This window comes from Pontiella sulfatireligans (assembly GCF_900890705.1).
In the GTDB taxonomy this organism is placed as follows: domain Bacteria; phylum Verrucomicrobiota; class Kiritimatiellia; order Kiritimatiellales; family Pontiellaceae; genus Pontiella; species Pontiella sulfatireligans.
This window is the reverse complement of record NZ_CAAHFH010000002.1, coordinates 748291-978976: the sequence shown is the minus strand read 5'-3', so window position 1 is coordinate 978976 and position 230686 is coordinate 748291. Positions and strand designations below refer to the sequence as shown.

The 230686-nt window shown below is 55.8% G+C and carries 179 protein-coding genes, 1 tRNA gene and 2 pseudogenes (1 of these 182 cut by a window edge); 86 read left to right on the top strand and 96 right to left on the bottom strand.

What is annotated here, in order from left to right; genetic code table 11:
- The 8 genes from SCARR_RS17085 to SCARR_RS17050 form a co-directional block, all read left to right on the top strand.
- Positions 1-2934, top strand: partial view of a TonB-dependent receptor gene (locus tag SCARR_RS17085; RefSeq protein WP_136062878.1) — the 3' portion only. 282 nt of this gene lie to the left of the window's left edge; the window shows 2934 of its 3216 coding nt (coding positions 283-3216); the start codon falls outside the window, past its left edge; its stop codon occupies positions 2932-2934.
- 67 nt (positions 2935-3001) lie between these two features.
- Positions 3002-3751 carry a DUF3450 family protein gene (locus SCARR_RS17080; protein ID WP_136062877.1) on the top strand — a complete coding sequence of 250 codons (750 nt, stop codon included), beginning with the start codon at positions 3002-3004 and terminating at the stop codon, positions 3749-3751.
- A gap of 10 nt (positions 3752-3761) precedes the next feature.
- Positions 3762-5192, top strand: coding sequence for a MotA/TolQ/ExbB proton channel family protein (locus tag SCARR_RS17075; RefSeq protein ID WP_136062876.1), 1431 nt, complete (start codon positions 3762-3764; stop codon positions 5190-5192).
- 3 nt (positions 5193-5195) lie between these two features.
- Positions 5196-5825, top strand: coding sequence for a MotA/TolQ/ExbB proton channel family protein (locus SCARR_RS17070; protein ID WP_136062875.1), 630 nt, complete (start codon positions 5196-5198; stop codon positions 5823-5825).
- Between the two features lie 26 nt (positions 5826-5851).
- The gene (locus SCARR_RS17065) at positions 5852-6262 is read left to right on the top strand and encodes an ExbD/TolR family protein (RefSeq protein ID WP_136062874.1); all 411 of its coding nucleotides are present in this window, start codon (positions 5852-5854) and stop codon (positions 6260-6262) included.
- A gap of 6 nt (positions 6263-6268) precedes the next feature.
- Positions 6269-6925, top strand: a complete 657-nt coding sequence (locus tag SCARR_RS17060) for an energy transducer TonB (RefSeq protein WP_136062873.1) — start codon at positions 6269-6271, stop codon at positions 6923-6925.
- 9 nt (positions 6926-6934) lie between these two features.
- On the top strand, positions 6935-8380 hold the full coding sequence (locus tag SCARR_RS17055; RefSeq protein WP_136062872.1) for a tetratricopeptide repeat protein: 1446 nt from the start codon (positions 6935-6937) through the stop codon (positions 8378-8380).
- A 14-nt stretch (positions 8381-8394) separates the two neighbouring features.
- Complete coding sequence (locus tag SCARR_RS17050; RefSeq protein ID WP_136062871.1) at positions 8395-9090, top strand: response regulator transcription factor; 696 nt, start codon at positions 8395-8397, stop codon at positions 9088-9090.
- A 38-nt stretch (positions 9091-9128) separates the two neighbouring features.
- Here SCARR_RS17050 and SCARR_RS17045 read toward each other — a convergent pair whose 3' ends face one another.
- Positions 9129-9941, bottom strand: coding sequence for a tRNA threonylcarbamoyladenosine dehydratase (locus SCARR_RS17045; protein ID WP_136062870.1), 813 nt, complete (start codon positions 9939-9941; stop codon positions 9129-9131).
- Positions 9942-10126: 185 nt separating this feature from the next.
- On the opposite strand from SCARR_RS17045, the gene SCARR_RS17040 reads away from it, so the two are divergent.
- The 3 genes from SCARR_RS17040 (at position 10127) to msrA (ending at position 13313) form a co-directional block, all read left to right on the top strand.
- Complete coding sequence (locus SCARR_RS17040) at positions 10127-10666, top strand: glycine cleavage system protein R (RefSeq protein WP_136062869.1); 540 nt, start codon at positions 10127-10129, stop codon at positions 10664-10666.
- Positions 10667-10700: 34 nt separating this feature from the next.
- Complete coding sequence (locus tag SCARR_RS17035) at positions 10701-12080, top strand: PFL family protein (protein ID WP_136062868.1); 1380 nt, start codon at positions 10701-10703, stop codon at positions 12078-12080.
- Positions 12081-12758: 678 nt separating this feature from the next.
- Positions 12759-13313, top strand: coding sequence for a peptide-methionine (S)-S-oxide reductase MsrA (gene msrA, locus SCARR_RS17030; protein ID WP_222846348.1), 555 nt, complete (start codon positions 12759-12761; stop codon positions 13311-13313).
- Positions 13314-13402: 89 nt separating this feature from the next.
- Here the strand turns inward: msrA and SCARR_RS17025 are convergent, their stop codons facing one another.
- From SCARR_RS17025 to SCARR_RS17015, 3 genes are all read right to left on the bottom strand, one after another.
- A complete protein-coding gene (locus SCARR_RS17025) occupies positions 13403-13618 on the bottom strand; it encodes an immunity 17 family protein (protein WP_222846347.1) in 216 nt (71 codons plus the stop codon).
- 248 nt (positions 13619-13866) lie between these two features.
- Positions 13867-14298 (bottom strand): DUF3465 domain-containing protein, encoded by a 432-nt coding sequence (locus tag SCARR_RS17020; RefSeq protein ID WP_136062867.1) that lies wholly within the window; start codon positions 14296-14298, stop codon positions 13867-13869.
- Positions 14299-14310: 12 nt separating this feature from the next.
- Positions 14311-15381: a PrsW family intramembrane metalloprotease gene (locus SCARR_RS17015; protein ID WP_168433386.1), complete on the bottom strand. Its 1071-nt coding sequence runs from the start codon at positions 15379-15381 to the stop codon at positions 14311-14313.
- Positions 15382-15507: 126 nt separating this feature from the next.
- Between SCARR_RS17015 and SCARR_RS17010 the strand changes: the two genes are divergently transcribed.
- The 3 genes from SCARR_RS17010 to purH all read left to right on the top strand — a co-directional run bounded on the left by SCARR_RS17010 (position 15508) and on the right by purH (position 18445).
- The gene (locus SCARR_RS17010; protein ID WP_136062865.1) at positions 15508-16035 is read left to right on the top strand and encodes a hypothetical protein; all 528 of its coding nucleotides are present in this window, start codon (positions 15508-15510) and stop codon (positions 16033-16035) included.
- A 1-nt stretch (position 16036) separates the two neighbouring features.
- Positions 16037-16678 carry a PAQR family membrane homeostasis protein TrhA gene (gene trhA / locus SCARR_RS17005; protein WP_136062864.1) on the top strand — a complete coding sequence of 214 codons (642 nt, stop codon included), beginning with the start codon at positions 16037-16039 and terminating at the stop codon, positions 16676-16678.
- A 150-nt stretch (positions 16679-16828) separates the two neighbouring features.
- A complete protein-coding gene (gene purH, locus SCARR_RS17000; RefSeq protein ID WP_136062863.1) occupies positions 16829-18445 on the top strand; it encodes a bifunctional phosphoribosylaminoimidazolecarboxamide formyltransferase/IMP cyclohydrolase in 1617 nt (538 codons plus the stop codon).
- 74 nt (positions 18446-18519) lie between these two features.
- Here the strand turns inward: purH and SCARR_RS16995 are convergent, their stop codons facing one another.
- Entirely contained in the window at positions 18520-19806 is a 1287-nt protein-coding gene (locus SCARR_RS16995; protein ID WP_136062862.1) for a cation:proton antiporter, read from the bottom strand.
- Between the two features lie 50 nt (positions 19807-19856).
- Entirely contained in the window at positions 19857-20669 is an 813-nt protein-coding gene (locus SCARR_RS16990; RefSeq protein ID WP_168433385.1) for a PTS sugar transporter subunit IIA, read from the bottom strand.
- Between the two features lie 154 nt (positions 20670-20823).
- Between SCARR_RS16990 and SCARR_RS16985 the strand changes: the two genes are divergently transcribed.
- On the top strand, positions 20824-21747 hold the full coding sequence (locus tag SCARR_RS16985; RefSeq protein WP_136062860.1) for a hypothetical protein: 924 nt from the start codon (positions 20824-20826) through the stop codon (positions 21745-21747).
- A 15-nt stretch (positions 21748-21762) separates the two neighbouring features.
- Here SCARR_RS16985 and SCARR_RS16980 read toward each other — a convergent pair whose 3' ends face one another.
- The 4 genes from SCARR_RS16980 to secA all read right to left on the bottom strand — a co-directional run bounded on the left by SCARR_RS16980 (position 21763) and on the right by secA (position 28686).
- A complete protein-coding gene (locus SCARR_RS16980; RefSeq protein WP_136062859.1) occupies positions 21763-22128 on the bottom strand; it encodes a hypothetical protein in 366 nt (121 codons plus the stop codon).
- Between the two features lie 40 nt (positions 22129-22168).
- Complete coding sequence (gene ftsH / locus SCARR_RS16975) at positions 22169-24151, bottom strand: ATP-dependent zinc metalloprotease FtsH (protein ID WP_246044484.1); 1983 nt, start codon at positions 24149-24151, stop codon at positions 22169-22171.
- Positions 24152-24229: 78 nt separating this feature from the next.
- Entirely contained in the window at positions 24230-25534 is a 1305-nt protein-coding gene (gene tilS / locus SCARR_RS16970) for a tRNA lysidine(34) synthetase TilS (protein ID WP_136062858.1), read from the bottom strand.
- 95 nt (positions 25535-25629) lie between these two features.
- On the bottom strand, positions 25630-28686 hold the full coding sequence (gene secA / locus SCARR_RS16965; RefSeq protein WP_136062857.1) for a preprotein translocase subunit SecA: 3057 nt from the start codon (positions 28684-28686) through the stop codon (positions 25630-25632).
- Positions 28687-28853: 167 nt separating this feature from the next.
- On the opposite strand from secA, the gene SCARR_RS16960 reads away from it, so the two are divergent.
- Positions 28854-30317, top strand: a complete 1464-nt coding sequence (locus SCARR_RS16960) for a WecB/TagA/CpsF family glycosyltransferase (RefSeq protein WP_136062856.1) — start codon at positions 28854-28856, stop codon at positions 30315-30317.
- On the opposite strand, the gene nfi is transcribed toward SCARR_RS16960, so the two are convergent.
- Both nfi and hemL read right to left on the bottom strand, forming a co-directional pair.
- Positions 30306-30953: a deoxyribonuclease V gene (gene nfi, locus SCARR_RS16955; RefSeq protein ID WP_136062855.1), complete on the bottom strand. Its 648-nt coding sequence runs from the start codon at positions 30951-30953 to the stop codon at positions 30306-30308. The genes SCARR_RS16960 and nfi overlap by 12 nt on opposite strands.
- A gap of 90 nt (positions 30954-31043) precedes the next feature.
- Entirely contained in the window at positions 31044-32306 is a 1263-nt protein-coding gene (hemL, locus tag SCARR_RS16950; protein WP_136062854.1) for a glutamate-1-semialdehyde 2,1-aminomutase, read from the bottom strand.
- 219 nt (positions 32307-32525) lie between these two features.
- Between hemL and serS the strand changes: the two genes are divergently transcribed.
- From serS to SCARR_RS16935, 3 genes are all read left to right on the top strand, one after another.
- Complete coding sequence (gene serS, locus SCARR_RS16945) at positions 32526-33791, top strand: serine--tRNA ligase (RefSeq protein WP_136062853.1); 1266 nt, start codon at positions 32526-32528, stop codon at positions 33789-33791.
- A gap of 146 nt (positions 33792-33937) precedes the next feature.
- Positions 33938-34012 (top strand) — tRNA-Asn (locus SCARR_RS16940).
- A gap of 194 nt (positions 34013-34206) precedes the next feature.
- Positions 34207-35679, top strand: coding sequence for an IS4 family transposase (locus SCARR_RS16935; protein ID WP_136062852.1), 1473 nt, complete (start codon positions 34207-34209; stop codon positions 35677-35679).
- Positions 35680-36052: 373 nt separating this feature from the next.
- On the opposite strand, the gene katG is transcribed toward SCARR_RS16935, so the two are convergent.
- From katG to SCARR_RS16920, 3 genes are all read right to left on the bottom strand, one after another.
- A complete protein-coding gene (katG, locus tag SCARR_RS16930) occupies positions 36053-38395 on the bottom strand; it encodes a catalase/peroxidase HPI (protein ID WP_136062851.1) in 2343 nt (780 codons plus the stop codon).
- Positions 38396-38570: 175 nt separating this feature from the next.
- On the bottom strand, positions 38571-40490 hold the full coding sequence (locus SCARR_RS16925; RefSeq protein WP_136062850.1) for a RecQ family ATP-dependent DNA helicase: 1920 nt from the start codon (positions 40488-40490) through the stop codon (positions 38571-38573).
- 4 nt (positions 40491-40494) lie between these two features.
- The gene (locus SCARR_RS16920) at positions 40495-41376 is read right to left on the bottom strand and encodes a homocysteine S-methyltransferase family protein (protein WP_136062849.1); all 882 of its coding nucleotides are present in this window, start codon (positions 41374-41376) and stop codon (positions 40495-40497) included.
- A gap of 113 nt (positions 41377-41489) precedes the next feature.
- Between SCARR_RS16920 and SCARR_RS16915 the strand changes: the two genes are divergently transcribed.
- Positions 41490-42194, top strand: coding sequence for a transposase (locus tag SCARR_RS16915; protein ID WP_136062848.1), 705 nt, complete (start codon positions 41490-41492; stop codon positions 42192-42194).
- 170 nt (positions 42195-42364) lie between these two features.
- On the opposite strand, the gene SCARR_RS16910 is transcribed toward SCARR_RS16915, so the two are convergent.
- Positions 42365-43591 (bottom strand): pyrophosphate--fructose-6-phosphate 1-phosphotransferase, encoded by a 1227-nt coding sequence (locus SCARR_RS16910; protein WP_136062847.1) that lies wholly within the window; start codon positions 43589-43591, stop codon positions 42365-42367.
- Between the two features lie 164 nt (positions 43592-43755).
- Here SCARR_RS16910 and SCARR_RS16905 point away from each other — a divergent pair, with 164 nt between their 5' ends.
- From SCARR_RS16905 to lpxB, 6 genes and pseudogenes are all read left to right on the top strand, one after another.
- Complete coding sequence (locus SCARR_RS16905) at positions 43756-45120, top strand: ankyrin repeat domain-containing protein (protein WP_168433384.1); 1365 nt, start codon at positions 43756-43758, stop codon at positions 45118-45120.
- Positions 45121-45228: 108 nt separating this feature from the next.
- Positions 45229-50130, top strand: coding sequence for an autotransporter domain-containing protein (locus tag SCARR_RS16900; protein WP_136062845.1), 4902 nt, complete (start codon positions 45229-45231; stop codon positions 50128-50130).
- An 89-nt stretch (positions 50131-50219) separates the two neighbouring features.
- Positions 50220-50441: a type II toxin-antitoxin system HicB family antitoxin gene (locus tag SCARR_RS16895; protein WP_136062844.1), complete on the top strand. Its 222-nt coding sequence runs from the start codon at positions 50220-50222 to the stop codon at positions 50439-50441.
- A pseudogene (locus SCARR_RS29315) lies at positions 50434-50659 on the top strand (type II toxin-antitoxin system HicA family toxin). The gene SCARR_RS16895 and the pseudogene SCARR_RS29315 overlap by 8 nt, the downstream one beginning before the upstream one ends.
- A 62-nt stretch (positions 50660-50721) precedes the next feature.
- Positions 50722-51585: an LpxI family protein gene (locus SCARR_RS16885; protein WP_136062843.1), complete on the top strand. Its 864-nt coding sequence runs from the start codon at positions 50722-50724 to the stop codon at positions 51583-51585.
- Positions 51586-51625: 40 nt separating this feature from the next.
- Positions 51626-52756, top strand: a complete 1131-nt coding sequence (gene lpxB / locus SCARR_RS16880) for a lipid-A-disaccharide synthase (protein WP_136062842.1) — start codon at positions 51626-51628, stop codon at positions 52754-52756.
- A 68-nt stretch (positions 52757-52824) separates the two neighbouring features.
- Here the strand turns inward: lpxB and thyX are convergent, their stop codons facing one another.
- Positions 52825-53649, bottom strand: a complete 825-nt coding sequence (gene thyX / locus SCARR_RS16875) for an FAD-dependent thymidylate synthase (protein WP_136062841.1) — start codon at positions 53647-53649, stop codon at positions 52825-52827.
- Positions 53650-54179: 530 nt separating this feature from the next.
- Between thyX and SCARR_RS16870 the strand changes: the two genes are divergently transcribed.
- Complete coding sequence (locus tag SCARR_RS16870) at positions 54180-55172, top strand: aldolase catalytic domain-containing protein (protein WP_168433383.1); 993 nt, start codon at positions 54180-54182, stop codon at positions 55170-55172.
- An 82-nt stretch (positions 55173-55254) separates the two neighbouring features.
- On the opposite strand, the gene rnhC is transcribed toward SCARR_RS16870, so the two are convergent.
- Positions 55255-56202 carry a ribonuclease HIII gene (rnhC, locus tag SCARR_RS16865; RefSeq protein ID WP_136062840.1) on the bottom strand — a complete coding sequence of 316 codons (948 nt, stop codon included), beginning with the start codon at positions 56200-56202 and terminating at the stop codon, positions 55255-55257.
- A 93-nt stretch (positions 56203-56295) separates the two neighbouring features.
- Here rnhC and SCARR_RS16860 point away from each other — a divergent pair, with 93 nt between their 5' ends.
- From SCARR_RS16860 to SCARR_RS16810, 11 genes are all read left to right on the top strand, one after another.
- Positions 56296-56757 carry a hypothetical protein gene (locus tag SCARR_RS16860; protein ID WP_136062839.1) on the top strand — a complete coding sequence of 154 codons (462 nt, stop codon included), beginning with the start codon at positions 56296-56298 and terminating at the stop codon, positions 56755-56757.
- An 89-nt stretch (positions 56758-56846) separates the two neighbouring features.
- Entirely contained in the window at positions 56847-57377 is a 531-nt protein-coding gene (locus SCARR_RS16855; RefSeq protein ID WP_136062838.1) for a hypothetical protein, read from the top strand.
- Positions 57378-57388: 11 nt separating this feature from the next.
- Positions 57389-57964 (top strand): hypothetical protein, encoded by a 576-nt coding sequence (locus SCARR_RS16850; RefSeq protein ID WP_136062837.1) that lies wholly within the window; start codon positions 57389-57391, stop codon positions 57962-57964.
- Positions 57965-58016: 52 nt separating this feature from the next.
- A complete protein-coding gene (locus SCARR_RS16845; RefSeq protein WP_136062836.1) occupies positions 58017-59195 on the top strand; it encodes an outer membrane beta-barrel protein in 1179 nt (392 codons plus the stop codon).
- A gap of 91 nt (positions 59196-59286) precedes the next feature.
- The gene (locus SCARR_RS16840; protein WP_136062835.1) at positions 59287-61389 is read left to right on the top strand and encodes a GumC family protein; all 2103 of its coding nucleotides are present in this window, start codon (positions 59287-59289) and stop codon (positions 61387-61389) included.
- A gap of 32 nt (positions 61390-61421) precedes the next feature.
- On the top strand, positions 61422-62063 hold the full coding sequence (locus tag SCARR_RS16835; protein WP_136062834.1) for a polysaccharide biosynthesis/export family protein: 642 nt from the start codon (positions 61422-61424) through the stop codon (positions 62061-62063).
- Between the two features lie 27 nt (positions 62064-62090).
- Positions 62091-62720 carry a nicotinate-nucleotide adenylyltransferase gene (gene nadD, locus SCARR_RS16830; protein ID WP_136062833.1) on the top strand — a complete coding sequence of 210 codons (630 nt, stop codon included), beginning with the start codon at positions 62091-62093 and terminating at the stop codon, positions 62718-62720.
- 11 nt (positions 62721-62731) lie between these two features.
- Positions 62732-63082: a ribosome silencing factor gene (rsfS, locus tag SCARR_RS16825; protein ID WP_136062832.1), complete on the top strand. Its 351-nt coding sequence runs from the start codon at positions 62732-62734 to the stop codon at positions 63080-63082.
- 2 nt (positions 63083-63084) lie between these two features.
- On the top strand, positions 63085-64488 hold the full coding sequence (gene cysS / locus SCARR_RS16820) for a cysteine--tRNA ligase (RefSeq protein ID WP_136062831.1): 1404 nt from the start codon (positions 63085-63087) through the stop codon (positions 64486-64488).
- Positions 64489-64578: 90 nt separating this feature from the next.
- Positions 64579-65217 carry a dTMP kinase gene (gene tmk / locus SCARR_RS16815; protein WP_136062830.1) on the top strand — a complete coding sequence of 213 codons (639 nt, stop codon included), beginning with the start codon at positions 64579-64581 and terminating at the stop codon, positions 65215-65217.
- Entirely contained in the window at positions 65217-66206 is a 990-nt protein-coding gene (locus SCARR_RS16810) for a DNA polymerase III subunit (RefSeq protein WP_136062829.1), read from the top strand. The genes tmk and SCARR_RS16810 overlap by 1 nt, the downstream gene beginning before the upstream one ends.
- A gap of 18 nt (positions 66207-66224) precedes the next feature.
- Here the strand turns inward: SCARR_RS16810 and aroQ are convergent, their stop codons facing one another.
- Positions 66225-66662, bottom strand: a complete 438-nt coding sequence (gene aroQ, locus SCARR_RS16805) for a type II 3-dehydroquinate dehydratase (RefSeq protein ID WP_136062828.1) — start codon at positions 66660-66662, stop codon at positions 66225-66227.
- A gap of 29 nt (positions 66663-66691) precedes the next feature.
- Positions 66692-67345 carry an SOS response-associated peptidase gene (locus tag SCARR_RS16800; protein ID WP_136062827.1) on the bottom strand — a complete coding sequence of 218 codons (654 nt, stop codon included), beginning with the start codon at positions 67343-67345 and terminating at the stop codon, positions 66692-66694.
- A gap of 132 nt (positions 67346-67477) precedes the next feature.
- On the opposite strand from SCARR_RS16800, the gene SCARR_RS16795 reads away from it, so the two are divergent.
- Positions 67478-68326, top strand: a complete 849-nt coding sequence (locus SCARR_RS16795) for a fumarylacetoacetate hydrolase family protein (RefSeq protein WP_136062826.1) — start codon at positions 67478-67480, stop codon at positions 68324-68326.
- 814 nt (positions 68327-69140) lie between these two features.
- A complete protein-coding gene (gene ltrA / locus SCARR_RS16790) occupies positions 69141-70412 on the top strand; it encodes a group II intron reverse transcriptase/maturase (RefSeq protein ID WP_136062162.1) in 1272 nt (423 codons plus the stop codon).
- 108 nt (positions 70413-70520) lie between these two features.
- Here the strand turns inward: ltrA and SCARR_RS16785 are convergent, their stop codons facing one another.
- Positions 70521-73853, bottom strand: coding sequence for an autotransporter family protein (locus SCARR_RS16785; RefSeq protein ID WP_136062825.1), 3333 nt, complete (start codon positions 73851-73853; stop codon positions 70521-70523).
- A gap of 240 nt (positions 73854-74093) precedes the next feature.
- Here SCARR_RS16785 and SCARR_RS16780 point away from each other — a divergent pair, with 240 nt between their 5' ends.
- Positions 74094-75704 carry a CTP synthase gene (locus tag SCARR_RS16780; protein ID WP_136062824.1) on the top strand — a complete coding sequence of 537 codons (1611 nt, stop codon included), beginning with the start codon at positions 74094-74096 and terminating at the stop codon, positions 75702-75704.
- Between the two features lie 95 nt (positions 75705-75799).
- On the opposite strand, the gene SCARR_RS16775 is transcribed toward SCARR_RS16780, so the two are convergent.
- From SCARR_RS16775 to SCARR_RS16700, 16 genes are all read right to left on the bottom strand, one after another.
- Positions 75800-78805 (bottom strand): autotransporter family protein, encoded by a 3006-nt coding sequence (locus SCARR_RS16775; RefSeq protein WP_168433382.1) that lies wholly within the window; start codon positions 78803-78805, stop codon positions 75800-75802.
- A 34-nt stretch (positions 78806-78839) separates the two neighbouring features.
- On the bottom strand, positions 78840-79391 hold the full coding sequence (infC, locus tag SCARR_RS16770) for a translation initiation factor IF-3 (protein ID WP_136062822.1): 552 nt from the start codon (positions 79389-79391) through the stop codon (positions 78840-78842).
- Entirely contained in the window at positions 79387-81141 is a 1755-nt protein-coding gene (thrS, locus tag SCARR_RS16765; RefSeq protein ID WP_136062821.1) for a threonine--tRNA ligase, read from the bottom strand. Before thrS ends, infC begins: the two co-directional genes overlap by 5 nt.
- Before the next feature lie 389 nt (positions 81142-81530).
- Positions 81531-82223, bottom strand: coding sequence for an outer membrane beta-barrel protein (locus SCARR_RS16760; RefSeq protein ID WP_136062820.1), 693 nt, complete (start codon positions 82221-82223; stop codon positions 81531-81533).
- A complete protein-coding gene (locus SCARR_RS16755) occupies positions 82211-85351 on the bottom strand; it encodes an efflux RND transporter permease subunit (RefSeq protein WP_136062819.1) in 3141 nt (1046 codons plus the stop codon). The genes SCARR_RS16760 and SCARR_RS16755 overlap by 13 nt, the downstream gene beginning before the upstream one ends.
- 14 nt (positions 85352-85365) lie before the next feature.
- Positions 85366-86508 (bottom strand): efflux RND transporter periplasmic adaptor subunit, encoded by a 1143-nt coding sequence (locus SCARR_RS16750; protein WP_136062818.1) that lies wholly within the window; start codon positions 86506-86508, stop codon positions 85366-85368.
- Positions 86509-86613: 105 nt separating this feature from the next.
- Positions 86614-87042, bottom strand: coding sequence for a phosphate-starvation-inducible PsiE family protein (locus SCARR_RS16745; protein ID WP_136062817.1), 429 nt, complete (start codon positions 87040-87042; stop codon positions 86614-86616).
- The gene (locus SCARR_RS16740; protein WP_136062816.1) at positions 87043-88968 is read right to left on the bottom strand and encodes a sulfatase family protein; all 1926 of its coding nucleotides are present in this window, start codon (positions 88966-88968) and stop codon (positions 87043-87045) included.
- Entirely contained in the window at positions 88961-89266 is a 306-nt protein-coding gene (locus tag SCARR_RS16735; protein WP_136062815.1) for a putative quinol monooxygenase, read from the bottom strand. Before SCARR_RS16735 ends, SCARR_RS16740 begins: the two co-directional genes overlap by 8 nt.
- Before the next feature lie 9 nt (positions 89267-89275).
- Positions 89276-89515: an SHOCT domain-containing protein gene (locus tag SCARR_RS16730; RefSeq protein WP_136062814.1), complete on the bottom strand. Its 240-nt coding sequence runs from the start codon at positions 89513-89515 to the stop codon at positions 89276-89278.
- Positions 89516-89575: 60 nt separating this feature from the next.
- Positions 89576-90301 (bottom strand): LOG family protein, encoded by a 726-nt coding sequence (locus tag SCARR_RS16725; protein ID WP_136062813.1) that lies wholly within the window; start codon positions 90299-90301, stop codon positions 89576-89578.
- A gap of 22 nt (positions 90302-90323) precedes the next feature.
- Positions 90324-90881, bottom strand: coding sequence for a LemA family protein (locus SCARR_RS16720; protein WP_136062812.1), 558 nt, complete (start codon positions 90879-90881; stop codon positions 90324-90326).
- Between the two features lie 91 nt (positions 90882-90972).
- A complete protein-coding gene (locus tag SCARR_RS16715; protein WP_136062811.1) occupies positions 90973-91644 on the bottom strand; it encodes a hypothetical protein in 672 nt (223 codons plus the stop codon).
- Positions 91631-92290 carry a hypothetical protein gene (locus SCARR_RS16710; RefSeq protein ID WP_136062810.1) on the bottom strand — a complete coding sequence of 220 codons (660 nt, stop codon included), beginning with the start codon at positions 92288-92290 and terminating at the stop codon, positions 91631-91633. Before SCARR_RS16710 ends, SCARR_RS16715 begins: the two co-directional genes overlap by 14 nt.
- 91 nt (positions 92291-92381) lie before the next feature.
- A complete protein-coding gene (locus SCARR_RS16705; protein ID WP_136062809.1) occupies positions 92382-93527 on the bottom strand; it encodes a hypothetical protein in 1146 nt (381 codons plus the stop codon).
- Positions 93524-93865, bottom strand: coding sequence for a PadR family transcriptional regulator (locus tag SCARR_RS16700; protein ID WP_136062808.1), 342 nt, complete (start codon positions 93863-93865; stop codon positions 93524-93526). The genes SCARR_RS16705 and SCARR_RS16700 overlap by 4 nt, the downstream gene beginning before the upstream one ends.
- Positions 93866-94471: 606 nt before the next feature.
- Here SCARR_RS16700 and SCARR_RS16695 point away from each other — a divergent pair.
- Positions 94472-95230, top strand: a complete 759-nt coding sequence (locus SCARR_RS16695) for an alpha/beta hydrolase (RefSeq protein WP_168433381.1) — start codon at positions 94472-94474, stop codon at positions 95228-95230.
- A 327-nt stretch (positions 95231-95557) separates the two neighbouring features.
- On the opposite strand, the gene SCARR_RS16690 is transcribed toward SCARR_RS16695, so the two are convergent.
- From SCARR_RS16690 to SCARR_RS16675, 4 genes are read right to left on the bottom strand one after another with little or no spacing between them, the layout of a single operon-like run.
- Complete coding sequence (locus SCARR_RS16690) at positions 95558-96430, bottom strand: carbohydrate ABC transporter permease (RefSeq protein ID WP_136062806.1); 873 nt, start codon at positions 96428-96430, stop codon at positions 95558-95560.
- A complete protein-coding gene (locus SCARR_RS16685) occupies positions 96420-97829 on the bottom strand; it encodes an extracellular solute-binding protein (RefSeq protein ID WP_136062805.1) in 1410 nt (469 codons plus the stop codon). Before SCARR_RS16685 ends, SCARR_RS16690 begins: the two co-directional genes overlap by 11 nt.
- Entirely contained in the window at positions 97819-98688 is an 870-nt protein-coding gene (locus SCARR_RS16680; RefSeq protein WP_136062804.1) for a carbohydrate ABC transporter permease, read from the bottom strand. Before SCARR_RS16680 ends, SCARR_RS16685 begins: the two co-directional genes overlap by 11 nt.
- Positions 98685-99830 carry an ABC transporter ATP-binding protein gene (locus SCARR_RS16675; RefSeq protein ID WP_136062803.1) on the bottom strand — a complete coding sequence of 382 codons (1146 nt, stop codon included), beginning with the start codon at positions 99828-99830 and terminating at the stop codon, positions 98685-98687. Before SCARR_RS16675 ends, SCARR_RS16680 begins: the two co-directional genes overlap by 4 nt.
- A gap of 181 nt (positions 99831-100011) precedes the next feature.
- Here SCARR_RS16675 and SCARR_RS16670 point away from each other — a divergent pair, with 181 nt between their 5' ends.
- Complete coding sequence (locus SCARR_RS16670) at positions 100012-100170, top strand: helix-turn-helix domain-containing protein (RefSeq protein ID WP_136062802.1); 159 nt, start codon at positions 100012-100014, stop codon at positions 100168-100170.
- 308 nt (positions 100171-100478) lie between these two features.
- Here SCARR_RS16670 and SCARR_RS16665 read toward each other — a convergent pair whose 3' ends face one another.
- A complete protein-coding gene (locus SCARR_RS16665; RefSeq protein ID WP_168433380.1) occupies positions 100479-101006 on the bottom strand; it encodes a transposase family protein in 528 nt (175 codons plus the stop codon).
- A gap of 413 nt (positions 101007-101419) precedes the next feature.
- Between SCARR_RS16665 and rpsA the strand changes: the two genes are divergently transcribed.
- The 4 genes from rpsA to SCARR_RS16645 all read left to right on the top strand — a co-directional run bounded on the left by rpsA (position 101420) and on the right by SCARR_RS16645 (position 108434).
- Entirely contained in the window at positions 101420-103171 is a 1752-nt protein-coding gene (rpsA, locus tag SCARR_RS16660; protein WP_136062800.1) for a 30S ribosomal protein S1, read from the top strand.
- 193 nt (positions 103172-103364) lie between these two features.
- On the top strand, positions 103365-106208 hold the full coding sequence (locus SCARR_RS16655) for an autotransporter outer membrane beta-barrel domain-containing protein (protein ID WP_136062799.1): 2844 nt from the start codon (positions 103365-103367) through the stop codon (positions 106206-106208).
- 185 nt (positions 106209-106393) lie between these two features.
- Complete coding sequence (tyrS, locus tag SCARR_RS16650; protein WP_136062798.1) at positions 106394-107599, top strand: tyrosine--tRNA ligase; 1206 nt, start codon at positions 106394-106396, stop codon at positions 107597-107599.
- A 79-nt stretch (positions 107600-107678) separates the two neighbouring features.
- On the top strand, positions 107679-108434 hold the full coding sequence (locus SCARR_RS16645) for a YebC/PmpR family DNA-binding transcriptional regulator (RefSeq protein WP_136062797.1): 756 nt from the start codon (positions 107679-107681) through the stop codon (positions 108432-108434).
- Positions 108435-108518: 84 nt separating this feature from the next.
- Here SCARR_RS16645 and SCARR_RS16640 read toward each other — a convergent pair whose 3' ends face one another.
- The 4 genes from SCARR_RS16640 to SCARR_RS16625 are packed head-to-tail and all read right to left on the bottom strand — an operon-like array spanning position 108519 to position 111676.
- Positions 108519-109583: a type II secretion system protein GspD gene (locus SCARR_RS16640; RefSeq protein WP_136062796.1), complete on the bottom strand. Its 1065-nt coding sequence runs from the start codon at positions 109581-109583 to the stop codon at positions 108519-108521.
- Positions 109580-110506, bottom strand: a complete 927-nt coding sequence (locus SCARR_RS16635; RefSeq protein WP_136062795.1) for a type II secretion system protein GspD — start codon at positions 110504-110506, stop codon at positions 109580-109582. Before SCARR_RS16635 ends, SCARR_RS16640 begins: the two co-directional genes overlap by 4 nt.
- A gap of 23 nt (positions 110507-110529) precedes the next feature.
- Positions 110530-111411 carry a tetratricopeptide repeat protein gene (locus SCARR_RS16630; RefSeq protein ID WP_136062794.1) on the bottom strand — a complete coding sequence of 294 codons (882 nt, stop codon included), beginning with the start codon at positions 111409-111411 and terminating at the stop codon, positions 110530-110532.
- Complete coding sequence (locus tag SCARR_RS16625) at positions 111359-111676, bottom strand: hypothetical protein (protein WP_136062793.1); 318 nt, start codon at positions 111674-111676, stop codon at positions 111359-111361. Before SCARR_RS16625 ends, SCARR_RS16630 begins: the two co-directional genes overlap by 53 nt.
- A gap of 108 nt (positions 111677-111784) precedes the next feature.
- Here SCARR_RS16625 and SCARR_RS16620 point away from each other — a divergent pair, with 108 nt between their 5' ends.
- The 3 genes from SCARR_RS16620 to SCARR_RS16610 all read left to right on the top strand — a co-directional run bounded on the left by SCARR_RS16620 (position 111785) and on the right by SCARR_RS16610 (position 115888).
- A complete protein-coding gene (locus SCARR_RS16620; RefSeq protein ID WP_136062792.1) occupies positions 111785-113635 on the top strand; it encodes an amino acid permease in 1851 nt (616 codons plus the stop codon).
- 95 nt (positions 113636-113730) lie between these two features.
- A complete protein-coding gene (locus SCARR_RS16615; protein ID WP_136062791.1) occupies positions 113731-114246 on the top strand; it encodes a hypothetical protein in 516 nt (171 codons plus the stop codon).
- A 10-nt stretch (positions 114247-114256) separates the two neighbouring features.
- Positions 114257-115888, top strand: coding sequence for a coiled-coil domain-containing protein (locus tag SCARR_RS16610; protein WP_136062790.1), 1632 nt, complete (start codon positions 114257-114259; stop codon positions 115886-115888).
- 57 nt (positions 115889-115945) lie between these two features.
- Here SCARR_RS16610 and SCARR_RS16605 read toward each other — a convergent pair whose 3' ends face one another.
- From SCARR_RS16605 to SCARR_RS16585, 5 genes are all read right to left on the bottom strand, one after another.
- Positions 115946-116353, bottom strand: coding sequence for a hypothetical protein (locus SCARR_RS16605; protein WP_136062789.1), 408 nt, complete (start codon positions 116351-116353; stop codon positions 115946-115948).
- An 89-nt stretch (positions 116354-116442) separates the two neighbouring features.
- A complete protein-coding gene (locus SCARR_RS16600) occupies positions 116443-116793 on the bottom strand; it encodes a hypothetical protein (RefSeq protein WP_136062788.1) in 351 nt (116 codons plus the stop codon).
- Positions 116794-116808: 15 nt separating this feature from the next.
- Complete coding sequence (locus SCARR_RS16595; protein ID WP_136062787.1) at positions 116809-118263, bottom strand: hypothetical protein; 1455 nt, start codon at positions 118261-118263, stop codon at positions 116809-116811.
- Between the two features lie 59 nt (positions 118264-118322).
- Entirely contained in the window at positions 118323-120215 is a 1893-nt protein-coding gene (locus SCARR_RS16590) for a DNA translocase FtsK (protein WP_136062786.1), read from the bottom strand.
- A gap of 182 nt (positions 120216-120397) precedes the next feature.
- Positions 120398-120664: an FKBP-type peptidyl-prolyl cis-trans isomerase gene (locus tag SCARR_RS16585; protein ID WP_168433379.1), complete on the bottom strand. Its 267-nt coding sequence runs from the start codon at positions 120662-120664 to the stop codon at positions 120398-120400.
- Positions 120665-120849: 185 nt separating this feature from the next.
- On the opposite strand from SCARR_RS16585, the gene SCARR_RS16580 reads away from it, so the two are divergent.
- On the top strand, positions 120850-123930 hold the full coding sequence (locus SCARR_RS16580; RefSeq protein WP_136062784.1) for a hypothetical protein: 3081 nt from the start codon (positions 120850-120852) through the stop codon (positions 123928-123930).
- Between the two features lie 17 nt (positions 123931-123947).
- Here SCARR_RS16580 and SCARR_RS16575 read toward each other — a convergent pair whose 3' ends face one another.
- Complete coding sequence (locus SCARR_RS16575) at positions 123948-124382, bottom strand: FKBP-type peptidyl-prolyl cis-trans isomerase (RefSeq protein WP_136062783.1); 435 nt, start codon at positions 124380-124382, stop codon at positions 123948-123950.
- Between the two features lie 213 nt (positions 124383-124595).
- Here SCARR_RS16575 and ilvC point away from each other — a divergent pair, with 213 nt between their 5' ends.
- The gene (gene ilvC / locus SCARR_RS16570; protein WP_136062782.1) at positions 124596-126068 is read left to right on the top strand and encodes a ketol-acid reductoisomerase; all 1473 of its coding nucleotides are present in this window, start codon (positions 124596-124598) and stop codon (positions 126066-126068) included.
- 105 nt (positions 126069-126173) lie between these two features.
- Here ilvC and SCARR_RS16565 read toward each other — a convergent pair whose 3' ends face one another.
- The 5 genes from SCARR_RS16565 to SCARR_RS16550 all read right to left on the bottom strand — a co-directional run bounded on the left by SCARR_RS16565 (position 126174) and on the right by SCARR_RS16550 (position 130411).
- Positions 126174-126641 (bottom strand): peroxiredoxin, encoded by a 468-nt coding sequence (locus tag SCARR_RS16565; protein WP_136062781.1) that lies wholly within the window; start codon positions 126639-126641, stop codon positions 126174-126176.
- A 117-nt stretch (positions 126642-126758) separates the two neighbouring features.
- Positions 126759-126980 (bottom strand): DUF3820 family protein, encoded by a 222-nt coding sequence (locus SCARR_RS16560; protein WP_136062780.1) that lies wholly within the window; start codon positions 126978-126980, stop codon positions 126759-126761.
- A gap of 30 nt (positions 126981-127010) precedes the next feature.
- Positions 127011-128168 carry an alkaline phosphatase family protein gene (locus tag SCARR_RS16555; protein ID WP_168433378.1) on the bottom strand — a complete coding sequence of 386 codons (1158 nt, stop codon included), beginning with the start codon at positions 128166-128168 and terminating at the stop codon, positions 127011-127013.
- On the bottom strand, positions 128168-129169 hold the full coding sequence (locus tag SCARR_RS28245) for a nucleotidyltransferase domain-containing protein (protein WP_168433377.1): 1002 nt from the start codon (positions 129167-129169) through the stop codon (positions 128168-128170). Before SCARR_RS28245 ends, SCARR_RS16555 begins: the two co-directional genes overlap by 1 nt.
- Before the next feature lie 57 nt (positions 129170-129226).
- The gene (locus tag SCARR_RS16550; protein WP_136062778.1) at positions 129227-130411 is read right to left on the bottom strand and encodes a DUF418 domain-containing protein; all 1185 of its coding nucleotides are present in this window, start codon (positions 130409-130411) and stop codon (positions 129227-129229) included.
- A gap of 67 nt (positions 130412-130478) precedes the next feature.
- On the opposite strand from SCARR_RS16550, the gene SCARR_RS16545 reads away from it, so the two are divergent.
- Complete coding sequence (locus tag SCARR_RS16545) at positions 130479-132218, top strand: carbamoyltransferase family protein (protein WP_222846343.1); 1740 nt, start codon at positions 130479-130481, stop codon at positions 132216-132218.
- Between the two features lie 11 nt (positions 132219-132229).
- Entirely contained in the window at positions 132230-133105 is an 876-nt protein-coding gene (locus tag SCARR_RS16540; protein ID WP_136062777.1) for a leucyl/phenylalanyl-tRNA--protein transferase, read from the top strand.
- Here SCARR_RS16540 and SCARR_RS16535 read toward each other — a convergent pair.
- Entirely contained in the window at positions 133102-133815 is a 714-nt protein-coding gene (locus SCARR_RS16535; RefSeq protein WP_136062776.1) for a hypothetical protein, read from the bottom strand. The two genes, SCARR_RS16540 and SCARR_RS16535, sit on opposite strands and share 4 nt — an antisense overlap.
- A 55-nt stretch (positions 133816-133870) precedes the next feature.
- On the opposite strand from SCARR_RS16535, the gene SCARR_RS16530 reads away from it, so the two are divergent.
- The 5 genes from SCARR_RS16530 (at position 133871) to SCARR_RS16510 (ending at position 139893) form a co-directional block, all read left to right on the top strand.
- Positions 133871-134731, top strand: coding sequence for a hypothetical protein (locus SCARR_RS16530; protein ID WP_136062775.1), 861 nt, complete (start codon positions 133871-133873; stop codon positions 134729-134731).
- 104 nt (positions 134732-134835) lie between these two features.
- Positions 134836-136560 carry an ATP-binding cassette domain-containing protein gene (locus tag SCARR_RS16525; RefSeq protein WP_136062774.1) on the top strand — a complete coding sequence of 575 codons (1725 nt, stop codon included), beginning with the start codon at positions 134836-134838 and terminating at the stop codon, positions 136558-136560.
- Positions 136557-137711: a GNAT family N-acetyltransferase gene (locus SCARR_RS16520; protein WP_136062773.1), complete on the top strand. Its 1155-nt coding sequence runs from the start codon at positions 136557-136559 to the stop codon at positions 137709-137711. Before SCARR_RS16525 ends, SCARR_RS16520 begins: the two co-directional genes overlap by 4 nt.
- A 5-nt stretch (positions 137712-137716) precedes the next feature.
- Positions 137717-138640 (top strand): GNAT family N-acetyltransferase, encoded by a 924-nt coding sequence (locus tag SCARR_RS16515; protein WP_136062772.1) that lies wholly within the window; start codon positions 137717-137719, stop codon positions 138638-138640.
- 215 nt (positions 138641-138855) lie between these two features.
- Positions 138856-139893: a glycosyltransferase gene (locus SCARR_RS16510; RefSeq protein WP_136062771.1), complete on the top strand. Its 1038-nt coding sequence runs from the start codon at positions 138856-138858 to the stop codon at positions 139891-139893.
- Between the two features lie 2 nt (positions 139894-139895).
- On the opposite strand, the gene SCARR_RS16505 is transcribed toward SCARR_RS16510, so the two are convergent.
- The 12 genes from SCARR_RS16505 to SCARR_RS16450 form a co-directional block, all read right to left on the bottom strand.
- Positions 139896-140756 carry a glycosyltransferase family 2 protein gene (locus tag SCARR_RS16505; RefSeq protein WP_136062770.1) on the bottom strand — a complete coding sequence of 287 codons (861 nt, stop codon included), beginning with the start codon at positions 140754-140756 and terminating at the stop codon, positions 139896-139898.
- Positions 140728-141345 (bottom strand): response regulator, encoded by a 618-nt coding sequence (locus tag SCARR_RS16500; protein WP_136062769.1) that lies wholly within the window; start codon positions 141343-141345, stop codon positions 140728-140730. The genes SCARR_RS16505 and SCARR_RS16500 overlap by 29 nt, the downstream gene beginning before the upstream one ends.
- Positions 141335-141736: a response regulator gene (locus SCARR_RS16495; RefSeq protein WP_168433376.1), complete on the bottom strand. Its 402-nt coding sequence runs from the start codon at positions 141734-141736 to the stop codon at positions 141335-141337. The genes SCARR_RS16500 and SCARR_RS16495 overlap by 11 nt, the downstream gene beginning before the upstream one ends.
- Before the next feature lie 98 nt (positions 141737-141834).
- Positions 141835-145971 (bottom strand): PAS domain S-box protein, encoded by a 4137-nt coding sequence (locus SCARR_RS16490; protein ID WP_168433375.1) that lies wholly within the window; start codon positions 145969-145971, stop codon positions 141835-141837.
- A gap of 4 nt (positions 145972-145975) precedes the next feature.
- Complete coding sequence (locus tag SCARR_RS16485) at positions 145976-147106, bottom strand: glycosyltransferase family 4 protein (protein WP_136062766.1); 1131 nt, start codon at positions 147104-147106, stop codon at positions 145976-145978.
- Positions 147107-147530: 424 nt separating this feature from the next.
- Positions 147531-148289 (bottom strand): response regulator, encoded by a 759-nt coding sequence (locus tag SCARR_RS16480; RefSeq protein WP_136062765.1) that lies wholly within the window; start codon positions 148287-148289, stop codon positions 147531-147533.
- A complete protein-coding gene (locus SCARR_RS16475) occupies positions 148286-148645 on the bottom strand; it encodes an Hpt domain-containing protein (protein ID WP_136062764.1) in 360 nt (119 codons plus the stop codon). The genes SCARR_RS16480 and SCARR_RS16475 overlap by 4 nt, the downstream gene beginning before the upstream one ends.
- Before the next feature lie 836 nt (positions 148646-149481).
- The gene (locus SCARR_RS16470; protein WP_136062763.1) at positions 149482-150417 is read right to left on the bottom strand and encodes an alpha/beta hydrolase; all 936 of its coding nucleotides are present in this window, start codon (positions 150415-150417) and stop codon (positions 149482-149484) included.
- A 124-nt stretch (positions 150418-150541) separates the two neighbouring features.
- Positions 150542-151174 carry a CDP-alcohol phosphatidyltransferase family protein gene (locus SCARR_RS16465; RefSeq protein ID WP_136062762.1) on the bottom strand — a complete coding sequence of 211 codons (633 nt, stop codon included), beginning with the start codon at positions 151172-151174 and terminating at the stop codon, positions 150542-150544.
- Positions 151171-152301 carry a pyridoxal phosphate-dependent aminotransferase gene (locus tag SCARR_RS16460; protein ID WP_136062761.1) on the bottom strand — a complete coding sequence of 377 codons (1131 nt, stop codon included), beginning with the start codon at positions 152299-152301 and terminating at the stop codon, positions 151171-151173. Before SCARR_RS16460 ends, SCARR_RS16465 begins: the two co-directional genes overlap by 4 nt.
- Before the next feature lie 114 nt (positions 152302-152415).
- On the bottom strand, positions 152416-153333 hold the full coding sequence (locus tag SCARR_RS16455; protein WP_136062760.1) for a phosphocholine cytidylyltransferase family protein: 918 nt from the start codon (positions 153331-153333) through the stop codon (positions 152416-152418).
- 549 nt (positions 153334-153882) lie between these two features.
- On the bottom strand, positions 153883-155760 hold the full coding sequence (locus SCARR_RS16450; RefSeq protein WP_136062759.1) for an RNB domain-containing ribonuclease: 1878 nt from the start codon (positions 155758-155760) through the stop codon (positions 153883-153885).
- Between the two features lie 394 nt (positions 155761-156154).
- On the opposite strand from SCARR_RS16450, the gene SCARR_RS29120 reads away from it, so the two are divergent.
- Complete coding sequence (locus SCARR_RS29120) at positions 156155-156289, top strand: hypothetical protein (protein ID WP_281281190.1); 135 nt, start codon at positions 156155-156157, stop codon at positions 156287-156289.
- A gap of 306 nt (positions 156290-156595) precedes the next feature.
- Here the strand turns inward: SCARR_RS29120 and SCARR_RS16445 are convergent, their stop codons facing one another.
- Positions 156596-159751, bottom strand: coding sequence for a right-handed parallel beta-helix repeat-containing protein (locus SCARR_RS16445; RefSeq protein ID WP_136062758.1), 3156 nt, complete (start codon positions 159749-159751; stop codon positions 156596-156598).
- Positions 159752-160880: 1129 nt separating this feature from the next.
- On the opposite strand from SCARR_RS16445, the gene SCARR_RS16440 reads away from it, so the two are divergent.
- On the top strand, positions 160881-161135 hold the full coding sequence (locus SCARR_RS16440) for a hypothetical protein (protein WP_136062757.1): 255 nt from the start codon (positions 160881-160883) through the stop codon (positions 161133-161135).
- 632 nt (positions 161136-161767) lie between these two features.
- Positions 161768-162586, top strand: coding sequence for a class I SAM-dependent methyltransferase (locus SCARR_RS16435; protein ID WP_136062756.1), 819 nt, complete (start codon positions 161768-161770; stop codon positions 162584-162586).
- On the opposite strand, the gene SCARR_RS16430 is transcribed toward SCARR_RS16435, so the two are convergent.
- From SCARR_RS16430 to thiM, 3 genes are all read right to left on the bottom strand, one after another.
- Positions 162583-162810 (bottom strand): hypothetical protein, encoded by a 228-nt coding sequence (locus SCARR_RS16430; RefSeq protein WP_136062755.1) that lies wholly within the window; start codon positions 162808-162810, stop codon positions 162583-162585. The two genes, SCARR_RS16435 and SCARR_RS16430, sit on opposite strands and share 4 nt — an antisense overlap.
- A gap of 312 nt (positions 162811-163122) precedes the next feature.
- On the bottom strand, positions 163123-163761 hold the full coding sequence (gene thiE, locus SCARR_RS16425; protein WP_136062754.1) for a thiamine phosphate synthase: 639 nt from the start codon (positions 163759-163761) through the stop codon (positions 163123-163125).
- Positions 163762-163763: 2 nt separating this feature from the next.
- Positions 163764-164558 (bottom strand): hydroxyethylthiazole kinase, encoded by a 795-nt coding sequence (gene thiM / locus SCARR_RS16420; protein ID WP_187356379.1) that lies wholly within the window; start codon positions 164556-164558, stop codon positions 163764-163766.
- A gap of 339 nt (positions 164559-164897) precedes the next feature.
- Here thiM and SCARR_RS29565 point away from each other — a divergent pair.
- Positions 164898-164966: pseudogene (locus SCARR_RS29565) on the top strand (ABC transporter permease); the annotation flags it as partial.
- 91 nt (positions 164967-165057) lie between these two features.
- Here the strand turns inward: SCARR_RS29565 and SCARR_RS16415 are convergent.
- Complete coding sequence (locus SCARR_RS16415; RefSeq protein WP_136062753.1) at positions 165058-166536, bottom strand: arylsulfatase; 1479 nt, start codon at positions 166534-166536, stop codon at positions 165058-165060.
- Positions 166537-167096: 560 nt separating this feature from the next.
- Between SCARR_RS16415 and SCARR_RS16410 the strand changes: the two genes are divergently transcribed.
- Both SCARR_RS16410 and SCARR_RS16405 read left to right on the top strand, forming a co-directional pair.
- Positions 167097-171443, top strand: coding sequence for a GLUG motif-containing protein (locus tag SCARR_RS16410; protein ID WP_136062752.1), 4347 nt, complete (start codon positions 167097-167099; stop codon positions 171441-171443).
- Positions 171444-171812: 369 nt separating this feature from the next.
- Positions 171813-172280, top strand: coding sequence for a VF530 family protein (locus SCARR_RS16405; protein WP_136062751.1), 468 nt, complete (start codon positions 171813-171815; stop codon positions 172278-172280).
- 327 nt (positions 172281-172607) lie between these two features.
- Here SCARR_RS16405 and SCARR_RS16400 read toward each other — a convergent pair whose 3' ends face one another.
- The 6 genes from SCARR_RS16400 to murJ all read right to left on the bottom strand — a co-directional run bounded on the left by SCARR_RS16400 (position 172608) and on the right by murJ (position 176847).
- The gene (locus tag SCARR_RS16400; RefSeq protein ID WP_136062750.1) at positions 172608-173078 is read right to left on the bottom strand and encodes an NYN domain-containing protein; all 471 of its coding nucleotides are present in this window, start codon (positions 173076-173078) and stop codon (positions 172608-172610) included.
- Complete coding sequence (locus SCARR_RS16395) at positions 173068-173940, bottom strand: patatin-like phospholipase family protein (protein ID WP_136062749.1); 873 nt, start codon at positions 173938-173940, stop codon at positions 173068-173070. The genes SCARR_RS16400 and SCARR_RS16395 overlap by 11 nt, the downstream gene beginning before the upstream one ends.
- Positions 173937-174764: an ATP-binding protein gene (locus tag SCARR_RS16390; RefSeq protein WP_168433374.1), complete on the bottom strand. Its 828-nt coding sequence runs from the start codon at positions 174762-174764 to the stop codon at positions 173937-173939. The genes SCARR_RS16395 and SCARR_RS16390 overlap by 4 nt, the downstream gene beginning before the upstream one ends.
- 73 nt (positions 174765-174837) lie before the next feature.
- Positions 174838-174984, bottom strand: coding sequence for a hypothetical protein (locus SCARR_RS28240; RefSeq protein ID WP_168433373.1), 147 nt, complete (start codon positions 174982-174984; stop codon positions 174838-174840).
- On the bottom strand, positions 174981-175214 hold the full coding sequence (locus tag SCARR_RS16385; RefSeq protein WP_168433372.1) for an addiction module protein: 234 nt from the start codon (positions 175212-175214) through the stop codon (positions 174981-174983). The genes SCARR_RS28240 and SCARR_RS16385 overlap by 4 nt, the downstream gene beginning before the upstream one ends.
- Positions 175215-175272: 58 nt before the next feature.
- A complete protein-coding gene (gene murJ, locus SCARR_RS16380) occupies positions 175273-176847 on the bottom strand; it encodes a murein biosynthesis integral membrane protein MurJ (RefSeq protein WP_136062746.1) in 1575 nt (524 codons plus the stop codon).
- 93 nt (positions 176848-176940) lie between these two features.
- On the opposite strand from murJ, the gene SCARR_RS16375 reads away from it, so the two are divergent.
- From SCARR_RS16375 to SCARR_RS16365, 3 genes are read left to right on the top strand one after another with little or no spacing between them, the layout of a single operon-like run.
- Positions 176941-177984: a UDP-3-O-acyl-N-acetylglucosamine deacetylase gene (locus SCARR_RS16375; protein WP_136062745.1), complete on the top strand. Its 1044-nt coding sequence runs from the start codon at positions 176941-176943 to the stop codon at positions 177982-177984.
- The gene (locus tag SCARR_RS16370; RefSeq protein ID WP_136062744.1) at positions 177971-180595 is read left to right on the top strand and encodes a choice-of-anchor Q domain-containing protein; all 2625 of its coding nucleotides are present in this window, start codon (positions 177971-177973) and stop codon (positions 180593-180595) included. The genes SCARR_RS16375 and SCARR_RS16370 overlap by 14 nt, the downstream gene beginning before the upstream one ends.
- Positions 180596-180605: 10 nt before the next feature.
- Entirely contained in the window at positions 180606-181022 is a 417-nt protein-coding gene (locus tag SCARR_RS16365) for a secondary thiamine-phosphate synthase enzyme YjbQ (RefSeq protein ID WP_136062743.1), read from the top strand.
- A gap of 3 nt (positions 181023-181025) precedes the next feature.
- Here SCARR_RS16365 and SCARR_RS16360 read toward each other — a convergent pair whose 3' ends face one another.
- From SCARR_RS16360 to SCARR_RS16345, 4 genes are all read right to left on the bottom strand, one after another.
- Entirely contained in the window at positions 181026-182471 is a 1446-nt protein-coding gene (locus SCARR_RS16360) for a maltoporin (protein ID WP_136062742.1), read from the bottom strand.
- 111 nt (positions 182472-182582) lie between these two features.
- A complete protein-coding gene (locus tag SCARR_RS16355; protein ID WP_136062741.1) occupies positions 182583-183044 on the bottom strand; it encodes a type II secretion system protein in 462 nt (153 codons plus the stop codon).
- A 90-nt stretch (positions 183045-183134) separates the two neighbouring features.
- Positions 183135-184895, bottom strand: coding sequence for an ABC transporter ATP-binding protein (locus tag SCARR_RS16350; protein WP_136062740.1), 1761 nt, complete (start codon positions 184893-184895; stop codon positions 183135-183137).
- Positions 184892-186664, bottom strand: coding sequence for an ABC transporter ATP-binding protein (locus tag SCARR_RS16345; RefSeq protein WP_281281222.1), 1773 nt, complete (start codon positions 186662-186664; stop codon positions 184892-184894). The genes SCARR_RS16350 and SCARR_RS16345 overlap by 4 nt, the downstream gene beginning before the upstream one ends.
- Positions 186665-186999: 335 nt before the next feature.
- Here SCARR_RS16345 and SCARR_RS16340 point away from each other — a divergent pair, with 335 nt between their 5' ends.
- The 5 genes from SCARR_RS16340 (at position 187000) to SCARR_RS16320 (ending at position 203728) form a co-directional block, all read left to right on the top strand.
- Entirely contained in the window at positions 187000-188256 is a 1257-nt protein-coding gene (locus SCARR_RS16340; RefSeq protein ID WP_136062738.1) for a hypothetical protein, read from the top strand.
- Positions 188257-188310: 54 nt separating this feature from the next.
- Positions 188311-200046, top strand: a complete 11736-nt coding sequence (locus SCARR_RS16335; protein ID WP_136062737.1) for a CARDB domain-containing protein — start codon at positions 188311-188313, stop codon at positions 200044-200046.
- 112 nt (positions 200047-200158) lie between these two features.
- Positions 200159-201928 (top strand): alpha-L-fucosidase, encoded by a 1770-nt coding sequence (locus SCARR_RS16330; RefSeq protein ID WP_136062736.1) that lies wholly within the window; start codon positions 200159-200161, stop codon positions 201926-201928.
- An 82-nt stretch (positions 201929-202010) separates the two neighbouring features.
- On the top strand, positions 202011-203300 hold the full coding sequence (locus SCARR_RS16325; protein WP_136062735.1) for a 3-deoxy-D-manno-octulosonic acid transferase: 1290 nt from the start codon (positions 202011-202013) through the stop codon (positions 203298-203300).
- A 62-nt stretch (positions 203301-203362) separates the two neighbouring features.
- Positions 203363-203728, top strand: coding sequence for an emp24/gp25L/p24 family protein (locus SCARR_RS16320; RefSeq protein ID WP_136062734.1), 366 nt, complete (start codon positions 203363-203365; stop codon positions 203726-203728).
- Here the strand turns inward: SCARR_RS16320 and SCARR_RS16315 are convergent.
- A complete protein-coding gene (locus SCARR_RS16315) occupies positions 203705-204496 on the bottom strand; it encodes a site-2 protease family protein (protein ID WP_136062733.1) in 792 nt (263 codons plus the stop codon). The two genes, SCARR_RS16320 and SCARR_RS16315, sit on opposite strands and share 24 nt — an antisense overlap.
- 141 nt (positions 204497-204637) lie before the next feature.
- Here SCARR_RS16315 and SCARR_RS16310 point away from each other — a divergent pair, with 141 nt between their 5' ends.
- Positions 204638-205561, top strand: coding sequence for an ArsR/SmtB family transcription factor (locus SCARR_RS16310; protein WP_136062732.1), 924 nt, complete (start codon positions 204638-204640; stop codon positions 205559-205561).
- Between the two features lie 23 nt (positions 205562-205584).
- The gene (ahcY, locus tag SCARR_RS16305) at positions 205585-207012 is read left to right on the top strand and encodes an adenosylhomocysteinase (RefSeq protein ID WP_136062731.1); all 1428 of its coding nucleotides are present in this window, start codon (positions 205585-205587) and stop codon (positions 207010-207012) included.
- 217 nt (positions 207013-207229) lie between these two features.
- Here ahcY and SCARR_RS16300 read toward each other — a convergent pair whose 3' ends face one another.
- Positions 207230-207400 (bottom strand): DUF362 domain-containing protein, encoded by a 171-nt coding sequence (locus SCARR_RS16300; RefSeq protein ID WP_136062730.1) that lies wholly within the window; start codon positions 207398-207400, stop codon positions 207230-207232.
- A gap of 142 nt (positions 207401-207542) precedes the next feature.
- On the opposite strand from SCARR_RS16300, the gene SCARR_RS16295 reads away from it, so the two are divergent.
- Positions 207543-208025, top strand: coding sequence for a Fur family transcriptional regulator (locus tag SCARR_RS16295; protein ID WP_136062729.1), 483 nt, complete (start codon positions 207543-207545; stop codon positions 208023-208025).
- A 26-nt stretch (positions 208026-208051) separates the two neighbouring features.
- Here SCARR_RS16295 and SCARR_RS16290 read toward each other — a convergent pair whose 3' ends face one another.
- The gene (locus tag SCARR_RS16290) at positions 208052-208270 is read right to left on the bottom strand and encodes a hypothetical protein (protein WP_136062728.1); all 219 of its coding nucleotides are present in this window, start codon (positions 208268-208270) and stop codon (positions 208052-208054) included.
- A gap of 136 nt (positions 208271-208406) precedes the next feature.
- On the opposite strand from SCARR_RS16290, the gene SCARR_RS16285 reads away from it, so the two are divergent.
- Positions 208407-209681 (top strand): tetratricopeptide repeat protein, encoded by a 1275-nt coding sequence (locus SCARR_RS16285; RefSeq protein ID WP_136062727.1) that lies wholly within the window; start codon positions 208407-208409, stop codon positions 209679-209681.
- Between the two features lie 20 nt (positions 209682-209701).
- The gene (locus SCARR_RS16280; protein WP_168433371.1) at positions 209702-210826 is read left to right on the top strand and encodes a glycosyltransferase; all 1125 of its coding nucleotides are present in this window, start codon (positions 209702-209704) and stop codon (positions 210824-210826) included.
- Between the two features lie 244 nt (positions 210827-211070).
- Here the strand turns inward: SCARR_RS16280 and tnpC are convergent, their stop codons facing one another.
- The 3 genes from tnpC to tnpA all read right to left on the bottom strand — a co-directional run bounded on the left by tnpC (position 211071) and on the right by tnpA (position 213332).
- Positions 211071-212603, bottom strand: a complete 1533-nt coding sequence (gene tnpC / locus SCARR_RS16275; protein WP_136062725.1) for an IS66 family transposase — start codon at positions 212601-212603, stop codon at positions 211071-211073.
- Between the two features lie 64 nt (positions 212604-212667).
- Entirely contained in the window at positions 212668-213015 is a 348-nt protein-coding gene (tnpB, locus tag SCARR_RS16270; protein ID WP_136060241.1) for an IS66 family insertion sequence element accessory protein TnpB, read from the bottom strand.
- Positions 213003-213332 (bottom strand): IS66 family insertion sequence element accessory protein TnpA, encoded by a 330-nt coding sequence (gene tnpA, locus SCARR_RS16265; protein WP_136060242.1) that lies wholly within the window; start codon positions 213330-213332, stop codon positions 213003-213005. Before tnpA ends, tnpB begins: the two co-directional genes overlap by 13 nt.
- A 234-nt stretch (positions 213333-213566) precedes the next feature.
- Here tnpA and SCARR_RS16260 point away from each other — a divergent pair, with 234 nt between their 5' ends.
- Entirely contained in the window at positions 213567-215120 is a 1554-nt protein-coding gene (locus tag SCARR_RS16260) for a ComEC/Rec2 family competence protein (protein WP_136062724.1), read from the top strand.
- A gap of 146 nt (positions 215121-215266) precedes the next feature.
- Here SCARR_RS16260 and SCARR_RS16255 read toward each other — a convergent pair whose 3' ends face one another.
- The 4 genes from SCARR_RS16255 to SCARR_RS16240 form a co-directional block, all read right to left on the bottom strand.
- Complete coding sequence (locus tag SCARR_RS16255) at positions 215267-215560, bottom strand: hypothetical protein (RefSeq protein ID WP_136062723.1); 294 nt, start codon at positions 215558-215560, stop codon at positions 215267-215269.
- A 20-nt stretch (positions 215561-215580) separates the two neighbouring features.
- The gene (locus SCARR_RS16250; RefSeq protein WP_136062722.1) at positions 215581-218511 is read right to left on the bottom strand and encodes a hypothetical protein; all 2931 of its coding nucleotides are present in this window, start codon (positions 218509-218511) and stop codon (positions 215581-215583) included.
- A gap of 1044 nt (positions 218512-219555) precedes the next feature.
- A complete protein-coding gene (locus SCARR_RS16245; RefSeq protein WP_136062721.1) occupies positions 219556-220593 on the bottom strand; it encodes an IS1595 family transposase in 1038 nt (345 codons plus the stop codon).
- 141 nt (positions 220594-220734) lie between these two features.
- A complete protein-coding gene (locus SCARR_RS16240; protein ID WP_136062720.1) occupies positions 220735-221286 on the bottom strand; it encodes a PEP-CTERM sorting domain-containing protein in 552 nt (183 codons plus the stop codon).
- 339 nt (positions 221287-221625) lie between these two features.
- Here SCARR_RS16240 and SCARR_RS16235 point away from each other — a divergent pair, with 339 nt between their 5' ends.
- The 3 genes from SCARR_RS16235 to SCARR_RS16225 all read left to right on the top strand — a co-directional run bounded on the left by SCARR_RS16235 (position 221626) and on the right by SCARR_RS16225 (position 225820).
- Positions 221626-223104 (top strand): aryl-sulfate sulfotransferase, encoded by a 1479-nt coding sequence (locus SCARR_RS16235; protein WP_136062719.1) that lies wholly within the window; start codon positions 221626-221628, stop codon positions 223102-223104.
- Positions 223105-223145: 41 nt separating this feature from the next.
- Positions 223146-224417 carry a chromate efflux transporter gene (gene chrA / locus SCARR_RS16230; RefSeq protein WP_136062718.1) on the top strand — a complete coding sequence of 424 codons (1272 nt, stop codon included), beginning with the start codon at positions 223146-223148 and terminating at the stop codon, positions 224415-224417.
- Between the two features lie 395 nt (positions 224418-224812).
- Positions 224813-225820: a sulfotransferase family protein gene (locus SCARR_RS16225; RefSeq protein ID WP_136062717.1), complete on the top strand. Its 1008-nt coding sequence runs from the start codon at positions 224813-224815 to the stop codon at positions 225818-225820.
- 147 nt (positions 225821-225967) lie between these two features.
- Here the strand turns inward: SCARR_RS16225 and SCARR_RS16220 are convergent, their stop codons facing one another.
- Complete coding sequence (locus tag SCARR_RS16220; RefSeq protein WP_136062716.1) at positions 225968-226903, bottom strand: HEAT repeat domain-containing protein; 936 nt, start codon at positions 226901-226903, stop codon at positions 225968-225970.
- Positions 226904-227599: 696 nt separating this feature from the next.
- Here SCARR_RS16220 and SCARR_RS16215 point away from each other — a divergent pair.
- From SCARR_RS16215 to SCARR_RS16200, 4 genes are all read left to right on the top strand, one after another.
- A complete protein-coding gene (locus SCARR_RS16215; RefSeq protein ID WP_136062715.1) occupies positions 227600-228415 on the top strand; it encodes a hypothetical protein in 816 nt (271 codons plus the stop codon).
- Positions 228381-229025 carry a PEP-CTERM sorting domain-containing protein gene (locus SCARR_RS16210; RefSeq protein WP_168433369.1) on the top strand — a complete coding sequence of 215 codons (645 nt, stop codon included), beginning with the start codon at positions 228381-228383 and terminating at the stop codon, positions 229023-229025. Before SCARR_RS16215 ends, SCARR_RS16210 begins: the two co-directional genes overlap by 35 nt.
- A gap of 672 nt (positions 229026-229697) precedes the next feature.
- The gene (locus SCARR_RS16205; protein ID WP_136062713.1) at positions 229698-229814 is read left to right on the top strand and encodes a DUF4160 domain-containing protein; all 117 of its coding nucleotides are present in this window, start codon (positions 229698-229700) and stop codon (positions 229812-229814) included.
- 311 nt (positions 229815-230125) lie between these two features.
- Positions 230126-230368, top strand: a complete 243-nt coding sequence (locus tag SCARR_RS16200) for a DUF2442 domain-containing protein (protein ID WP_136062712.1) — start codon at positions 230126-230128, stop codon at positions 230366-230368.
- The last annotated feature ends 318 nt before the right edge of the window (positions 230369-230686 follow it).

The window sequence follows — 230686 nt, the reverse complement described above, 5'->3', positions numbered from 1 at the left end:
GATGTGGACGTCTCGCTGGCGGGTGAATATGAGGAAATGGATGAGCTCGTCGTCCGCGACATTCAACTGGGCGGCGCCTCAGAGATCGGGTTGCTCAACCTGCGCATGGACAGCGTGGGCATGATGGATTCGGTCGGCGCGGATTTGATGAGCAAGGCCGGGGCCAGCGATGCCGCCGGGGCGCTTAAGCTCGTGACCGGCGCAACCGTTGTGGACGGAAAATATGCAAGTGTCCGCGGTCTAAGCGACCGCTACGTTGGGACAACCGTCAACGGCATACGCGTGCCGAGTGCAGATCCAAAGAAGCGTGCGGTTCATATGGATATTTTTCCGGCGGGGACCATTGAAAGCATGACGGTCTACAAAAACTTTACCCCCGACCTGCCCGGCGACTATACCGGCGGGGGCATCGACATCCGGACCAAATCCATTCCCGACGAACCCTTCCTTAAGTTTTCCGTTAAGGGCGAATACAACTCGGAATCCACCGGGAACGATGATTTTGTGACGTATAAAGGCGGCGGCGTCGACTTCTGGGGTGCGGCCGACGGCGACCGCGACATGGTCAAGGGCATGCCGACCATGGAAGAGGACGGCCTGATCTCGGGGGAGGACTCCTCCTTTGAAACTTTGGCCGATGCCGCGAACCCCAACGACCCCGAACATGAGGCGCTCGACCGGATTGTTCGGGGCGTAGATCCCGTAATGGGGATTAAGCGGGATGCACCCGGCCCCAATTGGGGATTCGGCATCAGCGGGGGCGGCAAAATGACGCTAGGCGACAACTGGACGATTGGCGGCAGTGCGGCGTTTACCCACGACGATAAGTTTTACTATAAGAATGCGCGCGAACAGTCATACTCCAAAGCCACGTTGGACCTTCCGGACAACAGTGTAACGAATCAATATAAAACCCAGACCGGCACGGAGGAGGTAAAGTGGAGCGCGCTCGGCAGCGCGGCTGTGCAGTATGGCGACAACCACGAAGTGGGAGTGGTTGTGCTTCATAACCAGGTGACCTCCGACAATGCACAGATCAAGGAATTGATCCCCACCGAAAACGACGATTCAATTACGCAGAAGCAGAGCATCTATTATGTTGAACGCTCTCTGGACCTCTTTCAGCTGCAGGGCTCCCATAAGCTGGATGAATTGTTCACGCCCCGCTTAGGCGCGGAGCTGGACTGGTTTTGGTCGCTTAACGAGGCCGAACAGGACGAGCCGGATGTGCGTACCTTCAAAAACTATGTGTATGACAATGGAGATGGAACATACCGCTTTCAGCAGCAGGCCGACGGATCATCGGGCTCGGCTTCCGATTCAACTTCGCGCGCTTGGCGCAACACCAAAGACGACAACGGCCAGTGGGGGTCCAACCTAAAGCTTCCGTTTACCATCCCGGCCCTCGATTTGTATGGCCTCTTCACCGGGTCGGGCGCGTTTGCGGATAGCGAGGGGAGCATCAAGATGGGGTGGGCGAAGGACGATACAGACCGCACCTACAAGCAGCACAGCTACTATTACGACATGGCCCCGCAATCCAAACCGTCCGGCGAGCCTAATGCGAATGACTACATAAACTTTTTGCCGGTTCCCCCATACTTTGCGTTCGATGAGGCGGGCTATTTAGCTGCGTATGAGGGCTGGCAGGGGCAGCCGAATGTCGAGGCCTATGAACGGGCGCGAACCCTCGGAACCTACACCTCCGATGAAGAGGGCGCGCTTTGGACCGACGTATTCACCGACCCGGACCGGATCGGATCGGCCGAATATCAAAACAGCATGTTGTGGCAGCTGCTCCCCAAGCTAAGGGATGTCGATTATGATGGTGAACAGGACATCATGGCCTACTACGGCATGATGGAGTTCCCGGTGACGACGCAGTTGAAACTCATCGCCGGCGCACGGTTTGAAAAAACCGACATTTCCATCGACCCGTCCTCCGACTACGAAGAAATTGATCCTGAGCGGGCGTTTCCGTATATCAAGAAAAACGAACTTCCCAGCGGTGGATATTACTATTCGGTCGATGCAACAAACCAGGCCGGATCACGGGCCGACATCGAGCAGGATGATTGGCTCCCCTCAGTGGGCGTAGTCTATGACATTATCGAGCCGCTTAAGCTGCGGCTGAACTATGCCGAAACGATTGCCCGGCCAACGTTCCTCGAGCTTGCACCGGTGATTACGTACGACTACATCGAAGACGAAACCTTTATCGGCAACAACGATCTCGAAATATCCACCATCAAAAACTACGACGTCCGCCTGGAGTTTTTTCCGACCCCCGGACGCATGTTCGCCGCCAGTGTGTTCAAGAAGGACATCGATAATCCAATCGACAGGGAAACCTTCGGATATCTGGGGGAGGAATACATTCAAGCGGTCAACTATCCCTCGGGCGAAGTCAAGGGGTATGAGCTGGAAGCCCGTTCATCGCTGGACTTCATTCATGAGGACTTGGAGGGATTCGCCATCGGGGTGAACTACACCAAGATCGACGCCCACGTGGTGGTGCCCAAGGATCTCGGCGAGTCGTTGGCCTTGTATGGCTTGGACAGCAAGGAACGCGACATGGAAGGGCAGCCCGAGTATCTGTTCAACATCAATGCCACCTACGACAACGAGCGCTTTGGAACCTCGCTTGGACTGTTCTACAACCTGCGCGGTGAAATGCTGAAGAGCGGGGCATCCGTTGGCGCCGATAGCCAAGGGGACAGCATTGCCATTCCTAATGTATATGCAAAGTCGGTCGGAATCCTGAACTTCAGTTTTAGCCAAGATCTTTTCGAGCACTGGAAGCTCACCTTTCAAGCGAAGAATCTGCTGAACCCGAGCATTGAGGAGGTTTATCGCGACAAGGACGAAGACCTCTTCAAAAGGAGCTACAAGCAAGGCCGGAGCTATTCCCTTGGCGTCACCACAACGTGGTAACCACTCTCTAACAAACCACTCATTGCAGGGAAACAATCTTACAATAGAACATTAGCCCGAGGTAAACATGAAGAAATATATAATCACTATTTTAGCCGTTTCGAGCGTCGCCGCCGGCGTGCAGGCGGAGGAGCTCAGCCGCACCAAGGAGTCGCTTTCCAAATGGGTCGAAACCCGCAAGCTCATCTCCGAAGAAAAATACAAGTGGGAGCTCGAATGCGAAATGCTTGGCGACCGCATCGACCTGGTTCGCTTCGAACGCGACGCCCTCTCCAAGAAGATCCACGAAACGCAGTCGCTCATCACGGATGCGGATAAGAAACATGAGGATTTGGTTAAGGAAAAGGATACGTTGAAAAATGCATCCGCCACACTCGTTAACCGAATCTTCATATTGGAGCGCGAAGTGCTGGCGCTTCTTCCAACCTTGCCGGAACCGGTTCAGGAACGCATCAAGCCGCTCAGCCAGCGCATTCCTAAAACCGATGAAACCGACCTTTCGCTGTCCGAGCGCTACCAGAACGTGATCGGGATCATCAACGACCTGAACAAAGGCGCCGGAGAAATTACGGTGGTCAGCGAAGTAAAGAAGCTGTCGGATGGATCAGCGGCTGAAGTGCAGACCATGTATATCGGCTACGCTGCCGGGTATTCCTGCAACAACAACGGCGACGTTGCTTTTGTTGGCAGAGCAACCTCCCAGGGTTGGCGCTGGGAGCAAGATGACACGATTGCTCAGCGTATTGCCGACTCTATCTCGGTTTTGAAAAACGAAAAAGTGGCGGCCTTCATCGAAATGCCCGTCCGTGTTGACTAAAGGAAAACCAATGAACGATTTAGGATTCTACTACACACACCGTTGGAACAGTATTCAGCGTCGCATTATCTTTATCATCTCCCTCCTGATTGTACTTGCGCAATATCTGTTTGCAGATAGCCCGATTCAGATGGATGCCAAACTGGAGGCCAGTTTGGAAGAGCTTTCCAATGTCCGGAAAGGCATCGCCAAAGAAAAGCTGCCGATGGTCAAAGGCCTTAACGCCCTCGAAGACGAAGTGATGGATGTCCGTCTTGAGCATCAAAAGATTATGCGCCAGCTCGACAGCCGCAATTTTGATCTGAACAACCTGCGGGCGGATATCAAGAGCCGGAAGGGCGAGAAAAACTATATTTCCAATCTGCTGGTTGAATATACCCGCAACTTTGAAACACGGTTGCATATTGCCGAACTCGATCAGTATGAAGAGGTGGTAAAGTCAGCAACGCTGGCGCCGGACAACAGCAATCTGTCCGCCGAAGCCATCTTCGTGAAACAGACCGGGCTGGTGGAAGCATCAATCCAGCGACTTCAGGATATCGTGGGCGGCAACACGTTTAGCGGCACTTCTGCCGGTGAAGACGGCCTCGTTAAACAGGGCAACTTTATTATGCTCGGGCCGATCGCGCTCTTCGCTTCGGAAGATGGCGCTCTGGCGGGCATTGCTGAACAGCGCCTGGGTTCACTGGAGCCGACGGTGCTGCCTTTTTCCGATCCGTTGAATACCGCTCTCGTTCAAGCAACCGTTGCTGCAAAGTCCGGCGGTTTCCCGTTCGACCCCAGCCTGGGGAATGCGCGCAAGATTGAAGAAACCAAGGAAACGTTCAAAGAGCATATCCAGAAGGGGGGCATTGTGGCCTACGTTATTCTGGGCATGTTTGTTCTCTGTGTTGGGGTTGCCATTGTGAAATGGATTCAATTGTCCCTGGTTCCGAAACCCTCGGAAAAAGCGGTGCAGCCGGTGCTGCGGGCCATGCTCGTAAATGATCACGAAAAAGCCGTCGCTGAAATCAAAAACATCAAAGGACCGACCGGGCAAATGCTGGCGGTCGGCATTGAACACATTGACGAGTCGAAAGATCTGGTTGAGGAAGTGATGTACGAAGAAATGCTTACCACCCGCATGAGCGTTAATAAACTGACGCCGGTTCTGGCGGTCTGCGCGTCCACGGCGCCGCTGATGGGGCTGTTGGGAACGGTTACCGGTATCATCAACACCTTCAAGCTGATCACCGTATTCGGTTCCGGCGATGTCAAAACGCTTTCCGGCGGTATTTCCGAAGCCCTGATTACCACCGAGCTGGGCCTGGTCGTCGCGATTTCCGCACTGGTCCTCTATGCCTTCCTTTCCCGCAAAGCGAAAAGCATCACCGATAATATGGAGCAGGTCGCGATCCTCTTCATGAACAGAGCAACCCGAGCCGCCCCGGAACCGGCATAAGCCATGGAAGAAACTTCCAATATCTGGACACAGGCGCTGGAGATCTGGTCATCCGGCGGATGGGCGATGATCGCCCTCGCGATTGATGCCCTAATCATTTTCTATCTGGGATCCAATATCTTTTTCCGCATCCGCGCAAAGGGGTATCTCTATGTCTCGGAAAAGAAAATGAAGAAATGGGTTAAGGAGCCCGCAAAGGGACGCGGCCCGGTCGGTAAAATGATCCGTTTTGTAATGGCCGCGAACAACCTCAAGGAGATCAACATTCTCTTCGATGAGCTTCAGAAGACGGAAATTGCGCCGCTGAATCGTGACCTGAAAGTGATGCAGACCTGCGTTAGCATTGCGCCGCTGCTTGGCCTGCTGGGTACCGTGACCGGCATGCTGGCCACATTTGCCGCGCTGGCCACCGGTGCCGGCGGCGATAAAACCATGGGCATGGTGGCCTCCGGAATTTCCGAAGCGTTGATTACCACAGAAACCGGCCTGCTCGTCGCGCTTCCTGGAATCATCTTTCAGTACAAGCTGGCCCGCGAGCACGCACAGTATAAAGCCTTTCTGGCCCATCTCCAGACCGTTTGTTCGCAACGGATCTATAAGGACAGCCAAAAGCAGAAGGCCCAAGCGGCATAACCATTACGAATTACGGAGTATTTCCCATGGGACGTTTTAAAAATAACAGCGATGACAGTACCGATGCCGTAGTGGATATTTCCCCACTCATCGACTGCGTATTCATCCTGCTGATTTTCTTCATCGTGACGACCACGTTCGTGGAAGAAACCGGCGTTGAAGTGGACAAGCCGCAGGCGGCCTCCTCGGTGCAGCTGGAAAAAACCAGTATCATGATTGCCATCACCGCCAACGGTGAAATTGTTTACGGCGGAAACGAAATCGGGATTTCCGGTATCCGCCCGCTGGTTAAACGCATGATGCAGAAGGAAGATGTGCCTGTGATTATACAGGCCGACCAGAACGTGATGTCCGGCCTGCTTGTTCGGGTGATTGACGAAGCCAAGCTCGCCGGAGCCATGAAGGTAAGTATTGCCACCCTCAAGAACCAAGGATAGTTCGCTGTGGAGAATCTTACCAAACTATTTAAACAGCTGCTTCAGCAGGGGGCCAGCCTTGGACTCGGCCTAGTGCTTGTTTTTGCTATTTTCATGCTGCTTCCGATTCTGCAGGTGATCACCAAACCGCCGTCGAAGGATCTCACGATCCGCTCGGTGGATACGGCCGTCGAGCCGCCTCCGCCCCCGCCTCCGGTGGAGGAGGAAGAGCCGCCGGAGCCGGAAGAGCAGCCGCCTCCCCCTCCGGCCGTGGATGCCCAGCCGCTCGACCTTTCCCAATTGGAGCTGGCGCTCAATCCGGGCGGCGGTGGATTTGGCGGCGGCGATTTTGCCATCAATCTTGACGGCATGACCGGCGGGGGCGAGGAAGTGGACGCCATCTTCTCCCTCTCCGACCTCGACCAAAAGCCGCGCGCGGTCTATCAGCCGACGCCCGTCTATCCGCCAGAACTTTCGCGCAAAAGCGTGCAGGGCACCGTCTATGTTTTGTTCATCGTCGACCAGACCGGCCGCGCCCGCGACCTCAAGGTTCAGAAGTCGACGCATCCCGCCTTCAACAATCCCGCCATCAAGGCCGTCAAGCAATGGAAGTTCGAGCCGGGCAAGCGCAAGGGCAAGCCCGTCCAGTTCCGGATGCGCGTGCCGATCACCTTTCAAAAATAGGATTAATTCATGAGAACAAAACGATTCCCCCAAACCGCTCTTCTGAGCCTCTGCTTTTTCGCCGGCATGGCGGTGGCCGACGAAATGCAGGACTTGGTTCATGCCTTGCCCGACATGGGTGGCGTCAGCGAGCCGAAAGAGGAGCCGAACACCAAGCCCAAGGTCGTACAGGATCTTTCCATTTGGGACGAAGAGCTTTTCCAAAAACAGTTCATGGGCAGCTATGGCGTAAACGCCGAGATTGAGCCGCGCGTTACCGCTGTAGAACGTGAGCAGATGCAGAAGGTGATGGATGCTCTGGCCGAAGAGGACAACATGGGAAAAGCCATGAAGCAGCTGCAGAAAGCCAACAAGGATTCCTCGTCGGCCATCTTCGATTTCACCATGGGCAACCTCTATTTCCAGCAGGACAACTTCGTTGATGCGTTGGTGTGGTACGACAAGGCCATTGAAAAGTTTCCCAGCTTCCGCCGGGCCTATAAGAATGCGGGGCTGATCCATGTCCGCAATGCGGACTTTGCCTTGGCGCTGCCGTATCTGACCAAAACCATCGAACTCGGAGGCCACACCAGCATCGCCTACGGCCTGCTTGGCTTTGCCTACGGCTCGACGGAGAACAACCTCTGCGCCGAATCGGCTTACCGGCAGGCGATCCTGCTCGATCCGGTAACGATCGACTGGCAGCTGGGCCTCGCCCGCAGCCTCTTCAAACAGCAAAAGTTTGGCGATGCCGTCAGCCTGTGCGAAACGCTCATTAAGCAGAAGCCGGGCAATGCCGACTTTTGGCTCCTGCAGGCCAATGCCTACCTGGGCCTCAAGCAGCCGATGCGCGCGGCTGAAAACTATGAATACGTCAACGTCATGGGCAAAGCCACGTCCGCAAGCATGACGATGCTCGCCGACATCTACGTCAACGAATCGCGCTGGGACATGGCGGCCGACGCCTACCTGCGCGCCTACGAAATCGACACAGGGAGCGATCCCTCCAAACCGTTGCGCGCCGCCAAGATTCTGGCGGCACGTGGGGCGCTCGGCGAATCCAAGCGGATCCTCAACCGCGTGTCGGAAAAAAAAGCCGCGCTTGAAAATGCCGACCTCAAGGAATTGCTTAAGCTGCAGGCCCGCATCGCCGTGGCCGAGGGCGGGGGCGATGACGTCGTCCAGATTCTCGAAGAGGTGGTTGAGGTTGATCCGCTCGACGGCGAGGCACTGATTTTGCTGGCGCAGCACTATGGGCGCAGCGTTCCGGAAAAGGCGGCGTTTTACTACGAACGTGCGGCCAACATCGAAACGTATGAAGCCGAAGCCAAGCTCTACCACGGGCAGCTGCTGGTGGGGCAGGCCAAATATGTGGATGCGCTTCCGCTGTTGCGGCGTGCCTACGAGCTTAAGCCACGCTCCGACATCGAGGACTATCTCAAGCAGGTGGAGCGCATCGCGAAAACCCGAAGCTAAACAGCAAGGCAAGGATGAATCACGCCCGAAAAATACTAGTAGTTGAAGACGACCCTGCCGTGCAGCAGCTGTTGCAGCACAACATGCAGAAAAGGGCATGGGAGGTTGAGGTGGCGGATTCCGGCGAGGCCGCGTTGCTGGCGGTGGCGTCCTTCAGCCCAGATATGATCCTGCTGGATGTCATGCTCCCGGGCATCGATGGCTTGGAGGTCTGCCGCCAGGTTAAGAGCTACTCCAAAACCAGCTCGATCCCGGTCATTCTGCTTTCGGCGCTCAGCCAGGAATCCGATGTGGTTTCCGGGTTGGAGCAGGGTGCCGATGACTATGTGGTCAAGCCCTTCAGTCTGCATATTCTTCATGCACGGATTGATGCGGTGCTGCGCCGAAGCCACTACCATGAAAGCGATGGTGAGTCGGAAATTATTGCAGTTCATAATCTCGAGATTGATCCGGTTCGATACAGCGTTAAAGTGAGTGGTGACAAGGTGGATCTCACCCAGAACGATTATCTGGTGTTGAAGCTGCTGGCCAGCCAGCCGGGCCGCCCATTCAGTCGTCAGGAGATCATCGAGGCCGCGCACGGGAAAGACAGCAATGTCTCCGAACGCTCTGTGGATGTTCAGGTCGTGAGCATCCGCCGCCGGATCGGTTCGGCTGGGCAATTTATCGAGACCGTCCGCCGCGTGGGCTACCGCCTGAAAGAGGAATAGGCCGAAGCAACCATGGGCTTTGTCGGCGTTCGTGGCGATCAGTTCTCTTGGGTAGCGAGGTCGTTGATGATGCGGGCGGCCATGGCGAAGCCGAAGCTTCCGGTCACAAAACTGGCTGCCCCGAAGCCGAATTGGCAGTCGAGCTGTCTGGGGCCGTCTCCGGCTGCGGGCTTTTCAAAGCAGATGCCGCCGTCGGGATGGGGATAGCGGATGGTTTCGGCCGAAAACACGCAGGGAACGTTAAACTTTTTTTTATGCTGCAGGTGCATGCCGGGAATATTTTTGCGCAGCTGCTTGCGGATGGCGGCGAGCAGGGGATCGTTGTAGGAATCGCGCAGGTCGGCAACCTCTACCTTGGACGGATCGACGCGGCCGCCGGCTCCGCCGGATACGATGATTGGAATGCCCATCGTTTTGCACTGGGTGATTAGATGGATCTTGGCGTTTTTTTTGTCGATGGCATCCACGACGTAGGAGAGGCCGGACTGGATCAGTTCATCGGCGTTTTTTTCGGAATAAAATTCACGGATGGCGTTGATGGAGCATTCCGGATTAATGAGGTGGATGCGGTCGGCGAGGATATCGACTTTGGCGCGTCCGGCCGTACCGGTCATGGCATGGATTTGGCGGTTGGTGTTGGAAAAGCAGATGTCGTCCCAGTCGACCAGGGTGAGGTGGCCGATGCCGCTGCGGGCCAGCGCTTCGGCAACCCACGAGCCGACGCCGCCCACGCCGACGATCAGCACATGCGCCTGGCGCAATGCATCGATTGCGGTTTTTCCATACAGCCGGTATAGCCCGCCAAAGCGGTGTTCGTAGCCTCCGGTTTCAATTGGTTCGGGGTTGCTCATAGATTCTGCCTTCTAAAGAGCGGGAACTATAGTTTTGTTCGGCGGGAAATCAAGGGCGGGATGAAGGGTTTGCGGCTCCATCGAGCATTTTTGAGAACGTGAGGCAAACAAGGACTCTTTTTTGTTCCAATGGAGGGAACTTCAGGAGATACTTCACAGCTCTATTTATTTGGAGCGGGAGTGTTATGGTGAACCAACAGATTATGGCGATTTCAGTGATGGACCGCGACCGCGCGGGCATCGTGGCGGAAGTGACGGAGGGCATCAGTACGCTCGGCGGCAATCTGGCCGACCTGCGCGAATCGGTGCTTTGCGGCTATTTTACAATGATTCTCATTGCCGGCTTCCCCGCCGGTGTTTCGGTGGAGCAGGTCGAGCAAAGCCTTGCGAAGCAGACGGGGACGAAGGTTTCGGTGGCGCTCGCCGAGGGTTCGCTCACGGCTTCCGAAAGTCCAGAGCACACCTATGTGCTTTCCGCCGTCGGGCGCGATCGCGTCGGGCTCGTTGCCCAGGTGTCGCGCTTTTGTTGCGACCGCGGCGTGAACATTCTCGACCTTGCCTCGTACGTCGAAGCCGACCAATACACCATGATGCTCCAACTCGACCTTTCAAATATCGAGTTGTTAGAGGATTTCAATGCGGAACTCTCCCGCTTTGGGGAAGCCAGCGGGCTCAAGCTCGTGTTGCAGCACAACGATATTTTTAGAGCCACCAACGAGATATGAGTTGAAACGTGAAACTTGAAACGAGAAACCTGAAATGATCCGATCCGACCAGATTCTTAAGACTGTTGAAATGATCCAGAAAGAAAACCTGGACGTACGCGCCGTGACGATGGGCATCACCCTGCTCGACTGCCGCACTGGCGACGCCGAAAGCACGGCGCAAAAGATTGAAGACAAGATCAAGCTGCTGGCCGGCAGCTTTGTGGAAACGTGCGACCGCGTCGGCGGGAAGTACGGAGTGCAGGTGGTCAACAAGCGCATTTCGGTTACGCCGATGGCGCACGTCGGTGCCGGATTTTCGCGCGAAGGATTCGTACGGCTGGCTCAAGCGCTCGACAACGCGGCGACCGAAGTGGGCATCGACATCATCGGCGGCTATTCCGCCAACGTTGAAAAGGGCATCAGCCAAGGCGACGCCGGTTTGATTGCCGCTATTCCGGAAGCGCTATCGACCACGAGCAAGGTGTGTTCTTCGGTCAACGCCGCCTCTACGCGCCACGGCATGAATATGGACGCGGTGGCGCTGCTTGGACAGACCGTCAAGGACACGGCCGAGGCCAGCATCGATAGTAACGGCTTCGGCGCGGCCAAGTTTGTCATCTTCGCCAACCAGCCCGGCGACAACCCTTTCATGGCCGGCGCCATCCACGGCCTCGGCGAGGCCGAGGCCGTCATCAACGTCGGCGTCAGCGGCCCCGGCGTGATAGCCCGCGCACTCGAACGCCGAATCAACGAAGCCGGCGCGGAAAACCTCGGCCTCGACGATTTGGCCGAAGAGATCAAGCAGGCGACTTTCCGCGTTACGCGCTGCGGCGAGCTCGTTGGCCGGCAGGTGGCGGAGGCGCTCGGCCTGCCGTTCGGCGTGGTAGACCTTTCGCTGGCTCCGACACCTCTCGTCGGCGACAGCGTCGGCGAAATTTTGAAGATTCTCGGCGTCGACGCCATCGGTGCGCCGGGTTCCACGGCCATCGTGGCGCTGCTCAACGATGCCGTGAAGAAGGGCGGTTCGTTCGCCTCGCAAAGCGTCGGCGGTTTGAGCGGCGCGTTTATCCCCGTGATGGAGGATGCAGAACTGGCGGCCGCCGTGAAGGATGGCAGCCTGGTACTCGAAAAGCTCGAAGCGATGACCTGCGTTTGTTCGGTTGGCCTCGACATGGTTCCCATCCCTGGCAGCACCGATGCCGAAACCATTGCAGCCATCATGGCCGACGAGCTGATGATTGGCGTCATTAACTCCAAAACTACGGCCGCGCGACTTATTCCCGTGCCCGGAAAGGAGGCCGGGGAATTTGTCTCTTTCGGTGGCCTGTTTGGCGAAAGCGTGGTGCTGCCCGTACGTAACACGGGCAAGTCGGCACGATTTGTGCGATTTGGAGGCCGGATCCCTGCGCCGATTCACAGCCTTAAAAACTAGCAAAGCAAGGGGGGCGATGAAAAAACAGTATATGTTCACCGCGTTCATGCTCTGTTTTTGCGTCTGGGCGGTTGTCGTCGACAACGTAGTGGTGCCGTCCATGAAAATTTGAAGCAGGATGTGGGCTATTATACGCGCTACCGCGTCAAAGAGTGGGATAAAGGCGGAAAGCTTGATCTGTTAAAGAACGAATTGCTCATTTATGCCGAGGTGAAAAACCATGAGCTGTGCTACTACATGGAGCATAAGCACTATTTCGAGCATTCGCTTAAAAACATGGCGCCGGAAACACCGATTCAATTGCGCTACGTCCGCAGCTTTCCCAAAATCTGGAAGAGATGCCTCTACGACCTGCGGGTTGGAGGCACTACGGTCATCCGCTACTCGGCCCGGCCACATGATCGAAAAGCAGCGCGAAATCTGGAAGTTTACCGGCATCATGGCCGGCGTCTTCGTCGGGCTGGCCGTACTCGGCCTCATCAACAAGCCTCGCTCCAAATAAGCCTATGCGCTTGGTTTTCCTCTCTTTCCCGATTGAACGAAAGTTCCCCCAGGCAATCTAAGGGTTTGTTTGGTTGGCCACGAAGAGGCGCAAAAGTCACAAAGACGGAAAGCGTGATTGTTTTTGTGCAACTTGCGCCTCTTTGTGGCGATAAACTCGATTTTTTGGAGATAATGATGAAGAGAACATTATTTATACTGGCAATGGTGGCCACGGTGTCTGTGGCTGGAGCTGAAAAGAAGGAGACCAAGATGGATAAGGCGGTATTTGCTGCGGGATGTTTCTGGGGCGTCGAAGCGGTTTTTCAAGAGTTGGACGGCGTCATCGACACGACGGTGGGATATACGGGCGGCAAAACGGAAAACCCGACCTACAAAGAGATTTGCTATAAAGAAACGGGCCACGCCGAGGCCATCGAAATTGTCTATGACCCCGCCAAGATTGCCTACGAAGAGCTGCTCGCCTATTTTTGGCGTCTGCACGATCCGACCACCATGAACCGCCAGGGCCCCGACGTTGGAACGCAATACCGCTCCGCCGTTTTCTACTATTCGCCCGAACAAAAAGCGACTGCTGAAAAGATAAAGGCCGATTCCCAGAAAAAGTGGAAGAAGCCCATCGTCACCGAAATCACCGAAGGCGGTGTCTTTTATCCCGCCGAAACCTACCACCAGGACTACTTCAAAAACCGCGGCGTCCACCACACCGGCTGCCACTATCTGAGGGATTGAGGGTTTGGGTGGGTTGGAACGTCCTGAATGGCGGCTTTTGCGCGTAGCCGGAAATGCCATCCATTCAGTGGTTCCTCATCCCATCATCTTCACTGCGGCGCATCGATGACGCCGACTGTTCCAAGAAGGCCTGCCACCAAAATGAGCAGGCCCAATATGCCGTAGAATATACGGGCTCCATCCCGGCTGAAGACCTTAACAATGAGTCGGGCCTTTTTGTCGTTCATGAACCAGTCCCAATTGCAAATGCCTCCTGCCATCGCGAAAGCTCCGACCGCGATCAGTATCCATCCCATAGGGTTCATGCTTGTGCTCCTTTCTGACGAACGATTAGGACTGCAGTCCAGTATCACTACGTGTCCGCCTATCTCGTAAATTTATATGATAGGCAGAAAAATATCTGAGTTGGAAGTGCATAATTTCCTGTGCGGCTAGCCGCGCTTAAGTCAGTGCCATTAGCTCTACGAGCCAAAGGCTCTTGTGGTTTCGGGCCCGCAGATCACGCAGATGGGCGCAGATCATTTGGTAATTAGAGGGCTTAGCGGCCGTTCAGCTACTGATATTTTTTCCCTGCTTTTTGCAGCCATCCGGCTTCATGACGTCCGTTGGGGTCTCGATGTGTCCAATGCACAACGCCTCCTTTTGAGTTCCATTCGTACATCCCGTTGAACGATATCGTATCGCCGACTTTCAGGGATTCGATTCTTGGGGCGACATCAATGTTATGAGCGATGAGTATCGTCCGATTGGATGATAATTTAAGGATAAACCGCTGATGCCTGCTTCCGGTGTTATCGTCAGAAAGAATTCGCGATACTGTGCCCACGCCCGAGAACGGACTGCCGCTTTTGGGGTTATTTGATTCGGCAGATGTTAAATTGCCATCATTGGCGACATGGGTTGCTCGAGGCGGATCAACGTTGAGTTGATTCAACCCAAAATAAGCGATGCCGATCAGGATAAGTAGGGCTAATATTCGTTTCATATTCTTGGCGGTCTACCGCTCGCACTTAAACGGGAACCACCACTTTTTCTCGGTCTGTTCGATGTGGCGGCGGGTCATGGTTTCGAGGACGCTGTTGAATTCGTCGAGCTGGAAACAGGCGATGCGTTTCTTTTTATCGATGCGGTTGCCGGCTTCGAGCACGCAGAGGTGTTTGCGGTGTTTGGAAAGCCGCTTGATGTGTTTGTGCAGACTGCCGAAAAGCGACCCGTATTGGTGGACCATTTGGCAGAGCGAGGCTTTGGTGCAGAGATAGGCGCCGCAGTCCTCGCATTTTTGAACGCGGATGCGTCCATGGGTGTAGGTGGGCTTGGGTGCGCGGTTGCCGCAGTCGAGGCATTCGAAGCCTTCTTCGATTTCGGGCCTGGGGGCGGTGTGGATGAATTCGGCGAGCGACTGGCGGAAGGGCGACTGCGCGGCGGTGTAGCCGAGCAGGCGGTGCATCCAGCGGTAGGCGCTGGTGAGGATCAGGTAGACGCCCGGCAGGAGGAACCAGTAGCTCACGAAAATGTTGTAGAGCGAGTGGTAGACGCCGGCGAAGATATACGCGCAGAGCAGAATGCCCCAGCCGCCTTTGCAGCGCATCGCCCAGAAAAAGGCGAGCCCCATGAACATGCTGAAGGCCATATGCATCGGCGTGCAGATGATCAGGCGAATGACGACGAGCAGGGAGGTGGCCGGGGTGGCGACCGCATAGAAATAGTTTTCAATCAGGGAAAAACCGAGTGCCACGCAGGCAATGTAGATCGGGCCGTCGGTCGGTTCGTTCAATTCATTGCGGATGAACATCCAGCTCAGGAAGAGCGCGGACAGCTTGGCGAGCTCTTCGATGAAGCCGACGTAGAAATAGGAAAAGGGAACACCGGCTCGAATGCTGATGCCGGCTTCCTGCAGTACGCGGTAAAGGAACAACGAGAGGACAATCGACAGCAGGCCTCCCCAGACAGTCACAGCCAGCATTTTCCCGAAGGGCTCCTGTTCATGGACGTCGTATTGCCGCAGGCGACGAATGATCAAGAGTCCGAAGAGGAACGAAATAACGACCAGTATGGTTTTAAACGGCATAATTTTTCCTGATTGCAAGCTATAAACAGCATGCACAGATTCTGTAAGAAAATCCCACATAAAGGCGTCGTTTTTTTATAACGACTTTGCCTGCACTTCCGAGTATGAATCGAACCGGTGAATTAAATGAAGGGCATCAGCCAGAAACCAAAGAATGTTGCAGTGAAGCGGTTCCCTGAAAGCGGGAGCTTTCCAAACAATGGAAAACTGCCGTTGGTGGTTTTTCAGCAGGCGCTCAAGCTGCCGGCGGGTGGTGGACCGGATCAGATTGATGCATTGGTGAAAGCCAACCGCTGGGGCGGCACGTGGCGCTGGGGGCTTTACACCTACCACCACTACCATAGCACGGCGCATGAATGCCTGTGCATTTTCCGAGGTTCCGTCCGCGTTCAATTTGGTGGTCCCAAGGGAACGATCCTCGAAGCAGCTGCGGGCGACGTGGTGATTCTTCCGGCAGGACTGGCGCACAAGAACGTGGGTTGTTCTTCCGACTTCCAGACGCTGGGCTGCTGCCCGGCGGGGCAGGCGCCCGATATGCAATACGGCAAACCCGGCGAACGGCCGGCTACCGATCAGGTCATTGCGCATGTCCCGCTTCCGTTGCTCGATCCCATTTTCGGGCAAGGCGGCCCGTTGGCCGAGGCTTGGAGCTAAAATGCCCGCGCATAATCCACATGGTTCCCCGGAGGAACGGGCAAATGTGATAACGCACGGCATCGGCGTTTTTCTCGGCATTGCCGTGCTGGCGCTGCTCGTTTTTTTTTCCAGCCTTCGGAAAGGGGTGTGGGAAATCGTCAGCTGCTCCATCTACGGCGTCACCTTCATTGTGCTGTACCTCGGTTCGACGCTCTACCATTCTGCGCGCCGTCCGCAGGTTCGCCGGGTGCTGAAGATTATCGACCATTCAGCGATCTACCTGCTCATTGCCGGAACCTACACGCCCTATGCGCTTGCTCCATTGCGCGGCGCTCTTGGCTGGAGCATCTTTGGCGCCATCTGGGGCTGTGCGCTGTTCGGAATTCTCTTCAAAGCATTCTTCACCGGGCGGTTCAAGGCCGTTTCCTTGGCCGGCTACCTTTTCATGGGCTGGTTCTGCATCATTGCGGTCCGGCCTCTCTATCGCGAGCTAGGCACGGCAGGGTTTGTTTTTCTTTGCGCTGGCGGGCTTTGCTACTCCATCGGTGCCGTGTTTTATGGATGGAAGACGCTGAAATGGTCGCACGCCGTCTGGCATTTGTTCGTGCTTGCCGGCAGCCTCTGCCACTTTTTCAGCATCCTCTTTGGCGTTGCACTCTGAACTCTAGGGTAACACCTAGCACCCACGATCGTGGTAATTAGATGTTACCCCTCTGCGGGAAAGTTGCCAACCTGATGAAAAAATCCGTGCATTCGTGGTGGGGTGCAGGTAAAAACAGCTTTTCGATTTCAACCCGAAGGGACGAGGACTATGGACGTAAAAATTGAACGCGCGCTTTTGAGCGTATCCGACAAGGCGGGAATCATTGATTTTGCCCGCAATCTGCACGAAATGGACGTGGAGCTGCTCTCCACCGGCGGCACCGCCAAGGCCATCCGCGAAGCGGGCATCCCGGTTAAGGATGTTTCCGAGTTCACCGGATTCCCGGAAATGCTCGACGGCCGTGTGAAGACCCTGACCCCGCAGGTGCATGCCGGCATTCTCTATGTGCGCGACAACGAAGAGCATTTGAAAACCATGATGGATCACGGTCTCGGCCAGATCGATCTGGTTTGCGTGAATCTTTATCCGTTCGAAGAAACCATCGCCAAAGAGGACGTCTCGCTGGCCGAAGCGATCGAGCAGATCGACATTGGCGGACCGACGATGATCCGCTCTGCGGCCAAGAACATGAAGTTCGTCACGGTCGTGACTGATCCGTCGGACTATGCACAGGTCATCGGCGAAATGAAGGCCAACGCCGGCGCGACCACGGAGCCCTTCCGCTTTGTGCTCGGTCAGAAGGTCTATGCCCGCGCCGCCGAATACAACGCGGCCATCGCCACCTATCTCGCCGGCCAAGTGGCCGACCAGAAGCTGGCCAAGCCGTTCGTCAAGGCTTACACCGACGGTTCCGAGTTGCGTTACGGCGAAAACTCCCACCAGAAGGCGTGGCTCTACAAGGACGCTGACTCCCGCGAAGCCACCATTGCTCTGACCGAAGTGCTGCACGGCAAGGAAATGAGCTATAACAACTATGTCGACGGCGACGGCGCACTAGAAGCCGTGAAAGATCTTTCCGGCCGCCCCGGCGTTTCCGTCATCAAGCACACCAACCCGTGTGGCTACGCCACCGGTGAAACGCTGGCGGAAGCCTTCGAAGCCGCTTGGTCGGGCGATCCGATTTCTGCCTTTGGTTCCGTTATTGCCGTTACTGAAATGGTTGACCTCGCAACGGCGCAATGTCTCGATGGCCGCTTTATCGAAGCGATCATTGCTCCCGGCTATGCCGAGGAGGCGCTTGACCACCTGATGAAGAAAAAGAACCTGCGTATCCTGAAGCTCAAGAAGCCGATGGGCAAGGCGTTGCCGCAGCGCATGGTCAAACAGATCAACGGCGGCCTGCTGGTGCAGGACGTTGACACCGAGATTCTCGAAAAGTGGGAAGTGCCCACCAAGGTGGCCTTTGACGAAACAAAGAAGGAGCTCGCGTTTTTCGGGATTGCCGCGGTCAAGCACACCAAGTCGAACGCCATTGTGCTGGTGCAGGAATACAAAGCCGGCCAGTTTCGCGTGCTCGGTATGGGCGCCGGCCAGCCCAACCGCGTGGACGCGCTCAAGAAGCTTTCCGTTTCCAAAGCCGTTGACAACCTTAAGACCGAGAATCCCGACATCACGGATGAGGAAATCCAGAAGGTCATCGGCGAATGCGTATTCGTTTCCGAGGCCTTCTTCCCGTTTGCCGACAGCATCGACGCCGCCAGCGAAATGGGCGCGAAGTTTATCGTCCAGCCCGGCGGATCGATTCGCGATGAAGAGGTTATTGCCGCGTGCGATAAATGCGGCATTGCCATGGCGCTCACTAACATGCGCCACTTTAAGCATTAGAATGTAGATGCGGTATCGAGCCGCATTGAATGTGTTTACGATAAAGCCCGCTCTCAGAGCGGGCTTTGTTGTTTTCAGCGGGTGGCTTTGCCCAGTTCGCCGGCTTTGCCGAGGGCGTATTTGGTGAGGATGGGGCCGATGATTTCGAAGATGATGCAGGTGGCGGTGATGGTGGTGATCACCTTGGTGCCGATGGCCTCGCCGTGCGAGATGCCGTCGGTCACGGTGCCGAGCCCCGAAAACTCGGCATCGACGATCAGCGCCAGACCAATGGCCACGCCGGCTTGGGAAAGGATGCCGAGGCCGATATATTTCTTAATCTTTTCTTCCACATGCCCGAACGTTGCGCCGAGGCGCGCCCCGCCGATCAGTCCGCCGGAACGGCCGAGGATGTAGACGACGCCGATGATTCCAAGGCTGGGCAGCGCGGCCAGTTGCAGGTGTGCGCCGGCCAGACAGAAAAAGAGCACGAAAGTAAGCGGCATGATTTCGAGCATTGGCGCGGTGACCTTATGTACGAGGGATGCGCGGCGGGTGTTGATCAGGAAGAAGCCGATCACCATGTTGGTGAGGATCAGCGATAGGTGCCACATCATCGAAAGGCCGGTGCCGAGAGTGACGATGCCGAAAACGATGATGAGCATGTCGCGGGAGTTTTTGATGAAGCGCACGAGCTGCGCGAGCACAAAGCCAAGCACTGTGCCGACGACGATGCTGAGCAGGATTTCAATGGTCGGGGCTTTGAGCATCTGGAAAAAGCCTTCGGAAACATGGCCGGGCGCTTCGGCCAGCAGCAGGCTTTTGGATACGGCGGCGGCAAAGCCGAAGATGATGATGGCGAGGCCGTCGTCGAAGCCGACCACGGCGTAGAGCGCTTGCGTGAGGCTGCCTTGGGCCTTGTATTCCTGGATGACGGCCACGGTGCCGGCCGGTGCGCTGGCGGGGGCCATGGAGCCGAAGATGAGCGCCATCGGCCAGTCGCGCGTGACGGCGTAGATGAGGCCGGTCACCACAAAGAAGGCGGCGAACGATTCGGCGAAGATGATCCAGACGATGCCGTTGCCGAGCCGTTTGAGCGATTTCATGCTGAGCTCGGAGCCGATGCTGAAAGCGACGAACCCGAGCGCCATCTGTGTCATGAACGCCAGGCTATCGCGTACGGATTCGGTGAAGAGTTCCATCCCGAAATGCTTGAACGACGGCCCGAAGAGCGCGCCGACGAGCATGTAGCCGATGAGCGACGGCAGCGAGGTTTTCTTGATCAGCTTGCCTGCATAGAAGCAGACGATCAGCATGGCTCCGACGAGCGTGAAGAGCAGCGGCAACTGGCTGGCGACATGTTCGATTCCGGGCTCAGTCATGGTCGGAATCCTTCAAAATTCGGTGTTCCCTGTTCGGCATTCTAGATTCCTTAGATATTGAGGCTGCCGGCGCAGTAGAACAGTTCTTGGACCGTCAGCAGCATGTCGTCGCGTTCGTCCAGCGAACCCACTTTCTGCTCGATGCGGCGGATGGTTTCATTCGTATCCTGTTTGTCGACCGTGGCGAGAATCACCTTGCAGAATTCGGCTTGCTTGTCGCTCCAGAAGCCGGCGAAAAGCGGCATTTTCTGGATGTAGTTGGCGGCGGGCTCGGCTTCGGTGACCATCACAGTTGAAGCGTTGAAGCTGGCAAAGATTTTGATGACATCGTGGAACAGGTCTTCGTCTTGGATTTGGACGCGGAACAGGTTTTTGGTGTCGTGCTGCTTGCTGTCGGCTTCGTCGCGGATGTGGCGGAGGAAGTTTTCGGCCAGCACCTCGGCTGTCGGGGCCATGAGCATTTCGCCTACGTGCTGCGGCACGTTGAGCACCTGCGAGATGGCGGAAAGAATCTTGATGTGTTCGTTGGAGCCGCTTGACGGCGCAATGATGAAGACGAACAGCTTGACCGGCTTGCCGTCCATGGCGTTGAACTCGGCACCGCTGGGAACTGAGAGGATGCCGACGACGAAGTCCTTAACGTTGCCGAGGCGGCAGTGGGGGATGGCGATGCCTCCGCCAAAACCGGTGGTGCTGAGTTCTTCGCGGTCGATCAATCCTTTAAGGATGGCGGGCTCGTCCATGTTTTTCAGCACCGGCGACTGTTTGGCGAGCCGCGCAATGGCGGCAAGCACGTCGTCGCGGTTGGCGCAGTCGGCTTGGGCTTGAACGCATTCAGGGTGCATTGCATTGAGTAAATTCATGGGTGTTTCCTTCTTTTCTTGCTCCGGGGATATTTTGTGTACCTTTCCTAGGGATTTAGCACAAGCATCGACTCCACAAACCTTTTGCCGGCCACTGGACATTTGCCCTTCGCTGAGGTTGACGCAGCCGATTCATTGGACGTAGCTTGTAGAGATGAACCGAGCTTTTCAGATTCTACTGATTGTCGCGCTGCTGGCGCCGTTGGCCTCCGTTTCCCGCGAGGAGACGATGGAGGATCGTAAGCGCCGCATTACCCGCAAATATATGCGCGAGCGCGGTAACGTTGTGCAAAGCGATCTGCTTGTTCCGGTGGAAGAGCTTCCCGAAGACGTGCAGGTGGCCGATTCCGAACGGTTCAAGGTGCCCGAGGTGGGTTTTGAGCGCCAGGAACCGGGCGCCCGTCCGATGCCTCCGCCGCAAGCGCGCCGGCCGGTCCCCGCTTCGGCGGACCGCAATTGGCTGCTGGCTGAAGATCCTCTGGCGACCGAGCCCTATGCGGATCCATACGGCAAGGCCGAGGCGGAAAAGAAAAGCGAACCCGCGATCGACTGGAGCACCTGGGGACGTCCCGAAGAAAAGGAGCCCGGCATCGGTTCCCGCCCCGCCTACAGCCGCTCGGTTGAAAATCCGTATACCAAACGCGAGCAGGACCAGATTAACTTTCAGGAGCGCTCAAGCTTTATGGATCCGCGCGATCCGCGAGCGTCGGGGCTCCAGTCCAAGGGCCTGCTTGGGAATACGGTGCAACCGGGGGGGGGGCACGGCGTTTTTGGTGCCCAACAGGACAAGGATGCCGCTTCGCAGAACACGAGCGGCTTGCTGAAGGTTCCGTACTCGACCTCAAGAGACCGCTACGACTACAACGCTCAAGAGAAACAGCGCCGGGCAGGTGGCGCTCCGTATAAGAATCCCTATGAATCCCAGCGCCCACGCCATGAAACACAATCTGGGGTGCGCCAGAAGCCCGTTCAGGAATACAAGCGGGTGGATCCTTTTCAGCAGTGGAAGGATAAAAACAAGACGTGGGATCCTATGAAGGACGACGCCTATATCGACGAGATGATGCAGACGCGCTAAGGTCTCCGGTCTCTTCTACTCTTGCGATGGGTCGGGAAGCTCTTCTTTGTAGTTTACAACCTTGCCGTCTACGAGAATCACGACGTAGCGGTAATCCTTAAAACGGCGCTCCATGTCTTCGCGCATAATTTCGCGCTCCGCACTGAATTCAATGCCTCCGGGGTTGGAAAAGGGGAGGGTTAAATCCTCTCGAAACGAATAATGCAGATATTCCGCGCCGTTTTTTGTCTCGGTCGAGTCGGGGGTTCCCAAGAGCTGCACCACCTGAACCTTGTCCATGCCCTCGTGAACATCGCTAAGAAGCCAAGGCCGGAACGTGGTGGCGCAACCGGCCAGTAGAGACAGCACCGTTACAGTAGCAAGAAGTTTTATTGATTTCATGCCCAAGAGCATAAAACCAAAAAACAGAAAAGTAAACCCGCTAAGTCGGGTTTGTCTCTTCGCCCTCCGCCTCTTCTTCAACGGCCTCGGGAACCGTGGTTTCCGGGGCCGGTTCAGCGACCGCTTCGGTCTCGGGCTTTTCGGGAAGCTTTCCGGTCTTCATAATCGAATCCACTTCCTCGAAGTCGAGCACTTCGCGCTCGATGAGCAATTCGGAAAGCGTAATCAGCAGATTCTTGTTGTCAGTCAGAATCTTCATCGAAGTATCAAAGGCTTCTGTCAGGATGCGTTGCACTTCCTGGTCGATCTGTTGCGAGGTTTGCTCGCTGAAGGTTTTCGATCCACTGATGCCCTGTCCGAGAAAGACCGGCTGGCTATGGCTGCCGAGGTTCTGCGGGCCGAGCAGCTTGCTCATGCCGTATTCGCAGACCATGGCACGGGCAACCATGGTGGCGCGCTCGATGTCGTTGTGCGCGCCGGTGGTCACGTCGCCGAAAATCAGCTCTTCGGCGGCGCGGCCACCCATCAGAGAGACAAGGTCGGCTTCCAGCCGCTTCTGCGACTGCGTGTAGCGGTCTTTTTCCGGCAGCGACATCGTTGCGCCGAGTGCGCGGCCGCGCGGAATGATGGTTACCTTGTGAATCGGTTCGCATTCCGGGGTGTGGTACATCGCGACGGCGTGGCCGGCTTCGTGGTAGGCGGTCAGCTTCTTTTCTTCGGCGTCGAGCACATGGCTGCGGCGTTCGCGGCCCCACATTACCTTGTCGCGCGCTTCTTCCATGTCTTCCTGCTCCACAAAGTCGGCACCGCGGCGCGAGGCCAGCAGGGCCGCCTCGTTCACGAGGTTGGCCAAGTCGGCGCCCGAAAAGCCGGGCGTGCCGCGCGCGCTGCGCTTCAGTTCAACCTTGTCGGAGAGGCGCACGTTGCGGGAGTGGATTTTTAAAATCTGTTCGCGACCTTCCAACGTTGGAAGATCGACTTCCACTTGGCGGTCGAAACGGCCGGGGCGCAGCAGGGCGGGGTCGAGCACGTCGGGCCGGTTTGTCGCCGCCACGATGATGATGCCTTCCTGCGTGTCGAAGCCGTCCATTTCCACCAGCAGGGCGTTGAGGGTTTGCTCGCGTTCGTCGTGCCCGCCGCCGATGCCGCTGAAGCGGCTGCGGCCCACGGCATCGATTTCGTCGATGAAGATGATGCACGGGGCGTTCTTTTTGCCCTGTTCAAACATGTCGCGTACGCGCGATGCGCCGATGCCGACGAACATTTCAACAAAGTCGGAGCCGCTGATGGTGAAGAAGGGCACGTCGGCTTCGCCGGCGACGGCCTTGGCCAGCAGCGTTTTGCCGGTGCCGGGGGCGCCGGAGAGCAGCACGCCTTTGGGCATTTTGCCTCCGAGATTCTGGAACCGCTTCGGATCCTTGAGGAATTCAACGACTTCGTTGAGCTCTTCCTTTGCTTCGTCAACGCCGGCCACCTCGTTGAAGGTGATCTTATTCTTGTCCTGCGTCAGCAGCTTGGCGCGGCTCTTCCCGAAGCTCATGGCGCCGCGTCCGGCATTCTTCATCTGCCGAATAAAGATGAAATAGATGACGCCGAAGATCAGAATGAAGGGAACAATGTTGGCGATCACCGACCACATCATGGTTTTGGGGCGCTTCTTCTTAATGTGTACGGCGTGGTCCTCCATTAGGGTGATGAGGTTTTCGGTAAGAATGATCTCCGCCCGGAACTGGGTGGTGCCGGCGGCGTTGAGGTCTTTCGACTCGCCCGTAATGAACTCGTTGCCGGCGCCGTCGTGGGAAATGACCACTTTCGAAATGCGGTCGTTCTTCACCATGTTGACAAAGTCGGAATAGTCGATTTCGTTGGTGGGCTGCGACGAACCGGAAAAGAGGTGCAGCACGGTCAGGAAGACCGCCACCATTAGGAACGAAATCGCGAGGCCGCGCATCGGCATCGGCGGCGGCCCCTTCTTTTCGGGTTTGTCTGTCTTGGAATCTTTGGGTTTTTTATTCTCTGCCATGATTGCTTCTTCCGTTAAAAGTGCGAAAAACTACCATCGCCCAGAGGCGATTGCAACGATTAGAACATACTCTTGGAGTCAAATAACGCCGTTTTGTTCAATGCGGACATGGACGGATTTTCCGTTGGCGCCTTCGACTTTCCACCCGCGCGCCGTGCGGTAGCCGGGGATCCAGATGATTTCACCTCGGCATACCACGACCGGGATGCTCTCGCGTTGCGCGCGCGGAATCTTCTGGTCGGTCAGGATGTCCTGCAGCTTCCGTGTGCCTTCCATGCCCAGCGGCGCCATGCGGTCGCCCGGTTGCCAGTTCCGCACTTCAATGGGGGAGCCGCCGATTTTACCGGCATTGAACGACGCCTCGGCCGGCAGTTCGCCCGCACCCTTTCCGTGGTCCGGGCGCCAACCCGTTCCCTTTTCGGTGCTCAGCGTCCATTGAGCTGGTTGGGGCTGAGAGCAACCTTCCTCAAATCTGGGTTTGCCGTATTCAACCACCACGCGCTGGCGGTTGTTGAGCTCGAACACCGTTGTGCCTTCGCCGGAATCGATCAGCGCTAGGATTTTTTCGACGGCATCAAAGCCGGCTTCCGCCGCGCCGTTCTCGAAAAGCCATTGCCGTAATTGCCGGCGCCGGGCGGCGAGGGATTGCGATTGATCCTGCATGGCTTCCATCCAATCATTCTCTTCGCGCAGAATATTCATTGTCCGCAGGATGGTTTCGCGGATGTTTGGGTTCAGTTCTTTTTCCAGCAGGGGAAGAATCGTATGGCGCACGCGGTTGCGCAGGAATGCCTCGTCGGAATTGCTGGCATCTTCTTTCCACTTGAATTGGTTGCTTTCCAGCCATTGGAGAATTTCAGCGCGCGGGATGTTGAGCATCGGACGGATCAGTCGGACTGGTCCGATGCGCTGGGAGAACGGCATGCCGCCAAGTCCTTCGGTTCCCGCGCCGCGCGCGAGCTTTAAAATAAAGGTTTCAGCCTGGTCGTCGGCGTGGTGGGCGAGGGCGATGACCGCGTTGTCGAATTCGGCAAAGAATTCGTGGCGCGCCTGCCGCGCCGCCATCTCGATGGAAAGGCCTGTTTCTTCCGCCAGCTTGCGCACGTCGACCGACTTCACCTCTGCCGGGAAGCCGAGCTCCCGAACAAACCGCTCGTCGGCGGCGGACGCCGCGCCGCGCAGCTGATGGTTCAGGTGCGCAATCGTAAAGGGAATTTCCAGCTGGTGGAGTGCATGCGCCAGCGCGACCGAATCCGCCCCGCCCGAAACGCCGACGACTAGATTCATGCCGTCGGGAATCAGCCCGTGGCGCCCTATCGCTGCGCGGATGGTTTCAGGAAGCGTATTGAGCGTATTGCGTACTGCGTATTGCGTATTGCCCATGCGTCGCACCGTTTTTGCGATTTCTGCGTTCTTTCGCGGTTAATCAAAATGCTTGCCGTTCATGCGCAATGAAGCGGGAAGCATCGTCTACGTAGCTACTTCGCGCCGCAGCACTTTTTGTATTTACGGCCGCTGCCGCAAGGGCAGGGGTCGTTGCGGCCGACCTTTGGGCCGTCGTGGCGCACCGGGGCAATCGGCTGGGGAGGCTGCGGCAGTTCCATTCCGGGAGGCGGTGCGCCCATGCCGGGCGGCAGTGCGCCTTGCGGGCGGGCGGCGGCTTGGGCGGTGGCGGCGGCCAGAGCCGAGGCCTGGGGATGCCGCGCCTGCATTTTGTTGAGCGACTGGAAGAATTCTTCGATCGCTTCAACGGAGGTGGCGGAACGGAAAATGGCGGAGGCAATCTCTTCGTAGATGCGGTCCATGAGGTCCATGAAGAGGTTGTAGGCTTCGCGCTTGTATTCCACGAGCGGGTCGCGCTGGCCATAGGCCTGCAGCCCGACGCTCTCGCGCAGGCTGTCCATGTTGCGCAGGTATTCCTGCCAGTGTTCGTCGATGGCCTGAATGATCATGTGGCGTTCAAGGCGCTTAAGCGCTTCGGTGTCTTCGTGCCGCGCCTTCAGGTTGTAGGAATCGGTAACGCGCTCCATCACGCACGCAGTCAGGCTTTCGGTCGTCTTTTCGGCCGGCAGCTGCTCATCGTTCATGCCGAGCGGGAAGGTGGTGTTCACCCAGATGATGAATTCGTGGAGGCCCTCGGCGCTTTTCAAGGCAACGGCGTCGGCGGCGCGGGTGGAAACGGCCTGTTCGACCGAGTGCATGAGTTGTTCGCGGGGATCTTCGCTGGTGAGCACTTCGGAGCGGAATCCGTAGATTTCTCCGCGCTGGGCGTTCATCACATCGTCATATTCGAGTGTGCGTTTGCGCATCATGAAGTTTTGCTGCTCGACGCGGCGCTGGGCGGTTTCGATCGATTTGTTCAGCCACGGATGCTCCAGCACTTCGCCTTCTTCGATGCCAAGCTTTTCCATGATGCTGGAAATGCGGTCGGAGCCGAACAGACGCATCAGGTTGTCTTCGAGCGAGACATAGAAGCGGGTGATGCCCGGGTCGCCTTGGCGGGCGGAGCGTCCGCGCAGCTGGCGGTCGATCCGGCGCGATTCGTGGCGCTCGGAGGCGATGACGTAAAGGCCGCAGGGCTTTTCCTGCAGCAGTTTCCGCAGCGTCGTGCCTTCGGTCTTGGAGTCGAGCGAAAACTCCTTGGACTGCAGGTCTTCCTGCTTCAGGTGGACGACGGTTTTGCCCAGCTTAATATCGGTGCCTCGGCCGGCCATGTTGGTGGCAATGGTTACGGCGCCGGGCTGGCCGGCGTTGGCGACAATCTCGGCTTCGCGCGCATGGTTCTTGGCGTTGAGCACATTGTGGACAATGTTTTCGCGACGCAGCATGCGGCTGAGCACTTCCGAGGTTTCAACCGCCACGGTGCCGACGAGCACGGGCTGCTTGCGGGCGTGGGAGGCCTTGATGTCGTCGATGACGGCGTGGAACTTTTCGCGCTGGGTCTTGTAGACCTGGTCGTTGAGGTCGACGCGGCGCACTGGGCGGTTGGTCGGGATGACCATTACGTCGAGGCCGTAGATCTGGTGGAACTCGTCGGCTTCGGTTTCGGCGGTGCCGGTCATGCCCGAGAGTTTGTCGTACATGCGGAAATAGTTCTGAATGGTGATGGTGGCAAGCGTCTGCGTCTCGCGTTCGATCTTGCAGCCTTCCTTGGCTTCGACGGCCTGATGCAACCCGTCGCTCCAGCGGCGCCCGACCATCAAGCGGCCGGTATGCTCGTCGACGATCATCACCTGGTTGTCCTGCACCACATAATCGACGTCCTTTTCATAGACGCTGTAGGCGCGGATGAGCTGGTCGACCGCATGGATGCGTTCATTGCGCATGGCAAAGTCTTCTTGAATGGCCTGTCGCTTTTCCATGATCTCTTCGGGGCTCAAGTCGTTTCCGCCGTCGAGCTCCGCCATTGCGGAAACCATGTCGGGGAGGACATACATTTCCGGGTCGTTCGGGTTGAGCTCGGCGCATCCGATTTCGGTCAGGCCGGCGTCGTGGCCCTTTTCGTCGATGGTGAAGAAGAGTTCCTGACGCAAGGCGCGGGCCTGATCCTTGCGGGTGTCGGCGAGCATCTGCATCTGGGTTTTTTCGAGCAGCTTGCGGTATTTGACATTCTCGATCATATGCATGAGCTGCTTGTTCTTGGGCATGCCCTCGAACACTTGGTAGAGCTTTAGCGCGGCTTCCTCTTCTTCGCCCTCCGCAATCAGCTCCTTGGCCTCCTTGAGCAGGCTGGTGCAGAGATCGCGCTGGCGGCGCACGAGGCGCGCGGTGGCCGGCTGCAGTTCGGAATATTGCGTGGAGGAGTAGGGGGCGGGGCCGGAAATAATCAATGGCGTACGCGCCTCGTCGATGAGGATCGAGTCGATTTCGTCGACGATGGCAAAATTGTGGCCGAGTTGCTGCACCATGTCTTCGGGGCTGTAGGCCATGTTGTCGCGCAGATAGTCGAAGCCGAATTCGGAGTTGGTGCCGTAGGTGATGTCGCACAGGTATTGTGCGCGACGCTCGGGCGGGGGCATCATGTTTTTCAGGCAGCCAACGGAGAGGCCGAGCCATTTGTAGAGATGGCCCATCCATTCGGAGTCGCGCTGGGAGTGGTAGTCGGAAGTGGTGACGACGTGGGCGCCTTTTCCGGAGAGCGCGTTGAGATAAACCGGCAGGGTCGCGACGAGGGTTTTTCCTTCGCCGGTGGCCATTTCGGCAATCATGCCCTTGTGGATGGCCAAGCCGCCGATCAGCTGCACGTCGAAGTGCACCATTTCCCAGTCAAGGGGGTGTCCGATGACGTCGATTACTGTCCCGCAAAGCCTGCGCGCGGCGTTTTTAACTACGGCAAAGGCTTCGAGCTCAATGTCCTCCAGGGTTTCGCCGTTCTGGAGGCGCGTCTTGAATTCCCCGGTTTTAGCCTGCAGCTGTTCGTCGCTCAGCGCTTTGTATTCTTCGTCGAAAACGTTGATCTTGTCGACCAGCGGGTTCATTTTTTTCAGGTCGCGCTCATTCTTTGAGCCTACGATCTTTTTTATAATCCAATTCATGTCATTTCCTGTATTTGCAAAAAGAGGGAGAAAGCTACCTGATTTGACGCCACCCCACAAGCCGGTATTGGGAAAAGGGGCGGGTGGCCGCTTTCCTTTGATTTGGAAAAGCTTCCGGCCTTATAAACACTTGAAAAACGCTGTGGGCTGCGGTAGTGTTCCGCACTATGGCAAATGAACGATCAGCCCCGCTGTCGCTGGCGATCTGCGGCGTGCCGTTCCACAACGTTTCGTTCGACGAAGCGGTGGAGTGGATTGTTGACCGTGTCCGGTCCGGGCGTCCGGCCAACATTGCCACGGCCAATCTCGATTTTGTGACGCGCGCCTGGAGCGACCCCGAGCTGCAAAGAATCCTCATCGACGCCGATCTCGTGCTGGCTGATGGCTTTCCCATTGTAAAGCTGGCTCCGTTTTTCGGCCCCGCGCTGAAGGGCCGAGTAACCGGAAGCGACCTCACCCCGATGCTGGCCAAACGCGCCTCCGCGGAAGGGTTCAGCATCTATGGGCTGGGGGCGGCGGTTGGCGTGGCCGAAAAGGCCATGGCGATTCTGAAGGAGCGCCATCCGGAACTTAAAGTGGCTGGAATCAGCTCGCCTCCCTACGTCCCGCTGTTGGAAATGGACCATCGCGGCATTCTCCAGCAGCTCGATACCGCCAAGCCCGACATTCTCTTCGTAGCCTTGGGCTCGCCTAAGCAGGAAAAGTTCATCAGCATGCACGTGCGCGGGTGGAATGTGCCGGTCGCCATGGGCGTGGGGGCCTCGCTCGATTTTGTGGCCGGTGAACAGCGTCGTGCTCCGGTTTGGGTGCAGCGGATCTATCTTGAGTGGCTTTGGCGCATCTGCTCCAGCCCCCGGCGGCTCTTCCGGCGCTACATGGCCAATCTAGGCTTCTTGTTCTCCGCCACCCTCAAGATGTTTTCCATTCACTGCATGGCCGACAAGCCCGTGCCGTTCCACGCTTTGGTGGAAGAAGGCATTCAAGCTTTGGGTGAACGCGGCATTTCCGTTGAGCGCTTCCAGAGGTTGGAAAGCGAAGACGCCGCCCGCGGATTTGTAGAACGTCTCGCCGCGGCTACGGTTGAAGCCCATGTTTTGGTTGATCTCCATGCCGTTCCTTGGCTCGACAGCCTCGAGCTCGGCGCTTTGCTCGAGGTCAATAAATCCTGCCGTTCCCGGAGCCGGCGCCTGATTCTCTACGGCCTGCGCGCCAAAGTGCGACGTCTGCTCGAAACCTGTCACCTCATCGACTATTTTGACACCGCTGACAGCCTCGATGCTGTTGAGGGCATCGTGCAAAACCTAAAGGAGCATGCGGATGGCGGAACGCTTTATGAAGAAGGAGCGCTCACGCTGGAGCTTCCGATTGAGCTGACGGCCGCCACGATTCCCCGCTTTGAAAAAGAGGCCGACTTCATCCGCCACGAGCTGAAAGAGCAGGGCATCCTCAAAACGGTCGAGGTGGATGCCGCCCAGCTCGATTTTATCGACAGCTCCGGGCTTGGGTTCCTCATTTCCCTCAAAAAAGCCACGCAGGACGAAGGCGTCAGCATGTCCATCGCCAACCTCGCCGCCAAGCCCCGGCGCACGTTCGAAATCGCCCGCGTCGACAAGATTCTCCTACACGGCTGATGCCAGCTTGTGCGCCCGGCGGGTGGTCTCTGGCAATCTGTATCGGGTGACGCATTTCATGACGAGCTCATGCGAGCTTTTGATGGAGACGCGGTGGCCGGGGGAAATGTAGAGTGGCTTGACGTTGGTGCGGGTGCGCAGCACAACGCCGATCTGTTCGCCTTTATCCATCAGCGGAACGTGGCTTCCTTTTTCCAGCGGCACTTCGTCGTGAGTGCCGGTCAGTCGCGATTTGGCGACGCCGATGGCGGGAATATCAACGAGCAGGCCGAGATGGGTGGCGATGCCGAAGCGACGCGGATGGGCGATGCCTTGGCCGTCGCACAGCAGCAGATCGGGCATGGCATCGAGCTTGAGCATCGCTTCGAGCACGGCGGGGATCTCGCGGAAGGAGAGCAGGCCGGGCACATAGGGGAAGGTGGTCGGGTGTCGCGCAATGGCGGTTTCGACCATTTCCAAGGTTTGGAAGTCGAGCACCGCAATCGCTGCACGCGTGATCGTATTGTTTTTCTCGAAGCCGACATCCACCCCGGCGATGGTCTTGATTTCGCCGAAGTCATCCTTAAGCTTCACGTGATCCTGCAGCGCGTGCTGGATCTTAACGGCTTCCTTCGGACTGACATTCCATGCATGCATAGCCTAAACACTCGCTCGCAAACTCGCTTAAGGCACGAAGGACACTAAGTTACATATTCTCTCTTCTTTGAGTTCTTAGTGTCTTCGTGTTTACAATTTTCCGAATGCTTCTAGGAAAGCATCGATGTCGGCTTCGGTGTGGGCGGCGGAGACGAAGGCGACTTCGTAGCCGCTGGGCGGGGTGTAGAACCCGTGGTCGAGCATGTGATGGAAATAGCGCGCGTGCGCTTTTTGGTCGCAGGCTTTAGAGTCGTCGAGGTTGCGGACGGGCGCTTTGCGGAAGAAGGGCGTGAACATGCCGCCGCGCTGGGCGCAGTGCAGGTCGAGCCCCTTTGTTGCGGCGATGCGGTTGATGCCGTCGGCGAGGCGTTTTCCGAGAATTTCTATTTTGAGGTACGGGCTTTCGTCGCGCAGCAGTTCGAGCGTTTTCATGCCGGCGGCTACGGCGACCGGATTGCCGCTGAGCGTGCCGGCTTGGTAGACGGGGCCGAGCGGCGCGAGGTGCGACATGATTTCCGTGCTCCCGCCGATCGCGCCGATGGGCATGCCGCCCCCGATGATTTTTCCAAGCGTCGTGATGTCGGCCTTAATCCCGCTCATATGTCCGTAGGTGGTCGGGCCGAGGCGGAAGCCGTTGATGACTTCGTCAAAAATGAGCAGGGCGCCGCAGTCGGCGGTGGCGGCGCGCAGGCCTTCGAGGAATCCGGGTTCCGGTTCGACGAGGCCCATGTTGCCGGCGACCGGCTCGACGATGACGGCGGCGATTTCGTCGCCGTTGGCCTTCAGGATTTCCTGCACGGCGGCGAGGTCGTTGTAGGGCGCGACGAACACTTCTTCGGTGGCGGAGGGGGATACGCCGGCGGAGGAGGAGATACCGCCGGTGAGCAGGCCGCTGCCGGAGGCGACGAGCAGGTAGTCGGAGTGGCCGTGGTAGCAGCCGTCGAACTTGAGGATCTTGCGCCGGCCGGTGACGCCGCGCGCAAGGCGGACGGCGGTCATGACGGCTTCGGTGCCGGAGCTGACGAGGCGCACCATGTCGATTTCCGGAATGAGCGAGCAGACCAGCTCGGCAAATTCGGCTTCCACGGCGGTGTTGGCGCCGAAGCTCAATCCATCGGCCGCCGCGTTGGAAACAGCCTCAACCACCTCTTCGCGGGCGTGGCCGAGAATGAGCGGTCCCCACGAGCCGCAAAAGTCGATCAGCTCGGTGCCGTCCTCGGTTTGGACCTTGGCGCCTTTCCCTGATTTAAAGTAGACGGGCGTGCCGCCCACGCCGTTGAATGCGCGCACGGGGCTGTTGACGCCGCCGGGGATTACGGCTTTCGCCCGATCGAACCATTGCTCTGAATTCATGCTGTTTCCCTTTTGTATGGAAGTTGATTGGCCACGAAAGAACGCAGAGAAAACAAAGGCAGTGCCTGTGCATGCTTTTTGCGTTCCCTGCGTTCTTCCGTGGCCAAAAAGTAGCACCTGTGTAGTTTGGACGGAAAGAAAAAAACGGGATTCCAGCTTCCAAAGATTGGCAGATTCCGCGAATAATACCGGCTCTTTTCAAACCTAAGGGGTTCAACCATGCTGGATATTCGATTTGTTCGTGAAAACGCTGACGCGGTGAAGGCCGCAATGATCAACCGCAACGCCGAGGTGGATGTGGACGCCTTGCTGGCTCTTGACAGTCGCCGCCGTGCCATTGTGGCCGAAGCGGAAGTGCTCAAGGCTGAGCGCAACAAGATTTCTAAAAGCATCGGTCTAATGATTAAGGAGGGCAAGGATCCCGAGTCCATCAAGGCTGAAGTGCGTGAGATGGGCGATAAGATTTCCGCTTTCGACGAAGATCTGCGCAAAATCGACGCTCAGTTGCGCGAAGGGCTGCTCTACATTCCCAACATGCCCTCCGCCACTACGCCGGTCGGCAAGGATGAAAACGACAATCCGGTGATTCGTTTCTGGGGTGAAAAGAAAACCTTTGATTTTGAACCGGCCATGCACTGGGATCTTGGCGCGTCGCTCAAGTTGTTCGATCTCGAGCGCGGCGCAAAAATCGCCGGCTCCGGCTTTCCGCTGTTCACCGGTCGAGGCGCCAAGCTCGAGCGCGGGCTGATACAGTTCATGCTCGATCTGCACACCGAAGAAAACGGATATACCGAAATCGCTCCGCCGTTCATGTGCAACGACGTTGCCATGACCGGCACCGGCCAGCTGCCCAAGTTTGCGGAAGACATGTATGCTGTGCCACTCGATGGCCTCTATCCCATCCCGACCGCCGAGGTTCCCGTAACCAATATGTACGGCAACGAAATTCTTGATCAGGAACTGCCGATCTGTCTCACGGCCTACACGCCCTGTTTCCGCCGCGAGGCCGGATCCGCCGGCAAGGACACCCGCGGGCTGCTGCGCGTCCATCAGTTCGACAAAGTCGAGATGGTCAAATTCACCACGCCCGAAACGTCCGCGGAAGAGCACGAAAAGCTGACGCTCGACGCCGAGAAGGTTTTGCAGAAGCTTGGCCTGCACTACCGCGTGATCGAACTCTGCACCGGCGACCTCGGCTTCAGCGCCGCCAAGTGCTACGACATCGAGCTCTGGGCGCCTGCGCAGGACAAGTGGCTGGAGGTTTCCTCCTGCTCCAACTTTCACGACTACCAAGCGCGCCGCGCCAACATCCGCTACCGCAACGAAGACAAGAAAACGACCTTCGTGCACACCATCAACGGCTCCGGCGTCGCACTTCCGCGCCTCGTCATTGCCATCATGGAAAACAATCAAAACGCCGATGGCAGCATCGACCTCCCTGAAGCCCTCTGGCCCTACATGGGCGGGCTTCAAAAGCTTGCTTAGCGAGAAAACAAAGGGTGAGTGAAGACCGGCCCTAAGGGGTACAAATTCTTGGTTTTTAGGGATAACCCCATTTAGGGCAAAAAAGTTGCTTTCGGGGTGTTGACTTGTCCCGTGGTTAGTGTACTTTGTTCGCTTCTTACGAGAATTCCTGCGTAGCTCAATGGTAGAGTAGGTGACTGTTAATCACTTGGTTGTAAGTTCGAGTCTTACCGCAGGAGCCAATTTAAACCCCGTTATCAGCAATGATAGCGGGGTTTTTTATTGGTTGGGTGTATTGGCCCTGTTTTTGATAAAAAGGGTCAGAGTAGAATGGCGCTAGTTTAAAGTAATTACGAGACTTTTGGCGCGGTGAAAAAATGCATGCTTTTTCACAATAAAGTATGTACAATTCTTGTGCGTTATGTCAGTCTCTGGCATGAAAAATACAACGCCCTATTTTGACGGATTCCTGATCCATACCCTGCGACGAAAATCACGCTCAACCCAGCAGAAGATGGCGGAGGAACGCGATTGGCTTGCAAAGAAAACCTTCCAACAGATCGGAGAGCTTTGCGGTAAATTTATACCTGCAAATTTGCTCCAATCGAACGCGTCCGGAAATCTTAGCCGCAATCGCATCTATTCGAAGGCGAATGTTTTCTGGGCCTTCTTTTCTCAGATACTTTCACCGGACGGCGGCTGCAAAGAGGCGGTTAAAAAACTGCAGGCTTATTCTTCCGAAAGAGGGTTAAAAACACCCTCTTCCTCTACGGCATCCTATTGTACGGCTCGCACGAAACTTGAGCTGGCAATGCTGAATGAAACGCTAGAACAGACCGCAAAGAATCTCGATAGAATGGCTGAAACGTATTCGTTCCATGACAGAAGGGTGGTTGTGGTGGATGGCACCGGATTTAGTATGCCAGATACGGAAGCCAATCAGAAAGAATGGCCGCAGAGTGCTTCTCAAAAACCGGGATGCGGCTTTCCAACCGGACGAATCTGCGCCTGTTTTTGCTTGGATTCGGGGGGCTTGCTCAGCCATCGAATCGGAAACAAAAAATCACACGAACTTCCGTTGCTTCGCGATCAGCACAGCACATTCAAGCAGGATGACATCTTCTTGGGAGACAAGGCTTTCTGCTCTTATTATGACATAGCTAAGTTCAAAGAATTAGGAGTAGACAGCGTCGTCCCGTTGGCCCGGCGCAAACCGATATCAGGGGCCCATTGCGTCAAGAAATTAGGAGATGGGGATCTGCTAATTCGCTGGACACGACCTTACCATCAAAAGAAAAGAAGTGTCATTTCAAGAGAGGAATGGGAGCAATTACCCAAAGAGCTGATCTTGCGCCAAATCAAGGTAACCGTGGCTCAGCCAGGCTTTCGCGTGGAAGAATATTACATCATTACTACGCTACTTGACGAATCGCTCTATTCGGCGGTCGAAATCGCCGGTCTCTATTTTCGACGCTGGGATGTTGAGCTATTTTTCCGGGATCTGAAAACTACGATGAATATGGATATATTGCGCTGCCAGACGCCCGAAATGATCCGTAAAGAAATCCAGATGTATTTCATTGCATACAACTGTATCCGATGCCTGATGTGCGCGGCCGCGACGGAAGCCAATGTGCCCGTTCGTCTCATCAGCTTCAAAGGGACTATACAGGCGATGCGCAACTGGGAACCTATCTTTGACTCAACGCAAATAAGCAAAACAGATCGACGAAGAATACTCGCTGATTTCTATGAATCAATCGCCCGCGTTCCCATCAGTCAACGACCAGACAGATTCGAACCGCGCCGCGTTAAGCGAAGACCCAAACCATTCCCATTAATGACGTCTGCTCGTGAGGTCATGAAGGAGAATCTGAACAAGGAAAAATCCGTTGCAAAACAGGTCTGAACTAGCGCCATTCGGGTCAGAGTACCAGCTTTAGTCAACCCTGATTTATGAGATTTGTTTTAGGCATGGAGGGAGGGTCTCCGCTGAAGAGCGGTTTTTTTCGTTGCTGGATTTGCGCGGGTTTTCGGCTTCGGATTAGGGGCGGATTTCAACGACGGGAAACAGGGGGTGACATTCCGGGCTCTGATGATCCGTCCGCTGCAGACTGGTTTGACGAGACATCGGTTTTGCGCACAGGCGCAAGCGTGTCAGAGTACCTTTGAGCAGTGCCTCCCTGGAAGGGGGGCGGATCGGAATCCACCCCCACGAAAATGGGCAGGCTCGAAAGCCTGCCCGATGCTCGGAATCAGATATTAGCTGATTTTTGCCATGATCAATCGAGGTCGAAGCGGTCAAGATTCATGACTTTGTCCCACGCGGCCACAAAGTCGTTCACGAATTTATCCTGTCCATCGGCACTGCCATAGACTTCCGCCAGAGCGCGAAGCTGGGAGTTCGACCCGAAGATGAGATCAACACGGGTGCCGGTCCACTTCAGTTCGCCGGTTTTGCGGTCACGCCCTTCGAAGACGTCTGCGTCTTTCGAGGTCGGCTTCCACGTTGTGCCCATATCGAGCAGGTTCACGAAGAAGTCGTTGGAGAGTGTTTCCGGCCGCTTGGTGAAGACGCCATGCGGGGACTGTTCATAGTTGGCATTCAGGACCCGCAGGCCTCCAACGAGCACCGTCATTTCCGGAGCGGTCAGCGTCAGCAGCTGCGCCTTATCCACTAGGAGGTCCTCGGCCGATACGGCAATTTTGGCCTTCTGGTAGTTGCGGAATCCGTCAGCTGCCGGTTTGAGCACCGCGAAGGAGTCCAGATCGGTCATTTCCCTCGACGCATCGGTGCGTCCCGGAGCGAACGGCACGGTAAGATCGTACCCGGCATTCCTAGCTGCCTGCTCGACGCCGGCGCAGCCGCCCAGCACGATCAGGTCTGCCAGCGAAACCTGCTTCCCGCCGGACTGCGCCTTGTTGAAGTCCTTTTGGATTCCCCTAAAGGTCTTCAGCGCGGACTTTAGCCGGACCGGCTGGTTCACTTCCCAGTTTTTCTGCGGCGCCAGCCGGATGCGTGCGCCGTTCGCACCGCCACGCTTGTCGGAGCCGCGGAACGTGGATGCCGATGCCCAGGCCGTTGAGACCAGTTCCGGTATCGAAAGGCCAGAGGCCATGAGTTTTTCTTTAAGATCAGCGATCTCCTGAGCGTTGATCAGCTCATAATCGACTTCGGGCACCGGATCCTGCCAGATCAGCACTTCAGCCGGGACCTCCGCGCCGAGATAGCGCGAGCGGGGACCCATGTCGCGGTGGGTCAACTTGAACCACGCCCGTGCGAAGGCGTCCTCGAATTCTTTCGGATGTGCGAGGTAATGCCGTGCGATCGGCTCGTAGATCGGATCGAACCGCAACGCGAGGTCGGCCGTGGTCATCATCGGGGGATGTTTCTTGGACGGGTCGTGCGCATCAACCACCATGTTTTCCGGGGCGACGTCTTTGGCATGCCACTGATTTGCGCCGGCCGGGCTCTTGACCAGCTCCCACTCGTATTCAAAGAGCATCTCCAAATAGCCCATGTCCCATTTGGTCGGGTTCGGTTTCCATGCGCCTTCAATACCGCTGCCGATCGTATCGCCGCCTTTTCCGCTACGGAAGCTGCTTTTCCAGCCGAGTCCCTGTTCCTCGAGGGGAGCCGCTTCGGGCTCGGGGCCCACGTGGGTTGCAGGTCCGGCGCCGTGACACTTGCCGAAGGTGTGCCCGCCGGCGACTAGCGCGACGGTCTCTTCGTCATTCATTGCCATGCGGGCGAAGGTATCGCGGACATCCTTGCCGGAGGCGACCGGGTCGGGGTTTCCGTTGGGCCCTTCAGGGTTTACATAGATCAGGCCCATCTGTACAGCCGCGAGGGGATTGTCGAGGTTGCGATCGCCGGAGTAACGCTTGTCGCCAAGCCATTCGCTCTCGGCTCCCCAGTAAATATCCTCTTGCGGTTCCCAGACGTCGGCACGACCCCCTGCGAATCCGAATGTCTTTAATCCCATGGATTCGAGGGACACGTTGCCGGTCAGGATCATCAGGTCGGCCCACGAAATCCGGTTGCCGTATTTCTGTTTGATCGGCCAGAGCAGACGGCGGGCTTTGTCGAGGTTTACGTTATCCGGCCAGCTGTTGAGCGGCGCAAAGCGCTGGGTGCCGTACCCCGCACCTCCGCGGCCGTCACCCATGCGGTACGTGCCCGCGCTGTGCCATGCCATGCGAATGAAGAACGGTCCGTAGTGTCCGTAGTCCGCCGGCCACCAGTCCTGCGAGTCGGTCATCAGGACCTCGAGATCCTTCTTCACGGCCTGCAGGTCGAGCTTTTTGAATTCCTTGGCGTAGTTAAAATCCTCGCCCATCGGGTTTCCCTTGGCGGAGTTCTGATGGAGTATTTTCAGGTTCAACTGATTCGGCCACCAGTCCTGATTCGACGTTCCTTTGCTGGCGGCGTGTTTTTGCGTCATGCCGGTTACCGGGCATTTGCTCTCTTCATTTTCTCCATTCGTGGGCAGACACAGGCTCAGTGCAGCAATGAATAGAGGCAGAATTTTGGGGTTCAGCCAACGCGGCCAAAGCTTGCGGGACGACGTGCCGCTGCCTGTAGCGGGCTGTGTGGCTTGGGGTGTGACGTTCTTGTTGTTCATCTCCATTCTCCTTGCTGGTTAATTTAGACAAAACGGCCAATTACGTATAATTACTGGCTTAAGACCTGCATTTTCTGCGTGGCGCGTTCTTTTGTCAAGTCAGCGCGGTAATTTTGCCGCGCGCCACGTCCTCAAACCCGGCAATGATCTGCCCGTTTTTTTGATGAACTTGAAATTAGTTAACTGTTTCAGCGAGCCGGTCGAGCAACGTTTTGAAGGGGACTCGGGCGCAGGAGCCGAAGAGGCGGTTCCCGCGGAGGCCGCGCTGGGCGCTGACGGCGGGGGAGTTGAGCCCGCACAGGAAGCGGGCTTGCTGGCGCGGCTGGTTCAGAGCGGCGGGATGTTGAGTTGCGAGTGCCGCGATGGTTTCCAATACAGTCGGATCGATGGGCGGCGCGGTTCGTTCGGGCAGCGCGGCGGGGGCGTCGCCCAGGCAAACGCCGCAGTGGCCGCAGGGTTCGATCGGTTCGCCGAAATAGGAAAGCAGGCGGTTGGTGAGGCAGGTGGTTTCCTGCGCATAGGCGACCATGCCGTCGATCCGCTCGATTTCCAGCTGTTCGTGCTGCGCAAAGAGGTTGGCGAGTTTTGCGCATAGCTCGGTGCGGTCAACCTCGGGTTGGATGCGTTTGAAGCGCTGGCGATAGCCGGACATTTGGAGGGTGATGCAGTGTTTTTCCTGCAGGCTATCGAGGGCGCGGAGAATGACATCGCGCGGTTGGCCTGTCTTTTCGATGGCGTCGTCGATGTCGAGCGTGATCCATTTGCGCGCTTTTTTGCAGGCGGAAAATAGTTTTTTGAGGAAGGCCGCTTGCTTGTCGGAATAGGGGGCGAGGATTTCGGCGCTGGACTGGTGGACGGCAAATCGGATTTCGCTGTAGTAGTAGCCGTCGAACTGGATGATGCCGAATAGTTCCAGATGGGTCAGCAGGGTGCTGACGACGAGGGGACGGATATCGTGTGCCGTGGCGAGTTCGCGGGCGGTGACGTCGATTTCGTCGCCGGCATCGAGGATTTCGTTGACGAGGCTGGTGATGCTGGCAGCGGCGGGGGTGTCGCCATAGACAAAGTTTTCGAGCGTGGTGCAGTCGTCCGTGCAGGCGAAGAGTTCGCAGACAGCGGGGGCGCCGTCGCGACCGGCACGGCCGGTTTCCTGCAGATAGCTTTCGAAGCCCTTCGCGAGGTGGTAGTGGTAGATGTAGCGGATGTCGGCTTTGTCGACGCCCATGCCGAAGGCGATGGTGGCGCAGATGATTGGGATGCGGCCTTCCATGAAGGCTTCCTGCGTGGCGGTGCGCTGCTCGGTTTGCAGGCCGGCGTGGTAGGGGGCGGCGTTGAAGCCGTTTGCGACTAAAAGCTTGGCGGCGTTTTCGGCGTCTTTCTGGAGGCTGACATAGACGATGGCGGGGCCGGCGGGCCGTTCGCGGAGCCGTTTGAGCAGGAGCTGGTCGCGCTCGCTGCCTTGGCAGGCGGTTACGCGGAATTCAAGATTGGGGCGGTAGAACCCGGTGTTGACGACGTCGGCGGGTTGGATGCCGAAGGCTTCGGCCATGTCGGCCGATACTTTGGGTGTGGCGGTGGCGGTAAGGGCCAGCACGCGCTCGACGTTGAGCGACTTTACCGCCTGTGCAAGCTTGAGGTAGTCGGGGCGAAAGTTGTGGCCCCAAGCGGAGATGCAGTGGGCTTCATCAACGGCGAGCAGGCTGATTTGAAGCCCGCGGATGAGGTTGAGAAAGCGCTCGTTGGTGAGCCGCTCGGGCGAAACAAAAAGCATTTTCAGGTGGCCGCCGCGGATCGCGTTGGAGACTTCGCGGTATTTTTCTTCGGTCAGGCTGGAGTCGAGCCGTTCGGCATTGACGCCCTTGGCCTGCAGGCTGTCGATCTGGTCTTTCATCAGCGCAAGCAGCGGCGAAACGACGAGGGTCAGGCCCGGCAGCATGAGCGCGGTCAGCTGGTAGCAGAGGCTTTTTCCGGAGCCGGTCGGAAAAATCGCCGCCGCGCTGTGGCCGGCGAGCAGGATTTCGATGGTTTCGAGCTGGCCGGCGCGAAAGGCGTCGAAGCCAAAGGTGGTTTTCAAGTGGTCGGATGGAGTGGGCATAGGTTTACCGGTGTTGGGTGATGTATTTCAGATACGAGGCATCGGTTCCGCAGCATCCGCCAAGCAGTTTAAGGCCAAGGGTGTGGCGGCGTTCGATCATGCGTTCGCCCCAATCTTCGAGGTCGTCGTTATGAATGTCTTCGGACTGGTCCAGCTCGTCGTGACTAAGCGATGAGGCGTTGGCTTGGAGTGAGATTAATCTGGAGGTTGCGGATGCGGAAAGTTTCGCGGCCTGCAGGAAGGAAGGGTAGCTGCAGTTGACGCCATAACCCAGCGGCGGTCGTTCGGTTTCGGCATCGATCCGCTCGATGGCGGTCTCGAGGGTCGTGCCGTCGAGTATCTTTCCGGTTTGATCGATGACAAAGCTGATGATGTAGGGACGTTCGGTGGCGGCCATCGCCTGAGCAATGCCGAGGGCTTCGTTGATTTCCGGCAGCGTGACCGCATAGAGAAAGTCGGCGTCGAGCAACCGGTTGATCTGCCAGGAATGAAAGTCGACGGCCTCCGCGCGGGAGAGCGCTTCATCGGGTCTATAGCAGTCGTTCCTGCACCCGATCATCCCGCCGACGAAAACGCCTGCATACGACTTCAAGAAACGCACGGCATCCGCGTTTACATCCGTTTCAATGTTCGCTTCGGCAAGCCGCGCCTGATTGGCTCTCCACGTGGTTGTGCTCAGGGCGATAGGCAGCGCCGCCTGCTGGGCTTCCTCGATATATTCCCGGTAGATCGAGTCCAGCGCCGCGCGCCCCTCGGGGCTGTAGATGAGCATCGCGTTTTCAAGGCGCGGGTGCAGCCGGACTTCCGGGTTGCGCCGCAGCCGCTCAACGATGGCGGCTTCCATAAGCATTAGCGGGCGGGTTTGGATGGTTTTTTCAAAAGTCATGGAATACAGCGTATGAATTTCTTGGAGAAAGAGGGATGAAAAAGAGCCACGAGTTTCGGGGCGTAGAACGGTGCTCCGCGCCGTTTTGGTTTGAATAGGAATTTTCGGCCGTTATGCTGTTCCGCATGTCCCGTTGCAATGAACAACCGAAGCTCGTCGCGTTCAATTCACATGCCCCCGTTCGCGTCTACCATCGGAATCTGCCGCATTGGCGGCAAGAGGGCGCGACCTATTTCGTTACATTCCGGCTTGGCGATTCCATTCCAAAGCAGGTGCTGTTGCAATGGCAGGAGGAAGATCAGCTGTGGCTTAAGGCGAAAGGAGTAGAACGTTCCTCCGGGACGTTTGCAGAAGCATTGCCCGAGTATCTTCGTGAAGAGTATGCCAGACGATCGGCCAGAAGAATGCATGTCGAGCTTGATCAATGCCACGGGAGCTGTTTGCTGGGGAACGCGGAGGCAAGGGAGGTCCTTTCCGGTGCGCTTGAGCATTTCCATGGTGACCGTTGGTGGGTGGGCGATTATGTGATTATGCCGAATCATGTACATGGATTGTTTCAGCCCCTTGCGACGAGAAACGGCGCAGAGCACCGTTATACGGAGTTGGAAGATGTTCTTGGGGCGGTGAAGGGATTTGTATCGACCCGCTTAACGAAGCTGGGTTTCAAGACCGGGAAGCTGTGGCAACAGGAAAACTATGACCGGCTGGTGCGCGATCGGAAGGAGCTGGGTGTTTGGCGAAAATATATCCAGTGTAATCCGGAAAAGGCCGGGTTGCACGAGGGGGAGTTCACGCATGTTGAATGTGATTGGTTGTAGAACGGTGCTCCGCGCCGTTTGCTCTGTTTGGCGGAATACACGGCCCGGAGGACCGTGCTACGAAAAAGGGCAGGCTCGAAAGCCTGCCCTTTTGATGAGTGAGCCGTGAGGCGTGATTCAGATTGGTCACGCCTCACTCATCACGCGTCACGTTTAGTCACGTCTCACGCTTAATGCTCGGCAACGACCTTGGCGCCTTTGGCCTGGCCGAGGTCGGCGAGGAGCTCGCCGAACCACTCTTCGTCGATGTCGAACGGCTTGCCGCCGGCGATGCGCGGGAATTCGATGGCACGCAGCTCGAAGTCTTTATCGTCGTCTTGGCCGACCACGCCGCCGATGCCGGCCTGGGCGGATTCTATGGCTTTGTCGCAGCACTTTTTGATGAGGTCGAGGTCGGCTTCGTTGGAAGCGGCCGCGCGGGCAAAGTAGCCGGACTTCTGGATGAGCACCTTTTCAGCGCCGAGGAGCTTGGCGAACTGCTTGCCGAACCAAGCGCCGGGGTTGACGGCGTCGAGCTTGGCGTGGCCGAAGGCGTCGCGCGGCACTTCTTCGCCGGCGGCTTCCATTTCCTTGACGATGGTTTCGAGGCCGGCGCCTTCGGAGATGAAGATGTTTACGTTGTCGTAGTCGTCCATGACCTTGCCGAGGCGTTCAGCTTCGGCGGCAATGTTGACTTCCATTTCGGGAATGAAGATGGCGTGGACGTCTTTGCGCTCTTTGGACAGTCCAATGTTCGGCAGGAAGTCGAGCTCTTCGAGGGTTTCGTGGTAGACCTTGGCGGTGTATGCGGTGAGCCAGCCGCAGCTGCGGCCCATCACTTCGTGGATGATGAGCATGCGCGGGTTGGCGTTATGCTCGGCCACGACGTTGGAAAAGAATTTCGCACCTTCTTCGGCGGCCGTCCATGCGCCGAGGGACTGTTTGATCGGGAAGACATCGTTGTCGATGGTCTTCGGCAGGCCGACCACGATGAGCTTGTAGTTGTTTTCCGCGAGGAAGGCCGCGAGATCAGCCGCGGTGGTGTTGGTGTCGTCGCCGCCGATGGTGTGGAGGACTTCCACGCCGTCTTTGATGAGTTGGTTGGCCGCCACTTCCAGCGGGTTTTCGCCGGGCTGCACGAGGCCGCGGTTTTCGCAGTCCTTCACGTTGGTGAGCTTGACGCGGCTGTTGCCGATGGGGCTGCCTCCGTGTTTGTAGAGGACGGCCGCGTTTTCGCGGATTTCGCTGTTCACCTTGATCGAGTTGCCTTGGAGGAGGCCTTTGTAGCCACCGATGTAGGCGATGATTTCGGTTTCGGGGGAAACTTCGGTGTAGCGCTCGATCAGACGACCGATTGCGGTGGAGAGGCAGGGCGCGAGGCCGCCGGCGGTCAGCAGTGCAACTTTCTTGATAGCCATGGTGTTAATTCCTTTTAGTTTAAGGGATTGAAAATGAAGCGGCATATAATGGGAAGCGGCGGGGAAAACGCAAGGGGAAAGAATTGGATTATTGGAACAGGGGATTGATGGAATCCGATGATTCGTGTACGTGTTGGTGCTTCGAATTTATGGGGCAAGGGGATATGGCGGATCTATTTATTATTCGGGAATGGCTCAAGTTTATGCTGTGGGCGGTTGCGGTCGCAGTGGGCGGCGGCGCGTTGGCGACATGGCATTTTTGGGGGCAGATCGATCTGCTCGGCGACGAGCGGTCGTTTTTGCTGGCGGCAAGCATTACCGGGGCGCTGGCATTGGCATGGGTGTTCCTGCTGGTTTATTTTTTGGCCGCTCAGCGCGTTATGCAACCGAGTCATCATAACCCCGGCGCGCTCGATGCAATTCCTTGGTGGGTGCTCAAAGTGCTGTTGCTGGTGGTTTTCATTGGGGCCATGGCCTATGGCCTGAAGCGTTACGGCGATCAGGGCGAAAATGAGTTCGTCCTTCTGCGCCACGGCCATTTGCCGCAGCTCGAGGAGCGGCTGGTCGCAGTTCCGGCCCTGCTCGAAAAGCACGAGTCCAAAGGCGGGCCAACACTGATGCAGGCGGCCTTCCGCGAAAACCACCCAGAGGCCGTGGTGCTGTTGCTCGGGCATGAAGCCTCGCTCGACGGCGTTGATCCTCAGGGTCGGAGCCCCGTGGTTGCTTCGCTGCAAAACCTGTCCATGTTGGAGGCCTTGTTGGGGGCGGGGCTTGATCCGGCGGCACCCGATGCCGAAGGGAATGCGCCCCTGCACTATGCCGTTGCCCTGCAGGTGCCCGAAGCGGCCCGCGCGCTCGTCGAGGCCGGCGCCGATGTGGACGCACGCGATTCGCTCTACCGGACCCCGCTCCTGCGCGCCATCGAATCCGACGACCTTGAGGTGGCCGCTGTCCTGCTCGGGCTCGGCGCCAACATCAACGCCTACGACCGGCGTGCCGACACGCCGCTGCACAAGGCCGTGCGGCGGCGGAACCCCGAGAGCATTATGTTCCTGCTGGAACACGGGGCTGACCCGAAGCTGTTCAATATGGCCCGCCTTAGTCCGCTGCACATTGCCGCCGTCAACGGACAGGACGAGCTGGTGGAGATTTTTACCGCGCAGCCTGGCCTGGCGGATTTGGTCGATGAAGACGACCGATCGGCGGCTGAACACGCGATGAAGGCGCGCCAATATGAAACCGTGCGGCTGCTGTTCCGCAGCGGCGCCGACATCAACCGTCTGGGGAAGGACGGTGAGACGCTGCTGCACCGCATGATCCGGGCGCGCGACTACAACGCCGCGAGCTTCCTGATCGACGAAGGCGCCGACGTGCATCTGGCCAATTCTGGCGGCGTTTCCGCCTACGACCTCCTGCGCCAAAAGCAGCTCCAGCGCCTGCTCGACCTCGTCGATGCACGCGACAATCCCGAAGCCGCCACCAACACGGTGGATACTGTATCGGATGAGGTGCCGGATTCAGAAAATTAACGCCCCTTGCTCAATTTGCATACGGTTAGTACGTGTTTTAGCGTTGCCATGCCTTTTGCAAGGGAATTTACTTTTAACTTCTTTGTATAATTGAGTTTGGAGAACGCAATGAACTTCTGGGGAATCGCCATTTTATCCTGCCTGCTGTGCGCAATGCCGTATTACGGGATCTGTGCCTCCGAGCCCATCGATGACGGGCAGGATCTTACCGTTTCCGGTGGCACATGGGACCTGGGCAATGACGATCTGTGGGTTGGCGGAACAACGCCGGACAACTTCCTCGCCATCATCGCAGGAGGTTCTGTTTCCGACTCCAGCGGATACATTGGCCGCTCCTCCGGCGCTAATAACAACGCCGTTTTCGTGTCGGGCCAAGCTTCGGTTTGGAGCAACCGCAACGATGTGATGATTGGAGCGGGCGGTTCGGGCAACTTGTTATGGGTTGAGGATGGCGCTCAAGTTCAGAGCAAAAACCTTTTGGTAGGTGATAGTGTTGGTGCGGTCAGCAACAAGTTGGTGGCAAGTGGTTCAGGATCGATGCTGAAGGTGTTGGAAGTTCCTCCATCTACGACGGGGGGAGGGTCGGTGGTAACGGTCGCGAGCGGTTATCTTTTTGTTGGCCGGGAAGGAAGCGGCAATTCCCTTGAAACGCTTGAAGGTGCGGTGGTTGACGATTCATATGGTGTGATAGGTGGATCTTCTTCAGCTTCGAACAACGCGGTGCGGGTGTCCGGCTCTGGATCCCGGTGGCGGAATTCGAAAGGGCTCTATCTGGGAGGCTTGAAGTTGCCCGCTTTCCTCCCTCTCGACCCGGGTGAACGCTGGATTGATGGTGGTACGGGCAACTCGCTCACGGTTGAAGACGGGGGATTGGTGCTGGTGGGCGATGCGGGTACGAATGAAATTCCGAGCACTGGAAGTGTTGGCACCATCGCTGTGGGCAACTACAGCGGAACAGCCGAAATGGTTGTGGCCAATGGTTCTCGGGTTGAGAGCGGCTTGGGGGTTGTTGGCTTCGATACGGGGAATAGCGGTTCCGTTGTTGTGACGGGCGAAGGTTCGGTTTGGACCAATTCGGGGCTGTTGGTTGGGGAAGGTGTCGGAAGCCGGGTTTCTGTCTTGGATGGTGGGCGCATCGATAGCGATATTGGATGGGTTGGTCTAGCCGATGGCGCTGCGAATAATTCAGTTGTTGTGTCGGGAACTGGCTCTCTATGGAATGTCGCCCAAGAGTGGGCTGTTGGCTACGCGGGAACGAGCAACAGCTTGTTGGTCGCCGACGGCGGGCGTGTGGTTAACAGTGGCTACGGCATCATCGGCAATGCATCCTCAGCACATGGCAACTCGGTTGTGGTCGACGGTGCCGGATCGGTTTTACACAACGCGCAGGGGTTGAGCATAGGCGATTTTGGGTCGGGCAACTCGCTTGTTATTTCAGACGGAGGCGTGGTTGAAAGCCGGGCGGGCTTTATTGGCGACCAAGCCGGCGCGAATGGAAACAGCGTGCTGGTTTCTGGAAACGGCTCCTTATGGAACTGCGACATATTTCATATCGGTGATTTTGATTTTCTTCCGGCCAGTGCCCAAGTTGCTTCCTTGGATTATTATGAGCCTGGCACTCCAGCAGGAGGAATATACGTGGATCCTGTGACGGGGCCGATTTTGATCCGCAGTATGAATCTTTATGTGGGCAATGAGGGCTCCAGCAATACGCTTGTAGTTTCCGATAGAGGCGAAGTGCAAAGCCGAAGCGGCTATGTTGGCTATGCAGATACATCTCATGGCAACGCGGTCGTTGTTTCTGGTGAAGGCTCGGCTTGGGTGAACGACACCGGCCTTTATGTTGGATTCGAAGGGGCAGGAAATTCACTGCGCATTGAAGATGGCGCCAGAGTTGATTCTTCATTCGTGGCATATTTAGGCCATAGCGAAGGTGCGTTCGGGAACTCGGCTTTTATTGACGGCGTCGGGTCGGTTTGGAGCAATAGCGGCAGCATGTTTGTTGGTGGCGAAGGCTCGGGCAACAGCCTGTCCATCCTCAATGGTGGCCGTCTTGAGAGCTATGGCGGGTATGTTGGAGGGGGCGAAGCCTCAGCAGGGAACACGGTGATAGTGTCCGGCGAGGGGGCGCTGTGGAATGCTAACGACTTCTATCCTGTCAGCACCAACCTCTGCTATGGAGGGGTGTGCTCTACAGTTGGACCCGTTGGCCTGAACGTGGGCTATGAGGGGACAGGAAACAGCTTGCTGATTGCTGATGGCGGATTGGTTGAAAGTACGCTTGGCTACATCGGCCATAAGGAGACAGCCTCAGGCAACTCGGTCTTGGTATCCGGCGAGGAGTCGATGTGGGATAACTCCGCCAGCCTGTATGTGGGCTACGATGGTTCTGGAAATGAACTGGCCATTGTTGATGGCGGGCGGGTTGAAAGCTCGGGAGGCTTCATTGGCTACGCCGCGCCGGCTTCCGGAAATTCGGCCGTGGTGTCCGGCGAAGGATCGATGTGGGACAGCTCCAGCCAGCTGCATGTCGGCTACAACGGTTCGGGCAATACGCTGCGGATCGAGGATGGCGGCCATGCGCATACGCGGTGGGGAAGTTCAATTGGCTTTGGCGAGGGCGCGGACAATAACTCGGTGGTGGTGTCCGGCGAAAACAGCGTCTTGAGCAGCGGTTGGTATTCGAAGCGAATTATTGCTGTCCCCCCGGATATTGGAATTCCCTGGCGCACGAATTTTCCGCCAATCGTCATCACGCCTCCGATTGGCTGGCCTCCCGTAATTACCAACCCTCCGCCTTTTGTAACTCCGTATCCAACCAATCTGGTGCCGGTGATTCCGGGTGGCGGATCGATTACAGGAAGCGGTTCTTTGGTGATTGGAAACAATCCCTCTGGCAGTGTGCTTATTTTGACAAACGGAGCATCGTTTGTGGGCGGGGAAGGCTTGTATCTAAATCCCAACAATCAACTGGTCATTTCTAACGGTGGCTTTGTGGGCGGCAGCGGCGGCACGTTGACCGTCTCCACCAACCAGCTCAGTCTTGGAAGCGCCACGGGTGGCTCCGGACTTTGGATTGGTTCGACCAACAGCCTCGTCATTCAGGATGGAATATTCACCGGTGGCGCTGGAGGCATTGTCGCGACCAACGCGCCAATTTCCATCACCAATCGTCCTCCCCCCATTCAGGTGGAGCCCATAATGGCCATGGCCAGTTGGGGCGAGCTGTCGGTGGGCCGGGGCGGCTCGGGCAATACACTTTTGGTTGAAGACGGCGCGCAGGTCTTCAGCATGACTGGAATTATTGGCGAAACGGCCACGGCCTGGAGCAATACGGTTTCGGTGATTGGAACCAACTCCCAATGGCGCAACTCCGGCGATCTCTACATTGGCGGGCGGATGTCGCAATACTATTACATGACTTCCGATGGCTGGCAGAATGAGTGGGTCGACGGCGGGCAGGGCAACTCGTTGTATGTCGGCGACGGCGGATTGGTGTCGGTCGGACGCGATATGCACAACCGGAACCATTCGTTGGTTGATATCGAGATTGGCGGCCACGTTTCGGTGGCGAGCAACTATTATCAGGATGCCACGTCCATCCTGCGCTTCGGCGTCGAGACCAACGCGGCCGGCGCGCCGCTCAACGCGCTCGTAAGCGTCGGCGGAACGGCCGAGTTTGAAGAGGGCGCAACGCTGCAGTACCACAGCAACGTCGGCGTGCTCGACTTTGACGTTTTCTACACCAACCTGATTGTTGAGGCGAACCAGCTGATTGTGGCCGGCGTCACCAACGCCGATGCGATTGATCTCGAGGCGGTCAACCTCGACGGCTCGCTGGTGGACGTGCTGCTGTGGGAGAACGAACAGGATATCTACGGCCTTGTTGGTCGCAAGTATTTGGCCGACAGCGCCGGGTTCGCTCCCGGTTCGGAAATGGCTCGGCTCTCGAAGGAGATCGACGATATATCGATGCTCGGCGACGCCGGCGCAGCGGCGCAGATCAATCTGCTCAACGGCATGTCGAGCGAGCAGCAGAGCAAGCAACTGACGCAGCGCTACGACCAGGGCGCCCCAACCTATATGCACGCGCAGGCCATGTTTGGCGGGCAAAAGCAGGTGCTGGCGCAGAGCCGTGGCGCACTAGCTTCCGTCGCAACGCCGGAAGGCGCCGCCGGGCCGCACAAGGCAGAGCAAGGGTTGCGCGGCTGGATGCGCGGCTACGGCGCCTGGGCGGACCGCGACGGCAGCGGCTCGTTCAGCGGATACGATCAGAACGTCTACGGCACGGTGGTCGGTTTCGATAAATCCTATGGCGGTATTTTGGTCGGTGCAGCCGGTGGCTATGCCCATTCGGATATCGACCAGAACAACCACGACGGCTCCGATGCGGAGACCGGCTACGGCATTCTCTACAGCTCGTTCGGCACGGCCAATTGGTTCGGCGACCTAAACTTCAGCTACGGCCACAGCCGCGTTAAAACCCATTCGGGCACTGCGTTCAAAGCGAAGGCCAAATTCGATGCCGACAGCTATGCGGCTTATATCGGCGGTGGCCGGGAAATCAAGTTTGCCGGCGACGGCGTTTTGTTCACGCCCGAAATGTCGCTGTCTGTGGGCTGGTACGATCAGGAAAGCTATACCGAAAAATCGGACTACGTTGCTCGCAAGGTCGATTCATACGACCGCTGGAGCGTGCAGTCGCGCCTCGGCGCATCGTTGGCCGTGCAGCGGATGGTCGGCTCGGTGCTGCTCAAGCCGGAAGTGCGCGCGTTTTGGCTGCGCGAATTCAAAGACGATCCCGAAAAGGTCGGCTACTCCCTCGCCGGTGGCACCGGCGGCAACTACACCTTCGGCATGCAGGCGCCCGACGACAACGTCTTCGAGCTTGGCGCCGGCATCAGCACGTTGCTCGACGAGCAGGTCGAAATCGTCCTCGACGTCGACAGTCAGTTCAGCGACCGATACAAAGCGGTCACGGTTAGCGCCCGTGTGATGTACGAGTTTTAATCCGTGGCACCCATTTGCAAATCAAGGAATTGGAACTGACATTCTGCAGGATTTATGTTTTACAATGCACTCAACAAGCGAGGTAAGCGATGACCCGACAATTTACATTGGTGATTGAGCGCGAAGGTGATGGTTATGTGGCTCTCTGCCCGGAAGTGGATGTGGCCAGCCAAGGCGATACGATCGACGAAGCCCGAGCAAACCTTAAGGAGGCGATGGAGCTTTTCTTCGAGACCGCATCGCCTGAAGAGCTATCGGAGCGCGTGCACAGAGAAGTTTATGTTGGTCAACTAGAGGTTGCCGTTGCCTAAACTGGGGACATTTTCCGGTAAAGAGGTTTGTCGTATTCTTCAGCGGCATGGTTTTGCAGAGGTCCGGCAGCGTGGGAGCCATGTGATCATGCAGAAGAAGATTGACGGGCCTTCAACCATCACCGGTGCCCGTTCCCGACCATAAAGAGCTCCGCAAGGGAACGCTTCTTTCCATCATTCGCCAGTCTCAGATTCCGAGGCCGGAATTTGAAAAGTAGGGCGAAGCCCTGCCACATTTGCATTTCCAAGGATTAGCGGTTTCTGGCACTATGCGACTGATATGAAACCCGACGTTCCTGAATCACTCATTATTATATCCGGTCGCGACCAGTATCCGCGGATGCTGGCGAAGGCCGCGCGCGCGGCCGGCGTGCAACGTATTGTCGTGCTTGGCTTCAAGGGTGAGACGAACCGGGAAATGGCCGCGCTGGCCGACGAGGTCCATTGGGTGCCGCTGGGCAGCATGCGTCTTTTTCTCGATACGCTGCAATTCACCGGAATCAAGCATGCGGTGATGGTGGGCCAGATTGGAATGCACAATGTTTTCCACCTGCGTCTGGATAAGCTGGCGAAGAAATTGTACCGGTCGCTGGAGACCCGCAATGCGCACAGCATTTATGGAACGGTAGCGGACGAGATTGAAAAGCTCGGCATCGAGGTGCTCCCCGGAAACGCCTTTATGGAGTGCTACACGCCCGAAGCCGGGCAGCTCAGCAAGCGCGCGCCTACGGAGCGCGAACAGGCTGACATCGAACTCGGCCTGAAGCTGGTGCGGGGCACCAGCGATTTCGAGATCGGCCAGACCGTTGCCATCAAGGACGGAATCATCATTGCCGTCGAGGCGTGGGAGGGCACGAACCAAACCATCAAACGCGCGGGCAAGGTAGGCAAGGCTGGGTGCGTGATCATAAAGGTTCCCAAAACCGGGCACGATATGCGCTTCGATATTCCAGTGGTTGGAGCCAAAACCTTTAAGGTCATGAAAAAGGCGAAGGTTTCCTGTCTGGCGGTCGAGGCCGGGAAAACCATCCTGCTCGAAAAGGAAAAACTCATCGCGCTCGCCGACCAATACAACATGGCGTTCGTGGCCGTGCAGACGCAGGAGCGTTTTAAACACGAAGGCTCGAAGAACACGAAGCTTTGAGTCCTTAGTGTCTTGAGCGAAGCGGGTGTTTAATAATGTCATGAAGAAGTCGGTTCTAGTTATAGCAGGGGAGGTATCGGGCGATCTGCACGCCGCGAAGGCGGTGCAGGCGGTGAAGGCGCGCTCGCCGGAAACCGTCTTTTGGGGCATCGGCGGCGACGACTTGCGCGCCGAGGGTGTCGAGTTGCTGCAACACACTGACCAGATGGGCGTAATGGGCATTGTCGAGGTGCTCAAACAATACCGGTTTTTCAAGCAGGTTTTCCAGCAGGTGCTCGATGAAGTGGACAAGCGCGAGCCGGATGCCGCGCTGCTGGTCGACTATCCCGGCTTCAACCTGTGCCTCGCCGCCGAACTGAAGAAGCGCGGGGTGAAGGTCTACTATTATATTTCCCCGAAAGTTTGGGCGTGGAACAAAAAGCGCATTCCGAAAATGGCGCAGGTGATTGATCGCCTGATGGTGATCTTTCCGTTCGAGGTGGAGGTGTTCAAGGACACCGGCCTGCAGGTCGACTTTGTCGGGAACCCGCTGGTGGCGCAGATCGATGATTTCATTTCGCGTGAGGCGAAGCCGCTCCCGTGGCGGTCGGAGCGCCGGATTGCGCTGTTGCCGGGCAGCCGCAAGCAGGAGATCGAGCGGATTCTCCCGACCATGCTGGAAGCGGCCAAAAAGTTGGAAGCGCAGTTTCCCGGTTTGTCGTTCATGATCGCCACCCCGAACGCACGAATTGAAAAAATCGTCAACGAGCAGATTATCCAATGTTTGGAAAAGCCAGCGCGGTTGGATGTGATCTGCGGCAATGCACGCGAGGCGATGCGGCAGGCCGAGGCAGCCATCGTGACGTCGGGCACGGCGACGCTGGAGACGGCGCTGATCGGCACGCCCCATATTCTCGTCTACAAAACCAGCGGGCTTACCTTTTGGCTGGGCAAGAAGCTCGTGAAAATTGCGCACGTCGGCTTGGTGAATATTATTGCCGGCCGGCCGGTCTGCCCGGAAATCCTACAGGACGCCGCCACGCCGGAAGCGCTGGCGGCCTCAACCGCCCAGCTGATGGACGACACGCCGGAGCGCAAGGCGATGCTTGAAGGTTACGCGGAAGTCCGCCAGCTCCTAGGCGCAAAAAAAGCCGCTGAAAACGTGGCGGCTATTCTTTGCGGGGATGAGTAGCCACAAAAGCACGCAAAGAAAACTAAGACTATTCCTCTGTGTTCTCTGCGTTCTTTCGGGGCTAATTCCTACTTGTTGAGTTTGGCCTGGAACTCTTCGAGGCGACGGCCTTCGAGCGGGTTGGCTTCGCCGGCCATGACTTTCTTGATGGCATCGAGCTCGTCGGCGGAGAAGCGCGCGCCGTTAACCATGTGGCGCTCGAATGAAGCATAGGCGAGCGGGCAGACGGCTTTGACGACTTCGGCCATGGCGCGGCCGTATTCCTGAATTTCCCATTGGGCGTGGCTGTCCATGCGCAGGCGCAGGAAGTGGAACATGTTTTTGAGGTCCATCTGCCAGTACCACTCGGTATAGGTGGAAAGCGGCAGGTTGATGCGGGCGAGCTCGCGGGCGATGTCGTCGTCGATCATTTCCTGATAGTTGCCGTAGACGTTGGCCTGATCCTGCTTGAGCAGTTCAAGGACTTTGTCCTGCAGTTCGGGGGGGACGTCTTGGGGGTTGCGCCCTTGCTTGTTGTCGGCGCTTTGGAAGCTGATCTTGTCGCGCGACGGCACATAAAACTCGTCTTTCATGACGGAGTAGCGACCGGAAATTTCGTTGAGGCGGGCGGTGCGGTGGCGGATCCACTGGCGGGCGACGAAGATCGGCATCTTGCAATGGAACTCGAAAACGACGTGCTCGAAGGGGGAGGTGTGCTCGTGGCGCAGAAGATAGTCGATGAGTCCGGCGTCCTCGCGGAGGGTCTTGGTGCCGGCGCCGTAGGAGACGCGGGCGGTCTGCACGATGCGGGCGTCGCTGCCCATATAGTCGATCAGCCGGATAAATCCGTGGTCGAGCACCTTGATTTCCTGGTCCAGCAACGCTTCGGCTTCGGGTACGGTGATGTGTGCCATGATTTGATTCCCTCCAAAATTCAAAAAAAGGAAGGTAAACCTTCATGTGAAAGGTTGCAAGATAGACCATCGGTAAAACGGAGGCGTACCGTAGGCCCGGTCCTCCGGCCGGGCGTATTTTCCCGGGTGAGGGCTCCCTGCCTACATGTTGGGTCGGGCAGGGCCTTCGTAGAGCGACAGAGATCGCAGATCATAAATGTATGGGGTTTCTTTTCGTGTTCTGCGCTTTTAAGAGCAATTCCTGTTTTAAACTGCTTCAAGCGCAAGGTTGACATGTCGGGACCAAAAGCGCATCAATGCGCATCACATGATAAAAAATGTGATCATTGGGAGTGATGCGCATGCCGACATTTGAGGGAACAGGAATCAAGAATCTGAAGTTGAGGGGCGGTGTTTACTACTGGCGGCAGAGGATCCGGGGTGTCCAGTACTCTGAATCGCTTCAGACAGGGGACCGTGAAGAAGCGGAGAGGCGGATGGCTGATAAGGTGGATGCCGTGAAAAAAGGAACAGGTTTAAAGGAGAAAAAAATGACTAAAGCAAGAGACATCAGCAGTGAGCCAACGGACCAAAGTGCGGGTTGGGTGACTTTCGACCCGAATCTGAAGATTGTTGACTGCACCGTGCGCGACGGCGGGCTTTGCAATGCCCACAAATTTGAAGAGGGCTTTTTCAGGAAAGTCTACGACACCTGCGTTGCCGGCGGCATCGACTATATGGAAGTCGGATACAAGGCCGATAAAAAGCTGTTTTCTGGAAACGACAATGGTCCGTGGAAGTTTTCAAGCGAAGAGGACATCCGCCGCGAGGTGGGCGACAATGATTCCAGCCTGAAGTTGTGCGCTATGGCCGACACCGGCCGCACCAATCTGGACGATATTCTTCCCCGTGAAGATAGTGTTTTGGATTTGATTCGCGTGGCGACCTACATCCACCAGATTCCGGCGGCGCTGGAAATCGTGAAGGATGCCAAGCAGAAGGGCTATGAGGTGGCGCTGAACCTGATGGCGGTCTCCACTGTGCCGGACTACGAACTGGACAACGGCCTTGAAGCGGTGGCCGCGGTTGATGAAATCGACTTCCTTTATGTGGTCGACAGTTTTGGCTCACTTTACTATGAGCAGGTCGGTGATCTGATCAACCGCTATAAAAAGACCGGGAAGACTCTCGGGATTCATGCGCACAACAATCAGCAGCTTGCCTATGCCAATACCATCTATGCGGCGATCAACGGAGTGAAGCTTCTGGATACCACTTTGATGGGAATGGGACGCGGTGCCGGAAACTGCCCGACTGAGCTATTGGTCGGGTTCCTCAAGAATCCCAAGTTCAACATTCGTCCGATCCTTCAGTTTGTGCAGGAAACCATGCACCCGCTGAGTCAGGAAATCGACTGGGGCTACAGCATTCCCTATATGATTACGGGCCATTACAATGAACATCCTCGGACGGCCATTGCATTGCGCGACAGCGATCGCAAGGATGACTACACCGGGTTTTACGACGAAATTGCGGCGATCTAGTTCCGTTGCGTCAAACCTTGGAAAACCGGAAGCTTCCAAATCATGGAGCTTCCGGTTTTTTAGTTCTCCAGAGATTGGAGTGTCAGAATGGAGACGGTAGGTCCTTGCGGGTGTAGCCGACTTCGGCGAGCACTTTGTCGGTGGTTTGGAAATGGCATTTGGCGGTGTCGAGCAGAATGCCGGGACCTTTGTAGGCAACTAGCTTTTCGGCCTCGCGACGCACTTTCTCGGAGGCGCCTTTGGGCACTTCGAAGCCATGTTCTTTGCCCATGGCCTTGAGGGCATAGAGGAAACCTGCGCGCGCGAGAACCGAGGCGGCCGCCACGGCGGGGTCCGATTCTGCCTTCGTCCGTTGGTCGAGTTTTATTTTTTTGCCCTTGTCCATGAGCGCGCGCTCGATCTGGTGGGTGGGACCGAATTTATCGGATAGCGCGCGCGGGCATTCCGGCACTTTTTCAAGCAGATTCTCGATGGCGCGGGCATGGCCCCAGGCCAGCATTTTATTCACATTCTTTATTTTGGCATACATCCGGTTGTAGGAGCGCGGGCCGATGGTGACCATTGCGCAACGGTCGCCCAGTATTTTCTTTATGTCGCGGGCCATGGCCAGCGAGACGTTGTCGGACGTAATCTTCTTGCTGTCGCGCACGCCGATGGCGCGCAGCTTTTCAACCAGGTTTTCATCGACATATGCGGAGGCGATGACCAGCGGTCCAAAGAAGTCGCCTTTCCCGCTTTCGTCGATGCCCATATGAGGCTGGAAGGCTTCTGGGTCATCGATCTCGTCGCAGCCAAAGGCCGCTTCCTTCAAGATCTCTGGTTCCAGCGTGAATTCAATCCATTCCTTGGCCGCTTTTCCCTGAACCAGAAGTTTGCCGGAATTATACAGGTTGATGCGACAGTCGGGAATGGAGACGGCAACCCGCGTGTGGGGCACCTGGGCGGGAATGTAGTTACGGTTCTTGAGCAGATCGCTTATGGCTTGCTGTTGCTGCTCATCTAGTTTAAATGTAAAAGAGTTTTTGTTCATGCGGGGATTCGGTTTCCTTTGTGAGCAGCCATACATAGCAGATGCAATGGTCATCCAAAAGCGACTTTTAAAATATCATGAAGGCGGGCAGTGATGGGTAGATGGGCGAAAGGTGCCGCGCGGCTGGCGGCGGCAATGCTGGTTGCCGGCGGATGTGTTTATGCGCAAGATGGGGGTGCGGGGAGCGAACGCGTGCTGACCCACGCTGATGCCGCTGTTGTTCTTGCGCGATATTCCGGTTTGTTCGACCGGTATTTGGGCAAGGATGCAAGCCTGTCGGAGTGCGTGTCGTTCCTAAACAAGCACGGGATCTATTTCGGCTTGCTGGAGGTGGTGAACGGCTCGGAATTCACTGTGGAAGACTGTGCCCGTGCGATGGGCCAAATCGAGCTTGTTTTTTCCGGCGAGGCGGAATATGCGCACGGCAAAGTAAATTTGTCTAAAAATGTTGAGTCTTGGGAGGAATTCTGTATCTTGAACGATGTGAAGTACGTAGAGGCTTATGAATCAATGCGTGTTTTGGTTCGGTCGGCGATGGTCAAGCTGAGTGAATAGTTTGTCTTGATTATAAGAAGCCATATTGATATTTTACAGATCACTAACCCGAGGAATAAAGAATGCACAGACATAATTTCGTTTCGTTAATGGTTGCGGCCACCGTGGGTTTCGGTGGCATTGCAGGGGTTGCCCGTGCAGATCAGGCCATGGATCAGTTGGCCAGTGATGCAAATAAATCCATTATGGTTGCAGAGGTCGCTGTAGATCAGGCACGTATAGCCATTGAAAATGGAAAACAGCTTGTTGCTGTTATTCCCGCGGATTCACCTTTGATGTCGGAGGTCAAGCAAATGCTAATGGCCGCCGCCGAGAACTGGTCTATCGCTGTGGACTCGCTTAGTGGGGCCAAAGAAAGCGCCTCTAAAATTTCCACGGCTTCCAACATTGAAGTTGCGAAAGACTACAAGTTGCTGGCTCAGGTCAACTCCCGCGTCGCATTGTCTGGCGCAAAAGTGGTGCAAACCAGCCTGCTCTTTGTTGATGCTGTTGCCGGCAACAAGGGCGAAGCATTGGATATTATTAGAATGGCGATGCAGGATTCGCTTGCCGCCACTTCGCAGGTTCAGTTCAATTATGAGCGCGTCAAAGCGCTCATTTTGGGAAAATATTCCAACTAAGGAGTAGGATAATGAAAATGAAATATTTCTATACACTCGCTCTGGCTGTTGCCGCGGTCGCTACTATTGGGTTGTCCCCGGCGCACGCAGCGGATGCTGCTGAAGCCAGTGGCATGTTGGCCGATATTGCATCGATTGTTGTGCAGGCCAATCAGAATTTAGCGACCGTCGCCGGCAGTGGCGATGTAGACGCGATTGCTGAAGCCTCGGCGCGTGCCGATGCCATCGACTCTATCATGGCTGAGGCCATTGAATCCTACTCCGCTTTGGAAAAGGCAAAAGAAGGCGGCGACGAGGATGCAGCAGATGCTTCTTATGAAGATTGCGCGTCCGCTCTGCGTAGAGCGACCGAAGCTTTGAGCGGGGCGATTCCAGAAGAAACTGCCCAGAGCAAGCATGCCAAATGGAAGGAAGGGCAGAAAAACACAGGGGGAGGCCCCGGCCGTGCATACGATCCCCCGAATCCTTATTTCGTGCCTTGGCATACCCAAAACTTGCAGGACTTCTATCAGGGTATTTTCGATAAGTTTTATGCAACGTCTCCGCACGGGGGCCGTTATTGGGAAAAACCTGCCACGCCGGAATAACATTGCGTTTATGGGTTGCTTTTTATCGGGTTGTTTTTAAGGGAGTTTTATTATGAATAAACAAAAGCTGTTAGTGCTTATTGCTTTGGGGTTGGCGTCAGGTTCGGTCTTTGCGGCTCAGGAACGCGTGATCAAGGTGCAGAATCAAGTCCGTCTAGGATACGACGACAATGTGTATGCGACGGATGATGACGAGATCGACTCAGCGTATATTACGGATATCATCAACATATCGGCCAAGCTGAACTTTTCATCAAGAACAGACATGCTGCTGCATTGGCAACCGGAGTTTAAGTATTGGTTCGACGTTCCGGGTGATGAGTTTGTGACCTATCAGGACGTCTACGCCCGCTTGAACCATGCCGTTTCCCAGCGGACGTTTGTGATGATTTCCGATCACTTCCGCTACCAAGACAAAGAGGGGCAGAGCGGCGATATCAATTCGTTCGACCAAAGCTATATTGAGAATGATTTGATGGGGTCTGTAGACTACACCATCAACGCCGTCAGCCAGATTAAGGTGGGCGGGGGTTATATGCTTAGGGTTTGGGACGAGGATGACTATGGCAAAGGCGAGGCGGCAAACAACTTCGACAAGTATACGGCAAACGGATCCTACATCCGCGAGGTTCGGCCCAATGAAACCAAGCTGATTGGCGGGGCCAACTACACGACGGTGGACTATGAAGGATCTCGTGGCGGGTATGATTCGGTTGCTTTGTTTGGTGGCGTTGACCAAAACTTTAATCCGAACCTGACGGGCTTCGGGCGCTTCGGTTATTCCTTCTCCACGGTTACGGATACATTTGACGGCGATTATGACACCAGCAACCCTTATTTGCAGACGGGCTTGGAATACAATCCCACTGCAAGATCCAGCTTTAACGGTTCGATTGGGTACACTATTTCTCAGGGTGAAAACTCCGGCTATAACGCTCAGGATGATTTAACGTTCCGTTTCGGAGCAAGACACGACATTACAGCCAAGATCAGCTTGGCGGGCACGGCTTCATATACCTTCAGTAAGTATGAAAGCGACTATGCCCGGATTGAGACCTTGCCGACTGAGAAGGAACAGTATCTTCAGTTGGGCATCCGGGCCTCTTACCAGATTAATCGCAACAACTTTGTTGATGCCGGATATATGTACACGAACCGAGATACGGATAAAGGCATTCTGGCAGATTACGACCGCAATCGCATGGATATCGGCTGGAGAATCCGCCTCTAGCAAGCAGCTGTTTATTTGCGTTTTGATTTGAACGACAAGGTGGTGAAGGTTTACCTTCACCATCTTGATTTTTTGAAAGGGAGTAGTGTAGATGACCAATGAAAACGAGCAGCAGGGAAGCACCCTTCACTTTTTAGACTATTGGAGGGTAATCCGCTCAAGAAAAGAAATTGTACTCGCTGTTGCCATTCTTGTCGTACTCACGGGTACTGTCTATACCCTGATGCTGCCTAATATCTATGCCGCTTCGGCCCGGATTTTGGTGTCGGAGGATGCTCCTGAAATCAATCCGTTCGGGGCAGGGGGGCAGTCCTACTACACCTCATACAACCCCTATTTTTTGCGCACCCAGTTTGAGGTGCTGCAGTCGAAGCCTATGCTATACGAGGTGATCAACCGCCTCAATTTCCAAGAGGAGTGGGGCAAGGCGGGTGAGAAGCTTCCTCGTGACGTGGCTTATAAAATCCTAAAAAACAGCATTAGCGTTTTTCAGCAGCGGGACACATCGCTGATCGTGATATCCGTCAAACGCGACAATCCCAACGAAGCCGCCAAGATTGCCAATGAAATTTCCGAGGTGTACCGCGACTCCCGCTTGGACCTCGCTTATAACGGCGCCCGCATTGCGATCGACAAGATTGCCGAAGCCATGAAGTCGCAGCGCGAGCGGGTGGATGCGGCTGAGCAAGTGGTGGAAGACCTCAGAAAAGAGCTGGACATTGCTGTAATCGGTGGCGAAGGCAACGTGGACGTTACGGACGTCCGGCTGCAGCAGCTTGAGGGCGACCGCCTGGCCGCGCAGCGCGAGATGGTTGATAAAGAGGTGCAGCTTAACATCCTGAAAGATCTGGGCGATAAGGATCTGAGCGAGCAGGCCTCGTACATCACCTTCGATCAGTTTGTCATGAGCACCATGCAGCAGATTCAGGACATCAATGTCCAGCTGAGCTCGCTCAACGCGGACTACGGTGAAAACCATCCCGAAGTCCAGCGCACCCGCATGCAGCGAGACACTTTGGAAGCAACGTTGACCAACCACATCAAGGCGCTTCGAAACGGCTTGGAAACGGAATATTTGCGGGCAAAAAGCAATTTCGAGCATTTAGGGGCAATTCTGGCTTCGGTGCGTTCGACCAACATTGAGTCACAGGGAGCAAAGTTCCGGCCGTTTCGCAATGCCCAAGCGGATCTGGAATCAGAGCGCTTCATCTACACTCAGCTCAAAGCCAAGCACCGGCAGGAAATCATTACACTGGAGGTTCCTAGCAACCCAGTTGAAATCATCGATGTAGCCGAGCCGGAAAACCGGCCGGTTAGCCCCAACCTTTTCATGAACGTGCTGCTAAGCATTTTTGTGGGGCTGGGCGCGGGCGTGGGCTTGGCTTACTTCATTGAATATCTCGATACGTCCATCAAGACGGCTGACGATGTCGAGCGTCTTCTCGGCCTGCCTGTGTTGGGCTTGATTCCGCAGAAGGTTCGTCCGCTGGTTGAAGAAGGACCCGACAGCGAGCATGCCGAGGCCTACCGTGTACTGCGTACCAATCTGGCCTTTACTGAAGGCGGTTCGAATAGAGGCGCCTTTTGTGTGTTGAGCGGCGGTGCGGGTGAAGGCAAATCCACGACGGTTTTCAACTTGGCGTATGTGTGCGCACAGCAGGGCGAGAAGGTTCTTTTGGTTGACGCCGACTTGCGCCGGCCAGTGCAGCATAGCATTCTGGGTGTTTCTAACCGTTTTGGTCTAACCAATGTACTGTTGCGCGACGTTCCTGTTGAGGAAGCCATCAAAGCGACCAGCGTGCCGAATCTCCACTTCCTTCCGAGCGGACGCCTTCCCCGTACTTCGCTCGGCGTGCTGGATCCGAAGCGCATTGGCGAGCTGATCTCGAGCTTGAAATCCAAGTATGACATTGTTCTTATCGATACGCCCCCGTTGGTCGGCATCAGCGATTCGTCCATCCTTGCAAAGGAAGCCGATGGCGCGATTTTGGTGGTTCAATACCGCAAGTATCCGCGTGACATGCTGATCAAGGCGAAGAGCATGATGGAAGCGCTGGGTGTCAATGCGGTCGGTGCCGTGCTCAACAACATCAACGTCATGCGCGACGACTACTATTATTATTACCACTCATACTATTCGGACTACTACCGCAGTTCGCAGGGCAGCGATGGTCTGGGCGACGATTCCGTATAGTGCATTTTATTTTTTGGGAAGAGGTTTAGAATATGAATCGCAAAGTTAGTGTATTGTTTATGCTGGTGTCCTCGCTGTTCCTTGGCGGTTGTGTCGTGCAGCCGTTAAATTCTGGAGATGCTCCATCGTCAAACGGGAGCGCTCCGTCGGTAGCGTCGGTAGCGACGGTTGATGATGCGGAGGCCGCGAGCCTCGGCGCCTATCGGCTGAAACCGCGGGATCCGGTCTACATCCGCTTCAGTGGCATCATGGATCAGCAGACCCTTGATCTCGTCATTGATGAAAATGGGGAAATCAGTTTGCTGCATATTGCAGAGCCCATCCAGGCCTCCGGATTGACCACTTCCGCGCTTGAGGACAAGATCGAGCGGCTCTATGTCGATGGTGCTATCTATAAGAATGTTTCTGTAAACGTGACCATGACGGCCAAGGTTTACTATGTTCAGGGCGAAGTGAGTCAACCGGGGCAGTTCCAATTGATGAGCGGAACCACTCTTCTGCAGGCGATTGCCGGCGCACGGGGCTACACGCCGTTTGCGAATCAGAAAAAAGTGACCATTACGCGGCAGGGAAAAATTTACACCTACAATGCCAAGACACTGGAAAAAGATCCTTCCAAGGATGTTAAAATCAATGCCGGCGATGTAATCAAGGTCTGGCAGCAGTGGTATTAATCTAACGGCCTGCACGAGGGGCGGATAATGGAGTCTCGATCTACCGCGAAACGCATCGGTATTATGGGAGGCTCTTTTGACCCGGTTCACATCGGGCATCTGGTCATTGCCCAAGATGCCGTAGAGCGGATGGAGCTGAGCGAAGTTGTTTTTGTTCCCGCCGCTGTCCCCCCCCACAAGCAGCATCTGTCTCTCGCTGATGACGGGCACCGGTTGAACATGCTTAAGCTGGCCGTGGAGTCCGATATCCGTTTTTCGGTGTCGGATGAAGAGCTGGTGCGGGGCGGCGTCTCCTATACGATTGATACGGTGCGTCAGCTCAAGCAATCGATCCCGGATGCGGAATGGGTGCTGGTCGTCGGCAGCGACACCTTGGTGGATCTTCACAATTGGTATAAAATAGACGAGTTGCTGGATTTATGCGAAGTTGCAACGTTTCTTCGTCCGGGCGAGTCGGCCCTCGAATCGATTGCCGAAAAAGTGCGGCTGCCCGATGAGCGGAAAGACAAGCTGATGCGCAATGTGGTTGATATGCATTTGGTCGAGGTGTCATCATCGGAAATACGCATGCGCGTTGCTGAAGGGTTGTCGGTCCGCTATCTGGTGTCGCCCGAAGTGGAAATGTATATATTTGAACACGGCCTCTACCGGGGCTGAGTAAGGAAGATATGGAAAAAGATTTAGAAATCATTAAAGAAATTGTCGAGTTTTTGGGCGATCGGAAGGCGGAAGAGATTGTCGCGTTGGATCTGCGCGAACACTCGAATATCGCGGACTACTTCATCATCGCCACCGGCGCCAACAAGCCTCACCTCAAGGCGCTCTACGACGGCTTGCGACGCCTCTTCAAGGATGCGGGGTTCAAGGGCTACCACCGGGAAGGCGTGCCCGACAGCGGGTGGATGATCATGGACTACCACGGTGTGATGGTTCATATCTTCGAGCGAGAACTTCGTGAATTCTACGACCTTGAAAAGCTCTGGAAGGATGCGCCCATCGTAGATCTCGAGGGGATATAGCAATGGCGTTCAGGGTCTACAACACCATGAGCCGAACCAAGGAGGAGCTGCTTCCTTTGGATGGAAAGCATGTCCGCATGTATACTTGCGGTCCCACGGTGTACAACTATGCCCATATCGGCAACTTCCGCGCCTACATGTTTGAGGATCTGCTCCGCCGCTACATTAAGTTCTGCGGCTTTGAAGTCACCCAGGTGCAGAACCTCACCGACGTGGACGACAAGACGATCCGGTCTTCCATCGAGCAGGGCCTGCCCCTGAAAGAATATACCAAAACCTATATCGATGCTTTTTTTTCCGATCTCGCCAAGCTCGACATTGAGCCGGCCGAGCACTATCCCGCAGCGACCGACTACATCCCCGAGATGATCGCAATCATCGAAACGCTTTTTGAAAAGGGCTACGCCTATCAGTCCGACGACGGATCCGTCTACTACAGCATCGACAAGTTTGCTGAATACGGAAAGCTTGCCCGCTTGGACCGTGAAGGAATGCAGTCCGGCGCGCGCGTCGATCAAGACGAATACGACAAAGACAACGCCGCCGACTTCGCGCTCTGGAAGGCCTACGTGCCGGAAGACGGCGACGTCGTCTGGGATTCCCCTTGGGGGCGCGGCCGTCCGGGGTGGCACATTGAGTGTTCCGCCATGAGCATGAAGCTGCTGGGTGAAAGCTTCGATATCCATACCGGTGGGGTCGATAATATTTTCCCGCACCACGAAGACGAAATCGCGCAGTCCGAAGCCGCCACTGGCAAGCCTTACTCCAAATACTGGATGCACTGCGGCTACCTCGTTGTTGACGGCAAGAAGATGAGTAAGTCCGTCGGCAATTTCTACACCCTGCGCGAAATTCTCGACATGGGCTACACTGGGCGCGAAGTCCGCTACGAATTGCTCTCGTCCCACTATCGCCAATCGCTCAACTTTGCCTTTAAGTCGCTTGATGCCAACCGCGCGGCGCTCAAGCGCCTCGACGAATTCTATGCCACCATCATGGAAGCCGCCGGCTCCGAAACGGAAGCCGGGGATCTGCCGGAATGGGCATCCAATGCCCGCAGTAAGTTTGCTGAGGCGATGGATGACGACATGAACATTTCCGGCGCGATGGCAGCTGTCTTCGATACCGTGCATGCCGGCAACAAGGCAATGGCCGAAGCTCCTCTAACAGGAAAACAGGCACTGGCGATCTCCAATCTTTGGAAGGAGCTCGATGCCGTTCTCGGCCTGCTCATTCCCCAGGAAGAGAAAATTGACGACGAAGTAACGGAACTGCTCGAAGCGCGCACTGTTGCGCGTGCTGAAAAAAACTGGGCCGAGTCCGACCGCATCCGCGACCGCTTGGCCGAGCTGGGTTGGACCGTCAAAGACACGCCCGAGGGGCCGAAACTCAGGAAGCTTGCCTGAAACTTGAAATGTGAAACCTGAAAAATTGGTTGTTTTGTAATTGGCCGCTTGGAATTTGCTTAGGATTTAGAAATTAGAATTTAGGGTTTTATGAGCGGTAGATTCATCACCTTCGAGGGGCCGGAAGGCAGCGGGAAATCGACGCAGATCCGCCTGCTGGCTGAAACGCTCGAAGTGCAGGGCATCGAAGTGGTTTGCTCCCGCGAGCCGGGAGGCACCGCCACCGGCGAGGCGGTTCGCAATATTTTGCAGCACGATGCTGCCGGCGAACCTTTGTCGGACCGTGCCGAGCTGCTGCTCTTCACGGCCAGTCGCGCGCAGCTGATGGATCAGGTCATCCTTCCAACCCTTGAAAAGGGTGGCTGGGTTTTATGCGACCGTTTTATTGACTCCACCATGGCCTATCAGGGTTTTGCCAGGGGCATGGACATCGACACGCTCGACGCGGTCAACGATTTTGCCATTTATGGACGCAAACCCGATCTCACCCTGTTGCTCGATTTTGACATAGAGCTGGGTTTTCAGCGTTTGGCTGCGCGTTATGCAGACGGCGAAGCAACGCATGATCGCTTTGAGCTCGAAGCGCGCGATTTTCATCGTCGCGTGCGTGACGGCTACCACCAGCTTGCCGAGCGCGAGCCGGAACGTTTTCGCATTGTTGATGCATCCGGATCGGTCGAAGAGGTGGCTTCCTGTGTTTGGGATGTTGTGAAGGAGGTGCTGCTGTAATGGAAGCTGTCGATATGCATGCAGAGGCTTGGGAAGGCATTCGCAACGGATTCGAAACCGGCCGGTTGGCGCACGCCTACGTCATTGTCGGCTCTCCGCGCGGCAACGCGCTGCATTTTGCGGAATCATTCCTGAAGCTGCTCTTTTGTGAAAGCGCCGAGAAGCCCTGCAACGAATGCGTTGCTTGTCGAAAAGTCGAGGCGCACAAGCATGTCGACACGCTATGGATCGAGCCGCAGAGCAAATCACGTCAGATCAAGGCCGACGAGGTGCGGGCGCTGGTGCATCGCATGACGCAAACTTCGTTTGAAGGCGGCTGGAAGGCGGGCATTATTCTTTCGGCGGAATGCATGAACACCAACTCGGCAAACGTGCTCTTAAAGACGCTTGAAGAGCCTCCGCCCAAGACCATTCTACTGCTGGTCACCAGTTCGCCGCAGGCTTTGCTCCCCACCATTATTTCCCGCTGCCAAAAGATCGTGCTTTCGGAAGGCAAGGCCGGGGAGATGGACGCTGATTGGGAGGAGCCGCTGATGGGCATTCTGCGCGACCTTCCTCCGATGGGCGGCTTGGATGCCGCCCGTTTGGCCAGCCGGCTCAAAGGCCTGTTCGACCTGCTCAAGGCGGGCATTGCCGATGCGGTTGAGAACGATCTCGATCTCGGCGAAGAGGCGCTTGATGAATCGAAATTGAAGGTGATTTTAGAGGCGCGCACCAGCTCGCTCCTCAAGGAAGTGCAGGCGGATGTGTTCCGCATCATGCTCGACTGGCACCGCGACGTGCTGATGCTGGCATCTAATATTGACAGCCGCCATCTTGCCTTTTCTGGCGAGCAGCGCATTTTAGAAGAACAGGCCAAGTCCCATACACCGGCTTCGGCTTTGCAGGCGATTCAGGTGGTGGAAGGAATGGCCCGCCGGCTGGAGCGCAACATTCCTGACCTGCAGGTTTTCGACGAAGCCTTCCGCAAGCTTGCAATACGTTCGTAGTTCCACCTTAAGGCGGAACTACGAACGCTCAAGCCTATTCACCAGCGCGCGCAGCGCGAGCGTGTAGCCGAAGCCCTGAAATCCCATAATCTGGCCGATGCAGGCCGATGCCGTCAGACTCGTGTGCCGGATTTCCTCGCGCTTGTGGGTGTTGCTCAGGTGGACTTCCACTGCCGGAACCACGTCGGCGACCGCCTTGAGCGCATCGCACACGCCGAGGCTGGTGTGGGTGAGGGCGGCCGGGTTGATGATGATGCCGTCGAACTGCCCGCGCGCTGCACCGATCCAGGTAATCAAATCCGATTCCGCATTGGATTGACGGAACTCTATCTCGACTTCTGGGCAAACCGCCTTCATTTCCGTTTCGATGTCGGCGAGGGTTTCATGGCCGTAGATTTCGGGTTCGCGTGTTCCGAGCAAATTCAGGTTGGGTCCGTTCAGCACCAGTATCTTCATGTTTTCCTCCAAGGTTTGAAAAAGGTAGATTACTCCTCGCTGGGAAACAAGGATAGATCGGCCTGCTCCTCTCCGGGGTCGAGGCAGGCGGAGTCGTCGTTGGCGACCTTGTTGACGCGGCGGGAGACCGGCCGGGCCGTCAGCGCTTCGGGGATGGGGGGTAAATCCAGAGTGACGATCGTCAGTCTGGATTTACCAATCGGATGAACGAGCAGCCAGTCGTTCCAGCGGTTCGGGGGAAGGATGACGGGCATGCGGTCGTGGATGCCCTGCATGTTGGCGTCGGCGGCGCGGGTGATGACGACGCATCGTCCGTCGCGCCAAAGCCCGGCAAAGGCGAAGAGCCGCTTTTCCGCCGTTTGGAAATAGTAGGGCTGCCGGGCTTTCCATTCGTAGAAGCCGTCGGCGGGAATCAGGCAGCGGTTGGTAAACAGCAGGTCCTTGAAGAGGGGGCGTTCCGAGAGGGTTTCCGAGCGCGCGTTGATCACCACGCCGTTGGAGCGCGGGTTCTTAAAGCCCCAGATGCACTCCTCGGCGCGGGAGGGATCTTCCTGCCGGATGACGGCAACGCTTTGCGTTGGAGCAATGTTGTAGCGCCCATGAAACAGTGGGGGGAGTTCAATCCCGCCAAGGGCTTCGACCGCCTCTTTCCGGCTTTTAGTTTGTGTAAAGCGTCCGCACATGGGGGGAAGATGGACTGCATGCGTTAAATTTTCAACACCAAGATCGCAACGGTCGCGAAGAGAGGCCGTTTGTTTGCTTCGCGACCTTCGTGCTCTTCTGCTAATTTCCCTGTTTTATATCAGGAGGTTTACATGAGGCTGGTTCGGTTTGGAGAAAAGGGAAAAGAGCGTCCAGGCGTATGGATGGGCGATGGGCGGATTCTGGATGTACGGGCGCTGGCGTTCCATATCGAGGATTATAACGAGCACTTTTTTACCCATCATGGCGTAGAACAGTTGGCCGAGCTGGTGAATGATCCCGGCGCCAAGTTTGTTGATGCCGCCGGCATCCGGCTGGGCGCGCCTATTGCACGCCCGTCAAAAATCATTTGCGTGGGCGCGAACTATGCCGACCATGCCAAGGAGTTCGGCCACGAAATCCCCTCGGAGCCGATCCTGTTTTTCAAGGCGACGTCAGCCGTCAACGGTCCGTTTGATCCGATTGCACTTCCGGCCGAGGCGCAGGTGGTTGACAGCGAGTCGGAGCTTGCTGTGGTTATTGGGAAGACCGCTTCCAGGGTTCAGGCGGCGGATGCGCTGGATTATGTGGCCGGCTATACGGTTTTGAACGATGCCACCGAGCGCATCGTGCAAAAGGCCAACGGCCAGTGGATGCGGGGCAAAGGCTTCGACACCTTCTGCCCGATGGGGCCGTTTCTTGTGACGCCCGACGAAATTCCCTCGATCGGAAGCCTGCGGGTATGGCAGAAGCATAACGGGGTGGTGCTCCAAGACGGGAATACGGCCGATATGATGTTTGATGTGCCTTTCCTGATTGAATACATCTCGCGGGGCATGACGTTGCTGCCGGGGGATGTGATCTCGACCGGAACGCCGAGCGGCATTGGGTCGGCTCGCGAGCCGAAGGTGCTGATGCAGGCCGGCGATGTGGTTGAAGCGGGCGTCGACGGAGTGGGGGCGCAGCGTTCGACTGTGCAGTAGAACGCCGGCGCCGGATCGGAGTCCGGTGCCACGAAAAAGGGACCGCTTTGGCGGTCCCTTTTCTTGTTTGCCCGGCAAAGCCGGCAAACCCAGTCGCCTGAAAGAAGGCGATAACACCCCGTCCGAGGGGAAGTAAATCCGAATCGCAAGGGCGTTGCTGGTAACGGCGGGGTCTGAAGGAAGCGATAGGAAGTGAACGGTACATAACGGTTGTAAACCTGATTCGGCAGGCGCAGAAGGTAAGCGTGCAAAATAGCGCGAAGCCTGGTACTCGGACAGACTGCGTTTGTGATTGAGGATGGAATCGTTCACAGGGAGCCGGAGTCATAACCGGGGAAGCCCTGCATGGTTTGTGCGAGAGCGCAATAGTTTGGCTCCAAGAAGAAGTTCAAGGAGCTGGGCGAAGCGTGCAGGGTGGCAGATGAGCCCGTAGTAGTGATGAAGATCCGGCCTGTGAAAGCCCGTGAGGGTGTGGAGGGCAAAACCGGATCGACCTGCGGCTTGTTCGCCGGGACGGTCGATGGCCAAAAGCGTCGGCTGGATGCGAAGGGGTGAAGTTTACTTGAAAGCTACGTCAATTGACGGGACGCGGTTTCGGGGAGGTAAGCCGTCGCAAGGCGGGCAAGTGGTCTTGGGCGAACTCGGGAACGAGCGGACTGGAGGCAAACTGTTCCTTCGGAGTAGGTGGAGTTGAAAAGGCATATTGCCGTTGAACCGGATACAAGCCCTTGGAAGCCCGCTGAAGAATCGAACGAGATCGTGAAAACGGAAGATGGACGGAGCGAAGCACAAAGAAGCGAGGATGAACGATAGGATGCGGGTTTGGTACAGTTTATATGATCGCTTACTCCACGCTCAGGTGTTGGAAACGGCGTTCAAAAAGGTGAAGTCGAGCAATGGAGCTCCCGGAATAGACGGGCAGTCCTGCAAAGGCTTTGCGCTGAACCAGTCGGAAAATATCGCCGAACTTCTTGAGGCGTTGCGCACAAAGGCTTATCGACCCAGCCCCGTGAAACGGGTGGAGCTTGAAAAGCCGGATGGAGGTATCCGCTTGATTGGGATACCGACGGTGCGCGACCGCGTGGTGCAGCAGGCATTGAAGATGGCGATTGAGCCGATCTTTGAAGCAGGGTTTCATTCTGGAAGCTATGGCTACCGACCCAAACGAAGCGCACATGGAGCGATTGCAGAGGCAACCGCACGAATGCGCGAGGAGGGGTTGGAGCATGTGGTGGATATGGATTTGAGCAAATGCTTCGACCTGCTGGATCATGATCTGATCTTAAAAGCGGTACGGCGCAAGGTGGCTGACGGCAGTATCCTTGCGCTCATCAGAATGTTCTTGGAGAGCGGAGTCATGAACCATGGCCTGTTTGCTCGAACGGAAACCGGAAGCCCGCAGGGCGGAGTTATCAGTCCGCTTCTCGCCAATATTTATCTGGACGAATTCGACCAGCATATGGCGGGACGAGGGCATCGGGTCGTACGTTATGCGGACGACATTCTGATTTTCAAGGGTAGCCCGAAAGGCGCACAAAACGCACTTCGGGTGGCCGAGGACTACCTTGAAGGAAAGCTCGAACTCGTGGTCAACCGTCGCAAGACGCATGTGACCGAGTTGCAGGAGGGCGTCGCCTTTCTGGGAGTGGAGATCGGTTTGACCTATACGAAAATACAGGCCAAGAAAATCGCCCGAATCAAGGCCAAGCTCAAAGCCGTCACGCGCAGAAACACGCCCGTGAATCTCGCCAAAGTGATACGCGACCTCAATCCCGTCCTGCGCGGGTTCGTGAACTATTTTAAGGTTGCGAACTGCAAGACGGAGTTGAAGAAGCTGATGAGTTGGCTAAGACGGAGGTTGCGCGCCATACAAATGAAGCTGTGGAAGAAACCGCAGAAGCTCCACCGACGGCTCAGGCAACTGGGCTACAAGGGAGAGTTTAAGCGGATCAAAATGGCCTCATGGCGCAACGCCTCCTGCCAGCTCGCCCATATGGCGATGCCCAACCGCTGGTTCAACGAGATCGGGCTATACGCCGCCGATCAAGTAGAGACCGGAACGCTTTCCCCATTGAATCGGGGATAAAAGTAAACAGGAGCCGTGTACGAGGTCCGTACGCACGGTTCTGTGAGAGGAACAAGGCTGAGCTTGATCACTCAGCCTTGTCCTACTCGATTTTCCACGCGCGGGGAATTAGAACTGGTAGCGGATGGAGCCGAGCATGGTGAAGTCGGAATAGTTGTCCCCCTGCCGGGTGTCGAGATCGGCGCGCAACTCGAGGTATTCGCCCATTTTAGCGACCACGCCGGCGCCAATCTTAAGGATGTCCTTTTCGGGGGCCTGCAGCTCCATTTTGTAGTTTCCTGAGCCGCCGATCAGCCGGTAGTCCAGGTCTTCCTCGCTGGCATTGAACTCGTGCAGCCAGTGAATGCGGACTTCCGGCCGGAGGGTGGTTTCACCCAGGCTGGTGTACATGCCGAGGCTGCAGCCGATGGAACTCTGAAAATAGAACTGGTCGAAGCTGTCCACTTTCCGGCCGACGGCGTCCTTGGATTTTTCCTTATAGCTGTCTTGGCTGTAGTAGTTGGCGAGCATCGAGACTTGCGGGGTGATGATGAGGTAGTCCCCGGTGTATTCCTTGCCTCCGCCGAGATAGAACGCCATGTTTTGGGCATCGTAGTCTGCCTTGGTTTTGAAGACGTTGCCGAGGCGGTGCTTTATGGTGCTGCCGCCGTAGAGCAGGCTGCTGTCGATATACCAGTCTTTGGTGCCGGCCGAAGCGTAGATGGCGCCGTAGGTGGTATCTGTTTCAACTTTGCCTCCGCGGTCTTGGTCCATGTCGCTGCTGCTGGCGCCGCCGGCCACGCCGACGAGCAGGTTTTCGGCAACCGAGAAGTCGGCGCCAATCATGAAGCCGCCCATGCTTCCATCGTAGGATCTATAGTTGCCGTCTTTGCTTTGGTCGACCCAGGTGTTGAAGGCGGAGATCCAGCCCTGCAGCTCCTGGCCTTGCGCGTGCGGCCCCATGGCGCCTTCTGGCGCCGCTTCGGGGTTGATGGTTGAAGACGTAGCGGAGCCCATGCGGGCGCGGGTGCTGTCCGCGCGCATCGTCAGCTGTTCCGATACGCTTTGGATGCCCATGTTGATGATGTTGTGGCCGGGGGAGGTGCTTTCCTGTTTGCCGTAGTAGTCCTTCATTGCCTGGTTGCGTCCGTCCTCGTCCATATCGACGCCCATAATGTTGCGCATGGAGATGGCGTTGGTGCCGCCGGCTTTGGCGAGGCCGTCGATTTCGTCGGCGACGGGTTCGAGGTAGGTGCCGGTGAGGCCGGAGTTTTCGGCGATCGGCAGGAACTCGGTCTTCAGCACGATGGAGTTGTCGGCCACCATGGCGTCGATGCCTAGCAGGTCGTTGACGAAGTTGATGACGTTGGTGTTGTTGAGCAGGGCGGTTGTTGCGGCGAGATCGTCGATCAGAAGCTCTCCGGCCGCTACGGCCACCTCGTCAAATTCGTTGGTGGGGCCGGTGATGCCGGCGTCGAAGACGTGGATGGTCGTGTTGCTCGCGAAGGAGGCCGTTCCGCCCACGACGAGGTTGGTGAGGCCCATGTTGGACGAGCCGACCGACAATTCCAGCGTGGAGCTGGCATCCTGCGTGTAGTCGCCGTCGACGGTGACTTGAGAACCGGACTCGATTTTAATAAGCGAGCCGTTGCCCACGTTCAGGTCGAGGCCGATGGCGATGCGCGCCGCGTCAAACGCGGACAAGGTGTTGCCGGAATTTGAATTGGTCTCTGCCAAGGTGCCCATCGTCAGGCTTCCCGAGATGTCGAGCAGCGAGTTGGTCCCGGTCACGTAAATGGAGTTGTTTGCGGAGTTGGTGCCCAAGAAGGCGTCGCCGGCGAGCATCAGTTTTGCTCCGGCTTCAATATCCAGGCTGTTGTCGCTTCCGCTGCCTCCGAGGAGCATGCCGCCTGCATTGATCCAAGCGTTGCTGCCGGTCAGCGTGACGGCGTTGTCGGAGCCATCGGCTCCGATGAAGAGACCTCCACCGATGTCGAGTGCGGCGTTGTCGACCGTCAGGCTGTTGTCCGAGCTGGCTGAGCCGAGCTCCACATTCATGGCGATGTCCAGCAAGGCGTCGTCCGAGAGGGTGGCTGAGTTGCCGTCGGCGCCGGCGCTCTGGCCGAGTTGCAGGCTTTGGGCGACGGCTGCCGCGCCGTCGGAAAGGTTCAGTGAGTTGTCGATGCCGTCCTGGCCGACAATAATCGCTCCGCCGACCGTCAGGAGGGTGTCTTCGCCGCTGAGGTTCACTTCGTTGTCGTTGGCGGCGTCTCTGAGCCCGAGAATGAGGTCGGTGCCGATCTGGGCTTCCCCGCCGTCGCTCAGGTTGAGCGCATTGCTGTCGGACGTCACACCCACGAGCAACTGTCCGCTGATGTCGAGGAGCGAGCCGTCGCCTTCAACATCGATGCTGTTGTTGTTCGAGGTTTGGCCAATGATGGCGTCGGCGCTGCTGGCCGCCGCTTGCGCGCCGTCCAGCAGGGTCAGCGAATTGCCTCCGACCTCCTTGCCGACATACATGTTGTCGGAGCCGGTGTCCCACGAGGCGGTCAGGTTGGTGTTGAGGCTGTTGTTGAGGACGATGGAGAGGCCGTCGTTGATTTCGCCGTAGGTCAGTTCGCCGCCGGCTTCGAGGGTGGAGCCGGTGTTGAAGTTGACTCCGAGCGCCGCCGCATTGTCGAGGTTGGCGTTGCCGGTGTAAGTAATGCGGCCTCCGCTGTTGACGTTGATCGTGTTTTCGCCGGGATTGTTCACGGCCACGGTGCCTGCGATGACGGCTTTTCCGCCACTATTGATGTTAAGCACGTTATTGGAGTTGGCGCCGGTTCCGATTTGCAGCAGGTTGGAAACCGTGAGGGTTGCTCCTCCGCCGACGAGCAGCTCGCTGCCGCTGCCTTCGTAGCCGACGTAGGCCGTGTCGGCCACGGTCATCTGGGAGCCGCTGCCCGAAAGATCGATGCGGCCGGTGTCGTTGCTTCCCGCGCCGAGGTAGAGGAAGTCCGCATTGATGGAAGACCCTTCGCCGGTCGAGAGCTGGGCTGTGCCGTTGGTGTTGCCGACCATGATTCCCGTATTGACGCCCAAGAGCAGGCCTGGGTCGGATTCGCCCACTACAATCCAGCCGCCGTCGGCGGCCGTCAGGCTGTTGTCGTCGCCGGCTTGGCCGATGGTCAGTTTTTCCTCAACTTGAAGGGATGACAGCTCTCCGGAAACGAGAATCGAGTTGTTGTCGGAAAACTGGCCGAGTTGCGCGTTGGCCACCGAAACGCCACCGGCGTTGCTGATGGTAAGCGCGTTGTTGTTGGCGTATTCTCCAACAAACAAGGTGGTTCCATTGGTGATGGCTCCTTCGATGGATGCCGGTTGGCCGCTATCGAATTTTATGTCGCCGCCGAAGGCGGACAGTGCCGAGATGCTCAAAACCAGCACGGCGGCCGGCAAGATGGAACAGTTGAATTTCATAACAGACTATCTCCCTTGAAAAGAAGGCGGAAACACACGCCGCCCATACGTTAAACCCGAGCAATCTACAGGTCGCCCGATTCAAAAACAATAAGTTTGCGCTACTTTGCCGATTGCGGGTGTGGGTGGCGGATTTCCCCCATTAGTTGGATTTTTGGTTTGGGATGGTTGGGGAAAGCGGATACCATCCATTCCCGTGTTTTTTGAAGGTTTCTACACTCTCAATATGGGGCGAATTTGATGGCAAAATATCTATTTATCACCGGTGGCGTGGTTTCATCTTTGGGCAAAGGCATCACGGCGGCGTCCGTCGGCCGATTGCTGATTAACCGCGGTTTAACCATCCGCATGCTCAAGATGGATCCCTACCTCAATGTGGATCCGGGCACGATGAGCCCCTACCAGCACGGCGAAGTCTACGTGACCGACGACGGTGCAGAAACCGATCTCGATCTGGGCCACTACGAACGCTACACCGGCCAGCCGACCTCGCAGAAGAGCAACATAACTGCGGGCAGCATCTATTGGAACGTCCTCCGTAAAGAACGCCGCGGCGACTACCTCGGCGCCACGATTCAGATGATTCCGCACATTTCCAACGAGATCAAGGACCGTGTCCGGGCGCTGGAATCCGAAAATCCGGACGTTATTCTCATTGAGCTCGGCGGCACGGTGGGGGACATCGAAGGACTCATCTTCCTCGAAGCGATTCGCCAGCTCGGGCTGGAGGTTGGGCGCGACAACTCCATGTTCATCCACCTCACCTACGTTCCGTTCATCGCGGCCGCCAAAGAGGTGAAGACCAAGCCCACCCAGCAGAGCGTGGCCAAGCTGCGCGAGATCGGCATCATGCCCGACGTGCTCGTTTGCCGCACCGAAGTGGATATGGATCAGGAGCATATCGACAAGCTTTCGCTCTTCTGCAACGTGTCCAAGGACTGCGTGATTGTTGAGAAGGATGTCGAAACCTCGATCTATGAAATCCCGCTGGTGCTTTCCCGCGCCGGGCTGGACGAAATCATTCTCAACCGCTTCCGCATCGCCAAGCCGTCCCGCCCGCTGAAGGACTGGGAAAAGCTGATCGAAACCATCAAGCACCCCAAAGGTACGGTGCGCATCGGCGTGGTGGGGAAATATTCCGAACTCCAGGATGCCTACAAGTCGATCTACGAAGCGCTTTACCATGGCGGCTGCGCCGCCGGCTACAAGGTCGATGCCGTCAAGCTCGCCGCCGAGGATATCGAGAAGGATCCGGCCATTCTCGATACGGTCGACGGCGTGCTCATTCCAGGCGGCTTCGGATCGCGCGGCATGGAAGGCAAGATCCGCGCGGCGCAGTATGCCCGCGAAAACAACATTCCATTCCTTGGAATCTGCCTCGGGCTGCAATGCGCCGTGATTGAATTTGCCCGCAACGTGTGCGGGCTGACCGACGCGCACACCACCGAGTTCGACGAAGAGCGCGGCATAAAGACCGAGCATCCGGTCGTCTGCCTGATGGAAGAGCAGACCGACGTGGTGGACAAGGGCGGCACGATGCGTCTCGGCGCCTGCCCGTGCGTGCTGGAAGAGGGCACCAAAGCCTTTGCCGCCTACGGAACCAAAAACGTTTCCGAACGCCACCGCCACCGCTACGAGGTCAACAACAACTTCCGCGAGCAGCTCGAGCAAAACGGCTTGGTGCTCTCCGGCATCAACCCGGACATCGGCGTGGTCGAAATGATCGAGCTGCCGGGCCACCCTTGGTTTGTCGCCACTCAGGCGCATCCCGAGCTCAAGTCGCAGCCCGTCAAGCCGCACCCGCTGTTCAAGGATTTCGTTGCCGCGGCGGTCAAGCGCTTCGAGAGCTAGGCTTCAGCAACGTGGGGCCGGATTCCAATCTGGCGCCTCCGTGCCTTAGTAGGACGCCGGATCGGAATCCGGCCCCACGAATAAAGTCCTCTGTTCTAAAAAGCGTAGACGACCTTAAGGGTGAGGTTGTGCGAGTTAAAGTTTTCGCCGAAGAGCTCGTCGAAATCCACCCGGAACAATACGTTCTTGGGCTTCTGTTTCTCGGTGTTGAAGAACGAGAAGCCGATGCCCGCACGGAACAGGTCTTCGTCGAGGTCCGGCGGTGACAGCTGATAGTTTGCGTTGCCTCCTTCCAGCTTGAACGACATGTCGTCGGTGTCGGAGTTAAACTCGTGAATCCAGTGGAGGCGGCCGTCGATCTTGAACCCGTAATGTTTCAATTCGAGCGAGTTGAGCATGGAAATGTTCAGTCCGAGGCTGGAGCGCAACGAGTCCGCATCGTAATCGTCGATGCGGCGCGGCACGGCATCATTGCTTCTTTCGTTGTAGCTGTCCTGCTCGTAGTAGGTGTACTGCAGCGATGCTTCCGGCGTGAAAACGGTGCCGTGTTCGGTGTCGATGAGGTCGTAGCCGCCACCGATGTAGGTGCAGATGAGCTGGGCGTCGAAATCGCCATGCATCACGAACGGCTTGCGTGTTTTCGTGGAAACATCGTTGAAGCCGTATGCAATGCCGGCGTCGATGTAGGCGCGGGAAAAGTCGTAGGTGCCGTAAACTGCGCCGTGGTAGGCATTGATGTCTTCCTTGGCGTCGTGGTGGTCTGACGTGGTCGTGTACTTTCCCGCTCCGCCGCTGATGCCGACGAGCAGGTGGCCGAAGCTTTTGTCTGCCCCGAACGTGCCCCCGTGCAGCGTGGTGTCGTAGCCGTCGTTCAGGCCGTCGGAGTCGTGGTTGACAAAGTTGCCGTAGTATTTGGCCCAGGCGCGGATCTCGTTGTTGCGCTCCGGCCCTTTGACGCCGGGGGGGATGAGTTTGAGCTGCTCGCGGAACTCCGTTCCGCGAGCGGCGGCCTGGCCCATCGCCGTCTGCAGGCCCAGCAGCGAGGTTTGGAAAGTGTTTGGAGTGGTGAAGTAGGTTTGCTCCGTAGCCTTCTTGGATTCTTCCGGGTTGTCGATGCTGTCGATGATGGCCATCATGTTGGTGTTGTTGATGGCGTCCAGATCATCGGCCAAGGTGCCCATCTGGCCGTCGGCGTTCCAGTATTCCCGCAGGGTTTCCGTGGCGAACTCCGCCTTTAGGTTATCGCCGTCAATGGAGAGGCCGGTAAGAGAGGTTCGTCCGGCGGTGTCGGATCCAAGGAGCACGTTTTCGGAAATATTGCCATCCGTGGCGTTGTTCGTTGCCCCGCCGGCATCAGCCACTAAGATTCCAGAGTCGGTTGAAACAACCGTGACCGCAGTCGTTGAGCCGCCGGCGAAGCCCGCTTGGGTGGAATCAATATAAAGAGACGAGTTGGTTTGGAATGTCGCGGTGTCCGCATAAAGGGTGCCGTTTTCTAGGTTGACTACTGAAACGGAAAGCTGTCCGCCGGTTTCCAGACCGAATGCGCCCGAGGCCGTTAGTTCGCCTTGACCAATGTTGAGCGATCCGCCCGACTCAACATTGATGTCGGAGAAGGACGCCCGGCTGCTTGCACTGTCTAGTGTAAACAGGCCTCCGTCGGCTAAAGTGAAAGCGTTGGCGAATTCCATAGAGCCGGAGCGGACGAGGGTTTGCTGGAACGGGGCGTCCGAAAGGTGGTCGACCACTACGGTGCCGCCGTCTTGAACCACATAGCCGTTCACCGTCAGATTGCTGCCCGCCGTAAAGTTCTGAAGCCCTGAACCGGAAAAGTTAATGGAGCTAAAGGTGCCCGCGCTGATGTCGATTACGTTCGTGCCTCCAGCATTGGCCACCGTCGCGAGGCCGAACTGCTTGCCGCTGCCGTAGGCTCCGCCGGTGAAGGTGCCCCCGTCAATGTCGAGACCGCTGTCGATGGCGAGCATGCCGACGCCGTTTGCGCCGCCGGTAAAGGACGGAGCGTTGCTGCCTCCGCCGATAGAGACGGTTGAGCCTACGACATACAGGCCTGCTCCTCCCCGGCTGTCGTCGGCGGCATCGCCTGCGTTGCCTCCTTTAAAGGAGCCGCCATAAATGTTCACGTCCGATGCCGTGGCGCGGAGGCCCGCGCCGCCGAGTGCGGCGGCCGTGCCGCTGCCGGAATTGGTTGCTGATCCGGCGCTTCCGCCGGTAAAGCTGCCTTTGAAAATACTGATGGTGGATCCGGTGGCAGCAACCGCGTCGCCGCCACGCGAAACCGCACTATAGGACGAAGCGGAAACGGCGTTGCCTGCGCTGCCGCCTTTGAAGGTTCCGTTGCTGACCGTCAGCGTGGTGCCGGAGGCAAACAGTCCCCGCCCGCCTGTGGAAAGCGCGTCGCCGTCCGTATAGGAAACGGCCTTTGCTGAACCGCCGGTGAGGGTGGAACCGCCGCTGTCAGCGGTGAACACAAAGTTGCTCACGTTGAGCGCCTGGATGCCGTCGGTGCCTTGGGAGGTGCCGTCGTCGAGCATGTAGGCGCCTCCAGAAAAGGCGGCTTTTGAAACCACCACTTTTTTCGTGCCGGAAAAATAGGCGCCTATGGCGGCCGAAGAGGTGGAGTTGGTAATGATGTTCTCGCCGGGCAACGGCGGCAGCACATAGCCGCCCGAACCGCTGGCGCCCCGGAACGTGCCACCGGTGATGGCAAGGTTGGTTCCGCCCGCTACAAACAGGACGGCGCCAGCTGTATTGCTGACCGAGGCGCCGGTGGCGATGATGTCAAAGTTGCTGAATCCGTTGGTGATGGTGATGGAGCCGCGGATGGCGTTATCCAGCGTCAGGCTCGTGGTGACCTCATCGCCGATGATCAGCGAGCCTGGGCCGTTCGATTTCGAGGAAATCGAGATAACATTATCCCAGTTCGCTGGGTCGGTGCCGTAAGCCGTCCCTGTAGCCGAATTCGTGCTGGCGCGTACGGGCAGGGCGGTGAGGGCGCACAAAAAAAAGGCGAGCCCCAAAAGGTGCTTCGCCTTGTTTTCGCCCTTGACCGTCCAGAGTCGATTCAAGTGCATCTTCATCATGGAACTATTCCTGGTCGAGGCTGGGTTTACTGGATTAGATTTTGGTTTTCTTGGGTACGAGAATGGCGGATACAAAACGGCCCTGCAGCCGCGGCATCTGATCCACGCTGGTGTAGGGATCGGCATCGGCAATCACGCGTTTGATAACCTCGAAGCCAAGTTCGCGGTGGGCGTTTTCACGGCCGCGGAACATGAGCGAAAGCTTTACGCGGTCGCCGTGCTCAATGAATTTCTTGAGGTTGCGCATCTTGGTTTCGTAGTCGTGGTCGCCCACGTTGACGTGGAACTTAACTTCCTTGAGCTTGATCTGCACCTGGTGCTTCTTTTGCTCTTTTTTGCGCTTTTCCTGCTCATACTTGTATTTGCCGTAATCCATGATGCGGCATACGGGCGGTTTGGCGGTGGGGGAAACCTCCACCAGATCAATCCCGTATTCGCCGGCGCGCTTAAGCGCATCGCTGGTTTTCACGACGCCGAGTTCGGCGCCGTTATAGTCGAGCAACCGGACTTCCGGCACGCGGATGCGCTGGTTGATCCTTACTTGCGGCTCGCGTTGCTGCCTGCCTCTGAAGTTTTGTTTTCTAATCTGAGACCTCCGTGTCTACTGTTCTTTTATCCAGCTCTTCCTGTTTGAGCTGGGCGATAAATTCTTCCAAGCTGCACTCGCCCTTCATGCCTTTGAGGCGGTGGCGGACGGCCACTTGCTTGTTCTCCTGTTCCTTGCCGCCAATAATAAGCATATACGGCACTTTGTCCAGTTGCGCATTCTTAACTTTTCCGTTGAGCTTGCCTTGGCGTTTGTCGACGCTGGCGCGGATTTCGGCCTGGCGGAGCGCGGCGAGGATTTCGTTGGCATACTGTTCCTGGTCGTCGGAAAGGGGAAGTACGCGCACCTGTTCCGGCGCGAGCCAGACGGGGAAGCCGCCGGCATAGTGCTCGATCAGGATGCCGAAAAAGCGCTCCATGCTGCCGAAGAGCGCGCGATGCACCATGTAGGGGCGGTGCGCGTTGCCGTCGGCGCCGATGTATTTCAGGTCGAAGCGCTCCGGCAGGTTGAAGTCGAACTGGATGGTGCTCGTCTGCCATTCGCGGCCGATCGCATCCTTGACCTTGAGGTCGATCTTCGGGCCGTAGAAGGCGCCTCCGCCTTCGTCGATTTCGTAGGGCAGGCCTTCCGCCTTAATCGCCGCTTCGAGCGATTGGGTGGCCTGGTCCCAGCGTTCCGGCTCGCCGACCGCTTTTTCGGGGCGGGTGGAAAGGTAGGCTTTCACTTCCGTGAAGCCGAAGGTTTTCCAGATAAAGTTGCAGAAGCGGATGACTTCCTTCACTTCGTCTTCAATCTGGTCGGTGGTGCAGAAAATGTGCGCGTCGTCCTGGGTGAAGCCGCGGACGCGGAAGAGGCCGTGCAGGGTGCCGGCTTTTTCGTAGCGGTAGACCGTGCCGAGCTCGGCCCAGCGCAGCGGCAGCTCGCGGTAGGAGCGCAGGCCGGTTTTATAGATTTCCACATGGAAGGGGCAGTTCATCGGTTTGGCGAAGTATTCCTGGCCGTCGATATCCATGGCGGCGAACATGCCTTCGCGGTAAAAGTCCAGATGTCCTGATGTTTCCCACAGGTTGGCTTTGCCGATGTGCGGGGTGTAGACCAAGTCGTAGCCGTTCTTGAAGTGCTCCTTCTTCCAGAAGTCCTCGATGGTCGAGCGGATGCGTGCGCCCTTCGGGTGCCAGTTGACCAGCCCCGGTCCGACGTTTTCGGAAATCGAGTAGAGGTCGAGATCCTTGCCGAGCCGGCGATGGTCGCGCTTCTGGGCTTCTTCAATCTGCTTGAGGTAGAGGCGAAGCTGCTTCGGATTGGTGAAGGCCGTGCCGTAGAGGCGCTGCAGCATCGGATTGGTTTCGTGCCCCCGGAAATAGGAGCCCGCTACGTTCATCAGCTGGAATGTGCGGAGTTTGCCGGTGCTCTCGACGTGCGGGCCACGGCAGAGGTCCATGAATTCGCCGCAGGTGTAAAAGGTAATGGCGTCGCCTTCGGGGATATCGGCTAGGCGTTCGAGCTTGTATTTCTGGTCTTTGAGCAGCTCCTTCGCTTCGTCGCGGGAGACGGTCATGCATTCGAAAGCATGGTCTTCTTCGATGATTTTCTTCATTTCGGCTTCGATGCGCTCAAAGTCGTCCGGGGTGATGCGGGCTTCGAGGTCAAAGTCGTAATAGAACCCGTCGTCGGTTGACGGGCCGATGTCGAGCTGCACATTGTCGAACAGACGGCAAACGGCCGCCGCCATCACGTGCGCCGAGCTGTGGCGCAGTTTTTCCAAATCAGTCATTTGCTCAGTTTTCATATGAATGAAAAAATCTCCTGTAAAAAGACGGCGAATATAGGGGGAACACCGCGCGGTGTCAATTGGCGCGGAAGCCAAAAACCTATGAAGCAAAGGCGTTTCCCGCATCGGCGGGGACGGCGTTGGTGGGTTCGATAGGTAGTGAAAGCGGGAAAAATGCAAAGATAGGATTGGGGGATTTTGAAGCGCTGCGCTATTGAACCGTGTCTACGACACTATTTCCTGCCGGAAATTATGCTTCGCGACTCCGCAAACGCTGTTTCCGCTTCGCTCCAACGGCTCACTTCTTCAGATCTATGGAATGGTCAATCCAGATTTCGCCGCAGCCGTTTTGTCGAGGATGATTGGACTGGGATATTTAAAACGCCATGGTCCTGCAGGCGGGGGATTTAGAAGCCGGCGGTGTAGGTTACGAAGCCTGCGATGCCCTTCACGTCCGTTGTTCCGCCCACATCTGAGAGATCGAGGTTGGCGTAGAGGATGCGGGCCCCCATGCCCAGCATGCCGCGCTCGTGGATGCGGAATTCGATGCCCGCACGGCCATATGCGCCGAAGCCGAAGGCGGATTCGCTGTCGTCGTTTTCGTCATACGAATTGTCACCGTCGTAATCTTTGTCGGCGTCGTAGTTGGCATACATCAGCAGAGGGCCGGCTGCGCCGTAGACGCGGACCCTTTTCCCCTCGTCGAGAAAGAGATTGATGTACGGGCCTCCAGCGAGGTCGAACATCCACATTGAGGTGGAGACTCTGGCGCGCAGTCCGGAGTTGATTTCGATATATTCGATGTTGTCCGTTCTCCACCCCACGAGAAAGGTGGCTTCCAATCCGACCTGTATCCGGTTGCCCAAGGGCAGCGTTCCCCATGCGCCACCGACCTGCGGCACGGTGCTCAGGTCTGCTTTTTCTTGCGTGCCGCTGCCTTCAACGTCGATCTTAAGGTCGTCGAACTTCATGGCGCCAAGCAGGGCCTGTACGGTGTAGTTCTCGTACCACTCATCGTATTCGTGGAGACCCTGGGCAAACAGGGGGGCGGAGCTGGACAACAGGATGACGGCGACCAGAGCCGGGGTTAGTCTTCGCATTTCGGGACTTCCTTCACCTGTTTTTTGCTAGTGGATTTTTCGCTGAGGTTCTGGACGATGAAGTAGAGCATCGGCACGAAGATCAAGCTGGCGACGGTGGCCACAAGCATGCCTCCGAACACGGTTGCCCCCAGCACCTTTCTGCTTTCTGCGCCGGCGCCGCTGGCGAGGAGCAGCGGGATTACGCCGAGGATGAAGGAGAAGGCCGTCATCAGTACGGCGCGGAAGCGCAGGTTGGCGGCGCTCATGGCGGCGTCAAAGACGCTTTTGCCTTCATCGTGTTCCACCTTGGCGAACTCGACGATTAAAATCGCGGTTTTGGTGCAGAGCCCGATCAGCAGTACGATCCCGACCTGTGCATAAACATTATTATCCATTTTGCCGACCATCAGTGCAATCACCGCTCCGAGCAGCGCCGTCGGTACCGACAGGCAGACGGATACCGGAATGCTCCAGCTTTCATACTGTGCTGCCAGTACGAGGTAGACGAGGATGATGGCCAGCAAGTAGATGATGTTCGACGAACCCTGCGCCGCTTTTTCCTGATAAGACAGTTCGGTCCATTCCACGCCCATCGAGGCGGGCAGTTTGGTTTTCCCCATATCTTCGATCAGCTCCATAGCCTGTCCCGTACTGTAGCCGGCTGCCGGCTGTCCCATGATTTTCGCGGCAGGATACATGTTATACCGGGTGACCGATTGCGGGCCGAGAATCTCGTGAATATCGAGAACCGCTCCAAGGGGGAGCATGTTGCCGTTGCGACTGCGGATCGGCATATCACGAATCTGATCCGCTTCGCGGCGGAAGTCCGGAGCCGCCTGTGCTTTTACCTGGAATACCCGGTTCATGTAGGTGAAGTCATTTAAGTAAACCGATCCATAGAAATATTGCAAGGCATTGAATACAGCACTCATAGAGACGTCTTTAGAGAGCACCTGATCGCGGTCGATATCGACAAAAAGCTGCGGTACGTTGGCCCGAAAGGTGGTATACATGCCCTCGAGTCCCGACTGGGAATTTCCATCGTTCATGAATTCGTCAGCCACCTTCTGGAGGGTGGTCATGCCGGCTCCGCCGCGGTCCTGCAATTGCATGACGAGTCCGCCGGACATACCGACGCCGGGAAGAGAGGGCACCGGGAAGGCGAAGGCAAGGCCTTCTTTTAATTGGGAAAGCCGCTGGTTGAGGCTCATGATAATATCCGCCTGATGTTCACCTTTTCCGCGCTTGTCCCATTGTTCGAATACCATGACGCTGAAGCCGGCGTTGGGGATCGCGGCCCCGTCAAGAATGGAGTAACCCGCAATGGTCATGTAGTCCCGTAAACCGGGCGTTTCGCCGATGACGGCATTCACTTTTTCAATAAATTCTCTGGTGCGTTCCAGCGAAGAGGCTTCCGGCAGGGTTACATTGATCATGCAGTATCCTTCATCTTCCTGAGGAACAAAACCACCGGGAAGATTTCCGAAGCCCATGAAGGCCACGACGGCCAATCCGATAAACAGCAACAGGCCGATAAAGGATTTCCGCAGAGCCTGGGTCACCACTTTGAGATACCCCTTTTTGGTGGTGTCCAACGAACGGTTGAATAAACCGAATAAACCTTTCTTTGCGCCCTGTTTCGAAGGCCGGAGCAGAATGCCGCAGAGCGCCGGACTCAGGGTTAAGGCATTAATGGTACTGAAGACCGTCGCCACAGAAATCGTTACGGCAAACTGTTTGAACAGCTGTCCGGTGATCCCGGGCATAAAGGTGGTCGGAATAAATACCGAAAGCAGCACCAGCGTGGTGGCGATCACCGGGCCGGAAATTTCAGTCATGGCGCGTTTGGCCGCCGCTTTAGGATCCAGACCCTCTTCGTCGATTAGGCGGGTACAGTTTTCCACCACCACGATGGCGTCATCCACCACGATACCGATCACCAGAACAAGGCCGAACAGGGTAAACGTGTTGATGGAATAGCCAAGGGCCGACATGGCCGCGAAGGTGCCGATCAGTGATACAGGAATGGTGACGGAGGGAATAATGGTGGCGCGGAAATTCTGCAGGAAGACATAGACGGTCAGGATCACAAGAATCAGAGTGATGACGAGGGTTTCTTTCACTTCATTGATTGACGCGACAATCACGTCGGTATTGTCAAATATGATTTTATACTCAAGTCCGTCCGGGAAGTTGGGCTCCAGCTCCGTCATTTTTTCTCTGACGCCTTTTACGACATTCAGCGCGTTTTCGCCGGGAATCTGATACACAGCCAGCGTGTTGGAGTCTTTGCCGTTCAGGGAGGAGCCCATGACATAGGTTTTTGCGCCAAGCTCCACCTTGGCGACATCTTTGATGCGCAGCAGTCGGCCGTCTTCGCCGGTGCGGATGACGATGTCTTCAAACTCTTCGGCTTCGAGCAGGCGGCCTTTCACGTTCATCGTCATTTGGTAGGCCTGCCCCTTGGGTACGGGGGGTTCGCCGATCTGTCCGGCGGCAACCTGCAGGTTTTGTTCGCGCACGGCATTGACGACATCATCCGCGGTCACGTCGAGTGACTTCATCAACTCGGGATCGAGCCAGATCCGCATGGAATAATCGCCGGCCCCGAAGGCAAAAACTTCCCCGACGCCGGGGACGCGGGCCACTTCGTCTTTCACCCGCAGGGCCACAAAGTTGGCCAGAAAGATATCGTCGTAATCACCGTCTGGGCTGTAAAAGCCAATATACAGGTTGGCATCGGTTGATTTTTTCTGGGTCTTAACCCCCAGACGCTGGACTTCCTGCGGCAGCTGCGGAATGGCTTTGGCTACGCGGTTTTGCGTAAGGACGTTGGCCATGTCAAGATCGACACCGGTTTCGAAGGTGACCGTCAGATTCATGGTTCCGTCGTTGGCGCTGACCGAATTCATGTAGATCATGCCTTCAACCCCGTTGACCTCTTTTTCAATCACGGCGGCAACGGTATCCGCTACCGTATTGGCATCGGCTCCCGGATAGGTGGCCTCAACCGTAATCGAAGGGGGGGAAATGTCGGGGTAGCGTTCGACCGGCAGGCTCACCATCGCAAAGCCGCCCAGCAGCATGATAACAATCGCGATGACACCCGCAAAGATAGGGCGGTCAATAAAGAAGTGGCTGAACATATCGGATCTCCAGTCTATTCAGCCGCTTCGGCGGCAGAGGGTTCGTCGTTCTTCGGCGCAGATAAACGTACGGGAATGCCCGGCCGGGCGCGTTGGATGCCCTCGACAATCACACGGTCTTCGGCGGATAGGCCTTCTTCGACGATACGTTGGCTTTCCAGCACCGGGCCGCCCTTGATATAGCGGCTCTCCACCATGTTTTCCGCATTCACAACCAGCACAAAGGCTCCGGTCATATCGCGTTGAACCGCAAGATCCGGAACCAGGATGGCGTCTTTGTGGGGATCCGGAACCAGAATTTTTCCGTATAGACCGGGCAGGAGTTTGAGATTCTTGTTGGCGAAAACGGCCCTGGCCTGCAGGGTTCCGGTATTCGGATCAACTTGTGGGTCGAAATAGTTAATTTTCCCTTCTTCCTCGGAGATTGACCCATCCGCCAGTTCCACTTTAACCGGCGGGGCCTTAACTCCAGCCTTAACCTCGCGGTCACCCTTTTTCAGGAAGGGCATGATGGAGCGCTCATCAATATTGAAAAAGACATCGATCGGCGATTCCACCACCAGGGTGGTCAGCAACGTCGCTTGCCCATCGCCCACCAGATTGCCTACGCTGAGCAGACGTTTGGCCACCCGCCCGCCCATCGGGGCGTGGATCTGTGTATAGGAAAGGTTGAGCTTCGCTTGGTCTAGCGCGGCCTTGGCTTCGATAACAACGCCGTTTGCTCCCGCCTGTTCCGCTTCGGCCTTACTAACGTCGAGTTCGGATACCGCCTTGGTTTGAAAGGCCTTCTGCATGCGCTTGAGCGTAGTATCGGCTAGATCAAGGTTCGCTTCGGCCTGCAGGAGCTTGGCTTCCGCCGACTTTACGTTGTTCTGATATTCCTGGTCTTCAATCGTAAAGAGCAGGTCGCCCTCGTTTACGCGCTGGCCGTCCTCGAAGTTGATCGTTTTCAGAAAGCCTTTAACGCGGGCGGTGATATCCACCTCGTCCGAGGCCTCCAGCCGGCCGGGAAAGCTTTTATAAACGATAACATCCTTTTGTTGAGGATGCTGCACGGTCACCTCGGGCGGAGGCGGAGCCTGGAATTCGTTTTTCTTAGAACACCCGGTGGAATAGAGCACCGCGCCGGTCAGAACAAAAAGGATTATTTTCTTCATAACTGCAAACTCCCGATAATTTATTCTTAGGAAGCTAGCTATCTTGACGGGTTGCTGTCGAGAATGAATACCGATTTAGTTCAGCAAATGGGCGGTTTTGTTTCTTTATTCACCGGTTTTTTGGGGCGGGATCCTGTTCAGGGCGCGGCGGATAATAAAAAATCCGGCAGACAGCGCTATAATCAGTGCGGCGATGGCCAACAGCAAATGCGGGGTAACTTCCTTGTAGTCGAGAATGATCACCTTCCGAGCCACGGCCACAATCGCCACCAGCAGCACCACCTCCACATGCACCACATGCTCCGTGAGATAGCCCCTGATGCTTTCGAGCAGCTCCAGCCCGATGACGACCATCAGAATGAAGCCGAAGACCTCCATCATTTCTTTCACGTTGAGGAGCATGCAGGGCGGCTTGACGAGTTCTTTCCACAGAATCACGCCGACTTCCACGGTGGCCAACAGAATGACCAGCATCATGAAGCCCATCAGGGTCAGCACGATAATCCGCTCAAATTTCCCGAGTAGTTTTTCCATCTACGCTTTTTTCCCTTTGCGCTTTTTTTTCGGGGCCGGGGCCGGGGCCTTGATTCCGTATTTCTCCAGCAGTTGCTCCTGTAGCCGCTTTTGATAGCCCTGGATGTTCTTGTAGTCCTGCATCAGCTCGTTGTTGGCGTCCGTGAACTTGATGGCCCGGACGGCGGGAATCAGGCTTTTGCCGTCATCGCCCATCCAGTCGATAATGTTGAGTACCTTGAGCAGGGCGTAGGACTCTTCCCGGATCAGGTTTTCCAAGCCTTGGAGGCCCTTTTCCTGCTGTCCTGTATTGATCAGCAGCCAGGCGGCCATGGCGCGCACCTCGTGCGAATCGTCATCGAGGCACAGGAAGCCGCCCTTGGGATCGTTGAGCAGGAAGCAGCCGACGATGCCCCAGTAGCGCAGTCCGCAGTCGGAACTCTTCAGCAGTTTTCCAAGGGCAGGAAGGTTGGCCGGATCCTTTTCGAGCGCCAGGTCGGCGGCATTGAGCAGGGCGGTCAGGTTGTAGAGATCGGGATTGCGTACCATTTCGTAGATGGTGGTGTTGTTTTCCGTTGCGCGTTTAACCATCTCGGCTTCCGGAAGCAGGCTGGCGTCGTGGATCTGTTCCTGCCAGCCGCGCAGGGCAACGTTCATGCGCGCGGCGACCTGCCTGTACTCCGGATTCTCGATCAGGTTGTTGACGTTGTCCGGATCCTTTTGTATGTCGTAGAGTTCTTCCGTCCAATCCTTGGGCGCAAAGAAGCGCGACTCGATTTCGCTGGCCTTGCCGGATAGGACATGTTTTTCCCAAACTTGGGTAGCCGTCATTTTCCAGAGATAATTCAACTGCTGCATCCACGGGGCGTAGGGCATGTAGTTGCGGAGATAAAGGAACTGTTTGTCGCAGACCGCGCGCGCGTTCTCGCACCGCTCGTCCATGCGGCCGCGAAAGGCAAAGTGGTAGGGTTTTTCCGGCTCGGCTTTTGCGCCGAGGAAAACCGTTCCTTGCATATAGTCCGGCACTTTGGAGCCGGTGAGGCTCAGCCACGTCTTGGGCATATCGACAAAGCTAACGAGCCGGTCAACCTGCATGCCGGGCTTGGGCGCTGGCCAGAGGTGCTTGAATCGGTTCGGGAAGCGAATGATAAGGGGGCAGTGGAGGCCGCTGCCGAAGAGGTAGCGCTTGCTGCGAGGCATCACGCCGCCGTGGTCGGAGTTATGAATGACGATGGTGTTTTCAGTCAGCCCGGCGTCTTCCAATGCTTGGAGCGACGCGCCGATTTCGGCGTCCATCTTTTTCATGGCGTCGTGGTAGTGGGCATAGTTTTCACGCATGCCGGGAACGTCGGGGTGGTACTTGCGCAGCTGGGTGTCGGCGGGGTCGTGTTCGGTCTTGAAGACATCGCCGAAGGCCTTGCTTTCGTGCGACTGCGTGGAGTTGATGACCTGGAAGAAGGGCTGGTTTTGCTTGAGCGCCTCCCAGTCGACCTTTCCGGGATTGTCCCAGCATTCCTTGTCCGGCCGGCCGCCGAGGTCCTTTTTATCGCAAAGGTTGTAGTCGGTTTTTGTGTCGTTGCCGCAGTAGTAGCCGTTGGCGCGGAGGTGGTCGGGATAGTATTGAATGTGATTGAGAGGAATGGTGTAACGGCTGCGCATCGGGTGGGTGCCCATCGAGATGGCGTTGATGCCGGTGATCCAGGTGCTGCGCGACGGGGCGCAGACCGGGGCGCTGGCATAGGCGTGCATGTATTGGAAGCCGTCTTTCGCCAGTTGGTCAATGTTCGGCGTATCCGCATGGGGGTTGCCGTAGCAGCCGACCCAGTTGACGTTGTTGTCCTCGCACGTCAGCCAAAGAATGTTCGGCTTTTCGATGGCGGCCGCTTTCGTGGCGGCGACGCTGGCGGCCGCGACCGCCCCTGCTTGGATGAACCGGCGCCTACGCATCTTCAAGCACCGTTAGTGAAACGTCTTCAACCAGATTCGCGGTGTCTTTCTTGAACTGTTCCATGTGCGACGCGGCCAAATGAACGTGCAGCGCCTCGATGGTTTTCCACTTTTCAATGATGGTCACCACCGTTTCGTCTTTCCACTGGGCTTCGATGCCGCTGTTGGTGTCGATGGTCGGGATGTATTCAACGCAGCCGTCTTCGGCCTGCACCGCCGGCACGTTGGCTTTGAAGATTTTGATGAACGCCGCGCGTTTGCCCGGCTTGACTCCGATTGATGCAATTACATGGATCATATTATTTTCCTAGTCGTCTTTGAGTTCCGCCAGCGAAGATACCATTTTCAGCAGGTCCTGCTTGGCCATTTTGTATTCTGAATCGTTGATGATGCCTTTCTCGTGAGCGGCTTGCAGGTCGAGAAGTTCCTGCCCAACGGTGATGTTGCGGTTGGTGGTTAGGCTGACCCGGTTGAATGCCGCCGCCGCGCATCCGGACAGAACTGCGGCCGCCAACGCGGCCAGTCCCATGTTGATCGCTGTTTTCATTTTGCGCCTCCTGTTCAAAATATTGAAACCATAGTGTGTTTTCTTAGGGTTGGAAAATGTTTACGCATAATAATCGGCAATGGTTTTCCAAGCGTCTTCGGCGGTGTCGCAGAAGGTGATCAGGTCGAGGTCCTTTGGGCTGATCAGGCCGCATTCGGCAAGGTATTCCCAGTCGATCAGCCGTTTCCAATGTTCGGAGCCGAAGAGGATCACGGGCATTGGATCGACTTTTTTGGTCTGGATCAGGGTCAGCGCTTCGAAAAGCTCGTCGAACGTGCCGAAGCCTCCAGGAAAAATGCAGACGGCTTTGGCGCGCTGCAGAAAGTGCATCTTGCGCATGTGGAAATAATGAAACTCAAAGTTGAGTCCGGGGGAAACATAGGGGTTGGCCTCTTGTTCAAACGGCAGCTCGATGTTGAGCGAGATCGATTTGCAGTCGGCTTCGTCGGCGCCGCGGTTGCCGGCTTCCATGATGCCGCCGCCGCCGCCGGTGATGACGACATATTCGTATTCGTGGTTGGTTTGGCAGGCGGCGCTGACGATGTTCGCGAGCTTCCGCGCCTCTTCGTAGAAGGGCACCAGCTCGGCCAGTTTTGGGTTTTTGCAGTCGGCGGCGGTTTCGGGCGAGGGGATGCGCGCGCTGCCGAACAGCACAATGGTGGACTTCACTCCTTCCTCGGTCATGGTGACTTCCGGATGGAGGTATTCCAGCTGCAGACGCACCGGCCGGCAATAGGGGCTGTTCAGGAACGAAATGTTTTCAAAAGCTTTTGGCGGTGCAATCATGAGGGAGCTCCAGTTTCAGGTGTTAAGTGTTAAGGTTTAAGGACGGGTTTTCCCGGACGGCGGGATCGACATCGAAAAAGTCGCGGGGCTTAAAGCTGAATAGGCCGGCGACCAGGTTGCTGGGGAAGGCTTCGCATTTGTTGCGGTAGTCGCGCACGTTGCCGTTGTAGAAGCGCCGCGCCGCCTGGATGCGGTCTTCGGTGTTGACCAGTTCCTTCTGCAGCTCCAAAAAGTTTTGGTCGGCCTTCAGCTTGGGGTAGCCCTCCGCCAGCGCGAACAGTTTTTGCACGGCGCCGACGAGCTGCTTTTCGGTGCCTTCCTGATGGCTGACGCTGCCGTGGTCGGCCGCGCATTGGTTGCGAAGCTCTACCACGCGCTCGAGCGTTTCGCGTTCATGTGCGGCATAGCCCTTCACGGTGGAGACCAGGTTCGGGATCAGCTCGTAGCGCCGCTTCAGCTCCGTATCGACATTGCTCCATGCTTCGGAAATGTGGTTCCGCAGCGCCACAAGCGTGTTGTATGTGGCGATCGCATAAACGACCGGCATCAGCAAAACCACAGCAACAATGATCAGTTCCATTTCGTTCCTTTATTTCTGACAGGATAATAGGATGGATAGGATTCCAAATTATGCCGCCAATATCCAGTTTATCCTGTTATCCTGTCAAAAGTCATTCCTCGAAAAGGTAGTTTGGCATCAGTGAGCGAATCTTAAGGAGCCGGTCCAGGCTATGTCCTACGGTCTCAAAGCTAAGCGGTTTTTCGAAGCTGATGCAAAGAATGTTCCGGTCGATCTCGATGCTAAGGTCCGTGTTGGCAAGCAGGTAGTCGATCATCAATGCATTGCAGAAGTCGTATGCAAACTTAGCGTTGGCCGCCCTCACTCGAAACTTTGCAGAAAACTCGTAGGATTCAAAATCGATGTCGCTATGCCCCGTTGCCTGGTAGAGCTTTGAGATCAGGCCTTCTTTGTAGATCGTTAGTTCGGGGAACGTTTTCGGGAGCTCGACCATGTAAAAAGAATAATAGTCCTGACTGCCCCCTTTGCCGATGTCGCGGGTTTCGTAGCGCATGTCGAAAACGGTAACCGCGCTTTTCCGGTAGGTGCCGCAAAGGACATTCTGGATGTGCTGCTTCCCGCTGTATTGAAGCCTGTTTATAAATGAATACGTATCGAGCAATTGATCCTTGCCCGAGGTTTTAATGGATAGTCCAAGCTTCAGGGCCACATCTTGAATAGTCATCGGGATGGTTTTCTTGCGCCGCAGCTCCGTCACAACGACAATCAAGACGAAAACGCCCAAGACGGTCAGTGCGATGAGATCTGTATCACCCGAAGACATAATCAGGAATGAGTGACCGGATTTCCAGTAGCTGGTTCAAATGTGCCTCGATTTCCTCCACCTTCAGGCAGGAGCCGAGGCCGAGCGCGAGCGAGCTTTGATCGATCTCGATGTTGATGCCGGGGTGGTCGAGCAGGTAGGCGATCATTTGCGCGTTGCAGAAGTCGTAGGCGAATTTCTTGTTTTTGGAGCGCACCACAAACTTTTTGGAAAACTCGTGCGACTCAAAGTCGATGTCGTCGTAGCCGACGGCCTGTGCAATCTTGGAAAGGAGCCCTTCTTTGGCGATGGTCAGTTCCGGAAACTGTTTTTCCAGCGAGAGGATGAAAAAGGAAAAGTGGTGGTGGTGCGTCTGGCGCCGGCCCTTGGAGTCGGTGGAGTGGGTTTCGTAGTGGTAGTCGAACGCGGTGATTTGGCGGCCGTGGAATGGGCCGCTCATGAGGTTGTAGGCGTAGCGGTTGGAGCCTTGGTCGAGCTTGTCGAGGAAGCGGTAGCGCTCGGCGATGCGGTAGTTGCGCTCGTGGTTAAAGTCCAGTCCCAGTTTCTCGGCCAGCAGGGTCATGGCGTCGCGCCGCTTTTTCCCGGCCATGATTCCCCAGATAACCGCCCCGATGATGCAGATGAAAACAACAACGATTCCGCCCATAAACTTCTCCTGTAAAAATTGGGACCATTTAAGAGGTTTGGGCACCGAATGCCGATTATAAATTCGGGCAATCCGCAACGCTTGGGTTGGGTCAGTAGGGCTTAAAGATGACGGTTTGCGTTACTCCTTGATCAGAAATCCACATAAGAATGCCTTGGTTTGACCATTCCAGCTTCTTTGCGCTGCCTTTGTCCAATATGTCGTTGGGTTGGCCATAGGCCGCCACGGCCTCTTTTTCCGTGCTGCCAAACCCGATGCTTTCCGCTGTTTTACCGTTGAACCCTCGGTCGAAGCGGAGCTCGAAGGCGTCTCGGCTCGAATCAATCAAACAATGGATATGGTGTTTTTTCTTCCATTGCAGCCATCTGTCGGTGGATCCTGGATCAGGCATGCCCAATGTTTCTATCAAGTCCTCACGTGATGCACCGACTTTGAATGCCCCGCAACCCACGCCGGCGACAATCTGATTCCCAAGCGTCTCTTCCGAATATTCACCGCGTTTCAGCACGTAGTATTTAGGGGGCAGTCCTTTCTCGAGCACATCGCCCGACATCCATTCGAGAAAAAGATAGCCAACGTCTCCAAAGGTTTTAATGCTGAATTCTGCTTCGGATTGATCGCCGCTGTGAAAAAGGCGATCGTCTTTCCAGGTCCACCAGGGCTTGTCCGTTGTGCCATCCGTGAAAAATTGAAGGCCTTTCAATTCCAGCTCGCCCGTCCACTTGGTTTGGGACGGATTGAATTCGTTGATTGAGGAAACGAGGTCGATTGCGGTCCACTTACCAACAAGAGGCGATGGTTTGACTGCGGTCGATTTTTTCAAGCCGCCGCCCGGAGGAATTGCTCTAGAGGAGGCTGCGGATTCTTCCGGAGCGGCTTCACTCATCCAGTGGGAAGAAAATGGATCGGACAGCCAAATGGCGATGAACAGGATGCACAGGGTTGCAATTGAACTAAAAAAGAAAATTTTCCGGCCTGAAGAAAGCGATGTGCTGTTTGACGGAGCGATGAGAGGTGCCGATCCATAGGATTCCGGTGGATCCATTTCGGCGATAATCGCATCGAGCAGGGCCATGGTCGGTTCTCCGGCGGTGCGGGCTTCAAGCGCATCATGAATATGCGTTTCAATGGATTCGACAATTTCGCGCTGCTCATCGGCCTCGAATGCGTCAAGGTGCTGCTGGATTTTTCCGATGTGGTTATAGATGCGGGTTTTCAATTCGATGGAAAGATTCATGATTCCCCTCCGGGTTTTCCCTGTTTCAATTTTTCAATGGCCGACTGCAGGTTGTCCCAATAGAGATTCATTTCCCGGATACGCTGCTGTCCCAGCGCAGTCAGTGAAAAATAGCGGCGCGGCGGGCCGGAGGTCGATGGTTGGACCTGTACCTTCAAATAACCATCCTTCCTCAGGCGGCTGAGAATCGGATAGACCGTGCTATCGGTCACTACCAGTTCATCGATCTGCTGGAGCGACTGCAGGATTTCATAGCCATAGCTTTCTCCATGCTGCAGGAGGTTCAGAATGCTGAATTCGATCAGTCCTTTTCTCAGTTGTGTAACCCATGTACTCATTCAGCTCCCTCGGTACTACGTATAGCAGTATACCGGATTGCGGGGTAGTGCAAGAAAAAAGAGGCAACGGGGATTGCCGTGCGTTGCGGGGTAAGAGAAATCCTGTCTTTAAGATCCCCTCCGGGCAAGCCCGGATTTTTCATGCATTAGACTTACGCAGAAAGATCGCTTTCCGCCCTTCGGCCGGTGAAGCGATACTACACCCTCTTTTGGTGTAGCCACATTTCACTTGAGTTTACAAAGGAAAACGTGCTCGGCAGAAATGAAGTCTCAAACAAGGGAGGGGTTTTAATCGTGTCGTACAGGTAAAAAAAACGGTGCGTGGAAAAGAGGAGGGAAACCACACACCGGAAAACGGGAACCCAACATAGATACCCATTTTTGAAATTATTAAAGAACAGTACAACTTTGTTCCTGAGAACGCATGCATATTCACCACGTTTTTACGTCGGTGGCGAGAAAAAAATATGCCCTTTTTTCATGCTGTCCCAAATGGTACCCCCATCGTTTGAGGCTTCATTGCGTAAACGTTTGACTGCAGGGGAGGGCGCGCTTTAATGTATGACCATGAAAATCATAACTTTACTCTTATTGACGGGACCGCTTATGGCCATGGCTCAAACTGAATTTCCACTATGGAAGGGCGACATGCCCGGCGAGGGCGCAGCTCAGGCCGAAGGCCTCAAACCGGATAAGGGCGACGGCGTCATCCGGCTGACGAACGTGAGTGAGCCGACGCTGGCCTTCTATCCCGCCACGCCTGCCGGTGCGCCGGCCCCGATGGTCATCGTCTGCCCCGGCGGCGGCTACAACATTCTCAGCATGGACAAGGAGGGAACCGAGGTGGCGGAATGGCTCAACTCCATTGGCGTTTCCGCCGCGGTGCTCAAATACCGCTGTCCCAGCAACCGGGAGGGCGCGTTGCAGGATGCGCGCCGTGCGGTACGGATGGCCCGCGAAAAGTCGAAGGAGTGGAACATTAATCCCCAGCGCATTGGCATGCTCGGTTTTTCCGCCGGCGGGCATTTGGCGGCGGCGTGCAGCGCCTCGGTCGACCGCCCCGATTTCACGGTTTTGGTTTATCCGGCCTATCTCTTTCAAAAGGGCGGCGTGGAGTTGGTCGATGAAATCCGGGTGGATGCTGAGACGCCGCCCGCATTCGTGGTTCAGGCCTGGGATGACCGCAAGCACTATCGCAGCAGCTTGGCATACTCCGTTGCGCTGGATGCGCAGGGCATTCCGGTTGAACTGCACCTGTTTGCCAAGGGGGGGCACGGCTACGGCTTGCGGCCTTCGGCGCATCCTGTTTCGCAATGGCCGACGCTTTGCGAGGCGTGGATGCGCGAATCCGGCTTCTTGAAGTAAACGGGTTCGTAGTTCCGGCTTTAGCCCAAGTTTCTTATCCAAAAGCGTAAGTCGTTGCGAATCAACGATCGGGCTTTTTGTGGCACTACAAAGTCGTTATTGTTTCAGTTCCGTTTTGTGCGGGGGATAGGTGCGTTTCCAGTCGATCACGAATACACCCGCTCTTGTTCAGGATCCGGATGGCTGGGCCTGCGGATGGATACTTCGCGCCCATCTTCGAGCGGGAGCCGGGCGTTGGAAATACGAGACTTACAGAACCCGATCCTCCGAAAACCGTCAGAAAAGTGCGATTCAGCCGTTTTCAAACGACCATTTAAGAAACTTGGGTTAGCGCGTTGCTCCAGTGGTGGAAATGCCTTGGATGAAGACCTTCTGGGCGCAGAAAAAGAGGATGACGATCGGGAGCGTGAACAAGGTGGCCACCGCCATCAGTTGTGCCCATGCGGTGCCGTGGCTGCCCATGAATTGCTGAAGCCCGTAGGCCACGGTATATTTCGCCGGATCGTTGATGTAGAGCAGCGGTCCGAAAAAGTCGTTCCAAGTGGCGAGGAACTGGAACAGGGCACAGGTGATGAGCGCGGGCTTGGCCAGCGGCAGCATGATTTGCGAAAAAATGCGGAACTCGCCGGCGCCGTCAATGGTGCCGGCTTCGGCCAGGTCCGCCGGGATGGTTTGGAAAAACTGGCGCAGCAAAAAGATGAAGAAGGGATTGCCGAAGAAAGCCGGCACGATCAGCGGCAGCAGCGTGCCGTACCAGCCCAGCATTTTAAAAATGGTGAAAACGGGGATCATGGTGACGTGGCGGGGCAGCGCCATGGTGGCAATGAGAAGAATGAACAGGCCTTCCTTTCCCGGAAACCGCAGGCGGGCAAAGCCGTAGGCCGCCAAGGCGCTGGAAAAGACGGCGCCGATGACGTTCAGCGTGCACAGCAGCAGGGAATTTCTCAGGTAGAGATGAAAGGGGCCGGTCTGCAGCGCCGCCTTATAGTTCTGCCACTGCGGATCTTTTGGGAGCATGCTGGAAATGTTGAAGGTGATGGCCGCCTGGTTCTCCTGCGGGAAAATATCCTCGTTCGATTTCAGCGATGTGGCGACCATCCACACGATGGGCATCAGGAAGGGGATGCAGAGCACAACGAGCACCACGTGCGCCGCCCACTTTTGCCGGCGGGTAAGGGAGAGGGGGGATTTAGTTTTCATGCCCGAACTCCTTCCTGCGGTTTAGAATTTCGTCCACTTCATCATTGAGTTTCCGCAGGGCCTGCTCCGGGGTGAGGCTGCCGCGCATGGCCGATTCATCCGCCCGCTTGATCAGGTCGTAAAGCTGCAGCTGGAAGGGCACGGGCGGGGTGGATTCGATGTTCGGGCTGGCCAGGATATCGATGAACGTCTGGAACTGGGGGTGTTCGCGGACATAGGCCCGGTAGCGGCGGGTTTCGGCAATCGCCGGGCTCGGCGGCAGCCAGCCCGCGCGCGTGTAGAATTCGGAGGCGCGTTCCGGGTTGTCCTGCCCGGTCCAGAACAGGGTGAACGCCCACGCGCCGGCCGTGTTTTTTGCCCCTTTTGGAAAGGTCATGAAATTGCCGTGCACCCATCCGGCCATCTTTTTTCCGCCGGACTTCGGCGGCGGAATGGGGGTGGTCATGTAGGGAATGTCCGGCGCGAATTTGTGCAGCTGCTGGACTTTCCACTGGCCATCGATCGAGACGGAGCGTTTCCCGGTGGCAAAAGGCCAGTCGGCGCCGTGGCTGGTGGTGAGCGAGGAGAGGAAGCGCTCCATCCGGTCAAACCCAATGGCCTTTTGCTGCTCGGCCAGAAAGGTGAGGGCCTGCAGGTTTTCGGGGGTGGAGATGAGCAGCTCATTGTTTTCCCAGTCGTAGAAGCCACCGCCGAAAACCGAGGCAAACATGCGGAACCATTGCGGGATGAATCCCAACCGGACGAGCCGCCCCTTGGAGTCGAACACGTTGAGTTTCCTCCCCCACTCCGTCAATTCCTCCAGCGTTTGCGGCAGGACGGCGCGAAGCTCCTCGAATTCCGCTTGGGTGGCGACGCGGGCAGGGGCTGACGCCGGGATCAATCCGGCTTGGTGAAGATGGTCGAGACGGTAGTAGCAGGCCCGGACGTCCAGCGCCAGCGGCATGCAGTAAGGCCGTCCGTTGAATGCCGATATTTTCTGGGCGATGGGGTAGGCTTGGCTGCGGAACGTTGCGAGTTCCTCGGCGGTCATGATTTCATCCAGCGGCAGGATCAGCTTGCTATTGGCGAACTGGGGAACCACCTGGTGCCATTCGGCCATGCAGTCGGGCGGTTCCCCTCCGGCCGCCGCCAGCAGGAATTTAGAGTCGGCGACGCCTTTGGGGAGGGATAGGGGAATCACTTCATACACATCCTGGCTTTCGTTGAAGCGGGTGCAGATGTCATCGACAATCACTTTCCATTCCGTCGTCCACATGTGCCAGAAAACGACCGGTTCCCGCTCGGGGTACTTCCGCGGTTCCGGGCTTTCAAGAAACCAGCCAAAGAGGAACGCCGCCAGAATGCATGCGCCGGCCGCCGTCGCCGCCTTCTTTAGTTTTCTGCGCCGTTCACCGTCCATAATGCACCCATTTTTTGTGCGTTTTGAACAGCAGGGCGGTAATCAGCATGATGATGACAAACAAGATCCATGCCATGGCGCTGGCATAGCCCATATCGAGGTAGCGCCATGACCGCTGGAACAGATAGAGCGCATAGAAGGTGGTGCTGTCTTCGGGGCCGCCCTCCGTCATGATGTAGGCTTGTGCGAAATATTGGAAGGCATTGATGGTGCCCATCACCAAATTGAAAAAGATGACCGGCGTGAGCATCGGCAGGGTGATGTGCACCGTCCGCTGCCAGGCGTTGGCGCCGTCGACCACGGCGGCTTCGTAGAGCGACGCCGGAACATCCTTGAGCCCCGCTAGATAAATGATCATGCTCCCTCCGACCGACCAGAGCGACATCATCACCAGCGAATAGAACGCCCACGGCTCGCTGGTCAGCCAGGCGGGGCCCTCTACCCCTATGCCGCGCAGTATGCTGTTCATCAGTCCGATATGTGGATTGAGCACCCACGAGAAGACGGCGCACGAAGCCACCATCGGCACGATGGACGGCAGATAAAAAGCGGTGCGGTAAAAGCGGATGCCGCGGACGTCCAGATTCAGCAGGAGCGCCATGCCCACGCCCAGAACCGTTCCGACCGGCACGGCGACGAGGGCATATTTAAGGGTGACCACCAGCGACTTCCAAAAGAGCGGGTCTTCGGTGAAGAGCCGTTTGTAGTTCGAGCCGCCGACCCACTCCGCCGGGGATATGATGTCGTAGTGCGTGAAGGATAAGTAGATGCTGGCAATGAAGGGTGCCGCCACCAGCAGTGCGAATCCGATCAGCCATGGACTGATGAATAGATAGCCTTTAAGCGCCTGGCCTCTCATCCCGAAGCCCCTTCTGGAAGGGTGGATTGCGCCACTTCAGCGGGCAGGGTGAGGTTGCGTCCGGTTTCGGCATCGAAAACATGCGCCAGCCGCAGGTCCGGGGCAAAGTGCACCTGTTCTTTTTGAATCGACGTGGCTTCGTGCGGGTGGATGCTGGCAATGAATTCATGCCCTTCGCAGGCCATATGCAGCAGAACCTCTTCGCCCAGCATTTCAGAAACCTCAACCGTGCCGGAAATCAGGCCTTCCCGGTTTTTGCTGCCGTCTGCAATGCTGAGTGCACGCGGCCGGATGCCGAGGCACACGTTTTTGCCTTCATGCGCTGCGAGCAAAGCCGCCTGCTCTTCGGGAAGCGGGATGCTGAAGCTTCCGGCATTAAAGGTCAGCTTCTGGTTCATCACGAGCGTCCCCTCGAAAATATTCATGGGCGGGGTGCCGATGAAGCGGGCCACAAACAGCGAGGCCGGATGGTCGAAGATTACGGAAGGGGGGCCCACTTGCTCAATTCCGCCTTCGTTCATCACGCAGATCCGGTTGCCCAGCGTCATCGCCTCGATCTGGTCGTGCGTAACATAGATCATCGTGGTCTGAAGGCGCCGGTGCAACTGCAGGATTTCCTTGCGCATCTCCACCCGCTTTTTGGCGTCGAGGTTGGAGAGCGGCTCGTCGAACAGGAAGACGGCCGGTTTGCGGACAATCGCGCGTCCCATGGCCACCCGCTGCCGCTGCCCGCCGGACAGCGCCTTGGGTTTGCGCTTCAGCAAATCCTCCAGCCCCAGGATAGCCGCCGCCTTCATGACGCGGTCATTGATTTTAGCCTTGGGGATTTTCCGCAGCTTAAGGCCGAACGCCATGTTGTCATACACCGTCATGTGCGGGTAGAGCGCATAGTTCTGGAACACCATCGCGATGTCGCGGTCCTTTGGCGGCACGTTGTTCACTACAAGGTTTCCGATGCGGATGGTGCCCGAGCTGATCTCTTCAAGCCCCGCCACCATGCGCAGCGTCGTGGATTTCCCGCATCCCGAAGGCCCGACCAGCACAAGGAATTCACCATCTTCGATTTGAAGATTGATGCCGCGAACGACCTCGACGCCGTCCTCGAATTTTTTGGATACACGCTCTAAGTGAACATTGGCCATGCAGCTTCACCTTTTAATACGGCTCCATTAGACCGTCTCATTTCAGGGCGAATAAGTAAACAAGAACCCATAGCCCGACGGAGGCAGACTGTAAATTAAAATGCCCAGTTTGGAAATCTAGAGCCCCATGCCAGAATGAACCTTTCTTCAATTCACCACAAACGAGGATAGGAGCATCGGCATGGAGCAAGGGAAAGGCGGCACCCAAACACGCAAGGGCAAGTATTTGAACTGGAACGAGCGCATTTTAATTGAGGGCTTTTTAAAGGCAGGCATGAGTGAATCCAATATCGCGAAGGAGCTGGGGAGGGATCTTTGCCTTGATCAGTGCATTGCATGAGCATCGCCGCGCTTTTTGCGTGGGGGAAGCAAACCTGCCCGGAGGTGGTCGCGTAGGATCATGGCTCCATCCTCGGCGCACTCCTTTGCAAGCTTACGGGCGACGGGAATTTCGTTGGATTTTTCTCCAACGGGCCTAGTGCCGAGCCAGCGGCCGGTTTCTCCGCAAAAGGCGCTTACGAGCTGGAGCCCGCGCGAGCCGCGCAGCGCCTTGCCGTCGATGATGACCAGGCTGCCCCGGGCGGGGGCCGAGCAGGTCGTCCAGGCAGTTGAGCAGCGCCTCCTGCAGTTTTTCGGGGTCGGTTTTGCTCAGCAGACGGAAGAAGGAGGCTTCGCCGGGGCAGGAATCTCGCTGGTTTTCCGGTTCTGCCGGAACCCGAGCGCGCGCAACTGCCCTTGGCCTATGTCCCGAGCGTATTCGGCCAGGTCGCGCTGCCCGCTGCTCACCCCGGCGAGCGATGCGCAGAAGGCCAGCGTGTACAACCCCGAGAGGGTGTATGGCCAGTTGTGCCCCTTGCGGTAGTCTTCCATGCCCGCAAAGTGTTCGCGGATGGAGCGCAGTTCGGCCGCCTTGGCACGGCAGCGGAGCTTTCCCTCCAGCTTGTCGCCGGCCCAGAGTTCGGGCATTTGTTCTGCACACAGAAGCCGGATGCGCCGTTGCTCCGCACTCCATCCGCCGTCGTCTTCGACCACATAGCGGAGCTGTTCGCCCACGAGTTGCGCACTCTTGAGGCAGTGCTGTTCATCGATCAACTGCTCATAGCGGCCATGCTCATCCCTACGGATGAGGCGAATCGTCAGGCGATCAAGGATCTGTTGTTCGCGTGGATTCGGCATTTGAATGTTCTGTTTCATGCCGGAAGTAAAAAGAAATTCCGCGGAAATGTGCCGCAAAAAATCCCATTCCTTTTATTCGCAGAGTTTTAACCGGCTGGGCGCATCAGTCATGTAGCCCGGCGCGGTTTTTCGGTTGCGTTAATTTGCCGAATGTAGACGGATTGGTTTTTTGCCCAGCAAAGCCGGCGTCTCGCCAGGTTTTGAGGGGCATGGTTTTTCTTTATTTACAGCTTGCATGACAGGGGGATACGTCTACTATGACGCGCTTATTTACGGGGGAGGTGTGTTCCGGCCGAGCGGCTGGCGCTTTCCTTTTGAAACATAAAAACAACAAAAGGCCAGGGAGCGTGTGTTCCCGCTTTAATCGTATGGAATTAACAACCAACACAAACGTGGGTGTGGACAACGCAGCCATGGAAGCAATGTACGACGAAACCCTCAAGAACTTCACCGAAGGGTCTATCGTTCCCGGGAAAATCCTCAGTGTCATCGACGGCGATGTGCTTATTGACATTGGATACAAATCCGAAGGCATCATTTCCGCCCAGGAATTCAAGGATCTCGAAGAGGATCCAATCGGGCAGGAAGTCGAAGTATTCCTCGAGCAGCTCGAGGACAAAGAGGGCATGATCGTCATCAGTAAGCGCCGCGCCGAACAGCAGCGCGCATGGGACTATGTCGTCAACGAATGCGAAGAAGGCAGCGTCGTTGAAGGCACCATCAAGAACATCGTCAAGGGCGGCTTCATTGTCGACGTGGGTGTGGATGCGTTCCTCCCCGGCTCCCAACTCGATGTCACTCCGGTCCGCAATCCCGAAGAACACATGGGCAAGACCTATCAGTTCCGCATCCTCAAGATTAACCTTGAGCGCAAGAACATCGTTGTTTCCCGCCGCGAACTCATCGAAGAGTCCCGTCGCGAAGGCCGTCGCAAGATCTTGGCGGAAATCCAGACCGGCGAGCTCCGCAAGGGTCAGGTCAAGAACATCACCGACTTCGGTGCATTCGTCGATCTCAACGGCATCGACGGCCTGTTGCATGTCACCGACATGACTTGGGGCCGCATCAACCATCCTTCCGAAATCCTGAAGGTGGGCGACGAGCTCGAAGTGATGATTCTCGAAATCGATCTCGAGAAAGAGCGCATCAGCCTCGGGCTCAAGCAGACCATGGACAATCCGTGGCAGGAAATCGAAGCCCGCTACCCGATTGGCGCCCGTGTACACGGCAAAGTCGTCAACCTCGCTCCGTACGGTGCGTTTGTTGAGCTCGAAGAGGGTGTTGAAGGTCTCGTACACGTTTCCGAAATGTCTTGGACCAAGCGCATCCAGCGTGCGGCCGACGTTCTTAACGTGGGCGACGAAGTCGATGCTGTGGTTCTTAATGTCAGCACCGACGACAAGAAGATCTCGCTCGGCATGCGTCAGACCGAAGACAATCCTTGGGAAGTCGTGGCCGGCAAGTATCCGATTGGATCGCTCGTCCAGGGCCAGGTTCGCAACTTTACCTCCTACGGCGCGTTCGTGGAGCTCGAAGAAGGCGTTGACGGCATGATCCACGTGTCCGACATGTCTTGGACCCGCAAGGTCAACCATCCTTCCGAAGTCCTTAAGAAGGGCGAAGAAGTCGAAACCGTCGTTCTCGAAATCGACTCCAACAGCCAGCGCATCAGCCTCGGCCTCAAGCAGGCTCAGGACGATCCGTGGGCCGGCATTGTCGACCGCTATCCGATTGGCGCAAAAGTCAGCGGCATCGTTACGAAGATCTCCTCGTTCGGCGCATTCGTCGAAATCGAAGAAGGCATTGATGGCCTGGTGCACATCAGTCAGATCTCCGACGACCATGTTGAGCGTGTTAAAGACGTGATGAACGTGGGCGACACCATCGAAGCCCGTGTGGTGAAGGTTGATCCGGTTGAACACCGCATCGGTCTGAGCGTCAAGGCCGCCAGCGTCGAAGACGCCGACTTCGAAGTCCGCGAAGAGATGCTCGAAGGCCTCCAGCCTGGAGCCGAGCTCGTCAACCTCGCCGGTGCGTTTGATAGCGCCTTCGGCGACAAGCTCGAAGAGTGGCATCCGGGTGATGCCACCAAGAGCGGAGATAAAGAAGAAGGCGAAGACAAAGAAGAAGGCGAAGACAAAGAAGAAGACAAAAAAGCCGAGTAGGCTTCGTCTCTTCAATGCATAAAAAAGCCCGCCCCAACCGGCGGGCTTTTTTGTGTTTATATAGATTGAAAAGTCTTTTTATATAGGTACATTTAAAACGTGTGCTCTGAATCAGTAATTCGTCATCATGTGAGTTCTATTCAAGCGTTTATGTTGTTGGTGGTGTCGTAACCATTTAGGAGCGAGGTATTAAATGAAGATAAGAGCGTTTGTGTGTATGTTGGCGTTTTTGTGCATGGGGCTGTCCAGCGTGAGGGGTGGAGGATTCGAGGCTTGGTGTGGTATATGGCCGGTTACGCCCGATGCGTGTGGGGATGATGACTTTGATGATGCGGTCAACCTGCTTGAATATGCATTTGATGGCAATCCTGTAGATGGTTCCTATAGAGGGGTTGAGCCGGAGTTGTCCGTGGTGAATGCAGATGGTGCCGAATGGCTCTATTTGGTTCATGCCGAACGCCGGACTGATGCCGATTTGGCCTACACGATTTATGTGAATGAAGATCCTGTTTTTGGGAACTGGTCTGCAGTTCCGTGGGAGTTCGTCGGGGAAGGGGATGAAATCTTGGGAATGGTTTCAGTCACCAACCGCCTCGAAATTGCATTTGCAAGCTTACAGGTTATGGTTGAGGTTGAGTATGCAGACGACTTGGGTATAGGCGCCTTCGCTTGGTCTCCTGAAATGAGTTATCCGCTCGGAAGCGGGGGTGGAGCATATTTTTTGGATATAACATCAGGAACCGGCAGCGGCTATTATGACGAAGGCATTGAGGTTTCCGTTGTAGCGGATGCGCCGTCTGCCGGCATGGAGTTTGCCGGGTGGGGCGGGGGTTTTAATGATTTTCTTAACTACTTGGAATATGATGTCGGTGATTATGATCAATTGATGTACTACTGGAGCAATTGGAATAATCCTGTGCTGACGGTAACCATGCCACCGTTCGATTTGTGGCTAGAGGCCGCCTATCAGCCAGTGCCATCGGTTGAGCTTTCCTCCATCACGATTTCCGGTCCTGCGACCGTGGATGGCGGCAGTACCAACAACTATACCTGCACGGCCTTTTATACGGGCGGAAGCCAGAGCAATGTGACTGATGCGGTGCAGTGGAGTGCTTCGGGAGCAGTCGGGAGCATTGATGCCGTCGGCGAGCTGATCGCGAGCGAGGTTGAAGTGCTCGAAGAGGCTACTGTTTCGGCGAGCTATTCAGACGGAGGAATCACCAAGAGCGATTCTTTCGATATCGTCATCAAGCACCCTGCACTTGAGCTGGGCTATGTGAATATTGGGGTGGGCGCCGATCCTTTGATTCTCAGCAATAAGACCTTTGTGAGCGATGCGGGAAGCGCCTCAGCGACTATTGGGAGCTTTGGCGGTTTGCAGGTTTATGACTGCTTGTTCACTGGGAAAGATGGGGGATCTGGGCTCTCGCTGGAAAATATAGACACGGTCTCTTTGGCAGCATCGAACCCCAGCTTTACCGCAGTGGGAGGCAAGGGGATTTCCTTGCAGAATACCAGTTCCAGCGCGGCCAGCGTGGTCGGGGGCAATGGCATAGAATTCACCAGTCCAACGGCATCCAGCCTGGTTCTCGATAACATGACGGCGATGGGCGGAAATGGGGGGAATCTCTTTTCTGACGTGTTTGGGGCGACGGGGAATGCTCGTGGAGGAAGCGGCTTTGTGGCAATCAACAACATGCGGCATTCCATTCAACTGAACGGAGGGCAGTTCATTGGCGGAGACGGCGGCGAGGCCGATGGCCTTGGGTATACCTTAGTCGACGTTGGCGGCGGGCATGGTGCTTGGGTTGAAGGATCTCTGGGAACAGGGCAATTGCTCATAACCGACGGCCTGTTTGCCGGAGGCAATGGCGGACTTGCCTTTGACTCTGCGTCTGTATCCGATGGCGGCGCGGGGCTGTTCCTAGAACAGGGGGCTATAGCCACGATCTCCGGCGGTTTATTTACCGGAGGAGATTCCGGTTATGGCGCTACCACAGATGGTGGCAATGGAGTGGAAGCATATAATGCTTCGGTTTCCATTACGGGTGGCGTGTTTTCTGGAGGAGAGGCCTATTACGGAGAATATGACGGTGCTGGACTGTGTTTGAATAATTCATCTGCATCAATTTCCGGAGGGAGCTTCGACCTGGTTCGGTTGGCTGGTGTAAACAACATTGCGCTGTCCGGTTCGCCCATGATCGAGTCCCTGTACCAGGCAGAGGGTTCCGGTAATATATTGTTGAGTGAATCTGGTGAGTTTCTTGGCGGTGTCGTGGTCGAAGGTGGTGCGCTGTCGGTGAACGGTGCAACCTGGGTGCTGAGTTCGGGGATGAACGTCGCAGTTTATGTCCCGGCCCAGTTGCAGGTTTCTGGATTCGTGGCTTTGGCTGGAAGCCGCATCACTACGCAGTCGGGAAGCGTTCTGAGCGGGAGCAGCCTAACGCTTAACAGCGGCTGCGACTGGACGATTGATGCCGGCGGAAACTATTTCGCCGGTACCGTCGCGCTGGCAACCGCTTCGGGAAGTCTTTCCTCTAGTCTGAATGCATCGGACGTGTCTGTTTGGGGGGATGGCACAACCTCGGTGTCCGGTTTGTTCACGAGCAACTCTACGCTTTATGCCGTGGTTGAAGAAATCCCAGTCGGTTTCGATGGCTGGTCTGCGGGCATTGCCGATCCCGGCCAGCGTGGCCAGGCCGACCGCCCCGACGGCGACGGCATTGCCAACCTTATGAAATATGCCTGCGGTCTGCCGTCCGGCACCTATGTAAGCAATCTGTTCGACTATGCCGTGGTATCCGGAACGCCGACGAATGCCGCGGCCTTTGTCGTGACCTATCAAAAGGCCAAAGGCGTTTCTGATGTAACCGTTTTCCCGGAACATACCGAGGCCCTGTCTGATGCAGGCGCGTGGTCGAGCACAGGCATGACGCTCCAAAAAACCGGAGAAACCGCTGAACAGGAAACCTGGGAAGCGAGCTTTCCGTTCACCACCAACGGCTTCATGCGGCTCAAGGCTGAGATGGTGCCTTGAATCTAGGTGAGTTGCCATAAACTGAATGGCACCGGAGCGTTTAGGCGGGCGCATCCGCCAACAACCGTAAAATTACAGTCCAACCTGAGGATTTCCCTCGGGTTTTCCTGTGACTTCCCGCAGGTTTTATGGCTAAATGCGCGCTTTCTTTCCCATGTGGGGAAACTGTTATTTGGACGAATAAAATGAATATTGAAGAACAATTGGATTTCCTGTCGGCGCGCGCCGTTGATTTCTTTTCGCGCGACGACCTTAAAAAGAAGCTCGAAAAGGCCCAGTCCGAAGGACGCGGCCTGCGCATCAAATACGGCGCCGACCCGTCCGCTCCGGACATCCATCTCGGGCACGTGGTCGGGCTGAACAAGCTGCGCGAGTTTCAGGATGCCGGCCACACCGTTGTCTTCATCATTGGCGACTTTACCGGCATGATCGGCGATCCATCCGGCAAGTCGCAAACGCGGAAACCGCTGACCAAGGAGCAGGTAACCGTAAACGCCAAGTCCTACCAGGAACAGATCTTCAAGATTCTCGATAAGGACAAGACGGAGATCCGCTTTAATTCCGAATGGTGCGGTAAAATGGACTTTTCCGATGTCATCCGTCTTTCCGCCCACGTGACCGTGGCGCAGATGCTCGCCCGCGATGATTTTTCCAAGCGCTACGCCGCCAACCAGCCGATCTCGATGGTGGAATTTCTCTATCCGCTTGTGCAGGCCTACGACTCCGTCATGGTCGAAGCCGACCTCGAACTCGGCGGCACCGACCAGCTTTTCAACCTGCTGCTCGGCCGTGAGCTGCAGAAGGTGATGGGGCAGCCGCCGCAGTGCGTTATGACCCTTCCGCTCATCGAAGGCCTCGACGGCGTTCAGAAAATGAGCAAGAGCCTCAATAACTATGTCGGCATCGATGAAGCCCCGCGCGACATGTACGGCAAGCTCATGAGCGTGCCGGACGCCCTGATGTGGAAATATTTTTCTTATGTTGCACAAGTTCCAAGTTCAAAAGTTGAAGAGTGGAAGAGTGCTGTGGAGAGTGGGGCAACGCATCCTCGTGAAATGAAAGACATTTTGGGTAAGCGGGTTGTTGCCCGCTTTCATGGTGCTGAAGCGGCTGAAGATGCCTCAGCTGAATTTATTCGAATTTTTAGAAACAAAGATTTGCCGGACGAGATTCCGGAAGTGGTCTTGTCCGCCGAAGAGACCGGCCTGCTGAGCCTGATGGTTCAGGCCGGACTCGCCAAGAGCAACGGCGAGGCGCGCCGCCTCATTAAGCAGGGGGCAGTAAAGATCAACGACGAAAAAGTCAGCGACGACCGCGCACAGATTGTTCCGGAGGATGGAATGATCATCCGTTCCGGGAAGCGCGGTTTTGCGAAGGTTAAGATTGGATAAAAAAGTGACGAGTGACGATTGAGTCGTGATCGGGAAATCACGCCTCACGTTTCACGCAAACAACACGGAGATTTGAGCAATGTCAGGACATAGCAAGTGGGCAAATATTAAACACCGTAAGGGCCGGGCTGACGCTGCCCGCGGCAAGATTTTCAGTAAAATCGGAAAAGATATCATGGTGGCGGCCAGCGCCGGCGGCGGAAACGTGGACGACAATATTTCGCTGCGTGCACTGGTGCAGAAAGCCAAAGGCGTTTCGATGCCGAAGGACAACATCGACCGCGCCATCAAAAAGGGCACGGGTGAACTCGAAGGCGGGCAGCTCGAAGAGGGCTCCTACGAGGGTTACGCCGCCGGCGGCGTTGCCGTGGTGGTGAAGGTCCTGACCGACAATAAAAACCGTTCGATCGCCGAAGTGCGCCATGCCTTCACCAAGGCCGGCGCTAACATGGCCGACCAGGGTGCCGTCAGCCGTATGTTCCAGCGCAAGGGCCAGATCTTCATCGACAAGGACAAGACCGACGAGGATACCCTGATGGATCTCGTGCTCGAAGCGGGCGGGGAAGATCTGAAGACCGACGGCGACCAGTTCGAAGTCATTACCGACCCTAACGATTTCGATGCGGTGTCTGATGCCATCACCAAAGCCGGGATCGACATGGCCGAATCCGAAATTACGCTGATTCCCGATCTGGTGGTTGAAGTCACCGATTTGAATAAGGCGAATTCCATCATGCGCTTCATCGATGCGCTCGAAGAGCTCGACGACGTTCAAGATGTCTACTCCAACTTCGACATCTCCGACGAAATTGCCGCGCAACTCGAAGCGGAATAGTCCGTCAAGAAAGAGTGCGGTTGGGAATGGCCTGCCTTTTCGGGGCAGGCTTTTTTCGTGTTGCGCGACAAGAAGCCGTCAGGTTTACCGGTTCGTGCTTTCGTTTAGGCCCAGCGGCTCCTGGTTCTTGAAGTCGTAGGGCAATAGGAAGTTTTCACCAGGAGCAAGGATGTTGGGGGTGATGAAGAACAGCACATCCATGTTCCGTTCCACTTCGTTGCGGCTGGTAAACAGCCATTTAATCATTGGGATGCGCCCTAGGATGGGTATCCTGTCTTCCTCGATCGCCTTGCGTCTGGTTTTTAGGCCGCCGATGATGAAGGTTTCGCCTTCGCGCAGCGTGATCTTGGTGTGGGTTTTTGAAACATTGAGCACCGGCCTGTTGATGTTTTGCAACGTAATGAAACTGGAAGCGGTGGAAATTTCGATATTTGAAATGTCGAGCGTTACCGCCCCCGGATGGTCAGGCACGATGGTTGGCGTGACCTTCAGCTTGACCCCCGCCGCCTTTTTGGCGACCACAAGCTTGCCCTTGCTGTCCAGGTCTACATAAGGGATCTCGTCGACGGTCTCGATGGACACCTCGGTCTTGTTGAGCGCCACGCCAATCGGACGCGTTCGTATAACGGCTTCGCCGCGGTCGAGCAGCATGCGCAGTTGCGCGGCAACCACGGAGGAGTCCACATCGATGCCCGACAGGCTGATGCCCAGGCCGGGCATGCGGTCGGCGAAGCTGATGCTGGTGGAGCCGTCGGGGCTCGTTGCGAGTAGGGGTACGGAGGTCAGGCCCAATTTTTGTGAGCCTAAGCTCACGTTCGCTCCGTCCAGCGAGCTCGAGTCGGAGGTTTGCGAGAGGCCGTAGGTAAACCCCAGTTGGCGTGTCCGTTCCTCGTTCACTTCAACCACCAGCGCCTCGATCGCTACCATGTGCCAGTCGAGCTTGTTTTTGTAGCGCATCTTTTCAGGAATGGGATTTTCCTTCAGCGCCGGTTTGCCGCTCTTTTCGAGAGGGAATGCAAAGGGTTTGCTTTGGGGCAGTTTTTTGAGGTGGGCCAGCACTTCCGCGCTGCTTTGCTGGTCGGTTTGCGCGGCGACGGCGCAGGCCGCTGCCAAAATCCAGGACGCACCTATGCAAGCTATGCGCTTCATTGTTTTTCACCCGCGCCTTCCTCTTCTCCGAAGTAGGGCTTGTAGGGAGTCAGAATCTCGGCTTTCACGAGAAACACCAACTCGTTTTCCATGTCGATGGTGCGGGTGCTGGAAAAGATGTATTTCAGCAACGGCAGTTCGCCAAGCCACGGAATGCCGCGCCGCATTTCAATTTGCTGCGTGGTTTTCATCAGGCCTGCAATGAAGATCTGTCCGTCGGGCACGATCACCCGGCTTTTGATCGACCGCCGGTCCACCGTAGGCACGCGCATGGGTTCTTTTTGTTTATTCAGGCCTACGTTCACGAAACCCGTGACGTCGGATACGTTCATGTCCATGGTCAGCACGATCAGGTTGTTTTCGATCACTTTCTGAACGCTGACCTCCAGCGAAACGCCCGATTTTTGGTATTCAGTCACCGATACCAGATTCTGGCCAGCCACCTTGGCGCTTTCGTAGGGGATTTCGGTTACGTTGCTCAAGGTGGCCGTATAGTCGGGTGAGGACTCTTTCAAAATGTTGAATTCGGATTCGGGGATTTCGGCCGAGGTCACCACATTGTAGGGCTTGCTGAGAATATGCACCGACCCTGCGGTCTCCAAGGTTTCGATCACCGCTTCGAAATTTCCTGCCGATGTCTCCAAGTCGTCGAAAAAGATACGTGCGGCTGAAGTCAGGGGCTGGTTTGGCGTCAACGTCAGGCTGGCGCTATCCACGTTCGAGTCGCTGTCCGAGTTGCGCTGGTAGGCCACCGCAAAATCCACGTCCAGCGAGCCGCTGCGCTGCCATTCAAGCACGCGAGCCTCGATGCGCACTTGGGGGCGCTCATCTATTGCCCTGGCTTCCGGCACCAAGCAGCCCAAGGCCAAAAACGCCCCGAGCCACGATCCGGCTGCCGGTTTTCCTGTAGTCAAAATCTTCATAAAATTTCTTTGGCTGGCATGTGTTATTGCTGCCAGTGAACTTCTACTTCGTGGTCCACAATGTTGTACAAATTATCGTAGTTGTCGGCCTGCGACAAAAACGCTCGTACTTCGCCCGGACCCAACGAGCCGATTTTGACATACTCGACATCGAGCGTGTTTCTGCCAATGTCCTTGTAGCGCACCTCCACCTCGACATTGCGCAGCAATTGCTTGCCTTGGTTGCGCAGGCTGCCGGTGAGGTTGTAGAACTGGATTTCGCCTCCTACCCTGTCGCGTTGGTTGCGGGAGGTATAGGCATGCAGGTCGTAGACTCTCACCGGGTGTTTCTCGATCTCCATTTCCTTCAGAATGTACGGGTTCACCGGAACAGGCTGTCCCGAATCGTCGAGAATCAGCTTCCCATTGTTCAGGTTGCGCTCTTCGTAGGCCGAAACAATATGGTGTGCCTTGTAGTAGCAGTCCACCGCCTTGTCGTAGTTGCCTAGCCTCCAATGCGCGTCGCCGATGGCTTCGTATACGCGCCAGTCGGTCGGGTGCTCCGTCAGCAGCTTGTTCAGGGCATCCAAATCCGACTTTGCTTTCGCTTCGGCGAGCTTTTGGGCCGCCGCCGGCGTGGCATTCGACATCAGCACGTCGATTTTCTTGATGTAGTCCTTGGCGTTTTCCAAATAGTATCCACGCGGATACTCTTTAATATAGTCAATGAAGACGTCGCGGGCGCTATGGTAGCTTGAGACCGAATACAGCGACACGCCTTGGCGCAAGAGCATCTCTTCGCGCCGGACGGTGTCGGGGTAGCGGTCGCGCAAGGATTCATAGCGCGCCGCCGCAAGGATGTATTGTTGGTTCTCAAAAGCGTTGTCGGCCGCCGCCCGTCGGTCCCGGTAGGGCAAGTCCCGCATCAATGCGCACCCCGGCAACGTCGCCAAGCAAATGCAAAAATAAAAGAAACGGATGTTGATCATGCTTGTCATGTTTGGTTGTCGCTTTTTTAAAGTTGGGCATGCGCTCGCTGCGCGTTTCTGCCAACCGGTCGCCATCGTCCTGCAACAAATAGCGGGATTGGCTTAACCATAACCATTGATATGTGTCTAAGTAACGGCGCTGCTCCCGGTTAATGGACAAAAATCTAGGCGCGAAGCGCTTTCGTGCAAGCCGCTGCGGCATCCATACGCAGAACCGTTACCGCGCAAGCAAGGCTGGTTTTTTAATTGGCCGAATAGGAACCAAGTTGGTACTCTATACGGCAGTAAGGCGGAATTAACGGAGTTGCCAATGGCCGGAAAACTGCAGAAACAACTAGGACTGCTCGACGTGTTTGCCATTTGTTCGGGCGCGATGATCAGTTCGGGGCTGTTTGTGCTGCCGGGCATCGCGGCGTCGAAATGCGGCCCGGCGGTGATCGTTGCATATTTGCTCTCAGGCCTGCTGATCATTCCTTCGATGCTTTCCATGGCCGAAATGGCAACGGCAATGCCGCGCGCCGGCGGAACCTATTTCTTTGTCAGCCGCAGTCTCGGCGGCATGTTCGGCACCGTCGATGGGGTTGGGGTCTGGTTGGCGCTCATCCTGAAAACGAGTATTGCGCTGCTTGGCTTCGGGGCTTACCTTGCCTCCTACCTCAATCTGCCGATGCAGCTGGTGGCCATTGTGGCCGGGGTCGTTTTCACGCTGACAAATATAGTCGGTGCTAAGGAGGCTTCTAAGCTGCAGGTGGGGATGGTGGCGGGGCTGCTGTCTATTCTCACTCTGTTGGTCATCAAGGGGCTCCCGGGGATCCAACAGGCGCAGTATGTTCCGTTCGCGCCACACGGTTTCGGGGCGGTTCTTCCAACTGCGGCGTTGGTGTTTATCAGCTACATCGGGCTCACCAAGGTGGCCAGTGTGGCCGAAGAAATAAAAAATCCCGGCCGTAATATTCCTCTGGGCATGTTCTGTTCGTTGCTGGTTATTCTCATTATGTATGGAACGGTCGTTGCGGTGGTGGTGGGAACGGTTCCTGCAGAACAGCTCTATCAGACCCTCACACCGCTCAGCGATGCCGCCGCTTTATCCATCGGCCCGGCAGGAAAGCACCTGATCAGTCTTGCGGCGATCCTTGCCTTCGCCACCACGGCCAATGCCGGCATTATGTCGGGCAGCCGTTATTTGCTGGCCATGAGCCGCGATCGCGTAATCCCGCACGCCTTTTCCCGTTTTTCAAAATTCAAAACGCCGCACAACGCCATTCTACTGACGTCCGTTGTGATCCTATTGATTGTTTCGGTGGCTGGGCTCGAGCGTATTGCCAAGTTGGCCAGCACGTTCCAGCTGCTGGTTTTCGCCTTCGTCAATATTTCGGTGATTGTCATGCGCGAAAGCGGCATCAAGAGCTACGACCCCGGCTTCAAGAGTCCGCTCTATCCTTACGTCCAGGTGGTGGGTATTCTGATCTCCGTGGTGTTGATTCCCGAGATGGGGCTGCTTTCGAGCATCTTTGCCATGGGGCTCGTGGCTATGGGAGTGATCTGGCACAACCTCTATGTCCGGCCGCGAGTGGAGCCTCGGGTCGGTGCCGTTGCCAAGATGGCGGAACGGTTGGGCGAGCGGCTGTTGGAGCGCGATGCCGATGCGATGGGGCTGCGCACCGAACTGCGGGAAATCATGAAGGAACGGGGCCTGCGCAAAGACGATCCTTTTTATCAAGTGGTGCAGTCGGCCGACTTTATCGAGATAGAGCCCGGGATTGATTCGGAAGAGGTGATCCGGCGCGGGGCGGGTTTGCTTTCAAAGCAGAGCGGCATTTCGCGCGACCTAATCTTAGGTGCATTGCTGGAGCGCAACCGTTTGGGCGAAACCCCGGCCGATGCCGGCGTGGCGCTGCCCCATCTGCTTCTCAACGACGTTGAGGGCTTCCACATGGTTGCCGCCCGCAGCATCCAAGGCTTGGAGTTCCCCATGGCGGGCCAGGGCATTCATGCCGTTTTCCTGCTGCTTGGCAGCCGCGGCAATCCGACGCAACACCTGCGCTTCCTCGCCGAAATCGCACGGCGCGCGGAAAATCCCAGCTTTATTGACCAATGGATCGCCGCCAAATCTGTGGATGATTTGGCGGCGATGATCCTCTCCTGCGAAACGGAAGGTTAAAGGCGCGGGGTAATCGGATTGCATTTGCGCCCCTGTTCTTGATAGCTTGCAACGGTTTTTCTATAATGATAGATCGTCAACAGGAGATGGGTGAAATGAAGTTTTTACGAGGTTTTTTTATTTTTCTAGGCGTTTTGGCTCTAACGGGCGCACTGGCGATTGGTATTTCTTTTCTATTAAAGCCGAGTGAGGTTCCGACGTCCGAAGGCATCGGGGCAATTAGTCCGGAGATGGTGGCGCAGGCGCAGGAGGTTGCGCAGGAGGTTGGGAAGCGGATGGCCTGGGTGATGGTGCTGGTTTCGGCCATGCTTCAAATATTTGCATGGATTGCCGCGCTGGCGAAAATGAAAATATTGAAAAAGTCAGACTTCGGGGCCGCGAAGAAGCTGGAGCTGCTCGAAGCCATCGACATCTATTTTGATTTGCCGCTCTATTTCGGACTGCTCGGTTCGGTTGGAAGCTTTATCGTGATTACCTTCTTCCCGGATGCGGGGTTAATGTTTGCGTATGCATCGACGGCGATGGGGATTATTGTTTCCGTTATCCTGCGGCTCGGTTACAACACGCCGTTTAAGCAGGAATTGTTGACGAGCCCGGCTTTGGCGGAATAGGGAGCGGGCTATGCGGCGATCAATTTTAATAGTGATGCTTGACGTCATGGTGCTGTCGGTTTTAGCCCTGACGGCCCGGCAGCGTGCGGGAGGCGGGACCATAGCGAATATTCCCGTGCCGACATCCGGCATATCGCGGATGGTAGAGGAAGGGCTGCGGAACGAAGCGTCCTTCCGGGATGAAATTTCTCGGCTGGAGACTCAGCTGAAGGAGGCTTCCGCGATTGCGCAGAAGGCGCTGGATCAGGCGGCGCTTGCAGAAGCCAAGGCCGGACGCGAAAGCGAGGAATCCGACGAGGTTCTTGAAAAGCTGCGCGCAATGGAGCTGGCGGCTGAACGGGCGCGTGCAGATGCCACGCTGGCAAAGCGCGAAGCGGAGCTGGTCAACGAACAGGCGGCGCTGGCGAAAGAGCGGACGCGCGAGCTTGAACTGCGGGAGGCCGAAGCAAAGGCTCGTGCGCATGAGTTGGCGCTGCGCGAGCTGGAAGCGAAAGCGCGTACCGATGCGGCTCTGGCCCGGCTGGAGCTCGCAGAAGACAAGGCCTTGGAGGCTGAGTTGTTGGCACAGGAAGCTGAACGCAGTGCGGGCGACAAGGATTCCGAGGTTTTGGCGCTGCAGCAGGAGATGATGGCGATTCGCGCGGCACAGTTGCTGGCTGAGGAACGGGCTGAAGCTCTGAGTGTAACGCTGTCTGGCCAAGAGGCCGAACTGTCGGAGGCTCGCACGGATGCGGCCTCGGCGCGGGCGACGGCGCAAGTGGCGATGGCAGAGCGAGAGCGAATGGTGGTCAAGACCGAACAGGTGGCCGAACAGCTGGTTCAGACGCGCGAAACAATGGCGACGCTGCAGGAACGCAAAAAGGGCGATGCTGAAAAGATTGCACAGTTTCAAGAAGAGAAACGGGCTGCCGTCGAGGAAGAATCCAAGTCGGTCTGGGTGCAGCGCGAAGAAGCGCTTCGTCGGGTGCAGATCAGCTATACGGAGTATAACTCGGCCAACGGCCAATCGTTCCGAACGAGCAAGGAGCTGGTCATGCCGTTGGTGAAGCTCGATCAGTTTCTGCTCGTTCCGGCGGAATTTAAAGAGCTGGGATTGAAGCGCTCATTCTTCGGCGGGCTTTCGGAAAGCATCACGGATGTGAAAGGCGTACTTTCTCCGATGGTTGGAGAGGCCAAGCCGGGAACGCTGAATGCGGTCATTGTGCCGGCGGCTGAGCCACAGGTTTGCCTGGTTCACTCGGTCGGAGAAGCAACGGGTGCTCTCGTGCCGGTTACGATGCAGGGCTTGAAGGAGCAGCGCCTGCAAACCGCGCTGCTGTTCAGTCCGGACGACGAAGAGGAATATGGACAGGTTGATATCAGTCCGGTGCTCGGGCGCGACTATCTGAATGTCAGGGCGCAAAAGGGGAAAAAGCCGAAGACCGGTGATTATTTGCTGACGGAGCGTGGCGAATTCATAGGGGTTATGGTGAAGTCGGATATCTGTTCCGTGCTGCCGGGCAAGCTGACCGGTTCGCCGAAACCGGTGATTATTCCGCTGAGGAAGCGCGGCAAGAATGAGCTCTATTTAAACGACTTTGTTCGAACCCTGAACGTTGCGCGCGATCGCTTGGACGCCCATCTGGATGTCCGGAATCTATAGAGTGTCTAACGCTTAAGATATGTGAAGGGACGACTCTTGGGTCGTCCCTTCATTGCGTTAGGGGGCATGCAGTATTTCAACCGAGTCCCATTCCCCGGGCGGAGAGGCCTTTACGGTCTCGATGCGCTGAACGGTGATGTTTGGAAGCGCTGTGTTGGCCAATGTGGCCAGCGGTTTCGGATCGGTGTGGATTTCCGTCTTTTCCGTTTCGCCGTCCAGATAGATGATCCGGTAGGCGTCTTCGGTATCTTCATCCAGCTTGCGCAGGCGCACCGTCGCCGCTTTTTGCGACGCGGCCTTGCGCTTGGGTTTCTTCCGCTTCTGGCGCGACGGCAGGCCATCCGGCGGAGTCAGCGGAAAGGGCTGGCCCAGGACGGCGTTGATCTGCCGCTCAAGGTCGAATACCTCGACCAAGCGGTCTTCGCGCTCCATCAGAAGCTGATTAATCTGGATGATGTTGTTCATCAATAGGGAATTTCAAACACGAAGGCACCAAGGTCTCCAAGTGGCACAAAAAAATGGGGCTGTCCTTTGTGCGCTTAGTGCCTTTGTGTTTATTTGGATTTTTCGTCGGTGGTTTCTTCTTCCGCGATTTCAGTCTCGGCCTCTTCTTCCTCTGGCACTTCCGGCTCGGGCTTCGGCTTGGGCGGCGCGGGGCGCGCGGCGGGTGCGGGTTTGCTGAAGCCGGCAACGGGCACAGGCGGCTCGGGATAGACAAAGAGTCCTTCTTCGCCGACCAGCTCTTCAACCTGCAGCTCGATGGCCTCGATTTGGCGGTAGGCCTCTTCGCGCTTCACCAGCAGTTCGTCGATCTTCAGGCGCGCTTCGTAGGCTTCGCGGATCGTCTCCGCATCGGCCGACAGCACAATGTCCTGAAAGGTTAGTTTAACTAGTTTTTTTGCCATGTTGGATTCCTCCGTTTAATCAGTAAAGAAACGTACAATGCGGGAAACGAGGCTGGGTTCGTCCTGCTCGTCGTCAAAATCGTTTTCCTCTTCGCCTTCGGGCGGGAGTTGTTCGAGATGCTTCTGGGCGGCCGCAACCACCGTTTTGTTCCAATCCTTGGAAAGTTCTTCCAGCGCCATGCGCGTTAGAATGGGGTTGGTGCACAGGGCCAGCCGTACCTTGGCCGAGTCGTCGCGCATAAGCTTGCGAACCTGTGCGTGGGTCAGCCGTTGCGCCGTGGCGGCAAAGATGCGCAACGCCGGGCGCTTGTGCACCAGCAGCGCTTCGAGGCGCTCGGGACTGGTGCCGGCAAAGACCACGCCGCGCATGGCCAGATGGCCGATCAGGTTAAGGTCGTTGTGCTGATTCGCCAGAATGTCGAGCTGCTCGCCGGCCAGATCATCGCGGTAGGCCATTTGCAGGCGCACCTCATCTGCCTCGTGGTGGCAGAGTTCGGTTTTTGCCGATTCTGGAAGTTGCGGATTTCCGGCCAGCGCTTTGCAGGCGATGGGATCGTTTGAAGCAGCAATGCAGAGTGCCACTTCTTCTTCGATGGCCGGATTGCCCGCCAAGGCGGCGCGGACTTCCGCCAGTGGGTCGGTGGCTAAAAGATGCTGGATTTCTGCTGGTAGCTTTTCGTGCCGTGCGGCTTCGGAGCGCAACGCTTCGTTTTCCGACTCGGCTTTGGCCAGCAGCTCCTGCGGGGTGGGTTCGTACAGCGGCAGGATGGTTTTCTGCACGACAGGGTCTGGACTGAGGCTCAGCGCCTTTACAATCTCTGGGCTGAGCTTGTTCCGGTTGAGCATCATGCGCTGGGCTTCGGGGTCGTCCGACTGCGCCCAGCCCAAGAGGGTATCCGCATCGACTTTGCCGTAGGCATATAAATTAGCGCGCACCACGGCGCTCTCGTCCGAGGAAAGCGTGTGAACCAGTTCCGGCGGCAGCTTGGCCGTTCCGGCGAGAGCCGTGCGCACGGCCGGTTCGGGGTCGAGCGCGAGGGCGGTGCGGTAGGTCGCCGTGATGGAGCCGTTTCCCGCCAGTGATGCGCGGACAAATAGATCGGGATCGTTTAGCAGCTTGGCGGTAATCTTGGTGTTCTGCAGTTTGTTGGCGGCCAGCGCGGCGCGAACCGGTGCGCCGCCATCGCGGGCCATCCGCACGAGCAACAAGTGAGTGCAACGCGGATTGGTTGCCACGGCGGCCTGGATTTCTGGGTCGGGGCAGGCATCGCCCAAATCTTCGAGCACCTGGCTCGGCACGGTGGGGTAGAGCGCCAAAAAGAGCAGCACGTCGCGTTCAGGGTGTTCGCTGTAGAGATCGATCAGCACGCGGCTCGGCAGCAGGTTGTGGCGGTATTGCTGCACAACCTTGCGCGGCCCGTCCTTGCGGAGGGCTTTGAGCAATTCGTCTTTTTCAATCTGTGCGGGCATAGGGCGTATTTCGTACTGCGTATTACGTATTCAAAAATTCAGGTTTCAAGTTTCAGGTTTCAGCGTTCAATCAATATCTCTCTCGGGGTGTTGCCGATTTGCGGGCCGAGGATGCCTTTTGCTTCCAGCTCTTCAATCAGGTTGGCCGCGCGATTGTAGCCAACGCGAAGACAGCGCTGAATATAGGAGGTTGAAGCGCGTTGGTCGCGCAAAATAATTTCAATTGCTTGATCGAGCAGCGGATCGGCCTCTTCGGCTTCGCGCAGCGCGTGGCTGTCGTCGCCCTCGCAGGGGGAGAGGTCGGTGATGGAAGTCTTGAACCGCTGCTCGCGCTGTTCGGCGCAATGCCCCGCGATGCGCGCGATTTCTGCATCGGTGACCCACGGGCCTTGAACGCGTTGCAGCACGCCGATGCCGGGCGGGCTGAAGAGCATGTCGCCTTTGCCGCGCAGCGTTTCCGCGCCGCGCCCGTCGAGGATGGTGCGCGAGTCGATCTGCGACGAAACCTTGAAGGCGATGCGCGTTGGGAAGTTGGCCTTAATCATGCCGGTGATGACGTTCACGCTCGGGCGCTGGGTGGCAATGATCGTATGAATGCCGACGGCGCGGGAAAGCTGGGCAATGCGCGCGAGCGAGGTTTCCACTTCGGCGCCGGTGGTCAGCATGATGTCCGCCAGCTCGTCGATAATGATGACGAGGAAGGGCATGCGCTTGAGGCCGAACTCGTCCATTTTTTCGTTGTAGCCGGCAATGTTGCGCGCGCTGACAGAGGCCATGGTTTTGTAGCGTTCTTCCATTTCGCGTACGGCCCACTGCAGGGCGGGCACCACCAGCTTGGGCTCGGTGATCACTGGCCGGACGAGGTGGGGAAGTTTTTCGTAGGCGCCGAATTCAACGCGCTTTGGGTCAATCAGGATCAGCTCCAGCTCGTCGGGCGTAAAGCGGTTGGCCAAGCACATCAGAATGGTGTTCATGCAGACGGATTTGCCGCTGCCCGTTGCGCCGGCAATGAGTATGTGCGGGGCGGCGGAGAGGTCGGTGATGCACAGGCCGCCACCGAGCTCCATGCCCAGCATGAGCGGAATGGCTGCCTTGGTTTTTTGCCACGCTTCGGAGCGCATCATCAGTCCGAGGTTGAGCGGGGCGGTGTTGCCGTTGGGGATTTCGATGCCGACGTAGGGCATGCCGGGAATCGGTGCCTGGATGCGAAGGCTTTCAGCCGCCAGCGCCAGCGCAAGGTTGTTGCTCAGCGAGCTGATGGACTCTACGCGTACGCCGAGGCCGGGCTTGAGCCGTAGCTGCGTTACGCGCGGGCCAACGATGGCGTCCCAGACCGTGGCGTCGACCGCAAAGTTGTCGAGCGTGTCCTGAACGGCGCGCTTTTGCTGTTCGAGCTCTTCAGCGTTGATAAAGATGATTTCGTTGGTTTCCGGTTTTTCGAATAGCTCGGTGCCGGGCAATGCATAGGCTTCAGAGGAAGCCGGCTCCGGCTGAAACGTCTCGTGCTCTACCGGTTCGGGCTCGGCCAGTTGGATCGGTTCCGGCTCGACGACCCGTGTGGCGGGGGCGGGTTCGTTGTCCGATGCATGCAGTTTCTGGCGAATGGTGTGGGCTTCGGCTAGTACGCGTTCCTTGGCGGCTGCTCTGGCTTTAGCGAAGGCTTCCTGGCGGACTTGGCGTTGGTGGAGGGCGGATCGAAATTCGGTCCGCCAGTCGGCCAGCTGTTGCTCGCGTTGCAGGCGCTGCTCCTCGGCGGCTTCTTCCGCGGGGTCCACATAATCCTCGATCTCTTCGTCCGCCTCGGCCGGCTCAAAGCCGGTTGCGGAGAGCAGACTGCTGCCGATTCTTGACATGAACGAGCGCACCGCCCGAGCAGAAAACGGGTCTGCCCCGTTGGCTTCCAACGGGTTCTGCATATCAATTTTGGCGTTGTGGTTTACAGTTAGGGGCATACAAATTCTGAGTCGTGCAAAAAGCCAATCTGTATACCGAAAAGCGGCGTCCGCGGGAAGACTATTAAGTGAAAAGTGACGATGAACCGTGCCGATTGTAAAGAGTGACGATTGAGCCGTGATTATTCTTGTGGGATTCCTGCCATTGGGAAACGATTCTCACGCGCTCACGCGCTCACGTCTCACGTAACCTTCTCTAGGCGGATATCGAAGATCAGCGCGGCGTGGGGGCCGATTTTGTTGCCGTCGTCGCGCTTGCCCCAGGCGAGGTCGGGCGGAACGACGAAGAGGAATTTGCCGCCTTCCTTCAATCCGTCGATGGCCTCGGCCATCGTAAAGATATCGGTTTCGGTGCCATCGTAGGTGTTTTTGATAATGGTGCCGTTCACGAGCAGGATGTGTTGGTTGACTTCCACTGTGCTCCACTCGTCGGGGCTTATTCCTTGCACCGGGTAATCTTGTCGGCGTTGTTCTTTTGTGTGTTCCACATTGATTCTTTGGCTATGGGAGAAACAGGGATTCCTTACCAGAACAGTCATATTTTTCTGCGTAATTAAAGCTAATATCTGGGTTGACGGCTCATTGGTCCGGGTGTAAGGAAAACCCGGGATCAGGTTGATAAATAGGAGGTGTCATGAATGCAAAATCATACATCTACATCGCTTCTCATGCGGTTGTCCGGATTTTCTGTTTTGTCGGTTTAGTGTCGGGAATGCTGGTTTCCACTGGTCGGGGGGCGGAAGCGGATCTCGAAATCGTCAGTGTGGCCTGTGAGGCGCAAAGGCACCTCAATGGCAGCAAGCTTGCTTTCGAAGTGGCGGTTTCCAACAATGGGCCGGATTGGTGCATAGATTGGACGCTCCATGTCCATGCTTCTGCCGATCCAATTATTACCGCCGCCGATCCGCTGCTGGGTTCCATTGAATTAAACTGGATCCAACCTTTCACTATGGACACGATTTCTCCGGGATCCTTTACTCCGGCGATTATTGCGGAAGGAAATTACTATGTTGGTGTCCGGTCGGAATACGCAGATGATCCTGTGGCGTTGAACAATACGGGTTTTGATCCGATAACGGTGCGGTTTTGCGACAGATGGGATCTGGAATTGCTGGCGGTGGATGCGGAGGATGGGCCGTTATACAAGAACCATCCGTTTCAAGTGACGATTCAGCTTAAAAATAATGGGCCGGGCGATGTGGAGCTCGAAACCATAAAATTCTATGCGTCGCATGATCCAGACATTGATATCTACAACGACATCCTGATCGGCGAGGCCAATTGCCCTGCGATTCCGCCGGGGGAAGAATATGAATTCGTTGGCACCGCTTGTCTTCCATGGATGAGGTTGTCTGGCGATTACTTTATTGGAGCAGACGTTGGTGCTTCTGAAGAGGTTGCCGATCTGGTTCCGGTTAGCTTTTCCTATCCGACCGATTTGGTTCTCGAAGAAATCATGGCACCAGATGTGGACGTGGTTGCGGGCCATGACTTGTTGGCTGGATTCCGGATACGCAACCAAGGTTCGTTGGATGCCCTTCAACACCGCCTTTCTCTGTATTTATCTTCCGATACCCTGATCACGGATGATGATATCGATCTAGGTGGATACTCAACATGGCACGATTTGCCTGCCGGGGCAACCACCTCGGATGTGTGCATTGTCACAGTGCCTGTAGACACGCCGCCAGGAGAGTATTATCTGGGAGGCATCGTTGACTTAAGTCATGAGGAGCAAACCCCTGCCGACAATGCGGCCTATGACGCGAGTCCACGCATTTCCGTTTTAGCGGCTCCGGAACTGGAACTGGCCGCTGCAACGACCACGGATGTGCCTGCCGCCGTTGGCGCAAATCTGGAATTGGATTGCGAGGTTGTGCATGTGGCCGGCGGCGCTATTCCCGAATATACGGTGGCGGTGTCTTTAGCGGAGTGGAGTCTATGGCTTGATTATACTTTGGCATACTCATGTATAAGGGGCCCTGTTTCCTCCGGACAGGTAGATGCCGTTTCGCTGTCTGTGCCTGTTCCTGGGTGGGTTACCTATGCGGATTACGTAGTTAAGGTAGCGATTGAATATGACCGTACCGGGGGCGATGGGTCGGACTCCATAACGATCTTTCCGGTCCGGTTTTTTGCTGATGATGTCTACGAAGGCGATAGCATACAGAACGATATCATACAGTATAGCTACCTGTGGCCATCCAATAGTCTTGGAGGGGCGTTGTCGAATATCGATGGGCCGGGACTTCAGTATGACGACGACTGGTATGGGTGCTATGTCGATACGGCTCTAGGTGGGCAATTGGTCGTTACCTGCTCCTACGAGCAGGCAGAAGGGGTGTTGGATTTGTCGGTCTATGAATATTCCGAGGCAGGGCAAACAGGATATGTTGTTGGCGCATCTACGGAATCTGTGGTGCTGAACGTTCCGTCAAACGGATGGTATTTCTTGAAGGTGTCCGGTTCGAACATGGGGATTGAATACGACCTGTCCTACACGAATCGTCCGCCGCTTCCCTTCGCCCCGATCAATGTCGTTGCGCAAACGGGCAGCGCCTCGGGCACGATTGATCTGAGCTGGGACTCCTGTGCCGGTGCGACGGGCTACACGATCCATTACGATGATGGCTATATCTATCCTCCGTTTGATCCGGCCGACGACGGAACGCCAGCGTCCGGGTCGGACGTCGGGGGTGTCACAAACGGGGTCATTACGCACCTCTCTCCCGAGCAGTTCTACCACCTTGCCGTCAAGGCATATAACGCAAATGGCGAGAGTGAATTTTCGGCGATGGTGAGCGCCCGTGCCGGGGCCGCCATTGCCAAAGATGATGCCTACGAAAAGAACAACTCGCTGGATACAGCTTGGTATCCAGGATCGCCCTGGCCGGGAATCCCCTTGTCCGATTTTTCCGGAGCGGGAATCCAAGCCGACGATGACTGGTACCGCCTTGTTCTCCAACCGGTCGGCTACGAGCACTTGACTGTCACGGCGGCCTTCGTCCGGGTGGAAGGCGATATTATGCTCGACCTGTACGACGACCAAACGAATCTAGTTGCGACATCGGTCGGGGCTCACGATATGGAGTTCATCGATGTCGTCTGTCCCGCGCCAGGCAATTATTTCCTAAAGGTCTGGGGCGAGCATGCCGGCAACAGCTACAATCTCATCTGGAACAATGTCTGGGTTGACTCAAAGCCCGTCATTGATGTTTCTCCCGGTAGCTTCGATTTTGGAAGGCTGGAGGCTGGGCAAAGTTCGAATACGGTTTTCACCATAAGGAACGATGGCGGCGGTACGCTCACGGGTAACGCATCCGTTTCGTCGCCTCTCAGCATTCTTTCGAGTACTGCGTTTAGCCTGGTCCATAGCCAAACGCAGGATTTTCTTGTTCGTTTTTCCGCGGGATCCATAGGCGTGTTTACGAACGATCTCGTTTTTTCCGGGGCTTATGGAACGGCCTGTCAGGTGACGGGACGGAGCGGTGCGCCTCGCCCACATATCAAAAACTTCAAGATTCTTTCGCCGAAAGAGGCGGTCATCGAGTGGGACGGTGTAAAAGGTGCAGAGTATTATATTCTTACAAATATGGATCTCGCATCGGACTCGTGGAGCATTCTCCAGTATGGGATACCTGGGGCGGTATTCAATAGTGAGACTTCCAAGGTGTTTTCGGCGACGAACATGTTCTACCGCTTAGGAGTGGATTGATTAACCAGTGTCCTGTCTCAAAGCACCTTTTCAAGGCGGATGTCGAAGATGAGAGCGGTGTAGGGGCCAATCTTGCTGCCGGCGCCGCGTTTTCCCCATGCAAGATCCGGCGGAACGACGAAGAGGAATTTGCCGCCTTCCTTCATCAGCGCCAATCCTTCCTTCAGACCGTCAATGGCCTCGGCCATCGTGAAGACATCGGTTTCGGTGCCGTGGTAGGTATTCTTGATCACGGTGCCGTTCACGAGCAGGATGCGTTGGTTGACTTCCACTGTGCTCCACTCGTCGGGGCTTTTTCCAGTACCTGGATCTTTGATCGTGTATTGCAGGCCACTGGACGTTTCGATGACGTCCGGCTTGGTGCGGTTCTTTTTCAGAAACGCTTCCGTCTCGGCGCGGTTTTGCCCAGCTCCGCCCCGGTTTTTTTTGTAATGTTTTTTGGGTTTGCCCATATGTGTAACATTAGATCAAAAGCTTACGCGGAAGTCGAGTTGTGCGCGTGATGGTTGGCTCGCGAAACCCGACTCGAGCGGGGGCTCCTCAATCGTCAAGGCTCACGCTTTTGTTGTTTCATAATCAGCAACGCTGTGTGTCGAATAATTCAATTTACGCAACGATCGGGTTCCAGTAGGTTCCGCCCATTCAAATCAACCAAGGAGTGAACTATGTCTAAGAACTATTTCAATACGCTGCCGTTGCGCCGTCAGTTGCAGGAAGCCGGCACCTGCCGTTTCATGGATGCCGAAGAATTCGCCAACGGCTGTGAATATGCCGCAGGCAAAAAGATTGTTATCATCGGTTGCGGTGCACAGGGACTCAATCAGGGCCTGAACATGCGCGACAGTGGCCTCGACGTGTCCTACACGCTGCGCGAGGGCGCCATTTCCGAGAAGCGCCAGTCGTTCCTCAATGCTTCAGAAAACGGCTTCGCCGTTGGCACCTACCAGGAAATGCTTCCGACTGCCGACATCGTGATGAACCTCACGCCGGACAAGCAGCACACCGCCGTTGTTCACGACGTTGTTCCGCTGATGAAGGAAGGCGCGTCCTTCTGCTATGCCCACGGCTTCAACATTGTTGAAGAAGGCACCCAAATCCGCAAAGACCTCACCGTAATCATGGTTGCTCCGAAATCCCCTGGTTCCGAAGTGCGTGAGGAATACAAGCGCGGCTTCGGCGTTCCGACCCTCATTGCTGTCCATGGTGAAAACGATCCGAACAGCGACGGCCTCGATATTGCCAAAGCCCTTTGCTTCGCACAGGGCGGCGCCCGCGCCGGCGTACTCGAGTCCTCCTTCGTTGCGGAAGTAAAATCCGACCTCATGGGCGAGCAGACCATCCTTTGCGGCATGTTGCAGGCGGGCGCACTGCTTTGCTTCGACAAGATGACCTCCGAAGGCATCGATGCCAACTGGGCGGTCAAGTTCATCCAGTACGGCTGGGAAACCATCACCGAAGCACTCAAGCAGGGCGGCATTACCAACATGATGGATCGCCTGTCCAATCCGGCGAAGATCAAGGCGTTCGACATTGCCGAAGACCTCAAGGAAATCATGCGTCCGCTCTTCGAAAAGCACATGGACGATATTTTCTCCGGCGAGTTCTCCCGCACCATGATGGAAGATTGGGCCAACAACGATGTGAAGTTGCTGGGCTGGCGTGAAGAAACCGGCAACACCGTTTTCGAGAAGACCCCGGCCTCCGACGCCGAGATCACCGAGCAGGAATATTTCGACAAGGGCATCCTGATGGTCGCCATGGTCAAGGCCGGTGTTGAGCTGGCATTTGAAGCGATGGTTGACGCCGGCATCGAGCCGGAATCGGCCTACTACGAGTCGCTTCACGAAACGCCGCTGATCGCCAACACGATTGCGCGCAAGAAGCTCTACGAAATGAACGCTGTCATTTCCGACACGGCCGAATACGGATGCTACCTTTTCGCCCATGCCTGCGAGCCGCTGCTCAAGGACTTCATGGCGCTGATCGACACCGACGTCATCGGAAAAGGGCTGGAGCTTAAGGACAACCACGTCGACAACAAGACGCTGGTCGAAGTCAACTCCCAGATCCGCAACCACCTCGTAGAGGAAGTCGGTGAATTCCTCCGCGCCGCCATGAACGGAATGAAAGCGCTGTAAGTTGTGTGGCCGCGATCCGTGATCGCGGAACGAGTTCATGGAACTCGTCTACAGAAAACGCCACCGGTGAGCCGGTGGCGTTTTTGTTTTTCAAGGTTTGGAGGTCTACAGGCCTTGGAGCACTTCCAGAACTTTGGCCGGGTGGGCCTCGGCTTTGGGCACCTTGCGCCAGTGTTTGATGATCTTGCCCTTTTCGTCGATGATGACGGTTGAGCGGATGCAGCCAATGCTGGTTTTGCCGTAGAGCACTTTTTCACCCCACGCATGGTATTTGGCCATCATCTTGGTTTCTGGGTCGGAGAGCAGTACGAACGGCAGGTCGAACAATCCGATAAACTTTTCGTGGGAAGCCAAGCTGTCCTTGCTGACGCCGAGCACCACGGCATTCAAATCGCCGATCTCCTTATTCAGGTCGCGGAAGCCGCACGATTCCTTGGTGCAGCCCGGTGTGTTGTCGCGCGGGTAGAAATAAATCACGACCTTCTTTCCTGCATAATCCTTGATCGAATGTTTCTTGCCGTCGCTCCCTTCTAGCGTAAACGCCGGAGCCTTCTTCCCTTCGAGTGAGTCCATAATAGTTCCTTTCTGATGTAATATTGGCGACAGCATAGGGGTAACTACCATTCAATGGAAATCCCAAGTGTGGATTTTAGGGTAACATCTAAGACCCACGATCGTGGCAGCTAGATGTTACCTCAAGGGATCGAACAGGTGCTCGAGTCCGTTGGCTTTGATGACGTAGACGGTTTCGAGCTGCTTGCCGAGTTTGCCGGAGGGGAAACCCTTTTGTTTGAACCAAACGACGTAGGGCTCGGGCAGGTCGATGAGCAGCCGTCCGGCATATTTACCGAAGGGCATTTTTGTTTCAGCGAGTTCGAGCAGTAATTTGGGATCGGGGGTCAGTTCTTCCATGGGGCGTAATCCGTAATTGGTAATGCGTAATTATTCGAGGCCCAACTCTGAGAGCATGAGCTGGTGGATGTGCTGTATTTTGGTGATGGATTCAGGGATGGGGCGGTTGGAGGAGAGCGAGGCGAATGAATCCGGATCCGAGGGGTGGTAGCCGTGCATGCCCTTGCAGGGCTTGGCTCCCATGAAGCTCGGTACGATCTGAATGCCGGAGTTCATCAGAAAGACGAGATCGCCGTATTGGCCGTCGTCGAACCAGACCCCGAATTCCTTTAGCTCTTCATCCGAACAGAGCCGGCCCTTCGCGTGGTTTGCCAAGCATTGGATAATGGGGCCGCGCGCGTTCTCGTCCAAGATCCAGAAGCGCGCCATGGTGGAGTCGTAGAAGGCAGCGTAGTCTATGTTCCATTGAAGGCCGAGTGCTTCGACGTCGGCGATGAGGTTGTAGGATTCGTTAACGTTGTGCATGCCGTGGTCGGTAAAGAGATGCCAGGAAACCTCTTCGTAGTTTTCTTCGGCGGCGTCGAGCAGCGCACGGATCTTGTCGTCGTACCACAGCATGAGTTTGCCGATGTCGGGGTGGTCGTTGCCGACGGCGTGCATCAGGCCGTCGAGGCGCCCAAGGGAGCAGTAGGCGAAGTCGATGCTCTGCTGCTGGACATGCGATTGAAGCCGTTCGAGGCGAACCTCGTCGCCCACGCCGCTGTCGTGGACGTAGTAGGGAGTGCCTTCCTTGGCCATGCGGTCAAAAATGGATTCGCCGCAAGGGAGGCCTCCCGGTTCCCATATGCGCTTTTGTTCGGCATAGTTGAACAGTGGCAGATGCTTGAATGGAATAGCGTAGAGCTGGAAATAGCCGGTGAAGCCGCAACGTTTCTTAATCCATTTGCTGAGGTGGTGCCTAACGCGGCCTCGACGGAAAATGAAGTCGGGGAGGATTTGCAACGGCTTCGTCCACTTAAAGGGGGAGCCGGCGGGGTCGTAGTAGTATGACGACCACAGCTTATGTTCGCTTGGCGTCAACCCGGAAATGATGGAAGGGTCGCAGGCGGAGGAGTAGCCAAGAATGGTTTCGAGCGACTTGCTGTCTTCGATCAGATCCTTCAAAAATGCGGGATGGCGCTGCTTCATCTCCCAGCCAAAGGCGTCGATGAACAGGAACAGGCTCAGCTTTTTCTTTTTGGTCTTCATCAGGAAAACCGCCGCTGGAGTTGGTAGAACTTTTCGGCGGAACAGATGGGGTTGTTGCCCAGCAATCCAAGGATGGCGTCGTAAAGCCGTTCGCGGGGATGGTTCGTATCGAGGGTGCGGTTCCATTTCAGGTTTAGGGCAATGGCTTTCGGGATGGAGCATTCGCGTTGGGCATGCTGCGCCCGGTACCATGACATGAAACGCAGGAATATTTCCCGCACCCGATTGAACTCCCTTGCGATATCGTAGTTTTCCAATGCTTGGAAATCGCCCCATTCCTTGAGCTCGACGGCGTTCAAGAAGCCGTTGATCACGGAGGTGCGGGCAGGGCAGTTGCCGATGTGTTGAATACGCTCTTTTTTTACATGATAGGAAATGTCGTATTGACTGCTGGAGAGCAGAGCGCAGTCGCCGAGTGCGAGCAGGGCTTTATGGATGAATTTGATGAAACGGATGCGCTCTTCTTCGGTGAGGGGCGTCGCTTCGGCGAGCCTCTGCTGGATGTCGAGCAGCAGTTTGCCGCGGTTGAGCAGGAGGCGACTTCCTTCGGAGAAAGGGATGGCGCTGTGCGGATAGTCCGGCATGGCGGATAGAATGTTTTCATCGCCCCAGACGACCTTGTGCCCATATTTCATTTCATAGTTGAGCAACGAAAATTCACACCTGCGCAGGTGTGAACTTATGTAGGGGCAGAGATCGACTGGCAGGCCGAGTTCTTCGGTTAGCTGTGTTTCCTGTGCGTTGAGTTTCCGGCGGAGCTCTTTGCTTTTTTTGTCTACCACCACGATCAGATCATAGTCATTGAACGGAGACTGGGTTCCATCGGGGTTGATGAACGGCGAGCCTTCGCCGCGTCCGTATCCTCCGAGGAGAATTCCGGCCAGGGCATGCGGTTGCGCGACTTCGGCGATCCGCCGAAGATGTCCGTCGATGCATTGGTCAAGCGCGGTTGAGCCCCGTTGCGTGTATTTCGCCATATCTCGATGTTTCCCTGAATCCATTTGTTGACGCCATCGTGCCAGAAAGCACCAGTCTTTCAAGGATAGGCGTTGTCGGTTTTAAGGTGCGGATTCGGCAAGCGCCTTGGCTTGCGGATTTGTTTTAATAAGGCGGTGAACCACCATTTCAAGCGGGCCGCGCGGGAATCGGCGTCGCCACAATAGACACAGCGCCAGTGTAATGCATATGCAAACCAAGCCCGTTGGAACCGAAATCAGCAGGGTTTTATGTGTCCATCCCAGATACTCGAGCGGGGCGATGCCGAAGATAACATGGCCGATGTAGATGCTGAGGGCGAACTGCCCGAATAGGGCCCAGTGTTGCAGCCAGCGTGCGTTGCGGAAGCATTCAGCGGTTTCAAGGCAAAGCGCAATCATGAAGATTGATGCACCGCCCGCTTGTAATGCGAATAAGGGATTCGGAGGCAGGCATTCGAGCCCGAACAGCGCATAGGAAAACTCAAAGGGCAAGTGCATCCATTTAGGGCCGATATGGTGCACCAGCAGCCATGATGCAGGATAGGCGGCCAAGGCGGCGACGCCTCCCCAAAACATGCAGCGCAGGCGCAGGGAGCGACTGCGAAGGTCCATGCGTCCCAGGCAAATCCCGGCCAACAAGAACCCCAGCCAGGGGAAGATGGGAAACCACCCGTTGAACACGATGCCCCGCACAAATCCCTTCAGGGTGTAGAAGTCAGTATAGAACAGTGCGTCCCAGTTCCATCCGGAATCGTAGCTCCAACCACCACGGCCATTAAGGGCGAGCAACATGACGAAAAACCCGACGTTCAGCAGGGCCGTTCCGATCAAAAGCCAGGTTGCCGGGGCAAAAAGAAGCATGGCTCCGATGGCGATGAAAACTCCATAAACGTGCAGAATGTCACCATTCCAGATCACGTGGAAAAGCAGTCCGAAAACGAATAGGATCATTGAGCGTTTAAAAAGGGTGTTTTGGACTTTCTGCCGTTCGGCAGGGTCGTTGGATATTCGTGTGCGCGCCGCCATGAGCGACATGCCTATGCCGGCAAGAATAACAAAAATAACAGCCGCGCGCCCTTCCATTTGATAGGCCATCCAGACCAGCCAATCCGGTCCGGAGTAGGGGATTGTTCCCGTGTTTTCATTAAAGTGGATAATCATCATTCCAATGATGGCCACCGCCCGCGCCAAATCGATTCCGACGATTCGGTTCGCGGGCGTTTTGATTTCTTTGCTAGGGAGAATCTGGCATTCCAAATGCTTCATATGTTGACTTGATGCTATTCATAAATGAATTGCAACTTAATTGCGGAGCAGGGAGATCGATGGATGCATGGGCGCTTTCGGGGTAGACTCGGGCGTCTGGCATCCATATATTGGACAAATGAATATTCTAGGCATTAATTATTTCTACCACGATTCCACGGCTTGCATTGTTGTTGACGGTAAGCTGGTTGTTGCGATTGAGGAGGAACGGCTGTCGCGGGAAAAGCATACGGATGAATTTCCTGGGCTTGCCATCCGGCGGTGTCTCGAGATCAGTGGATTGACTTTTGAGGATATTGATGCAGTTGCCGTATCGATCAAGCCCACTTTGCATTGGGAAAAGAAGGCGGCGTATTCGCTCGGGATCGGCAAAGGAATAAAGCCGTTTCTTAGCCATGAGGTGGGCACTTTCCGCTACCGCCAGGATCAATTCTGGGGCTGGTATTTCGGCAATTGGCCGAACAAGCAGAAGCGGCCGGATGTCCACTGGGTGCCGCACCATATGTCGCACATCGCCGGCAGTTTTTACGTTTCGCCCTATGAAGACGCCGCTTTGCTTTCGTTGGACGGATCCGGCGAGTGGGCCACTTCGTTTGTGGGCTACGGCAAAGGCACGACGGTTGAATGCTACAACCAGAGCTTTTTCCCGAACTCGTTCGGTTCGTTCTACGAGGCGGCAACGGAGTTTTGCGGGTTCAGGCCCAACTATGACGAGGGGAAGACGATGGGGCTTGCATCGCTCGGCGATCCTTCGGTTTTTGGTGATCGAGCATCGGAGATTCTGAAGGTTGGACGCGACGGCTCTATCGATATCGATTTATCGTGCTTCAATTTCCAGTATTGGAGGCGCCCGTACTGCAACCAGGAGTTTCAACGCATATTCGGGCGGCCGCGCCGGCATGGTGAGCCTTTTGAACAGCACCATCTTGATGTGGCGGCGGCGTTCCAACGCGCACTGGAAGAAGCTGCGCTTGAAATCTGCCGCAACCTGAAGAGCAAAACCGGCGCAACGCATTTGGTTGTGGCGGGCGGGGTGGCGCTCAACAGCGTTATGAACGGGCGGATTGTCCGCGAATCGGGGTTCGAGGATCTTTATGTCATGCCGGCGGCGGGCGACAACGGCACCGCGATCGGTGCCGCCTTTTATGTCTGGAACGGCCTTTTGGGTAATGATCGGGATTTTGTGCACGACAACCCGTATGTCGGCACAAGCTATTCCAAGGAGCAAATTGATGTTCTCATAAAGGAATGCAAGTTGAGCGCTGTCTGGCACGACGACATTGCCGCCGAGGGGGCGCGCCTTTTGCACGAGGGCCACATTATCGGATGGTTCCAAGGGGCGATGGAAATCGGTCCGCGGGCGTTGGGCAACCGAAGCATTCTGGCCGATCCAACGCATCCGGGCATGAAGGACAAGATCAACGCGGAAGTGAAGCACCGGGAGGCCTACCGTCCCTTTGCGCCGTCCGTTCCGGCCGAGTCTGCGCAGGATTATTTTGAAATGGAGGTGGAGGCGCCCTTTATGCTTAAGGTATGCGATGTAAAGATGGACAAGCGGGACTGCATCCCGGCCGTCACCCACGTTGACGGCAGTGCCCGGGTGCAGACCGTACGGCGGGAAATGAATCCGCTCTATCACGACCTGATGGTTGAATTCGGCAAGCTGAGCGGTGTGCCGGTGGTTTTGAATACGAGCTTCAACGTCATGGGCGAACCGATTGTGGAATCGCCGATGGACGCGATACGCTGTTTCTTCTCGACCGGGCTCGATAAGCTGGTCATCGGCAACTATGTCATTGGCAAGTAGGAGCTATTGCATTGCTGGGTAGAGAGTCCAACTGGTTCGAACGCACCGAAAAGCGTTTGGGGAACCATCCTCGGTTGCAAACTTGGTTTGTAGACACGGTTCAAAATGTTGTCGAAGCCCAGGTGTTCTACCAAAGCAAGATTTTCCGTCCGCCGCCCAAGGGGCAGTTTCCGCCGATTTGGATGGGCTATAAAGCCCCGTTCTTCGGTCTGCTGGCCTATGGCGGAGAAATGACGCCTGAGACGTTGCTTTATGCCTACTCCAAGGGAATCTATCCGTTCTACGAGAAACCGCCGATCGAATGGTGTTCGTGCGATCCGCGCATGGTGCTGTTCCTTGAAAAGATGAAGCTCAAGAAGGGGCTGCGCCCGTTGATCAAGTCCGGAAAATACAAGGTGACGTTCGATACCGCCTTCGAAGAGGTGGTCCGCGCCTGCGGCCAAGGTAGCGAGCGCGAAGGGGCGACCTGGATTATTCCCGAGCGCATCGAGGTAGCGCTCGAGCTCCATCGGCGGGGGCAGAACCATTCCATCGAAGTTTGGAACGAGGCGGGCGAGTTGGTCGGCGGCCTGTTTGGCATGGATATGGGAAAGTTGTTTATTTCCGAGTCCGCCTTCCACCGCGAGAACAACGCCAGCAAAGTGGCGGTTGCCTATCTCAACTGCCATCTGCAGCATTGGGGGTTCGTGCTCAACGATATCCAGTGGTTCTGGGAACATTTCCGTCGCTTGGGCTATGAGGATATTCCGCGGAAGCAATACCTTAAGCTAATCAAAACCACGATTACTGAACCCGCGCGAATCGGTAAATGGGAGATCGATGAATCCCTCGACGTAGGCAATTGGATTCCCTCGCAGCCGGGCAGTCAGGAGAGGAAGGACGGCTAAGCGGTTCGAATGCGTTTTAGTTTGCGCCGCATAAGGCGCAACCATGTGACGATTTGGTCGGCCCAGGCGGGCAGGGTGGGAATGCTCTCCAGATTCACTAGGCAATAGTCAAAGGCCTCTCCGGTCTCTTCCCAGTCATCAACCGTGTGGAGAATTTCGCCTGCCAACCGGCGCGTCAAAAGGCGCGACAGGCCGTGGCGCTTTCTCACAAAGGCAACAAAATAGTCATAGTCGATGCTTTTCAGCAAGGCGGCCATTTCATGGATGAGAAACTCCAGAGCTAGGACGGAGCGGTACTCTTTAATGATGGAAAGGCTTGAGATGTAGAAAGTGCGGTCTTCGTTTTCTTTGATGAACTCGTTGGTCTTAAGCGCCTGCGCCGAGTTTTCTTCGTGGATGTGCCAGCCCATCATGTAGCCGATGGGAACGTCGTCCTTGTATAGAATCAGCCCGGAGGCATATTCGTCCTGAATAAAATCCTCAAAATTCTGGCGCAGATCCTGCATAAGTTCAGGAAAGCACTTTTGCTCGATGTCGATCAATGCAGGGATTTGGTTTTCAGAATGAATAAGTTCAGCGAAAAGGCTCAGCGGGAATTTGTATAGGTTTCTTTTGTTTTTGCGGCGCGTGGCGGATACTTTTTCAGGCGAGCAAGCCGAGTTTAATGAATTGCCTAGCGGAGGGTTTATGTGCTTATGTTCACCTTTCATGTTAATACAGTAGATGATTGAGATTATATAAAACAAGGAAAGAAGGAGCCTCAAAATGAAGACAGGATCGATTCTCGTTACGGCAATACTCATGATGTGCTCAGTGTCGCTCTATGCGCAGGAGGTCATCATTGACTCTTTGGATTCAAACGGAAAATTGACGGCAAGCGTCCCGTCGAATTCCGTCTACACAGTAGAGTGGTCAGGTGCCCTCACTTCCCCTACGGGCTGGCAAAAGGACTGGTCGCACTTGCGGGACAGTCTGAGCACGAACGGAATCGTTGATGTCGAGGTTCCCATGGCCTTCCGGCTTACCTGCTGGACCAACGGCTTGTTCCTCAACGCCCCGGTCGGTCGCACGTACCGCTATTCCATCACCAACCAGGCTAATCAAACGTGGATCGAAGAGGTTCAGGTTATGGGCGATACCTATATGCCTTTGCAGACCAACAATTACCGCACGATTTGGACCGAGGAATGGTATAATGCCCCAGATGAGATACCCGATGGAGCCCAATCCAGAGGTGCGGTATTCCTGCGTGTGGACGAGGATGCCGCATATGTTCTTGATTCCGAGTTGACGCGTGGCCCAATGCAGGAAGATTTGGTCTGGGAAAATGGTCCGGTTGGAACAACGTGGTCTTTCGTTGCTTCCTCTCCCCATACAACAATCCATTCGGAAATCGTGGCAACGAACGTAACTGTTTCGATCGGTACCACCAACTATACGGGTTGCATCCAGATCGACAGCGTGGGCGATTACGAGCTTTGGCTGTACGAATATCCAGATCGCAGATATAGCGAATGGATCCAACCAGGCGGTTACGTGGTCAAGCGCGAAAACTATTGGGTTCATGAAGATTATACGAACGTCACACCCGTTGTCTACGAGCTTCAAGGTTGGACGGATCAGTAGCAGCAAACCCTCTGAGAGAGGTCGGCTGAATAATGGCGGGGGCTGAGGTTCCCACCGACTTTTTAAAGATATTTGGTTGTGGAAAAGCCATAGACAGGGTGTAGATGCATCTTCTTGAAAAATTCCGTATAGTCTATGATTTGCTGGATGCAGTAGATAAGCGAAAGCTTGCGCTTATTTTTGCGATTTCAGTACTCAATGGCCTCATTAATGCCGCAGGCATCGCCTCCATTCTTCCATTCATTGGGTTGATATCCGAACCCGAAATTCTGGACACGAACAAATACATTCTGATGTTCACGCAGGCGACGGGAATCGAAAGCTATGCCGGCGTGGTGGTTTCTTTTGGCTTGATTGCGATGGGCATGCTGATTGTCGGGAACACGATTTCCGTCTTTGAAAGCTGGTATGGGGTGCTGTTCGGCGCCACTAAAAACCAGGAGTTTTCCTCGCGGCTGCTACGGAACTATCTTCGCATTGATGTGCTGGAGTTTGAGAAGAAAAAAAGCGGGGAGCGAGCCAAGGAAGTGTTGTCCGATGTAGGGCGGGTGGTTATTTCGACGCTCTTTTCCATGCTGGATCTGATTTCAGACATCATCGGTTCGGTTTTTGTGGTCGGCCTGCTGCTCTGGATCGACTGGAAAGTTACGCTGGCGGTTTTCTCGACGCTGATTTTCATCCATTATCTGATCAATCATATCACCTCTAGTAAGCTCGACTTCCTTGGCAAGCGGTATGCCAAGCTTGAGGCCTCGCTCTACAGCCATGTGCTAGAGGCCTTGAAGTTAAACAAAGAGGTTAAAATGAACAGCATCGCGCCCTATTTTGTGCGGCGCTTTTCTGATACTTCGGGGCAGATGGTCAAGGTCAGCGTAAAAAGCGCATTGGTAAGTCAGCTTCCCCAGCAAATTCTAGAGGTGGTTGCATTTGGAGCGATTCTGTCCGTAGCGCTTTATTTTGCTGTTTTCGCTTCAGAAGGTGGCCAGCCCGTGACCATTATCGGAATGTATGCCGTTGCCGCCTATCGCCTGATCCCCACAGTCGCCAGCATTTTTAGCAGGATCAAGAGCATCTGGTATGACACGGCCATCCTCGAAGACGTCGCCAAATCGTTGGTGATGATCGATGAATCCGAAGAAGATGCTCATGCGGCGCAATGGCCCGCCGGCACCATCGCCCTCTGCGGCGTTTCATTTGCCTATTCGAAAAATGCGCCGTTCCATCTGGATGGGCTGAATCTCGACTTTCCGGTGAACCGGTTCACCTGCATTAAAGGGAAGACCGGGTGCGGCAAATCGACCGTGATGAATCTGGTTGCAGGATTGTACCACCCAGCCAAGGGCACTCTTGCGTGCGATGGCCAGCCGATCAATGCCTTTGAGAGCAAATCATGGAAGCGGCAGATCGGTCTTGTGCCGGCCAACGTGAACATTATCCAGGCCAGTCTTTACGAGAATATTGCGTTGGGAATCGAGGCAGAGGACATCGATCGCGAGAAGGTGCATGCCGTGTGCAGGTTGGTCGATCTCGACGAGTTGCTGTGCGGTCTGCCGAACGGCTACGAGTCGGTCTATGGCGAGGACGGCCTATGCTTCAGCAGCGGTCAGGTTCTGAAGGTGGGGCTTGCACGGGCCATGTACCGCGAACCAAGGATGCTGCTTTTGGATGAAAGCACCGATGCGTTCGATCTGAAAACCGAGACCCTGATTCTGAACCGGTTGAAGGCGACGGACGACCTGACGATCATTTTTATTTCCCACAGGCCGTCTGTCATGGAGCACGCGGATCTGACCATCGACCTTGAAATGATACTGGGGACGAGTCCGTGAACGGAAGGATTCAGGTTGAAAAAGTGGGCTTTGGCCCGGAACTGGCCGGGCTTGAAGACGAGTGGGAAGAACTGCACAAGAACAGCGTCCGGCCAACCATCTTCTCAACCTTCGACTATGTCTACACCTCCTGTCTCCACTTCAAGGGGAGCGAGGATGTTTTTTTTCTGCTGCTTCGGGATGCCGGCACCCAGTCCCTCCTTGCAGTGTTTCCCCTCAGCGTGTGGTCGAGAAAAATCCACCACGTCGGCCTGAAGGTGGTTTCGCATGGTCTCACCCCCAATGCCACCGAAGTAGACAAGCCTTGTCCCATCATCGACCGCAGCCGCGAGGCCGAATGCTGGACGCGCTTCTGCGAATATCTCAAAACTGAATTCACTTCGTGGGATATGATCGAGTTTGATGAACTGATCGCCGGCTCCTACCTGCCGCATAACCTATCCAAGCTGTTTTCCTTCCCCCGCTACTTCAACCGCATGAAGGCCGGACCGGATTCTCCGATCATCAATCTCGGCGGGGAGTGGGAGGAGTTCTGGGGCCGGCACCGCAAGCTGAGAAAAAGGTGCCGGCGCTTGGAACGGGCCTTAGGCGAGAACTTGTCATACAGGATTACCAGCGACCCTGCGGATCTTGAGCAATGTCTGGGGCAATACATCGAAACCGAAATTCGGAGCTGGAAGGAAGGGGAGATGGTGGCCAGGCACAGGAACTTCTATCAGGAGCTCCTTCCCAAGCTTATGGGAAAAGGGCAACTCTATTTCGGGATGATGCATGACCGGGATACTGTGGTGTCCATCGAGGTCGCATATGTCTATCTGGACCGGGTTTATTTTTGCCACGGAACCTATTCTCCGGCCTATGCCGACATGTCGCCCGGCATGGTGAACTCTTGCTGGTTCATCAAGAACTTTCATGGGAAGGGTTTTGTGGAAGGTGATTATCTCGCCGGTTTTGCCGACTATGTGAACCCCTGGGCAAGCCGGCTGGAACGCACTGAAAATGTTGTGGTTCGTAAAATGAGCTGGAAAAACGGATATCTCGCCGGTTTTCACTTGGCGAAAAAGGTGAAAATAATGTTGAAGAGCATCTCAAAAAAACAGCCGCCAGATTTGTGTCCTGAAACCGTCCCGCAACCGGTGGCGGAGTTGTGAGCGCGATGTCTACAGGCCATGAAAAATCAAAGGGTTATGCGAACCGCGCCTATGCCGAATCATTGAGTCAGTTCGGGGAGCTGATCCACCTTCCCCGGTGCGGTGGCTATTTACTCAAACGAAGCATACCTGGAACCTCCGATTTTGACGCCATGGGAAGCTATCCGCTGTTCTTTTGCGAAGATTGGTCTTTGCTTAACGAAGATTTGGCGACCTTGCCGGAAGAGATTATCAGTGTATCGATCGTAGCAGACCCCTTTGGTGCATATTCACGGAAAAAGCTGGAAAGGGATTTCGATGTTGTGAATCCCTACAAGGTGCATTATATCGTGGACTTGGATAAACTTGGGGGAAAAATTGGAAGCCACCACCACCGCAAGGAAGCCCGCTCGGCACTGAAGGAGATCCAGGTTGAAGTGTGCAAAGATCCTGCGGGGTTTGCTGACCGCTGGATTGAATTATACCAAACCCTGAGCCGGCGCCACGACATTCATGGCATTCGGGCTTTTTCGAGAACAGCGTTTGAGCAGCAGCTGCGCATGCCTGAAATCATTGTTCATCAGGCCTTCCATCAAGGAGAAATTGTTGGCGCGCAGCTGTATTACATGCAAGGCAATGTTGTTCATTGCCATTTGGGAGCGGTCAGCGACAAGGGCTATAAGGTGGGCGCGTTCTATGCGATGGACTATTATGCCGCGAAATACTTTTCAGGAACGGCACGAAAGCTCGACCTTGGTGGCGGGGCAGGGCTGTCCGGGGCGAACAGCGACGGCTTGAGCCGATATAAGAAAGGATGGAGCAGTGAAACCCATCCTGTTTACTTTTGTGGCCGGATTACGAATTCAGCTCGGTATGATGCTCTTGCGCCGTTGCAAGGGCAGGAAAATACGAATTATTTCCCTGCATATCGGTTTGGAGAATTTAAGTGACATCTGTGGTTGGTTCGTTCGTCTAAATTGGTTGTTATATCTAGGAATACTGTGTCACGATTCCCGTCGCTTTTTGTTGGCACCGAACATGCTCAACATTTTAGGTGCCCAAAGCATCTTTTCTGGGTTGGTTAATTTTTTAAAGGGAAGCTGAATCAATGGGTGTTGGACGTGGCGAGGAAAACTTCGCCTCATGGATTTAAAGGTTGCCTAGAATGAAGTTTGATGTGAGACAAGATGACTCTGTGGTCAGCGTCTGCCTGATTACGTACAACCATGCACCGTATATTCGCGAGTGCCTGGACAGCCTTCTTTTCCAGGAAACCAACTTCCCGTACGAAATATGCGTTGGCGAGGATGAATCTACAGACGGTACCCGTGAAATATGCATCAAGTATGCGGAAAAATACCCAGACCGCATTAACTTGATTCTGAGATCGCAGTCCGAAGATGGACGAGATGCTTATTTGTCGCAGGGCGTGTACAACTACATTGAAACAACTAAGGCGTGTAGTGGGAAATATCTGGCTCTTTGCGATGGCGATGACGCATGGATCGACCCGCTTAAGCTGCAGAAGCAGTTTGATGTCATGGAGGCAAATCCATCGGTCTCTTTGGTGCATTCAAATTATGACAAGATTGACGAAGCTTCTGGGAAACGAATCAACAACGCCGATAAAGAAGACACAGCGGGGCTATTGGACGGTTCCAGCAGAGAAAATTTCATATACGATTTGATCATGAGGCGCTATCCAATCGCCGCTAGCACCGCATTCATGAAAACCGCCGATGTCCTAGAAATATTCGAGAAGAATAAAGAGGCGTTCCAGACATGCCCGATGGGCGATGTTACCACCTGGTGCGAGCTAGTGAACTATGGCTCCTTCTATTATCAGGATGAGGCGCTTGGGCTGTACCGGATCTTGTTGGAATCGGATTCGAACTCATGCTCCGCCGAGAAAAAATATAAGTTTGTCAACGGGGCGTCCAATCTCGGCTTGATGGTGGGGGAAAAATACAATCTTCCGATGGAAGAAGCCCGTTCCTGGAAGATCAAAAATTGCAACCGCTATGCATTGCTGAGCGGGGACTTTTCGGAAATTGAGGAACTCAGAGCGAACAAGGAATATGCATTCCCGCTCAGCGAAAAAATGATATTCAAGGCCTGTCAGTCCAAGTTTTTCCGCTCGATTGCAAAAGAGCTTTTCGAATTCAAGTACCGGATTAACCACCGCCGTTTCAACACGCAATAAAATCAGCGGGCTGATTCTTTGCGACGCTCTTTCAGGCCACGCTGGAGGGCCCTGTGTATGGTGATGCGGTAGGCGATGTTGTATGGAATGGTGTGGGGCTTAAGCTTGGCGCCGGCATGCAGCAGGTCGCGCACAATTTCGCGGACGCAGCGCCAGGTCTGCCTTCCCGCGCTGGGCGCTTGATCAAATGTAAGCGCTTGCCTTAATCGCTTTTGGCTGAGTGCGGTCAACGTGTAGTTATGCGAATGCTCAACCGTTGAGTCCTCCGCTAGCTGGAGTCGAGCACCTCCGGTTGCGCACTCGGCCGCCCAAGCCGCGTCTTCGGCATAGCCGTGCTCCCGAAAGCGGACCATTTCCCACAGCTCGCGCCTGAAGGCGCAAGCAACAGCGGAAAAGAAGCAAGGGTCGGCCTTGTTCGAGTTGTAGGCGCGCTCGTAGTCGTACGCCACAATGAAATGTGCATCCGGACGCGCGATTTGTTTGCTGAAGGCGGCATCGGCGCGGTTTTCAGTGATCGGGAGCAGCAGTTTTTCCAGCCAGTCGTGGGAGAGGGGAACCGCATCGGCATTGAGCAGTACGATGATCTGGTGCTTGGCCCTTGCAATAGCATCGTTGAGCACCCGGCCCGGGACGTATTCCTCCGGTGTGATTTGAACGACATCCACGCCATGTTTGCGCAAGGATTCCAGTGTGCCGTCGGTCGAACCAGAGTCGATGGCGTACAGTTTGAATTCGCGAAAGGTTTGCTGCGTGAGCATGGCCAGCGCCCGGCGCACATGCGGCATTTCGTTTTTGGAGCGCATGATGATGGCGACGGCGGAAGGCATGGAAGACTCAATCGACGGAGTTTTGGTCTTCTTCAATCATGTCGGGCGACTGGTATTTGGCCGGTCGGCCCAGTTCGCCCAGCAACGCGTTGATTTGCCGCTTGAGCTCAATGATCCGATGCTCCCGGCCGGCGGCCATGCGGTTGAAGCGGGTCATTTCCTCGATCTTTTCGGTAAGCTCCCGGGTGCGCCGCTCCACTTCTTGCTCAAGCTGCTGTTGGTGATCGCGGTTTTCGTGAAGCAGCCGCGCCCGCTCCAAGGCTTTTTCTATGGAGTGGCTTAGGATGGATAGATCGTTGACGGGCTTAAGAATGTAGTCCCATGCGCCATTGTGCAGCGCCTTGACCGTGTCGCTGATTCGTCCCGTTCCGGAAACGACGATCAACGGCATGTCGGGAACCGTCTGCGAGAGTTTTTCAAGGACTTGGTGCCCGTCCATGTCCGGCATGCGCAGATCCACCATCACAATATCGGGGGCGGCTTTTTCGAACAACTTCAACCCTTCACGGCCGTTTGTGGCTTGAACCACGGCGTATTCCAAATCCTCCAGGTAGAAGCAAAAGCTCTCGCGGACGGCGGTGTCGTCGTCGATTACCAGTATTTTGGTTTTGGCCTTAGTCTTCATTTTCCCGGGCCTGGGCGACCTGTTCTTTGATGCATTTCACGAGCAGGGAAAGGACACGCACAGGCTTATGGAAAACATGCTCGGGGCGCATGCCCAGTTCCTGCAGTTTTTCAGAAAGGTTGTATGAAATAGAGCCGGTGTAGATGATGTGGCGCTGCGCGGGATAGCGTTCTCGGGCGCACACAATCAGATCTTCACCGCTCATGCCGGGCAGGCGCAGATCGACGATGCAAATGTTGTATACGTTGTTTTTCATTAGATCGAGCGCCTCTTCAGCGCTTTCAGCCGAGGATGCTTTGAAGCCGTAGTCCTCGAGAAAGGCCGTTAAGCTCATGCAGATGGCCGGTTCGTCATCGATCACCAGCACATGGATAGTAGAATAGTCAATCATTTGCCGTTCCTTGTGTAACATGTCGTTTTATACTGGAGTATAAAACAACCCCACAAGCTTATAACCAAGCCATTTGCAGACCATTTGCCGACCGCCCGCTAAAGGCGCAGCCCCCAGCGGGTTTGCTGGTGCACACTCGGAAGCCGTATGATGAAGCGCGCACCTTTGCCCGGAGCGGAGTCAACCCGCATCGTGCCACCGTGGTTTTCGGTTACAATAAAGTACGAAACGGAGAGTCCTAGGCCGGTTCCATGCCCGACCTCCTTCGTAGTGAAAAAGGGCTCGAAGGCTCTCTTCCGTGTTTCCGCATCCATGCCCGGGCCGTTGTCTTCCACTTCGATGACGGCCGCTTTCGCCCCTTTGCGCAGGCGCAGGGTAATCCGAGGCTCCTTGGCGGAGGGCGTTTCTTCGGCCATGGCTTGGGCGCTGTTGGACAGCAGGTTCATGATGACCTGCTGGATTTGGTTGCTTTCGCAGGGGATGGGCTCCAGCGCGGGGTCGTATTCGCGGTCGATCCGGAGATGGCGGAAGTCGAACCGCTTTTTCAGGTTATAGTCGTTCGAGGCCAGCTCCACGCTGCGTTCCAGGATCTCTTCCAGGTTGTTCTGTTCGTAATGCGCCTCATCCTTGCGGCTGAAGCTGAGCATGTTGTCGACAATCTTAGAGGCGCGCCGGCCGGCCTCGATAACCGTATCCATCATCGCGAGCAGGCCGCGCTCCTGCATGAAGGCTTGGATGGCTTCGAGCGAGGTGCCTGCCGCTTCCGCAGCCGACGTGTTGCGCTTCGTGGCCTGCGTGAACCGGTTGTGCATCACCTGCAGGTTCTGCAAAATGCCCGCCAGCGGATTGTTGATTTCGTGGGCCATGCCGGCGGCCAGTCCACCGACCGACATCATCTTTTCCGACTGCACCATCATTTCCTCGATGCGGACGCGGTCGGTCACATCATCCATGCGGATCACGGCGCCCTCCGCTCCGTCGGCCGTAATCGGATAGACGGTGATGTCGATCACCCGGTTTTCGCCTCCAATGGTGCAGGGGACGCGTTCGTCGTGCTGGTGCGTGCCGCGGCTTTCGATGGCGGAGAGCAGCTGCTCCATCTCTTTTCCTACATTGGGGAACACTGCGTCCAGCTTTTGGCCATGGGCCCGGTCGGCATGGATTCCGGTCACGCGTTCGGCTTCGCGGTTCCATTGCATCACGCGGCCCTCCATATCAACGCCTACGAGAATCGATGGCATGGAGTTGATGATGTTGCTGAGCAGGTTGCGCAGCGTGAGCAGCTCTTTGGTCGCCTGCAGGCGCTCCAGTTCCGCTGCGGTGCGTCCGGCGAAAACCTGCATCACGGAGGTGGCGAATTCGAGCTGTTCGACCGGTTTCCGGTACATCGCCGCCATAACGCCGAGGGGATGGCCCTCCGAGTCCACCAGCGGAATGCCAATGTAGTGCTCGATTCCCAGCGATTGCAGGCGCGCGGTTTTGGGGAGCTGGCCCTGCACGCTTTCGCGGAAGAGCCACTTGTCGCCCTGCAGCACCTCTTCGCAGGGGGTGCCCTTCAGGACGTAGTCGAAGTTGTCGGCGATGATGCCCCGGTTCGAGGCCGAAATGGTGCGCATGGTGCTGCGGGTGTCGTCGCTGAATTCGCTGATATAGGTGAAGTCCGCGTCGAGCACCTTGGCCAGCTGGTTCACCATCGAGGCAAAAAACCGGCGGCCGACCGAGGATACCCCTTCCACAATATTCCGGATGCTGTCTTCGATCAGAACCCGGTCGGTCACATCGTCGATGCGGATCACCGCGCCTTCGGTGTCGTTGTCGAGCAGCGGGTATACCGTAATGTCGTTGTAGCGCCGCCGGCCGTCTTCGTGCACCGGAATGCGCTCCTCTTTTTGGGAGGTGCGCTCGCGGATGGCCCGCTCCACCTTGACCATCTCCTTGGCCAAGCGCGGGAAGGCTTCGTTCAGGGGCTTGCCGACGGCATCCTGCTGCATGGTGCGGGTGGCATGCTCCGCCTTGCGGTTCCATTGCGTTACGCGGCCGTTGAGATCCACCCCGACGAGGATCGAGGGCATCGAGTCGATGATGTTGCTGAGCATGGCGCGCAGCTGGCGGAGCTCTTCCTCGGCGATCTTGCGGTGGGTGATGTTCCACGAGGTGCCGAACGTGCCGACCACTTTGCCTTGCTCGTCGTAGCGCGGCACCTTGGTGGTGAGATACCACCGGTCGCCGTCCGGGGTCGTGGCAAACTCTTCTTTTTGAAGCGCCCGTTCGGAGCGCATGATCTCCTGCTCTTCGTCGTACATCTGCTGCGCCTGCTCGCGGGGGTAGAAGTCGAAATCGGATTTCCCAATCAACTCCTCCGGCGGGAGGCGGACTTCGTTGGCCTTGGCGGCGTTGACCTCGATGAAGCGCCCGGCATCGTTCTTAAAGTAGATCAGGTCGGGGGCGTGCTCCATGAACGAGTGGAACAGGCTTCGCTCAAATTCAAGCTGCTTTTCGGCGGCCGTGCGGTCGGTGATGTCGCGGCCGATGCCCCGGTAGCCGGTAATGTTCCAATCCTCGTCGTAGAACGGCACGGCGCTGGTTTCGAGCACCACCACGCGTCCATCCTTGTGGAGGTTGTGGTTCACCTTGGAATCGATCGCAGCGCCTTGCTGGACGGCTTCCCTGTAGATGGTTTCAGCGAGGTCGGCTTCCTTTTCGGGCATCAGGTCCATCAGCCGTTTGCCGATAAGCTCTTTGGGGGAATAGCCTAGGATGTCGACCACCTGCGGACTGGCATAGATGAAGCGCCCGTCCCGGTCGACCTCCCAGATCCAGTCGGAGGTGGTTTCCACCAAGTTGCGGAAGCGTTCTTCGCTGGCCTTCAGAGCCGCCTCGGACGTAACGCGGTCGGTGATATCGCGCGAAACGCCACGGAAGCCGGCCAGTATGCCGGTGTTGTCCGCAAAGGCCATGCCGCTGCTTTCGAGCATCACCTTGCGTCCGTCTTTGTGGTTGTAGGTATGGGTGTCGCAGTCGATAATGGTGTTGGCCGTGGCCTCGCGCAGCGTCTGCAGGTTTTTGGCCGCATCGACCGGAACCATCAGCGAGAGGGAGCTTTGGCCAAGGAGCTGTTCGGGTTCGTAGCCGAGAATGCTGTGCACGCGCGGGCTGACATAGGTGTAGTTGCCGTACTGGTCGGTTTCCCAGATCATATCGCTCGAAGACTCCACCAGTACGCGGAAGCGCTCTTCGCTTTCGCCCAGCGCTTGGGCGGCCTGTTCATGCCGCTCGCGGACGCGTCCGAGCTCGTGCGTGCGGTGGGTCACCTGTTTGCGCAGAGTGCGGTTCCAGAACATGACCGACCCGATCGCCAGCAGCGTGAACAGCAGAATGCCGCCGATGATCTGGAAGTAGAGTTCGCGCGACACGGGAATGGCGTTGTCGAGCGTGATCCACTCCCGCTTGATGGCCTTGCGTTGCGCCGAGGAAATATTGGCGAGCGCCTTGTTCAGAATCGAGTTAAGCATCGGCCAGTCTTTGCGGGAGGCAAAGCACAGCTCCCACGGGTATTCGATGTCGCCGGCGATGCGCAGATTCACGATGCCCAGAGCGTCGATGTAGTGCGAGGCCACGCCAAAGTCGGCCACCATGGCATCGGCCTGCACCAGCGAAACCATGCGGAAGCCGGCCACCGCATTGTCCACGGGAACAATGTTGTATTCCGGATGCATCTTCCGCACATAGTCATAGGTGGCCGAGCCATCGACAATGGCAATCTCGAGCCCGCCCATGTTGTCGAGCGTGTAGGATCCCCGCCAGCCTTTGCGGGTGATGATGACATTGCGGATGCGGAGGTACGGCTCGGTGAAACGCAGAAATTTGCGGCGCTCCATCGTGTTTTGGATGGAGCCCACCACATCGATTTCGCGGTTTTCCAGCTTCTCGACGATTTGCTTCCAGTTTTCGCACGGAACCATTTCGAATTGAAGGCCAAGATGCTCTTCGATCAGCTGCAGGTAGTCTGCGGTTAATCCCTGATGCTGGCCGGCATCATCGATAAAGTCGAGCGGCGGCGAATCCGGCAGGGGGGCCACACGGATGGGCTCGGTGCGCTCGCTCAGCCACAGCCGTTCTGCCGGGGAAAGATCGAGCGGTCGGCTTTCGTGCGTGTTAAGCAGGCGCAATGCCCCCGCAGCGGCCAGAACGGCCGTTGTGGTCAACGCTAAAATGGTTTTGGTTGCGGTCTTCATCCAACTATGCCAACGACTCGTAGACTCCCATAACACGACGTGCAGCCGTCTGCCAGTCGAAGGTGAAAGCATGTTCCATGCCGTGCGCCCGGGTTTCGGCATTCACCCCCTTGGAAACGGAGTTTTCCATGCACGCGAAGATTTCATCCGTGCTGTACGGATTGAAGGTCTGGGCTGCGCCTCCGGCAATCTCCTTCATGGCCGATGTATTCGAGCAGGCCACCGGTGCGCCGCAGGCCAGCGCCTCTAAAACGGGAAAGCCGAAGCCCTCGAACAGCGAGGGGAAGACCATCAGGTCGCACCCGCTGTAAAGCAGGGGAAGCGAGTCGCCGGGTACGAAGCCCAGAAAGACGATGTCGCTGTTCACCGGGCTTTGCGCCGCCCGGGCGCGGATAAGGTCTGCGCCGCTCCAGTCCGCGCCGGCGAGCACCAGCTGGTGCGCGCTGTCGCTTTCCAGCTTGAACCGCTCGAACGCCTCAATCAGCCGTACGTGGTTTTTGGCCGGATGCTCCAGTCGCGAAACATAAACGAAAAACGGTTTTTCCAGCCCGTGGAGCTCGGCCAGCGTGCGCCGCGCTTCCTCGGCCGGAGCCGGATGGAACAGGTCGTGGTCGATGCCGGAATAGATCACGGTGATCTTATCTTCGGGATAGCCCGTAAAGCGGACGATGTCGTTCTTGGTGTGCTCGCTCACGGCAATCACATGGTCGGCGCGCCGGATCATCGCCGGCGCGAACTTGCGGTTGAAGAGCATGCGTGCGCGGTCATATTTTGCATCCACCGAAAACGCCGCCAGATCGTGCACCGTGGCCACCACCTTGGTCCGCTTAAGCAACGGAATGCGGCGGTAGCTCGGAATGTGCAGCAGGTCATACTTCGTTTGCGGCAACCCCGCATTGTGCCAGGCCAAATTGACGACCGGCCGGTTGATGAAAGGGGGGGAGAGGCGCTTTTTGAAGCGGGGGTTCGTGAGCGGAACGAGCTCCGCCTCGTCGCGCGCCATCAGCAGGTCGTAGTTGTTTTGGGTGTCTTCAAGCTGCAATGCGCGGAGCAGGTTGCAGATGTAGGCCGATAGCCCCGACTTGCCCCCCTCCAGTACAAACGTTGAAAAACCGATCCTCATATTCGTTCGCATAGTAAAGGCCTGACGCGTCGGGGGAAAGGATTAAACCGCCGCAAGAGCTTGTGGGCAGACAGCAGCCCGAATCCATTCGGGCGGATCACGATTGAGGTGCCTAAATGGCAATGCCGGAACTTCGGATGGCTTCTTCGCCGCAGCCCCCGAGGACAAGCCCCATACCGCAGGTGATTGGAAGCGAAGAGCACCCAATCTACATTCCGCCCCCCGGCATAGAGCTCTCATTTTTCCTTCGGAAGAAACGGATCATTTCCAACCAGACTCACGAAGCCGGTCAGGTCGCACTTCCGTGATGAGGCTCATTAATGGGCCACGGGCTTTATCTGTGCGTAAAATGCAAAAAACAGACATCCATTATTTCGGAAACGCTGTTCCATCGGCGCGAAGAAATGGCAACCAGCGAAAGCGAATGGCCCCGCGGTTATTTTAAATCATTGAGCAGATCCCGAAGCGCCGTCGCAGACTCCAACTCCTCTGTGGCCTCGATGCACAACGCATTGAGTTTGCTCAACCCTTGGGTCAGCGTATTCATCGTCATTTCAGTCACAGGGTCGGGATGTTCAAACAAATCGTTCAGCATGACCTTCAGGGCACGGCTCAATTTACCGCGCGGAAAGGTTTCATCCACCGCCAGTGCGCTCTGGAATATCTCATACATGATCTTGTATATATGAACCAGACAGACCCGCCGCGCTTCCGGCCGGGCATCGGTTCGCATGAGAGTAAGGTAGCGGTGCAAATCCGCCATCGGCACGTCGCCTAAATACTGCACCGCGGCATCCAATCCGGCACCGTCGACCTCTCTCGCGGAAAGTTCGGCAATCGCATCCTTGATTGCTGTCAGAATCTGCTTCGGCTTACACTGCAGTTTGGCGCAAAACTTCTGCACCTTGAAATCCCCGACCTCTTCGACCAACGATTTGACATAGCCGCTCGACAGAACGATCACATAAAGATCTTTTAACGTTTTGTTTCCGCGGATATGCCGCAACACCTCGACCCCATTAATGCCCGGCATATGCAAATCCAAAACTACCAGATCCGGCTTCTCAATCGAAAGTCGTTGAATGGCTTCTTCGCCGCTATTGATGCAGACTCCCTCAATCCCCTCTCCCCTCAGCATATTTTTATAGAGATTGGTGACAAAGACATCATCATCAATTAGAAAAACTTTCTTCATGCCGAAAACTCCTTCGCGTAATAATTTTCAAAGAAATGCCGAGCGTCCGAGAGAGCCTTCCCCGCCCGCGAGACGCGCGCATTCATGTCGGACGGCATCGCCACCTTGCAGAGTTGCTCCAGTTCGCGCAACTCGCCGGCAACCCCCGCCAAGCCACATGCCATTGAAGCACCGGCCATTTTATGCGCCGCCTTGACCGCATCCGCAACAGAAGCCGCGGCAACAGCCGCGCACAACCCTTCGAAATCTTTATTGGTCTCGCAGAAAAACAATTCCAGCAGCTCCGTCGCCAAAGCAGTGTCACCACTGATGGCGTCCAACAGAACAGTTGGGTCTATGACATCCTCGTTACACATCACAACAAGGTACTTATTTTATGAAAAAAACGCCATCCCAAACTCAACGGCAGACTGTAACCTGAATCCGTTGGATAACGCTTAGTGGATCCGCAACATCCGTTTTATCAAGAGAGGCCGGTTAAATTCCCGCACTCAAAAAGGGGGCACCCATTAGAGGTTCCGGTCATCCTATGCGCTGCAGAGAGAACCCTCCCTGAAATGCCGTTGTAAAATTATGCGTGTAATAGATAGGTCGAGGACCGCGGCTACAGAGGGTCGGATTTCCAAGGGGCGGTCCCGAATGACGCTATTGCTCCGGCACAAATATATTGAGACTTCAAAATGACTTATGCGATGAACCGCACTCGTTGAAAAAATGGCTGACGCTTCGCTGCTGTCGTTCCGCGCCGGCCTGACACCCAGTTATTCTGTCAATAAAACCGTCGCAGGGAGTTTCGGCAGAACAATTGGGTGTCAGAATAATTTCATGGATCTTCTCAATATTTACCTGCCGGATCTATAAGTTAAGGGGTCTGCGGAGCGTACGAAACACGCCCTTTGCAAGCAAAGAGGCGTGTCCTTGGGCAGTCCCGGAACTGCGCCCATGGGGCGAAAGAGGCTGGCGCACAGCGATGTCAACAACGAGGCCATCTAGTAATGCGCGGGTTCGCGGTCGTGGTTCAACATCTGTTCCAATGGCTCAAACCTTGGGAAACGAAGCCGGATCCACGGCTGCCGCCTGAGTCCCTGCTCTACTCTTTGCGCCTTCTTTCGTGGCAAATCTCATGCAGTCGTAAGGCGGACGGCAGGGACGTCATCCCTCCAGTTTCATGTATTTCGTGCTTAGTAGCGCATTATTGATCCGCCGCGATAAAGGCGTCGACGCGGTCGGGGCCTTGCAGATATCCGAGCGACACGAGAAAGGCATCCATCTTTTTGACGGTGTCGATGAAGGGGTTCTTTCGCGTCTCTTTATAATTAAAGAAACCATGCCCCTGGCCTTCGTAGGGGACGAGCTCAACCGCGTTGCCTTTTTTTTTCGCCTGTTCGGTAAACAGTTCGACGGTGTTGTAGGGGACGGTGGTGTCGGCCGTGCCGTGGAAAATAATGGTGGGCGGAAGGTCGGAGCCAATGTTGTGATAGGGCGAAAGCTGTTGAGGCGGTACGCCCATGCGTTTTTCCAGACCGGCGAGTTTTTTCGGGTCCCTGGGTTCGTATCCTTCCACCGGCGCCAGGACGAGGGCGGGATTGAAGAGGACGAGCGCGTTGGGCACGGCGCTGATGGTGGTGTCTTCGGTGGATTCGTCGAAGGCGCTGATGGTGCCGAGCGCACCGGCGAGATGCCCGCCGGCCGAACCGCCGCCGGCGGCGATGCGGTTGGGATCGATGCCGAGGCGTTGGGCGTTTTGCCGCACCCAGCGGATGGCGGATTTGGCATCGCTGAAGCAGGAGACCGCCTTTACGCCGTGGCGGCTTTTTACGCGGTATTCAACGGTCATGGCCACCATGCCGCGGGAGGCGAGATAGGCGCACTGTTTTTCAAACTGTTTTGGGGAGCCGCCGTTCCATCCGCCGCCGAAGAAAAAGACGATGGCCGGGCGCTTGTCGCCGGCTTTTTGGCCCTTGGGTTCAAAGATATGTAGGGGCAGTTTGACTCCGTCGATGGTTTTGTAGATTTCAGCGCGCGATCCGGGCAGGGGTTTGGGCGCAGTTGCGGATTCAGCCACGAAACCCGTTCCTGCCAACAGAACCGCCAGACCAGAGATGATTGCAATATTCCTGAACTTCATGCCAAACCTCGATTGTTGAAATGAAGGGATTAACATAGACGAATTCGTCCCGCTGCGCAAAAGCGAAAAAGGGGAAGGGCATTGCAGGATGAACAGGATTGCGCCTGTTGGCAAGCGTCACTGATCAGAGCAATTTCAAGCCATAGATCAGAGTGATTAGCAGTGTGTAGCCGGTGATGACGTAATACCAGCGTCCGGCAAATTTGGGGGTCTTGATCGGGGCGACGTTGAGGGCCGCTAGAGCTATAAGCAGCGCGTAGAGAATGAAACCGAAAATCGAAGGACAGAGCAAACCATCAAAGAGAAACAGAAAGACCAGGATAATGACATTGTTGTCGAGCGGGAATCCCCAATACGTTGATTTGTCCACCAGGCCAAAGACATTAAAATAGCTCAGCCGGATTACACCGGCGGCAACAATGATGAAGGCGCCGGGGATGTACCAGGGGCTGAAATGGCCATAGCTAAGCAGGATGACGGCGGGGCAGATTCCGAAGCTGACAATATCGATCAACGAGTCGAGCTGGCCGCCATACTCTCCCTGCTCTTGGGTTCGGCCTTTCATCCGACGGGCTATGATGCCGTCGCTCCAGTCAAAGAAAACCGCCCAGATCAACCCGATCATCGCGGCGGGGAAATTGCCCAGAAAGGCAAAATAGATGCCGAAGATTGCGCACAACAGTCCGACCAACGAACAAATGTTCGGCAGGTCTTTTGCGAAGGAAAGGATGGATTTCGGTGGCGGAGACTCACTCATGACAACTCCTCCGCCGCGGCAACAATCGTCCTCAGGGCTTCAGCTACCCTGCCGTTTTCTGCCTGGGTGCGGCTGGAAATACGGATGTAACGGTCAGATTCCGGCATGGTCTTTCCCTGACAGTGCTTGATGTAGATGTTGTGCTCTACAAACAGTCTGCGGGCCACCTCGGGGCCGGAAGGCGCCTGGTCAGGAAGACGGCAGAAGATATAGTTGGCATCGGGCCGATAGACCGTCATTTCTCTGATGGTGCAGAGGTCCTGATAAAATTGATCGCGGTCTGCCCGTACCCGTTCGCAGCTGGCGAGGAACTCCTGCTGATATTCCGGAGCATGCACCAGAAAGGTTTCTGCAAAGCCGTTGAGGTTCCAGATATGCAGTCCTTGACGAACCTGATCGGCAAAGAGTGCGTTGGCCGTCAGCATATAGCCGATGCGCAGACCACAGATGCCGTACGCTTTGCTCATGCTCTTGAAGATCGCAAGATTCGGATAGTTGGCGATATCTCCTTCCAGCGTTTCCCGATCACGATCCTTGGCAAAATCGATGAACGATTCGTCAACGATGAGCATGCAGTCGTGCGCGGCCAGCTTGTCCAGCAGGCGAAGCAGGTCGACTTTGGGCACCAGCAGAGAGGTCGGGTTGTTCGGTGATACCACCACCGCTATGTCAGCCTTGTTGCGTATTGCTTCTGCCGCAAATTGATCGACGTCCAGCTGAAAGGACGGAGCTTCGAGGGCAAACTCAATAATATTTTCAGTCGGCGCCGCATTCGCGTATTCATTGAACGACGGCACCGGAACAATCAGCTTTTTGGCCAGATGACCCGAGACAATCTTGATCAACTCGGCGGCGCCATTGCCGACCACGATCCGTTCCGCGGGTTGTGCGATCAGGGTTCCCACCAGATTTGCCAGGACATTCTGGGCAACCGGATAGTTGAGCACCAGTTCATGAATTTGACGGGTCAGCTGCTGAAAGAAACGCTCCGGCGGAAAATAGAGATTATACAGGTAGGCATGATCGATGAAACCATGCCGCCAATAGCCGCCATGCTGCTGTTCAATGGCCTCAAATTGCTGCTCTTTGTCAGCCGTATCCGTAATGGTCTTTTTTTTCTCTGTCATAATCTGTTTTCGCTTTCTGTAAAATTTATGCCGGCAAGTGGCATTCCTCAAGACGGCCTGTTCCCAAACTGCAGTACGACGCGATCCTGCTTGGAGTAATGAGGGGAATGCCGGTTATGCCGGAACCGGGAGTCCGTCTATTTTCTGCGCACCCTTGGGACGGCTGCTGATCGCCTTCCGCAGGGGGTGCAGTTTCTCTCCCATGGCCACCCGGATCCGGGAGGGCTCGGGAAACATTCGTTCCGCCGCGCTCAGATCCTCCGGGGTATCGATCTCGTACCAGCGGGCGGCATCAAAGAAGACCGGCGCAAGGGAGATCGTCCCTTCAGCGACCATTTCGGCGAACACCGCTTCATAGTAGCCGTTCACCTTTCCGTCGGAAATATACTGATCCAAACGCTTCTGAATCAATTTCCAGGTGTTGCGAGAGAAATTGTAGATATTCACGGTCTTGTAGTGACTGGCGCAATTGCGGCTTTCCGCACCCAGACAGAAGGCCTTCAGCTGTTTGGGGCCGTTAAGCGTTACCGTGGTGCCGTTCATCCAAGGGAGCATCTTCGAGACCGCGATGCGGTCGGGCTGGAGCATTGGCGCAAGTAGCTCTGTCTGAAAAACCAGATCGCTTTCAATCAACATGAAAGGCTCGTCAATCTCTTTGCCGGCAAGCCACAACGAGTAGATGTTGTTGGTTGTTTTATACAGCGGGCTGGCAATATAGATGATTTCAATCCCGGCATAACGGCGGCCAAGGTAGTCTTCAATCACTTCAGACAGGTGCCCGGTGACCACAAACAGACGCGTGATCCCATGACTGCGCAGGGAACGTATCAATCTTTCAAGGATGGGGATTCCATTAACTTCAACCAGACATTTCGGGGTTGCATCTGTTAATGGAGCAAGTCGATTACCCATGCCAGCGGCCAACAACAAGGCGGTTTTAACCGGGGAACCCTCGTTTGAAAGGGTTTTGGCAATAAATTTTCGAATGGGTTTAGACGCGGTCAACGATACGGCGGGTGGGACTGCAAACATAACTACTCCTTTGAGTGGGAGTCTCAGAGGAGGCGACGAGATCGTGCCGACCAGATTTGGTCGATGGTCAACGAGTGGTCCCAACTAAGGTTGGATGCCGAGGGGATAAACTTCCTCTAGGCGGGTTGAAAGCGAGACTATAGCACACTTGGGCAAAAGTGATTAGGAAAGAAATGGCAAACCGCCAATTAAGGCGTTTTATAGGGGTAATTGTCACATAATATTTCGCATGAGGGCGCAGGGAGCGCTGGCCAGAGGGCCATTTCGGGGATGTAGAACGGGCATTTTGTCCGTATGCTGCAGATGGGAAAGGGCGGCGTCCTATGAGTTAATGTTTTCCAAACATTGGAAGTGGGCAGTCAATTCTTCCTCGGATCGGAACCCCGCTGCTGGCGGGGTAAATTCTTGAGGCCAGATGTAGCCGGGGGCGGCGACCTCGGGATTGCCAAGCCATCTCCTGTAGGCAGGATGGCGGGGTCGCCGCCCCCGCCTACAACAACCAATATCCGGCCATGGCATTTTCTAATGTGCTCGAATTTTTCCCTCGCGTCACACCATCCGGCAGGTGAAATCAAGCTCCGGGAGATTGATCTGGAGGAGTTGGAGTTCGACTTCATCATCCAACTCGACATCAGCCATCCGGCGCATTTTAACGTCGATGGCGAGTTCGGGAATCATCACCACGCCCCGGTCGTCGCGTTTGTCGACGACCACTCCGCGATAGACGGTTTCCGGATGCTGCTGCATGTGCAGCAACGTCCAGTGCCGGTTGCTCCGGCGTTCGGCCATCGCGGTGTTGCCTCCGCCGATTTCGGCTTGGGACATGCGTTCCAGCATATCGGCTTCGCTGATTAAGGGTTGCCCGCCAATAAACGCGCGGACTTGCTGATGGACCAGCAGATCTGAATAGCGGCGCAACGGGCTGGTGGACCGGGTGTATCGTTCGAGCCCGAGTCCGGAGTGCCAATCAGGATCAAGGTGCAGCCCGGAGCGTTTAAACTTTTTGCGATAGGCAAACATTTCGGCCATAGTTTCCGGCGTGCCCGATTCGTCAGGCGGCGGCTGGCAGGCAAAGGGCACCGGGATTTCATTTTCAATGCAATATACAGCAATGGCCTCGCCCGCCATCAGCATGGCATCGGTGACCATTTCGCGGCTTTTCAACCGCGGCAGATCTTTGATCTCGACGGAGAAGTCGTCCGGCTCTTTGAGGCCCAGTTCATGCCGGGCGGCCAAATTATACAGCTCTCCGTCGACGGTGGTTTTGAGTTTCACTTCCGGCAGGTTTATTCTGGCTGCTCCCTGAGCAACGCGTCGCTTCCGGAACTGCTCAGCAATGAGATTCATTTCCTGAAAAGGGGAGGTCTCCATCAACTCATCTGCGGCGGAATAGCTGAGCCGTTGAACGCGGATTAAGCTCGGTATTATTTTCAAACAGGTGGGCGAACCGTCCTCCTTAATCCCGATTTTAAAAGAGAGAGCGGGGGATATGTCTTGCAGTCCCAATCCCAAAATTGAAGTGACGGCCGACGGCAGCATATTGATGACGATTTCGGGCAGATAGAGATTGGCACCCCGGGCTCGGGCCTCTTGGTCGAGGGGCGAGTCCGCTTTGATGAGCGCGGCGGCATCGGCGACATGGATCCAGAGGCACTCGCCGTCGAGGCTGATGGCATCGTCCGGGTCGGAGCAATTGTCATCGTCGATGGCAAACGTTTCCAGCGCCGTCAGATCCTCGCGCGGCTCCTCCGGCAGTTCAGGCACCTCGAGCTCTGGCTGCGTGGTTGCGCAATCAAAACGGGTCGGATAGGGATTCACCGCGTCATTCCACAACCTAAGCTGCAGCAGCAGCCGATGCGCCTTTTCCGGAGCGACTTCTATGCCGAGCGCTTTCAGCGTGCGGTTCGTGGACGCCTTGCGGTAGGCCATGCGCTCCAGATCGCTCAGGTGGGGGAAATCCTCAGGCTGAATCGTATGGTCTTTGACGCGCTGCAGATAGTCCTTCCAGCGTGCCGCCTCTTCTTCTTTTTCGCGTTGTTTGTTGACAATGGCTTCAACCTCGGCTTCCGTTCTGGCCGTGATTTGTTCCCTGGATCCGGTGAAATGGATGGCGGCATGAAGCACTTGCCAGGCATGCCAGACCGTCACGGGCGACGCCTCTCCATAGATGAATTCAGCGAGTTCGGTCAGTTCAACCGTTTCGCCCTGCAGCAACTCCCACGCTTCTTCAACATTTCCTTGAGGCGTCTGGTTTAAGTCGGCGAGAGACTTCAGCGGCCCCGGATGAAGCAGTTGAATATCTTTAGGCCGGACTTTAACACTTTTCCCGTTGGCCAGCTGAATGGATATTTTGTCGCCGACCTGATCGATGATCGCCGGCGCGGTTTTATATAAAACTAAACTGTGAGATTTAAAATTCTGCAACATGGCACGTCCTGTTTCCCGCGGGTGTTTTATGGATTCTTATGTAGAAAAAGAAGAATAGCCGTTGAGCCCCTCCCCGGCAACGCCCGAAGAGAGCGCTTCTTGAAAGGGTGCGTGCGCTCGGTCGCCGAGGCCGTCGACCCTCCAGAATGTAGGATGGGACGAACCGGACGCACCACACAGGAATAGTTATCTCACACAAAGGCACAGAGGCTTTTTGACGGGATAACAGCCATGAGCGTAGCGATTGATAATTTTCAAAGAAAATAGCGCTCAAAGAGAGCGGTCATGGACGGGATTTAAGGTAGGGCTCGACCGCCCGAGTGAGGCCGCGTTGCCGAGGCCGACTCGGTTTACGTTGGCGGGCGCGCCGCTCGTACGCAGGGAAGAACCGCGGATGAACGCTGATGAACACGGATTTGTGGCCGCCAAGAAGCACAGAAGACACAAAGACGGTGCGGATGGGTTTTTGTATGTAGTCCCGCCTTCAGGAGGCTATTCCGCAGAGCCGCCTGAAGACTCCATGATGTAGGGCCATGTCCCCGACGTGGCGGGCGGTTCATTGGGTAGGTCTGGTTCGCCGAATCCGTTGCATAGCCTGATCGGCATTTCTTACCACCCGTTGCGCTTGAGGCACGGAGGTTGTAAATTAGTTATTACTCCGTGTTACTTTTCCCCCGATCAACAAAAAGAAAATGAGCAGGCCGTTGAAAAACGGCTATGGAAGGGTTTTTTGTGTTTGACCGGAACCTCTAATGGGTGACCCCTTTTCCGTTTGTCCGTTGACGCATCCTTCGCCGGGGAAGGGTGCGGAGTCTCTTTTTAGCTCAAAGCTGACTTAATCGAGAACGTATGGTTCGTTTGGGAGTAAAATCTGACAACGAAAAAATCCGCTGGAGTATTGGCTGGGGGTGGAATAATGATCCGCGTTGGGATCCAGATTAATCGTTCGGTTGCTTTGAGTGGTGGTTGAGTAGAGATGTTCAAACTGATTCGTCAGGGAAGGCGTCCAAAGAATATGGTAGATCCGTTCTTTTGAATTATTCATCGTCCAGTTCAGTTCAATAACCTGATTGGTGCCATGCTCCAGCGTAAACTGCATAAATGAATTGTCATTGGTCGGATTGGTTCCGGCATAATATTCCTCCAAATTGCTGAAGCCATCTTCGTCAGAATCATCATCACTGAGGCAAAGATTGGTCGTTTCAAAATAATCGTCCTCCCAGGAATCAGGGAGCCCATCGAGGTCTGTATCTGCGGTTTGTGCGCCGTATCTGTGCTCATAAACTCCGAGGTCCGATGCGCCTTGCTCGATTCGTGCGTTTCCATACAGGTCGGTCGTTGCGGTGACCTGGGAATCGTCTCCAGCGTTCAGGCAGGGAGAATCATTAGAGAGCGAATAAGGATAAGTGCCTCCGTAAAACCGAGGGTAGATTGTAAGACAATTATTCACGAGGTGCTCAACTCCATCGCGGGCGCAGGTGTTGGAGATGTCACAGGGGCCGAAGGTGTCGATATCTCCATCTCTGTTTCCCCAGACAATGCTGTTGTAGACTTTTCCACCGGTATTCAATAAAGACCCCGCGGGCTGGCGGGGATAATAGAGATTAAGACCGGTTCCACGGTTCGCAACGATGGTGCAGTTGCGCAGAATCCCATTTTGATACAGATAGAGCCCGGCTCCGTTCCCTCCAGAGGCTTCGTTGTTGGCAAGCAGTGCCTGATTGACGGTGGGACACTCTATAAACGAGGTTCCTTTTAGGTAGATTCCGCCACCGGTCTCTGCTTCATTATAATCCACCGTACAAGAAGTCACCTGCGAAACACCTTCCACATAGATGCCGCCGCCCTGTTCAAGGGAGCCGTTACCAGAAACGGTGCTGCTCTGAAGGGCTGAGTCCCCGATGAGGAAGGCGCCGCCGCCTTTCCCTGCGGATTCGTTGTACCGAAGCGTGCAGGCTGTGACGGTCGAGTTGGTCGCATATACACCGCCGCCCTCTAGGGAGGCGGTGCAGTTGCCGATAATACAGTCGGTTAGATCGGAGTCGTCTAGGTAGGCACCACCACCGGTTTCGGCCTCGTTTTGGCCAAGGGGACACTCTTCAGCTGAAGAACCAAAGAGGTAGAGTCCGCCGCCCAGTTGGGAGGCCTCGTTTCTATTTAAGGTGCAGTTGACGGCTGCTGCATTATCCAGATAGGCACCTCCACCATTTTTATCTGTGTGATTGCTGGTGAGCTCGCAGCCGTTCATGGTTGCGTGTGGTTCAAGATAAGCTCCGCCGCCTGGGAATCCGGCGTTGTTTGCGGTCAATATACAGTCCGTCATGGTGGCCTGTTCATTGAGATAGACCCCGCCTCCGAAAAAGCGGGCATAGTTCGATTGAATGGTGCAGTCGGTGATGAATGCATTCTTTTCAATCAACGCGCCGCCTCCGTCCACATCGGTATAGAGTCCAGATTGAGCCGTTTTCCCGTTTTGGAGGGTAAAGCCTTCCAGTCGTGAGTTTTCACCGAGATAGACGCAACGCATGGTGTTGCCTCCATCGATAACAGGAGATGAAAAGCTTCCCTCAATGGCATAAACCCAAATGTTAGAAGAAACGGCGAGACGGTTCATGAGCCACATTGAGTTTGGCGCTGCAACTCCGCCTTCCTGATAGCTCCCGCCAAAGATGGGCAGCACCCAAAGTTCGACGCGGGAGAGAAATAGGTTGTTGGTTAAGAGCGCATGAGCAGTGTCAGCACCTGCCTGCAACGTACGTTTTGCAGTTTCAAGCGTATATCCATCACCAGAATCATCCGGTGTAAAGTTTCCGTCCACAAAAATCATGGGAGCGGTGGCATAAGCGCCCATATCGGGTGTGCCTAGGTTGCGAGGGTTTCCTGCAAAATCATAAGGGATGTCAACGGGTGCCCACTCACCGGCGCCCCGACAGGGAGAATCATAGTCCAACCGGATTCGATCCTTCCTGAAATTCGGTGCATTGGTAATGTTATGGCTGAATCCATGGGCTAGATCTGGCGAGCAAGAGTGGTGCATCGTTGAATTGACCGTCGGAATGTCTATGCCTGAGTTCTGATGGATAATACAACTGTTGACTTCAGCGGAGCCATCGCCGATGCCATCGCTCCAGTTGCGAACGACGGTGCAGAAGTTCAAAGAACCCCCATTAAAAAACTTAATAGCAGCTCCATTTTCAGTGTGATTGTAGGAGATGATCGAACTATTGAGCTTTGTATCGTTTTCCAGCAAACACGCCCCAGCCAACCATTCCGATTCATTTTCAGAAATGCTGCAACAGGAGATGGTGGAATTATCGGCGGAAAACCCGCCCCCTGTGGATTGGGCTCTGTTTTCCGATATAGAGCAAAAGGTTACGGTTGAATTATTGAGAACCAGTCCACCTCCTATGCTGCTGGAATAGTTATCCGTGATTTTGCAATTCAGGAGGGTTGCTCTGGACAAGTCGGCCCCTCCACCCTGAAAAAAGGCTCTGTTTGCAGTGATCACACAGTTTGTGATGGTTGGGTTGCTTCCCCATGATGGACGCGCAAGAATGCCTCCTCCCGACCGTTGGGTGTAGAGACTGTCGTCTGAGCTGGTTCGTCCTCCAGTGATGGTAAACCCATCCAGTCGAGCTCCGGCTTCAATGTAAACAGCCCGAACCGTATCAGATCCATCAATGAGAGTAACATCCGGTCCATTAACGGACTGGACGGTGATTGCCTTATCAATCAACACCCGGTTTGGCCACGAATCGGCATACGACGAAGTGGCGCGAGAACCCGTTGCGTACGTCCCATTCGTTACTAGAACCGTGTCTCCATCAACCGTCAGGTCTACTGCGGCCTGAATCGATTGCTTCGCTGTTTCCCACGATAGGCCATCAGCACTGTCGTCGGGCATATTGTCGTCAACATAGAAGGGGGTAGCTTGACCACTCGACAATAGAATTCCAAATAGTGCGATCAGAGAATAAAACAACGATTTCATGTGAGAACTCCTATACAAGATTTCATAATACGTAATAGTAATACAACTATACTTATATTTAAGGAGGTGTCATGCGAGAACTCAAAGAAAAGCATTTCTTTGAGTTTACGGGGTGATGGTTAAGTCTTGTAAATATTCCAGTCCTTGAATATTGACAGCTACTCTCTTTGTTGACATTCAGGACTGACCCTATCCCCTCGCGCCGTTCGTCCGCAAAGGCGGTGCAACCGCTCTGGCGTGCAGAGTTTTTTTTGACCGCTAAGGCGCAAGGACGCAAAGGCTGTCTGCTGTTGGCTGTTCGCTGTCTTCTGGTTTTTAATGGGGTAGGGCGCGCTGTCCCAGCGCGCCGCACGTTCGCAGGGGAATTAGCCGCGAGAGAACGCAGATCGACCCGGATTGGTTAGCCGCAAGGAGGCGCAGGAGGCACGAAGACGTTTTGTATGTAGTCCCGCCTTTAGGCGGCTATTCCGCAGGGCCGCCGCCCCTCCAGTCATTGGAAGTTTCCAACCATTGGAAAATGTAGGCCACGTCCCCGACGTGGCGGCGCATAGGGTAGGGCGTGGTGTCCTCACCGCGCCGCATAACCTAACGGTATTTCTTGCCACCCGTTGCGCTTGAGGCACGGAGGTTGTAAATTAGTTGTTACTCCGTGTTCCTCTGTGCCCTCTGTGGTGACTTCCAACCATTGGAAAAATGTAGGCCACGTCCCCGATGAACACGCCAAGCTTGCGCGTGTCGCGGACAAAACGCGCGTCTTCAACTCCAAACTTCAGACCCCAAACTCCCAACCAGCAAAACCCCCAACCCCCCGCGAGCAAAGCGACCGATAATTTGTGCTAACAAATAGTGAGCAAAGAGAGCGATTCAACATCAAACCCCCAACTCTCCCGACCCCTTTCCTTTACTTAGACCTAAATCCATATAAGATGTACGGATATTTTTGCTGTGCGTATGGGACGTGCAGTTGTGTGGGCGGATGATGAAAAAAGTGGTCCGCCCCTCGGATGAAGGGAGTAGAGGAAATGCAGAAAACATCATTTCATAGGTCTGACCCCTTTTCCCTTAGATTGGAGATGAAGGCTCTGGAGGCTGGAGGTGAGGAAGTGAGAAAGAAAATGGAGATAAATTTGTGATGACAAAACCGTTAACAAAAGATTTATCGTTGAAAGTCGCTGCTCCCCCCGTTGATGCGTCCGTAGAGACACCACTGGATGCAATTCACGACGCTTCTCAGCAGGTAAAAAACCTTCGCCATGTTCTTGAAGAGGGAAAGCAACGGATTGGCTGTTTTCTCGCAATATCCAACAATCGGCGACACGGTTCATGTAGTTACGGTAAAAAAATTAACTCGGCACAACCCTACGATGGCGGCCAAGTTCGATGAGCTAAATAATCAATGTGATCCGGGGTCAGTCCAATAAAGTGACAATCCGGGTTTCCCAAAGGATGAAAACAGGGGTCGATCAACGGGGTTACTTCAGGCTGACCTCTTCGTGACCCCTTCGACTCAAACTCGCAGAAAGGTAGTATCGGCTTAATCAGGTGGAATATGGAATCCATCTAATCCACTGTCAGACGCATGACTGATCTACGTATATATCATTCTGAAACCAAACCTTCTGACTCAGAGTCTCTAGTAGACTCCGTTGACTTTAATATCCTCGGATCAAGTCTAGGTGCCGATGTGGAATCGGCAATTCGGATAGCACTAGCTGAGGAGGTCGTTTTTCACAACGGAAATGGGGTCAGTCCTTGAATATTAACATATTCCTTCGAAAGGGTCAGTCCCGTAATCTAGTAAACCTCCCGGTTCCTCTGTGCTCTCCAGCGCAGCGGGTGGTTTAACCTGTTCTGCAGTAATCGCATCATCATGCTGATGATGTTCCGCGCCCCCATCCCTATCCCTGACCCTATCCCCGAGGGAAACCTCGACCCCTGTCAAGAAATGGAAAAGTTTAGAGTTTTTCCGGCCGGTTCGGTAGAATCATCAGATTGCGACCATTGAAGGAGAAAAGCATGGGAGCGCTTTCAGATAGAATGAAAAAGGCGGGCTGGCCGATTGTGCGTGAGCGGAACGGAAGCTGGGTGGTTTATGCCTCTCAGGCGCGGGAGTATCGCTATGACCCGTCGACGGGCTGGTCCGTGCCAGAGAAGGATCTTGCGGCCGCGTTGGAGAACGATTTGCTGGAAATTCAGCAGGGCCGCTTGAGCGCCATCCGAACCCTCTCGCGCACCACCGCACTGAACCATGCCCGTAAACCCTCGCAACCCATCGTTCGCGTTTGTCAGGACGGTCGGGTCGACGGCAAACGCGTGCTGCATTTGGGAACCGGACTGGATCGCTTTGCAAAAGACGCGCTGCTCAAGGCGGGGGCCGTGTCGGTCGATGACTACGATCCCAACTTTTATCCCAACCGTTCCGTGCTCGACTCCACGTATGACGTAGTGCTGTGCAACTATGTCCTCAACATTTTGACTCCGGCGGAACGACGTTTGGTGTATGACGACATCGCCGCCTGCACGGCGCCGCAAGGTTCGGCCTATTTATGTGTACAGGGGAAATGGCCGGTGCTGAATAAGCATCGGGTCGTCCGAAAGCATGAGGACGGCTATTTGATCCGGGACACAAACGTGCCGACCTTCCGTAAAGGATACGATTCGCAGGAACTAATAGACGAGGTGTGTGGTCTGCTGCACGGCACCGCTGAACTGGTCTGCATGTTCTACAACAATTCGCTCGTGCAATGGCGTCCCGACAAGCCGAAAGCCGGCAAGGCTTCTCCCATAATCCTAAATGGGAAAATGGAACCGCGAATGAACACTAATAAACGCTAATTATAAGGTTTTACGTAGATTTTTATGGTGACGGTAGTGATTTTAAGTTCCTTCGTCCCGGCCACCGGAAAATCTTCAGCAACGACTGTGTGTAAAGCAACGAATCCGATTGACTGGAATGGTTGCTGTTTTATCGGAAACTGCCACCCATGAGCAGGACTGGCCAGGCTCTGCAGTCGGGAACCATTTTTGCAGAAATGGCCGGAATATTCGTTGCTTTCCATTCATTCGTTGCCACTAAAATCTACGAAGGGCCAATTATAAAGAGGTTGTGAAATGTCGTCTGCTCTTCCATTGGGTGCGTTTTTTTCCGGGGGATCCTTTTGGTCGGCAAAAACAGAAAAAGGGCCGGTTCCGTAACCCATCATCGACCTCGGCAAAAACCACGATGCCATCGTCGCGGTTGACAAAGACATTCACAAGATGACCGCAAAGCACAATGAGTTTCTAAACCGCTAGGCTTGCCTTCACTTCCGTCATAATCGGTTATTGGCTGAAGCAGAAAAGACTGCACAGCGGCGTCCGCTTTCCAGCCCTCAGCGAACAGCCTGATCGATTTGGTCGCGGATTTCTTGTGCGGCTTGTTGCGGATTCGGGGCCTGGCAAATAGCGGAAACGACGGCCAGACAATCGGCACCGGCACGCATGACGTCGCCCGTGTTGGCGGCGTTGATGTGTCCGATGGCGACGAGCGGTTTGTCGGTTCGATGGCGAATGGTTCGGATTCCATCGAGTCCCCATTCCGTGACGGTATCGGTTTTGGTCGATGTTTTGAACACGGGGCTGATGCCGAGGCAGTCGGAACACTGCGCGTCCTGGGTTTCAAGCTGGTCAAGCTGTTCGATGGAATAGCCGAGCGATCGGCAACCTTTCCAGACGGAGCGAATATGGGTCGGCGAACAATCGCTGCGGCCAACGTGAATGCCGAAAGCCTGCGCTTGCACCGCCACATCCAGATTATCGTTAATGATCAGCGGAACGTGATAGGTCTGGAGCATCGTCTGCAGGCGTTCGGCTTTGCGCAGGAATTCATCGGGTGTGGCGTGTTTTTCGCGCAGTTGAACCAGATCAACGCCGCCCAAAACGGCTTGCTCGGCGACGCGGACAAAATCGCGCCCCGCGCAGTCTGCTTCCGAGATCACCAGATACAACCGATAGGGAAACAAATTGAGCATGATTAGGACTCGATTCGCAGCGTGTTTTTAAATTCGTCAGCAGTCAGATTATACAGCGTGTCGAGCAGGTTCATCTGCAGACTGCCGGGACCGCGACTGCTTTTTTCGGCGAGCTCGCCAGCGATGCTCAGCAGGGCAATGGCGGCGATCATGGCTTCGGTTTTATTTTTGATCACAGCCAGAAACGCACCAATCAGAGCGGTGGCCGTGCAGCCGAGTCCCGTGACGCGCGTCATCAGGGGCGTGCCGTTATGGATTTGCACAACGGGCTGATCCGATACAATAAAATCGGTTTCTCCGGAAATGCCGATCACCGCTCCGGTCAATTTGTGCAGGGTTTGCGCGGCGGCCAGGGCTTCCTGGCTTTGCGCGGTACTGTCGACGCCTTTGGTCTGGCTCTGATTGGCTTTGGCCAGTGCCATGATTTCGGAGGCGTTGCCGCGGATGGCCGTCGGGTGCAGCGCGATGAGCTGCGATAAAACCTGATCGCGATAGGCTGTGGCACCCGCGCCGACGGGATCCAATACCCAGGGTTTGTTAAGAGTCTGCGCCCGTCGGGCCGCCTGCAGCATGGCATCGACCCATACGTCGTCCAGCGTTCCGATGTTCACTACCAGAACCTGACAGAGCGCAACCATTTCGTCGATTTCCTCTCGAGCATGGGCCATGATGGGCGACGCGCCGATGGCCAGCAAAGCATTGGCCGTATTGTTCATCACCACATGATTTGTAATGTTGTGCACCAGTGGCGCCTGAGTACGAACGGCGAGAATGTGATTCCAAAGAATATTTTTCATAGTGATAAATCGGGTGGCGGTTGAATGAGTAAAATACAACCGTCAAAGAGCTACTGCTTTTCCTTCGGCGGATCAACTCCTGAAATGAAGAAATTGCTTTGCGCGGAGCAGGCGGAACGCCTGCGGTACGGCGATAGCGGGTGGCGGGGTACCAGGTCTCAATATTCAACATTGCCAGCGGTTGTATTGAATGTTGAGACCTGACCTTCTCTTTGAAATATTTGCCGGGCGAATGGAGAGCAGCTGTCGCAGGATGTCATTTCCCCCCGAGACAGAATATTATTTGAAGACGCGCATTATTTTCCGGAATCCTTTTGGCCGGCAAAAACACTAACCAGCAGCGTGACGGAGCGCACCCGCGAGATCGGCATCCGCAAAGCCATCGGGGCGCGCCGGGGCGATATCCTCTCTTTAAAACTTCATAGAGGAAACCCCGCGGACACCGATTTCTTTGACAAAGAAAAGCATTTGCCGTCAAACCAGCGGGAGAAGATGGATATCAAATCGACGGGGCCTTCCATGCGGGAATACCGCGTTCCTTCAGTTGCTTTTCGTAGCGGACTTCCTGCGGATGCTCGGTGGCATACGGCCGGTCTTCGTTGACCATCATCGGCACGGTATCCGCCCACCACTGATCGTATGCCTTGCGGAGCTTTTCCACCACTTCGGGATGCTCATCAATCACATTGGTGGTTTCATATGGGTCGGCAACAATGTCGTAGAGTTCCTTGTTATTAACGAAACGCCAGCGTTGCGTACGTACCGCGCACTTTTTGAATTTGGATTCGTTCGGGTCTTCACCTTTATTCCAGCGACCGACATGGATAAACAGTTCACGGTCCGGCCAATTGGCCTTCGGATCTTCGAGCAGCGGAAGCATGGAGCGTCCGTCAATTTTTTGTATGCTGGCCGGGATCTTTGCTCCAGCCAGTTCGCAAAAGGTTTTGTAAAAATCAATATGGGCCGTCAGCCCGTTGATGTCCACGCCTTTGCCCAGAACATCCTTCCACCGCCAGAAAGCGGGGACATGCGTTCCGCCCTCTTCCGGCGACCCTTTTCCCGTTTTGAATCCGCCCGTGAAAAGTTTCCGGCTCTTCCCGTTCAGCTTGCCGTTGCGACCGGCCTGCCCGTTGTCGGTCATAAAGATGACCAAGGTATTATCCCATGCATTCCATTCGTCGAGTTTCTGCATCAGCAGGCCGAAATTATAATCAATGTTTTCGATCATGCCGTAACGACCGGCCGTATTTGCATCCCACCCGGCATCCAGCCACCGCTTCTTATAGCTTTCCGGCGCGAGCATCGGGCCATGCGGAGCATTCGGTGTGATGTAGGCAAAGAAGGGTTGTTTAGTCTCATGCTGCTGTTTGATCCATCCGAGTGCTGCCTGAAAGAAGACATCGGTGCAGAAACCCTCGGTCTGAACGATGGTATCGTTGTGCAGAATCACATTGTCGAAATATTTCCCCTCCTTAATCTGATTCGGCGGAAAGTCGGCGCAGCTGCCCTCATACGATTGACCAATGCCGCCGGCCCCATGAATAAACACTTCGGAGAAGCCGCGGTTGTAGGGCTGATATTCATCGGCATCGCCCAAATGCCATTTGCCAAAGATGCCGGTTTCATAACCCGCCGTCCGCAGCACCTGCGGCATGGTGGTGGTCGAGAGCGCCATCAGCTCGCGTTCCTTAATCGTATGTGTAACCCCATTCCGGAATTCGTGGCGGCCGCTCATGATCGCCGACCGCGTCGGCGCACAAGTCGGGCTGACATGGAACTCTCGGAATCGCGTCGACATTTCATAAAACTTGTCCAGGTTCGGCGTCTTCAGCAACGGGTTGCCCAAACAGGCCAGATCGCCCATGCCCTGATCATCCGTCATCACCAGAATAATATTCGGTCGACTCCCCTTCAGCGACTTGGCCTCGGCAGAAACAACCGCCAAACCCATTAGAAACACCAACATTCCTCTACTCATAATTTCTTCTCCAATCTATATTTTTTCACCAATGTGACCACTAAATATTAGACGGATCTCAATCGACGTTTTTGCTGACATATTTCAGACAAGGAGAGTTTCCGTGCGAAAATATAGCAGATCTCGTTAATCCCCATAGTTTTTGACATTCATCAGCGAACAGTTTCTTTTTCAAGCCTCTGCTGCGACTGGACTCATAGCCTGTGGAAGATTCAGTTTCCGCTTATGATATGCCTTACCCTGACCTGCACGGCTTTTTAGGCTCACTTGGAGTGCCGCACTCTTAAACCGCCATCATTCCCGCCGCACTTTTCAACCGACGTTTACAAGAGTCTTGTGATGTCCGTAAAAATGGAGAAAACGTTGGGGTTATGAAAATTAAGAAAAACTTCTTTACAGAATTCCAAATCTATGGTTATTGGAAGTGCAGGTGGATAGGGGAAAGTTGGTATTTGGGCAACACTCCGTCAAGAACTGACTCTAGTACTTACTGAAGTGTGTTGGGGTATGACTTCTTCTGATCATTACTTGTAGTAAAAAAAACAGAAAGGAATGGAACTATGAAAATGTTTGCAAGGTCATTGATGGCTTCGGTTTTTGTTCTTATTTCAGTAAATGGCTACGGCGCTCTGGACGGAAGCGGCTCGGTGGTTGATCCGTATCTGATCAATGATGTCGGCGATTTTATGGAGTTTTCCGCTGTTTCGAATGCTGCGACATATTGGACGGCGGGGGTGTATACAAAGCTTATGGCCGGAATCGATCTCGACCCTGCATTAACCAATCGTCAAACCTACACCTCTGCAGTCATTGCGCCCGACGAGAACAATTCGTCAAGTGGATATCAGGGCACCAGCTATAGCGGTATTTTTGATGGAAATGACTTTGTCGTCGTCAACGTGACAATTGATACGGATGACGGAGGAGACGATTATCTGGGGCTTTTTGGGCAGGTATCAGGTTCAACCGCTGTGATAAAAAACCTAGGGGTTGAAAATTGCGTCATAACCGGCGGGGATGGTTCATACTATCTGGGCGGCCTATGCGGGTATTATTCCGCTGGAACAATATCGAACTGCTATGCAACGGGGAGTATTTCGGGAGATGGTTCAAACTATCTGGGCGGCTTATGCGGTTATAGCAAGGGTACGCTATCCGACTGCTATGCACTGGGGAGTATTTCGGGCGTTGATTATCTCGGCGGTTTGTGCGGGTATAACTACGGTGCGCTGTCTGACAGCTACGCGACAGGCAGCGTTTCGGGGCGTAACTCTCTCGGCGGTTTGTGCGGGTATAACAACATTAAAGTGATAAAGAACTGCTACGCAACGGGCAACGTTTCGGGGGTGGATTATCTCGGCGGTTTGTGCGGACAAAATGTCAACGGCTCCCTCGAAGGTTGCTATGCGATGGGCGATGTTTCGGGCGATGACTTGCTCGGCGGCTTATGCGGGTATATTTTGTACAGTTCGGTCAAGCGCTGCTATGCAACGGGCGCCGTTTCCGGGGATGACAGTATTGGCGGCTTATGCGGGGGTCATTCCGGCAGCACGAGCAGTGCAATCGAAGACTGCTACGCGACAGGCTCTGTTTCAGGGGGGGCTACCGCAGATGAGGTTGGCGGTTTATGCGGTTACAATGTGGGCTACTGGGTAAAAAACTGCTACGCGACGGGCAGCGTCACAGGCGCCCCGGGATCCACCCTTGTCGGTGGTTTATGCGGAGCAAACGGCACCCGTATATTGGGATGTTTCTGGGATGTTGATGCATCTGGAACAAGTACAAGTGATGGCGGAAAAGGGCTGACAACCACGCAGATGAAGATGTCAGACTTTTATAGCGCGAGCGGGTGGGACAACGGTTTGTGGCTACTGGACGTCGGGAATGACACCCCGCATCTGCTGTTCGAGAGTTTGCCCGGCGTGGCGATCGCTGCTCCCAGTTCCTCCCTCCCGGGTTCTGGCACGGAGATTGATCCTTGGCTGATTAACACCTTGGCTGATTTTCTTGAAATCTGTCAGGGCTCGTTTTACTGGGATAAACACTATGTCCTGAATACCGATATCGACTTAAGTGGAGTGCAGTTCTGCAATGCGCCGTTGGGTTACGGTGTTGCGTTTTCAGGTGTTTTTGATGGAAGCGGACATGTTGTTACCAATCTGTTGATCGATACAGAGGGTTTAGGCACAGATAAACTCGGCTTGTTCGGCTATGTATATGGAGCAGATGCGTCTATTATAAATCTGGGCATTGAGAATTGCGTCATAACCGGAGGGGCTGATTCAGACTATATCGGCGGTTTGGTCGGGGACAAAGCAGATGGTGCCTATTATGGTCGTGGCGGAACAATATCAAACTGCTACGCGACAGCTACCCTTTCGGGGGGTGATTATATCGGCGGCTTATGCGGGCTTAATTACAAGGGAGACATTAAAGACAGCTATGCGATAGCCAGTGTTTCAGGATCCGGCTACCTCGGCGGCTTATGCGGGTGGAACTATATTTATGGTTTGCTATCCGGCTGCCATGCGATGGGCACGGTTTCAGGAGTCAGCTCTGTCGGCGGCTTATGCGGGTATAATGAAAGCGCCTATATCGACGACTGCACCGCAACGGCTGATGTTTTTGGGACGACATACTACATCGGCGGTTTGTGCGGAAAAAACAGGGGCAGATGGATAAAGAACAGCTCTGCGTCGGGCAGCGTCACCGGCGGAAACGGTTCACGCCAAGTCGGCGGCTTATGCGGGCAGAATTATGGTGCTGAGATTGCGAACTGCTCCGCGTCGGGCAACGTCATTGCCGGTACTTCTTCGTACGAGATTGGCGGTTTGTGCGGGGAAAACACCGGATATGATTATGCGGGTACGATCGACGATTGCTCCGCGTCGGGCAGCGTCACGGCTGGCGATAATTCATACGGACTCGGTGGCTTGTGCGGGGCGCTGTCAGCTAGGAGCGGTGGCTGGATTAAGGGATGCTACGCGACCGGCCATGTTACGGGTGGAAACAATTCTTACCAACTCGGCGGCATATGTGGGTACAGCGAGGCGACGTATACTGGCGGCGTGATCGAGAACTGCTATGCGACAGGCAATATCATGGGAGGAACCAGTTCATACCAGCTCGGCGGCGTATGCGGGTATAACGGGGTTGACGATTATCTTGGGCGGCGCGAAACGATAGCGAACTGCTACTCGATGGGCAGCGTTACCGGCAATACCGGTTCGCATAGTATAGGCGGCGTATGCGGTCGCAACATGGGGGTCATATTGGGTTCTTGCTGGGATGCTCAACTCTCAGGTTTAACCGCCAGTGATGGTGGAAAAGGACTGACCACTGCACAGATGAAGCAACCGGACTTTTATAGCGCAAACGGCTGGGCCGACACGCCTTGGATTCTGGACGTAGGGAATGACACTCCTCATCTGCCGATTGAAGGGGCATCCGGTTCCCCGATCGCTGCGCACAGTACCACTCTGCTGGGGTCTGGCACGATGAGTGATCCATTTCAGATTAACACCACGGCAAATTTCATTGAGATCTGTCAGGGCTCATTCTATTGGGATAAATGCTATATTCTGAATGCCGATGTTGATTTGAACGGCGTCGCCTTCTACAACGCGCCCTTGGGTTTTGACGTTGCATTTACGGGTGTTTTTGATGGGAACGGACATGTTGTTTCCAATCTGCTGATCGATACGGAGGGCTTACACACGCGGCGCCTCGGCCTGTTCGGCACGCTACAGGGTGAAGGTTCGGCCGTCAGAAATCTGGGCGTTGTAAATTGCGTCATAACCGGCGGGAGCTTATCAGACTATGTTGGCGGTCTATGCGGCCATAATGACGGTGTCACGATCGTGAACTGCTATGCAACAGGCAGCATTTTGGGAGATGATTATCTCGGCGGATTATGCGGGCATAATGACGCCGGCGCTATAGAAGACTGCTATGCGACGAGCAGTGTCACAGGTGGTGGCGTGAACGCTGACTATCTCGGCGGCCTATGCGGATTGAATGATGCCGGCTCTATCGTGTATTGCTACGCGACAGGCAATATCTCGGGGGTTAACTATCTCGGCGGGCTATGTGGAGAGAATAGCGGCACGATTCCAAACTGCTATGCGACAGGCAATATATCGGGGGTTAACTACCTCGGCGGATTATGCGGGAAGAATAGCGGAATAACACCAAACTGCTATGCAACAGGCAGTGTCTCGGGCGTTAACTATCTTGGTGGTTTTTGCGGGGATAACAGCGGCACGATTCCAAACTGCTATTCGACGGGCCCTGTAGCGGGACCCAGTAATTTCGGGGGTCTATGCGGACGCAATGCCGACGGCACAGTATCCAACTGTTTCTGGGATACCGAAACCTCGGGATTACTCATCAGTGATGGCGGCACGGGACAGACAACATCCAACATGCAGGCTGAAGCTACCTTTACTGATGTCGGCTGGGATTTGCAGAATGTCTGGTCCATGGCCAGTTATCCAGAGCTTAAAAGCTTCAGCGCGCAGCAAGGCCTATTCAGTGCTTGGCTTGCTGGTCAGGGGGTGCCGACAAATATCAGAGGTGAAGAAGATTGCCCAATGGGTGACGGGATTGCCAACCTGCTAAAATATGCCTGTGGCCTTCCGGCGATGCAGGTACGCAACGCCAGCGATTACATGGGTGTTCTGATGGATAACGGCTCCGCAACATTTACGATGGAGTATTATAAATCTGCAACGGCCACCGGTGTTCTGCTTCAGCCGATCTGGAAAACTGCCTTGGATGAAGCCTGGGACTTGGACGATATAACAGTGGGATTCGTCCAGAACGAAGGTGACAGAGAGCTGTGGCGGGCATCGATTCCTTTGAGCGATGAAAGCGGCTTCATGAGCTTGCAGGCAACGGCAGATTGAGTAGGGCTGAATAAGTCCTGTATTGGGTCGGACCACGATGTTAATAAACGTGGTCCGAACCGGATACAATAGGTAACAGATATGCCGGGGACATAGGTAGCACTTTATTAAGAGCCATGGAGGTGCTTCATGGCTTGGAAGGAAGTGTTGGTTATGGAAGAACGCATAGGATTTGTGCTGTTGCCCCCGCCGGTTCCGCTCCGGTTTTTCCGCAGTCACGGTCCGCGGTTGCAGAGATTTGATTTTCCAAGGGATGGAAGAGAGATGATTTAAACCCTACAACCTGCCTCCAATCTCTGTATAATCCGGCTCTGATGGTTGAGGCCTATCGAGCAAGGGCCTGCCGTAGGGGAATGAGAGGAAATAGATATGTCTGTTGAAGAACTACAAAACAGCCCGTTGCATGGTTTGTCTGCAGAGGCCATGTTGACTGAACTTGTGGAGTTTTACGGCTGGGAGGTCTTAGACGCCGCGATCGACCTGAAATGTTTTCGGATTGAACCGACGATCCCCAGTTGCCTGACGTTTCTAAAAAAGGCCGAATGGGCCCGGAATAGAGTGGAGGATTTTTATCTGTACCGCTTTAAACGGATGCCGCAGGCGAGCGATGAAGAACTGGAATTAAAACCGCGTGAGCGTGGTTCCCCGAACGGGGTTTTGCTTCAGGATCCCATTCCGCTGACCGTTGCGAAGGCTATAAAGATGCGGCCGGATGTTCCGGAGAAGATCGGCTCCGCGAAGAAGAGGCCGACGTATGTTGAAGAGGAGCCGGCGGATCAGGAGCCAAGGGAAAGCACCTTTAAATCTCGCTACTCCGATTCCCGCTTTCGCAAATAAGAATGTCCCGGTCCCGGGGAAAGGGATTCGCCCAAGGTCCGCGGTCGAGGACCGCGGCTGCACGGGAAAGGGATCGAACCTTTGATATTTCTGTTTTAGGTGGTGGTGCGTACGTGCGGTCGATGAGGACATCGACCCTTCATCTCAATGAGCGAAAGGGGCAGTTGCGTAATCGATTCGTTGTTTAATCAGTGCAAGGGGTCAGAACGCTTTTTTCATCATTTCTGCAGCACCTCATTTGCGAACAGGCGGCCCAGCTCTGCGCAGGGATAGGAATTTCTTTCGTGCTTGAAAAAATGCTCTTCCGAGCATGGCTTGGATAGAAAGCTACAGACCGTCGGGGAAAAGGTCGCCGAGCTTGGGTTCTTGGCCGGGACGGGTTCGTTTGACGGGTTTTTTCCGCGCATCCCTTTGGCACTTGGCCACGAATTCCTGCGACGACATCACCTGCGCCCCTGCGCTGGAAACGGTTTCGTGCTCGGCGCGGTCGGAGGTGACCACCATTATTTTTTCGGGGCGGGGAAACCGGCAGACCAGCCGCTCGATCACCGTGTCGGCCGAAAGGTTCGATGGGGAAAAATAGATTTCCAGATGCTTGGCCGTCAGTGCGTCGTCGGTGCCGGCTTCGCGTCCGTCGAAAACAATAGTGGTCTGGGGCGCCATGTTATGGGCGGTATGCTCCACCATGCGCACGAGGCGGTTGCGGGCAAGGTGGATGTCGGTCCGCAGCAGCCGGGCGAGTTCGTCCACGACGTGGAGCACGTTGTAGCCGTCGATGATCAGCCACTCAATCGGCATCTTTTCTCCTGAGCCAGTCCGTCTTCGGCTTGCCGGAAAGCAGGGCGTCGAGCTGGCGCTTGAAGCCGTCCTTGGCCTTCAGTCCCTGTTTGTAGATTTCCCACGGCTTGTGGAAGTCGAGCATGTCGATGTTGACGAGGGGCGGTTCCAGATAGATATCGACGGGGTCGTTGCGCCGTTTTTCCAGCGCCATGGCCGCCATCATCACTTGGTAGGTGTGGAAAATGGCTTCGCGCGGGGAGGGGGGCTTGTTCATGGCGTTCGAGGTGGTTCCCATGATGTTGACAGCAATGCGGATGTCGCATTTTGGATCGAGCAGGTCGTGCGGGACGCTGTTGGTGAGGCCGCCGTCCACCAGCACGCGGTCGGCCTCAACGACCGGGGTGAAGATGTAGGGGATGGCCATGCTGGCGCGCAGCGCCGAGAACAAAGGCCCGGAATCGGCGACGACTTGTTCGTGCCTCCAATAGTCGGTGGAGACGGTTTTGAGCGGAATTTCAAGCTCTTCAAAGGTCGAGGCCTGCATGCGTTTGCACACGTAGCCGAGCAGCTTGTCGCCTTTGAGCAACCCCTGAGGCTTGAGGCTGATGTGCGGGTCGATCAAGTCCAGAATTTTGAGCGTGCCTTTGTTGCGGATGAGGTCCTTCAGGGTGGCGTTTTGCGGGATGATCAGTTCGTGGATTAAAGCGACGAGATCCTTTGCCGACTGCCCCGAGGCATAGAGTGCGCCGAGCACGGCGCCGACGCTTGAACCGGTTATGCAGCAGGGTTTAATGCCGAGCTCGTCGAACACCTCGAGGATCGGAATATGCGCAAAGCCCTTTGCGCCGCCGCCACCTAATGTTAACCCGATTTTTTTCATTGCCGTCCCCAAAGTGATTGATCGAGCAGATAGTCTACGCGCACATCGCCCATGGAGTGAAGCATGCTTTGCCCAAGGTTTGGAAAGTCGGCTTCGAGTTCTTTGAGCAGGCGCTCCAGCCGGGCGCGGTCGCCGGTTTCGTCGAGTTGCTTGGAATAGTCGCAGTTTCCAAGGTCTGGAAATTCATACGCTTCCGCGCAGGTTTCGATCAGGGCTTTGGACGCATAGCACAACGGGCGGATCAGGCGCTTGGTGCCGCCGTCGGCTGGAACGTTAGGCCCCATGGTTTTCAGCCCGGTGCCGCGGAAAAGCCCCATCATCAGGCTGACGCACAGGTCGTCGCGGTGGTGGCCGAGCACCAGCTTGCTGCAGCCGAGCTCGTCGGCACAGCCGTGGATGTAGCCGCGCCGCAGTCGCGAGCAGAGTGCGCACGGGCGGTCCTCGGCTTTCTTTTCGGCGATGACCTGCGCAATCGGAACTTCGATGATCTTCAGGTTCCACCCTTGTTCGGCGGCGTAGTCGGCCAGCGGGGCATGATTGATGCCCTCGAAACCTTCGTTGATGGTAACCGCGAATAGTTTGAATTTGATTGGTGCGCGTTTTTGCAAACGGTCGAGCACATGCATCAGCATCATGGAATCGACCCCACCGCTGATGCCGACCAGCAGGCGGTCGCCCTCCGCGATCATATCGAAATCAGCCACGGCCTTTCCGGCTAGTCGGCAAAGCTGGGCATAGTAATCGGCGGGCATGCGTTTACCGCTTTTGCCAGTAGTTGGCTTTTCTCCGGAGGTGCATGACGGCGATGATTCGAATGTGGTCATATTTAATCCGGTACAGGACTCCATAGGGGAATTTATTGGTCAGGCAGCGGTGCGTTTGGCCGTCCATCTGCTCCTAGGCCATGGGGTGCTCGCAGATGTGCCGAATGGCCGCCTGAATCTCTTCAGAGAATTTCCGTCCAAGTCCCGGCTGTTGGTTTTCGTAAAAGTCGACGGCGTCGGAATACTCCAGTTCAGCGGCTGGATGGAAGAGGTGCTTCATTCCGAAAGACGCTTGTTTATTTTTGCGACAACCTCTTCTCCGGGGATTAGCGATACAGTTCCATTATCAACCTGCTGGTCGCGCCTTGCCGCTTCGTCTATCCAAGATTGGTCGATATCTTTTTGCGTGGATAGATTGTTCATGTGCAACAGCCTATCGATCAGGGAAAGCCGCTCGTCGGTCGGTAGGTCTAGGACTTCGTTGTAGATTCTTTCAGCCAATGCGGTCATGGGTTCACCTCGGGTTTCCATCTGCCTGAAAGCTAGTCGGTTTCCTCTTTCGTATCAATCATTTCCTCTTCAGGGCGGATTTGATTTCGCGGAGCTCGGGGGCTTTGAGGCCGAGGGCGAGAATGAAGTAGGTGGCGCCACCGGTTCCGACGGCGAGGGCCACGGAGGCGATTTGTGCCATTTTGGCCGGCAGGAGGTTTTGAAGGAGGGGTAGGGAGTGGTGGGCGACGACCCAGGCGGCCACGGCCATGAGCAGGGCGCTTGCAAGGCAACGTAGGAAGCTAAGCAGAACGGCCCTCCATTGGATGCCGGGAATGCGCTTGGCGAGTAGGATGCCCAACGCCGCCATGCCGAGGGCTTCGGCGACCACGGTGGAGAAGGCCATGCCGGCGTGCTTCCAGTAGGTGGGGAGGGTGAGGATGAAAATAATGTTCATGGCCAGATTCAGCACGACGATGCCGATGCCGATGCGCACCGGGGTTTTGGTGTCCTGCATGGCGTAGAAGGCGGGCACAAAAACCTTGGCGGCGCTGAAGACGATCAGGCCGGGGGCGTAGAACATCAGTGCGCGCGCGCTGAGCAGGGTGGACTGGGCGTCGAAGCTGCCGTTCCATTCGAAGATGGCCCGGAGAATGTTGGGAGAAAGCACCAGCAGCCCGAGCGAGGCGGGGATCATAATGAACGCGAGGTGGCGCAGGGATTGGCCGATGGTTTCGCTCATGGCGCCGTGGTCGCCTTTAGCGGCGTGGGAGGAGAAGGTCGGAAGCAGGACGGTGCCCATGGCGGTGGCGATGACGCCGAGGGGGAAGTAAATCATGCGTTCGCTGTAGAAGAGCGCGGCGGGGGCCCAGGCGCCGATCCACATGGCGAGCATGCGGTCGATCAGCACGTTGAACTGGGTGACGGCCATGCCGAGCGCGGCCGGGCCCATGAGCAGCAGCATCTGCCGGATGCGCGGATCGTTCCATCGGCTGGAAAACTTGAAGGGGCAGCCGAAGCGCTTGAGGGCGGGCATTTGGATGGCCACCTGGGCGGCGCCGGCCAGCAGGACGCCCCAGGCCAGCGCTATGGCGCGGGCGTCGGGCTCTTTGCCGACCAATGGAAAGACGAGCAGCATTACACCGATTAAAATCAGGTTGAGCAGGCACGGCGCAAAGGCCGAGGTGGCGAAATGCTTGTAGGAGTTGAGCACGGCCATTGAAAGCGCAGCCAAGCAGATGAACAGCACGTAGGGGAACATGATGCGCGAAAGCGCGAAGGTGGTCAGCCATTTTTCGGAAACGCCGGGGACGTTGAGCCCCACCGAAAAGATCAGTACGCCGACGATGGCAATGGCGCTGAGCAGCGCCGCGATCATGGTGACGACTTTGGCGGCCATCTCCCACGCGGCGCGGTCGCCCTGTTTGGTGCGCGTTTCAATGAAAACCGGAATGAAGGAGGCGGAGAGGGCCCCTTCGCCGAACAGGCGGCGGAACAGGTTGGGGATGGTGAACGCCACAAAAAAGGCCGACGCCAGCAGGGAGGTTCCAAAGTGGTAGGCGATGATGATATCGCGCAGCATGCCCAGCCCGCGGCTGAGCAGCGTAAAGCTTCCGACCACGCCCGCCGAGCGGATTACTTTAGCGTCCTTCAACCAGTCCCCCTTTGTTTTGGTTGCGTTGGTTCCACGAAAAAACTAAATGTAGGTGATTCAAAACGGCAGTTCAAAACAGAACGGATTCAATTTATGAATAATCCAGGCACAATTTTAATGGGCGACGGCGATGCGATCAGGACTTCCTACGCCGAAATGAGCCAGCAACCGGTTGATTGGGATCTGAGCGATAAGGCCGTGGAACCGCTGCGAAAACAGCAGACGACGCTGGCGAATTCCACTTCGATCTCTGGGCCAGGCACCTTCATGGGCAAGGCTACGCGGACGATCACATTCGAGCCCACCGATATGGAAGGGTGGTGGCTCGACCGCACCGACCTGCCCGGCTCGCTGCCGATCCGCGTGGGCATTTCCAATGTTTGGACCACCGGCCAGATCGTGAGCAATATCGTGCTGCGCAGCGGCAACCCGCACAACTATGTCCGCATGGTGGAGCATCTCATTTCGCTCCGCATGGGCATGGGTGTCGACAACCTGATGGTGAAGCTCGATTCGGGCGATCCGCCGCTGTTCGAGCGGGGCAGCCTGGATCTGATTGAAGCCCTCGACCGATGCGGCAGGGTCACGATCGACAAGCCGGTGCAGTATGTAACCGTGAAGGAGCCGGTGACCGTCGGTGGAACCTACGGCGATTTTGTGACGCTCGCACCGCCCGACGATTTGGAGAACCCGCAGCTCACCGTCGATTGCGCCATCAACTTCAACACGGCCATCGGCCAGCAGCGCATCATCTTTCCGGTTTGCGAAGAGCTGACCCGCATGGCGTCGGTGGCCCGCACCAACACCTCGCTGACGAAGGTGATCTACTGCGCCACTCTTGGCCGGCTTTTCGCCGACGTGCGCAACCTGGGCTACAACACGAAGAATGTTTCTATCGCCGGGAAAAGCAAATACATGAACGAGCCGCGCCTGCTGCACGAAGGAAAGGCGCTCGAGGCCGCATGGCACCGCGCCGTGCTCGACCTGCTCGCGGCCATTGCCCTGATTCCCAACGGCCAGTTTGTCGGCAAGATCAAATCCTACAAAGCCGGCCACCGCCTCGACTGCGAGCTCATCAAGCAGCTGTATCTGAACCAGGTTGTGGTGCCGCTGGAGGAAATGAATGGGGCACATTAGAAAGGGTTTTTTAGCGTGTTTCATTTTTCTTTTATTTGTCGGTACCAGCCTTGGAAATAGTTTCTACGTGGATGCAACGGCTGATGCTTCAGGAGATGGAACGAGTTGGGAGCAGGCTAAGAAGACGATCCAGGCCGGAGTTGATTTAGCAATAGACGGCGATACCGTTTGGGTGGCGGACGGCATTTATTTCTTAGATATTCCGGTGGTGATAACGAATGGGATTCTCGTTAAAAGCGTGAGTGGCCCTGAATCGGCCACAGTTGATGGGGATGGCGTGACTTCTTGCTTTAACCTTGGAGACGCGGCATGTGTGATTTCGGGATTTCGCATTGCCAATGGAGTGACAAACTACACTACGGAAGGCGATGACACTCCTGGGAATGGCGGAGGTGTTGCTTGTTCCGGTACGCAACCGATCGTCACAAATTGTGTTCTTATCGGCAATCGGGCAGGAACCTATGGCGGTGGCATGTATATGGGAACGGCGGTTGATTGTGTTTTTCGCGACAATACGGCCCGCAAGGGTGGTGGCCAGTTCGGGGGGACGGCATGGAACTGTACCTTCATGGCTAACTCAGCAGGCACCGGTGGTGGAGGCATGGCGGGTGGAACGGCCTTTGACAGCGTCTTTCTTGAAAACACGACAGTTTACTATGGTGGCGGGGTTGCTGATGGCTTGGCAAGCAATTGTAGTTTTGAGGCCAACTCGGGAGGATTTGGCGGGGGGATGTACGCCGGTGTGGCGGATCGTTGTGTTTTTCGGTTTAATCGCGCCAAATCTGGAGGGGGAATCGAGCAGGGCGAAGCAAACTATTCTGTTTTCAGTGCGAACGAAGTGCTGTTTTCAGGTGGGGGCATGTCTGGAGGAGCGGCAAACCATTGCACCTTTAGCGGGAACAAGGCCCAGTATGGCGGGGGGATGAGTTCTGGAACGGCCAGCAATTCCATTCTATGGCACAATCAAGCCGACTTAACAGGCGCTAATCTATACGGGACTCTTGCGGCTTATTGCTGTTCCCCGGACGTTGTGGATGGCGCCGATGGCTGCATCACCAACAACCCTCGACTTGTTACGGATTCGCATATCGGAGGCACATCGCCATGCATCGCGGCCGGGCAGGTCTTGTCGGTCGCTGGTGTGGATATTGATGGGGAGGCATGGGCAATCCCCCCGTCCATGGGATGCGATGAATACCATGGGCCTGAATCGATGGTCGAGCCGGTATTCATGTCGTTGCAAGGGGCCACCAACTTTGCAACGGGGTTCCCTATTGAATTCCAAGTCACCATCCAAGGTCAAGCCGCGGCAAGCATGGTTGATTTTGGGGATGGTGCTTCGGCAACAAACATACTTGGATGCATATCCCATCAATGGAGTGATCCCGGCGACTATGCCATTGTCCTTTCGGCGATGAACGGAGCTATGCCAGACTATGCTCGTTGCACCCAAAACGTTCATGTTGTTTCCAGCGATGAAAGCATGATTTACGTTTCGCCGAACGGAACCGCCCAGAACGATGGCAGTAGCTGGATGTCTTCAAAAGGAACAATCCAGGGAGGGGTGGATTCCCAAGGGGTCTTGGGCGGCGTGGTAATGGTCAGCAATGGAACCTATTCGGTGGGCTCGGCGATTGCGGTGGCGAAGGGGGTTCGGATTAAAAGCCTTTTGGGTGCGGCATCCACAATGGTTGACGGGAACGGATCGAGCCGCTGTTTCGATCTGGGAAGTTCGCAGTGCTCCATTGATGGGTTTACTATCCAGAACGGCTACACGCTCAGCAGTGGCGGAGGTGTGTTCTGTTCAGGTTGCGTTCCCGAAATATTGAACTGCGTGCTGATAGGGAACCAGGCGAAATATGATGGAGGAGCCCTGCATGGCGGCAGGGCCGAAAACTGCCTTTTCGTTGGAAACAGGGCAAAGGGCGGTGGTGCCATAAAATTAGGAATAGCTCAAAACTGCACGTTCAGCGGGAATGCAGCAACCTATGGTGAAGCTGTTTACGTGGGGAGATTGATCAATTGCATAGCTTGGCCTGACTCTGTGTCAGGGAACCCGCTGGCGACGAGTGCTTGCTGCTTTAGTGATCCGATCTTTGGGAACACAAATGCAGGAGATTATGGCTTATGTGTTGATTCACCTTGGATCGATGCCGGCATTGAAACCTTTTCGACTCAAACCAAAGATGTTGCGGGAAACCCGAGAATATTTGGTAGTTCAATCGACCTTGGGGCATATGAGTTTCCTTTCACGCGCAATGCCCCCGTTGCCGTGCCGACTCGATGGATGGCGGAGCATGGATTCGATGGAGATTTCGATGCATTGGACGACCAAGACAACGACGGCATGTTCACATGGGAGGAATATGTTGCCGGAACCCACCCGTCCGATCCTTCGTCCCTTTTTCGTGTTGGGATAACAGGGAGCACTTCGCGACAGGTCGTTTCTTGGTTCCCGTCAATCGCGGGCCGAAAGTATCTTGTGCAAGGAACCGATAACCTGATGGACGGTTTCGAAAATCTAATGGAAGTGGATTTTGCGCTTGGCTCATGGACGAACAATATGCTGGACCAGCAGGGATTCATCCGGATATACGCAGAACTGGAATAGGAGGAGCAAGATGAAATCGTACCGCAAAGAACTATGGTTCGAGGCGCCGAAGCGCCGCCAGATCATCCACATCACGCCGCAGATCGAGGAGTGCCTGCGCGAGTCGGGCATCCAAGAGGGGCTCTGCCTGGTGAACGCGATGCACATTACCGCGGCGGTGTTCATTAACGACAACGAGGGCGGGCTGCATTCCGACTATGAAAAGTGGCTCGAAAAGCTCGCGCCGGAAAAGCCCTATTCGCAATACGCCCACAACGGCTACGAAGACAATGCCGACGCCCACCTCAAGCGCACCGTTATGGGGCGCGAAGTGGTGGTGGCCGTCACCAACGGCCAGCTCGATTTCGGCCCGTGGGAGTCGATCTTCTACTACGAGCTCGATGGCCTGCGCAAGAAACGCGCGTTGGTGAAGATTATCGGCGAGTAGGTTCTACCACCAGGTTTCGACCTGCATGCCGGCGGATAGGCCGTGCGTATCGCTGTTGTAGGATGACGAGGCCACCTCGCCTTTAAAGTCGCTATCCCACCACGCGTAGGTGAAGAAGGCGCGGATGGCCGGGCGGCTGAGCACGGTGGACTTCGGCGTGATTTGCGGGGCAAAGGTCAGTTTGTAGACGCCGCCGCTGTTGCCTCCGTCGGTGTCGGTGTAGTCGTATCCCGCTTCGGTGGCCAGCGAGAAGTAGCGGTTGAAGTGGTAGATCGGGCGTGCGCCGAGAGAGGCCCATTTAACTTTGCTGGGGCCGGAAACGCCGTAGTCGCTTTCCTCGTAGAGGGCCAGCCCATGAAGGGACCATTTTTCGTTGATGTCATAGGTGATGTCATCGAGCACTCGCCAGGTTCGAGCGTTATCTGTGTCGATGAAGTCCGAGTTGGGGTTGGTGAGGTCTAGCCCGTTAGGAACCGTCATCTGTGCGCGGAAATTGGCGGCCGCGCCTGTGCCGTACTGGAGGCTTAGGATGTTGCTCCCGGTTTTCTTGACGGGGGTTTTGTACATCAGACTGATCGCCGCGCCGTTGCTGTCGTCGACTTCATGGTCGATTCCGTCCTGAGTAAAGGTGTCTCCGGCGAAATTAGCCAGCGTGAGAAACACGTCCAGCGTGCCTCCGGGCATCACGGTGTCGGTGAGGGCAAAATCCAGACTGTTCTTGTTGAAGTTGTCGTCGGGGTCTTCGAATGCGCTTCCGTCGGAGTCGAGCTCGTCAATGGAGCCGCCCAGCCAGGCGATCGCCAGCTTAGAGTTCTCGCCGATGCTTATGCCTTCAACCCCGCCGCCGTAGCCGCTCATGTCGCGGTAGTAGAAATCGTTCATATGAACGTCATATCGGGAATAGAAGCGTTGGCCGGCCCAGAAACTCATGTCTGGACTGTCAGCGACGATGCCGGTTGCGACAGCATAGGCTTCGCGCAGCGACGTGGTGGAGTCGAAATCGTTTCCGTTGGAAATCGGGACGGAATAGGCCAGCGTGATAATGGTTTCGAAGCTGACATCCTCGCCGGCGTCTTCGGGGGCGGTTCGCGTGAGGAAGGTGGTTTCTAGATAGCTGTCGTCTTCGTTGCCCAATCGGTATTTTGCGCCGGAGTTCGGGGCTTGGAAGGTCGACATTGCACCGCCGCTGTCGTCCACTCCGTATCCGGCGCGCATATACCCATGAAATTCAAAATCGAGCGTGGCGCGTGCCAGCGTGTTGCGGATGGTGGCCAGTTCTTCCTCGGTCAGGGTGGCTTCCTGTTTTTCGGCAACCTCCTGTTCCAGAGCCTGAATGCGGGCGTCCGAGGCTTGCTTGTAGGCCTCGAACTCTTTGCGCAGGGCGTCGGTGTTTTCGGCGGCGTGTGCGGATAGTGCAGCGAGCATCGTGCAGACTACTAGTCTCTTCATGTCATCCTCCGGTTGAATTTACCGAAGTATAAATAAATGCAACTGGTTATCAAGAATTGAACGCGCTGGATTTTTCGGAGTGCAGGATTCCGAGGAGGCTTTGAATTCGTGCTATTCTTCGAGGATGTAGATGTAGCCGCCGGAACGCCGCCGGAACTGGCCCGTGGAAAGGTTGCCGTCGTCAAAGATCGAGTCGATGTGCCGCATCTGATCGGTGGTTCGGTTCGGCGTGTGGACCGATACGCCGGCGGCAATGCCGAAGACGCCAAAATCCCAGTCCCACGTGCCACCGATTACGGTTTCTTCCGTCCACGGAAACTTATCAAGATAGGATGCCATGCCGTCGGGCATTTGCCGCGGGGTCTTGTCTTTGGGATATTCACCGTTGTTGAAAGCGTACCGCACAAACGCATGGCCGGCGTTTTGGATTTCACAGGCGAAACGCCGGTCGCGCGTGTTTTTCCCCGCCAAAAGCATATTGGGAATGGCAATCGCAGAAAGCAGGCCAATGATGGCGACCACAATCATGATCTCCACCAAGGTAAATCCACTCTTTAGTCGTGTCGTTTGCATACCAGTAAATATGGAAGCATTATAGGTGCCATCTTTAAAAGTATAGGGCATTAGCCGCTATTGACACCACCGGTTTCGCGGAAATGAGAATCATTTCTGTTCTGGCGAGTGCTGCAGCAAATCGTAGAGTTGGCGGTAGTAGCCGTCGTGCGCCATCAGTTCATTGTGCGTGCCTTGGTCGACGAGCTCGCCGTGTCGCATCACTAGAATGCGGTCGGCGTGGCGGATAGTGGAGAGGCGGTGGGCAATCACGATGCTGGTGCGGTTGGCCATCAGTTTGGCGAGCGCGTCCTGAATCAGCACTTCGGTGGCGGTGTCGACGCTGGCCGTGGCTTCGTCGAGCACGAACAGCAGCTCCGGATTCTGCGCGAGCGCACGCGCCATCACCAGCAGCTGCTTTTGGCCGAGTGAAAGGCCCTCTCCACGCTCATTCAACACGGTGTCATATCCTTCGGGCATGGCTTCAATAAAGTTGTGGGCGTTGACGGTCTTGGCGGCGTGAATGACCTCCGCCCGGCTAATGCCCGGTGTTTGAAGGGCAATGTTGTCGGCGACGGAGCCGGTAAAGATGAACGGATCCTGGAATACATAGCCCAACCGGCCGCGCAGGTCGTGCTTGTTGAACTGGCGCACGTCGATGCCGTCGATGGTGACGGCGCCCTGCTGCACGTCGTAGAAGCGTCCGATCAGGTTGATGATGGTGCTCTTGCCGGCGCCGGTTGCGCCGACGACGGCGAGCACCTGGCCGGGCTCGACGGAAAACGAGAGGTCTTTGATCACCCAGTTGTCGTTGTTGTAGGCAAACCATACCTTGTTGAAGGCAATTGTTCCGGCAATCCGGTCGGGCGCTTCGGTTTGGGCCGGATCCTGAACTTCTTCCTCGGCATCGAGCAGGGCAAAGACGCGCTCGATCGAGGCCATCGCAATCTGGAACGAGCCGGCTTTGTCCGAGAGCGATCCGAGCGGGCGGAAAAAGTCGCGGATGTAGGCGAGAAAGGCGACAAAGATGCCGAGTGTGATGGCTTCCGAACCTTGGAGAAGCATCATGCCGCCGACGGCGAGAATCAGCAGCACGGCCAGCGCCTGCCCGCCTTCTACGGTAGGAAAGTAGAGGCTGAACCAGCGGACCTCGTCGAAGTAGGCCGAGCGGAGCTTGGTGTGGCGTTCATCGAAATCCTCCATGGCGCTGGCTTCGCGGTTGAAGAGCTGGATGGTGGTCATGCCGGTCAGGCTTTCCTGCAGGAAGGCGTTCAGGCGCGACTGCCGGTCGCGGATGTCGCGGTTGGCATCGCGCAGCTTGGTGTTGACGTAGAACATGAAGGCGAACAGCAGGGGCAGGGTGGAGAAGATGGCCAGCGAGAGCCACGGGCTGATGTAAATCATGTAGCCCATGATGCCGAACAGCATGAACAGGTCGGCAATGCTGCCGACCACGCCTTCCGTCACAAAATGCTGCAGCCGCTCGATGTCGGAGGTCACGCGCGTCATCAGGGTGCCGACGGCGGTGCGGTCGAAATAGGCCTGATGCATCCGCAGCACCTTGCGGAAGACTTCGAGCCGCAGGTCGTAGATGATTTTCTGGCCGATCCACGCCGTGAGCATCGCTTGGAAATAGCGCACCAAATGGCCGATGCCGGCGATGGAAATATAAATCACGCTCAGCCTCATCAACAGTTCGATCCGTTCGTCGGCGGGCGCGTCTGCATTCATCAGGCACTGGTCGGTGATGCGCTGGATCAGCACCGGCAGAAAGTTGATCGAGAGCGCCGTGAACGTGATCATCGCAAACGCGAGAATCAGCCAGCGCCAGTACGGCAGCGAATAGGCAAGGAGGCGTTTGGCCATGTTCATGAGCCTTCCTCCAGCTTTTCTTCGAGCTGCTGCATGGTGTTGAGCTCGGCATAGTAGCCGGGCTGGCGGATCAGTTCAGCGTGGGAGCCGCGCTGGGTGATGCGCCCGTCTTCGATGACGATGATCTCGTCGGCATAGTGCAGGGTAGAGATGCGGTGGCTGACGAACAGCGTGGTGCGCTCGTTCATCACCGGCTGCAGCTTTTCCATGATGGCCGCTTCGGTCTGGGTGTCGACGGCCGATAGCACGTCGTCGAGAATCAGAATTCCGGGGCGCCGCGCAATGGCGCGGCTGATGGCGGTGCGCTGGCGCTGCCCGCCGGAGAGGGTTACGCCGCGCTCGCCGAGCATGGTTTGGTATTGCTCGGGAAAGCTTTCAACATCGCTGCGCAGATGGGCGACTTCCGCTGCCCAGCCGATCAGGTCTTTGTCGGGTTTGACCACGCCGAATCCAATGTTGTGTTCCAAGGTGCGGGAAAAAAGCACCGGCTCTTGCGCCGCGAAGCCGATCATCCCGCGCAGCTGGCCAAGGGGAAGGTCGCGGACATCGGTTCCGCCCACCTTGACCGCACCGTTGGTTGCATCCATCAAACGCGCGACCAGCGAAACAAGCAGCGTCTTGCCGCTGCCGGTCGGGCCGGTGATGCCGAGCGTCGTTCCAGCAGGGATTTCGAGGAAGACATTGTGAAGGAATTCCCGGCCGTCGATGGTTAAGCCAACGTTGTGGAATTCAATCGAAGACGATGTTGAACCGCAGAATGTCGAACAAGGAATATCGAACTCCGAAGGCGAGCGGCCATCCACTTCGACATTCTGCGGTTCCATGTTCTGTGATCGAAATTCATCCGGTTCCACGTTCGAAGTTCGATGTTTAATTTTTGGTTCGCGGTCGAGAATTTCGCGAATCCGATCCCAGCTGACCTTGCCTCGCTGCATCAGGCTGGTGGTCCAGCTGAGCGCGAGGAGCGGCCACTGCATGTAGAGCAGGTATTGAATAAACTGCGTCAGCGTGCCGAGCGTCAGTTCGCCGGCGATGATTTTGCGCCCGCCGAGATTGAGGATGAGGATCATGCCGAGGCAGAACCAAAACGCCATGAATGGCCAAAGGCTCTGGCGCGACGCCTGCATCATCATGGTCTTTTTAATGAGCCCGCTGTTGAGCTCCTCGAACTGCGCATTGCGCCGGCGCTCCAGCGCAAAGCCCTTGATGCAGCGGATGCCGGAAAAGCTTTCCTGCGAAAAATTTGAGACCTCGGAGACGTGCTCCTGCAGATCCTTCTGCCGAACGCGCATCACGCGCAGGATCAGGAAAAAGATGCCCACCATGGGGAGGTAGAGCGCGACAACGAGGAGCGCAAGCGATGGTTCCGTCAGCGCCATCACGATCGAGGCCAGCACCAGCACCGCAACCGTGCGGATGCCCTGCAGCAGCCCTTGGCCGATTGCGTCGCGTACGAGGTTGACGTCCGACGACATACGCGTCATTAGGTCGCCGGTGCGTTCGCCCCGGAAATATTCCTGGTCGAGTCCGGTCAAATGTTCGAATACATCGGCGCGCAGTTCATACTCAATCTTGTGCGAAAGCTTCAGCGGAATTTTGCGCAGCAGACGGGAAAACACCACCGACACCACGCCCAGCCCCAGATACGTGGCGAGCAGGCGCACCAGCGCCGCCTGATCCAGCGAGTGCTCCGTCAGCCCGTCGATCACCAGCCGCATGAGGTAGGGCAGATAGAGGTTGATGCCCACGGCCACCAGCACGCACGCCAGCGTCGCAAAAATTTCTTTGCGATAGGGGGCGAGGTAGTGGCTAAGTCTGGCTGCGGGCTTGCTGATCGTTCTTCTCCATTGCGAGCGCTCTACGGTATCGCCTGTGTTTGGGAATGCAAGCCCTCTTCTTTATACATGAGAAACATTATCATGAAAAAGACAATAAATATATCAAGAATTTGTTCTGGACGGAGTTTAATGAAAACATTATTAAACGACACGTTGCTTATCTTGGGGCTGAAGATCGCGAAAATGAGATTTTTTCATGGCCATTTCGGAATGCAGCCTCGGAGTTTGACAGGGATGGCTTATGCGCATTAACAAGGAGAAGTGAGATGAAAAGCTGGAAGATAATTATCGGCGGATTGGTTCTGGTGCTGTGTGGCTCGTTGACGCAGGCGGCGATCGTGGTGCCGGGCGCAGACGGCTCGGACGGCGCACTGCTCGTTGCCGAGAATACGGTGATCGATCTCTCGCTGGCAACCACGGGCGAGTGGGACGATGCCGGCACCGGGGACGGGGTCTACGACTCGAACAAATGGGCGGTCGTCTTTAAATATTCCAGCGTGGTCGTCTCCAACGGCGTCACGGTGTCGTTCGCAAACCACCCCAGCCGCGCGCCGGTCGTCTGGCTGGTCAGCGGCGATGTCACGATCGACGGCTCGGTGAATTTGAACGGACAGAGCTATCAAACCGCGCCGGTTCACGCCGAGCCGGGGCCGGGCGGATTCCGCGGCGGCGTTGGCACCTATAGCTCCGGAGCCTATTCCAGTCCGGGCTTTGGGGTTGGCGGCGGCCAACAAAGCGGAACTACGGGCACCGCGGGAAGTTATGGGACGGCGGGCGGCAGTGGTCCGTCGGCCTATGGAAACCAATCCTTGCTTCCGCTCATCGGTGGTTCCGGCGGCGGCGGGGACGATGATTACAGTGGCGGCGGTGGCGCAGGAGGCGGTGCGCTTTTGATTGCATCCATGCAATCCGTATCCGTAGACGGTTCAGTTGTGGCCAACGGCGGCGCAGGCCGAAACGCTGGCTATCCCAACAACGACCAGACCGGCGGTGGAAGCGGTGGCGGCATCCGCATTGTGTGCGACACTCTTGAGGGAGCGGGAGTATTGGAGGTTGAAGGCGGATATGGCTACCTGACCGGCGGGCTCGGCCGAACCCGGCTCGAACGGGTCGTGAATGCCAACACTATTGATGTTAACGCGGAAGCCACGCTGAGTCTGCTCACGCTGCAACCCGGCGCCACGGCCATGGTTTGGCCTCCGTCGAATGCACCGACCGCAAAAATCATATCGATTGGCGGCGGCGCGGCGCCGGGCGATCCGCTGGTCAGCTTCGGCACCCATGGCGCTGATGTAGTGGTTACCCAGACCAACACCGTCCAAGTGGTGGTCGAAACCTCCAATGTTGAAACCTCCTCCGTAGTGGTGGTGCGTTCCACGCCCCGCTTCAACCAAGCCTATTCAACGGCCAACGCAACGGTCGCTGAAGTTGTTACTCCCGATCCGCTGGTGGTCCGGTGGGTTGCGGACCTCCCCGTCGGCTCCGGCTATGGCGCCATGCAGGTGCGGGTAATCCGTCCGTAGCTCGAGTTCCATGGCCGGCAGTGCCGGCCAAACCCTTGCGGGGAGAAACGACGGATGATCGCAAAAAACAATAGGACTTTATGGAGTGCGGCGGCTCGATGCCGCATTCCGATGGGTTGCCTGTTGTTGATTATGCTCGCGAATGTTCCAGCCTTTGGACAGGAAGTGCTGATGCGCGAGGTGGTTTCGCGCGAGTTTTCCTATCAGGTTGAATCCGGCGTCTCTTCCCCGGTGGCCGAGGCGTTTTCGCGCGAGGTCTCCTACTTCGTTGAACCGGCCCATCCGGACGCCGTCCACGAAATCATTTCGCGCGAAGTCAGCTATGTAGTTTCCTCCACCAACCCGCCTCCTAAAATTGAAAACATTTCCGTCACCGCATCACCCTCCGGCGAGAGCGTCACGCTCGGCTGGGCCCACTACGACCAGTGGGCGATCGGCGACATCGACCATTTCGAAATCTATTATACCGCCAACGGGGCTTTTTCCGACATCGGCGAAGCGGGGCTGACTAAAATCACCGTGCCGGCCAACACCACTTCGTTCACCGTTGAAGGGCTTCCCGCCTTCACCGACCACTATTTCGCAGTGGTGGCAGTCGATGTTCTGGGCAACTTCATCCCGAACGTGGATTATGCCGCCAGCTATGTGCTTTCCCCCGAAATCATCTCGCGCGAGGTCTCCTACTTTGTTGAACCGGCCCATCCGGATCTTTTCCACGAGGTTATCTCCAGAGAAGTCAGCTATGTGGTTTCCTCCACCAACCCGCCTCCGGCGATTCCCTCGTTCAGCGTGGTGCTTTCGCCCAGCGGCGATACGGCGACCCTCGGCTGGTCAACTTATGACCAGTATGCCGTTGGCGACATCGACCGTTTCGACATCTACTACACGGACAATGGCCCGTTCAACGATGTGTCCGAGCCGGGCTTGCTGCTGATCCGTGTTCCGGAAGGAAGCACCTCCATCGTGCTCGAAGGCCTGGCGCCTTTCACCGACCACTATTTCGCCATCGTTCCGGTTGATGTGCATGGAAGTTATATCAGCGCAGTCACCTACGGCGCCGGCTATGTTCTCTCGCCGGAAGTAATTACCCGTGAGGTTTCCTACTTTGTGGAAAGCGCGCCGGCAGGTTTCCCCGAGGTGGTTTCGCGCGAGGTTTCCTATCTCGTCCCCGACGCCGCCGTGCCTCCGCCGGTCACCGGCCTCGGCAGCGGTTTCGAAGTTGCAACCTCGAAGGCGGAGTTCAGCGCGGTGCTGCTCGACTTTACCTCCTACGACGAACAAGGCGCCATGGATGTGATCGGCTACGACGTCTATGTTGGAACCGAATATTTCGAGAATGTTGACGGCCTGACGCCGTTCACGCGCCTGCCCAACGGCACCCAGCTTGTCGAGCTGACGGGCCTGCCGGGCGGCTCCGTTCTTTACTTTGCGGTCGTGGCGGTCGATGCACTGGCCAATTTTAATCCAACCGTCCGTGCGCAGTCTGCGCTCACCTCGATCGCCGGCGTTGGTGAAGCGGTCAACTTTGAAGCAACGGGCGGCTCCAACACGCTGAGTTACACTTGGGGGCATCCGCCGGATTCCGACGACTTCCGCATCGGGTACAACATATACTTCGATGGAACAAACGTTCCGGTCAACCTGCCCGCCAGCGCCACCACCTGGCAGGCCGTTGGCCTGAACCCGGCGCAGGGCTATTTCTGCAAAATCTGTTCGGTCGACGGCTTTGGCACTGAGAGCGACGGCATCTCGATCCTCGGTGCAACCTGGCTCCCAAACCCCGGAAACCTGGCGCTGACGGAACAGAACGGGGAGGTTGTGCTCGACTGGGATGCGGCCGAACCTTCCCAATTCGTGCAACACTACGAAATCTACCGCGACACCGCGCCGATCTCCGACCTCGGCGGCATGCTTCCGGTGCAGACCACGCCAATCCGCAGTGCTGTGCTCGGCGCACTGGCCGAAGTCGAGAACGACTGGTTCGCGGTCGCCACCGTCAATATCCTTGGCGACACTGATCCCGAAGTGGAATCGATCCAGGTGTTCAAGCTGGGGCAGACCATCGCGTTCCCGGCGATCGTTCCCGGCCCGTTGCAAATTCCGCTAACGGCAACGGCTTCGAGCGGCCTGCCGGTTCGCTACTCCGTCTCGCCGAGCCAGATCGCGGAAATTGTCGGCAGCAACACGCTGTCCGTTATCCAAGGCGGCGACGTGCGCGTTACGGCCATTCAGGACGGCAGCGCGAACTATTGGCCGGCCGAGGCTTCCCTGATCTTGCGTTTGCCTCCGGTCATTCACTCCTTCACCGCCAACGGTTCCGAAATCGCCGACGGCTTGGTGCTGACCAGCGACAGCCTGCTGCAAGTCGACGCCCGCGATGCGGACGGCATCGACTCGTCGGAATTCAAGATTCGCGCTGTCGGTGCTGGAAGCTGGACGCTTTTGGGCAACGGAACCTCCGCCAACCTGTCCGTCTCCTCGCTGGCTTCGGGCGACTATGAACTGCTGGTCGGCGTAACGGCCGCCGGCACCACCGCCACGCGCATGCACACGGTAACCCTCGATCTCCAGCCGGTCTTCTCGATGTTGCTGGACGAAGACATTTTCGAAAGCATGGTGCTGGAGGGAACCGTTTCCATCCAGCGTGCCCGGAGCGCAGACCTGTCGGTAACCATTGGCAGCTCCTTGCCGCAGCAGGTGAGCGCGACATCGCCGGTCGTGATTCCCGCCGGACAGACGAACACCGTCTTCCAGATCGAAGGGCTCCAGGACGAAGTGATCGAGATTGACAAGTCCGTCCGCATTACGGCTTCCGCACCGGGCGCTATTTCGGCGGAACGCACCGTCATGCTGATCGACGACGATTGGCCGTCCATCAGTCTGGCCCTCAGCCGTTCCATTGTTCCGGAATCGGCCGGCCCCAATGCCGTGGCGGCGCGCGTGGAGCGCGAGCCCGCAACCTCCGAACCGCTGACCGTATGGCTGGCCAATAGCGATCCCTCCGCCGCCAATGTGCCGGAGTCGGTGGTGATTCCCGCCGGCGAGAGTTTTATCGAATTCCCGGTCGGCGCGGTCGACGACGATCTGCTGGACGGCCCGCAAGTGGCCGAAATCCAGGCCGAGGCACGTCTTGGCGAAATGGCGATTGCCCAGAGTGATCTTCTTTCTTTGGAAGTCGGCGACGACGAGGGGCCGACGCTGGAGCTGCGCTCGTCCAAGGGATGGATCTTCGAAGGCGAAACCAGCCCGCTGACGGTCGTCCGCCACGGCGGCGATACCAACGAAGCGCTGGAGGTTGCATTCGATATCGACCTGCCTGCCGAGCTGTGGGTTCCTTCGGCGGCAACGATGGCATCGAACGCGGTCGATGTTGATGTTGTTGCGCAGGACAACACCAACGGCAGCCGCGTTGTAATCGTTACGGCATCCGCCACGAACTATGGCCCAGGCCAGCTGTCGCTGGTCGTGACGGACGAGTTCAAACCCGACTTCGCCATCACGGGTTTGCAGGTGCCGACGGAGCTGGAATCAGATGAAACCTTCGAGGTGGCCTACCTGCTCGAAAACCAGGGTTCCGGCGCTTCGAGCCAATCGTTCGTCCAGCGCGTATTCCTTTCCAGCGACGCCGTTCCGGGAAGCGACATCCTGCTGGCGCAATCAAGCTATGTCCAGGATTTGGACGCAGGCGATAGCGTTGCCCTCACGAACAATGTGCGCGCGCCGCAGGAGCCCGGGGAATACTGGATGTTCGTGGTCGCCGATGCCGGGCTGGCGGTGGACGAACTCGTCGAATGGAACAACGCGGCCATCTTCCCGCAGCCGATCACCGTCGGCACGCCATGGTCGGCCACGGTGGCCGCCGATGCGGATCTGGTTCCGGCCAACACGCCGATTCTGCTGTATGGCTCCGCGATCCGGACGGGTGGCGAAAAAGTGCCTTTTGCCACGGTCAACCTGCACATCCGCCACGGCGCGATCGAACGCGTTGTTTCGGCCATCACCGACGCCGCCGGCGACTACGAGCTGCTTTGGCAACCGCTGCTCAATGAAGGCGGCGACTACGAGGTCGGCGCATGCCATCCGGGCGTGGACGAAGCCCCGGCGCAGGACACGTTCACCATTCTTGCGGCAACGCCCTACTTCCCGGAAGAAACCCTCGAATTCACGGAAGGCGGCGGCGTTTCCTTCACGGGAACCGTATTTAATCCGACCGCCTACGACCTGACCGGCCTGTGGATCGAAATCCTTGATGCGCCGGAAGGCTTCGGCATCGAAACAACTGTTTCGAGCAATGTGCTCGTTGCCGGCAGCGGAGTGGAAATCGGCGTTGCGGTTGTTGCGTCGAATGGATACCACGGGGCCCGCGCCTTCGTTATCCGCTTGGTCTCCGACCAAGGGACGGTGCTGGAGGTTACGATCCAAGTGGATGTGCGGCCGCTTATGCCGACCTTGGTTCTTCAGCCCGGTTTGATGAAGGCTTCGGTGCTGCGCGGCAGCTCCAAGGTGCTCGGCTTCACCATCGAAAACAGCGGCGGGCTCGAAACCGGCGATGTTGAAATCCTGCTTCCTGCTGTTCCGTGGATCAATCTGGCCTCGCCGGGCATCCTCCCGTCGATTCCGCCCGGCGGATCGGCCACGGTGTCGCTGGTGCTCCAGCCCGGCGCCGAGCAGGCGCTGACGCTCTACTCCGGCCACATGGTTGTTGCCCCGCAAAACGGTGATGCCCGGAACCTGCCTTATGAATTCCGCGTGGTTTCCGATGCGGCCGGCGATCTGGAAATCGAAGTGACGGATGAATACACCTACTACGCCGCCGGCAGCCCGCGCGTCGAAGGCGCAACCGTTGTCCTGCGCGACGCCATCACCGCCGAGGAGCTGGCGCGCGGCGAAACCGGCACCAATGGAATCGTCCGGTTCGACGCCATTCTGGAGGGCTGGTATTCCGTCGAGGTCGATTCTCCCGACCATTCGCGGTCGGTCGGCAACTACTATGTCGATGCCGGCGAAACCAACCACGAAACCATTTTCATTACCGGCGAGTTCGTAACCTACACGTGGACGGCGGAGGAAATTGAACTCGAGGATCGCTACCGCATCGTGGTCGAGTCGACCTACGAGGTCAACGTGCCCGCGCCCGTCATAACGATCGAGCCCGGCTCGCTGGACATCTCCGACCTGAACGAGCTAGGGGCGACCAAGGTGGTCAACCTGCGGATCGTCAACCACGGGTTCATTGCCGCCGAGCAGGGCGCCTTGACGTTCTCCGACCATCCGGACTACGTCATCACGCCTTTGATCGAAGACATCGGAACCATTCCGGCGAAGAGCGAGATCATCATTCCCGTAACCCTGCAGCGGACCGGCGTGGACGATCCGCAACCGGCGGCGGATTTACCCCGGATTCTTTCGAGCGGCGGCGGCTGCTCGATGGCAGGGCAGTTTAACTTCAGCTTTATTTGCGGCCCTATCTCCCCCGGAAAGAGCGTCTCGATTCCCGTCTCCGGATTCGAGGGCTGCGGCGGGTGCTGCGGTTGGTGGGGCGCCGGGGAAGGGGGTAGTGGAGACAACGATGCTTCCCTGAACGCGGTTGCCTTCGGCTCTTCGAGCATCAATTGCACAAACCCGTGCCTGCTCTATGCCTTGCTGGACTGCTTCGGCGGATGCCCTTGGGGGCTGTACAAGTGCTATCGCGACGGGGATGTTTTGGCATGCATCGAAAGCGGCCTCGGGTGCGTTGGAGTAAGCATTCCACTCAAGGGCCAGCTAGAGTGCATCTACGGCATTTATAAATGCCTCAAGGGCGCCGGGGACGGTCCGTCGCCCATGGCGTACGGAGACTCCGATAGCCGCTGGCTTTCCATCGTTGGCGAAGACATGCGGGCGGCCTCGCCGGAGCTCGGCGCCGCAATCGGGCGGGCCGAGACCGAGCTGGACTTCTATGCCGCGCTCCTCGGCTCGCGCGAACGGGTGCTCGGCTCGGACGGTCCGGAAATGGCGGAGTGGCACCAGCGCCGCGTGGACTACATGCAGGCCGGAAGCGACGAAGGAACGGGCATTAGCGCGACGGAAATGGCCGATTTGAACATCCTTGCAATCGATCTGGAAATCGACCCCTTGTTCGTTATGCCGATGGCCGAGCGCATGAACCGCACGCTCGACTATTATGCCCGCGGCATCCGCACCGCGGCCGACGTGCCGCCGGGCGAGTCGCTTGACTTTGTTGATGAAATCGAGCTGGCGGCGGCCGCGCAGGCAGCCAGCGAAGCCGACGCCGCAAGCCAGGCGCTGGGCTTTGCCGACCCGCAGGACGAGCTCAAGGCGGCCTTTGCGGATGTGGTGGCGGAGCTTCAGTCCGGCTCGCCCGGCGTTTGCGCCGAGGTTCGCATTCAGGTCGAGCAGCAGGCCGTCATGACCCGTTCCGCCTTCCGCGCTTCGCTGGAGCTGGTGAACCGCCAGGCGGGCGTGGAGCTGCAGCAGGTCGCCTTCGATCTCGAGGTGCGCGACGCGTCCGGGCAGGTGGCCGGCGAGCGCTTCAATGTGCAGGTCACCCGGCTCGAAGGGCTGGATGCGGTCGATGGAACCGGAACCATTGCTTCCATGTCGACCGGCACGGCCGAGTGGACGCTTATCCCGCGCGACACCGCGGCGCCTGAGTTTGACACGGTCTACACCCTCGGCGGCACGATCAGCTATGTGAACAACGGAACCGCATTGAGCATTCCCGTGCAGCCGGTGGCGATCACGGTACGCCCCGATGCGGCGCTCTATTTGAAATATTTCCATCAGCGCGATGTCGTCAGCGACGACCCGCACACCGATCCGATCGAAGCCAAGGAGCCGTTCGCGTTGGCTGTGGTGGTTGAAAACCGCGGCGCGGGCGCGGCGCGCAATTTAACGATCACCTCCGCCCAGCCCGAGATCGTGGACAACGAAAAGGGCTTGCTGATCGACTTCGAAATCATTGCCTCCGAAATTGCGGGCGAGGCGCGGTCGCCTTCGCTGATGGCCGACTTCGGGAATATCGATCCCGGCCAGCAAAAGGTGGCAACCTGGTGGATGACCGCCAGCCTGCACGGCTTCTTCAAGGACTTCGAGGCCTCTTTCGAACATCTCGACGGCTTCGGCGATCCGCGCCTGTCGCTCATCAAGGAAGTGGAAATTTTCGAGATGGTGCGCGTGGTCAACGCGCTGGGCGCGCAGGACGACGGCCAGCCCGATTTCCTGACCAACGAGCAGCTCGATTTTTCGGATTATCCAATTGCCGACACGCTGCACCTGAGCGACGGAACCGTCACCAACGTTGAATTCCTCGGGGAAGGGGCGGCCTGTTCCAACGTCACGGCCGGCAACTTGACGGTCGAGCTGGCGTTCACCAACGGCGCCCAGTCGGGCTGGACCTACCTGCGCTTCCCCGATCCGGCGGACGGCGCGTTCCGCCTTGCGGAAGTGGTGCGCTCGGATGCTTTGGCGATTCCGCTCGGCACCAACGTGTGGACCACCGACCGCACCTTCACTGGGCTGGGCAAGAAGCCGGTCTATGAAAACTTCCTGCATCTGGTTGATCGCGACAGCACCGGCAGCTACACGCTTCGCTACGAGGCAATCCCGGCCGATGCCGCGCCGCCTTGGAGCATGGTGGATCCGCTGCCGGCCGATAGCGGCGTCTTTATTCCAGTGTCGTGGGGCGGAACCGACAACGTCGCGCTGGCCACCTTCGACATTCTCGTTTCCACCAACGGCGGGCCGTGGGGAATCTGGCTGGACAACACCACGCGCATCGGCTCCATCTTCCAGGGCGAAGTCGGTAGCACCTATGCCTTCTACAGCCTGGCCTCCGATACGGCGGGCAATATCGAAAGCAAGGCGCCCGCGGCGGAAGCCTCCACAACGGTTTCGATTGTCAACCAGCCACCGGTTCTCAATTTGATTGCCGCAACCAACATGGCCGAAGGCGCCACGCTTGAATACCAGGTCGATGCCAGCGACCCGGACGGTTCCACCGACGACCTGCGCTGCATCGTAGCGGCGGAGCGCAGCGGTGTGGTGGTCAGCTCGAACGGCGTAGTGCGCTGGGCGACCAGCGAGCTGGATGGAGGCACGAGCAACCGCATCCAGGTCACGGTTCTAGATGCGGCCATCCCGCAGGGATTGACGTCGGCCTGGTTCACTGTTTCGGTCGACGAGGTGAACGCACCGCCCGTGCTTGAATCTGTTTTGCCGCAGACGGCGGAAGTAGACGTACCGTTCCAGCTGTACGCCCAAGCATTCGATCCGGATGTGCCGGCACAAACCATTGCCTACAGCCTTGGCGCGGGCGCGCCGGCCGGCATGGCCATTGACGGCGCGAGCGGCTTGCTTGCATGGACGCCGCCCACGAATGGGGTTGGGCAGAGCATGCTCGTTTCCCTAGTCGCCACGGACGATGGCATTCCGGCGGCATCCGCAACGAATGAATTCACCATCTTGGTGGTGGAAAAGATTCTGGACACCACGCCACCGCTGCAAGTCCAGAACCTGGGCGTTACGCCGGACACGGGAATGTCGGATACGGATGGAATCATCTCGGTCACCAATTTTAACCTGACCGGCATGCTGGCGGAAGCAAACCTGATGGTTGAGGTCTATTCGGGCATGGAATTGCTGGCCACCTCGACGCCTTCGACCTTGGCGCTGAATGTTCCGCTTTCGCTTGGGCAGGATGGCGCTGTCGAGCTGACCGTTCGCTGCATCGACGCGAGCGGCAACGCGTCGGATAGCCGGTTGGATCTGTTCATCGATTTGGATGCGCCTTTGGTCGATCTGCAGCTTGACGGGACGATGAAGGACGCTACCAACTACATGGATCTGGCCACGGCGCGCATGGTCTTTTCCGAGCAGGTTAATGTGCCGGACTTGATTGCCAACAGGCTGATTGAGCGGGCAATTCGTTTTTCTGCCACCGGATCGAACGATACGGTGGTGGCGCCCATCGCCATGACGCTGGACTGGGACGCGGGTTCCAATACGCTGGAGTGGAGCATCCCGACCAACACCGTTTCGCCGGGTGGCTGGATGTTCCATGTGGATGGCCGGTTCTTCGAGGATGTGGCCGGCAACAGGCTCGCCGTTGCCGATGGCGACGAATCCTTTACGGAGCAGGGGATGGCGGTTTACGAAACGGCCAGCGAGCTGACGGCGGTCTATTCCTATGCGGCGCCCGCCTGGCACGATTTCGACGGCGACGGCCTTGCCGACCTGATGGTCGGCGAGAAAACGGCCAGCTCGACCGGGCAGATCCGGATCTATTTGAACGGCGGCGCCTCAACCAATCCGGCATTCGGTTCGTACGAGGTGCTCGAGGTCGATGGCGCGCCGCTGGCGGTGCCGGCTTCGGGCTGCTTAGGCATTAGCTTGCGCTTGGCCGACCTGACCGGCGATGCCTTGGCCGACCTGGTGGTTGGACGCGCGGACGGATCGGTTTGGCTGTATGAAACAGCGTCTATTTCTTCCAATGATTGGAACTTCGGCGCGGGCGCACAAATCTGGAGCGGCGCTTCGCGCGCCATGGTGGATGCCTACGACATGGACGGCGACGGCACCAACGAGGTTGTCGTGGGCGGCATGGACGGCAGGTTCAGCTTGCTGGACGATGGCGGCGCGTCCTATCTCGGCGATCCGCTGGTGGTTGCCGCCGGGCGCTCGGCGCCATCGGTTGCCGATTTGAACAGCGACGATTGGCCGGAGCTGGTGAGCGGCGATTCAACCGGCGGGCTGTGGAGCTTCTTCGGCACGGCGGCTTCCAATGTTTGGAACAACACCCCGCTGGCGCTGCTCGACCTTCCAACCGGCTGGTCGCGCACCCGCCCGTGCGTTGCCGACTGCAACAGCGACGGAATCGCCGACATCCTCGTTGGCACGGCCGACGGCGCGGTTCGTCTTTTCCTGGGAGCGCTCCCGAAGAATCCAGCTTTGGAATTCGCGGTTGCCGAGCCGGCAGTTCGATATACGCTAACGGCGAGTTCGGGCGAGGGCGGCGATATTGAACCGGAAGGTTCGGTGCTGGTCTACGAAGGCGAAAACCAGACCTTCTCCATGGTTCCGGAAGACTATTGGCATGTTGAGGATGTGCTGGCCAACGGCCTGTCGCTCGGCGCGGTTCTTTCCCACACCTTCAGCAACGTGACCGAAAACGGGCAGATCCATGCCGAGTTTGCGCCTAACATGGTGACCAATGCGCCGGTGCCGGTTCCTGAATCGTGGCTGGCGGCGCATGGCTGGACGAACAACTTTGAATTCGCCGTGACCAACGATTTTGATGGCGACGGCTTCCAGGCCTGGGAAGAATATGTCGCCGGCACGTCGCCGACCGTCAAAGCCTCACTGTTCCGCATCACGCAAATCCGCAACGAGGCGGGCGGCCTTCAGGTTACTTGGTCTCCGTCAACGGCGGGACGGCGCTACCGAGTGATGCGCGCCGGAACACCCGCTGGCCCGTTCGCGGAAGCGGTTGCGACGCTCGATGGCCCGGCCGACACGCTGACGGTTCCGGCTTCGGGTGCAACCGGCATGTTCCGCGTGGAGGTGGAGCTTTCCGAGGCGCCGCCGCAATGGACGGTGATGGCGTTTGCCGGAGCGAACGGGAGCATATCTCCGCAGGGCTTGCAGTATGCCACGCCCGGGTCGAATACGTTCCACTTCGCCATCACCCCGAACCAGTGGCACCACGTTGCCGACGTGAAGACCAACGGGGTATCCGTGGGCGCTGTGGAATCGTTGACGCTTTCCAACGTAACCGAAAACACCGGCATCCAGGCGGAGTTCGCATTGAATATGGTGGTCAGCGCCCCCGTGGCCATTCCGGAGCGATGGCTGGCTGAATATGGCTGGACCAACAACTTCGATGCGGTCGTGACGAACGATTTTGACGGCGACGGATTCGCGGTCTGGCAGGAGTATGTGGCGGGTTCCTCTCCAACCAACAAGGCTTCCTATTTCCGCATTACCCAGATCAGGAACAACGAGGGCGGTTTGGTGATCAGCTGGACGCCTTCGGTGGAAGAACGCCGCTATCGTTTGCTTCGGGGCGACACGCCGGCCGGCCCGTTTACGGAAGTTGTTGCAACGATTTCCGGCCCGGCCGACACGCTCATTGTTCCGGCCTCGCAGGCGCATGGCTTTTTCCGCATGCAGGTGGAAATGTCCGATGCGCCTCCCATTTGGTCGGTCGTGGCCGTTGCCGGAGCAAACGGAAGCATTTCGCCGTCGGGGCTGCTCTATGCGTCGCCTGGATCGAATACGCTGCATTTCTCGATTGCGCCCCAGAGTTGGTACCATGTTGCGGATGTGACGGTGAACGGGGTTTCGACCGGTGCAGTGGAGACTCTTGTTCTGGAAAACATCAAGCAGAACATGGATGTCCGGGCAACGTTTGCCGCCAATATGGTCACCAATGCACCGGTCCATGTGCCGGAACATTGGCTGGCACGCCACGGGTGGACGAACAACTTCGAGGCTGCCGTGATCAACGATGCGGACGGCGACGGCTTTTCCACCTGGCAGGAATACGTGGCGGGGTCTTGGCCGACCAATCCGGCTTCCTATTTCCACATTACAACCAACAAGGTTGTGGCTGGGCAATGGATTGTTGCGTGGGAGCCCTCGGTTGCCGAGCGGGTCTACACGCCGGTGTTCATGGATCTGTCCGCGGGAACCAACGCGCCATTGCCCCAGGTTGACGGGCCGGCCCATACGATCACGAACGGAACCGGGGCCGCCTCGGGCATGCTCCGGGTCGATGTGGAGATCCGGTAGGCGGGCGACGAGCGAGACGAGCGGGGTCTCTTGCCTCCATGCATGAGGGGCATGCGGATTTCAGAATTGAAGCTTGTTGAATATGTGAGGGTTGTGGTTCGGAGTGTCTGATATGAAAAAATGGATGGTTGCGGGGTTGGTTGGTTTGATGGCTGCCGGGGTTCCGGGGGCGTCGGCGAAAACGGAGGCGGATCTTAAGGAGGAGTGGGAGTCGCTTTATTTCGGGATGTATGTCCACTACGGGCTGGGGACGTTTATTGAGCCGGGCCAGGGTAAGGAGCTGCCCAATCCGTCGGTTTTCCGGCCGAAAAAGGTGGATGTCCAGCAGTGGGCGAAGGCAGCAAGGGCCGCCGGTGCAACATACCTCATTCTAACGGCGAAGCATGAATATGGATTCTGTTTGTGGGACAGCAGAGGTTATGACTACGACATTGGAAAAACCACGGGCCGGAAGATGGATGTCGTTGGGGACTTTGTGGCCGCATGCAAGGCCGAGGGCTTGCGGGCCGGCGTCCATTACAGCGTGGGCGACTTTTACAACGAAGGGGGCATGAGAAAGAGGGGGCCGGTTTCCGATCCCTATTTTAAAATGATCCTGAAGCAGACCGAAGAACTGCATGAGCAGTATCCCGGAATCTCCATCCACCGCTTTGACTGGGCGGTCCGCTTTTCGCCTAAGCAGTGCACTGAGCTTTGCGAACTGATTGAGAAGCTGAATCCAAATTGCCTGATCGACCTGCGCGGCAAGAACAAGAGCAAGGGTTTGCCGGAAGGGCTTTTTGCGCCCCAGGAGGTCACAACAACGATTGTGCAGAACCGAACCTGGATGTGGGAGCCGAACTGCCGGCTGACTCCGGCAAATATGCTTTTCAAGAAATACCAGACCGCAAAGGGGCGCGGCGCCAATTATTGCGTGAGCGTAGGGCCGGACCGGTCCGGCCGCATTCCGCAGAACCAGCTGGATGTGCTGGCCGATTTAACCAAGCTGATGGACCGCGATGCCATGGCTGCCCCAGCCTCTCTGCCTTCAAAGAACGTTTCGGCATCCGGCGGTGGCCGGCAGACTCAAGAACAACTCAAGCAATTGAAGTCGTTGTATGAGTCCGGTTTGATTTCCAAAGAGATTTACGACGAGAAGCAGAAGGAGCTGGTGGCTTCGCTGCTGTCGGGGTCTGGTGGCGAAGCTGTTGACCGGGAACGCGTGGATTTGGCGGATGGTTTGGTTTTGTCTTTCGAGTTCAATGAAGTTTCCGGCTCCAAGGTCGAAGATGCAAGCGGGCTCGGAAACCACGGAAAGGTCAATGGTGCTCAATGGATCCGAGAAGGGCGCATCGGCGGGGCCTACCGCTTCGAGCAGAAAAGGCGCACCCAGAGCATCCGCGTGACGGACAGCGACTCGCTCGACTGCTCCTCTGTAACTGTGGCTGCGTGGATCAAGACCGATGATGTCGGTTCCGGCTGGACCCGCATTGTCGATAAGGATTGGCTGAATGGGTACAGCTTTTCCATGGGCGGATCGCTGGAAGAAGGGAAGCCTGATCGGGAACGCTGGCACGGGAGATCCATTTTTGAGTTTTCCAACAAACGCTGGATTGGAACCAAAGGCAAGGTTGCCGATGGGAATTGGCATCATCTCGCGGCAACCTATGGCGACGGGGCGGCCCGCTTCTATGTGGATGGGCGGCTCGATACGGAAAAGAAGGTTAAGAACAGGGCGCCTGTAAAAACCAACGATCTTGATCTGATGATTGGAAACTGCCACCCATCGCACGAAAAAGAGCCGCAGCCGAACGCCTTCGACGGGATAATCGACGAGGTTCGGGTTTATAACCGCGCCCTCAGTCCCGCTGAGGTATCCGCGCTGTTCCGTTTGGCTGAGTAGAGTTTGAGCATTGGAAATCCTTTGCCGTTGCGGGGGGCGTTGCTTTTATGGTTTAGTCCCGCGTTTTTCTACGGGATTCTTTATGCTTTGGATTGTCTACAACCTGCTTTTTCCGATCGTGTTTCTGTGCATGCTGCCGAAATTTATTTCGCGCATGCTGAAGCGGGGCGGGTATGGCTCGCACTTCGAGCAGCGCGTCGGCCATTTCGGGCATAACACGAAGGCGCAGCTGCGGGAGCGCCGGCGCGTTTGGGTGCATGCGGTCAGCGTCGGCGAAATCTTCATCGCGCTGCGCTTCATGAAGGCCTACCGCGAAGCGCATCCGGAGGCCTGCTTTGCGCTGAGCACCACCTCCTCCACCGGCCACGCCATCGGGCGCAAGGAAATCGACCCGCGCGATGTGCTTTTCTATTTTCCGGTCGACCTGCCCGTCATTATCAAGAAGGTGCTGCGCATCATCAACCCGTTGCAGATCGTACTGGTTGAGGGCGAGTTTTGGCCGAACCTGATCCGGCTGGCGGATGACCAGGGCATTCCGGTTTCGCTCATCAACGGGCGCATGTCGAAAAAGTCGTACAAGGGCTACCGCCTGCTGAAGCCGCTGACGGCGGACGTGCTGCGCCGGATCGACCCGATCTGCGTACAGAGCAGGCTCGATGCCGAGCGCATGATCGGCATCGGCGCGCCAAAGCAAAACGTGCATGTGATGGGCACGGTTAAGTTTGATGTGGCCGAGCGCGACCTGGCCGGCGAGAAGGTGGCGCAGGATACGATGCGCAAGCTCGGCGTGGACGACGGATGCACGGTGCTGCTTGGCGGCTCTACCTGGCCGGGCGAGGAGGCGGTGCTTTGCGAACTGTACAAAAAATGCAAGCCGGCCAACCCCAATTTGTTTTTGGTGATTGTGCCGAGGCACGTCGAGCGCGCCGCCGATGTGGTCCAGGCGCTGGAAGGGCAGGGCCTCTCCTTTGTGCGGCGATCGCTGCTCGAAAGCTATCAGTCGCCGGAGCGCCCAGACGTCCTTTTCGTCGATACCACCGGCGAGCTCCGCAATTTTTATTCGGTGGCCGACATTATCTTCGTGGGCAAGAGCCTGACGGAAAACGGCGGGCAGAACCCGATCGAGCCGGCAATGTACGGCAAGGCCGTGGTGGTTGGCCCGAACATGGAAAACTTTCCGTCCGTGATGGAGGAGTTCCTCAAAAGCGGGGCGATCAAGCAGGTGGACGGCGTCGAGACGCTCAATTCCACCGTGGATACGTTGCTGCTCGATCCCACGGCCCGCGAACGGCTCGGGCGACGGGCCGCCCAGGTAGTCAGCGAAAACCGAGGCGTCATCGAAAGCACGGTCGGGCTCTTGGGAGGGGAATAGGGATGGACGCGGATATTTGTTTCCGCTAGCTTTGCAGTTTCATTTAAAGAACGGGATGCAACATGTCAGATACGGATATTTATAAGCAGCGGGAACCGGCCCAATTGACGGGCAACGATCCAAAATTGAGAAAATCGCACCGCAAGCGTCGGTCTGCGTCGAGAAAATCGTTTGATGAAAGCGGCCGGAAGCGCCGCCAGAAGAACTCGGGACTCCGCCGCATATTGCACCTTTCGCGGAAGGCGGAAAACGAGAAGTTTTTTTGGTGGAGCGTGTTGTGGTCCATCGTGGTTATTTTGGGAGTAATTGGTGTTTGGCAGTATTGGTATCTGGAGCATGTCGCGCGGGAGCAATCGGAGGAAAACGACACGCGTGTACCGGTCTACAACTTTCAGCCGAGCAACCTACCGGTGGAAGAGTCGCCGTAGTTTTTCGGCAAGGTTCTCTGAATTCCCTTGGCCCGCGGCGTATGGCGGCGGGCTGACTTCGACCTCGATGCTGCCCGCGCGCGGGTTGCTGAAGCCACTGGCCTGATGCTCCATCATCACCATCCGGTATTCCTGCTGACCGGCAAAGTAGATGTAGCCTCCGATGAACGCCAGCATCAGGCTGGGTCGGAGCGGGCCGATCAGCCCGAGCAATTGAATCGGCATGCCGAACAAGCCGATAATCACAAAGAGGCCGCAGAAATATTTCCCGACGGAGGCCGCCATGCGGGTGGCGTCAAGCCGTCCGTGTTTGATGGTGAGCGCTGCGCGAAGCACGCGTCCGCCATCCATCGGAAAGACCGGCAGCATGTTGAACAGAAAAAGCATGGTGTTGAGGTAGCCCAGAAACTGCGTGATTTCCCATTGGCGGAAAATAAGAGCCAGCAGCAGGCTGACCGCCGGGCCCGCCAGCGCCACCAGCATTTCGTCGACTGGCCGCTTGGGCAGGTTTGAGATTTTTGCCGCGCCTCCAAAAGGGTAGAGGACGATTTCGTGGATGTAGCCGCCTTTGGCCCGCGCCACCACCGAGTGCCCGAGTTCGTGCAGGGCAACGCTCCCAAAAACACCGACGGCGAGAATAAGCACCGCCAGCAAACCGGCGCCGGAAAAAAGCGACAGCACGACGATTGCGATTAAAAGAGAGAGATGCAAACGAATCGGAATGCCCATTACGGAGCCGATCGAAAGCGCATTGTTTACCATTTTCATTCAAGTTTCCTGATTTTTCGTAAGTTTGGTACGGTCGGCGCTGCGCGGTTCAAAAACAAGCGCAAAGCGCCGATTTTCGCGCAAGGGCGTTGACAGGGCGGGGTAAATATCCTTTTATCCGGAAATTCGGATATATGGATAATGAGTGATATTCTAGATATTTTCAAGGCGCTGGCGGACGAGGGCCGGCTACGGATTCTGCGGGCGGTCGACCAAGCGGAACTTTCCGTGGCGGAGCTTGTCCAGGCACTGGAAATGCCGCAATCGACCGTTAGCCGCCATCTCAAGCCGATGCGCGAAGCCGGGTTGGTGGCTTCGCGGCGCGACGGCACCTCGGTGCACTACAACCGGGGCGAGCTGTTCCGCGATGCCGCGTTTGCGCAAATCCTCAACGACCGGCTCAAGGATCTTCCGGTGGCCAACCGCGACGCCGCGGCGGTGGAGCGCGTGCTGGATCTGCGACGCCGGAAAAGCCGCGAGTTTTTTGATGGGATTGCCGGGCGCTATGGCTCGCTGACCGAACCGGGCGGCGGCTGGCAGGCGTTGGCGGCTGGATTGGCGGCCGGTTTTGCCGGACAGAAAGTGGCCGACCTCGGCTGCGGGGAAGGGGCGCTGACCCTGCTGCTGGCCCGCTTTGCCGATAAGGTGGTCGCTTACGACCAGTCGGAAAAGATGCTCAAGCTCGTTTCCGAAAAGGCGGGCGAGCAGAACGTGGCAGAACAGCTCGATTTGCGGGTGGGCAACCTCGAAGAGCTGGATTTGGCGGGCGAGGCGTTTGATGCGGTATTTCTGAGCCAGGCGCTGCACCACACTTCGAATCCCGAAAACGTGGTTCAGTTGGCGGCGGACGGCTTGAAGCCGGGCGGCCGTCTGGTGATTCTCGATCTCGTGCGCCACGAGCACGAGTGGGCGCGCGAGGAATGGGCCGACCAATGGCTCGGTTTCGATCCGCTCGAAATCCGCGAATGGCTGAAAACCGCCGATGTTCAGCCGGTGGTGCTGGACTCGCTGCCGGGCTCGACGCCTGATCTATCTGTTTTAATTGTTGTTGGCACCAAGAAATAATCTACAAACCAAGGAGACTTCCAATGGCTGGAAAAAAGAAAGCTGCAAAGAAAAAAGTACAGGACTATGTCATCGCCGATATCTCGCTGGCCGCGTTTGGCCGCAAGGAGATGGAGCTGGCGGAATATGAAATGCCGGGCCTGATGGCGCTGCGCGAAAAGTATGGCACTGAAAAGCCGCTCAAGGGCGCGCGCATCACCGGATCGCTCCACATGACGATCCAGACGGCGATGCTGATTGAAACCCTGCAGGAGCTGGGCGCGAAAGTGCGCTGGGCAAGCTGCAACATTTTCTCCACGCAGGACCACGCCGCTGCGACCATCGCCAAAACCGGCACGCCGGTGTTTGCCGTGAAGGGCGAGTCGCTGGAAGAGTATTGGGAATATACTGACAAGGTTCTCGACTGGGGCAACGGCAAGGGCCCGAGCATGATTCTCGACGACGGCGGCGACGCGACCATGTTTGTCCAAGTGGGCTACAAGGCCGAGCAGAACCCATCCATCCTCGACAAGAAACCGGGCAGCGAAGAAGAGGCCGTGTTCTTTGCTCAGCTCAAGAAGGCGCTGAAAAAGGATCCGAAACGCTTCTCCCGCATCGCCAAAGACATCCTTGGTGTTTCCGAAGAAACCACGACCGGTGTGCACCGCCTCTACCAGCTGGCTGAAAAGGGCGAACTGCTTTTCCCTGCGTTCAACGTCAACGACTCCGTTACCAAGTCCAAATTCGACAACCTCTACGGCTGCCGTCACTCGCTCGTCGACAGCATCATGCGTGCGACGGACGTCATGCTTTCGGGCAAAATCGCCGTGGTTGCAGGCTATGGCGACGTGGGCAAAGGCTGCGCGCAGTCGCTCGTGGGGCAGGGCGCCCGCGTGATCGTTACGGAAATCGATCCGATCTGCGCGTTGCAGGCGGCGATGGAAGGCTATGAAGTCGTGAACATGGACGACGCCGTTTTAATCGGCGATGTATTCGTTACGACCACCGGAAACTGCGAAGTGATTACCGAACGCCACATGAAAAAGATGAAGGACATGGCGATCGTCTGCAACATTGGCCACTTTGATTCCGAGATTCAGGTCGAGAAGATGAAGAAATACAAGTGGACGAACATCAAGCCGCAGGTCGACAAGATCACGATGCCGAAGGGCAACAGCATCATTCTGCTGGCCGAAGGCCGCTTGGTGAACCTCGGCTGCGCCACCGGGCATCCGAGTTTCGTGATGAGCAACAGCTTCACCAACCAGGTGCTGGCGCAGATGGAGCTCTATTGCAACCCGGGCAAGTATCCGATCGGCGTCTACACGCTGCCGAAGATTCTCGACGAAGAGGTGGCCCGTTTGCACCTCGAAAAGATCGGCGTGAAGCTGGATGCCCTGACCAACAAGCAGGCCAAGTATTTGGGCATTCCGAAGAACGGTCCGTTCAAGCCCGATCACTACCGGTATTAGGGTTGGAAGGCTGGATGGCTGGATGAATGGCCATTCGAAAAAGACGCGGTGCATAAGCGCCGCGTCTTTTTTTGTGGGTGGCTCTTCGTATATTTTTATGGAGGATGAGGACTTTTCGCAACTAAGGGGTCTACATTCGTTGCCACTAAAATCTGCGAAGGGCACACAAAAAAAGCGGCCGTTGGGCCGCTTTTCGTTTGTTGCATTCCGTGCAGGTTTAGCCAGCAGCGATGGCGTCGACCGGGCAGGAATCGGCGCATGCGCCGCAGTCCGTGCAGGTGTTTGCATCGATGACGAACTGGTCGTCGCCTTGCTTGATTGCTTCCACCGGGCAGGTGGACTCGCATGCGCCGCAGGAAATGCACTCGCTTGAAATTACATATGCCATGATTCTTCCTCCAATGGGTTAGTTGATTTTGTTGTTGCGTAAAACAGAGCAATATACCAGCAAAAATCTTGATTACACCCTCAATTGTGCCCATAAACATGTTTATATATAGATTCAATTCCAAAAAGGAACAGGCGCGCCGATGAGTGATATTTTAGATGAGCAGCAGTTGCCCGAAGAAGTGAGACAGTCGGTTGAGGAAGCTTGGCCCCTGTTTGTTGATTTTTTGAAGAAGAAGGATGCACGGGTCACCCAGGCGCGCAAGATCGTTCTAACCCAGGTATTTTCGCGCCACGACCATTTTTGCGCGGACGACTTGGCGGCGCAGCTTTCGAGCGGCTTGAACCATGTGAGCCGGGGAACGGTCTACCGCACGCTGGCCTTGATGGAGGAGGCCGGTTTGGTGCGGGTGATCCGCGATACCGATGTGCACGCCCATTATGAGCACACGTTCAACCACCCGCATCATGAACACATGATATGCGATAAGTGCGGAGATTTCATCGAGTTTTCCGACGAAAAAATCATGGAGCTGATTACAGAGGCCTGCAAGGAGAAAGGCTTTGTTGAACGAAACCACCGCATTGTGGTTTTTGGCTCCTGCAAAAGTTGCGCGGACGAATAGTCCGATCCGCTTGTTGGGAGCTGATTCTAATCCTGTTGCTGCTGTTGTGCGGCGGCGAGCTGCGCCTTGAATTCGCGGAGGTCGCAGGAGGGACATTGCACTTTTTCCCCTTTGTAGACCACGCAGTCGTGGCTTCCGGAGCATCCGGGCTGCTTTTTGCGCAGCGCGTTGATGAGCCCAAGGATGCTGAGCGGGATTCCAACCGCGATGAGGGCGACAATGAATTGTGTGATGAAAGAGGTCATATTTTACCTGTTAATTAAATTCTGCCATTCCGGAGCAACACTTGACACTTACCTCCCCCCGTTTAATACTGCAACCCTTTGTTTATGGAATGATTTGCCTGCGCCCCTGCGCGGATAACCGCTATATGGTTGATTTATGAGAAAAAAGAACCGCGAAGACAGCTCGAAGCGCGTTGCCGGAGGCTATGAAAACCTGCCCGTGAACTCCGAGTTCTACAGCGGGGCGCCGACCGAGGCGCCTCTGATTGAAGACCGTTCCGAGACGGAAAGCCGCCGTGTGCGCAAGACGGGCCGCCATCAGGCGGTGGCTGGGCGGCGCAAGGAGACCATCGATCCGCGCGAAAAGATGGCGTTGCTGGCCATCCTCAAGTCGGCCGTCATGATTTTGTTGCTGGTTATTGCGTTTTTCATGCTTCGCAAGGGCATCAATCTCTATGAGGAAAGCATTTGGATCGACAACCAGACTGTCGCCGAAACCTCGCCTGTATTGCGCGAGGTGGTTATGGTGGAGGATTTTGACATTCAGGATCAAAAGGCGCGCGAGCAGTTTGCTGAGCGGATCGAGCTCTGGAAGGAGGCCGACCGGTTGGTGCGCGTCGCCGATGCCCTTTTGCAGCGCAACAACTATGACCAAGCCATTGAGCGTTGCCAGGATGCGCTTCGTCTTGATCCGGCGCACATGGATGCGCTGGAGCGGTTGGGGGAGTTGTATTTCGCCAAGGAATTATATGTTGAGGCCGTCAATGCATATATCCGCTTGGTGAGCGTTGATCCATCGAGGGGGGATATTCAGCGACGATTGATTGAGGCGCTCGACGCCTACGGCGACCACCAGGCGGTTCGCTATATGGCCGAATGGTACCTCGAGGAAAACACTTCCGACGACGAGGTGGTTCGCCACCTTGCCAATGCGCTCTATGCTGAAGGGGAGTTTGTCGAGGCGGCCGAAGCCTATGGCCGGGTTATGGCCGGCGGGAAAAAGGACGTTCAGGCGCTGGAGATGCAGGCGGCTGCATACATGCAGGTCAAGGAGTATAACCAGGCGCTTGTTCCGTTGAGTTCACTCCACGACTTCAACTACCGGAAGCAGGGCTACTACAAGCAATTGGCCGTATGCTACGCCCAGCTGCTCGACGGCCCGGAAACGGTCCAGACGCTCGGTCGCGCCGCACAGCTTTTCGGACAGAAAATCGTGATGGGCTGGATGCAGGATCCCCTGCTCGATCCTGTGCGCGAAGACCGTTCCTTCCAGGCTTTTGCCGACCGCATCGGCGGCGAAGAATTCCGTCTTTGGCTGGAAAAGATGGCGTCCGCCATCGACGCTGCAGACGAGAAGCAACCGGTTGCCCCCATGCTGGAGATAAAGGGGCAGAATGCTTTGCAGCAAGATTTGCTGAAGCCGAAGCAATAGGGCGCATCCATCGCCGGACCATGAATATACTGTTCATATCGTTTGAGGAGGTTTCGCTGAGCCGGGGGAGTGTTCGCGCGGTCGCCATGTTGCGCGCCTTGGCCGATGCCGGGCACCGCGTTGATCTTGTTGCGCCACTCGCCGACCTGCCGGAGCATCCGCAAATCCGTGTTGTCGCCGGAAGCCGGAACAGGCCCATCCGCCGGCGCACGATGCGCATGCACTGCATGCGGGCTGCCAGCCGCGGTTCCTATGACGCTGTGCACGCCTTCGACGAAGCCGTCTTTTTTGCCGTGCGCCTTTCCCGCTGGAAAAAAATACCGCTGGTCTACGATGCGGCGCACCGTTTCTCCGGCTCGGGCGGGATTGGTCTGGCTGGAATATGGAGGCTCTTTCCCCGGCGTTTGCAGCGCATGGAGGCAAAGGTGCTCGGTCAAGCCACGGTCGTTTTTTCCTCCTGCGGGGCCCTTACAGCCGACCTGATGGGTATTGATAAAACGCTGGAAATTGAGCAGGTAGAGGATATTCCCTCCCAGTCGCTCTATCCCCGGCGTGCGGTTGAAAAAGAGATGCTGATCAAGCGGTTCGGCAAGCGCCCGGATGCGGTCGTTGTTTGCTGTCAGCTGCCCGGCGCCGCTTCAAGCCTGCGGGACGTGCTGATGGCGGCGCGCAAAGTGATCGACGCCATGCCGAATGCGGCGTTCTTTTTTCAGGGCGCCCAGTACGAGCAAGCCGGAAAGATGGCCGAGAGTCTGGATATTGCCGCCCGTTGCGCCTTTCTTTCCCCCGAAGAACCGGAAGCCTTCCTTTCTGCTCTCGAAATAGCCGATGCGATTTTCATGGCTCCCCAAAGGGGCGGGCGCTACATCCATCCGCTGGTTTACACGCTGCTCCATGCCGGCGCCCCCCTTGTCACCGTTCACGATACGGCCTACGACGAACTGCTTACCGATAAAACCTCCGTACATGTGCTGCCGAGCTCCGACGCCATTGCCGAAGGACTGCTCCGTGTTGCCCAGGAGCCGCTCTTTTCGCTGGCCGTCGCAACAGAAGGGCAACTGCTCGTTGCCCAGCGCTACACCTGCTCCAGCTTCAAACACAAAGTCCGCATGATCTATCATCGCCTCTCCAAAGCCGCGTCGTAGCTCTAATATGATCTTAATCTGATTAGTATCTCTCACCACCCGCTACGCTTGAGGCCTCGGAGGTTCACAGAGGCTTCGTAACAAATAATTCCTCCGCGTTCCTCTGTGTGCTCTGTGGTGAAAAGAAACGACGAGTTAAGTTAATTGCATATAATTCAGAGTGTTGTGTTTCCGCCTAGCACCATTGTGCCCAGTGGCTAGGCGTCTTTCTGTATGCGTCTTTTCGGCCACCGCATTGACAGGATTACGCAGAGGTGTTTTCGCGGGATGACTTCCAGCGGGCAGGCGTCCAATCGGCTGCTTCGGATTGATTCATCGTCGGCAAAGCCGTAAGGATTTCACGAAGGTAGACTGCCGGGTTGATGTCGAGTTTGCGGCAGGTTTCGATGAGGCTGTAAATGACTGCACTGGTCTGACCGGAGTCGGGGCTACCGAAAAATAGAAAGTTCTTTTTGCCGATGGCGGTGGGCCGGATGGCATTCTCGACGAGGTTGTTGCATATTTCGAGTTTGTCGTGTTCGAGGTAAAGATTGAGCGCATCCCAGCGCTCGAGGGTGTAGTGGATCGCTTTGCCGAAGTTGCTTTGCGGTAGTTGCCGGAAGCGCTCGGTTTCGAGGATCGATTTTATCTGTTCCAGGACGGGCGCGGAGTGCTCCTGTCGATAAGCAGCGCGGTCAAGATCGGGGTTGTCGCGTAGCTTACTTTCAACCCGATAAAGTTTGGCGATGAGTTTTACGACGTCCTCAGCGGTCGGGTTGCCGGGAACTTCCTTAAACTTGCGTCGGGCATGTGCCCAGCAGGCAGCATGAATGATCGAGGCCTTTTCTGCCGCATGTGATTTCTTGTTCAGCCAGCTGGTGTACCCGGCGTAGCCGTCGGTCTGCAGCAGCCCGGAGTAACCAATCAGCATCGAGTCAAGGCAGGTCGCCGCACGGCTGGCGTGCCATTCAAAGCGCACGCCGACGGCAGGCGAATGATAAGCCCATAGGTATCCGTTGGGACAGTAGTCCTTTTTCGGGTCCTGATATTTGATGAATGTTTCGTCGGCCTGAATGTATCCGCTCGCGCGGATTTCATTTCGAAGCGCTTCATAGATCAGCGATAACCACTGGGCAACTAGATACATCCATCCGCCCATGGTTTTTCGACTGATTTCAACGCCGAAGCGTTGCTTGAAGATCTGTTCCTGCCGGTAAAGCGGAAGATGATCGCAGTATTTACCAAGGATGATATGAAGAACAAGGCCGACCGTGGCGTAGGAGTTTTCAATCAGTTGCTTTGGAGCAGGTGCAATCAACGGGGCAACGGAACGGTCGTCACGCTTCTTGTATTTATTGCGGATGGTTACGATTTTAATGAATTGAGTCGGCGTGATATCGAGTTGTTCCAGGCGCTCTTCGCCGATCTTTTTGTAAAGCTCTGGATGGGCGATCACTTCATCCGGATCGATAATAATGGTTTCGGTCGGCAGATCTTTGGGGATGCGTGCATCGAGCCCCTTGCGCTTCCCTCGCTTGGATTGCTTTTGTTCCTCTTCGGCCAGTTCGGTCTTGGATTCGGCCAGATCCAAAGCTTCCTGCAGTTCGCGAAACTCTTCAAGTTCGAGCTCCAGCTGATCGGGACTGAGTTTTTCTGAACTACTGCCAAAGAGCCTCTTCATCAGGCATTGGACCTTCTCCTGAAGCAGGCGGTTTTCGGTTTTGAGCTGATCAATCTGCGAACGGGAAATTGCTTGTTCTTCCAGTAGCTGATTAAAATGTACCCGACTGTAAACCATGCGGCATATTATACCAAAACCGGTTCGGAAAAGGGGGCATCAAGATCGGAAATATTCAAAAAATTCAGCGTTGGTACCAAGGCTTTAACGAGCCTTGCTTTAGGTCGACTCCATCCAGCAGTAGCGCCAGTGCCTCGGGAGCCAGTGCAAGCTTTTCACTTTCGCCAATCCCCGTTGGCCAAGTAAAGCATCCCTGCTCCAGACGCTTGATCATCACCCACATGCCTGTTCCATCCCAATAGAGCGTTTTGATTCGGTTCCGTCGCCGATTCGTAAACACATACAGCGCTCCCGAACACGGATCCTCCTTCAACCGGTCGAGCACAACGCCATGCAGCCCATTAAAACTTTTGCGCAGGTCCACGGGCTCCACAGCCAAAAATACTCGCAATGATCCACTTAGGCCAAGCATGTCGCGGCCTCCCGGAACACATCGGCCAACTCCTTCGCTGAACCAACCGGCACGGTCACTTCGATGCCGTTGGGCAGATGGACGCTCACTTTGTTTCCCGGGGCAGAAGTATTCCCGAGTTCCACCTCGCAAAAAGACACCTCATTTTCGTCCCGCTCGATGCGCAGCCATCTGGCCAGCGTTTTGGAATTGAGATTCCATTCCCTGCAAAATGCCGCCTGCGTCAAATCCGACGATTTAAACTCCTCAATCAGTTCCCGGCGTTCTTCCTCGGTATATGAAGCCCGCCCCGGCGTAGTGTTTTCATTCGTATCCATACCCAACAAGTTATCAGGTATTGGCCTGGCTGCCTATGAGGTCGGGGAAAAGACGCATACGTCTTTCTGAGGTTGCTCCAGCCTAGGCCTGTTCTCCCTAGGCATGTGCCTCGCTGACTTTGTGGATAAGAAAGTATAAATAATACAAATAATAATATGGAGTAAACGTATTGTACTTGCAAAAATACGCAATACGTAAAGGAGGTCGCCATCGCCCGTACTGCAGCAAGCCTTGTGATCCGCCGTCCGCTGGTCGGTGTTGCGCTGAGCGTTGCTGCTGGCATGCTGCTCGGTGCAAGCGGTCTTTTCCCCTTCAGTTTTTTGGTCGTGGCTTCCGTGCTTTGCCTGCTGCTGGGCTTTCTGTTTCTTCGAAGGAGGTTTTCCAGTGTTTCGGTGTTCGGCTGCGTTGCAATGGTTGCCGCCTGCCGCTATGTGGCTGGGGCAGGGATTCCATCCGACGTAGAAGTCAGGCAGTTGTCGCCCGCGCTTCCGCTGTATGGAGTGGAGCTGATTGGCCGGATTGCGACCCAGCCTGTATATTATGCCTATCGCGATAGCGGGCGAGGATCGTGGGTGTTCCCGTTTGAATGCGAAGGATTAAACTTGTCTGGAGAGTGGAGGCGCCGGAGCGGTCGCGTTCAGGTCCGCATTGGCGGAGCGCCGCCTGATCTCGACATTGCATTTGACGACCGTTTGCTGCTTTCGGGCCAGCTGCGCAAGCGCCGCTACCCAGGCGGAGAACCAATCGAAATGGCTGTGCAGTCCATGGCTTGGGAGGAATTATCCGGCCCCCGGCGATATTATCCAAGAGTCTGGGGCCAGGCGCTCAGGGAGCGGGTGGCAGAAAGCCTCTCCAAAGGCATTGGGCGCTATCCCTCGCAACTGGCGGTCTACAAAGCGTTGCTGCTCGGCTACCGCAAAGCCGTCCCTTCCGCCATCAATGAGCAGTTTTCGCGGACCGGAACGATGCACATTTTTGCCATCTCCGGCCTGCATGTAGGGATGGCCGGCCTGTTTCTTACGATTGTGCTTCAGTCCATTGGGGTGCCTCGCAACTGGTGGGGTGTATGGCTGCTGCCGCTCCTGCTGCTCTACGTGGTGTCCACCGGCATGAAGTCCAGCGCGCTGCGCGCCGTGACGATGGCTTCCGTCTATTTCCTCGCGCCGCTTTTCCGGAGGCAGCCCGACGTGTCCGTCTCCATCGCCTTTGCCCTGATCCTCCTGCTGGGCTTCCATCCGGCGGAAATCCTTTCGGCCGGATTCATATTTTCCTTCATCGTGGTCAGCTTTATTGTCATGGGCTTCTCGGTCGTTCCGGAAGGGTTTGTTTACCGCGGACGCGGCTGGCTTAACGGCGCATGGGCCTACGTCGCTTCGCTGGGAATCACCTCCGTTGCGGCTTTCATTGCCTCCATGCCGTTGACGTCGTTGTACTTTGCAACGTTTTCGCCGGTCTCGTTGTTCGGCAACCTGATCGTTGTACCCCTGACCTTCTGTATCGTCCTATGCGGCTGGCTCTCCATCGTGCTGCCCGTAGCGTCCGAAGTTTTCAACTATGCGGCGCTGGCCTTCATCGACGGCCTCCTCGGATCCACCGGTTGGCTCGCCCAACTACCGGGAGCCTGCTGGTCCGTCGCCCGCCCTCCGCTGCTTGCCTCATTCCTGTGGTACGCCGGCTGGATCCTGTTGCTCGTCCACGCCCGTAACCGCGACCAACGCAAAGTCGCAGCCTTCCTCCTCCTGCTCGCCCTCGCGACCGCCCTTGCTCCCGTCATTTTACCAGGTTAGGAAAGTTCCGCCTCGAATTAGATGCAATGGACCAGGCGCGGTAAAATTTAAACGCAAAGGCGCGAAGTGCGCGGAGTCCCGCAAAGCTTTGTGTTGATAAAAAAACTTGTCAGGAAAGCGACCCGAAGCAAAGGCAGCGACGATATTTAGTTCACCTTAAAATGCCCGATCCATTTGCCGAATATATAGCTTTCTGATTTGGCATCCCATAATCCGATCCAATACCAATTATCCCATTCAGGGACCTGAAAATTGAAAAATCCCGATCCATCGTAGGGAGCAAATTCGGTGTACCAGTCGCTGGCAGAATCATCCCAAATGCAAATTGAATAGTCTCCGGTTACCGCCGGTATCGACATGCGCTCTAATGGCAGTCCGACCGTTCCTGCATGCGTTGAGATACCAGCCAAAATCAATAGTGAGAAAATAAATAGTTTCATCTTAATCCTTTATTTCGAGGTTACTCCGGCTTTATGTATTCAATGGAGCTGTCATGAATTAGTGGCCATTGCCCCGTCTTTTCGTCCAGTATTCTTATTCTAAGCCAATACAAATGGGTTGGATCAAGGTTCTGGATAACAAGCTCATCCGGCTCATACATGTGTCCAAAGGAAATATATTCATCAGCAGTTTCGTCATACAGATAGCAATCCAGCCACTGGCCTTCAAATCCGGTTAGCGGGAAAATAATTTCATCCAATGAGTGGACAGTTACGGTCTTATCGTTGGTTGTTCCGGCTGTTTCTAGGGCGGTTAATGCTGGCGCCGAAGGAACGTTCTTGATGATTGCCACCAGCTCGATGGCCATTCCTTCGAAGAAGGCGGTAAGCGTCGCCGTCTGGTCGGAGTCGATGAGTCCGGTGTAGAGCCAGCCAGCGTGGTTGTACGGGTAGAGGGTCATGGAGGAAGACGGAGAGGATAGTCCCCACGAAGGATCGACCGCCTTTTGCGTCCCGTCGGAATAGGTTGCCGTGCAGGTGTATGCCTGCCAAACATCCTCGTTTAGCTGGGTTGGACCGTTTATTTCCAGCCCGCTCAGCGCCGGCGCCGGAGGAACGGTTTTGATGGTGGCCCTCAGTTCGCCGGCCATTCCCTCGAAGGCGGCTCTCAGCGTAACGGTCTCGCCGATATCGGTCAGCCCGGTATGGAGCCATCCTGAGGCGTTGTAAGGGGTGATGGAGGAGGAGAACGCGGGTGAGGCCAGGGTCCACGAGGGGGTTACCGCCTTTCGCGATCCGTCGGAATAAGATGCGGTGCAGGTGTATTCCTGCCATTCATCCTGGTTCACGTTGGTGGGCCCGGCTATTTCCAAGCCGGTCAAGACCGGGTCCGTAGGAACGCTCGTGATGGCAGCCTCCAGTTCGGCGGTCCTTCCGCCAAAGGAGGCTGCCAGCGTAATGGTCTGGCCGACGTTGATGAGTCCGGTGTAGAGCCATCCCGAGTCGATCAAGGAGGAGGAAGAGGGGGAGGAAATGCTCCACGAAGGCTGCACCGCTCTTTGCGATCCATCGGAATAGGATGCCGTGCAACTATAAATCGTCCAGCTTCCCTTTTGAACCTCGGCCGGGCCGTTAATCTTAACGCCCGTCAGAACGGGTTCCGACGGCACGTTCTTAATGGAAGCCTCCAGCTCGACGGCTGCTCCCTCGAAGAAGGCGGAAAGCGTTACCGTCTGGTCGGAATCGATGAGTCCGGTGTAGAGCCATCCCTCGTGACCGTATGGATAGAGGGTCATGGAGGAAGAGGGGGAGGATAGTCCCCACGAAGGATCGACCGCCTTTTGCGTCCCGTCGGAATAGGTTGCCGTGCAGGTGTATGCTTGCCAAACATCTTCGTTCAGCTGGGTTGGGCCGTTTATTTCCAGCCCGCTCAGCGCCGGCGCCGGAGGAATGATCTTGATGGTTGCCCTCAGTTCGCCGGCCATTCCCGCGAAGGCGGCTCTCAGCGTAAGCGTCTGGCCGATATCGGTGAGTCCGGTATTGAGCCATCCCGAGGCGTTGTACGGGGTGATGGTGGACGAGAACGCGGGGGAGGCCAGGCTCCATGAAGGGGTTACCGCCTTCCGCGATCCGTCGGAATAAGCTGCGGTGCAGGTGTATTCCTGCCAGGCATTCCGGTTCACGTTGGTGGGCCCGGCTATTTCCAGTCCGATCAATGCCGGGGCTGCAGGACCGCTCGAGATGGTGGCCTCGAGCTCGTCGGCCAATCCGCCAAAGGTGGCTGTCAGCGTAATCGTCTGGCCGGCGTCGATGAGTCCGGCGTAGAGCCACCCCGAGTCGATCAAGGAGGAGGAAGAGGGGGAGGAGATGCTCCACGCAGGAGACACTTCCTTTCGCGATCCGTCGGTATAGGATGCTGTGCACGTATAAACCGTCCAGCTTCCCTTTTCAATCTCGAGCGGGCCGTTAATCTTAACGCCCGTCAGAACGGGTTCCGACGGCACGTTCTTAATGGAAGCCTCGAACTCGATGGCCATTCCTTCGAAGAAGGCGGTAAGCGTCGCCGTCTGGTCGGAGTCGATGAGTCCGGTGTAGAGCCAGCCAGCGTGGCTGTACGGGTAGAGGGTCATGGAGGAAGACGGAGAGGATAGTCCCCACGAAGGATCGACCGCCTTTTGCGTCCCGTCGGAATAGGTTGCCGTGCAGGTGTATGCCTGCCAGATGTCCTCGTTCAGCAGGGTTGGGCCGTTTATTTCCAGCCCGGTCAGTGCCGGCGTCCAAGGAACGTTCTTGACGGTTGCCCCCAGCTCACCGGCCATTCCCTTGAAGGCGGCTTTCAGCGTAACGGTCTCGCCGAAGTCGGTGAGTCCGGTATTGAGCCATCCCGAGGCGTTGTACGGGGTGATGGAGGAGGAGAACGCGGGGGAGGCAAGGCTCCATGAAGGGGTCACCGTCTTTCGCGATCCGTCTGAATAAGCTGCCGTGCAGGTGTATTCCTGCCAGGCATTCCGGTTCACGTTGGTGGGCCCGGCTATTTCTAAGCCAACCAATACGGGCACCGGAGGAACGTTCTTGATATCGGCTTCCAGCTCGGCGGCCATTCCCCCAAAGACGGCGGTAAGCGTAATCGTCTGGCCGACGTCGATGAGTCCGGTGTAGAGCCACCCCGAGTCGAGCAAGGAGGTGGAGGAGGAGGGGGAGGAGATACTCCATGCAGGAGACACTTCCTTTCGCGATCCGTCGGTATAGGATGCCGTGCAGGTATAAATGGTCCAGCTTCCCTTTTCAATCTCGAGGGAACCATTGATCTCAATGCCAATCACTAGTGGTGATGGAGGAGGGCCTGGCGGGTGAGGGCTCAATGCTTCGGCACCCACTGCGAAAAATAAAGTCGTGATGATCGCGATGCGCCACGACGACAACCCTTTAATTTTTTTGTTTAAAAATGTCATCAAGTTTAATGTCTCGTAAAAATGGCCATATATGATTTGTTTCTAGCCCATATATTTCGCTTTTGGTGGTCAAAAATAGAGTCGCTCAATAATTTAGAAGCGTTTCTGCTCAAGAAGGGGTGGCTGTTGCTGCTGAGCTCTTTTCAAGGCGATAAAGTATTTTCTTTACCTCTTGTAAACTAGCAACTTGCAATCGGCAGAATACCCCTATCCGCACCAAAGAGCCGAGAGTCATAATGGGGAATCCGCCGAGGGTCAAATAAATATGCGACCTAATTTTTTTGGGCAGGAGTTTTCTTGTTCTAGATGAGTTCCGATGGCCATATTATCATTGCGTTATCTCGTGGTTTTTACATCAACCTGAACCATTCAAGTACCGTTTTCCGGCAGACACAAAACCAATGCAGGAAAAGGGGCTTATTGCTCCTTCACTTAAATGTTGGGAACCCGACCCTATTGAACACTGGCCACATGATTGGAAATGAACAGCGACCAATTTAGGAACAAAAGGCACGAAAAATAAGCGGTTCAGGTCTTTGTGTTTCTTCAGTGCGCAATTGCTTCTCAATTGTGTGGCAATAATCCCAACATTTATCAGCAACATCTAATTAGTAGGTTTTTGGGAGGAGCGGTGCCTAAGGGGTGGCCCGAATATTTCATGAGGCAGGTTTTGGCTCGCAAAGGCATAGAGTTCGCCGAAATGCGGCAAGCTCTACATGCTCTGAAGAGGTGATCTGGAGCATCCCTGTTGATTCAAGCAATGCCTTCTATCGGGTTCGTTCTGGGCATTGATAAGCCATTTTGTCGAGTTGGAACATCCCGCTGGATAGAGATTGGGCTAGTACGCGGTCATAGCTAAACTTTCGGACAGACCGAAGGAATGCTTTGCTGCAGAGACGAAGGCACGGTTCATTAGGAATTAATTAACAGAAGAGCGCAAAGTTCGCGAAGAGTTGGCTTAACGGACTTCATTCGAGCAGTTAACAAAGGAAACGATGCTTTTTGTGAAATATCCGGGCTATGTTGTGTTAGACACGATCATGCCTATCCGGTTAATGCAGGCTTGCCTTTCTCCATCGGAGTCCGTGCGGTTTTGTAAAAGTTTTGTTCGGTTAGCGATTCCATCTGAACAGCAATTTTCAGCACATTCTCAAAACCCACCATAGGCCAGAAGCGGCGGTTGAATCGGAATACAAATTCGTTGAGATAGCCCTGCAAGTGCGCAGAACTCACGCCGTGATGCGTTCCCAGAAGCCAAGCATCAAGATTTCCAAACACAATGTGGATCATTGGGAGATGTTGATCGGTCTTCACCTGATCTCCTCTGATGGGTACGGCTATATGTTTGTATCCCAGCTTATGCAAGTTGTTATAGCCCGTCCATCCGTCGGTTCGTACTTCGGCTTCCTTTTGGACGTTGGCCAGAACCATCGGCTCCAATGTTTCCTGCTTCCGGTCGGGTACAACCTGAAGACGTAACCTTCCCGCGATAAAACCTCGTCCATGCCCTCCCTGATGCTGCGGACGTTGCCCTGTCGATAGATTTGGATCAGGCCCTAGAGCTTTCTTTCGAGGCATAACCTCTACCATTCCAACAACAAGCGTTTTATGGTGTCGCCCTCGACCCTCCCCTTGTGTTGCGCCGCCAACGTACGTCTCATCCACCTCGACGGGCCACTCGGCACCAATTCGGTCTCGCTCGGGCCGAACCATGGCAACGCGCAACTTGTGCAGGATCAGAAACGCAGTTTCATAGCGTTTGATACCGAGTTGCCGTTGAAACTGCAGGGCACTCATCCCAGGGGTCTGCGTCGTCACCAAGTAGGCGGCCCAAAACCAAACCGGAAGGGGTTGTCGTGTTCGGTGCATGATCGTCCCGGCTGTGAGACTAACTTGATGCCCGCACCGACGACATTCTAACACGCGGGGTCTGGTCTGAAGATGCCATGGATCTCCGGCTTTCCCACAGGATGCGCATTCGAAACCTTCTGGCCACCTAATACGCTCCAAATGGCGTAAACAGGATGCCTCATCGGGAAAGTGATGTTGAAGCTCCAGCAGAGTTCGAGGGTAATTTGACATGCGTTAGTTTATGCAAAAACCACCAACCTGTTTCAACCGGATAGGCATGGACACGATGAGAGCTGACAGAGCCACTGTCAGGAACGTTTCTTTGCCTGTCCTTTTGATGAATTCGATTTGATATTTAATCTGATGACGGGGTTAGTTATGCCTCCTTTTGCGGGCAAGGAACATGCTGATGCCAGCAATGCCCATCAGGCCAACGGTGGATGGTTCAGGAATCGATCCTGCAGGCGCTTGTAAAGAATAACTCATTCCTATTGCTGGTGGAGCTACGGAGCCACTGTTGAATGGTGCGGAATCGACAATTGTGTAGAAGCTTGCGGCCCAGTGTGTTGAATTGTCAAAAATAACTGTGAAGATTGGAATGTTGTCCGCGATATCAATGGACTTGCCATTAATGCCCCAAGTTGAGGCAAATGCCGGGACGGTAACCACTTTGGTCGTTGTTTGCTCAATGAGTCCTGCGTTGAGGTCACTAAGGTCGATGTCCAATCCTCCTGTAACATTCGCGTTGTACAGACCCACAAACCATCCAGACTGCATGGGGGTATAAAAAGTGGTTCCAGCTAAGGTTTGGAATGGGAGGATTGAATGCTCCTGTCCCCAGTTGGTAGATGACCAGTAGACGAGACCGCCATTTGAAGATAGTGCTACCGCTCCGCCCATGAACATCAGGATTAGTTTTTTCATTTCTCAGCCCCGCTCATTGAATGTTTTTCGACCGTATAATGTTTATGACCATCGGTTTACTTTAAATGAATTATCTAGAATCAACTTTACTGTGTCAAGTTTCTATATAAATATAAAAAAATAAGACATAAATGTGGTGGGTAGTACTTTGTTGGAATACGAGTCTAGTTGGTTCGCCCGCACTCCGCTTTGCTGTGCCGAGAAGATTGGGTAGGGGTTGGATATATAAATGTCTTGTAATTCGAGCCATTTGATGGTGTTTATAGGTTTTTTATCCGGAGCAGGCTTGTCCAATGCCGGTTGGATTAACAACACAGAAAACTCCTAAGGATTTTTATTATGAGAAGCTTTCTCATTAAAATAAACGTGATGGTTTGCATGATTGGGCTTGCTGGTATTGTCGCCTTTTCTTCGACTACTGCACTTGGACAGCTAGCTACTCCTCCCATACCGGTTGCGCCACCTCCATTGAAGAATGCTCCCCCGCGACATGAGACGTCAGGGCTAGTTCTAAAGACTCAAGGTGTAAGCGATGGTTATGTATTGGTCGCAACTGTAGGGCATGCATCTACCTATCTAATTGATTGCAATGGTTTTGTCGTTCATGAGTGGAATCATAGAAGAGTTACTGGAATGATTTCCTACCTGTTGCCCGATGGAAACCTGCTCCACACGGTTAAGAATTCAACAGATGACGTTGGCGATACTATTGAAGAGCTTACATGGGATGGCGAGGTGGTCTGGGAATATAATACCGACCAAGCGGTTCATCGCATGCACCATGATATTGAAAGACTGCCTAGCGGGAATACACTAGTCACCGTTTGGGAGAGGATTCCCTTGGATGAGTATATGGCTGCAGGCAGGGATCCCGATACGGTACCCAATGGTGAAATGTGGGTGTGCGCGGTCCATGAGATCAAGAAAACCGGTAAAACCTCAGGAGAAGTGGTTTGGCGTTGGTCGGCTTGGGATCATCTGATTCAGGACTTTGATGAGAAATGCCCCAATTATGGCGACCCTGCAAAGTATCCGAACCGCATTGATGTGAATCAACTCAGGGCGAGTAAGGGGGAGTTTAAAAAGCTTTCGGATTGGTTGCATATTAACTCTGTGTCGTACAATCCGAGCCGGGAGGATGAGATCATTCTGTCATCGCACGCAATGGGTGAAATGTGGGTGGTGTCCAGAAAAACCGGCGAGCTGGTCTATCGGTGGGGAAATCCCATTCGCTACGGCAAGGGGGGGGAGGCGGATCAGGTTCTGTTTACCCAGCATGATCCGCATAGAATCGCGGGCGGGCTCCGGGGCGACGGAAATATTCTTATCTTCAACAACAATAATCCTGTCGATCCGGGCGTGGCTCCATATTCGTCCATCTTAGAGGTCAAACCTCCTATGACCGCATCAGGTGAGTGGCCGATGCCGACAGCGGTCGGCATCTATCCTCCCTGCGAAGTGATATGGGAATACACAGGAGCACCCGGATCAAAGTTCTATTCCCCCGTGGTATCAAATGCTCAGCGCTTAGAAAACGGAGGAACGTTGGTGTGCGTCGGGGCTGAAGGAATAATATTCGAGCTCGATGCGGAAGAGAAGCGTGTATGGGAGTATGTAAATCCTATCATGCGTCAGGGTCCCAAGATGAAAAAGCTGGAAAAATGGAATTCCATGCCTCCATCCGGGGAAAATATGGTATTTCGTGCATACAAGTTTTCCTCTGATTTTCTGGCCTTCCAGGGTAAAGATCTTTCCCCGAAGAAAATGCTGGGTCCAGAGGATGGCGGTGACGGTGCCGAATTGCTTACCGCGCCTTAATAAGGATAAAAAAATGTATCAGGCAGCTTGGTTCGACTTGGTTGGGCATACTGGCCATTATGAATAATCCCACTCTGTTAACGCTTTTTTTATGCTTCCTCAAAATTGGTTGCGTTTCGTTCGGCGGTTTCATGTCGCTGGTCTCCATGATTGAGAGCCAAGTGGTGGAACGGCGGAAATGGTTGTCCAGCGAGGATATGCTGGACGGTGTTGCGCTCGCGAGCTTGTTGCCGGGGCCCATGGCAGTGAATACCGTTGCCTATGTCGGCTACCGGTTGCGGGGGGGGCTCGGTGCCTTGGTCAGTGCGGTTGCGGTGCTTCTTCCAACGGTTTTGTTCATGATGGTGTTGGCGGATCTTTATTTTCGCTTCGGTACGCTTCCCCAAGTGGAGCGGGTATTTTTCGGGATTCTTCCAGCCGTTGCGGCCATTGTATTGAGCGTCTGTCTAAAGATGGGTACTAAGAACCTAACTTCACCGGTGCAGTGGGTGGCATTTGTGTTTGTTGTGGTTCTGCTCCTGCTGATGCCGAAGGCATACCGTATCTACGCCACGTTTGGCCTAGTGGCTTTGTTTGGGGTCGCTGGATTCCTGTTTCACTATTTTGGCAATAAAAAACCGCTGGAAGTTGAGGCGGATGGTTCTGTTGGGGTGGCGCTTGAGCAGGTCACAGCAACTCGAAAGACGCTTCCGTCAGGTCGCTGGTTGGGTTTTCTGTTCCTTGGTGTGATTGCGCTTCTTGGTGTTGTTCCGCTACCGGTTGCGCGGGATGGATTGACCTCGCTTATGACTACCTTTGGCAGTATGAGCCTTACTCTGTTCGGGGGAGGGTACGTATTTATTCCCATGATTCAGGATGTCGTAGTCGACCGGTTCGGTTGGCTTACGGCTCAGGAATTTATAGATGGAATAGCGCTTGGGCAGGTGACGCCGGGGCCGATCCTGATCAGCGCCGCCTTTATCGGCCAGAAAGTGGCTGGTATTCCCGGTGCGCTGCTGTCGACCGCTGCAATATTTGCTCCGCCTGCCATGCTTATGGTGTTGATGGCCGGCATGCTAGAGGGCATAAAGAGTTCTAAAGCGGTTCAGGCGGTCATGAAAGGGATTCGGATCGCAGTAATAGGACTCATATTCCGAGCGTTTTTGAATATCTTCATGATGGCTTGGCCGGATGGCGGAGACGCAGTGGTTCAATCGGCCATGGTATTGATCGTCTTCATCCTGTCATTTGTCGCATTGTTTAAATATAAAGTAGACGTGGTATGGATTATCCCGGTAGCGGGCTTGGCTGGTTATCTGTCAGGGTTGATTTAGTATCTTTCCATTCCAGTTCAATCACATTTGCGCAAGATATTTTTACAGAATAATTATGGACAGAATGATGCACGGAACGGGTGTTTTATCAGGTGGCTTCGTGGTCAATAACGAACTCGCCTGCAGAGGTTTGAGCATGGTCTGTTTCGGAATATCCTGGATGGTTCAAATGATTCCTGTGCGGGATGTTCGGTTTAAATAATTTTGCTCATAATCATTTTGCAAAAGTTACGCCCGCAGAGGGTTGAGCATGGTCTGTTTAGAAATATCGTGGGTGGTTCAAATGGAAAGATGGATGGTGCCTAATTATTCTGTCCTTAATCATTCTGTATGTGATCTTTTTTGGGGTTCCGGCTTAGCTGGGTTAGGTAGACAAGAAACGGGATGAAAAAGTTATGAAATCAGTATTTATGATTGGTGAGCAGCGGTCGGGATCCAATCTGCTTCGCTTAATGTTGGAGCAGCATCCTCGTGTGACGGCGCCGCACCCGCCACACATCCTGCAGCGTATGATGCCGCTACTTCCGGTCTATGGCGATTTGGGTAGTGATTCGGCTTTTAGGCGGCTGATTGCAGATGTCTGCGAACTGATTCGCCGGAATCCCGTGCCGTGGGATCAGGTGGAGCTGTCGGAAGAGAAAATTTTTAGCCGTTGCAGGGAAAGAAGTCTTGTTGCGGTGTATGGCGCCTCCATGGATCTCTATGCAGAAGCGGAACAGGCCGATTATTGGGTGTGTAAGAGCATGCAGAATATCCGATGGGTGGATGATCTGGAACGCTATTTCGATGAGCCGGTGTATATCTACCTTTACCGCGATCCGCGCGATGTTTGCCTGTCTTTCACCAAAGCCGTGGTAGGGGAAAAGCATCCTTATTTTATTGCGAAAAAATGGGTGGAGCTCCAGCGCTTGTGTTTAGACGCCCGGGAAAAAGTGGGAGAGAAACGTTTCTATAGCCTCAGCTATGAATCTCTCGTAGCCGATTCCTGTGGTGAACTTGGGAAGTTAATGGATTTCATGGGGCTTGATTACCGGGAAACCCAGCAGGAGTTCTATCATAGCCGCGCAGCCTGGGAGGCCGCCCATGCCAGTAAGCTCTGGGAAAACGTGGGCAAGCCCGTTACCAATTCACGGGTGGGGCGTTTCCGTGCCGGGCTCACCTACGATCAGATCCATATCGTCGAGTCGGTTGCTCAGGATATAATAAATGAGCTAGGGTATGAATCGGAAGTCATAACAGTCACCGATCCGCTGGAGTTTTCAACGGAGCTTATTCATCAGTACGACCATGTCAATAAGGACCTGAAGCAGGCGGTCATGATGCACTGCGAACCGAAAGATCTGGCCCGCCGAAGTTATCAGCAGGCATTGCTGGAAGAAATATCCGAGCGTATATCGGCGTAGGTCCCTCTGGGACTTCTGTTGTCTTGTAGGATAAGTCTGACGCGCGAGTATCGGAGGCGCAGTAAATTCGGATCGGATATCCGCGCCACATATTTGGGTTCTCTGCCGGCCGGGGGCAACAGGTTGTTCAGCTCTTTCGGGGAAGGTCTAATGCTGAGTCTTTTGCATGGCCTTAAGCTGGATTTCATGCTCCGGTGAGAGCCACATTTGCTGTATGATCTTGAACTTACCCTTGCCGGAAAAGTTTTTCTCAACAGCCATGCCCTCCTTGGTGATGTAGGTCTTGACCATGAGGACATAGCTTTCTCCTGTTCCGGAGGTCTGGACGGAGGGGGCGGTGATTCCCACGGCCTTTAGTTCTTTCTCGAGTTCGGATTTGGCCTGCTCTGCTTCATCACTTGTTTTTCCGAAGACAAACATGCGTGTGCGACTGGAGGGCATGTCTAGGTATTTATCGGCGCTGGTTGGTTTTCTCCCCGTAAGATTTTCGTATATTTCAAATATGGCGACATTATCTTCGGTGGCTAGCATTTTATCCATGATTCGAGCTGCGTTTTCTTGGTTGCTTTCGAGTGATTGCGCAATGTGTTCGCTGAGGTTTTGTTCGCGGTTGGAGGATGCAATATCGATCAACAATGCAACGATTTCATCGGATTTGTTTTCTATTTGCGTGAGTCCGTAGTACGCCGCGTTGTAGCGAACGTCTCTGGACGGATCCTTTGCAAGCTTGATGAGAAGTCCGACTGCCTCCGCGTTAGGGGGTTTTTTCCCTTGGACAAAATATTTCCCCAGTATCTGTGCGGTGATGCTGCGAATCGGCAAGGATCGGTCATTAGAGCAATCCTTGAGTCCCGGCAGGTAGCTTTCATTCACATCCCCTTTTATGTTTCCTTGGCTTATCATGGATAGAGAATGAAGCTTTAGTCCGGAAGTCCCTAAGACGAGCATTTCTTGAACGGATATGGTCCCTTTTTCTCCAGAACGTTTTTCAGTAATCGGTGGTCGGGCAGGGATGGAGTTTTTTCCTCCGCTTGCAAATATGGCAGTAGCAAAAACTACGGTTAGAATAAGTGGCTTAGTCATTAATTGCTCTCCTGAGTTCTAATCTATAGATAGGATATGAAAGCAGATGTTGAAAAACAAGCAACGATTAATGCGAGAGAGCATGTTGGAGGGCCGGGCTCCGTTCCGGCCTCTTCGTCGTATCGCTGGATCCGTGCATGTCCGTCGGCTGTAGCGAACCATCCTGAACCTCTTCATGATTAGTTATACACAGAATAATTATGGACAGAATGATTCGAGACAGCGGCAGTGGATAAAATTATTCTGTCCGAATTATTCTGTTTGAAATCCCCGAGCCACTTCTGCGTCATCTGCGCGTTCTGCGGTTAAAAACTTTTTCTGGTGTTTCGGTGCCGTCCCATCTGCATCCATCTGCGGGTAGCAATGATGGCGATTACTGGATTGCGGGGCTTTTCGGTTTGGGCTTTAAACTGACCAAAAAACAACTTGATTTTTTCGCGGTTTCATGAGTTTATACATGCGGGTTCGTAAAAGGTGAGGAGCGGAATGGGTTCAATCCCGCCTTTTGCAAGCACCGTACAACGAGGTCTGGTGATTGAATTTTTTGGTTTAAAGTAGGATGAAATAAGGGGGGTTCCGTGTAATTTGCGGTCTGACCATAAAAACCCGAAAAAATCAGTTGCTGATCCACGGAGTTCGGTGTATACGTATCAAGTACTAAGTGGAATGGGTTCACTTATAATTAGGAGTAATAAGATGAAAAAATTATTAATGACAGTAGCAGTGCTTGCGTGTGCGACGACCTTCGTTTCCGCACAAGTTACCAGCGCTAATATCGTTGGTTACGGAAAGGTGGCTAAACCTGGCGATGGCGATCTGAATATTATGGGCATTTCCTTTCAGTCCACATCCAACAACCTGAGCAGCATTTGCCCTCCGAATCAGTTTAAGGGTTCCGCTTCGGATGCCACACAGGCTGACAGGCTTTACATTTGGGACAGCGCGACTGATAAGTACACTATCTACGCCCTTTATGACATCAGTTTTTATGGTGGGATTTACGAAAATGACATCGGATGGCAGAATGTCGAAGGCTATGGTTTCGGGGCACCTTACGTTGATCCTGTCCTGCCAGCGGGTTCGGCCGTGTGGATTCAGGCCGCTCCGTTGAGTGCCAGCACAAACGTAATCACATCAGGTGAAGTGGTTTCTGATGCGGTTGTTACGAATCAAATCGTCAGTGGATTGCAGATTGTTTCAAATCCGTTTTCTAATGCGACGAAGCTTAATGATCTTAACATTGCCGAAAACGCTACTGGCGATCCAAGTGATGCCACTCTAGCTGACCAGATCACCGTTTGGAATGAGGTCACCCAGAAATATGAGATATTTGCATTGTATTACTACGCTCCGCCGTACGATTTATACAACGGATGGCAGCCGCTGGGTGCTTTCGGATATGGAACCACTCCTACAACGTATGAATTGAAGACAGGACAAGGTTTCTGGTACAATGCTAAAGCTGGCTTCGAGTGGGTTGAAAGCAACAAATACCTCAGCGCCTTCAATTAATAAAATTGAGAATAGTTTAATGTTGCCTGCCCATAGGGGGCAGGTGAAAATTAAAACAACAAAAGGTGAAAAAATGAAAATAAAAGCAATAATTGCAGTAATGGCGGTAGCAGCGGTATCGCAAGCCGGACTTGTGACCTGGCAGTCTTCTAACTGGGGCGCTGCTTCATTTGACGGCGTAACCCTCATTGATGGATGGCAAGCTGGTTTGTACACAGGAGCGACACTTCAGGATGGACCTTGGGATGTTGCTGATCTAGGAGTTGGTCTGCTTGCAGACACCACGGTTAACATCAATCAGGCAGGCCCTCCGTTGACTCATGCGTTTGGTATTGACGCATTGGGTGTGGATGTGGCCGACGACATTCCGCTGTATACTGTTCTCTTCAACAATGCTGACAAGTTATTAGCCTCTCAGTATCTGGTTGTTGATGCGGCAACAGTTGGTAGTGGAGCTGTTCAGGCTCCAGGCACTCCGGTTGGCTATACCTTGGGCGCTCCTGTCGGAACGTGGCAGACGGTTGTTGCTATCCCGGAACCGGCTACGCTGGGTCTGATGGGCATTGCTGGTCTGGGAATGTACCTGGCGCGCAAAAAAGTTCGCAGCTAAACATTAGTTGATAACTTGCTAGAAAAGAGTTCGCTTCTGCGGGCTCTTTTTTTTGCGTCTGCCATTAATGTTCCGCGTGCATCATTGAAGTGAGGTTTTTAGTCGCGGTTCGTGATCGCGGGATCCTTTTGAACGGACTGTTCCGATGGTTTGCGAGATCGCGGATCTCACTTACACAACGGCCCGCCGCCCACAGGTTTTCAATCGCTCAACTTTGTAGGCGAGGGCGGTGGCCTCGCACTGGTTGAACATCCAGTCTGTGGTTGTTCCTTACACGGATTGCGCGCCCTCTTCCATCTTCGCTAAGGCTACGGCGGACAAGACGACGCTACACCTTGGTTGGATTATGTCTAAATTTGTAGGCGAGGGTGGCGACCTCGTTCCCGCGTATGCGGAAATTCCTGAGCCATAGAATATTCACCGGAGCCTTGAAATGCTGAATTGTGGCTCGAACGGAGCCTCGCCCTCCAGTCCATTTTCCCTGTGGCGAGCCAAAAACGGGGAATTATTGCATAATTCTTTGGAACAAGAACTTACTATGGAGAACCAAATGACCCTGGGGCTGTTCGGTATTTACATTATTGAGAGTTGAGGTTGTTGTTGCCATGGTATAGCTGTATCTCGTGAGTGGGTGGGATAAAGCGCTGCAGCGGATTCTGCGTGGTACGACTGATGCCGACATTATTGAACCAGGATGGGTTTAAGTTTTTCTTTTATGCCAATGAGCATGATCCCAGGCATATTTATGTGATGAGTGCTGAAGGCTTCGCTAAAATCGAGCTGGCTTGAGTTATTCACGTGACAAGTTTGGTGTAGATGCGAGGCGTCAACCGGTGACGGCATAGTTGCCTATTCCGAACCTTTTGCAACGATGCAGATGCATCGAAATTGTCGCGCCCTCGGTAAAAATGGATGGGAATAGATTTCATCCGCAAAAATTAATACACCTTTCTTTCAATGAATTGAACAATCCCATCAATTTTATGAATAGATCAAGCAGGGACGATTGCGGGTAATCAAGGGGAATATGCCGGCTTCTGCGATCAAACGGGCACTGAAAATTGCGAGCGAGTACAATTTGGAATTTGAAAGGAAATGGAATGAATTCTTTAACCGGTAAAAATGTCTCTTTCGACAATTGTTATCTTCATGTTGAGCTTTTTGACGGTCGGATCATTTCCTCTCCGATGACTTGGTATCCGGAGTTGCAGCGTTCAACGGTTGAGCAGATCAGTCATTTTGCGTTTATCTGCGACAACACGGGAGTCGAATGGTCTGATATCGATTTTCATCTCAGCATAGAATCGATGCTGATCGGGGCGTCCAAAGCTAGCGCGGCATAATTCCTGCTGCTGTCCACCGTTCGTCCCCGCTGTTCCGAGGCAACTATCCACCGCAGAGATCGTCCCTCCACCGCTGTGAAGGCGGTAAGTCACAAAGAACAGGGGGGGCGGTTGCTTTGCTCTCTGTGGCTTTGTGAAAATTGTTTGGTATTCGCTCTCAATCATGCGCGAGAAAAAAATCCATATAATTTGTAGGCGAGGGCGTCGACCTCGCTTTATTTTAGACAACAAAGGTGAACCGCAGATGCACGCTGATTCAGGCCGGTTTGCAGAAAAAACTACCGTTTACTCTTGCGGGGCCTTGCAAGGGCGTTTCCG

Coding starts and splice junctions, on each gene's coding strand:
- SCARR_RS16795 (WP_136062826.1), top strand. CDS start 67,478: ATGAGGCTGGTTCGGTTTGGAGAAAAGGGAAAAGAGCGTCCAGGCGTA.
- SCARR_RS16415 (WP_136062753.1), bottom strand. CDS start 166,536: ATGAGTAGAGGAATGTTGGTGTTTCTAATGGGTTTGGCGGTTGTTTCT.
- SCARR_RS17080 (WP_136062877.1), top strand. CDS start 3,002: ATGAAGAAATATATAATCACTATTTTAGCCGTTTCGAGCGTCGCCGCC.
- SCARR_RS16745 (WP_136062817.1), bottom strand. CDS start 87,042: ATGGAAAAACTACTCGGGAAATTTGAGCGGATTATCGTGCTGACCCTG.
- SCARR_RS17025 (WP_222846347.1), bottom strand. CDS start 13,618: ATGAACCCTATGGGATGGATACTGATCGCGGTCGGAGCTTTCGCGATG.
- SCARR_RS16695 (WP_168433381.1), top strand. CDS start 94,472: ATGGCCATGGCTCAAACTGAATTTCCACTATGGAAGGGCGACATGCCC.
- SCARR_RS16885 (WP_136062843.1), top strand. CDS start 50,722: ATGAAACCCGACGTTCCTGAATCACTCATTATTATATCCGGTCGCGAC.
- SCARR_RS17045 (WP_136062870.1), bottom strand. CDS start 9,941: ATGAGCAACCCCGAACCAATTGAAACCGGAGGCTACGAACACCGCTTT.
- SCARR_RS16350 (WP_136062740.1), bottom strand. CDS start 184,895: ATGAACATGGCCAAACGCCTCCTTGCCTATTCGCTGCCGTACTGGCGC.
- SCARR_RS16435 (WP_136062756.1), top strand. CDS start 161,768: ATGGGAGCGCTTTCAGATAGAATGAAAAAGGCGGGCTGGCCGATTGTG.
- SCARR_RS16285 (WP_136062727.1), top strand. CDS start 208,407: ATGAGAAAAAAGAACCGCGAAGACAGCTCGAAGCGCGTTGCCGGAGGC.
- SCARR_RS16430 (WP_136062755.1), bottom strand. CDS start 162,810: ATGGAAAGCAACGAATATTCCGGCCATTTCTGCAAAAATGGTTCCCGA.
- SCARR_RS16225 (WP_136062717.1), top strand. CDS start 224,813: ATGAAATCAGTATTTATGATTGGTGAGCAGCGGTCGGGATCCAATCTG.
- SCARR_RS16640 (WP_136062796.1), bottom strand. CDS start 109,583: ATGAAGCGCATAGCTTGCATAGGTGCGTCCTGGATTTTGGCAGCGGCC.
- SCARR_RS16480 (WP_136062765.1), bottom strand. CDS start 148,289: ATGAAGAAAGTTTTTCTAATTGATGATGATGTCTTTGTCACCAATCTC.
- nfi (WP_136062855.1), bottom strand. CDS start 30,953: ATGCATGCATGGAATGTCAGTCCGAAGGAAGCCGTTAAGATCCAGCAC.
- SCARR_RS16410 (WP_136062752.1), top strand. CDS start 167,097: ATGAAAATGTTTGCAAGGTCATTGATGGCTTCGGTTTTTGTTCTTATT.
- SCARR_RS16900 (WP_136062845.1), top strand. CDS start 45,229: ATGAACTTCTGGGGAATCGCCATTTTATCCTGCCTGCTGTGCGCAATG.
- ltrA (WP_136062162.1), top strand. CDS start 69,141: ATGCGGGTTTGGTACAGTTTATATGATCGCTTACTCCACGCTCAGGTG.
- SCARR_RS16625 (WP_136062793.1), bottom strand. CDS start 111,676: ATGCCGCAGCGGCTTGCACGAAAGCGCTTCGCGCCTAGATTTTTGTCC.
- SCARR_RS16655 (WP_136062799.1), top strand. CDS start 103,365: ATGAAGATAAGAGCGTTTGTGTGTATGTTGGCGTTTTTGTGCATGGGG.
- SCARR_RS16240 (WP_136062720.1), bottom strand. CDS start 221,286: ATGAAAAAACTAATCCTGATGTTCATGGGCGGAGCGGTAGCACTATCT.
- SCARR_RS16300 (WP_136062730.1), bottom strand. CDS start 207,400: ATGGCATATGTAATTTCAAGCGAGTGCATTTCCTGCGGCGCATGCGAG.
- SCARR_RS16855 (WP_136062838.1), top strand. CDS start 56,847: ATGGTTGCGGCCACCGTGGGTTTCGGTGGCATTGCAGGGGTTGCCCGT.
- SCARR_RS16860 (WP_136062839.1), top strand. CDS start 56,296: ATGGGTAGATGGGCGAAAGGTGCCGCGCGGCTGGCGGCGGCAATGCTG.
- SCARR_RS16910 (WP_136062847.1), bottom strand. CDS start 43,591: ATGGCTATCAAGAAAGTTGCACTGCTGACCGCCGGCGGCCTCGCGCCC.
- nadD (WP_136062833.1), top strand. CDS start 62,091: ATGGAGTCTCGATCTACCGCGAAACGCATCGGTATTATGGGAGGCTCT.
- SCARR_RS16740 (WP_136062816.1), bottom strand. CDS start 88,968: ATGCGTAGGCGCCGGTTCATCCAAGCAGGGGCGGTCGCGGCCGCCAGC.
- thiE (WP_136062754.1), bottom strand. CDS start 163,761: ATGCTCAATTTGTTTCCCTATCGGTTGTATCTGGTGATCTCGGAAGCA.
- SCARR_RS16485 (WP_136062766.1), bottom strand. CDS start 147,106: ATGCGAACGAATATGAGGATCGGTTTTTCAACGTTTGTACTGGAGGGG.
- SCARR_RS16320 (WP_136062734.1), top strand. CDS start 203,363: ATGTCAGATACGGATATTTATAAGCAGCGGGAACCGGCCCAATTGACG.
- SCARR_RS16760 (WP_136062820.1), bottom strand. CDS start 82,223: ATGCGAAGACTAACCCCGGCTCTGGTCGCCGTCATCCTGTTGTCCAGC.
- SCARR_RS16255 (WP_136062723.1), bottom strand. CDS start 215,560: ATGAAACTATTTATTTTCTCACTATTGATTTTGGCTGGTATCTCAACG.
- SCARR_RS16310 (WP_136062732.1), top strand. CDS start 204,638: ATGAGTGATATTCTAGATATTTTCAAGGCGCTGGCGGACGAGGGCCGG.
- SCARR_RS16525 (WP_136062774.1), top strand. CDS start 134,836: ATGCATCTTCTTGAAAAATTCCGTATAGTCTATGATTTGCTGGATGCA.
- SCARR_RS16615 (WP_136062791.1), top strand. CDS start 113,731: ATGAAGTTTTTACGAGGTTTTTTTATTTTTCTAGGCGTTTTGGCTCTA.
- SCARR_RS16565 (WP_136062781.1), bottom strand. CDS start 126,641: ATGGACTCACTCGAAGGGAAGAAGGCTCCGGCGTTTACGCTAGAAGGG.
- SCARR_RS16450 (WP_136062759.1), bottom strand. CDS start 155,760: ATGTTGCAGAATTTTAAATCTCACAGTTTAGTTTTATATAAAACCGCG.
- SCARR_RS16935 (WP_136062852.1), top strand. CDS start 34,207: ATGAAAAATACAACGCCCTATTTTGACGGATTCCTGATCCATACCCTG.
- SCARR_RS16360 (WP_136062742.1), bottom strand. CDS start 182,471: ATGAAGAGACTAGTAGTCTGCACGATGCTCGCTGCACTATCCGCACAC.
- SCARR_RS16675 (WP_136062803.1), bottom strand. CDS start 99,830: ATGGCCAATGTTCACTTAGAGCGTGTATCCAAAAAATTCGAGGACGGC.
- SCARR_RS17040 (WP_136062869.1), top strand. CDS start 10,127: ATGGTGAACCAACAGATTATGGCGATTTCAGTGATGGACCGCGACCGC.
- SCARR_RS16700 (WP_136062808.1), bottom strand. CDS start 93,865: ATGAGTACATGGGTTACACAACTGAGAAAAGGACTGATCGAATTCAGC.
- rpsA (WP_136062800.1), top strand. CDS start 101,420: ATGGAAGCAATGTACGACGAAACCCTCAAGAACTTCACCGAAGGGTCT.
- SCARR_RS28245 (WP_168433377.1), bottom strand. CDS start 129,169: ATGGATTCAGGGAAACATCGAGATATGGCGAAATACACGCAACGGGGC.
- ilvC (WP_136062782.1), top strand. CDS start 124,596: ATGTCTAAGAACTATTTCAATACGCTGCCGTTGCGCCGTCAGTTGCAG.
- SCARR_RS16685 (WP_136062805.1), bottom strand. CDS start 97,829: ATGGACGGTGAACGGCGCAGAAAACTAAAGAAGGCGGCGACGGCGGCC.
- serS (WP_136062853.1), top strand. CDS start 32,526: ATGCTGGATATTCGATTTGTTCGTGAAAACGCTGACGCGGTGAAGGCC.
- lpxB (WP_136062842.1), top strand. CDS start 51,626: ATGAAGAAGTCGGTTCTAGTTATAGCAGGGGAGGTATCGGGCGATCTG.
- SCARR_RS16475 (WP_136062764.1), bottom strand. CDS start 148,645: ATGTGTAACGAGGATGTCATAGACCCAACTGTTCTGTTGGACGCCATC.
- SCARR_RS16720 (WP_136062812.1), bottom strand. CDS start 90,881: ATGGAACTGATCATTGTTGCTGTGGTTTTGCTGATGCCGGTCGTTTAT.
- SCARR_RS16895 (WP_136062844.1), top strand. CDS start 50,220: ATGACCCGACAATTTACATTGGTGATTGAGCGCGAAGGTGATGGTTAT.
- katG (WP_136062851.1), bottom strand. CDS start 38,395: ATGAACAACAAGAACGTCACACCCCAAGCCACACAGCCCGCTACAGGC.
- SCARR_RS16405 (WP_136062751.1), top strand. CDS start 171,813: ATGTCTGTTGAAGAACTACAAAACAGCCCGTTGCATGGTTTGTCTGCA.
- SCARR_RS16575 (WP_136062783.1), bottom strand. CDS start 124,382: ATGGGCAAACCCAAAAAACATTACAAAAAAAACCGGGGCGGAGCTGGG.
- SCARR_RS16630 (WP_136062794.1), bottom strand. CDS start 111,411: ATGCGGGACTTGCCCTACCGGGACCGACGGGCGGCGGCCGACAACGCT.
- SCARR_RS28240 (WP_168433373.1), bottom strand. CDS start 174,984: ATGAAGCACCTCTTCCATCCAGCCGCTGAACTGGAGTATTCCGACGCC.
- SCARR_RS16290 (WP_136062728.1), bottom strand. CDS start 208,270: ATGACCTCTTTCATCACACAATTCATTGTCGCCCTCATCGCGGTTGGA.
- SCARR_RS17070 (WP_136062875.1), top strand. CDS start 5,196: ATGGAAGAAACTTCCAATATCTGGACACAGGCGCTGGAGATCTGGTCA.
- SCARR_RS16580 (WP_136062784.1), top strand. CDS start 120,850: ATGAATGCAAAATCATACATCTACATCGCTTCTCATGCGGTTGTCCGG.
- tilS (WP_136062858.1), bottom strand. CDS start 25,534: ATGGGCAATACGCAATACGCAGTACGCAATACGCTCAATACGCTTCCT.
- SCARR_RS17020 (WP_136062867.1), bottom strand. CDS start 14,298: ATGAAACGAATATTAGCCCTACTTATCCTGATCGGCATCGCTTATTTT.
- SCARR_RS16735 (WP_136062815.1), bottom strand. CDS start 89,266: ATGATCCATGTAATTGCATCAATCGGAGTCAAGCCGGGCAAACGCGCG.
- aroQ (WP_136062828.1), bottom strand. CDS start 66,662: ATGAAGATACTGGTGCTGAACGGACCCAACCTGAATTTGCTCGGAACA.
- SCARR_RS16470 (WP_136062763.1), bottom strand. CDS start 150,417: ATGAAGTTCAGGAATATTGCAATCATCTCTGGTCTGGCGGTTCTGTTG.
- msrA (WP_222846348.1), top strand. CDS start 12,759: ATGAAGAGAACATTATTTATACTGGCAATGGTGGCCACGGTGTCTGTG.
- SCARR_RS16500 (WP_136062769.1), bottom strand. CDS start 141,345: ATGAAGACTAAGGCCAAAACCAAAATACTGGTAATCGACGACGACACC.
- SCARR_RS16905 (WP_168433384.1), top strand. CDS start 43,756: ATGGCGGATCTATTTATTATTCGGGAATGGCTCAAGTTTATGCTGTGG.
- SCARR_RS16925 (WP_136062850.1), bottom strand. CDS start 40,490: ATGCCCACTCCATCCGACCACTTGAAAACCACCTTTGGCTTCGACGCC.
- SCARR_RS16455 (WP_136062760.1), bottom strand. CDS start 153,333: ATGTTTGCAGTCCCACCCGCCGTATCGTTGACCGCGTCTAAACCCATT.
- SCARR_RS16800 (WP_136062827.1), bottom strand. CDS start 67,345: ATGTGCGGACGCTTTACACAAACTAAAAGCCGGAAAGAGGCGGTCGAA.
- SCARR_RS16915 (WP_136062848.1), top strand. CDS start 41,490: ATGCTGTTCCGCATGTCCCGTTGCAATGAACAACCGAAGCTCGTCGCG.
- tmk (WP_136062830.1), top strand. CDS start 64,579: ATGAGCGGTAGATTCATCACCTTCGAGGGGCCGGAAGGCAGCGGGAAA.
- SCARR_RS16560 (WP_136062780.1), bottom strand. CDS start 126,980: ATGGAAGAACTGACCCCCGATCCCAAATTACTGCTCGAACTCGCTGAA.
- SCARR_RS16250 (WP_136062722.1), bottom strand. CDS start 218,511: ATGACATTTTTAAACAAAAAAATTAAAGGGTTGTCGTCGTGGCGCATC.
- SCARR_RS16495 (WP_168433376.1), bottom strand. CDS start 141,736: ATGATTGACTATTCTACTATCCATGTGCTGGTGATCGATGACGAACCG.
- SCARR_RS16315 (WP_136062733.1), bottom strand. CDS start 204,496: ATGAAAATGGTAAACAATGCGCTTTCGATCGGCTCCGTAATGGGCATT.
- SCARR_RS16330 (WP_136062736.1), top strand. CDS start 200,159: ATGAAAAAATGGATGGTTGCGGGGTTGGTTGGTTTGATGGCTGCCGGG.
- SCARR_RS16990 (WP_168433385.1), bottom strand. CDS start 20,669: ATGAATTTACTCAATGCAATGCACCCTGAATGCGTTCAAGCCCAAGCC.
- tnpB (WP_136060241.1), bottom strand. CDS start 213,015: ATGCTTGGCCTAAGTGGATCATTGCGAGTATTTTTGGCTGTGGAGCCC.
- SCARR_RS16665 (WP_168433380.1), bottom strand. CDS start 101,006: ATGCCGAATCCACGCGAACAACAGATCCTTGATCGCCTGACGATTCGC.
- SCARR_RS16445 (WP_136062758.1), bottom strand. CDS start 159,751: ATGAAATCGTTGTTTTATTCTCTGATCGCACTATTTGGAATTCTATTG.
- tnpA (WP_136060242.1), bottom strand. CDS start 213,332: ATGGATACGAATGAAAACACTACGCCGGGGCGGGCTTCATATACCGAG.
- SCARR_RS16620 (WP_136062792.1), top strand. CDS start 111,785: ATGGCCGGAAAACTGCAGAAACAACTAGGACTGCTCGACGTGTTTGCC.
- SCARR_RS17010 (WP_136062865.1), top strand. CDS start 15,508: ATGAAGGGCATCAGCCAGAAACCAAAGAATGTTGCAGTGAAGCGGTTC.
- SCARR_RS16385 (WP_168433372.1), bottom strand. CDS start 175,214: ATGACCGCATTGGCTGAAAGAATCTACAACGAAGTCCTAGACCTACCG.
- SCARR_RS17075 (WP_136062876.1), top strand. CDS start 3,762: ATGAACGATTTAGGATTCTACTACACACACCGTTGGAACAGTATTCAG.
- SCARR_RS16595 (WP_136062787.1), bottom strand. CDS start 118,263: ATGCCCGCACAGATTGAAAAAGACGAATTGCTCAAAGCCCTCCGCAAG.
- SCARR_RS16610 (WP_136062790.1), top strand. CDS start 114,257: ATGCGGCGATCAATTTTAATAGTGATGCTTGACGTCATGGTGCTGTCG.
- SCARR_RS16335 (WP_136062737.1), top strand. CDS start 188,311: ATGATCGCAAAAAACAATAGGACTTTATGGAGTGCGGCGGCTCGATGC.
- SCARR_RS16465 (WP_136062762.1), bottom strand. CDS start 151,174: ATGAGTGAGTCTCCGCCACCGAAATCCATCCTTTCCTTCGCAAAAGAC.
- SCARR_RS16365 (WP_136062743.1), top strand. CDS start 180,606: ATGAAATCGTACCGCAAAGAACTATGGTTCGAGGCGCCGAAGCGCCGC.
- SCARR_RS17055 (WP_136062872.1), top strand. CDS start 6,935: ATGAGAACAAAACGATTCCCCCAAACCGCTCTTCTGAGCCTCTGCTTT.
- SCARR_RS16810 (WP_136062829.1), top strand. CDS start 65,217: ATGGAAGCTGTCGATATGCATGCAGAGGCTTGGGAAGGCATTCGCAAC.
- tnpC (WP_136062725.1), bottom strand. CDS start 212,603: ATGGTTTACAGTCGGGTACATTTTAATCAGCTACTGGAAGAACAAGCA.
- SCARR_RS16395 (WP_136062749.1), bottom strand. CDS start 173,940: ATGAAAAAAATCGGGTTAACATTAGGTGGCGGCGGCGCAAAGGGCTTT.
- tyrS (WP_136062798.1), top strand. CDS start 106,394: ATGAATATTGAAGAACAATTGGATTTCCTGTCGGCGCGCGCCGTTGAT.
- SCARR_RS16535 (WP_136062776.1), bottom strand. CDS start 133,815: ATGAAAGGTGAACATAAGCACATAAACCCTCCGCTAGGCAATTCATTA.
- trhA (WP_136062864.1), top strand. CDS start 16,037: ATGCCCGCGCATAATCCACATGGTTCCCCGGAGGAACGGGCAAATGTG.
- SCARR_RS16530 (WP_136062775.1), top strand. CDS start 133,871: ATGAAGACAGGATCGATTCTCGTTACGGCAATACTCATGATGTGCTCA.
- SCARR_RS17035 (WP_136062868.1), top strand. CDS start 10,701: ATGATCCGATCCGACCAGATTCTTAAGACTGTTGAAATGATCCAGAAA.
- cysS (WP_136062831.1), top strand. CDS start 63,085: ATGGCGTTCAGGGTCTACAACACCATGAGCCGAACCAAGGAGGAGCTG.
- SCARR_RS16845 (WP_136062836.1), top strand. CDS start 58,017: ATGAATAAACAAAAGCTGTTAGTGCTTATTGCTTTGGGGTTGGCGTCA.
- SCARR_RS16355 (WP_136062741.1), bottom strand. CDS start 183,044: ATGCAAACGACACGACTAAAGAGTGGATTTACCTTGGTGGAGATCATG.
- SCARR_RS16750 (WP_136062818.1), bottom strand. CDS start 86,508: ATGAAGAAAATAATCCTTTTTGTTCTGACCGGCGCGGTGCTCTATTCC.
- SCARR_RS16980 (WP_136062859.1), bottom strand. CDS start 22,128: ATGAAATCAATAAAACTTCTTGCTACTGTAACGGTGCTGTCTCTACTG.
- SCARR_RS16960 (WP_136062856.1), top strand. CDS start 28,854: ATGGCAAATGAACGATCAGCCCCGCTGTCGCTGGCGATCTGCGGCGTG.
- SCARR_RS16515 (WP_136062772.1), top strand. CDS start 137,717: ATGTCTACAGGCCATGAAAAATCAAAGGGTTATGCGAACCGCGCCTAT.
- SCARR_RS16870 (WP_168433383.1), top strand. CDS start 54,180: ATGACTAAAGCAAGAGACATCAGCAGTGAGCCAACGGACCAAAGTGCG.
- SCARR_RS16245 (WP_136062721.1), bottom strand. CDS start 220,593: ATGTCAAATTACCCTCGAACTCTGCTGGAGCTTCAACATCACTTTCCC.
- SCARR_RS16390 (WP_168433374.1), bottom strand. CDS start 174,764: ATGACCACATTCGAATCATCGCCGTCATGCACCTCCGGAGAAAAGCCA.
- thiM (WP_187356379.1), bottom strand. CDS start 164,558: ATGAAAAATATTCTTTGGAATCACATTCTCGCCGTTCGTACTCAGGCG.
- SCARR_RS16635 (WP_136062795.1), bottom strand. CDS start 110,506: ATGAAGATTTTGACTACAGGAAAACCGGCAGCCGGATCGTGGCTCGGG.
- SCARR_RS16215 (WP_136062715.1), top strand. CDS start 227,600: ATGAAAAAATTATTAATGACAGTAGCAGTGCTTGCGTGTGCGACGACC.
- SCARR_RS16590 (WP_136062786.1), bottom strand. CDS start 120,215: ATGCCCCTAACTGTAAACCACAACGCCAAAATTGATATGCAGAACCCG.
- SCARR_RS16510 (WP_136062771.1), top strand. CDS start 138,856: ATGAAGTTTGATGTGAGACAAGATGACTCTGTGGTCAGCGTCTGCCTG.
- SCARR_RS16370 (WP_136062744.1), top strand. CDS start 177,971: ATGGGGCACATTAGAAAGGGTTTTTTAGCGTGTTTCATTTTTCTTTTA.
- SCARR_RS16550 (WP_136062778.1), bottom strand. CDS start 130,411: ATGAAGCATTTGGAATGCCAGATTCTCCCTAGCAAAGAAATCAAAACG.
- SCARR_RS17015 (WP_168433386.1), bottom strand. CDS start 15,381: ATGCCGTTTAAAACCATACTGGTCGTTATTTCGTTCCTCTTCGGACTC.
- SCARR_RS16755 (WP_136062819.1), bottom strand. CDS start 85,351: ATGTTCAGCCACTTCTTTATTGACCGCCCTATCTTTGCGGGTGTCATC.
- rsfS (WP_136062832.1), top strand. CDS start 62,732: ATGGAAAAAGATTTAGAAATCATTAAAGAAATTGTCGAGTTTTTGGGC.
- thyX (WP_136062841.1), bottom strand. CDS start 53,649: ATGGCACACATCACCGTACCCGAAGCCGAAGCGTTGCTGGACCAGGAA.
- SCARR_RS16545 (WP_222846343.1), top strand. CDS start 130,479: ATGGGCGCTTTCGGGGTAGACTCGGGCGTCTGGCATCCATATATTGGA.
- SCARR_RS16205 (WP_136062713.1), top strand. CDS start 229,698: ATGCCGACATTATTGAACCAGGATGGGTTTAAGTTTTTCTTTTATGCC.
- SCARR_RS16280 (WP_168433371.1), top strand. CDS start 209,702: ATGAATATACTGTTCATATCGTTTGAGGAGGTTTCGCTGAGCCGGGGG.
- SCARR_RS16690 (WP_136062806.1), bottom strand. CDS start 96,430: ATGAAAACTAAATCCCCCCTCTCCCTTACCCGCCGGCAAAAGTGGGCG.
- SCARR_RS16340 (WP_136062738.1), top strand. CDS start 187,000: ATGAAAAGCTGGAAGATAATTATCGGCGGATTGGTTCTGGTGCTGTGT.
- SCARR_RS17050 (WP_136062871.1), top strand. CDS start 8,395: ATGAATCACGCCCGAAAAATACTAGTAGTTGAAGACGACCCTGCCGTG.
- hemL (WP_136062854.1), bottom strand. CDS start 32,306: ATGAATTCAGAGCAATGGTTCGATCGGGCGAAAGCCGTAATCCCCGGC.
- SCARR_RS16995 (WP_136062862.1), bottom strand. CDS start 19,806: ATGACTGAGCCCGGAATCGAACATGTCGCCAGCCAGTTGCCGCTGCTC.
- SCARR_RS16645 (WP_136062797.1), top strand. CDS start 107,679: ATGTCAGGACATAGCAAGTGGGCAAATATTAAACACCGTAAGGGCCGG.
- SCARR_RS16725 (WP_136062813.1), bottom strand. CDS start 90,301: ATGATTGCACCGCCAAAAGCTTTTGAAAACATTTCGTTCCTGAACAGC.
- ftsH (WP_246044484.1), bottom strand. CDS start 24,151: ATGGCAGAGAATAAAAAACCCAAAGATTCCAAGACAGACAAACCCGAA.
- SCARR_RS16985 (WP_136062860.1), top strand. CDS start 20,824: ATGAACCGAGCTTTTCAGATTCTACTGATTGTCGCGCTGCTGGCGCCG.
- SCARR_RS29120 (WP_281281190.1), top strand. CDS start 156,155: ATGAACGCTGATGAACACGGATTTGTGGCCGCCAAGAAGCACAGAAGA.
- SCARR_RS16400 (WP_136062750.1), bottom strand. CDS start 173,078: ATGCCGATTGAGTGGCTGATCATCGACGGCTACAACGTGCTCCACGTC.
- SCARR_RS16730 (WP_136062814.1), bottom strand. CDS start 89,515: ATGAAAACAGCGATCAACATGGGACTGGCCGCGTTGGCGGCCGCAGTT.
- SCARR_RS16705 (WP_136062809.1), bottom strand. CDS start 93,527: ATGAATCTTTCCATCGAATTGAAAACCCGCATCTATAACCACATCGGA.
- ahcY (WP_136062731.1), top strand. CDS start 205,585: ATGGCTGGAAAAAAGAAAGCTGCAAAGAAAAAAGTACAGGACTATGTC.
- SCARR_RS17065 (WP_136062874.1), top strand. CDS start 5,852: ATGGGACGTTTTAAAAATAACAGCGATGACAGTACCGATGCCGTAGTG.
- SCARR_RS16460 (WP_136062761.1), bottom strand. CDS start 152,301: ATGACAGAGAAAAAAAAGACCATTACGGATACGGCTGACAAAGAGCAG.
- SCARR_RS16605 (WP_136062789.1), bottom strand. CDS start 116,353: ATGAACAACATCATCCAGATTAATCAGCTTCTGATGGAGCGCGAAGAC.
- SCARR_RS16220 (WP_136062716.1), bottom strand. CDS start 226,903: ATGACTAAGCCACTTATTCTAACCGTAGTTTTTGCTACTGCCATATTT.
- SCARR_RS16555 (WP_168433378.1), bottom strand. CDS start 128,168: ATGAAGACCAAAAAGAAAAAGCTGAGCCTGTTCCTGTTCATCGACGCC.
- SCARR_RS16490 (WP_168433375.1), bottom strand. CDS start 145,971: ATGAAGACCGCAACCAAAACCATTTTAGCGTTGACCACAACGGCCGTT.
- SCARR_RS16785 (WP_136062825.1), bottom strand. CDS start 73,853: ATGAAATTCAACTGTTCCATCTTGCCGGCCGCCGTGCTGGTTTTGAGC.
- SCARR_RS16200 (WP_136062712.1), top strand. CDS start 230,126: ATGAATTCTTTAACCGGTAAAAATGTCTCTTTCGACAATTGTTATCTT.
- SCARR_RS16715 (WP_136062811.1), bottom strand. CDS start 91,644: ATGTCTTCGGGTGATACAGATCTCATCGCACTGACCGTCTTGGGCGTT.
- thrS (WP_136062821.1), bottom strand. CDS start 81,141: ATGAAAACTGAGCAAATGACTGATTTGGAAAAACTGCGCCACAGCTCG.
- SCARR_RS16850 (WP_136062837.1), top strand. CDS start 57,389: ATGAAAATGAAATATTTCTATACACTCGCTCTGGCTGTTGCCGCGGTC.
- SCARR_RS16840 (WP_136062835.1), top strand. CDS start 59,287: ATGACCAATGAAAACGAGCAGCAGGGAAGCACCCTTCACTTTTTAGAC.
- SCARR_RS16600 (WP_136062788.1), bottom strand. CDS start 116,793: ATGGCAAAAAAACTAGTTAAACTAACCTTTCAGGACATTGTGCTGTCG.
- purH (WP_136062863.1), top strand. CDS start 16,829: ATGGACGTAAAAATTGAACGCGCGCTTTTGAGCGTATCCGACAAGGCG.
- SCARR_RS16710 (WP_136062810.1), bottom strand. CDS start 92,290: ATGGGCGGAATCGTTGTTGTTTTCATCTGCATCATCGGGGCGGTTATC.
- SCARR_RS16670 (WP_136062802.1), top strand. CDS start 100,012: ATGGAGCAAGGGAAAGGCGGCACCCAAACACGCAAGGGCAAGTATTTG.
- SCARR_RS16920 (WP_136062849.1), bottom strand. CDS start 41,376: ATGACTTTTGAAAAAACCATCCAAACCCGCCCGCTAATGCTTATGGAA.
- SCARR_RS16680 (WP_136062804.1), bottom strand. CDS start 98,688: ATGAGAGGCCAGGCGCTTAAAGGCTATCTATTCATCAGTCCATGGCTG.
- SCARR_RS16235 (WP_136062719.1), top strand. CDS start 221,626: ATGAGAAGCTTTCTCATTAAAATAAACGTGATGGTTTGCATGATTGGG.
- SCARR_RS16780 (WP_136062824.1), top strand. CDS start 74,094: ATGGCAAAATATCTATTTATCACCGGTGGCGTGGTTTCATCTTTGGGC.
- SCARR_RS16835 (WP_136062834.1), top strand. CDS start 61,422: ATGAATCGCAAAGTTAGTGTATTGTTTATGCTGGTGTCCTCGCTGTTC.
- secA (WP_136062857.1), bottom strand. CDS start 28,686: ATGAATTGGATTATAAAAAAGATCGTAGGCTCAAAGAATGAGCGCGAC.
- SCARR_RS16295 (WP_136062729.1), top strand. CDS start 207,543: ATGAGTGATATTTTAGATGAGCAGCAGTTGCCCGAAGAAGTGAGACAG.
- SCARR_RS16775 (WP_168433382.1), bottom strand. CDS start 78,805: ATGATGAAGATGCACTTGAATCGACTCTGGACGGTCAAGGGCGAAAAC.
- SCARR_RS16375 (WP_136062745.1), top strand. CDS start 176,941: ATGAATAATCCAGGCACAATTTTAATGGGCGACGGCGATGCGATCAGG.
- SCARR_RS16325 (WP_136062735.1), top strand. CDS start 202,011: ATGCTTTGGATTGTCTACAACCTGCTTTTTCCGATCGTGTTTCTGTGC.
- rnhC (WP_136062840.1), bottom strand. CDS start 56,202: ATGAACAAAAACTCTTTTACATTTAAACTAGATGAGCAGCAACAGCAA.